The sequence below is a fragment of the Erythrobacter sp. S227 genome (genome assembly GCF_057364925.1).
The window spans coordinates 1,305,542-1,525,519 of the sequence record NZ_CP200280.1 but is presented as its reverse complement, the minus strand read 5'-3'; the positions used below and the strand labels follow the sequence as shown (position 1 = coordinate 1,525,519).

The following is a 219,978-nucleotide window of genomic DNA, read 5'->3' as shown; positions in this document are numbered from 1 at the left end:
GCCGCCGCTCTCCACCCATTCGGCTCCGATCAGCATTTTGACAGTGGGATAGGTGGTCATAGCGGTTCCTTGATGCTGATTGGTTTCAGAGGAAACTATCTAGCAGATGGGGCGGGCTTTTCAATCTTTGTGGAAGGGAAGGTTGGCGATTTTCCGGCGGCGGCATTCCTTGCGATTTTTGCAGAGTATTTGGATGCGACCTCCCGATAGTTGCGTGAAACAGAACAGATAGTGAGCAGGATTCGCGGGAAATCCGCCGCCTCGAACGCTATATCCCGTGGCAGAAAAGAGGTGCCCCCGATGCAGTATATCGATACCCGCCCGCTGGTCCGTCAGATCAATCATAACGCTGTGATTGATAGCCATGTCGCGCCCCTGAATTTGAGCGACAAGGTGGCCTTTGCCTTTGTGAAGCTCTTGCGCTTTTTCGCTGATACCTTCTTTGCCAAACGTTATGGTCACCGTGCCGTGGTGCTTGAAACCGTCGCTGCGGTGCCCGGAATGGTTGGCGGGCTTTGGCTGCACCTTAAAGCGCTGCGATATATGCGCGATGACGAAGGTTGGATCCGCACTCTACTCGACGAGGCGGAGAACGAGCGGATGCACCTTATGACCTTTATCGAGATCGCTCAGCCTAACCGCTTTGAGCGCGCCTTGATCGTGGCGGTGCAGCTTGTCTTCTACAATTTCTATTTTTTCCTCTATCTGTTTGCGCCGCGCACCGCCCACCGCGTGGTCGCTTATTTCGAAGAGGAGGCGGTGATCAGCTACACCGGCTACCTTGCTGAGGTGGATGCTGGACGCCATGAAAATGTGCCGGCCCCTCAGATCGCCATCGACTATTGGCAGCTTCCCCATGATGCGCGCCTTCGCGATGTCATCATTGCCGTTCGCGCCGATGAGGCAGAGCACCGCGATGTGAACCACAGCTTTGTCGAAGCGATTGATGCCAAGCGCGCCTAAGATCGCTCCTTGACCAAATTTCTCTCCTGCTGTCAGGGTGCTGAGACAGCAGGAGAACATTGCAATGAAAACCAGAGCCGCCGTCGCCTTTGAAGCCAAGAAACCGCTTGAGATCGTCGAGCTTGATTTGGAAGGCCCCAAGGCTGGCGAAGTTTTGGTTGAACTGATGGCAACCGGCATTTGCCACACGGATGCTTACACGTTGGATGGCCTCGACAGCGAAGGCATATTCCCAAGTGTCTTGGGCCATGAAGGCTGCGGCGTGGTTCGCGAAGTGGGCCCCGGCGTCACTTCGGTTGCGCCCGATGACCACGTCATCCCGCTTTACACCCCTGAATGCGGGGAGTGTAAGTTCTGCCTCTCTGGCAAGACCAATTTGTGCCAGGCAATCCGCGTGACGCAAGGTCAGGGCCTGATGCCCGATGGCACTTCGCGGATGAGCTATAAGGGTCAGACCATCTACCATTATATGGGGTGTTCGACCTTCTCCAACTTCATTGTTCTTCCAGAGATTGCGGTTGCCAAAATCCGCGATGACGCGCCGTTTGATACCACTTGTTACGTCGGCTGCGGTGTCACCACAGGGGTTGGGGCAGTGACCAACACCGCAAAGGTCCAACTGGGCGACAACGTCGTTGTGTTCGGTCTTGGCGGGATTGGCCTTAATGTCATTCAGGGCGCGAAGATGGCGGGCGCAAACCGCATTGTGGGCGTCGATATCAATCCCGCAAAGCAGCCGTGGGGGGAGAAGTTTGGCATGACCGACTTCGTAAACCCCAAAGAGACGTCTGATGTGGTCGCGCATCTGGTCGAGATGCTTGATGGCGGCGCGGATTATTCTTTCGATTGCACCGGAAACACCGACGTCATGCGCGATGCTCTGGAGTGTTGCCACAAGGGCTGGGGCACCTCGATCATCATTGGAGTTGCCGAAGCGGGTAAGGAAATATCCACGCGTCCCTTCCAACTGGTCACCGGACGCAATTGGCGCGGGACTGCCTTTGGCGGGGCAAAGGGGCGCACCGATGTGCCCAAGATCGTCGACTGGTATATGAACGGCAAGATCGAGATCGACCCGATGATTACTCACCGCCTGACCCTCGACGAAATCAACAAAGGCTTCGACCTGATGCACGCAGGCGAGAGCATTCGTAGCGTGGTGGTATTCTAGTGGCTGGTAAGGTCACGCTCGCTGACAAATTCGCCCTTTTCGACGAGCAGTGGGCTCCGCGTCTGGCGGCGCATTACAACGGCAACGAGGTTCGCCTTGCCAAGGTGGAGGGTGAGTTCCACTGGCATTCTCACCCGGACACAGACGAGCTGTTCCTTGTGATAGATGGCGAGCTTCAAATGGAGTTTCGGGACCGCACCGAAGTCATGAGCGCGGGCGATTTGATCGTGGTGCCCAAGGGCACCGAGCACCGCCCTTGTGCACGCAAAGGCGAAGTGAAGCTCCTGATTATGGACGCAGAAGGCACGCCCAATACAGGCGATGAGGCAACTGCTTACAAGCCGGTCGAGGTCTAGCGTGAAACTGAAAACTGTATCTGAAACTCGGAGCCATGGCGGCGTGCAAGGAGTTTACTCCCACTTTTCGAGCGCGACCGGCACCGAGATGACCTTCGCAGTCTTTGTCCCTGAGCATGCACCGGACGCGAAGCTGCCGGTTCTGACCTATCTTTCGGGGCTCACCTGCACCCATGCCAACGTGATGGAGAAGGGCGAATACCGCGCGGCTTGCGCCGAGCATGGCATCATCTTTGTTGCGCCCGATACCTCCCCGCGGGGAGATGACGTGCCCGACGCCGCCGATGAATACGATTTTGGCAAGGGGGCCGGGTTCTATGTCGATGCGACCTGCGAGCCGTGGGGCAAGCACTACCGTATGCGTTCTTACATCGAGCGTGAGCTGCCCGCGCTGATCGCTGAACATTTCCCGGTCGATCCTTCGCGGCAATCGATCACCGGGCATTCGATGGGCGGCCACGGCGCGCTCACCATCGGCTTGCGCAATCCTGACGCATTCCGGTCGGTTAGCGCATTTTCTCCCATCGTTGCGCCGTCACATGTGCCGTGGGGCGAAAAGGCGCTTGGACGCTATCTGGGCGAGGATCGTGCCGGGTGGCGGGAATATGATGCTGTGGCGCTTATCGAAGATGGCGCGCGCCTTCCCGAATTGCTTGTCGATCAAGGCACCGCCGACAATTTCCTTGAGGATCAGCTGCAAACGCACCGCCTGATCGAAGCCTGCACGAATGCCGGGATAACCGCCGACATCCGGATGCAGGAAGGATATGACCACTCATATTTCTTCATTTCGACCTATATGGCCGATCATATCGCGTGGCATGCAAAGCGGTTGAAGACTTAAGCCTGCACAACCGTCTGCTCGATCGCGCCGAAGATCGAGTGGTTGTCCTTGTCGCGCATTTCGACCTTTACCGTGTCACCGGGAGCCATGAACGGCGTTGAAGGCTCTCCATCGCGGATCGTCTCTATCATGCGGATTTCGGCGATGCAGGAATAGCCAAGGCCGCCTTCGGAAACGGGCTTGCCCGGACCGCCATCGCTGCCCTTGTTCGAAATCGTGCCCGAGCCGATGATCGAGCCTGCACAAAGCGGCCGCGTCTTGGCGGCGTGCGCGACAAGCTGCGCCATATTGAAGGTGGCGTCCACACCCACCTCAGCGCGCCCGAACGGCTCGCCGTTGTAATCGACCATGAGTGGCAGATGGATGAGGTTGTCCTTCCACGCCTCGCTAAGCTCATCGGGAGTGACCGCAACGGGGCTGAACGCGCTTGAAGGTTTGGACTGGAAGAAGCCAAAGCCCTTCGCCAGTTCGCCAGGTATAAGGCCGCGCAAGGAAACATCGTTGACCAGCATGATGAGCTTGATGTGTTTCGCGGCATCCTCGACCGAGACGCCCATCGGCACATCGTCGACGATCACAGCGACTTCGCCTTCCATATCGCAGCCCCATGCGGTGTCACCCAAAGGGATGTCGGCGCGCGGGGGAAGGAAGCTGTCAGAGCCGCCCTGATACATTAGCGGATCGTGGTAGAAGCTATCGGGCACCTCGGCATTGCGCGCTTTACGGACCAGTTCGACGTGGTTGATATAGGCGCTGCCATCGGCCCATTGATAGGCGCGCGGCAATGGCGAGTGCGCCTGGCGTTCGTGGAACCGCTCACACGGCACCGCTTCGTGTTCAACATCGGTTGCCAGCAACTCAAGCTCGGGCGCTACACGCTCCCAATTGTCGAGCGCCGCCTGCATCGTTGGCGCGATATATCCGGCCGCACAGCACCGCGTCAGGTCCTTTGAAACCACCACCAGTTTGCCGTCGCGGGTGCCATCGTTGAGGGTTGCAAGCTTCATGGTTTCAGTCCTTTTTGCGGATTATCGTTCTGGTTGTCTGGATGCGCGCGCTGAAACTCTGGAAGAGCAAGGCACGCAGCCTCGATCCGCATCATATGCGGCGCATCGGCAAAGTCATAGGCAAAGCGGCGCGCATTGTAGATTTGCGGCAAAAGCACGACTTCGAAAATGCCGGGTGTGTCAAACAGGAAGTCGCCTGTGCCAAGCTGCGCCAATCGCTGCTCCACCGGCACCAGCGTGCGGGCAAGCCAGTGGCGATACCAAATGTCGATTTCGTCCTGCGACTTGCCATATTCGGTTTTCAGATATTTGAGCACTGGCAGATTGAGCGGCGCGTGCAGCTCTGTTGCGATCGCATAGGTCAATTCGCGCGCTGTAAATCGGTCCTCGATATCAGATGGCAGCAAAGGCTTTTGCGGATAGGCTTCGTCCAGCCACTCGATCATCGCCATCGATTGCGCCCGGTCGCGGCCATCGGCCTCGAGCAGGGGAACGCTTCCAAACGGATTGCGGCTGGTAAAGCCTTCATCTTTTTGTTCAGATTGGAGCAGATTGACTCCAATATTCTCGTAATCCAGCCCCTTAAGCTCAAGCGCAATGCGCAAGCGATAGGAGGTGGAGCTGCGGAAATAGCCGTGGAGTTTCACATCTTCTCCTCAGAAAAACGAGACTAGTTTCGGATGAAACTTGTTCGCTTGCCGCTTTGGCAGGAGCGCGGCTGGGGAGCAAGAGGGGAGGCGCGAAAAGACGCGCCGTCAGCAGCTGGAGGGATCAGCAAGCGCTGTTCCAACGGCGTCAAGCATGCTGCTTGGCGGGCATGGCTTGATGCGCACAATCGCCTCTGGAAACCGCTCAGTAATTTCTGATCTGGATAAGCTTCCGGAATGGAATATCACAGGAATATTCTCTGCTTTCAGCGTTCTGGCGAAGGCAAAGACATTCCCGTCCTTAAGTTCCACATCAAGGATTGCCGCGTCGGGCTTGTCCTTTTGGAAGGCCAGCATGGCTGACGATATTCCTGAATGCGGCCCTTCGACCTGGAACCCTACTTCCTCGACTGTTTCGCAAAGATCATGGGCGACGATCATTTCGTCTTCGGCGATCAAAATTTTGCGGCTCATGGCGCGCTTCTCCTCTCATTTTGATCCCTCGAGAGAAGCGTAACACAGTTTTCCCAGGAAACCGATTCCGATTCGGATATTATTTCAAAGCCTAACCGTTGTTCCCGAATGTTGCGCTGAAGCCGCTTTCGTCACCGGCTGCCAGAAGCTTGGCTTGCTCGACCCATTTGTCGCGCGTGATACGCCCCTGGAACCGGCCAAGCGATGCATCCACACGCTCGACATCGGCATCGGTCCAAGCGGCGATTTGCGCAAAGGTGGTGATGCCTTGTTCGTTGAGAAGACCCACAAGCTTGGGCCCAAGGCCCTTAATGCGCTTCAGATCGTCTGGTGTGCTTGCTGCAGGGGTAGGCGCAGGTGTCGGCGCGGCTGTCGGCTCAGGCGTAGGTGCAGGCTCGACCACAGGTTTGCTTGGTGGGACCGAAGCACCGGCCTCTGCATCGGCGATAGCGGGCGCTGCTGCAAGCTTGTCCGAATTGGCAAGGGCAGAGGTTTCCCCTGTGTTGATTTCAACCGATCGCGGCGCATCAATAAGGGCCTGATTGCGGGCAGCAGGGCCCGCACCTTCGTCCAGAACATCGCCTTCTTTTTCGCCAATAACCTTGGTCTTGCGCGATGATCTGAAGATGATCCAGAGCGCGACGAGAAGCGCGATGGCAAGCAGGATAAACGGGAGGGCTTCTTGCAGGTTGGCGGGCATGTTCATGGCGCATCCTTCGAACAATTGTACGTTTGCGGAGCGCCTTTAGCAGCAAGGATTGGCCGCGCGTAGTCCTTTTTCAATTGGGAGACACCCGCCCAATAGGAAACGGCCAGGTCTTCAAATGGGCAAGCACTCGAAGACCTGGCCGCATATGGCCTTGCGCCAATTTAAAGAGGGAGCTTATCCACCGCCGCGCCGGACCGGATTTGCAGCCCCTGCAAGCGCGTTCAGTTCAAGGAATTCCTGCCGCCAGAAATTGCTCTGGCGTCCGGCAAGCGTTCCGACATCCTCGTGGGTGAAGTCCATCATCATGTCGTCGCCGCGAAGCAGCTGACCGTAAGCAGCAACAGCGGCGGCAAAGGCAAAGTCACCGCGCGGGGTCTGTGCCCGGCTAAAGGCATCGCTCATCACCACCTGTTCAAGCAGCTTTGAACGGCTGCCATTTGGCAATTTGTAGCGCAGTTTCACATGGGCCGCTTCCGCGATCCGGTTTGTGGCCGCGCGCTGGGGTTGATCTTCGTAACGGCCCCCATACCTTCTGGGCGAGATCCAGCCCTTGGTGCCGGTGGGTACGACTTCGTAAATCGCGGTTACCTGGTGGCCTGCACCAATGTCGCCTGCATCCACCGCATCATTGTCGAAGTCCTCTTCGCGAAGTGCGCGGTTTTCGTATCCGACAAGGCGGTACTGGCTGATGACAGCGGGGTTGAACTCGACCTGGATTTTCACATCTTTGGCGATTGTGAAAAGAGTGGAGCTCATCTCGTCGCCAAGCACCTTTTTCGCTTCCAAAGCGCTGTCGATATAGGCGTAATTGCCGTTACCGTGATTGGCGATCTGCTCCATCAACGCTTCGTTGTAATTGCCCGTGCCAAAACCAAGCGTGGTAAGCGTAATGCCCCTGTCGCGGTTTTTCTCGATCATTTCGACCAGAGCATCGCGGTTCGAGACGCCGACGTTAAAGTCACCGTCCGTCGCGAGGATCACGCGGTTCACACCGCCTTTGATGAAATTGTCTTCGGCAATATTGTAGGCAAGCTCGATGCCTGCCCCGCCAGCGGTCGACCCGCCCGCGTTGAGTTTGCCAAGGGCCCTGCGGATTTGCGCCGTGCTGTTCGTCGGTTCCAGCACAAGGCCGGCGGCCCCTGCATAAACCACGATGGACACACGGTCATTCTCGCCAAGCTCGCTCGCCAGCCCAGCGAGCGCCGTTTTCACGAGGGGGAGCTTGTCGGGGCTTCCCATGGAACCTGATACATCCATCAGGAACACAAGGTTCGACGCTGGCCGTTCATCGCGGGCTATGTCATATCCGCGAAGGCCAACGCGCATGAGGTAGGTGTCCTCATTCCAAGGCGTCTTGGCGACATCGATATTTGTGGTGAAAGGCGTTTCTGTGCCCGCCGGCTTATCATAATCGTAGCGGAAATAATTGATCATTTCCTCGGTCCGCACCGCGTCGCGCGGCGGCAAGGCCCCTTGGCGCAGGAAGCGGCGGGTATTGGCATAGGCGCCCGTGTCGACATCCACACTAAAGGTGCTGACAGGTTCTGCGCTGGTGAGTTTGACAGGCGACACTTCCTCGCCGTCATATTGCTCGCGGCTCGGATCGGTTGGGACCACTACAGGCGGCGCGTAATACATGTCTGCCGCTACATTGCCGCGTACTGCTCCGGTGCGTGATCGGCTCTGGCCGGTCACAATCACAGCCTCGGCTTCCGCGACTGGGGGTGGCGCCGGAGGCGGCGGCGGGGCGACAGCTACGTCACCGGGTGCACCCGTCGAGCTTGCGACATCACCTGGTGCGGTGCTGCATGCGGCCAAAAATGCAATGTGAGCGATCACCACACCGCCCAGAATTGCAGCTTTGCGGCCGTTTGATCTACCTTGCGTAAATCGTGTTCCGACACCTTCGAATGGCATTTTTCAGTCCTCCGTTCCCACCTTGGCATCTTGAACCCGAATGCAGGCAACACAGCCAAGCCATTGCCAAACCGCAATATTCCACCAGCATTCGGGACCCATATGCCTGAGGTCACAACCCCGTTAGCCCCGCGCACGAAATTCCCACGCTCAAGATGAACGGTGCATGAGTTGCGCCCAGCAACGCCAAAAGCTAGCAGATTTCTGCGGGTCAGAAGGTGCCGACGACCAGCCCGTCGCACGTGATTTCGTGGGTATAGGCGTTGAGCCTGTAGCCGCTCCCGCAATCGCCTCCGCCCCACTCAGCCTCTCCGGTCAGGACCCGAAGCATGGCGACGGAGTAGATGACGAAGATGCTTCCAAACAAAAGCTGGTCACGCTCTTGCCCTGTCATCGGCCGAGGAGGGCCTTGGCGGCCCCGCATTGCGTCCATTTTTTCGATCATCTCATCGAGGCTCATCCGCTGTTCGGGCGGAAGTTTGGCAAGATAGGCACCTGCGATCTCCGAACCGTCCCGATATGCCAGCGCATACCAATAGCGCGGATGGCTGGAACTGCGCGGATTGTGCATCTGATTGGCGCGCGCCCATTGAAATCTGATGCGCGGGTTCTTGTTGTCGGCTTGAAAGGCCTTGAAGCAGTAAAGATAGGCGCTCATCACATCCATATCCGCATCATTCATAACGCCTTTGACAGTGTCAGGCTTCATGGGATCGAGCGGGTGCGATGCATATTGATCGCAGGCTGCGATGGCCTGTTCGCTAGTGAGCGCTTGAAAAGCGGGATCGGCGAACTCGCTTACCGGCGGAAACTTTGCCGAAAGCGGGGCCGAAAGCGGGCTTGCCGCGAGAGCGACAAGAAGCGGGGCGGCCCAGCGCATGGTCTTTGAAATCCGCATATCGACCCTCCAGATAATCTGTCACCGAGGCTAGACGCGGTCGGTTTTGCGGTCAAACGGGCGGATCGCCAGCGGGGACGGCGGGGGCCACGTTTTTGCGGAAGAGGACCTTGTCGGATTCGTCAAAGCCCCGCTTCCAGATGACCCAGAAGTATGCAGCGAAGATCGCTGGCCCACCGATAATGATCTCCACCCACTCGGGCGTAAATTCGGTGAAGAGAAAGCCTATAATAACCGCAGGCCCCGCTGCCCATACCAGCGCCCAGCGCCAGTTTGATACCGGCGCATTGAGCAGTGTTTTGAGCACCATTGATTTAACGAGGCTCGCAACCCCAAGCGCAACGAACAGAGCGGCGGCAGCGCCCGCTGCCTGGAAGCCCTCAGAATAACCCCAATGCTGAATAAGGAGGATAAAGCCCACGGTCAGTGCGCCTTGCAGCGTGATCACACCCACTGAAATCGCAAGGTTTCGCTTGCCGGCAATGTAGACCAGCACGCTTTCCGAAACGACAGCCATAGAGGCGATCACTTCGGCGGCCAGCAGGATCGCCAGCGCGCCCGTGCCCCCGACAATTTCCGGCCCGCCAAGTCCCATGACCGCCTCGCCCGGAATAGCGAGCGTCAATGCAATGCCAAATTGCAGCGCGATGATCCAGAAACCGACCTGGCGTACCTGATCGGCGATTGCCGCCATATTGCCGGTCTTGAGGTTCTTTGTGATGACAGGGGCAAGGATCGGCTCAAAACTGGTTTTAAGCTTTTGCGGCAGACTCACGACTTCTTTGGCAAACCAGTAAATGCCGACCGTGCCCGCCGAGGTGAACTGGCCAAGCAGGAACACGTCGAGGAGCCGCGTACCGCGTTCGATCACATCTGCGCCAATCAGGGGCACTGCGCGCGACGTCATCTTGCCCAGATAACGCGGGCGAGGACGCCAGGATTTGGGAAGGCCATAGGTTTTTAAGAAAGAATAAAGTGCGGTGAAAAGAGCGGCATAGATCGCAGCAAGGAAAGCCAGCGCGATGCCGCCGCCCGCAAGCGCCGGAATGAAAAAGAACGCAGTGACGCCGATGGACTTGACCCAGGGCTCCACCACCGCCCGCGCTCGCACTGTGGTTGCGATGTCGTATTTATAAGCCTGGGCCGCGAGCAGGATTTCGGTGAGGGCGAATGCCGGGATCGCCGCAATCATCCACATATCATATTCGCTGCCCGTACCGCTCGGAAAGATGATTACCGGGAAAGCGATCAACAGCAGGCATGCAAGCCCCGAGAAGATGAGCGACACCAGCATCGCGTCAAAAACGAGATTGGCAGGCGTGTCCTCATGGTCTTGGATGCCTTCGGTCAGGCGTTGTGCAAGGCCGCGCTTTTCACCAAGCGCGCAGATGAGGGCAAAGATTTCGATGACAACGAAGGCGGCTGCAAAACGACCCATTTCATCGACACCGTAGAGGCGAAAACCGACGAACAGAAACGGCAATCCGCCCAGCAGACGCAGGACAAAGCCAAGCGTATTGGTGCGCCCGCCTTTGGCAAGCGTTGCCATATCATCGCCGCCCTTATCGGGCGGGGGAGGGGCAACAGGCGTGATCGGAGGCTGGCTCACGCAATATCCGATTGGTCGCCGGGAGTTTCGGCGGTGAGAGGGCGGGCAAGGAGGCGTGCCACAACATCGCGCGGCGGTGCGCCCTCAAGGATTTCATTGACCGCGATCACAATCGGCATCGGCAAATCGCGGTTTCTTACGATATCGGCAAGAACGGGCGCAGTGTGTGCACCTTCTGCGACGGTCGTGCGATCAGCCATCAAGTCGCGCGCTGATTGGCCTTCGCCCAAGGCCTTGCCAAGCGAGAAGTTGCGGCTTGAAGTAGAAGAGCAGGTAAGCACCAGATCGCCAAGCCCGCACAGTCCTGCGAGTGTTTCTGCTTGCGCGCCCAAGGCCTCTCCGAACCTCAGCATTTCAGCATATCCGCGCGCAATTAGAGACGCCCGCGCATTTTGACCAAGGCCAAGCCCGTCGACAACGCCGCAAGCGATTGCGAGCACGTTTTTAATGGAACCGCCGATTTCTGCGCCGGTCACGTCGTCTGAGTAATAGGGACGGAATGCAGGCCGCGCGATTGCGGGGGAGAGCCGTTCCCACTGATCGCGGCCGCCTTCGCAGGCCAGTGTGACTGCGGTGGGCAGGCCGCCTGCAACCTCATGCGCGAATGTGGGGCCTGAAAGAACCGCAATCGCGCTGCCCGGCGAAGCGGCGCGGGCGACATCGTTCATAAGGCGACCCGTCCCTGCCTCAATCCCCTTGGAGCAAAGCACAAGGTCACGCGGGGGACGGGTGAGGCCTTCAAGAACGCGGCCCAAAACCTGCGCAGGCGTCACGGCAAGCAAGATGTCGAGATCGGCCATATCCTCAAGACTGCCAGTTGCGCGGATGCCGGGTGAAAGCTTTGCGCCGGGTAGATACTGCGGGTTGCGATGGTCGTTGTTGATCGCCTCGAACACTTCGGGTTCAAACGCCCAAAGCAATACATCACGCCCGTCGGTGCTAAGCATCTGAGCCAGAGCCGTGCCCCATGCGCCAGCGCCAATTACGCCGATGGTCTGTTTTGCGCTCATGCCTTTACTCCCGCGCCGCGAACGGCGTCTGCATCAGGGTCAAGTGGCCAGCGCGGACGCGCTTTCAAGTCCAAAGGGTCGCCTGCAAAGTTAGGTGTCGACAAAAGCCGCTCACAACCCGCCCAAGCGATCATTGCAGCGTTATCGGTGCACAATTTAAGCGGCGGGGCCACGAATTGCATCTGTTGACGGCTGGCAAGAGCTTCCAATGCGCCGCGCACCGTCTGGTTTGCGGCAACACCGCCTGCAACAACCAGAGCGGGGTGAGGGCCAGCGAGCCCGAGCGCTTTTTCAAGCCGGTCAATCAGGCAATCGACCGCCGCCTGCTGAAAGCTTGCGGCAATGTCTGCATCTGTGTGTTCGCCGCTGTCATAGGCCCGCAAAACCGCGCTTTTGAGCCCTGCGAAAGAGAAATGCGGTTCTTTGGACCCTTTCAATGGACGGGGGAGGGGCACACCCTTTGGATCGCCCTCGCGAGCGAGTTTTTCCACCTTTGGCCCACCCGGATAGCCAAGCCCCAAAATCTTGGCGGTCTTGTCGAAGGCTTCGCCCAAAGCATCGTCGATTGTTGTGGCCAGTCGACGGTACTTGCCCACGCCCTCAACGCTCAAAATCTGGCAATGCCCGCCAGAGACGAGGAGAAGGAGATAGGGGAAGGCCAAATTCTCGTCCGCCAAACGCGGGGAAAGGGCGTGACCTTCCAGATGGTTGACTGCGATCAAGGGCTTGCCTGACGCCATCGCGAGCGCCTTCCCGCTTACAAGGCCGACCATCACGCCGCCGATAAGGCCCGGGCCAGCAGTGGCCGCGATTGCATCGACATCGCCCAAAGAAAGTCCCGCATCATCCATCACCGCCTCGAGCATTGGCGCCAAGCGTTCGGCGTGCGCGCGCGCGGCGATTTCGGGGACCACGCCGCCATAGGGCGCGTGCTCTTTTTCCTGACTTGCAATGCGCTCTGCCAGAATGCGGCGATCCGAAGTCACCAACGCGACGGCGGTTTCATCGCAGCTCAATTCTATTCCCAAAACAATATGCGGTACAATGTGAGGATCGTGTCCCATGGTGCTTCCATCTAGTCCTTGTGCCCGCTAGAGCAAGCGTGACGGGAGACATGATTGGTGAGTAATCAGACTGAAGGCGCGGTGAAGCTGCGGCTGGGGACGCGCAATTCCCCCCTTGCAATGGCGCAGGCTTTCGAGACGCGGACGCGGCTTTGTACGGCGCACGGGTGGAGCGAAGATCAGGTTGAATTGGTGCCGGTGCTTGCCAGCGGGGACAAGGTTCTCGACCGGCCGCTGGCTGAAATTGGCGGCAAGGCGTTGTGGACCAAGGAACTCGACGTTTGGCTGGGCGAGGGGCGCATCGATGTCTCTGTCCACTCTGCCAAGGATGTGGAGACGATCCGGCCTCCTGAATTCGGATTTGGTGCGGTTTTGCCACGGGCTGACCGGCGCGATTGCCTTGTTGGTGCGGCCAGCATCGCCGATATCCCTCAAGGCGCGACCGTCGGCACATCGGCCCCGCGCCGTGCGTCGCAGCTCTTGAACCTCAGACCCGATTGCAAGGTTGTGACCTTCAGAGGAAATGTCGCCACCCGGCTTGGCAAGTTGCAGGCGGGCGAGGCGGATGTGACGTTTTTGGCTGCGGCCGGGCTTGAGCGCCTTGGTGAAAGCGCCGTTGGTGCGCCGCTCGAAGTCAATGACTGGATTCCTGCCGCCGCGCAGGGGGCAATCGTTCTCGAATGCCGCGCCGATGATGATGCGACCAAATCTGTGCTCGCTGCGATTGACGATCACGGGACGCGGGTTGAGCTTGAGGCTGAGCGTGCGCTTCTGGCTGAGCTAGGGGGCACGTGCCACTCGCCAATTGCGGTCCTGTGTCAGCCAGGAGGCGAGGGTTTGACCATGCGGGCAGCCCTTTTCAGCCCTGATGGAGCAGAGCGGGTCGAGGGCGAGACCGTGTTTGACGCGCTCGACCTTGCGCCTATTAAGGCCCTTGCAAAAGACCTCTTGGGCAGAGCAACGCCGGGTATTGCGCCGCATTTCGGCGGGGCGGCTTAAGGCGCTTTATGGTCGGTATGATCCTTGCGGTAAGGCCGGAGCCGGGGCTGGGCTCCACACTGGCTGCTGCAAAGGAAATGGGGCTCAATGTGGTTGGTTATCCGCTGTTCGAGATACGGCCTTGCGCTTGGCAATGTCCTGATCCCGAGAGCGTAGATGCGCTTTTGATCGGGAGCGCCAATGCGTTTCGCCACGGCGGTGATGCACTTGAAAAGCTCACCCAAAAGCCGGTCTATGCCGTTGGCAATGCCACCGCAGATGCAGCGCGCGATGCGGGCTTTAGAATCGCCGAGGTAGGCTCTGGCGGGTTGCAAAACGTCTTGAACACTATCCCACCCGGCACCCGGTTGCTGCGGTTGGCGGGGGCCGAACACGTTCCGCTTGAAGCCCCCCAAGGCGTCGAAGTGGTCACCCGCATCGTTTACGAAGCGGTCCCGCTGGAACTGCCTGAACCTTTGCGCGCAATCCAAGAATTGGATCTTACCGTCCTGCTCCACTCCGCTGCCGCTGCACGTCAATTCGATGCCGAAGCGCGCCGCATGGCGCTTCATCGCGGGCGCATCACCCTTGTCGCAATCGGTCCCCGTGTCGCTTCAGCCGCGGGCAAGGGTTGGGCCGATATCCACGTTTGTGACACCCCAAATGACGCCGCAATGTTGGAATTGGCGCGTTCAAGGTGCATATAGAAGGCACAAACCCGCAATTTCTTCGGGCAAAACACGATAAAACACACCGAAGAGATCAAAAGAACGGGCACGCAAGGTAAACGTACGATGGACTCAAAATTTGGCAGCCGGAAAAAGCCATCCTCTATGAAGGGTGTCTTGTTTGCCGCCCTGGCCTCGTTCGGCTTTGGCAGCGCATTGGCAGGCTACATTGTCTGGTACAATCTCCAACCTGATGAGCCGGCAATTGCTGCTGCTGCGGGTACGCCGGAATTGCCTGACTCAGCGCTGGTGGAAGGCGAGAGTTCGCCAAGCCCAACTGCAACCGTTTCCGCATCCCCCACGCCATTGGCAGAGGCTGTCGCCGCGCTTGAAGAGGGCGATGCCGAAGGAGCAGCCGAAGTGGTCACGCGCGTTGTTGACCAGCAAGGCGGCATTGATCAACGCCTCGCTGCTGCAGAACAGCGTCTTGCACGCCTCGATCTTCAGGCGCAGGCCGCCGCTGGCAATGCGGCGCGGGCCGAGGGTTTGCTGATCGCATTTGCCACGCGGCGTGCGGTCGAGCGTGGTGCGGAACTGGGCTATCTAGCAGACCAATTGCGCCTGCGTTTTTCCGACCAATGGCCAAACGCCGTTGCAACGATCATCAGCTTTTCACGCAATCCATTGCGGGTCGATAATCTGACCGCTCGGCTTGAAGGGCTTGGCCCGCAATTGATCGAGCAGGAAGAGGCCCTGAGTTGGGCGCGTATCCAGCGCGAGCTGGGGGAATTGTTCGTGGTGCGCCGCGAAAGCACACCGTCGCCTCAACCGCAGCTGCGACTTCAACGGGCGCGAATTGCGCTTGAGCAGGGGCGGTATCAGAACGCGATCGACGAGATCAAAGGCATGCCGGGCGCCGCACAAGCCGAGGCATGGATTGCCGATGCAGAACGCTACAAAGCGGCAATGGAAGCGCTTGAAGTGATTGAAACAGCAGCGGTTCTTGATCAAAGCGGGCTTCGCGACGGGGCAGGCAATGTGGTCAACCAGCCGAGCCCGATTGACGCCGAAAACTAGGCTTTCAACAGCTCAGGCAAATCGCCCGAGACGCCGCGCGCTTCGTCCATGAAGAAGGTTTTGAGCATTGGGGTTCGCTGAACCGCTGCCATGCCAAGGCGGCGAACCGCGCTGGCTGCGCCCGTAGGTACGCCGAAAATGCGGGTCAGACCATCGGTTGCAAGCGCCACCATAAAGCTGTCGAGCCCGCGCCACGTTTCATAGCGTTTCAAATTCTCAGGATCACCCGGATCAAGCCCAAGGCGCGCACCTTCGACCAGAACCTGCACCAAAGCGCCCACATCGCGAAGGCCAAGGTTGAGGCCTTGTCCGGCAATCGGGTGGATACCATGTCCTGCATCGCCGATCAGAGCGAGGCGTTCATCGGTGATTTTCGCGGTGTGGTGAAAACCCAACGGATAACTTGATCGCGCACCCACGCTGGTCACATCGCCAAGCACGCCTTTCATGCGCTTTTCAATTTCGGCGATAAAGGCCCGGTCGCCAAGCTTTGTAACGCCCTTGCCGTCCTCTTCCGATACCGTCCAGACAAGCGACGAACGGTGCGTGCCGTCCGCGTCATCCTTCATCGGCAGAAGCGCGAAGGGGCCAGCGGGATAGAAGATTTCCCAGGCGACATTGCCATGTGGTTTGGAATGGGTGAGCCCGGCGATAATCGCGCGGTGCTTGTAATCCCATTTCGCAATTGTGATGCCGGCCTCATCACGAGTGGGCGACTGACGCCCTTCGGCGGCGATCATCAAGCGGCCTTTCAGTTTGCGATCGTCGTCGAGGACAGCTGCAACGCCAAATTCGCTGCGCTCGCGCTCGACAATTTCCGCTTTGGGCACCCAATTGATCAGAGGTTCTTTGGCGGCGGCTTCAAAAAGGGCCAAGCGCAGGCGGCGATTGGGGAACATGCGTCCCAGTGTGCCCTCGTGCGGTTCAGGGGTGAAATCGAGGCGGCCCGGCTTGTTCTGATCGGTCACTGCAATGCTCGCGATGTCGCAGGCGAACGGTTCCAGATAGTCGGCAATCCCGATATTGGTGAACATGTTCCAGCTCGCGGTGGAGATCGCGGTGGCGCGGTCGTCAAAGCCTTCCTTGGTCAGCTCTGCCGGGTCAGCGCGGTCGATCACATGGCTGGAAATACCCTGACGCGCAGCCGACAGGGCCAAGGCCATACCGACAAGGCCGCCGCCAAGGATCAAAAGGTCACGGGTTTCAGAATCTGCGTTATTGCTCATTTATGCCTCGTAACCCTTCAAGTGTTCTTTGCGAAGACCAACTATATCGCTAGGGCCTAAATAGGTTCACCCACCAACCAGAGGCAAGCCGTGTTCGCTGCATCTCCTTTTGCAAACCATGCATGGTTTAAGGCGCTTTTGCTGGCGATTGCCGCGCTGTTGGTGTTTCCGACAGCGTCATGGGCGCAAGAGGTGGACGCAGATCGCGAGCGGGCTCTCACGCGTATTGAGCGCGCGGGCGATGACCGGATTTCGGTCGATCTGTTCGCTGATGGTGCACCGCGTGCGGGCGAGACTTGGATGCTGGCCCTGCGATTTACGCCCAGCGCGCCGGAATGGCATGGCTATTGGGCAAATCCGGGTGATGCAGGGCTGGGGATGCAGCTGGAGCTTGACCTGCCAGAAGGCTGGCAAGCGGGCGAGGCATTGTATCCCGTGCCCAAAAGGCTCCTGATCGCAGAGCTTATGAACCACATTTACGAGGGCGAATATGCGGTTCTGGTGCCTGTTAAGGTGCCAGCGGACGCGGTGATCGAGAGTATCCCCGAGGTCACCGGCATTGTCGAATATCTTGCCTGCACTGACGAGATCTGCGTGCCGCAGGGCGCGGCGTTTAGCGCGGGGCAGGCCGGTGTTCTGGGCGGCGATTTTGCGCGTTGGCGTGCTGAGGTTGCGCCCATGCTGGATGCGAGCGCGGCCTTTACTTTGACAGATGAGGTTTTGCGCCTCGGCATCCCTTTACCGCAGAGCGTGGAACTTCCCGACCCCCACGTCTTTATCGCCAACACCCAATTGGTGGACTACGCCCCGTTCCAAAGCTTCTGGCGCGATGGCGATCGCTTGGTGGTGGAAATTCCCTTGAGCGAATTTGGCACCGGTGAAGCGGATCGGATCGAGGGCATTCTTGCCTTTGACGAACAGACAGGCGTTCGCTTTGTCGCGGCGCGCGGTGAGGTCGCGGTCGGTGGTGAGCGGCTGGTTGTAATGAACAGCGCTGAAGGCGCGACCCCGCCCTTGTGGACGCTGATATTGGGCGCTCTTGTGGGCGGGCTCATCCTCAATATCATGCCTTGCGTTTTCCCGATCCTCAGCCTCAAGGCGCTAAGCCTTGCGCGCGCCGGTGGAAGCGAGGCTGAGGCGCGTTCCGAAGGGCTCGCTTACACTGCCGGCGTGGTTCTCGCCTGTGTGGCGCTGGGCGGCATTATGCTGGCTTTGCGCGCGGCGGGAGAGCAGGTCGGTTGGGCCTTCCAATTGCAGAGCCCCAGCGTTGTGATCGCGCTGCTGGTGCTCGCCACGATCATCACATTGAACTTTGCCGGCATTTTCGAGCTGCCCAGCGTGGACACCGGCAACAGTCAGGGGCGCAGCGCATTTGGTACAGGGCTCCTCGCAGCGGTCGCCGCGACGCCGTGCACGGGGCCTTTTATGGCGGCGGCCTTGGGTGCGGCTTTGTTGTTGCCCACGCCTTTGGCGCTGCTGCTGTTTGCGATGCTAGGTTTAGGGCTGGCGCTGCCGTTCCTTCTGATCGGCTTTGTCCCTGCGCTACGCGAAATGCTGCCAAAGCCCGGAAGCTGGATGGAGACGTTCCGCCGCGTGATGGCGATTCCCATGGGGCTGACCGCGCTGGCGCTTATCTGGCTCACCGCGCAATTGGGTGGGCGCGGCTTTGCCCTGTTTGCGCTGGTAATGCTGTTTGGAATTGTCCTCGCGCTCTTCATTGTCGGACGATTGCAGCAGGCTGGAAAAATGGCGTGGCCCGCCTTTGGCCTCGTGGCTGCTCCCTTCCTTGTTTTCGGAGCCTTTGCGCTGCCCTATGCCTATGCACCCCCGTCGCGCGACCTCTCGGCCTCCTTGCTCGGACCGCAAGCCTTCAGCCGCGAGGCATTGGCCGAGGCGCGCAATTCAGGTCAGCCGGTGTTCGTCTGGTTCACCGCCGATTGGTGCGTCACCTGCAAGGTCAACGAAAGCGTCGCAATCGAGCGCGAGGCAACGGCGCAAGCTTTTGCCGAAGCAGGCGTTGTCGCGATTGTGGGTGATTGGACCGTGCGCGATGAGGAAATCACGCAATTCCTGACAGAACAGGGCGCAGCGGGCGTGCCGCTCTACCTTTGGTATGAACCGGGCGAGGATGCAGAGCAATTGCCGCAGGTTCTCACCCCCGAAATGTTGAGCGAGCGGGCCCAAAAAGATCGTTAGCGCGGGAGCGGTGATGCTTCATCTTGCGCTTCCTCGTCCGCTACCTCTTCGGGGGGAGCGTCTTCGGCAATGGCTGCTTCGTCGATTGAGGTGCCATCCACGCAAGCCTTGATCAAAAAGCCGGGCAAAGCGCTCGGGTTCAAGGTCACCATTCCAGCGCCCGGCACGGTTGACGTGAGTTCGCGTGGCCCCAGAAGCGGAGCCCACGCATCATCGCTCGCATCAAGGCTCCCTTGCCAGAACATGTCCTCGCCCATTTCGCTCGCATCCACCGCAATGCGCCCGATATGGCCGTTGCCCACAAGCGCCAGAAGCGCACCAGCGCCTTCGTCAGCGGAGGCAAAGCGCGAGATTTCCACCTGCGGACCATTTGCCTCGGGGCTCTCGATACACGCCAATGCGAGGAGAGCCGGGTCGCCCGGGACGCCATAAATGATCCGTTTGTCAGACCGTGTCGAAAGCGCCCAAACAGCGCCTTCGGTCTCGGGCGAGGGCAGCGGATCAGAGGCAAATGTGGGCGCTGCCACAGGCATTTCGCGCAGCATATCCGCATCCGTCGGAGGCGGTTTGCAGGCGGCGAGAGCGAGGAAGGGTATGAGAGCGAGGTGCCTCACGGTTTACCGCCCATCCGTTTTGCCCGCACCTTGCCATACCGCGTTTTGCGCGTTCCCGGCTTGCCTTCGTTGCTGCGCCCCACGCGCGGTGCTTTTTTCTCTGTGTCTGGCAGGCCAAGCTCATCATTTTCAAGCCGCCGGATTTCGTCACGCAAACGGCCCGCTTCCTCGAACTCGAGGTTGGCGGCGGCATCGCGCATGCGTTTTTCGAGGTCTTCGATATAGGCGCGAAGATTGTGGCCGACGAGATTGTTGGTCGCATCGTCTTCGAGGTCGACCGTGACGCCGTCCTGCGAAGCGGTGTGGGCGACGATATCGGCGATGTCGCGCTTGATTGTGGTCGGTGTGATCCCGTGCTCTTCGTTATAGGCGCGCTGTTTTTCGCGGCGACGGTCGGTTTCGGCCATCGCGCGCTCCATGCTGCCGGTTATACGGTCAGCGTAGAGGATCACGCGGCCGTCGACATTGCGCGCCGCGCGGCCGATGGTTTGGACGAGGCTTGTCTCTGAACGCAAAAAACCTTCCTTGTCCGCGTCCAAAATGGCGACCAATCCGCATTCGGGGATGTCCAGCCCCTCGCGCAGCAGGTTGATGCCGATCAGCACATCATAGACCCCCATGCGAAGGTCGCGGATAAGCTCGATCCGCTCCAGAGTCTCGACGTCGGAGTGCATGTAGCGAACGCGAACGCCCGCCTCGTGCATGAATTCGGTTAGGTCTTCGGCCATACGCTTGGTGAGGGTGGTGACCAGCGTTCGGTAGCCCTTCTTGGCGGTGGCAAGGCATTCCTGAATGCAGTCCTGCACCTGATCTTCGACCGGGCGGATCTCGACCGGCGGATCGATCAGGCCGGTGGGGCGGATGACTTGTTCTGCAAAGACACCGCCCGTCTGTTCGAGCTCCCACGGACCCGGAGTGGCCGAGACGCAGAAGGTCTGCGGGCGCATCGCGTCCCATTCGTTGAAACGAAGCGGGCGGTTATCGATGCACGACGGCAGGCGGAAACCGTATTCTGCCAGAGTGATTTTGCGGCGGTGGTCGCCCTTTGCCATGGCGCCGATTTGCGGCACGGTCTGGTGGCTTTCATCCACGAACAGCAGTGCGTTTTCAGGCAAGTATTCAAACAGCGTGGGCGGCGGCTCCCCCGGAAGGCGTCCGGTGAGAAACCTCGAATAGTTCTCAATCCCGTTGCAAGAGCCCGTCGCGGCAATCATTTCGAGATCGAAATGCGTCCGCTGTTCAAGCCGTTGATGCTCCAACAATTGCCCTTCAGCCTCCAGCTCCTTCAAACGTTCTGCCAGTTCAAACTTAATAGCTTCGGCGGCCTGTTTCATGGTCGGCCCCGGCGTCACATAGTGCGAGTTTGCATAGACCCGCACGCGGTCCAATTTTGCGCCGGTTTTGCCCGTCAGAGGGTCAAATTCCGCAATCTCTTCGATCTCGTCGCCGAAAAAGCTGATGCGCCATGCCATGTCTTCATAGTGGCTTGGAAAAAGCTCCAGATTATCGCCGCGCACCCGAAAGCATCCTCGGGTAAAGGCTGCATCATTGCGTTTATACTGAAGCGCGACGAGCTTTCGGATAAGCTCGCGCTGATCGACGCTCTCATCTTTCTTGATGTCGAAGATCATCGCTGAGTAAGTCTCGACCGATCCGATACCGTAAAGGCACGAGACAGACGCCACGATCACCACATCATCGCGCTCCAGCAGCGCGCGCGTGGCGGAGTGGCGCATCCGGTCGATGGCCTCGTTCACGCTCGACTCTTTCTCGATATAAGTGTCGGAGCGCGGGACGTAGGCTTCGGGCTGATAATAGTCGTAGTAGGAGACGAAATACTCGACCGCGTTTTCGGGGAAGAAGCTTTTCATCTCCCCATACAATTGCGCGGCGAGGATTTTGTTCGGCGCAAGGATGAGCGCAGGGCGCTGCAATTCATTGATGACGCTCGCCATCGTAAAGGTCTTGCCCGAGCCCGTCACGCCCAGCAGGGTTTGCGTCTGCTCACCCTCGCGCGCACCAGCGACCAGTTCCGCGATAGCCGTGGGTTGGTCGCCAGCAGGCTCGTAATCCGAGACCAGCTTGAACGGCTTCCCCGGCATCGATTTCTCGGGCCGTGCGGGACGGTGGGGAGTGAAATCTTCGCCTGTTTCGGGCTCTTGAAGGCCTCTTCGGATTACCAATTCTGACATGCGAACAGATATGGTACACGTTAAGCCGCTTGTGAAGCGCGGATGAGCGCTCTATCCCTCACGCCAACGCAATGAGGGAGGAATTTCTAAAATGATGACACGCAAATCAATGGGCACGCTCGCCCTCGCATCGGCTTTCGCACTGACCGCATGCGGCGGAGCGCCCGAAGCGGATGCGGATGGCGATGGCACAATTACACAGGCCGAGGCAGAGAAAGCTCTGGCCGCGTCTGATGTCGTGATTTCGGCTGGCGAATGGGAAAACACGGTCGAATTTGTCGATATCGAATTTGACGAAAGCCAATTGCCAGCCGAAGCGCGCGGCATGATCGGCCCGATGCTCGAATCGATGCGTGGCCAAAAAAACACGACCAAGTCTTGTGTCACAGAAGAGCAAGCCAAAGAGCCCGCTGCCGAGATGTTCTCGGGCAGTGACGCGGCTGACTGCGAATATTCAAAGTTCGAATTTGCGGGCGGCTCTATCGACATGGCTATGACCTGCACCGATCCCAATTCGGGCACGGCCAACATAACGAACACCGGTTCTTATGATGAGGACAGCTATTCGATGGAGATGGATATCTCCATGGAAGGCTCTGAAATGGGACAAATGAAGATCAAGGCGAAAAGCGAAGGCAAGCGCGTCGGCGAATGCGCTGAGTAAGCTTTTGCATGAATTGCTTGATGAGGCGGCCGGAGCGATTTGGCCGCCTTTTTCGTTTGATCCCGCTTCAATTCGCTCCGGGTTCACTGCGACGTCTGTTTCATTGGGCGTTCACTCGACGATCGTATATAAGGGTGGGTAATGTCCAGGATTGAACACTTCCTCGCCTCTTCCAAAGCGGCCTTGAATGAAACCGAGCTTGCGCGCCGGATCCAGCTCGCCTCGGGCGATTATGCTGATGAGGAAAAGGGCAAGCCCAGCCTCCTCAAATTCATGGGCGAGGCAGACTTGCTGATCGAACCTGCGCGCCGATTGGTCCGCCAATTCGCCGTGCCCAAGGCAAAGCATCCGCAAACGGTGATCCTGTTCCCCGGCTTTGGCCATGGACCATCGCGTATGAAATATATGGCGGATCGTCTGGAAGAGGCAGGCCATACCGTCAAAGACTGGGGCCAGGGGCGCAATTGGGGCGTGGCCGAAGCGACACTCGAGGCGCTTGAAACACGGCTTGCCATGGTGAGCGCCGATGCAGTCGGGCCGGTCGCCCTTGTCGGGTGGAGCCTTGGCGGGCTTTACGCGCGCGAACTTGCAAAGCTGCATCCCGGCCTCATCACCAAAGTCATCACCATGGGCTCGCCCTTTTCAGGTTCTAGGCGCAGCAACAATATCTGGCGTCTCTACTCGGTCGTCACCGGAGAGAGCGTGGATGAGCCCGGGATCGACGCAGACCCCTCGGTTAAACCCGACGTCGAGACAATCGCTTTGTGGAGCCCGCTTGATGGCGCAATCGGTCCGCGCAGCGCAGCCGGCAAGCCGGGCGAACGCGACCGCGCGGTTGCCCTTCGCTGTACGCATTCAGGCTTTACCTATGATCCCAAAGCCATTGCTGCTGTGATCAAAGAGCTGGATCGGGAGCCTGCTTGAGCCTTCGCGCGCAAAATTTTGTGCCCAAACAAGCGCTTTCTTTTTGAAGATCGCCCGTTAGACTACCCTCTTCGCACTTGCGGCAAAGTTGCGAGGGAAAGTGAGCGGGTAGGAGTGTCGGGGCAACCGGACAATTTTGACGAGATGCGGGATGCGGCTGGCAATGTCCGGCCTGCCTATGCCGACTATGGCGCATGGTACGATCAGCAAGAGCTCTCCTTTCTAAAGCGCAAAAAGGCCGAGGCGGATGAAAGCTTTCGCCGCACAGGGATTACTTTCAACGTTTATGGCGAGGATGAGGCCGAAGAGCGTCTGATCCCGTTTGACATGGTCCCACGCATTATTGCCGCAGGCGAATGGCGTAGATTGACCCGTGGTATCGAACAGCGCGTGCGCGCTCTGAACGCATTCCTCGCCGATCTTTATCACAAGCAAGAGATTATAAAGTCGGGAATTTTGCCTGAGCGTTTGCTGCGAAACAATGACGCGTGGTTGCCCCAGATGGTCGGACAAATGCCGCCCGGCGGTGTTTACACCCATATCGTTGGCATTGATCTGGTTCGTACAGGGCCCGATCAATGGTTCGTGCTTGAGGATAATGCGAGGACGCCTTCAGGTGTTTCCTACATGCTCGAAAACCGCGAGACTATGATGGAAATCTTCCCCGACCTGTTCAGTCAGGTGGCGGTGGAGCCTGTCTCCAATTATCCGCGCAGGCTGGCCCGCAGCCTTGCGGCCTGCGCTCCGCCAAAGTTTGACGCAAGCGGCGGGCGCAAACCCAATGTCGCGGTGCTGACGCCGGGGATCTACAATTCTGCCTATTTCGAGCACGCCTTTCTGGCCGATCAGATGGGCGCCGAATTGGTCGAGGGCAGCGATTTGCGGGTCATTGATGGCCGCGTTCAGATGCGCACCACGCGCGGGTTTGAGCCGGTTGATGTGATTTATCGCCGTGTCGATGACGACTATCTTGACCCGCTGACATTCAATCCTGACAGCGTACTTGGCATTCCTGGCATTATGGATGTCTATCGTTCGGGCGGCGTGACAATCGCCAATGCGCCGGGGACCGGGGTTTCCGACGATAAGGCGATCTATTCCTTCATGCCTGAGATCGTGAAGTTTTATACCGGCGAAAAGCCGCTGCTTCCCAATGTCGAGACATGGCGCTGCGCCGACAGCGACAGCCTTGCCTATGTGCTCGATAATCTGGAAGAGCTTGTGGTGAAGGAAGTCCACGGCTCTGGCGGATATGGCATGCTCATCGGCCCCACCGCGACGAAGAAGGAAATCAAACAGTTCCGCGCCAAGCTTGAGGCCAAGCCTGAAAACTATATCGCGCAGCCCACGCTCTCGCTCTCGACATGCCCCGTTTACAAGCACAAGGGGCTTGTACCGCGTCACGTCGATTTGCGGCCCTATGTATTGGTGTCGCCTGACGGGATCGACATCACTCCGGGCGGTCTTACCCGTGTTGCATTGAAAGAGGGCTCGCTCGTGGTGAATTCCTCGCAAGGGGGCGGCACCAAAGACACATGGGTGCTGAAAGACTGATGGCACAAGGGAAACTCATCAGCCAAGAGATCGGGAGCCCCCTCCCATGCTAGGCCGGACCGCAAACGGCCTCTTCTGGATGTTCCGCTATCTGGAGCGGGCGGAGAATACCGCGCGCCTTCTTGAAGCGGGCCTTCGCATGGCACTGACCCGTGATGTGGAAAGTGCGCAGGACGAATGGCGTTCTGTTATCTCCACCCTCGGGCTAAAATCCGCATTTGAAGCGGCGAATGATACCTATGAAGGCACAGCCGTCTGGAACTTCATCCTGCGCGATAGGGCCAATCCCAGCAATGTCAGAGAGATGATGGGCGCGCTTCGCAACAATGCGAGAACCGCGCGCACATGTTTGTCGAGCGAGGTTTGGGAAGCGGTCAATGAAAACTGGATGAAGCTCGACAAGCAGCTTTCCCGCCCGGTCAGCCAGTCCGCTCTTGGTGATGTGCTAGAGCGATTGCGGCGTACTGGGATGCATGTTCATGGAGCGATGGACGGCACAATCCTTCGTAACGAAGGGCGTCATTTTGCGCGGGTCGGCACCTATATCGAGCGGGCCGAGAGCACGGCGCGCATTCTCGATATGAAATATTATTTGCTGCTTCCCTCGCTTTCCTATGTGGGGTCAAGCATTGATACCGGGCAATGGGAACAGGTCCTGCGCTCGGTCGCAGGGGTCAACAGCTTTGGCTGGATCAATCGCGGCAATATTGATGCGCAATCTATCGTCGAATTCCTTGTCCTCGATCAGCGTTTTCCCAGAAGCCTTGCGTTTTGCCGCAATGCCCAGCGCAGCCATTTGGAAAAGCTTGCCAGTCTGCATGACCGCGATAACGATTGCGCAGCACTTCTGGCAGCGCAGCAAAGCGAAATTTCCAGTCTGAGTGTCGAGGCCGTCTTTGATCAGGGGCTGCATGAATTTCTGATCGAATATATGGCCAACAATGCGGTGATCGCAAAAGCCATCGCCGATGAATACAGGTTTCTGGCGTGAGATATTTGGTATGAAACTCTCGATCCGCCATTCCACCCGCTATGCCTTTCAAGAGCCGGTGATCCATGCGTTGCAACGCCTGCGTCTGACGCCAAAGGAGACGCAAGGGCAGTCCATCCTTGAATGGAACATGGTCTATGACAATGCGCATCCCGAACTCGAATATGAAGACCAGAACTGCAACACGGTCGCGCTGATCGCGGTTGAACCGGGGGCAAGCGAAGTCACAGTGACCTGCGAGGGCAAGGTCGAGACGAGCGATCATGCAGGCGTGATCGGGCGTCATTCGGGCCATTTGCCCTTGTGGAGCTTCCTTGGCCAGACCGATCTGACAAGGCCAGGATTGCAAATGCACAATCTGGCGCGTGAAATCGGCAAGCCAGATGAGGCAAGCGTCGATTTCCTCCACGAACTTTCCGCCCAGATCGCCTCGCGCGTCACATATGGAATTGGCACGACAGGCGTTTCGACCAAGGCCGAAGAGGCGGTCGCAGCAGGCGAGGGGGTGTGCCAGGACCACGCCCATATCTTTATCGGCCTTGCCCGCCTGTTCGATATCCCGGCGCGCTATGTCTCGGGCTATCTGATGATGAATGACCGGATCTCGCAAGAGGCGAGCCACGCATGGGCGGAGGCTCATATCGACGGGCTTGGCTGGGTCGGGTTCGATGTTTCTAACGGGATAAGCCCCGATCCGCGATACGTCCGGGTTGCAACGGGGCGCGATTATCGCGATGCGGCGCCCGTGACAGGAATCAGTTTCGGGACAAGCGCCCAATCGCTCACTGTTGATCTCGAAGTTGAGCAGCAATCCCAATAAACAAGACAATGTAAACGGGACCACTAAGGAAAAAATGACATGACCTATTGCGTTGGCATGGTGCTCGATAAGGGCCTTGTCCTGATGAGCGATACCCGCACCAATTCGGGCGTCGACAATATCTCTGTGTTTCGCAAAATGTTCTCGTGGAGCGTGCCGGGCGAGCGGATGATTACGGTCATGACGGCGGGCAATCTTGCGACAACACAGGCAGTGGTCAGCAAGCTTGAAGAACGCACCAAAGAACCGGACGAGCGTGAAACGACTTTGCTGAATGGACCCACCATGTTCACCGTCGCAACCGAGATCGGCAAGCTTCTGCGCCAGACGATCAGCGAGGTGCAGGACGCCAACAACACCAGCAACCGTTTTGCAGCGTCCATCATTCTGGCAGGCCAAATTGCCGGAATGGAACCGCGCTTGTTCATGATCTATCCCGAAGGCAATTTTATCGAGGCAAGTTCGGACACGCCGTTCTTCCAGATTGGCGAAACCAAATACGGCCGCCCGATCCTCATTCGCGGCTATGAGCCCGATATGAAGATCGAGGATGCGGTGAAGCTGCTTATGGTATCGTTTGATTCCACCTTGAAGGCGAACCTGTCTGTGGGCCTTCCGCTTGACCTGATGGTGATTGGCAAAGACGAATTTGCCGCCTCTCATGAGCGGCGGATCGAAGCGGATGACGAATACTTCAGCAAAATTTCGTCCAATTGGGGCGATGCGCTGAGGTCTGCGTTCGAGTCTCTGCCCGACTACTCTCTCGATTCGCAGTAGAGCCAAGCGCCTAATCCGCATATAACCCCAGAATTGTTACGAACAATTGGTTCAATCTGGAGGAATTTATTAGGTAGGATTCAGCGTTTTGGGAGAAATCCTGACCGTATGACTCCATATCGGGGTTAGTGTGGCGTGAATTAACTGCGTGGTCGGCGCACCAGACTAAGCATGTCACGCAAAGCCACCCTCCATTTCATCGATTCCAATAGTCGGCACCGCGCTGAATTGGCACGCATAGGGTTTTCCCTAGGCCACCATTCAGAAGTGTATGGCGACATTTCGGAATTATCCATTCACCCACCGCGCGAAGGGATCATTGTCGCCCGCGATCTGCCTGATCAGGGCGGCGTCTCGATGATCCTTGAACGGCTCAGTCGCCTTGGCATCTGGTTGCCGTTGATCGCGATTGAAACCGACCCACGTCCGGGCCGCATTGTAGAGGCGATCAAAGCCGGAGCGCTTGATTATCTCTCCTTGCCACTTGATCCGGATCGGTTCGAACGCTGTCTCGCCCGGATCGAGAAAGAGGCTGAAATCTTCGGCGCTGCACGTCGCCGCATGATCGAAGCGCGCGATCGCATCGCCAGCCTTTCGGTTCGCGAACGCGAAGTGCTTGAATGGCTCGCTCAAGGGTCCAGCAACAAGGTAATCGCGCGTGAGCTGGAAATCAGCCCGCGCACCGTTGAAATCCACCGTGCCAACATGATGCACAAACTGGGCGCACGTCACGCCGCCGAAGCCGTCCGTCTCAAACTTGAGGCGAAATTGGAACCTCAGATTGAACCCCAAGTGAGCTATTAAGTCTGCTTAAGAATTGCTGGGCTACTCCCGGCATGCATCCTGTGATGGGCGCTCTAGCGAGCAGCGAAAGCCATCCCGCCGTTGGTACCCGCACGGCCTCGACATTCCCTAAGTGTCGGGGCCGTGTACCCGTTTCGGGAATATGATTATCGGCACACTCCGCCGCTTGATGAACCACTCAAACCCTCAAGGTGAAAGTGGTCCGTATGGGCGCGATTGTAGTCCGGGCTCAGCACCGTACCAAAGCGCTTGCAGGCCGAAGATCTGACAACTCTCAGGAATTCGCGCTCTGCTGCTGTGCCCCCGTCCCAATCTGCGATGAGGCTGATCCGGCGTCCGTCTGCTAGTACAAAGCCGGACACGTCAATCGCCTCTGCACGCGAATGGGCAGAACGCCTGTCAGTGCCCGCGACATTGCGACAGGCATAGCTTCCCATTGTCTCTATTTTGGCAAGGCGGCTGCCCAGTATCTGGCGGGCTGCGCGATCAACGCCAAAGCGTGCCCAGCTGCTGAAAGCATTGGCGACATCGCATTTTACAGGGCCCAGATTGCTGATCCCGAATGTGCCGCGGTCGCCGCTGATCGACATCAGCTGGACAGTACCAAGCCGGTGGCAACCGGGCGCTGCATATGCGTCGGGAAGGGCGGTAAAGCGCGAGCCGGTGGCCCCCAGATCGCTGATGCAACTGGCCTCGCCGCTGCGCTGTCCGAAGTTTCGCGGGATGGCCGCAACCACTGGCCGCGACGGCTCGCGCGTATAAGATCGGGAGGTGTTCGTATTGCTCGCCCCATCGCCGCCAGGGATAATCCCGCCGCATCCGGCAAGGGATAGCGCTGCAATAACAGGTGCCAAAAGGCGTAAAGGTGCCCACAGGTTCATAACTTATGAACCGTAACAAAGGATGGTTAACGCAAGACTAAGGAGTTTCGTCCGCGACCTGTTCCCAAAGCTCAATCTTGATGCCGTTGGGGTCAAGAATCCAGGCAAACTTGCCGTATCCTTCGTCAGCGGTATCAAGCACTTCGACGTCGCGCGATTTCAGGATTTCGACAAAACCGTCGAGGTCGGCCACGCGCAGATTGATCATGAAACCGCCGGTGCCAGGTTTGATATATTCATCGTCTTTGAAGTGACTGATGAGCGAGTAGGGGTTTTCCTTGGGCTCGTCTTTCCACGCGAATTGCGGTCCATATTCGCCGTCCACACCCAGCTTCTCGCGATACCAGGCCCGCGTCGCTTCGGGATCGGGTGCGACATAGAAGATGCCTCCCAATCCGGTCACGCGTGGTCCCGTTGTTGCCGCTTCACCCATTGTACTGCTCCTCCCGATCCGATCCCGCCTCATCTTATGCCGCAAAGCGAGGGGGCTGGCAAAGAGCCCGCGCCTCAGAACGACGTGGTGAACTCGATCACCGATTGTGGAAGAGCATCGAGAAGCGCGATTTCAATCACCTTGTCGAACCCTGTCACCACCATCAGGCCGACCACCAGAAGCGCGGCTCCGAACAATGGTTTTCCGTACCGGGCTAAGACGGTGAGCGTTTTGCGCCGCTCTCCCATTGCTTTGCGTGAGCCATAGGCAAAGGCGAGCACACTTGTCGCAACGCCAAGACCAAAGATCAGGAAGATCAGAAAGCTGGAAAGAAGGTCTTGACCCTGACTGGCCGCCGCAATCGCAACGCCCAAGGTCGGGCCCACACACGGTGCCCAGACAACGCCCAGCAAAAGCCCGATCGCAAACTGGCCATGCCAGCCATCACCGCTCAGCATCGACAACCGTTGATTGCCGAAATTGGCAATGGGCGCAGCCGCGGCGCTGAGCGCAGTCTGCGCTTGGGGCACAAGCAGCACCACTCCTGCCACGGCCAGCAATCCGCCCGCAAACAGGCGCACAAACTGTTCATTGATGCCAAGCGAATAGCCAAAGGCGATCACGGTAAAGCCGAAGAGGGTAAAGCTTGTGACGAGACCGCCCGCCAAAGCGAGGGGCCCAAACCGGCTTTTACCCAGCGCCGACGCCACAAGGATCGGCACCAGCGGCAAAACGCATGGGTTCAGGATCGTCACCAGCCCTGCAACAAAGGACAGAAATGCGCTGCCAAACATGGGAATGTCCTGAACCGTGAGCTCTTAAAGCGCGCCCAGAACCACACCGCGAAGGCGTGTGCGGTTCGTTTCAGCGATTGAGCGAGCCACTTCGTCCATGCCTTTGAACACCAGAACGGTGGATTGGCGCGGAATGCGATTGGCGCGAAGGAAGGCCTTCTCGTCGTCAAAATTGACTTTGACGAACAAGACATCGCCGCTTTGTTTTTCGGTGCGCAGTTCTTCGAGGATGGGGGCCTGCGCACGGCATGTCGGGCACCAGTCGGCATAGACATCGACGACAATGGTCTTGCCTTTCTTTTGCGCCATCATGAACTCGGCCTCGTCATAGGTGGTCCAACCGGCTGCGCTGGCCTGGGCGGTAAGCTGCGTGGCACCAACGACGAGCGCACCGATGGCGGCGATGATGAGGAAAAGGCGGGTCATTTTTTTCAAAACTCCATAGGATTGGGGCGGCGCAGTGACTGATGTCAGTGGCCGGGTTTCCTATGTCGTTCGCGGGCGCCGTTATGGAGGTTACACTGGCGCGTAAAAAATGTGGGGCGCCGGAAAAAAGTGCACCGCGTGCTTCGCCACCACATCGCCAATGAGGACAGCAAAGCTTGCGCTATCCACATGTTGCGATAAGCCAGAGAAAATCTTCGCTCAATCAAAGGACACGCACATGGCCGACCAGCAACGCTTCACAGGCAAGACCGTCATTATCACCGGCTCATCAACCGGCATCGGCGAAGGGATCGCGCGGCGATTTCATGACGAGGGCGCGAACGTTGTCATCAATGCCCGCAATGCCGAGAAATGCGCGAAGGTCGCCGATAGCCTTGATCCAGCCCGCACTCTGGTGGTCGCAGGCGATGTGTCGAAATCGGATTTTGCAAACGAGATCGTGGCCAAGACGGTAGAGCGCTTTGGCGGGCTCGATTGCCTGGTCAACAATGCCGGCGTTGGCGGAGGGGGCATCCTTCACAAAACCGACGACGCCGAAATCGACCGCATCATCGATATCAACGTCAAAGGCGTGATCTATTTGAGCCGCGCGGCGATCCCGCATTTGATCGAGACCAAGGGTTCGATTGTGAACATCTCCAGCGTGTCTGGCACAGGCGGCGATAGCATGCTGCCGGTCTATAACGCCTCCAAGGGCGCAGTGACGAACTTGACGCGCGGGCTCGCCTTGCAGCTTGGTGCCAAGGGCGTTCGGGTCAATGCGATCAATCCATCAATCACGCGCTCGGACATGGTGGAAGAGATAACCAGCAACGAGATGGCGATGAAGGCGGTCCTCAACCGTATGGCGATCAAGCGCATGGGCGAGCCCGAAGACATCGCCGCGGCCACAGCCTTCCTCGCCAGCGACGATGCAAGCTTTATCACCGGTGTAAACCTTCCCGTCGACGGCGGGATCAGCGCGAGCAACGGCCAGCCCAATTTCATGGGGTGAGCAGTCATTGACGGGGTAGGGGTTCCCCACTTTCACATTCCAGCAAAGGCTTTTCGGGATTGGGCCGCAATTTCGGGGCGTCGTTGCTCGCCCGCTGTACGCCTCTGCTAGTAATAATTATTCGCAATAGTCTTGCAAAGTCCTTGGGCTTGTTGCAACTGGTTTGCATTAGCGAATCACAAACTGCATTTCCGAGGGTCTTTCATTGAAACCATCATTCCATTTCTCATCTCTCCTCGTGATTGCCGCCGTCGCTTTGGTTGGCGGTGCAGATCGGGCGCAGGCTGAAAACACGCAGGTTGATCCCGAAACGGGCGAGCCCGTCATAACAGTGACCGCGACGAAAAACCCGATCCGCGCCTTTGATTTCCCGGGCCAGGTCAGCGTCGTCGAACGCGCAATTATCGAGGACTTCAACCCCTCAACCTTGCAAGATGTTTTTGACGCCATTCCCGGTGCCCAGTTCGATTCAGGGCCCCGGCGAACAGGCGACGCCCCGTCAATCCGCGGTATTGGCGGAAATGGCGTTTTGATCTTTCAGGACGGTGCGCGGCAAAGCTTTATCTCCGGCCATGACGGACGATTTTTCATCGACCCTGAACTTGTGCAAACGGTTGAAGTGGTGAGGGGGCCAAGCTCTGCGCTTTATGGTTCGGGCGCGCTTGGCGGTGTGATTGCCACCCGTACCGTGACCCCGCGCGACCTGCTGGATGAAGGGGAGCGTTTCGCTGTGCGCCTTGCCACTGGCTATCAATCGGTGAACGATGAATTTCGCATCGGTGTGACAGGCGCGGGCCAATCGAGCGACGGGGTCTGGGATGTGCTTGGTCATTACACCTATCGCGACAGCGGCAGCATCGAGCTTGGCAGTGGCGATCTTCTGCCATCCGATGACGAGATCAATTCGGCCCTCTTCAAAGTCACTACGCGGCCCAGCGACGCGGTCGAGCTTTACGCTTCCTATGCCCGGTATCAGGCAGATTCGAGCGATCCCCAAAACCCCCAGGGCGGCAATGTCGCAGGGCCGGGCAACGCTCTGGTGTTTCGCGATGCGAAGAATGACACGGCGCAATTCGGGCTCAAATTCGACCCGGCCAGCGATGCGGTCAACCTGAACCTCGTGGGGTATTACAGCCGCAATTCGGTGGAAGAGGACGAGGTGGAAAGCCCCCGCACCACCGACCGTGCAGTCGAAACCCTTGGCTTCATGATCGACAACCGTTCGCGCATAGCCTTTGGCGATGCGTCCTCTGTCACATTCACCTATGGCGGCGAATATTACCGCGACGAACAAACGGGCCTCGACAATGCGACCGCCGATGGAACACGCGGCGGCGTTCCCGATGCGGACACCGAGTTTGTCGGTATCTTTGCTCAGGCGGAAATTACCGTTGCAGACGGCATTCCCGGTGAATTGAGCATTATTCCGGGCATCCGCTGGGATTCGTTCCGATCATCCGCCGATGACGAAACGTTCGAGATCGACGATGACGAATTCTCTCCCAAGCTTGGGGTGTCGTACAAGCCCATTCCCGAACTGCTTGTCTTTGGGAATTACTCGCTCGGCTTTCGTGCGCCTTCCTTTAACGAGGCATTTGCGGACGGTGTCCACTTTACCATCCCCAATCTCTCCGCGCCTCCCGGACCGTTTGGTCCAAGCTTTGTGCAGAACCTGTTTATCGGAAATGCCGATCTGCAATCTGAGGAATCCGAAACGTGGGAGATCGGCGCCGGCCTCGATTTCGTTGATCTGGTTCAAGATGGCGACCGATTTACAGTCAAAGCGTCCTATTACGATAGCCAGGTCGACAATCTTATCGGCCTTGATGTCAACATTCCAGCGGGCTGCTTTGTCGCAAGTCCGTTTGTGCCGCCCTGCGGACCGGGGGCGGCCTTTGGCAACACCAGTCAGAACGTCAACATCACCAATGCCGGGATCACGGGGTTCGAGGCAGAGTTCAGCTACAGCTCGGACATATTCTATGCCCGCGGTCACTTCTCCAGCATTGATGGCATTGACGAGGAGAACGGCGAGTTTCTCGAAGGGGTTCTGACCCCTGACATTTTCTTCGTCGATATTGGCGTCCGGGTCGGGGAAACCGGCCTGCGGGTTGGTACCCGCATGACCTATGCGACCGATTTTGACGAGGTGAATGACCCCAATCAGGCGCGCGACGGTTTTTTGGTTGGCGACATTTACGCCGTGTTCCAGCCCGAAAGCGGGCCTTTTGCTGATTTCCGGCTCGACCTTGGCATCGATAATGTCGGCGATGCAGATTTCGAGGTGGTGAGCGCGGGGGTCAGCCAGCCGGGTCAAAACTTCAAAGCCGCTCTTTCATGGTCAAAGGGCTTTTAGACTTAACTGCAAATGTGTATAAGTCGCAATAACAACTGTGGGAAAAGTGATATGATGATCAGGATTTCAAAATCTCTTGCGGGCGTCAGCCTTGCCGCTCTGATGATGATTGCCAGCCCAAGCCCCGCTCTTGCCGATGATCCGGTCGGTGATCGTTCGGCGCAAGCGGAAGCGGCGGCGTTTGAGGCAGACCGCGCTGACATCCTTGCGATGGCAGGCGATTTTCGCGTCTCCTTCGATATGAAAGAAACAACCCCGTGGCGCGCGGATTACGAACCGATTGATGCCAAGGTTTCTGGCGGCTTTGAAAGCGTGCGCGTGATCGAAGACACCGGCCGCAAGATCGTTCTGCAACATCTGCTTGTGGTGGGATCAGAGGATAATCCCTTCATCGTGAAGCATTGGCGTCAGGACTGGGAATACGAACCTCAGCAAATCCTTGTCTATAATGCGCCGGGCCGATGGGTTCTCGACGATGTGCCCGAAGCAATGCGTAAAGGCCGGTGGTCGCAGACGGTTTATCAGGTCGATGACAGCCCGCGTTATGCCGGATGGGGCCAATGGGAGACGACCAATGGCGTGCGTCGCTGGCGTTCCAACTGGACTATCCGCCCGCTCGCCCGGCGCGATGCGACCCGCGACCCCGTCTATGACCACTATGTCTCGATCAATCGGCACCAGCCATTCCCCGGTGGATGGATCCATTGGCAAGACAACACCAAATCGAAATGGGTTGATGGCGAAGCGGTGCCCTACGTGCAGGAAAGCGTGCTTAACACTTACACCCGGTATGACGATTACCCTGTGAGCGCCGCCGACGAATATTGGCAAGCGACGTCACAATATTGGGCCGCAGTGCGCGCCGAGTGGGAGGCATCGCTTGCCAAAACCGGCGGTATTGTGATCGAGGAAGAAGCCAATACCGGCACGGTGATCAGCGGCGACTTGCTGCAAATGGGGACCGACATTGCCAAAGGCGAAATGGATGCAAATGCGGCGATTGCCAAGGCGCAGACGCTGATCCGTGAAGGGACGGGTGCAACCCGCACCGCCGCTTCGACAGAACAGGGTTCTGACGCGGGCTATTAGTGCCTTCACTGCTCTGAACACAAAAGGCGGGCCGGAATATCTATCCCGGCCAGCCTTTTCTTTTGTGGGATATCCGAATGCTTAGCTAGCCTTGGAGCGTTTCGCCTTTTTGCGCTCGTGCGGGCACAGGAGGGTTTTGCGCAGGCGGATCGACTTGGGCGTCACTTCGACCATCTCATCGTCGTCGATATAAGCAATCGATTGCTCCAGCGTCATGCGGCGCGGCGGGGTGAGGCGGATGCTATCATCCTTGCCTGATGAGCGGATGTTGGTGAGCTGCTTCGCTTTCATCGGGTTGACTTCAAGGTCATCGTTCTTGGCGTTTTCGCCGATGATCATGCCTTCATACAGCTTCATCGAAGCGCCCACGAACAATTCGCCGCGCTCTTCCAGCATGTTGAGCGCATAGGCATTGGATTCGCCGTCGCCGTTGGAGATGAGAACGCCGTTATTGCGCCCTTCGATGGGGCCTTTGTAGGGGCCGTATTTCTCGAATAGGCGGTTCATAATGCCGGTGCCGCGCGTGTCGGAAAGGAATTCGCCGTGATAACCGATGAGGCCGCGTGACGGTGCAGAGAAGGTGATGCGGGTTTTGCCGACGCCCGATGGCTTCATCTCGGTGAGATCAGCTTTGCGGCGCTGCATCTTCTCGACAACGGTGCCTGAGTGTTCATCATCTACGTCGATGACGACGGTCTCATATGGCTCCATCTTCTGGCCATCTTCTTCGCGAAGGAGAACCTTCGGACGGCTGATGCCGAGCTCGAAACCTTCGCGGCGCATGGTTTCGATGAGCACGCCGAGTTGCAATTCGCCGCGGCCTGCCACTTCAAAGCTGTCCTTGTCGGCGCTTTCGGTGACGCGGATGGCGACATTGGTTTCGGCCTCGCGAAGGAGCCGGTCGCGGATCATGCGGCTGGTGACTTTATCGCCTTCGCGGCCTGCAAGCGGGCTGTCATTGACGGCAAAGCGCATGGCGAGGGTTGGCGGATCAATCGGCTGAGCTGCGATGGGCTCTTTCACGCTGGGATCGCAAATGGTGTTGGCAACGGTAGCTTTCTCAAGCCCTGCAAGCGCGATAATGTCGCCTGCCTGCGCGCTTTCAACCGGTACGCGGTCGAGCCCGTCAAAGGAGAGAACTTTGGTCGCGCGGCCCGCTTCGACGACATTGCCTTCGCTGTCGATGGCGTGGATCGGATCGTTGACCTTGAGGGTGCCCGATTGGACGCGGCCGGTCAGGATACGGCCCATGAAGTTGTCGCGGTCCAGAAGCGTCGCGAGGAAGCTGAACTTGCCGGTCGTATCGAGGCCGGGCGCGGGCACGTGCTTGGTGATAAGCTCGAACAGCGGATCGAGTGTGCCTTCGCGTGCGCTTTCGTCGGCGCTTGCATAGCCATCGCGGCCAGAGGCAAAGAGCGAGGGGAAATCGAGCTGCTCGTCGGTCGCATCAAGCGATGCAAACAGGTCGAACACTTCGTCGAGCACTTCTTGTGGACGGCCATCGGGACGGTCGATCTTGTTGACGACCACGATGGGGCGCAGGCCCAGGGCAAGCGCTTTACCGGTCACGAATTTCGTCTGAGGCATCGCGCCCTCGGCGCTGTCTACCAGAAGGATAACGCCATCGACCATCGAAAGAATACGCTCAACCTCGGCGCCAAAGTCGGCGTGGCCTGGCGTGTCGACGATGTTGATGCGCGTGGTTTCACCGTCGTGCTCCCACTCGACGCTGGTGCATTTCGCAAGGATGGTGATCCCGCGCTCTTTTTCCAGATCGCCGGAATCCATTGCGCGTTCTTCAACCCGCTGGTTGTCGCGGAAAGTGCCGGATTGGCGGAACAGCTGGTCAACCAGAGTGGTTTTACCATGGTCAACGTGAGCGATAATCGCGATGTTACGCAGGTCGCGAGACATAAGGTTTCTCATTTTGGAAAAAGGACGGGAAATTTCTGCGCCCCCCTAGACTGTGTGTTGCGCCGCAACAAGGGCGTAATTCACACCGGGTTTTTGCGGGCTAATTTGGCAACACATGCTCGCAAGCTGTGCTTGACGCGACGTCAGTTCTTAATCGGTACCTAAATTTGTGCCGGATTCCGCACATTTCTGCGGTTTCCATAGGTGTGTCTGCGCGGCAACAGCGTGGCGCTTACCCAACGCCCAAGAGCGCTAGAACGCTTGTAGGCCTTGTGCCTCTGGCGTAACGATTGGGAGTTCGCGCGGGATAAGGCCCACGAAGATAAAAGGGCATCTGGGGATGCGCCTTAAAATAAGGGCCAACCGCTCGCGACGGGATACGAGGAGAAGGATATCCATGCGTTCTAACACTTCCGGCACTGCCGGCTCATTGCGACTTGCACTGCTTGCTGGTGCGGCCGGTTTTGCCATCACCGCGCCTTCTGTGGCGCTTGCACAAGATACGGATGCTGATGCTGCGGCAGAGGCTCTGGGCGATGATACAGGCAGCAATGTCATCATCGTGACCGCGTCCAAGCGTGAGCAAACGCTTCAGGAAACGCCGATTTCGGTCTCTGTGACCACCGGTGAAGTTCTCGAGAATGCGCAAATCCGCGACGTTCTCGACCTGCAAACCGTGACGCCTTCGCTGCGGGTTAGCCAGCTGCAAACATCGTCAGCTTCAACTTTCATTATTCGCGGTTTTGGTAACGGCGATAACAACTTCGGGATCGAACCTTCGGTTGGCGTCTTCATCGACGGCGTTTTCCGTTCGCGTTCTGCGGCGGCACTGGGCGATCTTCCCAATGTTCAGCGCATCGAAGTGCTGAACGGTCCGCAGTCAACGCTTTTCGGTAAGAACGCGTCGGCCGGTGTTATCTCGGTTGTGACCAGAGAGCCTCAGTTTGAATTCGGCGGCAGTGTCGAGGCGGTCTACGGCAACTTCAACACTGTAGTCCTCAAGGGCGATATCACTGGTCCTATCACTGATAATGTCGCTTTTTCGATCGACGGTAACTATCAAAGCCGCGACGGTTATGCCGATATCGTCAACCTTGATGAAGAGCAAAACGATCGTGATCGCTGGGCCGTTCGTGGTCAGCTTTTGATTGAGCCATCATCTGACTTCCGCATCCGCGCCATCGCAGACTATTCCGAAATCGACGAAGTCTGCTGTCAGGTTGGCGCTCTCGTCAACGGCCCAACGGCCCCTGGTATCGCTGCTGTTGGTGGACAAATCGGCGACCCTGCAAACTTCTTTGAATATGACGCTTTCTTGAACTTTGTTCCAACGAACCAGGTCGAGAACTACGGCGGCTCGGTTCAGATGGATTGGAGCACTGGTCCGATTTCGGTGACGTCGATCACCGCCTATCGTGAACTGCGCAACTTCTTCCTTTCTGACATCGACTACACCAGCGCCGACATCGCGACGGAAACCCGCGATCAGGCAGTGGATACGTTCACACAGGAACTTCGTATTGCGTCGGACTTTGATGGCCCGATCAACTTCCTTCTGGGTGCGTACTATTTCGACGAAACGATCTCGCAGGACAGCGCGATCCAGAACGGTAGCCAAATCCGTAACTTCTTCGAAATCCTTGCCGGCGCAAACCCGGTGGATGTGTTGACCGGTCAACCGACCCTGTTCAACGGGCTTGAGCAAAGCTTTGGCCTGCCACAGGAATCGATCTTCACCAGCCCGCTTTTGACGGCTGAAACATTCGAGATGGACAACCAGTCGATCTCGATCTTTGGTACGGTCGATTTTGAGCCTATGGATGGTCTCGTCTTTACAGCCGGGTTTAACTACACCGACGATAAGAAAGACTTCGCGCTTTCTCAACAAAGCTTCGATCCGCTTGCGCAGATCAACTTTGTCGATGCGTTCATCACCGGTGCAACCATGGGTGCGGTTACAACACGTGACCAGTTCCAGGCGCTTCCGGCGGCTCAACAAGCGGGTCTTCTTGCCGCTGCGACCGATCCAACCGTGAACGCGCTTCTGCCGCTTGCCGGCTTCCAGTTCCAACCGCCATTCCTGACCATCCCCAACGCTGTTGAAGATGGCCGGACCCGCGATGACGAACTGACCTATCTCTTCCGTGCTTCTTACGAAGTCATTCCGGAGGTGAACGTCTACGCAAGCTATGCAACCGGCTTTAAGGCAAGCTCGGTCAACCTGTCGCGTGACAGCCGTCCGTCGAATGCTGACTTTGTCGCAGGCCCGGGTGGTTCGACCTTCGCAGCGCCATCGTCGCCAATTCTGGACGCAGGTCTGGCCTTGCCAAACCTGTCGGCTGGCTCGCGTTTTGCCGGTCCGGAAGAAGCCGAAGTTTATGAAGTGGGTGTAAAGGCTCAGTTTGACGGCTTTGGCTTTAATCTTGCTGTCTTCGACCAAACCATCGACGGCTTCCAAAGTCTGGCCTTCACCGGCACCGGCTTTGCTCTGCAAAACGCAGGTAGCCAATCGGTTAAAGGTTTCGAGTTTGATGCAACCGCGACGCCAACAGATGGCCTGGTTCTGACCTTTGCGGTCACGCACCTTGACCCGCTGTTCGATGACTTCCCCGGTTCGGTCCTTGGTGACCTGTCCGGTGTTCGCCCTGCTGGTATTCCATCATGGTCAATCGCAACCAGCGCGACATACACGCATGAATGGGATAGCGGCACGCGTCTGATCACGCGCGTTGATTACAACCATGAGAGCAACACCGCGATCAACAACGGTCTGCCGACCTTCAACGCCGCTCTGGGCAACACCCAAATCTTCGACCGTGAAGTGAACTTGGTGAACACCTCGATGACGCTTGCACTGAACAACGGTCTGGAAGTGGGCGCGTTTGCCCGTAACCTTCTCAACGATCAGTACATTCTGACCGTGTTCGACAGTGTTGCGCAAGCCGGTTCGGTATCAGGCTATCCAAGCCAGCCGCGCACTTACGGCGGCGTTGTACGCTTCAAGTTCTAAGCCAAACGCGCATTTGCGCTTAACAAAAGGCCCCGTGCGAACCTTCGCACGGGGCCTTTTTGTTGGAATGCCTCGCTTTGGCCGGATGGGGACACAGCAATGTTGTCCCCGGCTATGAGGATGAAATGCTTGTATCCTCAATCCAAATATGGTCGCTTGGTTGCCTGTAAAAGATAGAGGGGATCAAACTCATGCATTGGATGATTTTGCCGCTGAAACGATATTTCGACTTTTCAGGCCGTTCGCGCCGGATGGAATATTGGATGTTCGTCGTTTTCACGATGATCGTGGGTTTGGTGTGCATCGGGCCGGTTTTCCTGGACATCATGGCTGCTTCAATGGCGGACCCTCTTGCTGCGGAAGCCGATCCTTTTGAAGGAATGGGTGTTTTTGGCACCATTGGACTGTCGATCTTTGGGATATTCTATCTTGCAATCTTGATCCCAAGTCTCGCGGTGACGGTGCGCCGACTGCACGACCGAGATTTGTCGGGTTGGTGGTACCTTGGCTTTATTGTTGCCAGTATCATCCCGCTTGTGGGCCTGATTGCGAGCATTGCCTTCCTCGTCGTCATGTTTTTGCCGGGGACCGATGGTCCGAACCGTTTTGGTCCAGACCCCAAAGACCCGCATGGCGCAGAGGTTTTTGACTGATCTGACAGTTGGACTTTTTATCAAACGAAGGGGGATGAAGAATGAATTACGGCGGTTTTTGGATGCGGGTCGTGGCCTATATCATTGATATTGTGATACTTATGGTTCTGTTTTTCCCGTTGATTTTCATCTTCGGCACATCAAGCGTAGAGACAGCGGACATGAGTTTCAGCGCCAGTGCGCAATCGGACTCGCCGTTGTTGAACCTTGTTTTCACCATAATTGGCCTTGCATATTTTGTCGGCTTTGAAAGTTCGTCCATGCAAGGGACCCCCGGCAAACGGGCTTTGGGCCTTGTTGTGACAGATCTGGACGGGCGGAGAATTTCGGTGCCCCGCGCACTGGGTCGCTATTTTGCGAAGATCTTGTCAAGCCTCATTCTGCTGATCGGCTACATCATGGTCGCCTTTACCGAGCGCAAGCAAGGGCTGCACGACATGATCTGCAGCACGCTGGTTGTGCAGGGGAAACCCGGCGAAACGGGCGCTGATCCAGAGGTTTTCGAGTAGAGCTTTACAGCTCTCGCAGCGCTTGGGCGGGCTTTGCTTTCAGCAATGGAAGCGAGCCGCCCAGTGCAAAGGCGAGAACCATCGCGAGCCCCATGCCAAGCACGGCAAGGACCACGCCCCAATTGGGGAGCCAGTCAAACTCGAACAGCTGGGTGATGATCACCCACGCCAAGCCTGATCCAAGCGCCAGCGCAACAAGCGCAAGCGCGCCTGCGATCAGGCCATATTCGGCCAGCTGCAGGCCCAGAATCTGACGCCTTGATGCGCCCATCACGCGCAGGACTACTGTATCGTATGTGCGCGCGGCGCGGGCGGCGGCGATCGCTCCCATAAGGACGGCGAGCCCAGCCAGAACCGCGACGGCAGCAGCGGCAAGCGTTGCGAGGCCCACTTGTTCAAGGATGGTCCGCGCCTGCACCAGAACCTCTCCCACTTCGACGACGGAGCTTGACGGGAATTCGCGCACCATAGCGCGCAGCAATTGTGCCCGCGCTTCGGTGTCAGCATTGTCGGGCAGATCGATGGTCGCAGAAAGCTTGTGCGGCGCGTCAGCGATGGCGCCAGACGAAAAGACCATGGTGAAGTTGAACCCCATGCTTTCCCAGTCGATCTCGCGCACATTGTATATGCGCACATCGCGTTCCTGTCCCAGGATACCGATGGTCAGCATGTCGCCAATCCCGAGGTCAGCAGCGTCTGCCAATTGCTTGTCGATTGAGACGAGGGGCTGGCTTGCCTCTTCAGCAGTCCACCATTCGCCTTCGACGACGGTGTTGCCAATCGGCGGTTCGTCGGCATAAGTAATGCCCCGCTCGCCTCGCAGGGCCCATGCCCCTTCCGGGATTTCCTCAAGATCTGCGGTGCGCTGCATTTCGCCTTCCGGTCCAAATGCGAGAACGGAGCCGCGCATGGTGGGCACAGCGCGCACTGCCGCATCGGGGAAAGGCGTTGTGATGAGCGAGGTAAAGCGCTCTTCACTCTCTGGCGGCACGTCGATCACAAAATAGTCGGGCGCTTCCTGCGGCACGCGGCTTTGGATATTGCCGTCAATCGCGCTTTGGATAGCGGCGAGAAGGACAAACGCTGCAAGGCCAAAGCCAAGCGCAGTGACCAGAGCGCTGGTCGGTGCGCCGGGGCGGTGGATGTTGGACAGGGCCGAGCGCAAAAGCGGGTTTGAGGGGCGGGGAAATTTGCGCGCTGCATATTGGAGGCCGAGGCCGAGGCCTGCGAGGATTATCAGAGCAACGCCTGCGCCCACAAGGAAGCCAGCGGTGAGCCAGAGCTGGCTTGAGGTGAACAGCGCAAGCGCACAGATCGCCACAAGGCCAGCCGCCGTTGCCATCAGAGCGCGGCGATCGCGCGAAAGCGGCACAATCCGGCTACGCATCAATGCCATGGCCGGGAACGCCCGCGCACGAAGCAGCGGCGCAGAGGCAAATGCAAAGGCCACAAGCACACCGTAAGCGCCCGCCAAAAGCAGCGGAGCAGGTTCAATCACAAAGCCGCCTTCAACCGGCAAAAGCCCTTGCAAAGCCATGCCCAGAAGCGGGGTCACAAGAACACCGGTCGCAATGCCAAGCGCGCTCCCGATAAGTGCGGCGACCGCGATCTGCAGCGCGTAAATACGCACGATGTCGCGCGACGATGCGCCAAGAACCTTGAAAGTCGCAATGCTTGCGCGGCGTTGGTCGAGGTAGGACGATACGCCCCCGGCAATCCCGATCCCTGCGATCACAAGAGCGGCAAGGCCTACCAGAGTCAGAAAGTCGCTCATCCGCGTGACAAAACGGTCTGCGCCCGGTGATGCGCGGTCGCGGCTTCTGAAGTCAAAGCCTGCGTTTGGGAAAGCAGCGGTGAGCTCTTCCTCGACACCCTCCGGATCGCGTGCCTCATCGCTGAAGGCGATACGGTACTTGCTCTGGAAAAGGGAGCCGGGTTGCAGCAGTCCGCCATCCATCGGGACCTGCTTTGCGACCAGAACCGTCGGGCCCAATTGAAACCCTTCGGACAGGCGGTCGGGTTCATTGCCGATCACACCAGCAGCGCGCAGCTCCAAAGTGCCAAGGCGGAAAGTGTCACCAACCTGGATGTCGAGCCGGTCCAGCGCGCCTTGCGCAAGGTATGCGTCATTACCGGTGGGTGCGCCCGGCTGACTGCCGTCGGTAAGGGTGAAAGTGCCGAACAGCGGCCAATTGGTCTCGACCGCTTTAAGTTCAACGGGAGCAGCCGCATCATCGGTGCTGGCCATCGCCTGCAAGCGGTATCCGCCTGAAAGCTCGCCATATTCACCAAGGCTTGCCTGTTCTTCATTGTTTAGGTCGCGTTGCCAAACTTCCACCTCGAGATCGCCACCAAGAAGCTCACGCCCTGACCCTTCCAGCTCGCGCTCAATCGAAGCGGTGAGGGTGCCAATTGCGGCCAGCGCAGCCGTGCCAAGGAAGATGCAAACCAGAAGAAGCCTTAGCCCCTTGAACCGCGCATTGAGGTCGCGCCGGGCAATGCGCCATGCGTCACCCCAGGAAAGGCCACCTGCGGGCCCCGAAGCGGCTGTAGCGCTCATTCTGCGGCCTGTGCCTGCGCGTTGACGCCGGTCTTTCGGTCAGAGGCAATGACGCCATCCGCCATGGTCAGCACCCGTTCGCATTTCTCGGCGAGATCAGCATCGTGGGTGATGATAAGCAAGGTTGCGCCCGTTTCTGCGCGGCGGGCAAAGAGAAGCTCGACGATTTCCTCTCCGGTTGAGGCATCGAGGTTGCCGGTGGGTTCGTCGGCGAAGATGAGGATAGGGCGCGGCGCGGTGGCGCGGGCAATGGCAACGCGTTGTTGTTCACCGCCCGAAAGCTGTGTGGGATAGTGGCCGATCCGGTGGCCAAGGCCAACGGCGGTCAATTCCGCTTCTGCGCGCGGACTGGCGTCCTTGCTTCCCGCGAGTTCCATCGGTGTTGCCACATTCTCTGCCGCGGTCATGGTGGGGAGGAGGTGGAAGGCCTGAAGCACAATCCCGATACGGCCACGGCGCGCGGCTGCGAGCCCGTCTTCGTCCAGAGCGGAAAAATCCTGCCCCGCAACGCTGAGCGATCCGCCGGTTGCGCGCTCTAGTCCGGAAAGCACCGCCATAAGCGAGCTTTTGCCTGAACCCGAAGGCCCAAGCAGCGCGACAACTTCGCCTTTCGCAATATCGAGGTCGATGCCTTTCAGGATATCGACCGGCGCATCAGCGCTGCCAAGGGTAAGTGTGAGGCCTCGCGCGCTGATAGCGAGTTCGCCAGAAGTGGCGGGCGTAAGGGCGGAAGTGCCGGAGGCAGAAGAGGGCTTTGTCACAGGACTCCAAATGGGATACAGGCCGGTTTCAAACAAGTACCAATGATGAGGTTTGCAGAAACGTATGCGCCCCTTGCAGATGAACCCAATACGAATGAACGCCCTGTCAAGTTCCGTCCTCGCGCTTTTACTCTCGCTCGCCCTTGCAGCTTGCGGGGCAGAGGCACCTGTTGACGAGGCCACGAGTGCGCCTGTTGAAGAGGCATTTGCGGACGGCGAACAGGCTATTCCGATCATGGGCGAAGAGGTGCGCATCCTCGCATTCGGGGACAGCCTTTTTGCAGGCTATAACCTGCCGGAGGCGGACGGATATCCTGAAAAGCTTGAAGCAGCTTTGCGCGCGCGCGGCACCAATGCGCGTGTGATCGACGCTGGCGTTTCTGGCGACACCAGTCAGGCGGGGCGTGACCGGTTGGAGTTCGTGCTTGAGGGGCAGCCGGAGAAGCCGGACCTGTTTATCCTCGAACTTGGCGGCAATGATCTTTTGCGCGGCATTTCGCCCGAGCAAACTCGCGCCAATTTTGATGCGATGCTGACGACTTTAAAAGAGGCTGAGGTGCCGGTCCTGATTATGGGAATGCGCTCACCGCCGAATTACGGACCGGAATACACCGCAGAATTTGACGCAATTTACGGAGATATGGCCAAGAAGTACGGCGCTGACCTGATCGGCTTTTGGCTTGAAGATATCTACGAGCAGCCGCAATTGTTCCAGTCCGACCGTATCCACCCCACCGCTGAAGGGATCGAGGCGCTGGTCTCTTCCACCATTGACGAGGTTGTGGCGGCTCTGCCCGATGGGGACGAAGGCTAAAGTCGCTCCAGAGCGCCCCCGCTGACACGCCAGATCGCCGCTTCGCTTTCGATATCGGCGAAAGGCGCAAGCTCGGTACCCGTCATCCATATCTGCGCCTGTCCTGCACGTAAGCGCTCGAACAAGGCTGCTCGGCGCACAGGGTCGAGGTGAGCGGCCACTTCATCCAGTAAAAGCACGCTGGGCCGCCCAGATGCCGCAAGAACGCCGTGCGCGAGGGTGATTGCGATCAGCATCGCCTTTTGCTCGCCTGTAGAACAAGACGCCGCGGGTGGCCCCCAAACCAAACCACGCGAACGGTCATTCATAGCCATCACCACTTCCAATTCATCCCGGTGCGGTCCGGTGAGGGCGCGTCCAGCCGCTCTATCGCGGGGCCGCGCACGGGCGAATTCTGCGAGCAATTCTTCCGGAGTGGTCGGACCGCCGGGGCGATAGGTCAGGATGGGGCGGGCAAAGGGCTCTGCGGGAAGGGCAGATAGCTCGTCCGAGAGGCGCGCCACCAATTGCGCGCGGGTCTGCGCAACAACGCTCCCGTGCTGGGCGGCTTGCGCCTCGATCGCATCAAGCCAGCGTGCATCGCCGCGCTCTTCAAGCAGGCGGTTGCGTTCGCGAAGGGCGGTTTCGAGCTGGTTCACGCTGCGCGCATGGCCCGGCTCAATCGCAAGCGCCATGCGATCGACAAAGCGCCGCCTTGCGCCCGCGCTGTCGGTAAAAAGGCCATCCATTGACGGGGTGAGCCAGCCAACCGCGTGCCACTCGCTCAATGCCGACGCATTCGCATCCGCGCCATTGATCCGTACGAGCCGCCTCGTAGGGCGCTCTTTTTCTGTATAAGTGCCAATGCGCGCGCTTGTCTGGCCTTGCTCGATCAGGCTTGCACCTATGGCAAAGGCTCCGTGCATTGCCTCGCCGCCCTCTTTGCGCGCCAGGTCGGCAAGATTGGCGCGTCTTAAGCCACGGCCGGGGGAAAGCAGCGAAATCGCCTCAAGCACATTGGTCTTGCCCGCGCCGTTCTCACCCACAAGCAGATTGAAATGCGCCGTATCGCCAAGCTCGCTCGCCGCATGATTGCGGAAATTCTGAAGGGTGATCTTTGCAAGCGCCATGGTGAGTTTGCGGGTTAGCAGGAGCGCGCTGAAAGCACATCACTTTGCGCGTCGGAATCCACGATACTAACAGTTGGTGAAAAACCCCAACCTTTCGGAAATATGAACAAAGTGCAAGTATTGTAACATCGTGTAAACCGCAGAATTCTGCCGTTTTTCAAGTTTGGCACGCCTCCTGCAGTGTCATTGGTGTCCCCGGAAGAGACCGGGAAATACCAACCGAGACCAAACTTAGGAGACCAACCATGTACGCCACTAACAACGCAAACCGCCTTTCAGCAGCAGTATTCAGCCTCGTCGTATCAGCTGCAATGTTCGCTTACGCAATCGTTCCTGCAAGCCCAACCCTCGCCTAATTCCAGGCGCTTGATCGACCCCATTTTCAAAAGGACCAATACCATGTTTGCCAATGAAACCGCCAACCGCCTCTTCGCAGCTGCTTTCTCAGTTGTCGTGACCGCCGGTGTATTCGCCTACGCAATCATTCCCGGCTCGCCAGTCATCGCCTGAGCCGACCGATTAACCCTTCGCAATTCCCATTAACAGGACAGGATATGTACTCGTTTTTTGATCTTTCCAGCACGAAAGCGGCCCGCTTCATGGCAGCCACTGGAGCGCTGATTATTACCGTCATCTTGATGGCCGGAAGCCTTAATGCCGTCATCACTCCCGCCTCATCCGATACCTTAATTTTGACCACTGGAGTTCTCGCATGAGCAATTTGACTAACAACAACAGCCGTCCGCCAAGCACAGGCTTTCGCCTTGATAAGACTAGCGGCAAGCTGTTCGGCGTCTGCTCAGGCCTTGCCAATTGGTCCGGTGTTGACGCCTTGATCTGGCGCATCGGATTTGTCGCCGCAGTATTGTTGGGCGTCGGTTTCCCGATCCTGATCTACCTCGCGATTGCGCTGATTGCAGACTGAGGCACGCTGAGCCGGTTCTTATCGCCAGCGGTCTCCGGCAAAATTTGAGAGAACCGGTAAAGGGGCCTTTTGCAGGCCCCTTTTGTTTTGCCTACATCGCGCTGATACCACCATCCAGCTTGATTTCGGCGCCCGTCATAAAGCGGCTTTCATCACTGGCGAGATAGACCACCGCATTGGCGATATCGTTAGGCTCGCCTACGAACTTCAGCGGGATTTGCCGGGCAAGCTTCTCCAGCAGCACATCCTTTTCAAGCCGCGCCGCCTTGGCTGTGCCATCAAGGATGGGCGTATCGACAAAGGTCGGGTGGATCGAGTTGCAGCGGATAGCCATGTTCTTTTTGGCACAATGCAGCGCAATGGATTTGGACAGCATCCACACCGCCGCTTTGGAGGCGTTATAGGCGGGCATGGTGTCGCTTGCGATCAGGCCTGCGATGCTGGAGATGTTGATGATCGACCCCGGCGCGTGTTCGCGCATCAGAGGCAGTGCCTTTTGACAGCCGTGGAAAATGCTGTCGACATTGATCGAGAAACACCGCTGCCAGTCTTCGAAAGAGCAATCCTCGATATTGCCCGGAACGCCGATGCCAGCGTTGTTGACCAGCACATTAAGCCCGCCAATTTCTTCGCGCGCGGCGTCGACTGCCATTTCCCATTGATCGGGATCGGTGACGTCATGGGCGATGCCGTGGGCGTGACCCACTCCGCATTCCGAATTGATCCGCGCGGCTGTGTCCTCGGCCCCCTGGCCGTTGATATCGGTGCACAGCACCCGCGCGCCTTCACGCGCGAGCAGGGTAGCATGCGCCGCGCCAAGTCCTTGTGCAGCGCCTGTGACGAGTGCGAGTTTCCCCTCGCAGCGTTTGCCAGTGCTCATTTCAATTTCTCTCCCAAATACTCTGCCGTAAGCAGCATAGCTATGCGCACGTCCACGCCGTGGCCTGCCTCGCGCCATTTGGCGACGAAATCGGACAGTCCGCTCAAGGCGACGCGGTGTACGGTTATGTTTTCTCCCGGCAACCCGCCGCCTTCGCCGACCTTTTCAAGGCCCGTCGCGCGCAGCAAAGTAAAGCATTCGGAGACCATGCCCGGCGAAGAATAAAACTCGCCCAGCATTTCCATCTTGCCAGCCTTGTAGCCGGTTTCCTCTTCGAGTTCGCGCGAGGCGGCATCGGAGGCGTGCTCACCCTCTGCCCCGTCATCATCGCCTACCAATCCAGCGGGTATCTCAAGGCAGAAACGGCCCAAGGGCACGCGGTACTGGCTCACCAAAATCACATGGCGGGTGCCGTCGGCGTCTTCATCAATGGCGATGATAGCAGCGGCTCTGATGCCGCGCGAGCGCCCGACATATTCCCATCGCCCGCGCGTTTTGGCGACGATAAACTTGCCTTCCCACCGGGTTTCTTCGGGAAGGTCTGCGTCTGCATCGCGGATAAATTCTGATTGGCTCATGTGAGCGCTGACTTAGACCTCGATCAGGCGGTCGGGCAACTCGTTTTCGTCATTATCTCCGCGCGGGAAGTGCTGCGATAGAATAAAGCCCACATCGCGAACGCCCACGGCCATGCCTTCGGCAATCTGGCCTTTGCGGATGCGCACGATCATGTCACCCATCGCCTCGCCCCAAACTTCTGCGTCAACCTTTTCGGCGATGCTGTCATCGGCAACGATTTCGGCGCGGTGTTCGCGCATGGACAGGTAGATCAGCACACCGGTCGCGCCCGTTGTGCGGCGTTCTGCACCGACCTTGAAGTGCTTGATCGCCTGTTCGTGCGCGCGCGAGGTTTTCACAGGGTTGGGGATGAGCAGGAATTTGAGCGGCTGCCATTGCTGCACACCCAATGCGATCACAAAGGTGAGCAACCCCAGACCGATGGTCATGCTGGCAAGCTCGCCCGTGGTCCATTCATGGCTCCACCCGCCGATTAGCGCGTCCCAGAAATTCAGGAACGGTTCGGGCAGGGCTGCAAACAGGCTCATCATAGTGAAGCTAAGGCCTGCGGCCCACCACAAGGCGACATCGGTGTAGCCGTCCGAGCGGTCCGCCAGAACGGTAACGATTTCGCCCGATGTGGTGAGTTCTGCCTCTTTCACGGCGGTTGAAACGATTCTGTGCTGCTCTTCGTTCAGATAGCTCATGGATCACCACCCTCCTGAGGCGCCGCCGCCCCCGAACGAGCCGCCGCCACCAGAAAAGCCGCCGCCTCCGCCGCCCCAGCTGGAACCACCGCTGCTGCCGCCGCCCGACATTGCGCCGCGAGCGATGGCCGAACCGATTTCCCAGAGGATGATATTGCCCACAGCGCTGCCGAAGCCGTCGTCATCGTCATCATCGTCATCATATTTGTCGCGCTTGCCCCACGGCCCTTTGCCTTTGGAGCGGTATTTGCGTCTCCTGCGGCTCCCGCGAATAATCGGGAGCACGAAGAAGAAAAACATGAAGCCGATCCAGATAAGGAACCCGAACGGGAAGCCGCCATCGCTGGACCGGGTTTCGGCCGCCTCGCGGTTGATGCGTTCAGCCTCTTCCGGCGGGAGTTCCAAAAGGCTGATGATCGCATCTGTCCCGTTGACCACGCCGCCGGGGAAATCGCCGTCGCGAAAGCGCGGAATGATAATGTCCTGAATGATGAAGGAGGAATAGGCGTCGGTCAGATACCCTTCGAGGCCATAGCCGACCTCGATACGCACCTTGCGGTCATTGGGCGCCACGATCAGCAGTGCGCCATCATTCCTTTCCGCATCGCCAAGCCCCCAATTGCGACCCAATTGATAACCATAATCGGAGATATCGTAGCCCTGAAGATCAGGCACCGTGGTCACAACCAACTGCCGCTGCGTCCGCGTCTCGAGCGCTTCGAGCTTGGCGGTTAGCTCGGCCTCGACATTGGCCGGAAGAATATCGGCAGTGTCGACTACGCGCCCGGTAAGCGCGGGGAATTCAGGCTGGGCCATGGCGGGAGACGCAATGAGCGCCCCCACACCAGCGATAATCAGAAATAATTGGCGCAAGAGGCGCATGTGCGGCCCCTTGATCAGTTCGACGTCATGTCGAGCGTCGGAGCTTCTTCTGCGCCTTCGGTGACTGCGCTGTAGGGAGCCAGCGGCTCTGCGCCGTGGATGATGTTTGCACCGATTGTATCGGGGAAGGTGCGGATCGTTGTGTTATACTTGCGCACCGCCTCATTATAGTCGCGAAGCGCCACTGCGATACGGTTTTCCGTGCCTTCCAATTGGCTTTGCAGCGTGAGGAAGTTCTGGTTGGACTGGATCTGCGGGTACGCTTCAAAGCTTGCCAGCAGACGGCCGATCCCTTGGCCCAATTGACCTTGTGCTGCGGCAAATTCTTCCATCTTGGCCTCATCACCCAGATCATCGGCGGAGATCTGAACGCTGGTTGCCTTCGCGCGCGCTTCGGTTACGCCGACGAGGATGGCCTGCTCGTTTTCAGCGGCTCCTTTGGCGATTTCGGCAAGGTTTGGGATCAAATTGGCGCGGCGTTGGAATTGTGCCTCTACATCGGCCCATTTGGCCTTCGCTTCTTCCTCGGCAGCCGGGACAGAGTTGATGCCGCAAGCGGCCAGCGTCAATGAAACGGCAGCGACTACGATGCCGCGGCCAAGATTGCGTAGGTTCATGAATATCCCTCCTTTGGGCTGCGCGCACGAGATCGGCGGTCACAGCGAAACTCACGTGTGTTGCCAATATAGGGCACCAGCCGAATGATACAAGACGCCCATGGGTCCACAGGCGACGCTTGGCAAAGGCGCGCGAAAATGCAAAGGTTCGTAATCCAACCGGCAAAAGTGGGGATCACAATGCTTAACGAATTCAAGGAATTCATTGCCAAGGGCAATGTCATGGAACTGGCCGTTGCGGTCATCATCGCAGGCGCTTTTGGCACAATTGTCGCCTCGCTCACCGAAGATGTGATCATGCCAATCGTCGGATACGTATTTGGCGGCGCGGACTTCTCTTCGCAGTTCATCCTGCTTTCCGCACCTGAAGGTTATGAAGGGTCCATGTCGGACTATGCCGCCTTGAAAGAAGCAGGCGCAGCGATGATCGGTTATGGCGCGCTCATTACGACGATCATCAACTTCATCATCCTGGCTTTCATCATCTTCCTGCTGGTGCGCTATGCCAACAAGATCAAAGAGGCGACCGAGAAGAAGGAAGCCGAAGTGGCCGCAGAAGAGCCAGCAGGTCCAAGCGAGATCGACCTGCTGATCGAAATTCGCGACGCGCTTAAGAAATAGGTTTGAAGACACGATAGGACGCCCGCCTCGGAGTTTTCCTCGGGGCGGGCGTTTTTGTTTTGCGCGCCCCCATCCGGAGACGCGTCCTCGCTAGACGGGCAGGCAAGCTGCCCCCGCTGTGGGCGCGTAGTCACGCTTGCGGCGCTCTAGGCGCCGATTATCCATTTCCTATTCATACTTTGCGCCCTATATAGGGGCTGCTGGCTTGCCAGATATGGCGATAAATTGCTGCGTGCAATAGGTACAACGGACCCGGGGGCAGTACCCGGCGGCTCCACCATAAACCGCTGATTTCAGCGATTTTTGACGGGGCCGAACTAGGATCGACGTGGACTGAAAAGCGTAGTTTTTGCCCGGGCTGAAAACCCCGTAAAACTGTTCACAACTCATAAGTGCAAACGATAACGAAGCACTCGCAATCGCTGCGTAACCTGACGGCCTAACGGCCTGATCTTACAAAGCCTATGCGCGGTTGGACCCACCGGGCAACAGAAGCGGATTCCGGGGGCCCGGGGGGGCCTAGCAACAGAACCCCCCACTTTATTTTTGGCGGGAAAGCGCCAGCGTGCCGCAATCGGGACGGTCCTCCCCCCGAAATCAAAGCACGCGGAGGCCTAGCAACAGAAACCCCCACCCATATTGCCCGAGGGATCCATGCTAAAATCCTTTTCGTTTCTGGTCGCCGCATCGGCTCTCACAATCATCACCCCGTCATCTGCGTCTGCTGAAAGCTATCAGCAATACCTGGAGCGTCTGCGCGACATTTGTTCGGTCGAATGTCTTGAGCCGCGCCCGTTCCAAATCGCTGCGCGCAAACGCAGCTCGGACGCTGACGACGACATGGCGGTTATCATGGATGTGGTCGAAGTGCGTGCAGTGGGCGACAAGTTCGAGCTCCACAATATCGCAGCTGATTCATCGGCCCTCGTCGAGCTGGAATTGCTTGGTTCTGCTGGGATCGACACAAGCTTTGGCAGCGGTGTCGGCGGACGCACCCGTAACCGCGTGGCTGGTCGCAGCCCCGAAGTGGTTGTGATCGAGATCGACAAGCAGACCTTTGCCGATATCTTGAACACGGACGCCTTGCTTGCACCGTCCATTGAACGCTCTGAAGATGGCAAGTCAGATGCAAGCATCGTGGTTGAAGGCGATACCGAGAAAGAGCGCCTCGAGGCCACCTTGCCGCGCCTTCGCTCCTATTTCCGCAATCGCCGTGTGGTGGTAAGGGGGCAACCGCGCCTGACCCCAGTGTGGGTGGGCGGACGCCTTGACAGAAGGCGCAAGCAAGTGACCCTGACCATCGACAATGCGGAAGATATCGCGCTCTTGCCCGAGTATGATGATGACGGGAATGCGGTGTTTGTCGATCCGCTTAAAGACTAAGCTTTAAGGCGTTTTGTCGCCCTGGGCAGAGGCCAATTGCGCCTTCAACTCTTCAACTTCGTTCTTGGTCTTGAGCGAGTCCAGAATGGCCGCGCCTCCCATCAACACGGCGCAGCATGCCGCCAGGAACAAGGCCTCGCCCCAATAGGGTGGAAATGTGTCGAGATAGACCAGACCGCGGTTGGTCGCACCAAGCGCAAGGGCGTAGATAATCGCGAACGCTTCAAAGCGGTTCTTGATTACGAAAAGACGCCCGATTTTGCGCAGCATAGTTACTCCTGGTTCGTTTCTGTCAGAGCAAGCGCCGTGCCAAACACGGGTTCCTGCGGCTCTGGAGAGTTAACGTTGGAGCGATTGTAAACGCGCCCGACACGTGGTTGCAAACGCGTTAACCTTCATTCGTGAATGTTCTAGGCAAGCTCTTGAAGTTCCAGAGCTTCGAGTAAGGCATGGCGCGCGGAGAGCACGGATTTGGCAAGCGCATCGCTCCCGATATCGGCAGGATCGATCTGCTCGGGCCATGTCCTGGCAATAACCTGTTCCATGAGGTCAGCCTTGGCCTCGTTAAGCAGGAAGCGCGGATCGACGGTTGCAGGATCGCATACCACGCGAAGGCGCAGGCATGCAGGGCCCCCGCCGTTGGCCATCGACTGGCGCACATCAACCGGCACGACCTCGCGAATGGGTCCGTTGGACGCCATCATTTCCTCGCAATAGGCCCAGACGCTGGCGCTCTCGCGGCATTCTTCGGGTACGATCAGGTTCATGGAACCGTCGGGCAAGGTGATCAATTGTGCGTTGAAAAGATAGGTGCGGATTGCCTCGGCCATGGTGACAGCGCTCGAAGGCACTTCGACCACTTCCAAGGCAGGGAATCTTGCGCGGATCGCTTCGTATGCGCCTTGCTGGTCGGCAAAGGCTTCCTGATGGGTGAAGAGCACGCGTTCATTGACGACGCTCACCACGTCATTGTGGAATGCGCCTGCTTCGATGGCAGCGGGGTTTTGTTCGATAAAGACGCACCGCTGCGGGTCGAGGCCGTGGGCGCGCGCGACCAATCGGCTGGCCTGTTCGTGCTGGCGTGCGGGGAATTTCCCGCCCGGTCTGCCGTAGACAAACAGTTCTACGCCCGCCTCGCCGTGACCTTCGCAAAAGCGCCCGTGATTGGCCGCGCCTTCGTCACCAAAAGTGGGCGGGACAGCGTCGTGAACGGTAAAGTGCTCCCTATCGCCAAAAGCAATGTCGAGCTGCGCCTTGGTGTCTTCCCATTCCTGAGCACGGTGGAGCATGGTGATGAGGTTTGCCGGTGTCAGATGGCATTTGCCATCGGCTGTGTCGGGGGCAGGCGATACTGTGGCCGCATTAGCGGTCCACATGCTTGATGCCGACCAGGGGGCCGCGCGCAAGGCTGCCGCTTCGGTCCCATCAAGGCAAAGTGCATCCTGCAAGGCGCCATTGGGGCGGGGAAGGGGCAACAGGAACCCTTGCACGCCAAGCGCCCCCAGATTGCGGCGCATCTTTGCCATCCCCTGAAGAGCGGCTGCGCGCGGGTAGGATGGATCCCCCTTGTGGCTTGCGCTTGCAATATTGCCTAGACTGAGCCCAGCGTAATTGTGGCTTGGGCCGACCAGCCCGTCGAAATTGATCTCTTTCAGCATTAGCGTGCAACGCTCCACACGGTATCGCCCTCGGAAACGTCAAGCGTATCGGCAGCTGCTGAGTTCGATGGCAATACCGCCGTCTTCATCGAGCACCCGTGCGCCATAACAGGAACGGAAATCGGCGAGCTTTCCGGTCGCCAGAATAGCGCGCTCGCCTTCGACGATGTTCATCGCTGTCACGCGCGCTTCCACGCTGTCCTTCACGCTGACCACATTGTCAGTGCGCGCCGTCATCGAGGGGCCGCCGTCGAAAATGTCGACATATCCTTCATAGGCAAATCCCTCATTCTCCAGCATCCGCATCGCGGCGCGGCCTGAAAGGTGGGGGACGCCTATGACCTTGCGCGCTTCTTGATCCAGCATTGCGATATAGACCGGATGTTTGGGCATAAGATCGGCGATAAATTGATTGCCGTTGATCGCGTTGAAATAGTCCGCCTCGTTAAAGCTCATCCCGAAGAAGCGCCCAGCGACATTGTCCCAGAACGGGCTGTCGCCGCGCTCGTCGATGATCCCGCGAAGCTCGGCCAGAATACGGTCGGCGAAGCGTTTGCGGTGCATGGCGATAAACAGATACCGGCTGCGCGCGAGCAAAAGCCCGTGGCCACCAGCACGCTCATTGGGGTGGAGGAACAATCCTCCCACTTCGCTTGACCCTTCGAGATCGGTGACCAGATTGAGCATCTCGGTGCGCACGGTGCGGTCGAGTTCCTGGCTGTACTGCGTCAGAGTGTTGAGACGGTATGAATAGAACGGCCATTGCTGGCCCACCTTGGTCATCAACTGGCAAGTGCCGCGTACAGCGCCCGATTTGGTGTCCTCTAGCACGAGCACGAATTGCTCATCGACAAGCTCGTCTGTGGTGTTCTCGAACGCGGCGGTCGCCCGTTCAAGCTTACCCGTAAGCGCCTTGCGATCGGCAGGCAGATTGGTGAAACCGCCCCCTGTCAGCTTTGCCATCTCATAGAGGTGTTCAAGATCGGATAGGCGCGCGGCCCGCAGTCGAAAACTCAAGAAATGGCCCCCTCATCAAGTCGCTGGATCACGCGAGCCGAAAGCGCGGCGCGTTCTGCCAGACTTTCGGTGATCAAAAATTCCTGCGGGGAATGGATCGATCCCCCGCGCACGCCCATGGTGTCCACCACCGGAATACCGCAAGCAGCGATATTGTTGCCATCGCACACGCCGCCTGTCGACTTCCATTTGATATCCTGACCCAGTTCCGCCCCGCATTCGCGCACAAGGTCGAACAGCTTTTGCGCCTTTTTATCGACCGGCTTTGGCGGGCGGGTGACGCCGCCATGGGTGTGGGTGGCAACTTCATGAGCGGCCTCGATTGCAGCGGTAAGTGCCTTGAGATCACGCTCGAATTTTTCGGCCGCTTCGGTGGCCTGAGGGCGAATGTTGAAGCGCAAGACCGCATGGTCGGGCACCACATTATTGGCAGAACCGCCCTCGATCTTGGCCGGATTGACCGAGATATCGGGGCAATGCAGAGCTTTTAATCGCACTGCCAGATCGGCCGCTGCAACGATGGCATTGCGCCCATCATCTGGATTGCGGCCTGCGTGGGCGGATTGGCCCGTGATGATGACCGAGTAATTCCCGCTCCCTCCGCGCGCATGGGCAAGGGTGCCATCGGACAGGGCGGCTGGTTCATAGGTAAGAGCGGCGAGCTTACCCAGCGCCATCTCCGCGATCAGATCGGCACTCGCCAGCGACCCTGTTTCCTCATCAGAATTGAGCAGCACGTCATAGCCAAGCGAGCCTGCGCCTGCACCGCGTTCAAACGCCATCAGAGCGTGGAGCATCACTGCAATCCCGCCCTTCATATCGGCAACGCCAGGCCCCCCGAGCACTCCTTCTTCGAGCCACGTGAGTTCCTGAAAGAAATAGTCCTTGGGAAAGACAGTATCCATATGACCGGTCAGCAAGATGCGGCGGTTGGCCTGTGGCCGCACGCGCAGGACGAAATGCTGGCCATGGGCCTTTTCAAACTCTTTGCCGTCGGCATCCACGGCTGTGACAGGAGCAGGGTCAACCCGCTCGATCTCTCCGGGCAAAACGGAAAAAGCCTGTTCCAGCGCGTCCAGTTGACGGGCGAGCCCATCGAGATTGGCAGTGCCCGTGTTGATGCTGCACCAGTCTTGCACTTGGGCAAGCATGGTGTCGGCATCAATGTCTGCGATTGCGGTTGGTTTCATAGGAAACGATCTCTAGCGCCGCGTCATGAACTATCAAGGCTAGCTTGACGCAACGTCAGGATTGCATTGTCCTTGCCGCTTAGCCATAGGGGGCAGGTCCTCCTCCCCGGGATCCATTTTTGAGCATGGTATCTGAGGACTTTTATGCACGATTACACCACCCGCGCCGGCCTATCTGTTGACACGCGGCTCGCGGAGCTTTTGGAAGCACAGGTCCTGAGCCCGCTTGGTCGGAGTGCCGACGCGTTTTGGCAGGGTTTTGCCGAGCTCTTGACGAACTATGCACCTCGCAACAAAGAGCTTCTGGCAAAGCGTGAGGACCTCCAGTCCAAGATCGATGCCTATCACACCGAACGTAGCGGCAAGCCGCACGACGCAGCCGATTACGAGGCGTTCCTGCGCGAGATCGGCTATCTCGTGCCAGAGCCCGCTGATTTCCAGATCGGCACGCAGAATGTCGATCCCGAAATCGCGACCATGGCTGGGCCGCAGCTGGTGGTGCCCATCCTCAACGCGCGCTTCCTGCTCAATGCAGCCAATGCGCGCTGGGGGAGCCTTTATGATGCGTTCTACGGGACCGATGCTTTGGACGCGCCGCCTGCCCGCCCCGGCGGCTATGACGAAGAACGCGGCGCAGCGGTGATTGCTCGCGGGCGGCAATTCTTGGACGAAGCACTGCCACTGGTGGACCAGAGTTGGGCGGACCTCAAGGACGAGCACGACGGCAAGCTTCAGGATGAAAGCCAGTGGGTGGGCCACACCGAAAAAGGCCTCTTGTTCCAGAACAACGGCCTCCACATCGAAGTGGTGTTTGATCGGGAAAGCCCCATCGGCAAGACTGACACAGCTGGCATTGCTGATATCAACCTCGAAGCTGCGCTCACCACGATTGCCGATTGCGAAGATTCGGTCGCGGCGGTTGACGGTGAGGACAAGCTGCTCGCCTACACAAACTGGCTCGGCATTATCCGCGGGGACTTAGAGGAAAGTTTCGAGAAAGGCGGGCGCACGCTCACCCGTCAGCTCAATGGCGATAAAGCCTACAAGGACGGCTCGGGCGCTGAGCACGCGCTCTCGGGCCGCAGTCTAATGTTTGTGCGCAACGTCGGCCATTTGATGACCAACCCTGCGATCCTGCTCCCCGATGGAAGCGAGATCCCCGAAGGCATTATGGACGCGGTGTTCACATCCGCAATCAGCACTTTGGATGTCGAAGGCCACGCCAAATACGGCAACTCCAAGCACGGCAGCATTTACATCGTGAAGCCCAAGATGCACGGGCCAGAGGAATGCGCCTTTACCAATGATCTGTTCAATGCGGTCGAGGACCTACTGGGCCTCAAACGCCACACTATCAAGGTCGGCGTGATGGACGAAGAGCGCCGCACATCGGCCAATCTTGGCGCGTGTATCGAGGCGGTGAAGGACCGGATTGTCTTTATCAACACAGGTTTCCTTGATCGCACAGGCGATGAAATCCACACCTCGATGCGCGCTGGCCCGATGATGCGCAAAGGCGAGATGAAGGGTTCGGATTGGCTTCGCGCTTATGAAGCGCGCAATGTTGCGATTGGCCTCAAGCATGGGCTTTCAGGCAAGGCGCAAATCGGCAAGGGCATGTGGGCCGCGCCCGATCTTATGGGCCAGATGATGGTCGAGAAAATCGGCCACCTTCGCGCAGGGGCCAACACCGCATGGGTGCCTTCGCCCACCGCGGCCACGCTTCACGCGATCCACTATCACCGCGAGAATGTTTTCGACATTCAAAAGGATATACCCGAGCCCGCTGGCCTTGATGCGCTGCTTTCCATTCCGCTTGCAGAGGGCACGAACTGGTCGGACGAGGAGCTTCGCGAAGAACTCGACAACAACTGCCAAGGCCTGCTCGGCTACGTCGTTCGCTGGATTGATGCTGGCGTTGGCTGTTCCAAGGTGCCCGACATCAATGATGTGGGCCTGATGGAAGACCGCGCAACGCTTCGCATATCCTCACAGCACCTTGCCAACTGGCTGCTCCACGGCGTTGTCACCGAGGATCAGATCATGGACAGCCTCACCCGCATGGCCGCCAAAGTGGACGCGCAAAACGCGGGCGATCCGACCTATATGCCGCTTATCGGCAATGAGGATGCGCCCGCCTTCCAAGCGGCCAAGGACCTGATTTTCAAGGGCGTCGAGCAGCCGAGCGGTTACACCGAACCGCTCCTGCACGAGTGGCGGCAAGTGAAAAAGGCGCTGAAGAAGGCTGGGTAAACGCTTTCTCCACCATAAGCGACTATTGTGTTCAATGTCGCGAGATGCGATCATTGGACACAAAGAGGCGCGCAAATGGGCGAGATTGTCGAGCAAATCTACCTGGCATTTGTCGGTGCGCTCAGCCTTGCCGTGTTTGGCGGCATCGCCTTCTATATCATGAGCGCGAGCTATTCGCGCTGGCGCGAGTTTGAGCGCCGCTACGCTGCGACGCCGCTGCCAGAGACTTTGGCGAAACGTATGGCAGGTGCGGTCAGGATCTCGAAGCCCGGCGCTCGCTGGGGGCATTTGTCGGGCGACCTTAAATCCTATCGCCACCCCCCGGTGCACGTTCGGGTGCACAAAGAGGGGCTGAGCCTCGCAATGGTCCAGCCTTTCAAGTTTGGCCATCGTGATCTGTTTTTGCCCTTCTCCAAAATGACGGTGGAGCCCGCCGCTTGGGATATGCTGAGCAATGAATATGGCATTCAGATGGAAGGCGTCGACGGCATCGAAATCGTCATGTTTTCCAATATTATGGAATGGGCAGTGCAGCACTCAGAGATACTTTCCCTGATGCTCCAACGCGCTGAAATCATCCGCGGTTTGGAAAGCGCGTGAGGCATGGCCAAAGGCACGTTCAAATTCTGGATCGCAGCCCATCTGGCCTTAGTACTGTTCGCAATCAGCCCGCTCGCAGGCATTGGCGGCCTTGTCGTCGCCGCCGCATTGGTCGCCCCCATCGGCATCTTTCTTGGCCTTACAGGAACGCTTGAGGCGGGACGCGGATTTGACGGCCAGCTAGAGACAATATTCTGGGTCTGGCTCGCCATCATGGTGATGGCTGCGTTTTGGCAATCTTATTTGTCTGCGGGGCATTTCGACAAAGATGAACCAGAGCGCGGCAGGGCGCGCTTGGCGGTCGCGATGACGCTGGTGGTGCTGCCTGCCGTGGTTGGACTGTGCTATCAATCCCTCGGGTTCTGAACGCAAAATCAGGCTCAGCAGCATGTGACGTAGGGTGCCGCCCTATTGCTCAGGTTCGATGTCGTCCCAGTCGATGTCGAAACCTTCCAGATCAAGCTCTATACCAAAGGCAGCTTCCTGCTCTTCGTTGTAGGCTTTGACGGCTTCGACGCCCTCTTCGGCGTGCATTTTCAGCTTGGTCAGGTCCTCTTCGACCGCCATGCTCATCATTGCCACTTCTTGCGCAATCTCTTCTACGCTGAGATCGTCAGAGAAAGTCGCTTTGGTGACGAGCGTTAGCGCGCAGCGATCATGGCCAAGCGGGGTAAGCTGATAATCCTCAACCGCTTCGACAAGATTGCCGATAGCCGGTTCGATGGTGACTTTCGATGCGTGCCGCGCATCCTTGGCGTATTCGACAACGAGGAAGCGAAAGGCGTGGCCTTCCATCTCTGCGATTTCGATCTCGAAGGATTTTTCGTCCAGCTTTTTAACCGTATTGCCAAGGGCAACCTGCGAAAAGCGCGGGTCGGACACGTCGACGAGGGGGAATACTTCAGAGGCAGAACGCTCGATCTCTACCGTGAAATCAAACTCGATAGGGCCATTAAGCATGGGTGAATTCTTGTTGGACTCAAGCATTGGTGCCTCCTTGGATTTCGCGCAGGATTAGGCACCGAAAATTGATAAGGACTTAAGGAAAGGCGGTTTTTCTAATCCTTTAACGCCCGCGCCAGTGCGATAAACTCGTCTACGCCTACTGTCTCTGCACGGCGGGTGGGCTCAATGCCGACAGCTTCCAATGCGTCCAAGGCACCGGGCACACTCTTCAGGCTCTGCCGGAGCATCTTGCGACGTTGGCCAAAGGCAGCCTCGGTCAGGCGCTCAAGAGATTTGGCATTCACCCCTTCAGGAGCCTCGCCAGCGGTTACGTGCACAATTGCGCTCATCACTTTGGGGGGAGGGGTAAAGGCGCTGCGATGCACTTTCATGGCGAGCTTCGCGCTGCTGCGCCACTGCGCCAGCACTGCGAGGCGGCCATAGGCACCCGTGCCAGATTTCGCGACGATCCGTTCGGCCACTTCGCGCTGAAACATCAAGGTCAGCGATTGCCACAAGGGAGGCCAAGCATCCCCGTCTTTTTGGCCCGACAGCCAGCGCACAAACAACGCTGTTCCCACATTATAGGGTAGGTTGGAGAGCACGTGGAACGGCCGGTTTCCCATGATGTCATTGTGATCAAGCTTCATCGCATCGCCCTGGATGACGGTAAGCTGGCCGGGGAAGGCTTCGCTCAATTCCTCGAGCGCTGGCAAACATCGGCTGTCCATCTCGATGGCCGTGACCCTTGCGCCCGCCCTCAAAAGCGCACGGGTGAGGCCGCCGGGCCCGGGGCCCACTTCTAGCACATTGGCACCTGTCAGATCTCCGGGAAGGGCGGCGATCCGGTCCAGCAATTGCTCATCCAGAAGGAAGTTTTGTCCCAACGCCTTCGATGCGGAGAGGCCGTGCTTCGCTATGGTTTCTCTGATGGGGGGAAGGTCGGCCACTTACGCGCTCTTGGGCGGGTTTGCCCGCGCGCTCGCCATCTCGCCCGCCATCCGAACCGCCGCCACCATCGCACCCGCATCGGCTTTGCCGCTGCCTGCAATGTCGAACGCCGTCCCGTGATCGGGCGAGGTGCGGATGATAGGCAGGCCGAGCGTCACATTGACACCTTGGTCAAACTCCAGCGCCTTGATCGGGATAAGCGCCTGATCATGATACATGCACAGCGCCGCGTCGTATTCCGGACGCAACAATCGTGTGAAAAGCGCGTCTCCGGGCACGGGGCCAAACGCGCCTATGCCCTTCGCCTTTAGCGCTTGAATTGCGGGCTCGATAAGGCGAGCCTCTTCATCGCCAAACTGGCCGTTCTCGCCTGAATGCGGGTTCAGACCCGAAATGGCGAGGCGTGGGCTTGCGAGACCAAAATCGCGTTTGAGCGCCGTGTCCACAATGGTTGCCTTATGCTCGATCAGCTCTTGGGAGATGAGGCTTGGTACCTGCGCCAAGGCGACATGGACGGTGAGCGGCACGGTGCGCAAAGTGGGCCCTGCGAGCATCATCACAGCGTCTTCGGGGGCAAGCCCGCAAACACTGGCCAGAAATTCGGTTTGCCCGGGGAAATCGAAGCCCACCTTGGCGAGTTGCGATTTGCTGACGGGTGCAGTGACCACGCCGTTTGCCTTGCCCAAAAGAACAGCGCGAACGCTTTCTGCAAGCGAATGGAGCGCGAGCGCTGCGCCCTCGTCATTTGGCTTGCCTGGGGTGTAGGTCGCGTCTGCCCCGACCAGAACCGGAAGTCCCTCTCCAAACGCCTCTGTGGCTTCGCCCGTATCGCCAATCGCGATGACTTTGTGGCCAGCGCCTGATGCCTCGGCGCAGGCACGAAGGACATCGAAACCGCCGACGACGAAGAAAGGCTGCCCTGCTGATTTCATCTGTTGATAGGCGCCGAGAGTTATCTCGGGCCCAATCCCTGCCGGATCACCTATCGAGACAGCAAGCGGTAAGCCGGTCACCCCCGCACGCGCCTTAGTTATATTCGATATAGGCGTCGTTGCGCAGATCACGCAGGTAACGCTGGGCGCGTTTGTTGATGCGTTCTTCCTCGATCGAGGCCATCACCGAATCAAATGTTGGCGCGCCTGCATCCTCGGGATCATCGCGGCCACAAAGCATAAGGACGCGCACACCATCTTCGGCCGTTCCGAAAGGCGGAGTGGTTTGACCCACTTGCATGCCAAGCAAGATGGACTGAAGCTGTTCTGGCAGTTGGCGGACCTGAATCTGCGGGTTGGCAACAACCGTTGCGCCGATGGCAGTAGTCGCGTTTTCGGCGGCTGCGCATCCGTTCAAAGTTTGCACGTATTCGCCAAACCGTTCGATGGCGGCATTCGCATCGGCATCGCTGATCCCGGGGGCCAGATCGATGGAGATTTGTTTGAGGCTGAGCACTGAATCGCGCGGATCTGCCATCAGAACCTGACGTTTGTCGATCAGATAGACGATGGTGAAGCCGCCGGGAATGGCTAGCGGGCCGACCAATTGTCCCGGCTGCATCTGGCGGACGGCTTCGGCCATCGGGCCGGGCAAAGTGCCAAGGCGCAAGAACCCGGTGTCACCGCCCTGAATACCGGTGGTGGCTTCGGAGAATTGACGCGCATAGGCAACAAAGCTGCCGCCCTGTTGAAGCTGTTCAACAATGCGGTTCATGTTCTGGAGCACTGCTTCACGGTTTTCGGCCGTTGCGCTCATGTAAATCTCGCCAAGACGGTACTCTTCCGTACCCTGATCGGCTTTCTGCCGTTCGAGAACGCCGTTCACCTCTTCAGCAGAGACATTTACAAACGGGCTGATGTTGCGGCGAATGATGTTTTCCCACGCAAGTTCGCCTTCGATCTGGCGCTTCAACGCATTGGCGGACGATCCGATCGATTCCAGATAAGTGTCCATCGCTTCTGTGTTCTGGCCGAAATTTTGTGCAGCCAGCTGATTATAGGTCTGATCAATCTGGGCTTTTTGAACACCGATTTCCTGCGCTTCGGCGGCCTGGATTTTCAGCGTTTCGTCAATAAGATTGCGCAGCACCTGGGCGCGCAACCGCTGCAATTCTTCTTCGGGAACGTCGGTTTGCGACGCGTTTGTGATCAGCTTCACGCGCTGTTCAATGTCGGTTCCGGTGATGACATAGCCATTGACGACAGCGGTGGCGCTGCGTTGATTGGGGTTGCCATCATCAAACACTTTCACATCAGTCGGTAGCCCGAATGGTGTGATCGGAGCAGGAGCCGCTGTGCTTTGGGCAAGTGCTGGCACCGTGGCCGTGCTCGATACCGCCAAAGCGATAGCGCCCAGCGCCAAAAGAGGTGTGCGGATGGTTGAGATTGCCTTCAAGGTCACGTTTTTGATCCCGGTTCTCGCAATATTTGTGTGTCTAGAATTGGTGGTGAGTGTGGCTTGAGCTTTCGTTGCTCACGCTGATTGGCGATCCCGTTATGCCAATCATGTCCCCTCAACTACCAACCGCCGGCTTAACGCAGGCTGAGTGTATTTTGAGAACGCCCTTAACCCCTTTTTCCATTCGTGCCAACGCGAATGCGCGCTTTGTTCAGAGCTCTTTTGGATAGGGCGTGAAGACGCAGACCAGGGACGGGGGTTAACGGAAACCCAGATTGCGAAGCGCGAAGAAGACCTGGAAGCTGTTGCCCTCTTCTGCGTCACCGAAACTGATGAAATCACGGCGCCAGGTTGCGCCAAATTCTATGCAGTCGTCGCGATATGCAATCCCGAGCCGTGTGCGTATGGGTTCAAAGCCATCGGGAGAGAAGACCGGGTCTTCATCCTCGTTCGTGAGGTTAAAGACACCCGATCCGAACACCGACCAATTGCGGCCGACGGTAAAGCGAGCCGCTGCGCGCAATTCTTCGCGGTCGGCCAGATCTTCGACCGTTTGAATGTCGCGGTCGAGCCTGAGATAGCCGAGCTCTACATAGTTGCGCTGTGAGCCGACGGTTGCGTCAATCTCGTTGCGGCGCACGGCGAAATTGTCTTTGTCCAACCGGAAGCGGTGGGTGAAAGAGACAAAGTTGCGAAAGCGCACCTCGGTTCTTCCCACAAAGTCGGAAAATTTGCCGGAAAGACCTGTGCCGTCGGGGAAAATCTCTTCCTCGTTAGTGAGGCGATAGGATTGGCCGATGTTGCTTTTGACCCGCCATCCCGGGCGGTTCAGCTCCCAATCCATGCCATAGGTAACGCGTGCGCCGTCTTCGACGCGGTCATAGCCGGAGAAGCGGTTGAGCGCGAAAAGGTTTGAATCTTCAAGGTCAATCGCGCGCGCATCCTCGTTGGGGACGGCAAGGTTTCGTATGGGAGGGCTGGCCACAAATTGCACACGCGGGGTGAGGACCTGCGTGCCGCCAAATGCTTCGCCGACCAGCGGCCATTCGATATCAAGCGCCGCGGTTGCAACGCCGCGCCCGGTCCATCCTTCGTTCCCTCGGTACACCGCCGTCAGGGTCGATAGCGTATCATTGGTATTATAAACATCGCCGCGCACGAGCCCCGTGAAGGTCACCAACTGGCCCATTCCGGTTAGCGTGCGCAAATCCCATTGTGCTCCCGCAAATGCGCGCTGTGTATCCTGCCCCTCGTCACGGATCAGGCTCAGCGTGTTTGCCTGAAATTGCAAATTTCCGCCCAGCACCTTATTTCTCAGGATGTGGCGATAATCGATCGCTGGCAAAGCCAAAGGCACCTGGCCCTGGTCCGCTGCTATCCGCAAGGTCTGCGTCGCCCAACCCGCGAGGCTGAAATAGGAATTGTCGTCAATCCGCTCCAGATTGATGGTCGAGCGCAGGCGATCATCGCGGCTTATGTCATAGCGGCGGAGGAAAGTGCGGTCAGAGGAGACGCGAACCGATCCGGTCAGGGTCCATTCGGGGGAAAAGATAAAGCGGCCATTGGCAAAGAGATGCCCGCGCGGTTCGTTCGTGGTTGTTGGCGCGACACCAAAATTGGCGACCCGGCGGCTATTGGTCGCGTATCCTGTGATCTGATACGCGCCTTTCTCGGTGAAATGCCGGAACTGCGCTTCGGCAAGGGGCGCTGCATTGGTGAAGACGCGCGTGCCCAAGGTGAGGTCTTTGTTGTCGGCAAGGCGGGCGTAGTATTCACCCGAAAGCTCCAGCCCGTTCACCTGATCGATGCGGAAGCGCGGGACAAGAAACCCGCTTTCCGCGCGGCCATCGGTGCGAAGGGCAAGACCGGGAAGCGGCAAAAGCCGTGCTCCGAATATTTCGAGCATCGCGCCGTCGAAACGAATGCGGCTTTCTTCAGGGTCAAATTGCACGCGATCGGCGGTAATGCGCCAGCTCGGATCGCGTGCGCAGCCGTCTTCATCGGTGACGGGGCATGCGGAATAAGCGGCGCTATTCAGCGTAACGATACCGTCTTCGCCGCGCTCAGCCGAACGAGCGGCCAATCGACCACCTGTGCGCAGCGCAAGCAAAAGATCGTCCATCGCGCCCGCTTCAAAAGCGTCATTGAGTTCGACCGTTTCAGTGAAGACCTGATTGCCGGCCTTATCGACAAAGCGCACGTTGCCAATTGCGGTGATTATGCCGGATTTGCGGTCCCAGACGACCTCGTCCGCACGAACCGATGCCTGATCATTGCGCAAAATGACATTGCCGTTGGCGGTGACGGTGTTTGCCTCGGCATTATAGGCCACTGCATCGGCTTCAAATTCAATCGGAGTGTTTGCCTGCTGCTGATCTGGCAGCGGGTCGATTTCTTCTTGCTGGGGAGCAGTAGGCACAGCATTTTCCTGCGCGGCGAGAGCAGATGGCACGAAACAGGCTGCAAAGACCGCAGCGCCCGAAACGCGTCCCATTCGCTCCAACATGACCCCGAAAGCTCCCGACATGGCTTGCCTATTGCACCGCTCACGCCTAATCGCAATCGGGTTTACGGGGCTTGAACCTCTTGCCCACACCCATGCGATCATAATCGCCAGTTAAAGCGTTCATTTTACAGGCTCAGTTGGTGAGCCAAGCCGGTGGAGCAACCATGCAAATCGTCCTTACCCAGTCCGTTCCTTCAAATGCGTCCACAATTGCAACCATCGTCAATCAGGGGGCAATGCCTGACGGCTTTGACCCTGTTTTGGCACAAGGCGCAAAGGCCTCCCGCTTCAAGGGTACAGCGGGCCAGATGTTCGAAGGTTTTTCGAGCGTCGAGGGCAAGACAATGCGGGTCGCGATTGCCGGGGCAGGCGAGACGGGGGCTGACAATCGTCGTCACAATTTGGAGCGGGCGGGCGGCGCGGTGGTCGCCAAGTACCTTCGCTCGGGCGAAAAATCTCTCGTGTTGGACCTGGGCCAAGCGGGCCTTTCTGCCGAGGATGCAGGCGCTGTTCTTTTGGGTGCAAAGCTGCGCAGCTGGGCGCATGATGAATATCGCACCAAGCTCGCAAGCGACAAGAAAATCTCGCTCGAAACCGTCCATGTTGTGGGCGCGCCAGAGGGCACCGACGCCGATTGGGAGCGTAGCGCTGCCATCGCTCGCGGGGTGGAATTCACCAAGAAGCTCGTCACGGAGCCTGCCAATATCGTTTACCCGCAAAGCTTTGTTGAGCTTTGCAAGGAAGCGTTTGCGGGCACTGGCGCCGAGCTGATCGTCCTTGGCGAAGCGGAAATGACCGAGCTTGGCATGGGTGCACTTCTTGGCGTGGGTCAGGGTTCGCGCCGCGAATCGCAGATGCTCGCGATCAAATGGAATGGCGGCAAGGAAGGCGACAAGCCTAGCGTGTTCGTCGGCAAGGGCGTGACCTTTGATACAGGTGGCATTTCGATCAAACCGGCTCCGGGCATGGAAGACATGAAGTGGGACATGGGCGGCGCTGGCGCGGTTGCGGGCGGTATGCTCGCGCTTGTATCGCGCAAGGCGAAGGCAAACGTTGTGGGCGTTATGGGCCTTGTCGAGAACATGCCTGACGGCAACGCAATCCGCCCCGGCGATGTGCTTACCACGATGAGTGGGCAGACCGTCGAAGTGCTCAACACCGATGCGGAAGGCCGCCTTGTTCTATGCGATGCGCTGCACTGGGCGCAGGAAACATTTGATCCTGCCCACATCGTCGATTTTGCAACGCTGACCGGAGCGATGATCGTCGCGCTTGGTAATGAGCACGGCGGTTTGTTTGCGAATGACGACACATTGGCTGACAATCTTCTCGCAGCGGGCAAGACCACCGATGACAAGCTGTGGCGCATGCCGATTGGCCCTGCGTACGACAAGCTGATCAATTCACCCATTGCGGACATGAAGAACATCGGCGGGCGCTGGGCCGGGTCGATTACGGCTGCGCAATTCCTGCAACGTTTCATCAAAAAAGGCACCCCTTGGGCGCACTGCGACATTGCGGGCATGGTGTGGTCGGACAAGCCGGGCGCAACCCACGAAAAGGGCGCAACCGGATACGGCGCGCGCCTGATCGACCAGTTTGTAGCGGATAACGCGGAGTAGGCTTTATCCATGCCGAAGATGCGCAAGAAAGGCGATCTTCCGTCGAAAGTCTGTCTCGCTTGCGGGCTCCCGTTCACTTGGCGCAAGAAATGGGAGCGCGACTGGGACAATGTGAAGTATTGTTCTGAGCGGTGTAAGCGTTCTAAGAACAGCGCCTGATGAAAGTGGATTTCTGGCAACTCTCGCGCGATCCGGTGGAAAAGGTCGTCGCTCTTATCGCTGGCCGCGTCATGGATGCAGGTGAGCGTTTGCTGGTTGTGAGCAAATCGCCCGAGCAACGCCAGGCGATCTCTCGCGAACTTTGGAAAGCGGGGCCGGAAAGTTTCCTTGCCAATGGGGAGGCCAGCGCGGCGGGGTCGGAGAACCAGCCGATCCTGCTATCGGACGCCGCCGAAGCGACCAATTCGGCCAGCCATGTGATCTATGCCGATGGCGAGTATCGCGAGGCGACGGGTTTCGCGCGCACCTTTTTGCTGTTCGATGACAACACCGTCGAGGCAGCGCGCAGCACATGGCGCGGACTTGATGGCACTGACGGCCTTGAGCGCGCATTTTTTCGACAGGATGGCGGCAAATGGGTTAAGGTCGCCTAGGAGCTAATGGGGGCCACAATATGAGACTTTCACTCACCTTGGCGGCAGCAAGCGCGCTTACGCTCACCGCCTGCGGGTCGGAGACTTCGGCTGACTTTACCACCAAGGACGGCGAAACGGGCGAATACACGATCGATCAGGAAGATGGCACGGCCACAATGACGGTTGAAACGCCTGACGGTGCGGTGAGTATGCGCACGGGCGCCGATGTAGCCGAAGACCTGCCCGCCGGTTTCACGCTGGTGAGCGGGGCAAAAGTCGTCAGCAATACAATCGTTGACCAAGGGGGCACCAAGGGTAGCCTCACCACATTCCAGTCGGACATGAGCCCGGACGAAATCGTCGCCCATTACCGCGCCGAGGCGCAGAGCGCCGGTATCACAATCCAGATCGAAACCTCCATGAACGGCGGCAAGATGATCGGCGGCGAGAACGAGGAGAACGGCACAACGTTTTCAGTAAGTGCATCTCCTATCGAAGACGGGAAAGTAAGAACTCAACTGACAATCAGCGAACAGGCTGGCTGAGCTGCCGCGCGCGGATAAACACAAAACTTGAACTTGTGAGCGGCGGGGGCTAGGGGCGCGCCAGCAAATCTGGCGTGCAGGTAACCCCCCGTGCGCCCCTCTCGCAAAACAAGGAATACATATCATGGCGGTTACCCGCACCTTTTCGATCATCAAGCCTGATGCCACCCGTCGCAACCTCACCGGCGCTGTGACTGCCAAGCTCGAAGAAGCTGGCCTGCGCGTTGTTGCATCAAAGCGCATCCACATGAGCCAGGAACAAGCCGAAGGCTTTTACGCGGTCCATAAAGAGCGTCCTTTCTTTGGCGAACTCGTCGAATTCATGATGAGCGAGCCAGTGGTCGTGCAAGTCCTCGAAGGCGAAGACGCTGTGAAGCGCAACCGCGACGTTATGGGCGCAACCAACCCGGCAGAAGCCGACGAAGGCACGATCCGCAAGGAATTCGCGCTCTCTATCGGTGAGAACACCGTCCACGGTTCGGACAGCGAAGAAAACGCAGCGATCGAAATCGCTTTCTTCTTCAGTGACGACGAAATCGTGGGTTGATCGGGCACTTAAATGGACTCCCCGACCGCTTTTCAAATAGCGACACTTGCCATTGCGGCGGTCGGTGCAGTTCTTGGTATTATCAACACTTGGAATTCCGTTTCGGACCGAAAACCAAGCGTTAGGGTCCGCTTCTTGTTGATGTACGGTGGGCTTGAAATGAAGCAGGTGGGCTACTCAGTCGAGGTCACTAACCTCAGCTCATTTCCCATCACCATCAATGAGATCGGCTTTTCTTTGTCGCCTTGGTGGGCGCGAGATATCGAGCGGATAGTGGCAATGCCAAACGAGGCATTTGGCGCCGTGGCCCCTCGCAAAATAGAGCCAAGAGAACAAGCAGACTTTCGCTTTATCGGCCAAATTCGGGGTCAAAGCCCGAAGGCAATCAAATCGGTTTATGCAAAATCTGCTTGTGGCGTGATTTTTCGAACTAACAGCGAATTGGTTAAACAGATATCCTCCGAAGCTGCGAGCCAAGACGAGTCAGCTGGAAGTTTTCGTATCGAATGAAGCAAAGCGCTTTAGCTGCGCGGAGTGCCGATGGTGCGCGCTCTTGGAGCTGTCCGCCATTGCCTTGCGCATTGCGGCCTGGGCTTCGGCGCTCAGCGGCAGGTCCAGCTCGGCATAGCAGCGCTTGATCGCTGCCTCCCAGTCCGTGTTGAGCTCATCGAAATGCAGCCGCGCGATGGGACCATGCCAGCCGTCCAATGCCTTGGCCATCCGAGCATCGCGCAAGATTATCTTGTGCTCCCAAAGCGCCTCGATCCGCGCCAATTCGCACGCATCCGACTGCACCGCCATCTGGTTTGCACATAGGGAAACAGCGCTGCGCAGCACCGCGTCATGGTCCCGGTGAGCCAGAACAAGGCGGGCATCGGGAAACTGCTCAAGCAGTGCAGGCAAATCCTCTGCAAAGGCGGGGACTTTCATAACGCGCGGTTTGTCCGCGATACCCCGCGTTGCTGCATCGGTTCGGAACATCCTCGCAAACTCGCGGTAAACCGGGTCGGACCTGCGTGCCTCGCTCCATTCAGAATAGCTCGGGATATGCCACTGCAATTCGTAGATCGAATGATGCAACGCCGCCGATAGCCACGCCAGTTCCTCTTCAACCTCGCCCGATGCCATCGGGTGGATTGATTGCATCCATGGGTTCAGGACGCCGAGCATCGCAAGTTCAACCGCGCCTTTGACCCGGTTGATGCCCATCCGCGAGGGCACCGGATGATAGGCATCCTGATACCGCGTATGCGAGTGGGCAGGATCTGCGGCAAGCAGCTTGTGGATACGCGTCGTTCCCGATCTCATATGGCCGATCACGATAATCGGCGGGGCAATCGGTGTTTCGAGCAGGTCAGGGCGAGAATGCCACAATGCGCCCAGCGCCAGCCGGTTTTTGACCGCGCGTGACAATTGCCCCCATGCCATCGCCCGGCCCAGCGCATTAAGCTGCGCTTCGGCGCTGACGGCCTGGCACAAACGCTCGAACCGGGCGCGAAAATCGGCGACGTCTTCTTCGCTTCGCCCGCCATTCTCGGCCTCGCTCGCCTGCGAAAACCCCTTTGCAGCGATGGACCACAAGGCGTCAGGCGTCAGATCGGGCGGGGGCAACCACCCGCGATCCCATGCTTTTGCGAGGAAATCATTCGCACGGTCCGCCCATTTGCCGCGCGACAATAAGTGTTCGCGCTCTTGGACCGCCATCAGAACATGTCCGCTGCGTCATGCAGCTTTGTGAGACGGGCAGGGGCAACACTGCGCCAACTGCGCTCCAGCCATTCGCCGACATGATCCCAATCGACGTTTGGCCGGTTGAGGATCAACCCGACCCATCCGCTCGCGCCGTAATAGTCGGGCTTGTAGTAAACATCGGGCTGCGTCTCGACGAGGGATAGGAGCTCATCCATGCCGCTGGTCTTGACCAAGGCCGCGATATGCTGCGACCCGTGGTGCTGCTGGCTGAAATGGGCGAAGAATTTGCCTGATTTTTCTGTGCCGACCCGGAAACCGGGCGACCCGTGGCTGGCGCGTTCGTGAGTCTCGGGCAGGGCAAGGGCAAGATCGCGCAGCTTTGCAAAAAGGAAGTCGGGATCAGTCCCTCTGGCCACATAGTCCGCAACCGCGCGCGGGTAGAGCTGGTGCTCTGCAATCTTGACCCTTGCAGCGAGGGTTTCGGGAGTATCGTCCGGCGCAATCGCCACGCGGACCTGTGCCAAGACTTCGCCTGCGTCCAGTTCATGCGTCACCAGATGGACGCTTGAACCTGCATGGCTGTCGCCCGCCTCGATTGCGCGCGCGAAAGTGTCTAGGCCTTTGTATTTGGGCAGTAGGGAGGGGTGGATATTGAGCATCCGGCCTTCCCACCGTTCGACGAAGCCTTGCGACAGGATGCGCATATATCCCGCCAGCACGATGTAATCGGCACCCGCATCCACCGCGGCGCGTTCCATCGCGGCGTCTTGTTCCTCGCGGCTCACCCCTTTGTGCGAATGGGCAAAGGTGGCCACGCCTTCAAGCCGCGCGAGCTTCAAGCCCTCGGCATCTTCGACATTGCTGGCAACAATGACAATTTCAAACGGGGCGCTGTCGAGGCGGCTGGCATACAGCAACCCCGCCATATTGGTGCCGGTGCCCGAGATAAAAACCGCAAGTCTGGCTTTGTGTGTGGGCCCGTCAGGCAAGATGCGTGGCCTCCCACTCCCCGCGTCCACCCCAGGTGCCCTGACTGCCGCGCACTGTGCAGCCCCGGTCGCCCGCTTCGATCTGGCCGACTGTTACGACGGTTTCACCCGCCTCCTCCAGGCGCTGAGTGACGCTTGCAACCTGATCCTGCGCCACGGCCAGCACCATGCCGACCCCGCAGTTGAAGGTGCGCGCCATTTCTTGAGGTTCAATTGCGCCTTGTGCTTGCAAGAACGCCATCAAACGTGGTTGCTCCCACAGGTCAGCGTTTACCTGTGCATGAGCGCCCTTGGGCAGGATGCGAGGGATGTTTTCAAGCAGACCGCCGCCGGTGATATGCGCAAGGCCATGCACCAATCCTTCGCGGATCAGCGGAAGAAGGCTCGCAACGTAAATTTTTGTAGGTTCGATCAGAGCATCGATCAGCAAACGCTCGGGATCAAACAGGGCGGGGCGGTCAAGTTTCCACCCCTTGTCCTCTGCGAGTCGCCGAACCAATGAATAGCCGTTGGAATGCACGCCAGAGCTGGCCAAACCGATCAGGACATCGCCGTTTGCGACCTTGTCTCCGGTTAATTGCTCGCCGCGTTCAACCGCGCCCACGCAAAAGCCTGCAAGGTCATAATCACCGTCGGCATACATGCCCGGCATCTCTGCCGTTTCGCCGCCGACAAGCGCGCATCCTGCCTGTTTGCACCCATCCGCAATGCCGGCAACAACGCGCTCCGCAATGCCGTTTTCCAGTTTGCCGGTTGCAAAATAATCGAGGAAAAACAGAGGTTCAGCACCCTGAACGATCAGATCGTTGACGCACATTGCGACCAGATCGATTCCGACTGAATCGTGCTTGTCGAATTCAATCGCCAGCTTGAGCTTGGTGCCAACACCATCATTGGCCGCGACCAGAAGAGGGTCTTTATACCCCGCCGCTTTGGGGTCAAAAAAGCCGCCAAACCCGCCCAGCTCACTGGTCGCGCCGGGACGCGCTGTGGCTTTGGCGAGGGGTGCGATGGCTTTGACCAGCGCATTGCCCGCTTCGATCGATACGCCTGCATCGGCGTAGGTATAAGATGAGTTTTTGCCTTCCATTTTTTGGGCTTTACCCCTTTAGGCTTGGAATTCCACGCCGGTTTGGGCAAAGACGGACAAGATTTCCCCGATGACGGCAATTACGCACCCTTCCGGCCCAATTTCGAGAGCCTCTTTCCGCGCCCGCTGGGTCATTGCGTGTGCTTTGGCGCTCGCCTTCCTTGCAGGCGGGTATGCGCTTGTTTTGGCGCAGGTTTCTGGCGACAGGGGAATCGCGCCCACCGCGTCCAGTGCCGATATCGAAGTTCGCGGAATCGAAGTCGACGTGACCGGAAGCAGCGCGGCAGACGCGCGCAGCAAAGGCTGGCGCGAGGCGGCTCGCAAGGCTTGGGCGAAGGCAGGCGGTCCGGCGGTTTCTGACGACCAGCTTGCCGGCTGATGTCGCTGCCATCGTGATCCAACGCGAGCGGGTCGGCCCGAAACGCTATGTCGCAACGCTCGGCGTCAGCTTTGACCGGCAAAGGGCAGGACGCATCTTGGGCGGCGAGCGTTCCGGGCGATCGTCTGCGCCAATGCTGCTTGTGCCGGTTGTGGTGAGCGGGGGCAGTTACACCGCGTTTGAAGTGCGCAATCCATGGCAGCGCGCCTGGGCTGAATTCAATCCGGGCACCAGCCGCATCGATTATGTCCGGCCCACTGGCGCTGGCGGCGATTCGCTGCATCTCAACTTTGGACAGGCTGGCCGTCGCAGCCGCGCCTGGTGGAGATTGACGCTCGACCAATATGGCGCAGCCGACGCCCTTGTCCCGATTGCCAAGCTGGACCATCAATTCCCCGGTGGCCCGATCACCGGCACATTCACGGCGCGTTACGGGCCGGATAGCCTCTTTCTCGAAAGCTTTACTCTCACTGCAAGCGGACCTGGCGAACTGCCTGAAATGCTGGGGGAAGCGGTCGACCGGATCGACCGCATTTACGAACAAGCCCTGGTCGATGGGAAGCTCCAGCCTGACCCCACATTGCGCGTCGGCGGCTCGGGCCAGGTGGACCCTGCGATTGCGCGTCTGATTGAAATCGGGCGGGCCATTCGGGCACGTGACCGGGCTGAGCAGCAGGCCGCTACTGCTGCCTCGTCGCCCACCACGGCAGCGCCAACGACGCAAACGCCCGGTCCGGCGGCAGCGGCGCTGAACAGCTATACCATTCAATTTGCAACGCCGGATCCGATGGCATTCGATGCAAACCTTTCGACCGTGCGCCAGGTGCCCGGCGTTCGCGGCGTCGCAGTCACCAGCACGGCCATGGGTGGCACTTCGGTTATGCGGGTGAGTTATGCTGGCGAGCTTTCGGCTCTTGCGGCAGAGCTTCGTTCACGTGGGTTCGCTGTGAACGAGGGCGCAAACGCGCTTGCCATTAGCCGTTAAGAGCGCCTGTTTTGCATGACCGCCGCGACAGACCCTCCGTCCCAAATCGCTCTCCCGCTCACGATCGCAAGCGGGGCCGATGCGAAGCGTATTGTCGTTGGTAATGCCAATGCGGGCGTGGTTGATGCGTTGCAAAACACGGACAGCTGGCCATTTCGCGCAGCAATTTTGACAGGGCCGCCGAGGTCGGGAAAGTCGCTGCTGGGACGTTGGGCGAGCGCGCAAGGTATAGAAGTCGTCGATGGGGCAGATAGGCTGGAGGAGGCGGACGTATTCCATCGCTGGAATTCTGTGCAGGACGGCGGTTCCAACGCGGGGCAGCCTCTTTTGCTGATCGCGGATAAAACGCCTTGGAATGTGACCTTGCCCGACCTCAAATCACGCCTTGGAGGATCGCTTCAACTGGCCATTAGCGAACCTGATGATGCCATGACGGCAGAATTGATCGAGGCGCATGCCGAGGCACGCAGCCTTTCTTTGGCAGAGGGCGCGGCCGAATATCTGGTGCCGCGCACAAGGCGCAGCTTTGCCGATATCGAGACGCTTGTTGCGACCATTGATCGCATCAGCCTTGAACGCGCTGTACCTGCCACCATGTCGGTCTGGCGCGCAGCATTAGAAGCATTGCATGGGCCGCCCCAAGCAAAACTGCTCTAGGAAAATTTGCAATTGCGCCCTTTTGGTGGGAGAATCCGCTCATGTTCATAAAGCTGAAAGCCTATCTGGACTCGGTGAAAGAGCGTGACCCTGCGCCGCGTTCGCGTTGGGAAGTCCTGCTTTATCCAGGCGTTTGGGCTCTGGGATTTCACCGCATCGCCCACTGGCTCTTTGACGCAAAACTGTTCTTCCTTGCGCGTTTCGTAAACCATTTCAGTCGTTTGCTCACCGCGATCGATATTCATCCGGGCGCAAAAATCGGGAAGAATTTCTTCATCGACCACGGCTTTACCGTGATCGGCGAAACCGCTGAGATCGGCGACAACGTAACGATCTATCAATGCGTGACCCTTGGCGGGACCAACCCCACCAATGGCAAAGGGGGCAAACGCCACCCGACGCTTTGCGACAATGTCATCATCGGATCGGGTGCACAGGTGATCGGACCCATCACGGTTGGTGAGAGAGGCCGCATCGGCGCGAATGCCGTTGTCACTGATGATGTGCCCGAAGGCGCAACCATGGTTGGGCTAAAGGCTCGCTCAACCCTTTTACCAGCCGAAGAATGGATCAAGGAGTTCATCCCCTATGGCACGCCGCTGGGCATGCAGTGCGAGGATGAGGAGGGCAACACCGTCGATTGCATCGAGAAGCTTGAGGCAGAGCTCAGCGCTATGAAGGCCGAGATTGCCGCGCTGAAAGCGGCGAGTAACGCTGATATGGATACCCCTGTGCAAGGCACGTTTGACCTTGGCAAGAAGAGCGGGACCGCTGACTGATGAGTTCTGGACTGGGCGGCGGGGCGACGGGCCAGATTGTCGCATTTCCCGGCAAGAAAACAGCAGGTCAAATCGGCTTTGACCGCGACGAGCTTTCACGCATTCTCGACCTGTATGGCCGCATGGTGGCGGCGGGTGAATGGCGCGATTATGCAATGGATTTCGACCGCAATGCCGCGACCTTCTCTGCCTTTCGCCGCGCAGCAGAGCGGCCCAATGCCCGTGTGGAGAAGCGACCAAGCCTTCGGGGCAAGCAAGGCATGTACACGCTCTTTGGCGAGCATGGTCAGGTGCTCAAACGCGGATCAGACCTCACCAACGTCCTTGCCCCAATGGAGCGCCGTCTTGTGAAGGCGGTGGACGATTAGGCCCCAACGCAAACGGCCTCCGCACATTGCTGTGCGAAGGCCGTATTTTTAGCAAGTTTTGGGCGTTTTATCCGCGAGCACTTGAAGGACCGGTGCCGGTTACTTTCTGCATCGCTTTCAGGATTGCGCCTGATTGCTCGGAACCGGACTGCGGTGCGATCAGGTTCGAGAAGTCGCTGATGTCGTCCCAACGTGCAGCAAAGCCTTCGACTGTGCGCTCACCATCGGGAAGCCATACGGCGTCGTTCATCACAACCCATGATGAGTGGAAACCGCCAGCGCCGGCGCCAACGATCGCGTTGGTTGGGGCGTCTTCGCTCACGAGGTAGAGCGCCGCTGGAACCACGTTTACTGGATCGAACAATTTGAAGGCTTCTTCCGGGAAGAGGTCTTCGGTCATACGCGTGCCGGCAACCGGTGACAGCGAGTTCACGCGAATGTTGTATTTCGCGCCTTCGAGTTGCAGCGTCTTGGTAAGACCAGCAAGGCCGAGTTTCGCTGCGCCGTAGTTGGCTTGACCAAAGTTACCGAACAGACCGGTTGACGACGCGGTCATCAGGATGCGGCCATAACCTTGCTCGCGGAAGGTTTCCCAGCATGCCTTGGTGACGAAAGCGGAACCGGTGAGGTGGACTTTGAGAACAAACTCAAAGTCATCCGGGGTCATTTTGGCGAAAGTCTTGTCGCGAAGAACGCCAGCGTTGTTGATAAGGATGTCGACGCGGCCCCATTTTGCTTTAGTGTCCGCGACCATCTTTTCCATCTGGTCATATTCGGTGACAGAGCCGCCATTCGACATGGCTTCGCCGCCCATGGCTTCGATTTCTTTGACGACTTCAAGAGCCATGTCAGAGTGGCCGGTGCCATCGCGCGAACCGCCAAGGTCGTTGACGACGACTTTTGCGCCGCGGCGGGCAAGCTCAAGCGCGTATTCGCGGCCCAGACCGCCACCTGCGCCGGTGACGATGGCTACTTTGTCTTTGAAGTCGATGCTCATGGGATCGTTCCTTTCCGTGCAAATTTGTTCTTATTGCTGTTGAGGGGGGGGCGGGCTTTACGCCCACGTAAACTCAAGTGTGAGCGCTGCGTGGCAGGAATTTCGCTGCGTTGCAACAGGGGTATTTGCCCGAGCGCGCTGCCGTAGCGTCAGTTGGCAGAATTACAGCGTTTTGAGGGCGGGAATAAGGCCATCGAGCGAATCGATCACTGCATCTGCGCGGAGTTCATGCGGGGGCTTGTCGCAATATCCGTAGGCCGCGCCCACAACCGGGACGCCTGCTGCCTTTGCGGCCTTCACATCGTAAGTGCTGTCGCCGACAAAGGCGAAATCGCCGCCGCCGCAAATCTCGCGCGCCTTTAGAATGGGCTCTGGATGCGGCTTTGCGAGGAATTGTCCATCGGGCCCTTTGCCAAGCGAATTACCGCCGATGACGCCCTCGAACGGTTCGATAAAATCAATCTGGGTGAGGATTGAGCGGGCGAATTCCTCAAACTTGTTGGTGACCACGATCACCTTGACCCCGTGCTCCTTGAGCTCTGCCACCACTTCGCGCGCATGGGGGTAGGGGCGGGTGTACACCGCGTTATTCTCTGAATAGAAGCCAAGCATCTTTTTGTAGAGAACCTTGAACTCGTCGGCGGGCAGGCCTCCTTGGGCATCGACAGCCTTGCTCAGCATGATTTTGGCCCCGCCGCCGATCAGGTCTTTCGAGCTGTCCACTGGCACGCGGTCAAATCCGCCAAGCTCCAGCGCGTGATTTACCGCCTCGCCCAGATCGCGAAAGCTGTCGACAAGGGTCCCATCAAGGTCAAAACCGATGGTCTGAAAAGGAAAATTGCTCATATAGGGCCCCCGCGTGGCTGAACAGACTTCAATCTGCAAGCAATTGCTGGCAAGCGGTCCCCCGAATACCGCACAACGTGCTATAAGGTTTACGCAATGACAGATTTGGCCGCCATTATCCTTGCCGCTGGCAAAGGCACTCGCATGAAGAGCGATTTGCACAAGGTGCTCCACCCGATTGCGGGTAAGCCGATGTTGATGCATTTGCTCGACACGGTCGCATTGATGGGCATGAACCGGATTGTTGTGGTGGCCGGTGACCGGCGCGAACAATTGGATACAGCGCTCGAAGGACGCGAAGTCAGCACTGCCTTGCAAGACCCGCAGCTTGGCACGGCCCACGCCGCGCTTCAGGCGAAATCGGCGCTTGAGGGTTTTTCCGGCAATATTCTCGTTTGCTTTGGTGATGTACCCATGGTGCGCGCTGAAACGATCGAGCGGTTGAATACGGCGCTTGAGGGCGGAGCGAAAGTCGCTGTTCTGGGGTTCAAGCCCGAAGATGGCCTCGCCTATGGCCGCATCATTGCCGATGATGATGGTACCGTGCGCAAGATGGTCGAGTTCAAGGACGCGACGGAGCGCGAGAAGAAGGCGCGCCTGTGCAATTCGGGCCTTCTTATCGCGCATTCGGACGATCTGTGGCCGCTTTTGGAGGCAGTCGATAACGAAAATGCGCAAGGCGAATACTATCTCCCCGATGTCGCAACCGGAGCGATTGCGCGCGGTGACAAGGTGGTAGTTATCGAATGCGAGCCTGACGAGGTTGCTGGCATCAACTCCCGCGCAGAGCTGGCCGAGGCAGAACAGCGCTGGCAGGAGGCGCGCCGGTTTGAGGCTATGGCAGATGGCGCGACGCTCAAAGCTCCTGACACCGTGTTCTTCAGCCATGACACAAAGCTTGGCCGCGATGTGACTGTCGACCCGCATGTGGTCTTTGGCCCCGGTGTTTCGGTCGCGGACGGCGTCCACATCAAAGCCTACACTCACCTCGAAGGCGCGACCCTTGCGACCGGCGTGCAAGTCGGACCTTTCGCCCGCCTTCGCCCTGGTGCGGTGATGGAAGAGAACAGCTTTGTCGGCAATTTCGTCGAGATGAAGAAGGCAACGCTTGGCCCCGGCGCAAAAGCCAGCCACCTGTCCTACATCGGCGATGCCACTGTCGGAAAAGATGCGAATATCGGCGCAGGCACAATCACCTGCAATTACGATGGGTATTTCAAATATCAGACGGTAATCGGCGAGCGCGCCTTTATCGGGTCAAACTCGGCCCTGATCGCGCCTGTCACCATTGGCGATGATGCAATCGTCGCAGCTGGTAGCGCGGTCAGCCGTGATGTTGGCGCAGGCGACCTTCGCATGGTGCGCGCCGAACAATTGGTCAAACAAGGCTGGGCCGACCGTTTCCACGACACGATGAAAAAGAAGAAGGCGGCGGCGAAGAAGGAGAAGTGAGTGTGACCCCAATCCTGTTCACCGCCACCAAAATGCCTGATAAGGCTCGAAAATTCTATACTGAGGTGATGGGTTTCGCGCTTACCGACGACAGCCCATTCTCGCTCGAGTTTGACGCAGCAGGCACCATGTTGCGGGTGCAAAAGGTTCAGGAGCTCCACCCACACCCATTTACGGCTATCGGGTGGAAGGTCGATGATATTGCCGCTGAACGGGATCGCTTGGCCGAGCGTGGTGCCCAGTTCCTGAAATTTGACTTCATGGAGCAGGATGAGCGCGACATCTGGGCCGCTCCCGATGGCGCAAGAGTGTGCTGGTTCCAAGATCCGGACGGCAACACACTTTCGCTGACCGAGTGGGGCGGTTGAGCACAAATCCCGAGACATGCTGGCTGTGTGGCCGCCGTTTTGAGACGTTGATCCAGTGGCATCACACTGTGCCCAAATCGAAAAAGGGACGGGAGACTGTTCCGGTGCACCCGATCTGTCACAAGACAATTCACGCCAACTTCACCAACGCCGAACTTGCGCGCATTGGCGATGATCCGGACACTATCCGCGCCAAACCTGCGATTGAGAAATTTGTGAAGTGGGTGAGCCGCAAAGAGCCCGATTTCCACGCGCCTACACGCCGATAACGGTGACGTCCGGGAACCAATCACCCCCGTAACTGCTGATAGGACACACGCTATCAAAGGAACGCATAATGGGCATCGGCAAATGGGTCGCAGCAGGAGCAGGTTTGACCGCAGTCGGCGGCGCGGTCGCCTATGCACAATATCGCGACATTGAAAAACCCGCTTACGAGGTCGTCATTGCGGACGATGAGTTCGAGCTTCGCCAGTACGAACCAATGATTGTCGCCGAGGTCACCCACACGGGCACGCGCCGCGAGACAAGTGGGAAGAGCTTTCGCCGATTGGCCGCCTACATCTTTGGAAATGACCGCCCTGGTGCCGGGCCAAAACAGAGTGAGGAAATCGCGATGACTGCGCCCGTTATGTCAGAGCGGGTCGATCAGAACGAGCCTATCGCCATGACTTCGCCGGTTGTGTCAGAAAGGACGGGCGAGGGCGAATGGCGGACCCGGTTTGTTATGCCTTCGAAGTTCACGATGGAGACACTGCCAACACCGCCGTCGGACATTACGCTGACCGAAGTTCCCGGACGCCGGATGGCAGCAGTTCGTTTTAGCGGGAATGCTCCGACAAGCGATCTAACCAAGATGGAGGCGGCTCTTGGCCAATGGATTGAGGCACAGGGCCTAACGCCGGTGGGTTCGGTCGAATATGCCTTTTACGACGCGCCGATGATCCCTGGCCCAATGCGCCGCAATGAAGTGATGGTCGAGGTCGCCGCCCGGTAGCGCTGTCGCTGGCATTAGGGGGATGTGCCAGCGGTAACCAAAAGCGCAAGCAGGAGACTTGAGGCGACGACCTTATCGGACCAGACTTCAGACGCTTTCCAACTGCGAGCGGTCAATTACGGCGCTTCTGCCAGAGTAATTGCGCTCCCACTCTTCAAACTCGCTACGGCTCAAGAGATACCGGTCGCGTGCTTCGTGGAAGCTGATTGCACGTTCATGCACAGCGCGAACAACGCCTGCTTTGCGTGCCGGTGACCAGTGCGCGCGGTGGTTCTTGGGAAGACCATACTGTTTGATCGCCTGAGCGATGGATATGTCGCGGGGATATGCCATTTTTCCAACTCCTTACTTTCATCAACTTTGCGCCCCGTTGAAACCAGAATTGGCTCAAACAGTTAATGCGAACCTGCCAAGGATGGTTAATTTTGCATTGACCCAGCCTTCTGTGTTTCCCTTGGGACGAACGGAGGCGAAAGTGTCGGTTCTGTTTACACCGGCCACAAAAAAGGGCGGCTTCCGCTCTGGAAAACCGCCCTTTTGTGCACTTTGATCGGCGAGATTATTCGTCCATCAATTGCTGCATCAGATAGATATATTGCAGCGCCTGAAGCTTGGCGCGCTGTTCATTGTCGACGCCGCCCGAGTGGCCGCCGGTCATATCCTCAAAGTAGTAATAGGGGTGCCCCTGTTCCTTGAGGCGTGCGGCGCCTTTGCGCGCGTGCGCAGGGTGGGTCCGGTCGTCAGCTGTCGATGCCCAAAGGAAGGGGGTGGGGTAATCCACGCCCTCTTTGATCATCTGATAGGGCGAATACCCTTCGATCCATGCGCGTTGTTCAGGGATACGCGGGTCGCCATATTCGCCAATCCACGATGCGCCTCTGCCGATCAAGTGATAGCGCAGCATGTCGAACAGCGGGATTTGCACAATCGCTGCACCAAACAGGTCAGGGCGCTGTGTAAAGGCGGTACCGACCAGAAGGCCGCCTTGTGAGCCACCCTGAATGCCAAGGTGCTCTGGCGAGGTGAAGCCTTTGGCCACCAAATCATCGCCGATGGCAATGAAATCGTCCCAGGTGCGCTGTTTATTTTCGCGGATCGCGGTCTGGTGCCAGCCGGGACCAAATTCGCCGCCGCCGCGCATATTGCCAAGCACATAGGCTCCGCCACGCTCAAGCCACATTTTGCCGGTGGAACCGAGGTAACCGGGCAGGCGAGGGACCTGGAAGCCACCGTAACCTGTCATGAGCACCGCCGTTTCGCCATTCATCTCCATGCCTTCAGGCTTGACGATGAAATACGGGATTTTGGTGCCATCGGCGCTGGTTGCCTCATGCTGTTCCACTTCCATGCCGGCGGCATTGAAATAGGATGGCGAGGTTTTAAGCGGCTCGGGATCGCCAGAGCCATCGGTGTAGTAAAGCGTTGTCGGATTAAGAAAGTCGGTGACAGTGAACATGATCTGTTCGCTCTCATTCGAGCTGGCCGCAATGCCGACGGTTGCGTTGTCGGGCAGGGCTACCTCTTCGCTTTCCCAAGCGCCCCCTGTCTCATTGGCTTCAAAGTTGAACTTCAAAACTTTACCAACGACATTGTCGAGAAGGCCCACATAAAGCGCGCCCGCCGTAATTGCGCCGCCGCGCTTGGTCTGGCGGTCCTGCGGGGCCCAAACGAGCGTCTTTGCCGCGCCATTGGGGTCAGCTTTGAACGCCTCAAGCTCTACTGCGATAAGGCTATCAGCGGGGAAAGTCTGCCCGTCCACTTCCCAATCGACATCCGTTGAAAACAGCATGTGGCCATCCACGATGCCATATGGCGATGCTTTCTTGGGAATGTCGAGCGGGATCCAGTCGCTGTCGATCGAGACGAAATACTCGCTCTCGTGGAAACTGACGGCGCGGAATGCGGTCATCAACTGCACTTCGCCGGTCGCATCGCGCATCAGGCTCGCGCCTGCCCAAACGTCGTCCGATTGGCCGCGGAACACCTCTGGCGCATCGGCGATATCGGTCCCTCTCACCCAGACGCGGCTGGTGAAGGGATATTCGCTGTCGGTCAGCGTGCCTTCGCCAAAGTCGCGGCCGACAAGAAGCGTGTTTTCATCAATCCATTGAATGCCGCCCTGGCTTTTTTCGGGAAGCTCAAAGCCGCCTTCGACAAAGCTTTTGGTAGAGGTATCAAATTCGCGCATGATGGTCGCGTCTTCGCCGCCATCGCTAAGCGCGATCATGCATTTGTTGAGCGCAGGTGGCAGGCAGGTGGAGCCTTTATAGACCCATTCCTTGCCCTCCGCCGCTGCGAGAGCGTCCACATCAAGAATGGTTTCCCAGACAGGCTCGTCCGTCTGATAGCTTTCGATGGTTGTCCGGCGAAGCAGCCCCTTGGGGTTCTCTTTATCCTGCCAGAAATTGTAGAGGCCATCGGGGCGAAAGCTTACAAACGGAATGCGGTCTTCGCTGTCGAAAATGGCCAGAGCTTCGGCTTTGAGAGTTTCGAACCGCGGGTCTGCCTCAAGCACGCCAAGGGTGCGCTCGTTTTCGGCAGTAACCCATGCCAGCGCTTCATCGCTGCGCGCTTCTTCGAGCCAGATATAGGGATCCTGTTCAGGACCGGGCACGCCGTTGCCTGTGTGGTCATCGGCATTGGCCGAGGTTGCAGCGCCAATCGTCATGACTGCGGCCAGAGCAAGAGTGGATACAAGTTTCAAACCTTCTCTCCTTGGGGGGATTGCTAAGAAGATATGTGGCGGTTCGAGGGGGGCTTGTGAAGGGGGAAACGCTAGCTCTTTACGCCCGGTAAGAACGAGTAATAGTTGCGATACTCCTGTGGTAATTCGAATGTGTGGAGAGCGCCTCCGTAGCCAAGCATGAAAGCGAGACCGATAATCGGGCCAAGCGCCAGGGCAGGGGCATGCCAGCCCCGTGCGCCTCTGAAATGTAGAGCGGCGATCAAATGGCTTAAAACCGCAATCACCGCGATCATGTAATAAGGTGCGAAATAGTATCTGATCGGCTCGATTATGAGCGTTCCCGCAGCCCAATAGAAATTCGTCTCAAGACCCGCGTAGAGCCGGGTAATGAGCGCGGCAGCAGTGTGCTGTACAATGAAGTAGGCAAGGTAACACGCGCTTATGAACTGCACCCAGTGCCAGAGATCCTTGGTTTTGCGTTTCCGGATCGCGCCGAGCAATGTGAGGCCCAGCGCGACTTGAACAGCCAGAGCAGCGACAAGCGCAATCTCGACTAGCGGCCACTGGTAGATCAAGCGAGCCAACCCCAGGGTTCGCGTATGCACCGCCACCCCGCCAAGCGCGGAGAAATGTGTGACGAAGTGCACAGCTATAAAGATCAGCAGAAAGACTGCGACGCGGCCATGGGCCTGGCGGGCTTGCCTTGAGGTGAGCGTCATGGCACTTCTCCTTAACCGGACAATCATTAACTGGATAAAATATATCCTATTAAGGAGTCAAGGATGCAATTAGGTAAAGGGGTGGAATGGTGCACGCATATCTGCGGGATGCTGGCGCTTGTCCCTGAAGGAAAAGGGCTTAGCGTGGATGCTTTGGCCGACTTTTTCGAGGTTCCATCGACCTATCTTGCCAAGCAAATGCAACTGCTGCGCCGGGCCGGGATAGTGGAGAGCGTGCGGGGTAAGGGCGGAGGATACCGCCTCGCACGCGGAGTGGATGCGATCACGCTGCTCGATATTGTCCAGGCGATCGAGGGGCCGATGCCGGCATTTCGCTGCACCGAGATCCGCCAGAACGGACCGTGCGGATTAAAACGCAAGGATTGCAAGACCCCGTGCGACATTGCCTCCGCATTTGCGCAAGCTGAAGCGGTTTATCGCGAGGCTTTGCGAGCAAAGACGCTGGCGGCGATCAATGCAGAGGCTGCCGCGAATGGTGTGCCCGAACACTTTATGGAAATCGCGCAGTGGGTTCACGGGCAGGTGGGCTGAAACGCAAAAGGGCGACCAAGAAGGCCGCCCTCTATGATCCCCGAATTGTCGTAGCCGATCAGGCCTCGACGTGCTCCGCCAGAACCGTGATGCCGTTCTCGCCAACTTCGGCAAAGCCGCCCTTCACCTGGATCAGCTCAGGCTCGCCGCCGGCTGTCTTGAACACTTGAACCGCGCCGTCACGGATCGTGCTCATGAAAGGCGCGTGGCCTTCGAGAACGCCGAATTCGCCCTCTGAGCCAGGAACCACAACCATGTGGACTTCCTCGGAGCGGACCTGCTTGGCAGGGGTTACGAGTTCAAAATGGAGTGCCATTTTCTGTTATCCGTCAACGCTGGCGTCAAAAGCCGACGCAGCTTTCTCAAATTTGTCGCGGCAGCCGGTGTTGCAGAACCCCACAACCTTGCCGCGGTACATCGTCAGGCTATCAGCCGAAACCGGGTCACCCGACCAAGGACAGGTCGCGTTGACGCAGTCCTTGATGTCGAGCGTGCCGGTCATGAGGCTTAGTCTTCCTCAGCGAGCTTGGCGGCTTTCTCAACCACCATGTCGATGCCGCCAACCATGTAGAAGGCTTGTTCTGGCAGGTGATCGTATTCACCGTCCACAACCGCCTTGAACGACTTCACCGTGTCTTCGACTTGCACGAACAGGCCTTTGATGCCGGTGAAAACTTCCGCCACGTGGAAGGGCTGGCTGAGGAACTTCTGGATTTTCCGCGCACGCGCAACGGTGAGCTTATCTTCTTCGGAAAGCTCGTCCATGCCCAGAATTGCGATGATGTCTTGCAGCGACTTGTACTTTTGCAGCGTTTCCTGAACGCGGCGGGCGGTGTCGTAGTGCTCTTGGCCAACAACCGATGGTTCAAGAACGCGTGACGTTGAATCGAGCGGGTCAACAGCTGGGTAAATACCAAGCTCTGAAATCGCGCGGTTCAAGGTGGTGGTCGCATCCAAGTGAGCAAACGATGTTGCAGGCGCAGGGTCGGTCAAGTCATCGGCAGGAACGTAGATAGCCTGAACCGAAGTAATCGAACCCTTGTTGGTCGAGGTAATGCGCTCTTGCAGGTTACCCATGTCGGTCGACAGAGTTGGCTGATAGCCCACAGCTGACGGAATACGGCCAAGAAGCGCGGACACTTCGGAACCAGCTTGCGTAAAGCGGAAGATGTTATCGACGAAGAAGAGCACGTCTTGGCCTTCTTGGTCGCGGAAATATTCCGCCATGGTAAGGCCCGAAAGCGCCACACGCGCACGCGCGCCGGGAGGCTCGTTCATCTGACCGAACACGAGGGCCACTTTGGAGCCTTCGCTGATCGCTTCGCCAGCGTCGTTCTTGGCGATAACGCCAGCGTCGAGGAATTCGTGGTAGAGATCGTTACCTTCACGGGTCCGTTCACCAACGCCCGCAAACACGGACACGCCGCCGTGGCCTTTTGCGATGTTGTTGATGAGTTCCTGAATAAGAACGGTCTTGCCCACGCCAGCACCGCCGAACAGGCCAATCTTACCGCCCTTTGCGTATGGGGCGAGAAGGTCGATCACTTTAATGCCGGTCACGAGAATGGCTGCTTCGGTTGACTGGTCAACGAATGCAGGCGCGTCGGCGTGAATAGGGGCTGTGCCCTCTGCGCCGATAGGGCCGCGCTCGTCGATGGCTTCGCCAACAACGTTCATGATGCGGCCGAGTGTCTTTGGGCCAACAGGCACAGAAATCTGTGCGCCGGTGTTCACAACTTCAGCGCCGCGAACGAGGCCTTCGGTTGCGTCCATAGCGATGGTGCGAACGGTGTTCTCGCCAAGGTGCTGAGCAACTTCGAGGACGAGGGTCTTGCCGTCGTTCTTGGTTTCGAGCGCGGTCAGAATTGCGGGCAGTTCACCAGGGAACTGCACGTCGACGACAGCGCCGATGACCTGGCTGATAGTGCCGTTGGTCGTTTGGTTAAGTGCGGGTGCGGTAGCCATTTCGGTTCCTTAGCCTTCGTTTACAGCGCTTCTGCGCCAGCAATAATTTCAATAAGTTCAGTGGTAATCGCGGCCTGACGGCTGCGGTTGTACTGGATGGTCAGCTTGTTGATGAGGTCGCCTGCGTTGCGGGTCGCATTGTCCATCGCGGTCATCGAAGCGCCTTGCTCTGACGCCTCACGCTCAAGCAGCGCGCCGAAAACTTGTGTCTTCACATAGCGCGGCAGAAGAGCTTCGAGGATTTCCTCTTCGCCCGGCTCATATTCAACCACAGCGCCGCCTTCATCCGAGACTTCGGGTGAGGGGACCGGGATCAGCTGATTGACGGTCGGGTTTTGCACCAGAGCCGACTGGAATGTCGGGTAGATCAGGTGCGCGACGTCAAACTTGCCTTCATCGAACATCGTGATGAGTTCAGCAGCAATATTGTCGGCTTCTTCAAAACCCGGCGTTTTCACCGTGCTGGTGTCAAAGCCGCTTGTGATCGCGCTTGCATATTCACGCTTCAACGGGGCGCGGCCTTTTTTACCGACGAGGTAAAACTCGACCTGCTTGCCTTGGGCCAGAAGCTCCTGCGCCTTGGCTTTGGCAGCCTTGACGATGTTCGAGTTCAAACCGCCGCACAGGCCTTTGTCGGTGTTGACCACAACCAGAAGGTTGCGCTGGTCAGAGCCGGTGCCTGCGAGAAGCTTAGGCGCGCTGTCGCCGGATACCTTGCCAGCGAGCGAGGCCATAACGGCGCTCAAACGCTCGGCATAAGGCCGGCCAGCCTCAGCAGCGGCCTGCGCACGGCGAAGTTTCGCCGCTGCGACCATCTGCTTGGCCTTGGTGATCTTCTGGGTCGATTTAACCGACCCGATCCGATCTTTTAGTTCCTTAAGTGAGGGCACTGACGGCCTCCCTTATGCGAATTGCTTGGCGAATGCTTCGAGAGCAGCGACGGTTGCGTCCTTGGCGTCGTCGAACTTGCCGCTGTCGCGGATCGTTTTCAGAACGTCAGCGTGCTCGCTGCGGAAGAAGGCAAGCATTTGCTCTTCATATTCGCCAACGCGCTCAACCGGCACTGCATCGATGTAGCCATTGGTGCCAGCGAAGATCGAAATCGTCTGCTCTTCAAACGGCATTGGCGAGAACTGCTTTTGCTTCAACAGCTCGGTCAAACGCGCACCGCGATTGAGGAGCCTTTGCGTTGAAGCGTCAAGGTCCGAACCGAACTGAGCGAATGCCGCCATCTCGCGATATTGCGCAAGGTCGAGCTTCATCGAGCCCGAAACCTTCTTCATCGCCTTGGTTTGAGCAGCGCCGCCCACACGCGACACCGAAAGACCCACGTTAATCGCAGGACGGATGCCTTGGTAGAAGAGGTCGGTTTCAAGGAAGATCTGACCGTCGGTGATCGAAATCACGTTGGTTGGAATATAGGCCGACACGTCGCCTGCCTGCGTCTCGATGATCGGCAGAGCGGTCAGCGAACCGCCGCCATTGTCAGGGTTCATCTTCGCCGCACGCTCAAGCAGACGTGAGTGGAGATAGAACACGTCGCCCGGATACGCTTCACGGCCCGGAGGACGACGAAGCAGTAGCGACATCTGACGGTAAGCAACAGCTTGCTTGGAAAGATCGTCATACACGATCACGGCGTGCATGCCGTTGTCGCGGAAGAACTCACCCATCGCGCAGCCTGTGTACGGTGCGAGATATTGCAGCGGTGCAGGCTCGGAGGCGGTTGCGGCCACAACGATGGAATATTCCATCGCGCCGTTCTCTTCGAGCTGCTTCACGATCTGCGCAACGGTCGAACGCTTTTGACCGACGGCTACGTAAACACAGTAGAGCTTCTTGCTCTCGTCATCGCCTGCGTTCACGCCCTTCTGGTTGATGAAGGTGTCGATGGCGACAGCGGTTTTACCGGTTTGACGGTCACCAATGATAAGCTCGCGCTGACCACGGCCAACAGGGACCAGAGCGTCAACGGCTTTGAGGCCGGTTTGAACAGGCTCAGAAACTGATTCGCGCGGAATAATGCCCGGCGCTTTGACTTCAACACGCTGGCGCGTGACGTCGGTGATCGGGCCTTTGCCGTCAATCGGGTTGCCAAGCGCGTCAACAACGCGGCCAAGAAGACCCTTGCCAACCGGAACGTCCACAATGGTCTCGGTCCGCTTAACCGTGTCGCCTTCTTTAATCTCGGCGTCAGAGCCGAAGATCACGACGCCGACATTGTCGCTTTCAAGGTTCAGAGCCATGCCCTGAACGCCGTTGGCAAACTCGACCATCTCACCTGCCTGAACCTTGTCGAGGCCGTGGATACGGGCGATACCGTCACCAACGCTCAATACGGTGCCGACTTCGCTGACTTCAGCTTCGGTACCGAAATTGGCGATCTGGTCCTTGATGACCTTTGAAATTTCTGCTGCGCGGATTTCCATGTGCGTAGTCCTTTAAGCCTTCATAGCTTGGGAAAGTGAATTCAAACGGGTGCGGATCGAGGCGTCGATGCGCTCTGATCCAATGGTAACGACCAGACCGCCGAGAAGATCGGGGTCCGTGTCGGCTGTAAGCATAACGGTGCGGCCCACACGTGCGGTGAGCTTGTCTTTAAGCGTCTTAATCTGGGTCTCGTCCAAAGGATGCGCGCTGGTGACAGTCGCGGAGACCTCGCCTCGCTGTGCGGCGGCAATGGCCTTGAACGCTGCGATCATAGCGGGAAGCTTGGCGAGGCGGCGGTTGCCGGCAAGCACACCCAAAAAGCTGCCGGTGAGATCCGAAAGCTTCAAATGTTTTGAAATCGCAGCAACGGCTGCCCCTTGTTCGGCCCGGGTGAGCTGCGGGTTGGTCGTAGCGGCTGTGAATTCGTCCGATTCGCCAAGCGCTGCTTTGAGCGTTTCGAGGTCGGTTTCGACAGCAGTCACGGTCCCGTTCTCGCTAGCGAGATCGAAGAGAGCCGAGGCGTAACGCCCTGCAAGGCTAGACTGAATACCGGCGGAAGTTTCCACGCGTCGTTTGTCCTCTTTGAGGCATGAGAAAAAGTGTGTCGGCTAGCGGGCTTACAAAAGGGTTCGGGAAACCCTCCTGCCGAAGTTGGCGCGCGCCTAGCAAAGGGGGTCTCGACTTGCAAGCGGCGTTGACGGGATTCTCTGGACAGGCACAGTGCTTTGAGTCAGATTGCCGTGCAAATAACGGTGAAAACACCTTAAGGGAGAGAGAAAATGAGACTCACGCCAATGGCGCCGCAATGCGGTGTCGAGGTTTCGGGCGTCGCGCTTGCCAGTTGCAGCGATGCAGAAATGGATGCGATCAAGCAGGCCATTTACGAGCATGGTGTTGCCGTGTTCCGCGATCAGGAATTTTCGCCTGAAGATCACATCAAATTTGGTCGCCGGTGGGGCGGGATCGACGTGAACAACTACTTCCCGCTGCAGGAAGAGTTCAATGAAATCGCCATCGTCAAAAAAGAGCCCGATCAGCAGACCAATATCGGCGGGGCATGGCACACCGATCACTCCTATGACCAGATTCCGGCGATGGGCTCGGTTTTGGTGGCGCGTCACCTTCCTCCATCAGGCGGCGATACAATGTGGGCGCATATGGGTGCGGCCTACGATTCGCTGTCGGATGATCTGAAAGAGCAGATCGAAGGACTTGAGGCCTATCACACCGCCGACCATGTCTATGAAGAAGGCGGCCTTTATGCCCAGACCGATATGGGTGAGCATCTGCGCGGGCAAAACCTCAAAACGGGCGCTATTCACCCTGTGGTGATCCGTCACCCCCACACCGGGCGCAAGATGCTGTATGTAAATAGCGGCTTCACGATCCATTTCGTTGGTCAGACCCGTGAGGAAAGCCTGCCGCTTTTGAACAAGCTTCTGGATGCAGCACTAACCGAGACAAACCAGTGCCGTTTGCAGTGGAAGCCGGGAACAATCGCGATCTGGGACAACCGCACGACGTGGCACAATGCGATGAACGACTACCAAGGTCACTACCGCGAGATGCACCGGATTACGTTGTCGGGTGAGGCGTTGGCGGCGTAGTCGGCAAGCAATCTGACGAGACTGACGGACCGCCTCGGCGGTCCGTTTTCGTTTTTGCCCCGCTATTCTCCGGTCCCAAACTCTTCATCGAAGGCAGCACCCAGCGCGCCGCCGATGCCGCCTGCTTTCTTGCTCTCGCACGAATAGACCAGCCGTTCATTGGGGCGGTCCGGCAGCATCGCAATGAGGGCGGCTTGCTGTTCACCCAGAACGCGCGCTGCATCGGTCACACCGCAGGCGGGCGGGGTGTACTCACCGCGCACGGCACGGGCGGCTTCCATATCCTTTTGGCTCAAAAGATAGCGGTCTGTGCGATAGGTGCGCGTTTCGGGATCGTAGCGGCTGACCGAAACGGCCGCCTCGCTCGACGGCACAAGAACGCGGGTCCATTCCCCATTGATCATGCCATATTGGGTGCGCTCGTTGACACAGCCGTTTGCAGCCCAGTCAAACTCGACATCATCCGTTCGCGAACCGGTTACCCGGCTGCGTTCCGGGACCAGAGTGCAGATAAGAGTGCCATCGCCCGCAAGATCGCCGTCAGAATTTTCTGTACCCGTATCAGGGTCCTCGACCTCGCCCATAAGGACCGCCACGCGCTCTTCGATATCGCCATAGCTTGGCCGCGTAATCCACACGAGAGCCGCGCCGATAATTGCCGCGCCAGCGACGCCTGCCGCGATCATGGCGCGCTGTTGGTTCTCCGGCTTCTCAGCCATTGAGGCACGCAATTGGCCCGCTGTGTAGCCTGCACCAATCGCGACAAGCAGAAGCACCATAGCCAAGGCCATTGCGTTGTCGCGTGCATCGAGGATTTCGATCTGCGCCTGCAATTGTGCGGCTGCGCGTTTTTCCCGAAGCTCTTCGGCACGCGCCTCGACCCGTGCTGCGGCTTCTGCGCGTTGTTGATCAAACCGGGCACGCTCTGCTGCGTTGAGGTCGTCAATCGACGTACAGGGAAGCGCATTGACCGAAGGCTCCACCCCGTTTTCGCGCAGGAAGGGGAGCAATTCGCGCAAGGATACAGCGAAATAGAACTCTGCATCCGATCCGTTAGAATCCGCACCAAAACTGTTTACGCCCAAAACGCGGCCACACCCGTCCAGCAGCGGTCCGCCCGAATTGCCGCGCGCAATCGGCGCTGTGTGCAGGATCGTGTCGAACTGCCGGCTGGGCCGTTCGCCGGACAGGAACCCGCGCGATTTCACCGGAGGCTGCGCACGGAAGATATCGCGGATCTCGAGTCCTTGCGCGAGGTCCACATTCATCGGGTAACCGACAGCGGAAACCTCGCCCATGCTCATGCTTTCATCCACGCCCCCCGCAAGCGTCAGCGGCGGCAAGCGCAGATTGCCATCGGTAATCCGAAGCAGCGCCAAATCGTTGCGCGGTGACACCGCCACAGGGGTTGCAAAGGTTCCTGCCCCATCTGTTCCTGGCCCTTCGCTGGGCACAATGCCGATCTTCAGAGTGTCATCGACCAGCGCCTCGCGGATGACGTGGGCGTTGGTGACGATCATGCGCGGACCCACCGCAAAACCGCTGCCATGGGTGACAGGCGCCGCATCCTCGCCGCTGTTATCGATGAGAACAACGCGCACCACACCGCGCGCGGCGGCATCGATGTCACCGGGATCAGCGTTTACCGATTGAAGCGGGACAAGAAGCGCAAGAAATGCGGCGCAAAGATATCGGAACACTGTATTCATGGACTTTCGGGGTTGGTGGCAAGACGCGCTTGGCGGCGAGCAGGTGATCGAATAGGCTACTGCCCTAGCGGACAATGAAATGATGGGCCAGAGGCGAGAAATATGGCAAGAATTATCGAAACGGTGGAGATCAATCGCAACCGTAATGACACGTGGGCGGCGGTCGGGGATATCGGCGGACTTGAGACCAGCGTTCCACAATTGGTCGCCCGCTGCGAGTATGATCCCGTAAAGAATGTCCGCACCGTTACGTTTACAAATGACGTCACTCTGGTCGAGCCCATCATTGCACATGACGACGCAGCGATGCTGATCGCATGGACCGCGCAAGGGGGAAGCTGGGACCATCATAACGCCTCCATGCAAGTTCTGGGCGGTGATGGCGCAAGCTGCCAGGTGCAATGGATCGCCGATGTCCTGCCAGATAGCGAAGAGGACACTATTCGCGGGATTGTTCAGGCGGGCTTGGGCGCACTCAAGGAAACGCTCGAACAAGGTGTCTGATCGAACCCGGCAACATTGGGCGCAAGCTTCGGGAAGCCGCCGCCAGGCGGCAGGTGCATGACAGGCAGCATGACAAAGACGAACGACCTTACCGATGATGAACGCTGGCAAATCGCGCTTGCCAAGGACCGCCGCTATGACGGCGCGTTTGTGACAGGTGTGCATTCCACCGGCATTTATTGCCGCCCATCATGTCCGGCGCGTGCGCCGCTGCGCAAGAACGTAAAGTTCTATGCGAACGCGGCGGATGCAGAAGCTGCCGGTCTTCGCGCCTGCAAACGGTGTTCGCCCAACACTCAAAGCGCCGAAGAGGCCTGTGTTCTGGCAGCCATTGCCGCGATCAGCAGTGCCGTGACCGATGGCAAGGGCGCGATGACGCTCGACCAGCTTTCTGACCTCACCGGATATTCGCCAACCCATTTTCAACGCCTCTTCAAACGCACCGTCGGCTTGTCGCCTTCGGCATTCGCGCGCGCCCTTCGCGAAGAACGCGTTCGCGGGGCGTTGGAAAGCGGGGCAAGCGTCACTCAGGCGCTTTATGATGCAGGGTACAGCGCGCCATCGCGCTTTTACGCCGGGACAAAAGGACGATTGGGAATGCAGGCCAGCGACTGGACCAATGGAGGCGAGGGACGCCGTGTGCATTGGAGCGTGATCGACACATCCCTTGGAGCCATGTTGGTGGCGGCGACCGAAAAAGGCGTGTGCTGCCTATCATTCAACGAAGGCGAAGCGCAATTGCGCGAGCGTTTTCCCAAAGCGGAGATCATCGAAGCAGGCGACGAATTCAAAGCCTTGTTTGATTCCGTCGTTGCGGCGGTTGAGGAGCCTGGATCGGATCACTCGCACATCCCTCTCGACGTCAAAGGCACCGCCTTTCAACAACGCTGCTGGGATGCCTTGCGCAAAATCCCTGCGGGCGAGACGAGGAGTTACGGAGAACAAGCGGCCATGCTGGGCAATCCGAAGGCCAGCCGCGCTGTCGGAAGCGCCAATGGCGCGAACAACATCGCTGTCCTGATCCCGTGCCACAGGGTGGTCCCCGCAAGCGGCGGCGTGGGCGGGTATGCCTACGGGCCGCAGATAAAGGCCGAGTTGCTCAAGCGAGAGATGCAGGCTGACACAGAGGCGCAAGAGGAGCTTTTCCAATGACACTTGAACACTTCAGTAAGCTTCATCACGCCGATGCGCCGCTTGTCCTGTACAATGTATGGGATGCCGGAAGTGCTGTGGCCGTGGCGAAAGCAGGCGCAAAGGCCATCTCTACAGGCAGCGCCTCTCTTGCAGGAGCGCAAGGGTATGACGACGGCGAGGATATTCCTCTAGAGGCGCTGCTCACCACCACGCAGCAGATTGCGGGCGCGATCGAACTGCCCTTGTCCGTCGATTTCGAGGCTGGCTTTGCCAACACTGCGCAAGGCGTCAAAGACAATGCCGTTGCTCTCAAAAGCGCGGGCGCTGTGGGTTGCAACTTCGAGGATCGCGTTATCGGGGGCGAGGGGCTGGTCGAGATAACCGAGCAGTCCGCCCGAATTGCCGCGATTGCGCAAGCAGGTCTGTTCGTTAACGCGCGCACTGACACTTTCCTCGGCCCATTAATGGCAGGCAAGGACCCGAACCAAACCGACCTTGTCGAAGCAGCGATCGAACGGGGCAGGGCTTATCACGCGGCAGGGGCAGGATGCTTTTTCATTCCTGGCCTCAGCAATGCCGAGATGATCGGCAAGGTTGTCGAAGCGCTTGATCTACCAGTCAATGTGATGCGCTTGCCGGGCATGGTCAGCAACGCTGAGCTCGCGAAACTCGGCGTCGCCCGCATCAGCTATGGCCCTGGCAGTTGGCGCGAAGCCATGGCAGGCGTTGAAGCAGCGGCAAGAGAGGCTTTTGCCTTGTAACACTGCAACTTTCTGCGCGCTTTCAGGAACAAAAATGAACTCATGCGTTCACTATTCTAAATACAGCCAGAGCGCCTGGAAAGTGAGCCTTATCAATGACCCAATTCGCGTTAGATCAAGCGACGCAGATCAGCAACGTAAGCGACACTCGGGTGCGTTCGGCTGGCGGCGAAATGTACTGGAATTTTCAATCAGCCTTTGGGGGCTGGGCGCTTGCCTTGGGGTATTCAGCCATTCAGCAAGCGGCACCGCAAACCGGCATGCTGGCAAGCACCACGGCCTCGTTTCTAAAGCCGCTTCCCGAGGCAGCAATTGACATTGATGTCCGCACTTTACGGGCGGGCAAGCGCACCTCTTTCCTTCGGACAGAGTTCACGAGCGGGGACGCTCCAGGAGAGCCGCTCTTCACCGCGAACTATGTATTCTCTGACATGAAGGAAAAGGCGCTCGATTATGCCTGCGATTTTCCCGAGGCAAAACTCCCCGAAAACTCGGAAGCGCTCCCCAATTCTCCCGGCCCAAGGTTCCTGAGCCGTTATGAGCAGAGGGTTGCTTTAGGTAAGCCTTTTTCCAAGCAGGAGCGCCCGCATTCGGCCCTGTGGGTGAGAGATGTGGAGGATCGGCCTTGGGACGCAAAGGCGCTTCTCGCTGTGTCGGATACACCAATGCCGCGTACCTTTTTCCTCGACAGCACCCCGCGCTTTGGCGCGACGGTGCAATACGATCTGCATATCTTCTGCACCCAGGAAGATATGGACAAGGTCGGCAGCGACTTTCTGTTGATCGAAGCCACTGCCGACCGGGTGTTCAACAGCCGCTTCTCCCAGACAACCCGCATTTGGTCGCCTGCCCGCAAGCTGCTGGCGATATCCAACCAGATCGCGTTTTATTGATTTCCCGCTTTATCAGGCGTTCTTGATCGTCAGGCCGCCATGAGCGGGAATTGCCGCGGCGGTAAGAAGGCTTGCGGCTGGAAGCACGGGCGATGGCTTTATCGTAGCAACATATTGGAAAATCCTGGCGCTGATCCCTTTGCGGATGGGGCCAGGTGAGATGTCTCGAATGCTAGTGCCTTGAATTTTCGATAAATTACCAATCCACACTATAATTTTATTGTCGGACAATAATAATTCATTGTAAATTAATGTCGGCGATCCTAGTTCTGCCCCTGCAATCACGCTTGGAGGCATAAGAAGCGATAACTCAATAGCTCTGGACTGAACGGTGCCCTCGTCGAGGGTTCGGTTCGGCTCAAACCCCGACTTTTCTCCAAAACTTGTGAGTTCAACGCGCATCGATTTGCGCGGCGGATTTTTGCGCTCAATTCAGATTTAAGGAATAACAAATGACACTTTTCAATCGCCCCCTTCTTCTGGCCTTCGCATCGTGCGTTGCCATCGCATCGCCGGGGGTCGCCGCAGCACAAAGCTCAGATGACCTTTTCACGGGTGTGAGCGTCGGTATCCAGGGCGGGTACGAACGCCAAAGTATCGATGAACCCGTTCTGGAGGGCGCCAACGCTGTTACCCTCGATGCAAAAGAGGATGGCTTCATCTATGGCGGATACGCGGGCTACGACCTTCAGATGAGCAATTTCGTCGTCGGGGTCGAGGCAGGTTTCAGCCCGAACGGCAATACCATCCGCGATGATATTCCAACCGGCGGAACAGCAGAACTGAACCCCAAATGGTCTGCAAACGCATCTGCCCGTGCAGGTATGGTTCTTGCGGACCGTGTGCTTGTCTATGGCCGCGTGGGATACAACCGCACACGCTACTCGGTCAGCTCTTTCGCCAATGGCAGTGACACCCCGATAGCCACAGCAACGCAGAACGCGGACGGATTGATGTTTGGCGGCGGCGCGGAATTCGCGTTCAACGAAAACGCCGCATTGCGCGTCGAGTATCGCCGCAACAACCTCGACGGCACCTTGCAATCCAATCAAGTCATGGCTGGCGCGACCTTGCGTTTCTAGCCGAACAGTTGCTGCTGAGCGGGTCATCCCCATGCCCATATCGACCCGTTCAGCAGCAAACCCGACTGCAACAAATGAGGCGCTGAATGAGAGAACTCGTCGTCGCGGGACTGATTGTCCTGATGCTAAATTTCATCGCCTTCACCGCAACATTCATCTGGACAGCTTCGGGCGGTTTTGCCGGCTGATCCGGACTATGGAGAAGAACAATGAAGAGAATTCTTAGCGCGCTGCCGATTGCGGTGCTCCTTACTGGCTGTGTCAGCCTCAGTGACCGGCAAATGGCCCGGTTTGATGCCATGTCATGCGCCCAGCTTGCCGTTGCCTTCGAATATGAAGAAGAGGGTGCGCAAGAGGCCGGGACCAGCGCATTGTTGAACAATCTGGAAAGCCTTTCAAGCAAGGGCGGGTCATCGACCAGATCCGATCTGGATGCGCTTACCGATAACCTTGATGAGGACGAACACCGCGCGGCCAAGGATTACATTCGCGACCGCCAAGACTATCTGGGTTGTTAGAGCATGTGACACGGCCGGTGGGCGTAATGCTCACCCGGCACACTGCAGATAACGGGACGATATGTCCGGAGCGGTCCAGAGCAGGACCTGCATCCGGCATGTTGGTAGTGGATTTCAAAAATGGAAAACGAACTGTATGGATGAAGCCGAACTTCGTGAGATCAAGTGATATGGAAAACGAACGGGGCCTGCAAAGCCGCCTGTTGTACCGGGTGTTGAGGGTGCTTGCCTGCACGATGACGTTGGTTGCTGGCCTGCTGATAACCGTTGCTTGTATCGCGGCATTGACGGGCGATGCGGGAATGTTGATTGAGTTTATCGACGACGAGGCTTCATCGCTTGAGTTGAACATACCCACAATTGTCGCGATCATTGTGACCAATATGCTTGCGGTCACCTCGCTTGGAATGCTGTTCTTTTCACTCAACCGGTTCCTCGGATATGCAGAGCAAGGTGAGTTGCTGATAGACCCGGCTCGCAACGCGTTAAAACGGCTCGGGGTGGCTATGATCCTGCTCTATTCGACGACCCGCTTTGTTGCCTTTGTTATTCCGCTGCTCGGAATTCCTGGCTTCTGGGCCGAGAACAAGTTCATTATCCCCTTTACCTTCTTTGACCTCGATTTCCTGTTTCTACTGGTCGGAGTGGTCCTTCTCGCATTGGGGCAGGCATTGCGGGAAGGGCAAGTCGCCAAGGAAGAGACAAAGCAATATATTTGATGGCTATCGAAGTTACCCTCGACATCATGCTAGCCACGCGCAAGGTGAAATCGAAAGACCTTGCCGCTTACGTTGGCATCACCGATGCGAACCTGTCGCTCTTGAAATCGGGCAAGGTCAAAGGGGTCAAGTTCGAAACCCTTTCCAAAATTTGCGACTATCTCGAGTGCGAGGCGGGCGACATTCTGCGCTATGTTCCGGACGAGCCGGAAAGCTAATCAGGCGTTCTTGATCGTCAGCCCGCCATCGACCGGAATTGCAACGCCGGTCAGGAAGCTCGCCGCCGGAAGCACCAGCGATAGCGTCATATTCGCGACCTCTTCAGGAATGCCATATCGGCGAAGCGGCACGCGGCGTTTCGCATAGATTTCCTTGTGCTCGTCGGGAATGCCTTCGGTAATGCCGGTGCGGATGGGGCCAGGACAGATGCAATTGACGGTAATCCCGTCTCTTCCAAGATCCACCGCGAGCCCTCTTGTAAGCCCGATCACCCCGTGCTTCGCCGCGACATAGGGCGAATTGCCGGGTGTTGCGCCTAGTCCCTCGGTCGAGGCAATGTTGACGATGCGCGGGCAATCACTTTTGCGAAGATGCGGCATGGCGGCGCGGATCGTCTTCTGATGCGCGGTCAGCATAGCGGCTATGCTTGCATCCCAGATACCGGGGTAACTCTCATCCTCAATCGGCGCGTGGCGCGCAAAGCCGGCATTGTTGACGATAATATCCAGCCCGCCGAACTCATTAGCGATTGCGGAAACGCCAGAATTGATCGCCGCCTCATCGCTGACATCAATGGCAAGGGGAAACGCGCGGCCCGCATAGCCGGCGTCGTTAATCTCATTCGCCACCGCGTCGCATTTGGCCTGATCAAGGTCAGTGACCGCAACGTGTGCCCCTTCAGAAGCAAACAGATGCGCCGTCGCCCGGCCCATGCCGCTCGCAGCGCCTGTGATGATGGCCTTATGCCCTGCGATAGAGCGGCTGAGGGGTTTGTAGGGTTCCATTTGTGCGCGCTCCTTAATCCAGCTTCGGCGGAAAGCCGGGTTCTGCTTTGGCCATCGCTGCCTGATAGGCTGGGCGTGCGCCGATGCGTTGCAAATAGGCTTGCAAATTCGGCATGCGCTCAATGCTCATATCGTTGAACGCGCGCGCTGTGGTTAGGGAGAAGCCGAGCATGATGTCGGCGGTGGAAAAATTCGCGCCGCCGAAGTAGTCCGCTTCGCCCAAAGCCTTCTCGATATGCGCCCATGCATTGGTGATGCGTTTCGCAAGGGGAGGGGGCATTTCGGCTCCCACAGCGTTCACCGCAATGCTCATCATCCCATTGGTCATGAGCGTCGCATTGGCGAAGTGATACCAATAAAGATGCTGCGCAAAATTGGGGCTGTCGGGACCGGGGACCAGATCGGTATCGGGTGCATATTTGCCAACGATGTAGTCCATAATCGCGCCGCTTTCGCCAAGAACAAGGTCGCCATCGGTGATGACCGGCGCAATTTCCATCGGGTGGAGTGCTTTTAATTCCGGCGGTGCCAGACGCGTTTCCGAATCGCGGTTGTACAGTTTCAAATCATACTCGACGCCCAACTCCTCACACAGCCAGACAATGCGTTCGGATTGCGAAATGCGAAGGTGGTGGATGGTGAGCATGGGTGAGTTTCCTTTTGACGATTTGGCCGTCTGCTTGCGCGATGGGGCTATTGATGTCGAGACTAATTGTCGCCCTTTTTGTTTGTGCGCATTGATTTGCGAATTATTCGCATTAAGTGTGGCGCATGGCTCAAGCTTTCTACGATCTCACCGTCGCCGCCTCAAAGCGCGTTTCGCCGTCGATGCATCAAATCACCCTCGCTGGCGAAGCCTTGCGCGATTTTCCGCCAGCGCAGGACGGAGGCTATTTCAAGCTGATCTTGGAACCCGGCAGTGAGGGCAGAAAAGCGCTCATGCGAACCTGCACCATTCGGCGTCAGCGCGAGACAGAGATCGACGTGCTGTTTGCGCTGCACGGGGGTCACGCGGCGGGACCTGCGACCAGCTGGGCCTTGGATGCCAAGGTGGGCGATCCAATGACCATTCGCGGCCCCGGTTCTGCCAAGCCATCGCCAGAGGCTTGCGACTTTCACCTTATCGCAGGAGACATGTCGGCTCTGCCCGCGATCAGCGCCAATCTTGAGGCCATGCCGCGCGATGCGGTGGGTGTGGCTGTGCTCGAAGTGCAGCATGAGGAAGATGCGGTGGCGATTGATGCGCCCGATGGTGTGGAGCTGCGCTGGGTGGTGAACTCGGAGCCGGGCCTTCGCCCTTCGCTGCTGGTCGATACCTTGCGCCAGATTGATCTGCCGGATGTCGAGATTGCGGGCTGGGCGGCGTGCGAGTTTGAGGGGATGAAGCTTGTGCGCGATTACTTCCGCAAAGAGATCGCTCTCGAGAAATGCAATATTTACACCTCGAGCTATTGGAAACTTGGCCTCACCGAAACGCAGCATAAAGTCGTCAAGCGCGAGGATGCCGAGCGCCAGGACGTGCCTATCCAATAGGCAGGCTTTTCAAGCGGAGCGTGGCGCGTTAGCGTTGAGGCCATGGACAACATCACCCTTTGCCGCCGGTTTTTCACCGCTCTTGAAACAAACGATTTGGCCACGGCCAAGGACCTTTGCGCCGACACATTTTCGGGCAGCCAGAACGGCGGGCCTGCGATGAACCGCGACACCTTGATGCAGTTTACCGGCGCGGTTCACACGGTGGTGCCCGATTTCCGCTATGAAAACACGGTGTGTACGGCCACCGAAAATGGCTTTGTCGAAGAGCACGATGTGTGCGGCACGCTGCCTGATGGAAGCACGTTCAAGCTGGTGCTGTGTGTTGTCGCAGATGTCGCGGATGGCAAGATCACGGCTTTGCGCGAATATGTCGATACCGCCGCTGCGGCTGGCCTGCTGAAGGCGCTGCGCCCCGGTTGAGCCTATTGCGCGTTTTCTTCATTTCTGGCCCAGCCGGGTTTGGCAGGCTCAAGACTTTCCAGAAATGCCTCGGCACTGTCGAGATAATCCTGTTTCTTGTCGTCGCCCATCCGGTCCCAGTTTGAATAAATTCGCCCGATCCGGTGATTGTTGGAAAGGCGGTCGCGGTGGCGGTCCATGAAGTGCCAGTAAAGCGGGTTGAACGGGCACGCGCCTTCGCCCGTCTTTTTGCTCACGCTGTATGAGCATCCTTTGCAGTAATCGGACATCTTGTTGATGTAATTGCCCGACGCCGCATAGGGTTTGGTCGCAAGGTTTCCGCCATCGGCGTAAAGGATCATGCCAGAAACATTGGGAAGCTCCACCCATTCATAGGCATCGGCATAAACGGCCAGATACCAGTCCTGCACATCCTTGGGATTGATGCCAGCAAGCAGGCAGAAGTTACCGAGCACCATCAGCCGCTGGATATGATGGGCGTGCGCGTTATTGTGGGTTGAACGGATGCAGTCGGACAGGCATCGCATATCGGTCTCGCCGGTCCAGAAAAACTTGGGCAAAGGCCGATTGGCATCCATTTCATTATCATCGGCAAGCCCCGGCATATGCAGCCAGTAAAACCCGCGGATATATTCGCGCCAGCCGATAATCTGCCGGATGAAACCTTCAACCGAATTGATCGGTGCGCGGCCCTCTTCATAAGCCTTCTCGGCGCGCTCGCACAGTTTGAGCGGGTCGAGCAGACCGCAATTGATACTGGTCGAAAGCATCGAGTGATAGAGGTCGTCGGACCCGTGAACCATGGCGTCCTGATAGGGGCCAAATTTCTCGATCCGTTCAGCGAAAAAGGCATCTGCGGCCTTTTCGGCTTCATCGGCGGTAACGGGCCATTCAAAACTGTCCAGATTGCCGAAATGGCTGCCAAAGCGGTCCTCGACCAATTCCATCACTTCGCGGGTGATGTCGTCGGGCTCAAACTTTGGAACAGGAGGCGGGTTTAGCTGTTTGTCCGGCGCCTCGCGGTTGTCCTTGTCGTAATTCCAATCACCGCCCTCGGGCTTGCCGTCGTCGCGCATCAATATGCCGGTTTTCTTGCGCATTTCGCGATAAAAATGCTCCATCGTCAGGTGCTTTCGCCCCTCGGCCCAATCGCGAAACTCCTGATGCGAGCAGAGGAAGCGGCTGTCGGGCAGGATTTCGACATCACAGGCGAATTTGTCGTGCCATTCTTCGATCTGCTGCTGAACCCGCCACTCGCTGGCTTCGACTATGCGGATTGCTTGCGGGTCATGGCGCTCGATCGCGCGGGCGACTTCGCCGGTGAAGCTGCCTGCATTGTCTGCATCGTCAAGTTTGACGTAATCGACCTGCCATCCGGCATCGCGCAATTCGTTGGCGAAGTGGCGCATCGCGGAGAAGATCAGCGTGATCTTCTGCTTGTGGTGACGCACGTAAGTCGCCTCGTCCCAGACCTCCATCATCAAGACGACGCTATCGTCCTTTGTGGCCCCCATTAACGAGGGAAGGGTGCGGGTGAGCTGGTCACCAAGAACGGGAATAAGAGTGCGGCATGAAGTCATGTGCACGCTAACGCGCAAGAGACCAAAAAGTGCCGCGGAATTAGCGCGCGCCGGGTGTTGTTCCGGGTGCGGGTCGAAGATCGCGCGCGACCGTCACGCCTTGGGGCGCAGGTTCATTGCCGAATTCTGTCCTCACAAAACCGGGAGGAGGCGTGAATTTGAAGTTTCTGGTGCGAAGTCCGACAAGCTTTGAGCCTGAACAGCTTCGGCTTTGGCGCAGATGCCCGTCTTTGCGGAAGGCTTCCATGGCTTCCTCGGCTGTCTCGCGAAAATACACCTGGGGCGGTTCGTGGCCCACGGAAGTGGTGAGCCAGCGATAGGGTGTGGGCGCGCGGTCACGCACATACATCATCCACCATGATGCAAGCTCATCGCCATGCGCTGCGCGCACCACTGGCGGACCTTTGATCACGATGGGTTCAATTGTGCTGACCTTATAACGATAGGTGTCGCAGCCTGCCGGACCCACGGCCTGATGGACCGCGATCATCACATACCACGTCTTGGGCTTGTCGCTTTCCAGCTCTTCCCATGTCCATCCGCCACCCTCTTCAGACGGCGTCGCTTGCGCAAAAGCAGGCGCACCTGTTGCGGCAAGGGAAAGGGCAATTGCGGGTGCAGCGAACTTGATCATCCTATCTCTCTGGCAAGCTGTTATGAACATTCATCCACGCGGGATGCCAGAAGAGGGTGAGGATTGACTTAATTCGGGAGCGGATTTTTTGGGGTGCGGTATTTGAGAGTAAGGCCCATCATACAAAGCTGTACGGATCGATATCGACGCCAACCCGCACGCCGGGGGGAAATTCCTGTGCGTCAAGCCAATCGCGAAGGGTGCCTTGCAAATTGGCCGTCCGCCGCGCGTTGATGAGGAAGCGGTAGCGATAGCGGTTGCGCAGCAGCGCCATCGGCGCGGGCGCTGGCCCTAATATCATGACATCGTCCAGTTGCGGTCGCGCATGGCCCAGCCGCGTGGCAACATCGCGCACTTCGCGTTCGTCCTCGCTCGACAGGATGATCGCAGCCCACCTGCCAAATGGCGGGGCACCGGCCTCGCGTCGGGCCTCGGTTTCCGCTTCGTAAAACCCGTCGCGGTCGCCATCTGCCAACGCGGCGATAACGGTGGCTTCTGGGTGGCGGGTCTGGATCAAGACTTCGCCCGGTTTCGAGCCCCGGCCTGCGCGCCCTGCGACCTGCGCGACCTGCTGATACGTGCGTTCGGCCGCACGCAAATCCCCGCCTTCAAGGCCAAGGTCTGCGTCAACCACCCCGACGAGGGTAAGCTCGGGGAAGTGGAAACCCTTGGTCACAAGCTGCGTGCCCACGATCACGTCAATCGCGCGTGCCTCGGCCTTGGCGATGAATTCGGCGGCGCGTTCGGGCGATCCCAGGGTGTCGGATGTGGCCACTTCGACGCGGGCATCGGGGAAAAGCTCTGCGACCTCATCCGCGATGCGTTCAACGCCGGGACCGCAGGCGACAAGGCAATCAGCTTCTCCGCATTCAGGGCAGCTCTCGGGCACTGGTCCCTCCAGCCCGCAGTGGTGGCAGGAGAGGCGGCGGGACAAGCGGTGTTCGACCAGCCACGCGCTGCAATTGGGGCATTGAAACCGGTGCCCGCAATTGCGGCACAGCGTCAGCGGAGCATATCCGCGCCGATTCAGAAACAGCAGCGATTGTTCGCCAGCACCAAGCCGCGCCTCCAACCCTTCGACCAAGGGCTGAGCCAGCCAGCGGCCTGCACCCGGTTTGTGAAGCGTCAAGTCTATCAGCTTGATTTCTGGGAGTTCAGCGCCGCCAAACCGGCTGGGAAGTTGCAGCTTTGTGTAAGTCCCGCTGTTCGCCATATGCAGGCTTTCCAATGCAGGGGTGGCGCTGGCGAGGACCACGGGGATTTCCTCAAACCGCGCTCGCATGACGGACACATCGCGCGCATTATACCGCACGCCGTCATCCTGTTTGAAACTGATCTCGTGCGCTTCATCGACCACGATCAGGCCAAGGTTGGCATAGGGCAGGAACAATGCCGAGCGCGCGCCGACGATCACCTGAGCGCTGCCCTCGCTGATCGCCCGCCATGCTCGCCTGCGCTCGGTCGATTTGAGGGAGGAGTGCCATTGCACAGGCGCTGCACCAAAGCGTTGTTCGAACCGGGTGAGGAAGTTTTCGGTGAGCGCAATTTCAGGAAGCAGGACAAGCACTTGGCGGCCCATCCTCAGAGCCTGCGCCACGGGTTCGAAATATGTCTCCGTCTTGCCTGACCCTGTGACCCCGTCGAGAAGGAATGGCTCAAACGCCCGTTTTTCAACCGCTTGCACCAAAGTCTTGGCAACCCGCATTTGATCGTCCGACAAGGTGGGCTGATGAAAATCCGGAGCCGCCGGGGGATATGGCCGGTCAATCGCGACGGTGACAGGTTCAATCACCCCCTGGTTGACAAGGCCGCGCAGAACCCCGGTGGAAACCCCTGAAATATCGGCCAATTCGCGCAATATACCCTGCTCGCCCTGAAGCAGGTCAATCGCTGCCTCGCGCTGAGGGGTCATGCGTTCGGGGACGGCCCCTTCGACCAGCCGGTATTCGGTTGTTGTGGACGGCCCGCCCAGCGCGCCTCCGCTTGACAGAACCATGCGCGCAACGCTGGCCAAGGGCGCGCAGTAATAGTCCGCTGTCCATTCGATCAGGCGGCGCAAGGGGGCGGAAATCGGCGGCACAGGGACCACTTCGCGTAATGCCCGCAGCTTTGATGCATCCACCTCTGCGCCCGGCAATCGCCCTTCGTCCCAGACGACGCCCGTAACCGTACGCGGGCCCAAAGGCGCAACCACCACGCTTCCTGCTTCCACAGACATTGCGTCCGCCAGCTTGTAATCAAGCGGCCCGAGTGCTGCATTAAGGACGAGAAGGCGAACGCGGTTCATTTGTGTTAGAAATACGCACGCGCTCAAAGATATACCAGCCGCAGGAGAGGCAGATATGCACAAGTCACCCGCTAACCCATCGTCCGTTGTTTCATCACAAGGTCATTCGCTCCCACGACGACAAGTGCTTGGGGGAGGGCTCGCGCTTTCCGCCACCCTCGCTTTGCCCGCGTGTGCGAGTGTTCCCGGCCTGAACCTTACCGAAGCGGTGCGCCGATTGCTTTTGGTCGCGAGCGACAACGCCTTTGCCCGCCTGACCGCACAGGGCGGCTTTTGGGACAATGAGGTCGCCAAGCTTGGTCTTGGCGATATGCTGGGCTCGCGCGGCAATGTGCTGACGCGGCTTTTGACCTCGACGATTGTGAAAGACCAGTTGGAGGACGCTTTTGCAGACTTTGCCGTCGATGCATCGTTCAAGGCCGCTCCTATCGTTACAGAAGCAGTGCGCACAATCGGTTTTGCCAATGCGGTGGAGTTGGTGCGCGGCGGGCCCAAAGCGGCGACGTCAGCTTTACGCGGAGAGCTAGGCGGGCGATTGATCGATCAAATGGTGCCCGAGTTGGGCGATGCCTTACGGATAGCTTCCAACCCGGCCGTGGCCCAGTTGCTCCAGGAAGTAAGCGGCGCTGACATTAGCGGGATTGCGCAAGGGTTTGCGGGCAATATCGATGACGCGATCTGGACCGAGATCGGCAATGAAGAAGCGATTATCCGCTCCAACCCGCGCGCGACCAATGACCCGCTTCTTATCGGCGTGTTTGGCCTTGGCTCAGCGCTTTAGCATTTGCGAATTCCACCGGTTCTCACCAGCGCACAAACCCCGCCTGGTTGCGAATCCTGCCCGAGATTGGCAGTCACTTTGACGAACACGCATTGAAAGGCCGCGCCCCATGAAATTCTTCGCCGACACAGCAGAAATCGAACCGATCAAAGAGCTTGCCGCAACGGGCCTTTTGGATGGTGTCACAACCAATCCGTCGCTGATCCACAAGTCGGGCCGCGACTTTATGGAAGTAACCAAGGAAATCTGCGCAATCGTGGATGGTCCCGTCAGCGCCGAGGTTGTCGCGCTCGACCACGCGACCATGATGAAAGAGGCCGAAGTCCTGCGCAAAATCGCGGACAATGTGTGCATCAAAGTGCCGCTGACGGTCGATGGTCTCAAAACCTGCAAAGCGCTTTCCGATGATGGCACTATGGTCAATGTGACGCTGTGCTTTTCGGCCAATCAGGCGCTTCTCGCAGCGAAGGCGGGCGCAACATTCATCTCGCCATTTGTGGGCCGCCACGATGACAATGGCTTTGACGGGATGGACCTTATCGAAGACATCCGCCTTATTTACGACAATTACGGTTTCGACACCGAAATCCTTGTCGCATCCGTGCGCCACGTCACCCACGTGCTGGAAAGCGCAAAGATTGGCGCAGACGTCATGACCGCGCCGCCCAAGGTTATCCTGGCGCTGTTCAACCATGTGCTGACCGACAAAGGCATCGAAGGCTTCCTCAAAGACTGGGAAGCAACAGGGCAGTCTATTGTATGATGCGCAGCGTTTGACGTTATTCGCCTTGCCGCAAGGCGTATCGAGTTGCTAACGGCAACCGGTAATGGCTGAAGAAACCCCTCTCGATCAATTTAAGCAGGCTTTGACCGGAGCATCGCGTGCGATTGCGCGCGACCCCGAGGTTGAGGTTGCGTGGAGCGCTGATGTGCCCGGTGCGTCCGGCAACCGTTTCCGTGTGCCTTTGCCGGGCCGCGATCTACCCGCAGAGCAAGTGAGCGAAGCGCGCGGCTTTGCCGACAGCTTTGCGCTGAAACTGCGCCACCACGATGCGGGGCTTCATGCGGTGAACGCGCCGCCAGAGCCTGTGGCGCGCGCGTGTTATGACGCGATCGAACAGGTGCGCTGGGAAGCGCTTGGCGCGAACCGGTTTGAGGGGATCAAGTCGAACCTCGACGATGCGACCGAAATGCGGCTCAACTCTGACGGGATTACCCGCGCGCAAAACGCCTCCGAAGTGCCTTTGCAGACCGCGCTTGCGCTTATGGTGCGTGAGGAACTGACCGGAGAGGCCATTCCCGACCGTGCGCAAACGGGGCTTAGCCTTGTGCGTGAAGCTATCGAGAAAGCGGTTGGAGGGGATATGTCCTCTCTCGCCGACAGCCTTGGCGATCAGGAAACGTTCCAAAAACTCGCGCTCGACATGCTGCGCGACCTCGACCTTACCCGCCCGACCGAGGATCAGGACCAGACCGACGAAGACGATTCTGATGAAGACGACGGTCAGGACGACGAAGATCAAGGCGACGAGCAGCAGGAAGGCGATGCCGAGCCCGATGCCGCCGATGTTGCTGGCGAAATGCAAGAGGGTGAGGCGGACGGCGACACCGAAGCCGAAATGCAGGGCGATGAGGATTTCGAAGAGGGCGAGCCGGGCGAAGACGGCGATGCCTCCAACGCGCCCACACGTCCTAACCGCCCGCAGGCAGACATTCCCGAAGGGCTCGACTACAAGGCTTTCACCGAGCGGTTCGACGAAGAAATCGCGGCGCCTGAACTGTGCGATGCGGAAGAACTCGACCGCCTGCGCGCTTATCTCGACAGCCAGCTGACGGGGCTTCAGGGCGTGGTGACACGGCTCGCCAACCGCTTGCAACGCCGCCTTATGGCACAGCAGAACCGCAGCTGGGACTTCGATCAGGAAGAGGGCGTTCTGGACGCAGCGCGCCTTTCCCGCGTGATCGTGTCGCCCGGAACGGCGCTGTCCTACAAGGTCGAGCGCGACATTGATTTCAAGGACACGATTGTGACCTTGCTGATCGACAATTCAGGCTCCATGCGCGGGAGGCCGATCAGCATTGCTGCGATCAGCGCCGATATCCTTGCGCGGACGCTGGAACGGTGCGGGGTGAAAACCGAAATCCTCGGCTTCACGACCAAGGCATGGAAAGGCGGGCAGAGCCGCGAGGCGTGGCTTGCTGATGGCAAGCCGCAAGGGCCGGGGCGTCTCAATGACCTGCGCCACATCATCTACAAGCAAGCCGACGAACCATGGCGCAGAGCGCGCCGCAATTTGGGGCTCATGATGCGCGAGGGGCTGCTGAAAGAGAACATAGATGGCGAGGCGCTTTTGTGGGCGCATTCTCGCCTAGTCTATCGCCCGGAAGAACGCCGCATTCTGATGGTGATCTCTGACGGTGCACCGGTGGACGATTCGACGCTAAGCGTGAACTCAGCTGGCTACCTCGAAGCCCACCTTCGCGGCGTGATCGACTGGATCGAGAATGTCTCACCAGTGCAATTGGTCGCGATCGGCATCGGCCATGATGTCACCCGCTACTACCGCCGCGCGGTGACGATCATGGATGTCGAGCAATTGGGCGGCACGATCATGGAGCAGCTTGCGGAACTGTTCGAGGATGAGAAGGGCGGACGAAGGCGGTGAATGTTGTGAACTATTACATGCTCATCGCAAGCGTTCTAATGGGCGCCGCCTGTTTGAAGGCAGTTGCATTTCCGCAATCGATGATTCGAGATGATGCCGAAAGCTCCACGACGCACAGCTCCTCCTGGCATACAGATCCAATAGTTCTGAGAGCAATCGGGATGATCGGATTGCCTCTATCTCTGTATGGGATTTATGCCGGCCTTGGATTTTGATCGAAGCCTAGGCCGACTGCAGCTCATCCAACTCAACGTCATCGCGCACAGAAGATTACATCCTCACCTTGCCAGCAGGCTCGATCTTGGGCGCTGCGCGTGACGGGAAAGCTCTCCATTCCAAATTCTTCGCTGTAGATTTGTAGCATGCCAACACCGTCGCCGACCACATCAAGGCCGATCTGATTGATGTCTAGCAGATAGGGGCCTTCCAGGCTCGTGGTGATGAAGTCCCCGCCTGAGCGCGCGCGGAATGCGCAGGCCCCGTCATACTCCCCCATGGGATTACCGAAATAGCAAGCGACCCTGCGTCCGCCCGATGCGCCTGTGCGCGGGGCCGCAGACAGGTTTTGGGTGGGGGCTGGCTCCGGTTCGGGCACGGCGTCGGTCGGTTCCGGCTCGGGCGCTGGAACGAAATCGGTTTCAGGCACATCAAGCTCAGCGAAATCCTGCTCAAGATCATCCTCATACTCGCCGCCAAGGGAGCCCAGCATAAAGGCACCAACTCCGACAATCGCCAGAGCCGCTATGCCAATCCCGGTAAAGAGCGGCCATTTCGACGGCGCAGTTGGTTGTGCAGCCGGCTCCGGCGGTGGAGGAGGTGGCGGTGGCGCCGGTTTTGAGGTGGCAGTGACAGCAGCGGGCGCAGCTGCACCGCCTGCATCGCGTTCTCCGCACAATTCAGTAAGGCTCGCCAGGACCTTACGCCAGCCCGTGTGGTCGTCTTCACCCTGCCAATCTCCAATGTCGGCAAACTGAATCTGGTTGAATGGCAGCGGCGGGATGATATCGCCTAGCGCTGTCTGGATAAGCTTCTTCTGGTTGCGGGCAACATCTGCCTCGGCGCGGACCCATTCGCTGGCGGCTGCCGTTTCTGACCACACAACGATCGCTGCCTTGGCGGAGCCGATCTTCTCGGTGATCACATCGCCATAGCTTTTGTGGGGCGGCAATTCTGCGTCCCACCACACGTCATACCCTGCCGCCTCGACCTTCCGGGCAAGGCGGGCCACGGCCTCCTGATCATGGCGCGAATAGGAAATGAAAACGTCTGGCACCGGTCCCCCCATGTGCGTGTTGGTGGCGATGATAGGCTTGGAAGCTTAGCCTATGCAAGCGTCTTGCTCTTGGTTGCGCGTGGCGCTAGCACCCGCTTCATGAAAGTATCAGAAGCCGTCAAATCGCGTCGCTCCATCCGCCAATTCACCAATCAGCCCGTCGAGCTTGAGAAGCTTCGCCGCGTGCTCGACACCGCACGTTGGGCGGCATCGGGCTGCAACTTTCAGCCTTGGGAAGCCGCTGTCGTCACCGGGGACTCGCTCAAAGAGCTACAGGCCAAGATCGCCAAGAACGGCCCCGAAAAGCCCGAATACGATTGGACCGCGCCCGAACAGGAAGAGGCCTACCTCTCGCGCCTTCACGCCGTGGGCGCGGGTATGTTTGGCGCGATGGGGATTGCGCGCGAGGACAAGGCTGGACGCGCTGCTGCTATGGCGCGCAATGCGACGAGCTTTGATGCGCCGGTCGTCATGTTCACATACTTCCCGCGCTTTATGAAAGAGCCGCAGTGGTCTGATACCGGCATGTGGCTGCAAACCGTCGCCCTGCTCCTTCGCGAAGAGGGCCTGGACAGCTGCTATCAGGAATTCATGGCGCTCTACGCCAACACGATCCGCGATCACCTTGGCCTCGATCACGAGCGCTATATGCTCTTTTGCGGAATGGCGATTGGCTACCGCGACCCCGACGCGCCGCTCAATAATTTTGAGCGTGAGCGCGTGCCGTTAGACGAGCATGTCACCTTCCACGGGTTTGAGTAAGCGCATCGGCCATTGACCCCGCGCGCTTTGCCCATAAAAGCGCCTCCCATATGACCGAGCTTAAACTCTTCAACTCGCTGACCCGCGAGATCGAGCCCTTTGTCCCCGTCCACGAAGGCGAGGCGCGGGTCTATTCGTGTGGGCCGACGGTCTACAATTATCAGCACATCGGCAATATGCGCGCTTATGTCTTTGCCGATACGCTTGGCCGCACGCTTCAGTATAAGGGGCTGAAACTCACTCATGTGATCAACATCACCGATGTGGGACACCTGACGTCCGATGCCGATGAGGGTGAGGACAAGATGGAGAAAATGGCGGCCACCCAAGGCAAGAGCGCTTGGGACATTGCCGCTTTTTACCAAGCCGATTTCGAGGCGGACCTTGCGCGCCTCAACATCCAGAAAAAGCACCACCCACGCGCCACCGAATATGTCGAAGAGATGATCGAGTGGGGCAAGGGCATGGCGGACAAGCACTGCTATGAGCTTGAAAGCGGCCTATATTTCGACATTTCCACCGTCGCTGACTATGGCAAACTCGCGCGCGCTGTCACCGAAGAGGGCGAGGGCCGGATCGACAAGCTAGAGGGCAAGCGCAATGCGGGCGACTTTGCGATTTGGCGCAAGACCCCCGAAGGCGAAACGCGCCAGATGGAGTGGGACAGCCCATGGGGCAAAGGCGCTCCGGGCTGGCACCTCGAATGCTCTGTCATGGGCGAAAAGCTTTTGGGTTTCCCCTTCGACATTCACACAGGCGGGATCGACCACCGCGAAATCCACCACCCCAATGAAATCGCCCAGAACCAGGCGTTCTCCTGCTGCGGGAGCGAGGGTCTAAGCGAGGCGGTGAATTCGGGCGCGAAGATCTGGATGCACAACAATTTCCTTGTTGAGCGTTCTGGCAAGATGTCGAAGTCGAGCGGAGAGTTCCTGCGGCTGCAATTGCTCGTTGACAAGGGCTTCCACCCGCTCGCCTATCGCTTGATGTGTTTGCAGGCGCATTATCGCTCCGAGTTTGAGTTCTCTTGGGAGGGGCTGGAGGCGGCGCTCACGCGATTGAAGCGCATGGTGATTGCTGCAGAGCGCCTCAAAGATACAGAAAGCCAGCCGATGGCAGAGCATCAGAAGTTTGCAGCCTCCCTTGCCAAATTCGACGAGGCGATCTCAGACGATTTGGGCACACCAGTCGCGCTAACCGCTTTGGAAGACGCGCTGGCAGTCAAAAAGGTCGCGCCTGAAATCAAGCGCGCGGTTATTGAGCATATGGATGCAGTCCTTGGGCTCAACTTGTTTGGCCTTACCCGTGAAGAGCTTCGTATTCGTCCGATTGCTGCCGAGATCACTGAGGCGGAGATCGAAGACGCGCTCGCTCGGCGCAAGGCTGCTCGCGCTGAGAAGGACTTTGTTGCCTCTGACGCGATCCGCGACGAATTGGCAGCAAAAGGCGTGGACGTGATGGACGGCGACCCGCTGGGTTGGGAGTGGAAGCTGGCTTGACACTTATCGTCGCCCCGGACTTGATCCGGGGTCCAGCTTACTTTTTAACCTGAGCCTCAAAAAGCTGGATGCCGGATCAAGTCCGGCATGGCGACAAGAGAGAAAAAATGACCAAACTCGCAATATCCGGCCTCATTCGCCCGCTTCTCGAACCCCAACTTCAAGCCAAGTATTCTGGCGACCTCGATGTCCGCTGGTTCATGACGCATGAGGAAGCCCTTGAAGCGGTAAAGGGTGCGGAAATCGGCTGGTTCGACATGAACGAGAAAGAGGCCATGGCGGCAGCGCTTCACGCGGCGACCGACCTCAAATGGCTCAATTCGATCTATGCGGGTCTCGATTTCCTTCCAATGGACGTTCTTATCGAGCGAGGGATCACGGTCACCAATGGTGTTGGCATTAACGCCATCACCATCGCCGAGTACACCGTCATGGGGATGCTCAACATTGCCAAGGGGTATCGCGAAGTCATGCGCGCACAGGAGCGCCGCGAGTGGCTCATGGATAGCCCCGGCAAGCGCGAGCTCGCTGGCTCCAAGGCGCTGCTGCTCGGCTACGGCGCGATTGGTAAACTGATCAAACCGCGGCTCGAAGCCTTCGATGTCGATGTGACCGTCGTGCGCCGTTCGGGCGGAGAAGGCGTGCTCACACCAGACCAATGGCGCGGGCAATTGGGCGAATTTGATTGGGTGATCCTCGCCGTCCCCTCAACTCCTGAAACCGAGAATATGATCGGGGCCGAAGAGCTCGCTGCAATGAAACGTGAATGCGTCCTTGTGAATATCGCGCGCGGCGAAGTGGTGGATCAGCCTGCTTTGATCGAGGCGCTCAAGTCCCGCTCTATCGAAGGCGCGTTTCTTGATGTGACGACCCCTGAACCGCTTCCATCGGACCACGAGCTGTGGACCCTCGAAAACGCCCATATCTCTATGCATCTGTCGGGCCGAGCGCAGAATATGATGTTCATCCGCAGCGCACAGCGCTTCCTTGAAAACCTCGCCAAATATCAGCGCGGAGAGCCTTTGGCTCCGATCTTTGATCCAGAACTTGGCTACTAATTGAGCCGCCCGGCTTGCAAAATGTGCATTGTGCACTTGGATTCTGACGGATTCCTGCAATACATGGTCCTGCAAGCGGTTCATTTGAGCCGGTAAAGGCGAACCATGGGGGGCATGGTTCTGGGTGTAATCTGCAGGAGCAGGTGACCTTTCTCTCCAGGTGCGCGAGGATTTGTGCACGCGTGCGATCTGCGAATTGCGCGCGCCAACTGGGGGGAAATTGCTAGCATGACTGATACCAAAAAAGCGTCCGACGTATTCATCGAATGCCTCGAGGCGGAAGGCTGCGAGTACATCTTTGGTGTGCCGGGCGAGGAAAATTTGGACTTCCTCGATTCGCTTGGACGCTCTGACAAGATCAAGCTGATCCTGACGCGCCACGAACAAGGCGCAGGCTTTATGGCTGCAACCTATGGCCGCCACACCGGCAAGACCGGCGTATGCGTGGCGACGCTTGGCCCGGGGGCAACGAACTTTGTGACCAGCGCTGCCTATGCGCAGCTTGGCGGTATGCCGGTTCTGATGATCACCGGTCAAAAGCCGATCAAGAAATCAAAGCAAGGCCGCTTCCAGATCGTCGATATCGTCAGCCTGATGGAGCCGGTGACGAAGTATTCGATCCAGATTGCAGCGGGCGACAACATCCCCAGCCGCGTTCGCGAAGCCTATCGCCTCGCCGAGGAGGAAAAGCCCGGCGCAACCCTGATCGAATTGCCCGAGGATATCGCTGAAGAACCCACCGAGGACTGGCATCCGCTTCCCAAGAGCGTTGCGCGCCGTCCATCGGCCGAACCCAAAGCGGTTCGTGCAGCAGTCAAGGCAATCGAGGGAGCCAAGAACCCGGTTCTGGTCATTGGTGCTGGTGCCAACCGAAAACTGTGCGGGCGGATGCTTGAACAATTTGTCGAGAAGACCGGCATTCCCTTCCTGACCACCCAGATGGGCAAAGGCGTGATTGATGAACGCCATCCAAAATTCCTGGGCTGCGCTGCTTTGTCAGCAGGTGACTTCGTCCACCGCGCGGTCGAAGCGTCCGATTGCATTATCAATGTCGGTCACGACGTGATCGAAAAGCCGCCCTTCTTTATGAAGGACAACGGCGTTACCGTGATCCACGTCTCTACCCGTACAGCGGAAGTAGACCCGGTCTATTTCCCGCAGGTCGAGGTTATCGGCGACATCGCCAACGCCATCTGGCAGATCAAGGAAGACATCTCTCCCAATCGCGATTGGGATTTTGAGCACATGCTTGCCTATCACAAGGCGGAGCTTGAGCACACGAACGCTCTTGCAGCAGATGCGCGCTTCCCGATCTTCCCGCCGCATCTGGTTCAGCAGGTGCGCGATTGCGTGCCGCGCGATGGCATTATCTGCCTTGATAACGGCGTTTACAAAATCTGGTTTGCGCGCGGGTACACCGCCTACCTGCCTAACACCGTTCTGCTCGACAATGCGCTTGCGACGATGGGCGCTGGCCTGCCTTCTGCAATGATGAGCGCGATGCTTTATCCCGACCGCCACGTCATGGCGATTTGCGGCGATGGCGGGTTTATGATGAACAGCCAGGAGATGGAGACCGCGGTTCGCCTTGGCCTCAATCTCACCGTTCTGATCCTTCGCGATGATGCGTACGGCATGATCCGCTGGAAGCAAGCGAATATGGGCTTCAATGACTTTGGTCTGACCTATGGCAACCCGGATTTCGTCCAATATGCAGAGAGTTATGGCGCGAAAGGGTACCGGGTGGAAAGCAGCGAGCACCTCACCGAACTGCTTGCCCATTGCCGTGATACGCCGGGTGTTCACCTGATCGATTGTCCGGTGGACTACACCGAGAACGATCAGATCCTGAACATCGATATCAAGGAATTGAGCGCGAAGCTCTAAGCTTTTCGGCGAGTGCGTCAGGAGACAATGATGAAGACAGTGGTCAACCCCTTCGACCTTTCCGAAATCGGGCAGGTTCCGACCGCCGAATGGGACGAGATCGACGCGTTTCTGGCGCGGGCGCATGAGCTTTCGGAAGATCGCTCGACGTGGATGAAAACGCACGAACGCGCCGCGATCCTCGAGAAGGTCGTGGGGATCATGAAAGAGCGGCGTGACCACCTTGCATTTCAGATCGCCAACGAAGGGGGCAAGCCGCTGATCGATGCGCGGGTGGAGGCGGACCGGGCGATCAAAGGCGTCGAGCTTTGCATCGAAGACCTTGGCAATATCCGTGGCACCGAAATTCCGATGGGGCTCAGCGCATCGGGTGATGGTCGGTTTGCGTGGACCTCGCGTGAGCCGATCGGGCCGGTGGTCGCCGTTTCAGCATTTAACCACCCGCTCAATCTGATCGTCCATCAGGTTGCGCCAGCCGTGGCGACCGGGTGCCCGGTGATCGTCAAGCCTGCCAGCGACACGCCGCTGTCCTGCTTTGAGTTTATCGACATTCTGCACGAGGCGGGACTTCCCAAAGAATGGGCCAAAGCAGTCGCGCCTTCGCGTGAGGCTTCGGAAAAGATGGTGACCGACCCCCGCGTTGCCTTCTTTACCTTCATCGGTTCCGCTGGCGTTGGCTGGGGGCTTCGCTCCAAGCTTTCTCCTGGCACGCGGTGCGCGCTTGAGCACGGCGGCGTTGCTCCCGTGATCGTCGATGCGACCGCTGACCTTGATACAGCGGTGCCATCCCTGATGAAGGGCGGATTCTACCACTCGGGCCAGGTGTGCGTTTCGGTCCAGCGGATTTTCGCACACTCCTCAATTGTCGATGAATTGTCCTCGCGCATGGCAGAGGCTGCAAAAGAGCTTAAAGTTGGCAATGCGATCAACGAAGACACCGAATGCGGTCCGCTTATCCGTCCGGCGGAAACCGACCGTGTGGCCGATTGGGTAGACGAAGCGCGCGAGGGCGGGGCACAGGTGCTTTGCGGGGGCGAAAAACTGTCCGATACGACCTATGCGCCCACCGTCCTGATAAACCCGCCAAAGGATGCGAAGGTTTCAACCAATGAGGTCTTTGGCCCCGTGGTTTGCATCTACTCCTATGATGACGTGGACGATGCGATTGCGCAGGCCAACTCGCTCGATGTGTCCTTCCAGGCGGCGGTATTCACCAATGATCTGAAAGGCGCGATGCACACCTATCGCAACATCAACGCATCGGCTGTCATGGTGAACGACCACTCCGCCTTCCGCGTGGACTGGATGCCCTTTGCCGGCTTAAAAACATCAGGCCACGGCACCGGCGGCATCCCCTACACGATGCACGAGATGACGATCGAGAAGATGATCGTGATCAAGGCGTAGTTCCACAGTTCAATCTGCCAAGTCCTTCACGCTCGTGCGATGTGAATATAGGGTCGACATATGATCGTATCTGCTCATTGCCCGCATTGTGAACTTACGTTCGCTTCGAGAACATTCCAGATCTCTCGCAAGGCCGACGTCAGTGGGGTTATTATGATGGGCAATCAGGAATCATGCCCTCGCTGTGGGAAGCTTGCCAATACGATGTCAGCCAGCTTCAGCGTGAAGAATGGTATCTTAGGAAACTTCAATTCTCTAGAAAAAGCTGCTGATGATCTGCGGAAGTTGCAGAGCATCGCCAACCAGGTTCAATCTGGGAATCTCGTAAAAGAAGATGCCGATAAGCAAGTATCTGAACTCAGTATTGAAGTAGCGGAGGCTTGGCGATTGCTGGGCAACAACAGCGGTCAAATTACTGTGCTTCTCACGATGCTTGGTCTGATAATAAGTGTCTATATTGGCATTCAATCATACCGGGCGGTGCTATCGACGGGGGAACTTGAGAAGCGGCAGCTAGAAGCGATTCAGAAGCTTCAAGAAGACGTTCGGAAGATTCCTGAAGCGTCAGCAATTGAAGGAGAAGAGGAACTCCCACCACAATCAGACATAGTGTAAAGCCAAAAAGAAAAGACCTATTGTCAATTCTTGGGTCCACGAAGCAATTGTTGGTCAAATCAACTCTCCTCCAGCAACAACAAGACCGCCGTCACAATCATCCGTTCGTGCATGCCGAAACGGTGGTCGACCTCGGTGATTGTTGCATCGGCGACCAATTGACCGGGGATGGTGAACTCGTGCTCTGGCAGGCATTCGATCAATTCCTCGCCAATCGCGACAGCCTCCGCGCCTTCAAAGCGCAAGGTGACCTCGTGCCGAGTGCCGGCAAAGGTGATTGAACTCCACGCTTTCTCCTCATGTTTGACACAGGTAGCGCGACTTCCAGACAGGTTCAGCAGCGCCTCGCGCACGCGGTCCGCAGTGGTGCGGCGCGCGCGCATCGGGTGGCCCCTGTTTGTGACCTTTGGTTCGCTTTGGGGTGTAGCGGATTTCGTCTCAAGCGCAGGGCGGCGAAGCAGAGCGCCAAGCGCGGTCCCAATGGTTGAACGACCGAGGGTTTGCGGATCAAGCAGCACGGCGAAATCCTTTCACTTCAAGAGCGGACGGGGCCATCATCGGCGGGGTGGCAGCAATACGGCGGAAAGAGTGCGGGCGCGCGCCCTCGGGATGCTGCGCATCATATTGCGCCATCCATTTGAGCGTGCGTTCTTCGGTTGCGGGGCGCGGGATGCGGCCCATGCGCAGGTCCAGGACAAACCGCGGATCGTGCGCGGCAAGGCGGCCAAATTTGGTCGCGGCCATTTTGTGAGCTTGCAGGAAGCATTCGACTTTTCTGATCAACATTTGAGATCCCTTTCGGTGTTCGATCCATCGTTACCGAGCTCACTACCTGCACCGTGATTCGCCCAATGTTCCTATAATGTTCCAGTTCAATTCCTACTTGTCTAGGAAAAATCTTTCATGTAGGAAGGATTTGGTAAGGATGTTAGCCGAAACACCGCCGAAAGGGGTTTGAATATGAGCCAGCCAGATGCACGTAACCGCTTGGCAGAGTTGTCAAAAGAGCGCGGGGCCAGCCTTGCGAGCCTGTCGGAATTGCTTGGGCGAAACGCCTCTTACCTTCAGCAATTCATCAAAAAAGGCAGCCCACGAAAGCTCGAAGAAGGGGACCGCAGGACCCTGGCTGAGTTTTTTGGTGTGGACGAATCCGAGCTTGGCGCGCCGGAAAGTCCACCCAAAGAAAAATCCTACACACCGCGCCGCTTGGCTCCTGAAACGGGCTATATCGATGTGCCCCGGCTCAATATCGGCGCATCGGCAGGGCCGGGCGCTCTGCCGGAGTTTGAGGAAGCGTTCGACGCCTTCCGTTTCTCGCGCCGCTGGTTGGCGGAACAGGGGTTGGAGGGCGCGAAGCTACAAGCGATCACGGTTGAGGGCGATTCGATGGAGCCGCTTTTGAATGATGGCGATGAAATCCTGATCGACACCAGCGAGCGCCCGTTCCGCGATGGTGTCCATGTGGTGCGCCTTGGTGATACGCTCATGGTGAAGCGCGTTGCGCAAGCAGGCGCAGGGCGGTTTTCGCTGCTCAGCCAGAACTTGGCCTATCCGCCAGTGGACGTGGCGGCGGAAGAGATGGAAGTGATTGGCCGGGTGGTTTGGAAAGGGGGGCGGATATGATTTCTCAGAAGCGCTTTCTCGCAGCAATTCTTTTGGCTTCGATTGTGAACACCATCCTGATGGTGACTGTGTTCAGAGACGGGAATGCGATCTGGGATGGCAGGGCATTTGAGGCTGGCTATTGGCTCGCCTACCGACCGCGCGTTGGATTGGCTATCTTCGTCCAGTTCTTCTCATTGGGATTTACGGGAGCGGGCTTGTTTCTGCTTATCGGAGTCGGTCACCATGTCGTACCACGAATGGTATCTCGCTCGACAGCCAAGGGAGCATTCGTGGCTGGAGGTGCGGGGCTTGGGTTTGTGATTACAAAGCTACTCGCCCACACCGAAATCGGCGTATTTTTCGGAGCCATCACAGCGTTGTTGTTTGCCTTGTTTTGTCCCGAATGGTTTCACCGGTCGCAGAGTTAGGTTGCTCAACCCCGCCGCCGTTTGAGCCAATCCTTATGCGTCGCCTCGGTCTGCCGCCATGCGGCGAAGACGGAAAGGTCCTTATCCGGCTTACCCGTGCGGCCCAGCGCGTAAATCTGGCCGTAGAACCAGAACTGCACCGCGAAACTTGCTGCGGCGCGTAGGGCCTTGATCCCGGTTAGGAAACGCAAGGCGGGCGGGAAGAGCGACAATTCGTCTTCGTAGCGGTGGAGGGCGGCCTCGCCTTCGAGCAGGCGCTTTGGCCCGTCTGGGTCTGCACACAAGGGCCGCCCGAGGCCAATCAGATCCGCCGCGCCGCTCTCCAATGCCTGTTCCATTGCTGCTTTGGTGCGAAAGCCGCCTGTGACCATCAGCGGCACTTTGCACGCTTCTTTCATGGCCTTGGCAAAGTCGACGAAATAGGCCTCGCGCTTGGCGGTTGAGGCTTTGACATTGGGGTTCTCGGCTGGCTCCATCCCCTCGATGCCGAGCAGCTTGGGTTGTTCATAGGTGCCGCCCGAAATCTCGATGAGGTCGACGCCAAGCTCCTCAAGCCAGCCCACCACCTGCACGCTGTCCTCAAACGCAAAGCCGCCTTTTTGAAAGTCGGCGCTGTTGAGTTTGACGCTGATGGGAAACGCGGGGCCGACCGCCGCGCGCGATTGGCGGATGACTTCGGTAAGGAGCCGTGCGCGGTTCTCTAGGCTTCCGCCGTATTCATCGGTCCGCTGATTGGTGCGCGGGGATAAGAATTGCGAGATGAGATAGCCATGCGCGCCGTGGATTTGCACGCCGGTAAAGCCGACCTCTTTGCAGGTCCGCACCGCGCGAACGAACCCTGCGATGATCGCCTCGATCTCGTGGCTCTCCAATGCAACCGGCTCACCAAATTGCCCCCCGGGAATGCCGAGTTTGACGGCAGAGGGCGCCTTGGGATGCGGGTTCACGATCTTGAAGCATTGACGCCCGGCATGGCTGATCTGCGCCCAGAAGTGGTTGCCATTAGAGGTGCCCGCCTTCGTCCATTCGCGGAACCGTGCAAGCTCTGGCTCGGTCAATTCGCGGTCGATAATGACATTGCCGGGGCGCTCAAGGTGGTCGGCATCGATCTGGATATTGCCGGAGAGCAGCATCCCCGAACCACCCTCGGCCCAGATACGATAAAGCCGTGTGAGTTCAGGGGTGGGGAGGCCTTGCGGGTCAGCAAGCCCCTCGGTCATCGCCGCTTTCGCCAACCGATTGGGCATCACCGCGCCGCAGGGCAGTGTGAGTTCGCTTGCGAGTGTCATTGTTTTGTTTCTCCCCGTTTTCGATAATCATAGCGAAAGGGTCTTTGGTTGAAACTCGTTTTTCTCACTCAGTTGGGGAGTGCTTGCATTTGCTCCCCGCCCGCGCCATTTCGAGACCTATGACTGACACGCCAAAACAGCCCCCCATGAAAGCCGCCATTATCCCAGTGACGCCATTGCAGCAGAACTGCTCACTGATCTGGTGCACGAAGACGATGAAGGCCGCGCTCACCGATCCGGGCGGCGATCTGCACAAGCTCAAAGATGGCATTGCAAAAGCAGGCGTGACGCTTGAGAAAATCCTCATCACCCATGGCCATCTCGACCACTGCGGTCAGGCAGGGATGTTGGCCGAGGAACTGGGCGTGCCGATTGAAGGGCCGCACAAGGACGACCTGTTCTGGATCGAGCAACTCGACAGCGACGGCGCGCGATATGGGATGGAAGCCAAGAGTTTCACGCCTGACCGGTGGTTAGAGCAGGGCGATACGGTGACGGTGGGTGAGCTCACCCTCGACGTGATCCATTGCCCCGGTCACACGCCTGGTCATGTCGTTTTCGTTCACGGGCCCAGCAAGTTTGCGATTGTGGGCGATGTCCTGTTCCAAGGCTCCATCGGCCGCACCGATTTTCCGCGCGGTAATCACCAAGATTTGATCGATTCGATAACACAGCGCCTCTGGCCACTGGGCGAAGATATAACCTTCATCCCCGGCCACGGCCCGACGAGCACCTTCGGGCGCGAGCGCCAAACCAATGCGTTCGTGAGTGACTACGCGTTGAGCTAGCTGTCTTCGACTACCAGCGTCGCGAGGATTTCTTCGGCAATCGGCTGAGAAGGTTCCTGAAAGACGATGTCGGTGATGGGCTCGAGGAGTTCGACATCATAGTCGCCGTCTTGCCCATCCACAGCGTCTACGCCGCGGCCCATATTGTGATTGTACCAGGCCGGTGTTCCATATTCGGGCTTGCCAGGCTTGAGGTTGAGATATCGTCTTGGCTCTCCGCAATTGCCATCGCGGCTGCCGACAGGCCCCGTCTTACCTGGTCGTCCCGCTTGCCCCGGACGACCGCCTACGCCCTGTTCTGGATTGGTCTCGCCTCCCTTTAAACGAAAGCGTGACCGTTCGATCGCGTCCCAGATTTCGTTCTCACCAACGTAAAAGAACAGCGAGGCACCATCTCCGCTGCATCCGGCATTGCCTCCCTTACCGCCGCGTCCGGCGTTGCCGCCTTTGCCGCCTCTGCCATTGTTGCGCCGACAAAAGGGTCCGTCAGAGCGTGCGTTTTTGCCGCGCTTGCCGGTATTGCCATCACTGCCATCGCCGCCCTGGCCGCCCTGGCCGCCATTGCCTCCTGGAAGGCCGGGCAGGTTGAATTCAAAATTGACCTCGTTTGGATCGCCGTTTTCTACTGTCATTTTCTTTATGAAAACAAAGAAGGTGGGCGAATGGCGGGTGCTGCCGGTTCCGCCGGTGCCTCCCGTGCGGCCATGGGCACCTTTGCCATTAGGAGCGGGCGCATTCCCGCCTCTAGCTCCTTTGAGCGAGCGCATATAGGCGTCGTAGTCGCGGAAAAACCATCGAAAATCCAGAGTGGGAACGGTACGGTCAGCCCGCTTTACGATAAGCTCATCTACGATCAGACAATATGTTTCATTGTCTTTTGTCAGATCCCATTGGATGAAAGCGTCGTCGAAGAGTGTCAGGCTCTTCCATTTCATGATCGGTTCATCGAAAAGGATGTCGGTCGGTCCTGGCGCCGCTGGATTTATGTTGAGATTTTTACCGGTATAAGGTGCGCGGGCGCACTCGACCAAGATATCAAAAACTTCGGGCAATTCGCGATTGTCGCAAATGGCATCATCGCATGTGCTATCGTAGGCCAGCACATTCTCTTGCTGTTCTGTCTGCAAATTTCCCCCCTGCATTTTGCTACGACATACTGTTGTCTAGAAACCAAAGCGGGTAAAGGCCGAAAGTCACATCTTTAATGGCCACATCTTATGTGGCTGCAAAATCCTTACATTACCCCGCCAGCGATTAACGCCGCCACCACGGCCAGCCCCAACAGCGTCAGCATCGAGACAAGCGTGCCGATCATGCGGCCAATCTGCATTGAACCGCCGTCCATGCCAAAGGCGTGCGCAACACGGCCGATGATGAAGAGGCCGGCCACCCATGCAAGCCATGGCTCGCCGCGACCGGAAAGCTCAATTGCAGCCAGCAGGATCAGCACAAACGGCGCATTCTCGACGAAGTTGGCCTGTGCGCGCATGCGGCGGATCAGGTTCTCATTGTCTTCATCGCCAACGGAAATCTTCTCCGCCTGACGCACCGCTCCAATGCGCAGCATCAACCAGATATTCAAAATCGCCGCCGCAGCAGCACATGACAGTGTAACAGGAAGCAGTTCCATCGAGCGATCCCCTCGCAAAATATATTGGTTTTTATCTGAAACCTAATTAGAAGCTGAGTGCGGATATAGCAATGTCGAAAGTGAAACACTATCGCGAGGCTATTGCTTGCAAGCTTTGGAAATTTCGCTATAGCGCGCGGCTTCCCGCCAATTCAGGCAAGGAGCCGCATGCGCGTTGGTTATTGACCTTGTGCGCACCGCGACCTTGCCGTAAGGGCGTCACCGAAACATAGGAAAAGCGCAGGAAACCGGCGCTTTGCCACGCAATATTTAAGGAAATGGCTGAGCCATGGCAGTCCCTAAGAGAAAAGTATCCCCGCATCGCCGTGGAAACCGCCGTGCGCATGATTCGCTCAAAGTGGAAGCGTTCACCGAATGCTCCAACTGCGGTGAATTGAAGCGCCCGCACATGATGTGCAACGCATGCGGTTACTACAACGGCCGTCTGGTTCTTGCCCCCAAGGGCATTTAAACCGTCATTAAAGAAGGACTTAGCGCATGACCCTCCCGCGTATCGCCATTGACGCGATGGGCGGTGATGAGGGCGTGCGCGTAATGGTCGAGGGCGCGGCGCTTGCTCGCCGCGACCACCCTGGCTTCCAATTCTTGTTGGTTGGCGATTCGGCGCGAATTGAACGCGCTCTGGAAAGCCACCCGGGAATCGCAGGCGCGTCTGAAATCCTTCATTGCGACGATGTGATCAGCGGCGATGAATTGCCGTCGAAGGCCATTCGCCGTGCCAAAACCACCAGCATGGGCCTTGCGGTCAACGCGGTGAAAGAGGGCGCGGCTGGCGCAGCGGTGAGCGCAGGCAACACCGGCGCTCTTATGGCGATGAGCAAGATTGCGCTTCGCACGCTTCCCGGAATCGACCGGCCAGCGCTTGCCGCATTGATGCCTACGCTTGAGCCCCATGATGTGGTCATGCTTGACCTTGGCGCAAACACAGAAGCGGATGCCCGCAATCTGGTGCAATTTGCCGTCATGGGCGCGGCCTATTCTCGCATCGTAAACGGGTTCGAGAGCCCCACGGTGCGCCTTCTCAATATCGGAACCGAGGACATCAAGGGCACAGGCGCGCTGCGCGATGCCGCCGCTTTGCTGACCGAGGCAAAAGGGCTTGCGATGAAGTTTGACGGTTTCGTAGAAAGCGACAAGATCAATCGCGGTGAAACGCATGTTGTCGTGACCGACGGCTTTTCCGGAAACATCGCGCTGAAGGCTATCGAGGGATCTGCCCGCTTTGTGACCGACCTTTTGCGACAAGCCTTCACCAGTTCGCTGCGTTCCAAGATCGGCTTTCTCGTCTCGCGCCCAGCGACCGAGCTTTTGAAGCATCACCTTGACCCCAACAACCACAACGGCGCGGTTTTCCTCGGCCTCAACGGGGTTGTGGTGAAAAGCCACGGCAGCGCAACAGCCAAGGGCGTTGCCCAGGCGGTGACCGTTGCCGCCCGTCTTCTGGAGAACCGTTTGATTGACCGGATTGCGGAAGACCTGGGCGAATTGGGCCCGAATTTTTAAGGGCTGGGCCTTGAAACGTAACGGAAACGGGCCGAAAGCAGGCTTTAGCGACACGTAACGTCAACCATCGGAGCTTTGCTCCTGACAGGATCAAAAGTGCCTAGTTCACGGATCACGGGGTCGGGCTCGGCTCTGCCCAAGCGCATTGTCACCAATGCCGAAATGGCCACTATGGTGGACACGTCCGATGAGTGGATCGTCGAGCGCACCGGAATTCGGCAGCGCTATATTGCCGGCGAGGGGGAGACAACATCGACCCTCGCGATCGAGGCGGCCAAGGCGGCGCTGGATGATGCGGGGCTGACGGCTCAGGATATCGACCTTATCGTTTTGGCGACTGCCACGCCGGATAATACCTTCCCCGCGACCGCGACCAAGGTTCAGCATGCGCTGGGCTGTAATGGCGGCATCGCTTTTGATGTGGCGGCGGTTTGCTCCGGCTTTCTCTATGCGCTGACCACTGCCGACTCGCTGCTTTCGACCGGCAAGGCAAAGCGTGCGCTTGTCATCGGGGCAGAGACTTTTAGCCGGATCCTCGATTGGGAGGACCGCACCACCTGCGTCCTGTTTGGCGATGGGGCGGGCGCTATTGTATTGGAATCGGCCCTTTCATCCGATTTGGCTGAGAAAAGCGGGACCAAAGGCGAGCCCGGTATCATATCGAGCAGCCTTCACGCAGACGGCGCACAGCACGATTTGCTCTATGTCGATGGAGGCCCCTCGAGCACGCAAACGGTTGGCCAATTGCGCATGCGCGGGCCCGAAGTGTTCAAGCACGCGGTCGTGAACCTTTCCAATGTCCTCAAAGAAGTCATTGAAGATGCAGGTGTTTCTGCCGATGAGATCGACTGGATCGTGCCGCATCAGGCGAACAAACGCATCCTCGATGCGACCGCGCGAAAGCTCAAAATTGCGCCGGAACGTGTGGTGGTGACAGTGGATCGCCATGCCAACACGTCGGCTGCGTCCGTCCCCCTTGCTTTCGATACAGCGCGCAAGGACGGGCGGATAAAGGAAGGCGATCTTGTCTTGATGGAGGCGATGGGCGGCGGCTTCACATGGGGCGCAAGTCTCATCCGAATTTGAGGCGCATTTGTAAGGAAGCGCCAAGTTCGTATGGTACCAATACATTGATTTGCGCGTAGCCTGAAAAAAGCTTATGCTACCATCACTTAAATGGGTCGCGCCGATCAGGGAGTTTTGCATATGATGCGTTCAGTTGGTACTCTTACCCGGGCTGATCTGGCCGAGACGATCAATCGCAAGATGGGCTTTAGCCGCGCTGAATCGCTCGATCTGGTCGAGGCGATCCTGGACAAGATGTCCGATGCCCTCGAAAAAGGCGAGAACGTCAAAATCTCGGGGTTTGGCAGCTTTGTCCTGCGCGACAAGAACGAACGGATTGGCCGCAATCCCAAGACCGGCGTCGAGGTTCCGATTACACCGCGCCGCGTTCTGACCTTCCGCGCAAGCCAGCTTTTGAAAGAGAAAATCGCCGGCGCGTCATAACGCCCTCGCGATTTTTCCATATAAGAAAGTGCTGCAATGGTAGACTTCGCCGACGGTAAAGCGAAAAGCGCCTTTCGCACGATTGGCGAGGTCAGCGAGGCGCTGAACATCAAACCTCACGTCCTGCGCTATTGGGAGCAGCAGTTTTCGCTGCTCAAACCGATGAAGCGCAGCGGCGGGCGCAGGCTTTACCGTCCCAGCGATATCGAAATGGTCGAAGAGATCGACCGGCTGGTCAATCAGGAGGGCTATACGCTGAAAGGAGCCGAGGCTGTCCTTCGTTCAAGCGGTGTCTCGGGTGCAGAACGTCGCAAGGGCGAACGCCGCGACTTCGACCGCCGCGATGGCGAGGAATTCACCGCCGGCCCGGCAAGACCGCAAGCAAGGTCACAAACGGGAGCCGCCTCCGACGATGGCCCACCGATTGCCGAAAGCATTGCCAAGCTGAAAGAAATCCGCGCCCGGCTTGCCCGCGCGATCGAGGCTTAGGCTGGTCCATGGGGTTGTTTGGTTTCGGCAAAGGAAAATCTGCGGCCAAACCCGCATTTGAGCCCAAACCAAAGCTGATGACGCCTTTCGATCAAAGCGGGAAAATGCGCCTGCACGATCTGCTGTGCGATGGCGTCATTGCACAAAACCTCGGAAGCTTTGAGGCGCTATGTGAAACTTATGCGGCCTTGCAGGCCGAGCATGCTGACAAGTACATCCTCGCAACGCTCGATAATCCGGGCCAAGCGGCCTACACTTCGGGTCATGCCATTGATAAGCATGAGCTCGACGATATCGAAGGACATGATTTGTCCTCGCTACCTCCTGAATGCTTCGAGGACGGGGAGCATATCGGTTATCTGACCACGGAAGCCGAACTTCCAATCAGGCTGGCGAACCTTAAGGCGCGTTCTGCACAGACGTCCTTCGATGATGCTTGCGGTCTGCTCGATTGGCAGGCGGGGGATGATGAAGGGCCTGCCTATCCCGATGCGTTGATCCTTGATCCGGAAGCTGCACTTGCGCCCGATCTGAAGCGTAAAATCCACCTCCAATTTGTCCCTGTCGACACGGCCTCTGACGCTTTGGCGGCGCTGCCGAATGGGTATTTCACTTCTGATCTGACCCCGATGCAATGTTACGCGGTCGCGCTGCATTTTCAGACGCATCACGGGTTGAAATTGTCTGGTGTGGGTGCAAGCAATCTCGGATTTTCCCGTGATCTTGTGCTGGAAGGTGAGGAGGCCAAGGCGCTCGCCTGCGATATCGCGAAACTCTATTCCGGTGCGCCTGGCGATGCTGTTCAGAGGCTTTCCGATGCCTTGGTGGGCAAGAAATGGCTGCTTCTGCGCTATTCCGAGTGGTGAGCCGAGGGCTACTCCGCCGCCATTAGGGCCGCTTCGCCCAGATCCACGCTAACCAAGCGCGAGACGCCTTGTTCGGCCATTGTGACACCGAACAACCGGTGCATCCGGCTCATCGTGACCGCATTGTGGGTGACGATGAGATAGCGCGTCTTGGTGGTCTCCACCATGGAATCGAGCAGATCGCAGAAGCGCTCGACATTGGCGTCATCCAGCGGCGCATCGACCTCGTCGAGTACGCAGATGGGCGCGGGGTTTGTGAGGAACAGGCCGAAGATCAAAGCGGTCGCGGTCAATGCCTGTTCCCCGCCTGACAGAAGCGAAAGGCTCTGCAACTTCTTGCCCGGCGGCTGCGCATAAATCTCAAGGCCGGCTTCCAAAGGATCATCGCTATCGACCAGCGCCAGGTGCGCTTTGCCACCCTGGAAAAGGCGCGTAAACAGGACGCGGAAATGGCCGTCCACCTCTTCGAATGCCGCGCGAAGGCGTTCGCGGCCTTCACGGTTGAGATTTCCGATGGAAGCGCGCAGGCGTCCCACCGCTTCGACCAGTTCGGCTTGCTCAGATGCGCTTGTGCCGTGCTCTTCCTCGATCCGGGCGAGTTCGTCCGCGGCTACAAGATTCACCGGACCAATCCGCTCGCGGCTGGCGGTGAGGCGCTCCATCTCGGCGCTTTCGGTGGAGGCTGGTTCAACGCTCTCTTCGTCGAATTCAAAGCGTTCGGCGAGAAGCGGGGGCGGGCACTGGAATTTCTCGCCCGATATCCGCGCCATTTCGGCCTGCCGTGCCTCTTCGTTTTCCGCGCGCGCAGCCAGAGTGGCGCGGCCTTCTCGGGCCACGGCGAGCGCTTCTTGCGCAGCTGCAAGCTGGCGATCCGCATCTGCAATCGCGTCCTGGCAGCGGTCCATTTCGCTTTGCGCCTTTTGCAGGTCCTCGGTCAGGCGCTTGGCGATTACATCGCCTTGCTCGATCTCGGCCATCAAGGACGCAGGCTTGGCGGCATAGACCGCGTGCTCCTGACTGATTTCTTCAAGGCGGTAATTGGCATCGGCCACGCGCTTGGTCGCCTCGCCGGAGCGCGCTTGCCAATTGTTCTTGTCAGCCTGTTGCGCTGCCAGCCTTTCGCGAGCAACCGCGAGCCCTTGATCGTGCGCCGCAAGCTCAGCCATCGCCGCCTGCACGCCGGATTTCGCCGCTTCATGCTTGGCACGGGCGGCTTCGAGTGCGGCGCGTCCGGTGTCGGGCGAGGGCAGGGCAGAGCGCGCTTGCTCGGCGGCGGTCACCTCGGCCTTGGCGGATGAAAGTTGCTCTTCAAGCTCCTCGCTGGATGCAGCCAGTTCCTCAAGCCGCGCGGCATTGCGTTCGCGGGCGGCCTCTGCCTGGTCGAGACGCCGCAGGGCGCTGCGTTCGGCCTCAATCGCACCGGCCAGTTCGCGTTCCTGTGCGACCAGACCCGTCTGCAATGCGGTCAGTTCTTCGCGCGCGGATGTTTCCTCAAGCGCCGCTTTATCGACCGCCTCGCGCAATGGGGGAAGCTGGACCTCCAACTCGCTTAGCCGGTTTGCGGCTTCCAATCGCGCTGCCTCAGCCGACCCTTCGCCGCGTGCGATAAAGCCGTCCCAGCGGCGCAAATGACCGGCCTTGGTGACAAGCCATTCGCCCGGATTCAGCGCGCGCCCGTCATCGCTTTCGGCGACATGGACCAGAGCCAGACGTGCGCGCAATTCGTCTGGGCAATCGGTGATGTGGTCGAGCAGGCTGTCCGCCACGGGCGAGGGGCCACCGGTGCCGCCGGTCCAAAACCGCCCATCGGGATTGTCCGGGGGTAGGCCCAGAGGCGACTTCGCATCGCGGCCAAGCACAGCGGCAATTGCACGCTCATACCCTTTGGCAATGCGCACTTTGTCCAATGCTGCGGGAAGGCCAACGCGGCCTTTTTCGCGTTTGCTGCGTGCGTCGCGGTCGCGCACCAAAGCGGTGTATTCGCGCTCGATCCCGGCAAGTTCCGCCTTGGCGCTGGCAAGCGCGGTTGCCGCATCATCGCGCGCGCTTTGCAATTCGCCTTTGCGTGATTGCTCATATTCAAGGCGGGTGCGCAGGCGGGCCACTTCGTTCGCGGCTTCATCTGCGGCCTCACGCGCGGCGATAACATCGGCCTCAACGTCGGCGCCATCGGCAAGCTCGGCGCGCGTTGCCGCGATCCGCTCACCTTCGCGCTCCAACCGGCTGAGCCGTGTTTGCGCCTGTTCAATCGCCGCCTCTGCCACCCGCCATTCGGCCTCGACCCCGGCATGGTCAGCGGTCGCTTTCGCCAGAGCAAGCTCTGCTGTGCGGCTGGCGCGTTCGGCGTCTTCGCTGCGATTGGCAAGGGCGGGGCGCTCGCCCTCGGCTTTGGTGACGCTCGCCTGCGAGGCCTCAACCTCGCGTTCAAGCCGGGTCAGGGCCTCCGCCGCATCCTTGGTCAGGCGGTCGGCATCCTTGCGGTCTTCTTCCAGCCTTGTGCGCTGACGCTCCAAATCCTTGAGGCGCTGTTCTGCCGCATCCAGTTTCTCCGACAAAGCCGCCATGCGGTGGCCATGCGCGCTTGCATCATCGCGCCGGTCGGCCAGCTCTTCGCGTGCTTCTGCCAATGTCGCGGCCGCCTCTGCCTGCTGTTTTTGCGCCTCGGTGGCTGCGGCTTGGGCCTGAGTAACCCGGTCCTCTGCCCCCTGCGCCGCAGCGCGCGCCTCTTTCGCCGCATAGGCCGCATCGCGCCAGCGGGCAAAGACAACGCGGGCCTCTGCGTGCTGGATCTGGTCGGTCAGCTTGGTGTAGCGCTCGGCCTGCTTGGCCTGACGCCTCAATGACGCCATTTGCGAATCCAGCCCCGCCATGAGGTCTTCGAGCCGCTCCAAATTCTTCTCGGTCGAACGAAGCTTGCTCTCTGCATCCTTGCGCCGGACGTGCAAGCCCGCAATCCCGGCGGCTTCTTCGAGCATCATGCGCCGTTCGGCAGGCTTTGCCGCGATCACCTGAGCGATTTTGCCCTGGCTCACCAATGCAGGCGAATGCGCACCCGTTGCCGCATCGGCAAAGGTCAGCGCCACGTCTTTTGCGCGCACATCGCGGCCATTGACGCGGTAGGCTGAACCCGCACCCCGCTCAATCCGGCGCGTGACGACAAGCTCTTCGCCCTGATCGTCGGTCGCGTGCAGGATGACTTCGGCAAAGGCGCGCTGGGGCCGGGTATCGGTCCCTGCGAAGATCACATCTTCCATCCCGCCAGAGCGCATCGACTTGGCCGAGGTTTCCCCCATGACCCAGCGGATGGCCTCAAGCACATTGGATTTGCCGCAGCCATTGGGGCCAACGACCCCGGTAAGGCCCGGTTCAATGCGCAATTCAGCCGGTTCTACAAAGCTTTTGAAGCCTGAGAGTTTGAGCCGGCTGATCTGCATGGCGGTGTCGGTATTGCCCTCTTACTCTTGGCGCGCCCCGGCGCGTTGCAGGGTCGCCTCAAGGTCTTCCCAACCAAGCGTATCAAGCTTGCGGTCGTTGAGGATAAAGGTCGGTGTCGCTGTGATGTTCAGCTCTTTGCCTTGCTCTGCCGAATTGTCGGCAATGCTTTGGATGGTGTCCGTATCGGTCAAGCAGGTGCGCTGTTGATCCGCCGAAAGCCCGCGCGCTGCGAAGAAGTCGATTAGGCCGGCAGCCTCTGCAATCATCACAAGGCGCGTATCAATCGGTGCGTTACCGGCGGCTTCGTATTGAGCCTGATTGCGGTTCACGTTGTCAAAGATTTGCGGCAGAAAACCCCATGCCTCGTCAGAGAGAACCTGCATGTTCTCTTTCGCGCCGCAGCGAACGAGGGTCGCGACGGTCAAGTCGATCGGGTCGCGGACAAGATTGCGCTGTTCAAAGCTGACAACGCCGGTTGCGACATATTCCTTGATGCCCGGTTTCGCCTGAGCCGAGAAGGCTGCGCAGCCGCCGCATGTGTGCGAAGCATATTCTACCAGCTTGAGCGGTGCATCAGGATTGCCAAGGACATAGCCGTCGAACTCGCTGACCGTGACCGTATCGCCCCAATTGGTGCCATCAGGCGCTTCGATGGGAGCGATGACATCTCCTTCAAGGTCGCCATCGGCAGCATCCCCGCCGCACGCGGCAAGGACAAGCGCAAGAGGCGCGGCAAAGGCGAATTTCAATGAGCGTTTGAAGGCGGTCATGACAGTCAAGAATCCTCTGATTTAAGCAAAAAGACTATACGCAAGGCCGTCCGCTCGAAAAGAGCATCTTATCGGCAGCCTGTGCAAAAGGGAGTGGATAGGTGAAATCACATGAGAATTCACGCGGATTTACCTGAATAATCGCGTGAAAATGGCTCCTATTGAGACGATTTCTCAGGTTTAAACCGCTCGGCGATCACCGGGTAAAGCGCGGGCCAACTGTGAACGTCGGCAAGGAATTCTCCGTCGAGCGCGAAGCTGGGGGTTCGTGGAACAGTGAACTCGGACCGGTCTGCTGCACCGTTCTGTATTAGCTTTTGCGCGGCTGCATCGTCACTAAGGCAGGTGGTGATATCCATCCGGCTGGCGCCCCGCTCTGCCAGCATATCGTCAAGATCGAGTGCTGCTGCCATGCTCAGGCGAGCCGACTTGTTGCCTGTGCCCCACGATGCGGTCTGAGCCTGCGGGGCTGTGCGCGCTTTTTCCAGCCAGGTGCCCTGTTGCATCAGATACATCCGGTGGCGGTCCTTGAAACCTTCTGCCCCGCCGCACTGCACAAGCATGGACACCGTCAGATCAAGCGCATTGCGAATAACGGGCCGCACTTCGACATTCATGTGGCCAGGGGCAAGAAGAGCCAGATCAAGCGCTGCCTCGCCTTGACGTGCAAATTGCGCACAGCCTCCACACGTATAGCTGATCCATTCGATAAGGGAGGCTTTGGCGTCGGGATTGCCGATCATATAGCCGCGTTCGGTCGCGACCACTTCGGCGTGCCATGCAGCGCGGCGATCACCCGTTCTAAACGCGCTTGGCACGTCTTTGAGCTGGTTCTCGCTTCTGGCGCTGCTGTTGGTGGCGCTGCTGCCATTGTCTGCATCTTGCGCGATTGCCGAACCGCCTGCCGCCAATCCCAATCCAAGCATACTTACCGCGGTAAGGGCAGCTCGTCTGAAAAGTCTCATCTCTCAATCGTCTTTCTTGTCTTTGTCATCGAAACTGCGCGCCAGCGATTCCAATACGGTGCGAAGTTCCGGGTCGCCGATATCGCGCAAGCTGTCACCCAGTTCCATCGGGATGGGTTTGAGCGAGGGCGGTGGTTTGGGGCGGGCCGTGGCAGAGGGAGGCTTAACCTCGCCTTGCCGGATTTTGGCGCGTGCCACCGCCTTGTAACCAAAAAAGCGGTTCACCCGCTCGATAATCTCGGGCAGCACTTGCTGAATCAGCGGCGCGTGAGCGGGCTTTACCACCAGTTGCAATATGCCTTCGGACTTTTCACCGGGGGGAAAGCGGATCGCTTCGGGAGAGCACACCATTGCATGGGTCGGACCAACGATTTCCGGCCAGCGGGTGACAACGCTGCTTTGTACAAAGCCGAAGCGGCGAAAGGCGGTGCGACCGATTTCGGGCATCAGATCGCCAATAGCTTTGGCACCCCGGCCACGCGGTCGGGTGTAGGGCTTGCCCGCTTTTTTGGGCCGTCCTTTTGAGCCCGGCCCCTTTTTTGGGGGCATTTTGTCGGTGTCGCTTCCCATGGTGCAATTGCCCATGCCATAGCCGCGCCGTGACCGCCACCATATCTGACACTCTTTTGGACTGGTATGACGCCCATGCCCGCGCGCTTCCTTGGCGCAATCCGCCGGGCGCGCCGCCGCCCAATGACGATGCGTGGCCTTACCGCGTGTGGCTCTCGGAGGTCATGCTGCAACAAACGACAGTTGCGGCGGTAAAGCCCTATTTTGAAAAGTTTACGCGCATTTGGCCGACCGTCTTCGATCTGGCCAAGGCGAGCGATGAGGACGTGATGGCCGCGTGGGCAGGGCTTGGATATTATAGCCGCGCGCGCAATCTGGTGAAGTGTGCGCGGGTAGTGGCGCAGATGGGCGGCTTTCCTGAAACCGAGGCGGAATTGCTCAAACTGCCGGGGCTGGGCGCTTACACCGCCGCTGCTATTGCCAGTATTGCTTTTGGCAAGCGTGCCGTCGTGGTGGACGCCAATGTTGAGAGGGTGGTCTCGCGCCTGTTCGATATCGAAGAGCCTTTGCCGGGCTCTCGCAAAGCCATTCGCGAGAAGGCGGACACGATTACGCCTGAGGTGCGCGCCGGTGACTTTGCGCAAAGCATGATGGATCTGGGCTCGCAAATCTGCACCAGCAAAGCGCCGCGATGCTTGCTGTGTCCATTATCGGATGTGTGTGAGGGAAGGGCCGCAGGCGAGCCTGAGCGCTTGCCCGTCAAACCTGCGAAGAAGGCAAAGCCTGAGAGGCGCGGCCGCGCGTTCTGGATTGAGCGTGAGGAACGCGTGTGGCTGGTCAAACGCCCGGGCACCGGAATGCTGGGCGGGATGCGGAGCCTTCCCGACGACGGCTGGAGCGCGCAGAGCAATGGGTCGGGCGTGGGGCCGCTTGAGGGTGAGCTGACAAGCCTTGGCGCGGTCAGGCACACCTTCACCCATGCGCATTTGACACTCGAACTGGTGCGGATTGACGGCGCTGCTGTGCCTTCTGGTGAGGGCGAATGGTGGCCTTTAAGCGAGATAGAAGCAGCGGGGCTTCCCACACTATTTGCCAAGGCCGCGCGGCTGGCGATGGCCTAAAAGCAGGGCTTAGATAAAGCCGCCGCCAAGCGCCAAACGCACCGATGCGATCAGGAACACCACAAGACAAAAGTTGCGGCCCCCGTCGCTGGACGACAGCGCGCCAAAGATAATCCCGATCACAATCAACGGCATGGCCAGCCAGTTGCCCCAGCCAAGAAGGGGGATGGTCGAGGGGATGACGATAACAAGGCTGATGAGCCCGAAAAGATAAGCGAGTAGATTTCCCATGTGTGTTATATGGGTAGCACACCCTTGCGGTTCAAGGGCGCGCCTTCAGGTCCTGTTTGACAACGCAATTGACGGTTAAGCTACGCTCCCCCAAAAGATCACCAATACGCGCATCGACGCATTTCGGAGAGATACCTTTGGCCTACCGTAATTTCGCAAATCCTGATCTTTCACGCCGTTCGCTGTTGCGCGGCTCTGCCTATGCCGCTGCGGGTGCAACATTGGCGACGCTGCCGTTCGGGCGCGAATTGCTGGCGCACAGCGTTGATGACAGCTGGCCCAATGTCGCCGCCATGGCGCGAAAGTACCTTGAGAGCCGCAAAGTTGCGCAGATGTACCTCACCTTCGGATGGGGTCAGGAAGACCATGCGCACCATGTCGGCGGGGGCACATTGGCTCTGAATTCCGACGTAGCTGTCGATGAAAATACGCTTTATCGCATCTATTCCATGACCAAGCCTGTGACCGGCATGGCGGCGATGATCCTCATTTCCGAAGGCGTGATGGGCCTTGATCAGCCGATCCATGAATTCCTGCCTGCATACAAAGATATGATGGTACAGGTCGAATATGACGGCGCCATCACCGAGGACAATCTCGAGCCTGCGAAGTCGCCGATTACGGTTCGCCATCTGCTCACCCACACGGCGGGCATCGGCTATGGCATCATCCAGAAGGGTCCGATTGTTCAAGCCTACAACGAGGCGGGCGTTGTCGCAGGGCGTGTGACGCGCTTGCCCATCCCGGGTATCTTCCGCGGTGATCCTGCGCCTAGCCTTGAGGCCTTTGCCGATGAGCTTGCGAAGTTCCCGCTTGTCCTGCAACCGGGCACCAAATTCAGCTATTCGATGGGCCTTGATCTGCTTGGCCGTGTCATCGAAGTCGCCGCAGATCAGCCATTTGACGAATTCCTGCAAGAGCGGATCTTCGGTCCTTGCGGCATGGACAGTACGGCGTTCTTCGTCGCTTCCGAAAATGTGGATCGCTTCACAGACAATTACGGCCTTTTGAACGGAACCGCCTTCCCGATCGATCCGGCGGCAAGCTCGGTCTATCTTGAAAAAGGCGCATTCCCGACGGGGGGTGCGGGCCTTGTCTCCTCACCCAAGGATTACGACCGCTTCCTGCGCATGTTGCTGGGTTACGGAAAGCTCGGCAACACCCGCGTGATGAGCGAGCCTGCGGTGCGGCTGGGCGTTTCCAACCTCTTCCCCAAAGGGACAGACCTTTCCGGCACGTGGATGGAAGGTCAGGGGCACGGCGCAGGCGGGCGCAGCGTCAATGGCACATTTGGCTGGGGCGGGGCGGCAGGGACCCTTGCGGCGGTCGATTACAATCTGGGCCTGCGCGCGTGTCTGTTCACGCAATATATGCCGTCCGATGCTCTGCCCGTCCGCGACGAATATATGGCCGCGATTGAGGCTGACACGGCAGCGATGCGCGCCAAGAAAGCGGCTTAATGGCCAGAGGAGCAGAAGGCTATCGGGGGCACATCGCCTTTGCCGGATCGCCGATTGACCGGGCGGACAATATCCGCGCGGACAAGGAGGCGCTTGGCGGATTGATGAACTGGAAGGCGAAGTTTCTTTTGCTCGACCAGTTGATGCCGTTGCTTGACGATGCCGGACGCCTTTCATGGGGAACTCTGGCCGATGCGCCCGAAGATGCGGACCTTGTGTTCCTTGGTATTGACCGAGAGGGTGGCGGGGAAAAGGCGTGCTTTGCCGCTGTTCCGGCACAGGGCGATGCTGCCCCGCGTATGGCGAACCCGCGCTTGTGGGCGCTTATGGCGAACCTCGATGCAGGCGATTTGGCGCTTTATGGAGGCGCGCGCAGCCTCATCGACTGGCATGCGCGGCACCGTTTTTGTGCCCAGTGCGGCGCGCCGACCGAGATCGCCAAAGGCGGCTGGCAGAGGAATTGCCCGTCGTGCAGCGCGCAGCATTTCCCGCGCACCGATCCTGTGACCATTATGCTCGCCGAATATGAGGGCAAACTGATGCTTGGCCGTGGGCTTGGCTGGCCCGAGGGGCGCTTTTCTGCCCTTGCAGGCTTTGTTGAGCCCGGCGAAACCATCGAAGAGGCCGTGGCGCGCGAAGTGTTCGAAGAATCCGGCGTGCGCGTGCGTGATGTCGAATATGTGGCAAGCCAGCCCTGGCCTTTCCCGAGCCAGTTGATGATCGCATGCCATTCCCATGCGGATGACGATGCGCTTGTCATCGATGAAACCGAGATGGCCGAAATCAATTGGTACACCCGCGAGGAAGTGGCGAGCGCGCTTAAAGGCGAGGGGCCCTTTGTCGCACCTCCGCCCCATGCGATTGCGCATAATCTGATGCAGTGGTGGCTGGAAAAAGAGGCATGAGCGAGCCCCAAAAGCTGACCATCGACATCTACTCCGATGTCATGTGCCCGTGGTGCGCGATTGGTTATGGCCAATTGCAGCAAGCCTTGGGGCAGCTTGAGGACGAGATCGAAGCGGAGATCCGCTGGCGACCGTTCGAGCTTAATCCCGACATGCCACATGAGGGTGAGGAGCAAGAGGCGCATCTCACTCGCAAATATGGCCGCTCTGCCGAGGAAGGCGCGAAGGTGCGCGGGCAGATGCGCTCAATCGCTGAAAATGCGGGTGTGTCGCTCACCTATGAAGGGGGCGAAGACCCGGCACCGCCTGCGATGATGTGGAACACGCGCGATTGTCACAAATTGCTCGGCCTGACGCTTGAGGCGATGGGGCCAGAGGCGCAGACGAAGCTGAAGCTTGCCCTGTTCGAGGCGCATTTCAATCATCGCCGCGACCTGTCGGATCACGAAGTCCTGCTCGATATCGCAGCGGGCGTGGGCGTGCACCGCGGAGCTGCGAAAGCGGCGCTTGAGGACGAAGCCCTCGAGGCGCGCGTGATTGCCGAAGAACGGCAGGCATGGGACCTCAATATCTCCGGCGTCCCTGCCATGATTATCAACGAGAAGTTCATGCTCCCTGGCGCGCAAGGGCCGGAGACTTACGTCAATGTTTTGCGTAAAGTGGCTGAAAAGTCGCGGGGGTAAAACGCTGGGGCGTTCTTCGCATTACGGAACGGATGGACGAGTTAAACGCTGGTTACAAAAACGGCGCGAGCCCAATTGAGGATCACGAGCAATATGACGTTCGTTTGACCTTGGAGAGGGCTCGGCGCAGGGCGGCAGAAAAGAACAGGACTTAGGGAAAAACACGATGGGGAAATCGGTGAAAAGCTTGGCTGTTGTGGCATTCGTCACAGTGATCGCGATAGCGTTCTCGGGCTTTGCGGGAAGCGGCAGTGTCGATGTTTTCGGCTATCCTGCGATGTATCTGGTTGGATGGCTTGCCCTCGCCATTAACTGGCTCGTCTACATCCCGTCTGCCGCCGCGCAGAGCGACAAGTTTTATGACACGGTCGGCGCGATCACATATCTTTCGGTCACAGCCTTTGCCGTTTATGCAGCGATTGCGCACCATGGCGGCCTTGATGTGCGCAGCATGGTCGTGGCCGGAATGGTCGCGGTCTGGTGCATTCGCCTCGGCACATTCCTCTATATCCGCATTCACGCAGGCGGAGGGACGGACAGCCGCTTTGAAAAGATCCGCGTGAACCCTGCGCGCTTCCTCGTGGCCTGGACCTTGCAAGGGCTCTGGGTGATCCTGACAGCTTCGGCAGCGGTTGCGATCATCACCTCGCAAACGCGCGAGGCAATTGGCGTCTTCTTCTTTGCAGGCGCTGCGATCTGGCTTCTTGGATTTGTGTTTGAAACGGTCGCTGATGCGCAAAAGAGCGCGTTCAAGAAAGACCCCGCAAACGACGGCAAATTCATCAATGTCGGCCTTTGGCGATGGTCGCGTCACCCCAATTATTTTGGCGAGATTACCTTGTGGTTCGGCATGTTTGTGATTGCGATCCCGATCCTTTCGGGCCTTTCATGGCTGGTCGTGATCTCCCCGATCTTCGTTTATCTGCTGCTGACCCGGATCAGCGGGATCAACTTGCAGGACGAGCAGGCGAAAGAGCGTTGGGGCGATGATCCGGCCTATCAGGCCTATCGCAAGAACACGCCGGCGCTGTTCCCCAAACCGCCTGCTTAGGCAAATCGCCCTTTGAGTTTGTGAAGCCTTGCGATACACCTTCTGCGGGGATCGTCATTGACTAAGGAGAGCCATATGGCCCGCACACCTTCCCTTTCCGTTTTTGCCGCTGTTTCCGCGTTCGCACTGCTTGCCGCGTGTAGTGGTGAGGCCGGTGACGGTGCAGAAGAAACTGCTGCACCTGCCGGTGATGAAACCAGTGGTATCAAGATGGTCATGATTGCTGAGCGTCAGAACAATTTCGAAGCCATCGGCGACAGCTTCAAAGCGATACGCGAACAGCTTGAAACAGATAGCCCCGACTTTGCCGTGATTACACCCGCTGCGGCCGACATCAATGAGCGTTTGCAGCGCTTGCCGGACCTTTTCCCGGAAGGCACCAGCATGGAAGCAGGGTACGACACCGAGGCATTGGCCACGATCTGGGAAGACCCCGATGGCTTTGCTCAGGCGATTGAGAACGGCGTAGCGGCAAGCGCCGACATGATGGCAGCGGCCGCCACTGGCGATCCGGAAGCGGTCGGCGGGCAGGTCGGCAATCTTGGACGCAACGGGTGCAAGGCCTGCCACGACAAATACCGCGTCGATGATGATTGATCGCACATACGGTTAGCTCTCGATGACTACACATGCGGTAAGGATTTGGGATTGGCCGGTGCGCTTGACGCACTGGTCATTCGCCCTGCTTTTGCCCGCTATGTATGTGACCGCTGATAACTCGCAATGGGGCTGGCATATGCGGCTGGGCCATGTGCTGCTGGCGCTGATCATATTCCGCGTCATTTGGGGGATCATCGGCACCGACACGGCCCGCTTTTCGACTTTCGTGAAAGGGCCGGCTTCCCTCATCAAATATCTGCGCGGCGGCTATCCTCATAAAGAGCACAAGGGGCACAATCCCCTTGGCGCGCTGGCGGTTCTGGCGCTGCTCGGCTTTACGCTGGCTCAGGTAAGCATGGGCCTTTTCGCAGGCGATCCATTTGACGGTGCGACAGGACCGCTCAATCCGCTTGTCGGGGTGGGAACAGCCGACCTTCTGACCGATACGCACGAATGGTTCTATTGGGTCGTTTTCGGCATGATCGGCCTGCACATCACCGCCGTTGGCCTTTACGGCGCACTTCAGGCGCAGAACCTGATCGGCCCAATGGTCGGTGGCAAGGGTGAAAAGGCGCTCAACGTTGAGGACAATCCGCCTGCACAATGGGGCAGGGCGCTGGCCGCTTTGGCCGTATCGGCGGGCATTGCCTTTTGGATCTACACAGGCGCGCCGCCGCTCACCTGAGGTCGTCTTTCAGTTTGCAAAAATCGCATAGGGGTTTGCCCGTAGGTTTGAATTCTTTGCCCTTCACTAATCAGGGCAGGCATTCGTCAGGGGATGAGGAGCTAACAGCCTCCCCATGAAACATCACATCCTTACAAAGCTCGGGAAAACAACCAGAGCCCTCGCAACGGTGCTTCGCCATGAGCGCGGCACCGCTTCCATTGAATATGGCCTGATGGCGGCGATGATCGCTATCGCAGGCGTGCAGGCCATGTCTTCGCTCGGTATCAGTCTGGCCGATACATTCGGTACTGCGGACAGCGCTATGGTCGCGGAAACTCCGATCATGGGGCCGGGCGGGGGTTCACCGCCGTCGCCTGACTCTCCCTGATAGTCCTAAAACGCATCCCTTCGGTCCAAACCATGTGCCGCGGCGCGGTAATTTTTTACCGGCTGCGGCACATAATTTTTTCAGTGCTCAAGCGAAGCGGTCAGCCACTGATCCTGCACAATCTTCCGCCGAAAGATTGATCGCCTCAGACCAGACCCAGCCGCTCCAGCTTGGCGGCGAGCTTGCCCGGCAGTGCATCGCCAATATCCTCGCCCGCGTCCAGATCGCGCGGGGGATCGCCTTTGAGATAGCGCCAGCCTTGGTGCGCGCGCTTGGGTCGGGGCTCTACCCGCACGAGTTCGGGCTTCATTTCGATCAGCCAGCGCCCGCTGTCGGTCTGCGAAAAGCCGATGATCTCGGAGCGCGCAACGATGGAGTGCTGGTGAATCCAATAGAGCGACCCGCCAATGCACTCCTCCCATTTAATGGGGCGGTTCTTGGTGGTGAGATAGGGCGCGCGCCCACCGGCATACCAGCTTTCCAGCTCGGCATAGCTTTTCGCGCCATAGGCAATTTTCGTCAGGTGTAGGGGCATAGGTGCAACTTAAGAGGTTTCCGCTCGATTGCGAGACAACACCCTTAGCAATCCCCGAGACATTCGAGAGTTCCGCGCCTACTCGCTTATATTGACGCTCGCTTATATTGGCGCTCGTTTATAGCGGGGCCAGCCCCGCCGCGACCGCCAGGCCAAGGAAGGCGAAAAAGCCCATGCTATCGGTGATCATGGTGACAAACACCGATGATGCGACCGCGGGGTCTTGTCCCATGCGTTCAAAAGCCACCGGCACCAGCACGCCGGCAAGGCCCGAGATCGCGATATTGACCACCATGGCAATCGCGATGACGACGCCCATCTCGGGGCTGAAAAGCAGCCCTGCTGCAACACCGATCAGCACCGCGACCGTCGCCCCGTTGAGCAATGCAACGCGCAGTTCGCGCCAGACGATGCGCCATGTGTTGGCCCGCGTCAGCTGATTGGTTGCAATCGCGCGCACGGCCACGGCCATGGTCTGCGTGCCTGCATTCCCGCCGATGCTGGCGACAATCGGCATGAGCACGGCGAGGGCGACCAATTCCTCAATCGCGGCGCCAAAGAATGCGATAATGGCCGACGCCACCACGGCTGTTCCAAGGTTCGCGACTAGCCAGCGCACGCGGCTGGAGTAAGCCTCCTTGATCGGCTCGTTAATATCGCCATCGCCCGCACCAGACAGAAGCAGCGCGTCCTCGCCCGCTTCTTCGGAGATGATGTGCACGACATCGTCCACCGTCATCTGACCCACCAGACGCCCGCTTTCATCCACGACTGCGGCCGAGATCAGAGCGTATTTCTGGAACATCAGCGCGACCTCTTCCTGATCGGTCGTCACCGGGATCAGGGTCTGATCACGCTTCATCACATCGGTCAATTTGATGCTGCGCGGCGTCGTCAAAATCCAGTTCAGCGCGCAAGTGCCCACCGGATGGTGCGAGGCATCGACCACGAAGACCTCGTAAAAGTCATGCTCCAGATCGCCTTCGTCGCGCAGGTAGTCGATCAGATCGCCGACCGTCAGATGCTCCGGCACCGCCATTACGTGGCGGTTCATCAGGCGTCCGGCGGTTTCCTCAGGGTATGACAGCGCGCTTTCCACCGCGGCCTGCGTCTCAGGCTCCAGTTCGGCAATGATTGCCTTCTGGTCGTCTTCATCAAGGTCTTCGAGCAACTGGACCGCATCATCGGTCTCCATTTGCTCTGTGATGGTCGCAACGTCAGCAGGGGCGAGCTGCTCCATCATCAGTTCGCGAACGTGATCGTTAAGCTCTGCGACCACTTCTGGCGTCATCAGATCGGTGATCGCCGCCGCCAGATCGGTGCGATCATCCTCTTCGATCAGCTCAAGAAGGTCTGCGGTGTCCGCCGGGTGGAGCGGTTCGACAAGGTCGTAAACGCCTTGCGTATCCCCGGCCCTCAGCGCGTCTCGCACCTTGGCAATATATGAGCGTTTTAGGCGGTTTTCCTCATCGTGGCGCTCGTCATCGATCCGGTCATCGGGACGAACCGCGTCCTTGGCCATTTCCTCAATGTCTGTCGCCATGCGGATTTCATCAAGGGAGGTTGGATCGACCATATTTGCGGGTTTAGAAGGGGCTTCACGAAAAGCAAGCGGGTGACATACGGCTCTCAACTGCTAGAGAGCCCTTCAAACATTCAGGAGATTATTGAAAATGGCCGATACACTCACTTTCACGCTCGATACTGGCGATGGGGCAGGCAAAGACGTTGTGATCAAACTGCGCCCCGATCTGGCCCCCGGCCACGTTGCGCGCATTACCGAGCTTGCAGGCGAGGGCTTTTACGATGGCGTGGTGTTCCACCGCGTAATCCCTGGCTTTATGGCGCAAGGCGGCGACCCGACCGGCACCGGCATGGGCGGCAGCGAGAAGCCTGACCTCAAGGCTGAATTCAATTCAGAGCCACACGTCGAGGGCACATGCTCGATGGCGCGTGCGCAAAACCCCGACAGCGCCAACTCGCAGTTTTTCATCTGCTTTGAAGACGCAGGCTTTCTTGACGGTCAGTACACCGTTTGGGGCCAGGTCGAGAGCGGCATGGAACATGTCCACGCTCTGCCCAAGGGTGAACCACCCCAGGCACCTGGCAAGATTGTCAAAGCGACCGTGGCATAAGCCTGCATTCAGCTAGTCGATTTCAAACAAGCGCCCGTCCTGATATTGGTCAGGGCGGGCGCTTTTCTTTGAGTCTGGGTAAGTTTTGATGATCCCGTTTCGCACTGCAATCGCATTGCTCTTTCTGACGCTCTCCGCCTGCGCCACTATCCCTGATATTTCCCAATCGCGATCCCCGTGCCGGATGGAGCCGGGCGGATGGTGTTCTTTTGTGCGTGAGGGGGCGGTGGAGGCTTATCCTTATGCCATCGCTTCGCTGCAAGCTTATGAGGGGGATGACGACCTCTACACCGCGCCCATCCCGATGCTGGCCCAGTTGGAAGCTCTGCCGATTGATCCTGCGGCTAAGGACAAGGGTTTTGGCTACAAGATTTTCGAGCAATATTCGGCGAACAGCGCGCCCGACACCGAAGACCCGCAGGTTATCGCGCGCATACTTGCCTTTCGCGGGACAGATTTCGACGGGTTCACCGACATATTCTACGGCACACTTCGCAATGACCAGATTGATCTGGCGGTTGAGGCATTCGCGGCAGAATCCGCGCGTTTTGATGACAGCGTGCCGTGGGTGGTGACGGGCCATTCATTGGGCGGGGCGCTCGCCACGGAAGTCTCGGTCGCCAACCCTGAAGTGCGTGCCTTCATGTTCAACACCTCGCCGTTCTACGGGGGGGATGCCATGTCAAACGATGTGCGGCGCACCTTTTTTAACGAGCGCGGGGAGATCCTGCGCCGTTTTGCCAAGTTCAAATCCGCGCCTGCTGCCGAGGTTTACACGATCAATTGCCGGCCGGGCGCAAGTGCGATCAAGAAGCATTCGATGCGGCGGCTGGTCGATTGCCTGACGTGGATTGCGGCCTATTCAGACAGGCACGCGTTCCAAATGGTTGAAACGCAAGGCATTGAACGCCCCATGGTGGAGTGCAAGCGCGAGGAGCCGGGTCACCCGGGGGTTGGCCACCGCGAAATCACGCCATGCGTACACCGGTCGCGGCCTGGCAAGGATAACGAACCCGACGAAGCTGACGATTGATGCAGCGATTGAAGCCGTGATTGAACTGCTGCGCTTCTGCGGCTAGACGCGCCGTCACCATGAAACCGACCACAGATCCCCGCGTTGCTCCGAATGAGAGCCCCAAGACCTACCGCGTCAAAAGCTTCGGCTGTCAGATGAACGTCTATGATGGCGAACGTATGGGCGAGCTTCTCGACGAAAAGGGCCTGACGCCCGCGCCAGAGGGCGAGGATGCCGATCTGGTCGTGCTAAACACTTGTCACATTCGCGAGAAGGCGGCGGAGAAGATTTATTCCGACATTGGCCGCCTGACCAAAGGCAAGACGCAGAAGAAAGCGCCGATGATCGCGGTTGCCGGATGCGTGGCGCAGGCAGAGGGCGAAGAGATCATGTCGCGCGCGCCTGCCGTTTCCATGGTGGTTGGCCCGCAGGCCTATCACCGGCTCCCCGATATGCTGGATAAAGCGGTTGCGGGCGGACGTGCGACCGATACCGATATGCCCGCGATTGCGAAATTTGGCGCGCTGCCAGCGCGCAAACGGCGTTCTCCGACCGCGTTTTTGACGGTGCAGGAAGGCTGCGACAAATTCTGCACCTATTGCGTGGTGCCATACACACGCGGTGCCGAAATTTCGCGACCGTTCAATGATTTGATCGGTGAGGCTCGCAAGCTCATTGAAGCGGGTGCACGCGAGATCACCCTGCTGGGCCAGAACGTCAACGCATGGGCGGGCGAGGATGATGCAGGACGGCCTGTGGGTCTCGCTGGCCTGATCCGCGCGATTGCAAAGCTCAATGGGTTGGAGCGTATCCGTTACACCACCAGCCACCCCAACGATATGGAAGACGACCTGATCGCTGCCCATGGCGAGGTGGATCAACTGATGCCGTATCTGCATCTGCCCGTCCAATCGGGCAATGACCGGGTTCTGAAAGCGATGAACCGCGCGCATACGGCGGAAAGCTATCTGCGCCTTCTCGAACGTTTCCGCGAAGCGCGGCCCGATATTGCGCTGTCAGGTGATTTTATCGTGGGCTTTCCGGGCGAGACCGAGGCCGAATTTGAAGACACTTTGAACCTTGTGGACGAGGTGCGGTATTCCCAAGCGTTCAGCTTCAAATACTCACCGCGCCCCGGAACTCCGGCGGCCACGATGGACAATCAGATCGCCAAGGACGTGATGGATGATCGTCTTCAGCGTCTGCAGGAACGCCTCAACCGCGATCAAAGCGCCTTTAATGCGGCTCTTGTTGGCAAGACCTGCGACATCCTCGTCGAGCGTAAGGGCAAGCTCCCCGGCCAATGGCTGGGCAAAGCGCCCTGGCTGACCAGTGTGTGGTTCGAGGGAGCCGTGGATATTGGCGATATCGTTCAGGTCGAGCTTGTCGATGCAGGGCCCAACTCGGTTGAAGGGCGCCTGATCTAACGAGCCAGGGGCTCTGCTTAACCGCCTGCTTCCCGCGCTTCCTGCTCTTTCAGGATCGACAAATACCGGTCCACCGCGGTCGCAATGATCTGCGGGTCGCGGCTGGTGCTGGGCAATTCGTAAAGCGAGGTCAGATAGGCCATGTCGAAATCGGTGATCGACGGCGGGGCGAATTCTTCGTTAAACAATGTCAGGATCGTTGGCGGGGTGTTCGCGTCGCTCTTCACATCATCGCTGACCGAGGCGAGAATGCGCACACTGGCGTAGTCGGCGATCTGGCGAAGGGTTTTCTCCTCCAACGCCGCCGTTTCGACAAGCACGACCGCGCCTACCATGGCCGATTGCTGACGATTGATCCGCGAGGCACGTTCGGTTTGGTTTACAAGGCTGCCAATTCCGCGGGCGCGGTCACCTGATCCCTCGACAACAGCTTCGGTGCCGTCTTCGTTGAGCGTGCTGAATGCGTGCCACGAACGGACCGCATCCGACCCGCGATAAATCCGGTCGCGCTGATAACTCTTAAGTCCGTCGAACAGCCATTTCTGTTCTTCTTCAAGGGTTTTGACCGCGTCGTTCACATTGTTGAGGAAGCCGAGAAAGGCATTGGCCTTGCAACCCTCATCTGCAATACGAACCCCGCGCAAGGATCGCGCGTTCTCTTCGATCCGTTCTTTTACGACCGCTGCAATGTTGTCGGGAAGGCCGGAGACCATAACGCACAGCGGCGCGCGGAAACGGGCCGCGGGAAGGCCTGAGCGGGCGGGCAGATTGATCTGGCGACCGATGCGCAAAACACGCTCGCGCGTGCTTTCGCCGCTGTCATCCTCAAGATCGCCTTCAACGATGATCTGGTCGTCATCCTGTGCGGTTTCCTGCGCAGCGGCGGGGGCGGCTGCTGCGGTCAGCATAGCTGCACATAGTGCGGGGAGGGGCCATTTTCTCATCGGTCTTGGGTTTCCCATTGCTTTGACGCCGCTTTTTGTGCCCCCTCCGTTTGAAGAGGCGCGGGTGAACGACGTCTTATGCGCACATTACAAACGGGCGGGCCAAAGTATCCCCACTATCGACCACCCCCTTGCGGCTATCGACGATCGGGGAGCGCATTCGACCAGCGGCAAATGGAGCCCGACAGGTTACTTAAGGGCAGGATCGTTGCGCCTATTCTTCCAGCTTCGCCTCGCGCTGAAGCTGTCTGCGATATTCTCTCGAAGTGGCATCAATCAATGCGTCTTCGAGCGCGGTCGACGGCAATTGGTACAAGGCTTTGAGAAGCGCCCTGTCGAAATCGCTAAGCCCGCCGGGTGCTGTTTCTGGAAATGCGAAAAGAGACAGGATGGTATTAGACCCCGCGCCCGGCTCCGCTTCGGGTTCCCTCAAAGTGGCCAGAAGGCGCATGGTGGCAAAGTCGGCCAATTGCCGGATGGAAAGGCCGCCGATTTCTTTTTCATCAAAGATCGTGGCCGAAAAGATCATGTCTTGCCGGATTTGTGCCCGTCCAAGGCTGGCGGAGCGCTGGGTGTTCGAGGCCACTCGCTGACCTGGCGGGCGCTCGCGGTTAAAATCCCTTAAATCCACCGTTGCAAAGGGCGTCCCGTCCTTGCCGCGCTTTTCGGTGACATTCCACGCGACGACCGCGCCGGAGCCTTCTTTTGCGCGGTCGATCTGAAAGTCTTTGAGTTCGCCAAAAATCCAGGATTGCTCTTTGCGAAGCGTTTCAAAGTCTGCCTCCACATCGGAGACGATCGAGACAAGTGCATTGGGCCGGCAGTCGGGGTTGTCGTTAACCCGCACCCCTGCATTGCGCGCATTGGCGTTGATGCGTTCTTTAAGTACCGCCGCGAACGCCTCGTCCAGCCCCCATGTCGTGAGGCAAAATTCATCGTGATAGCGCGGCACAGGTTCACGCGTGCGTCCGGGAAGAATTACAGCCTCGCTCTGCCGCTCGATTTCCTCGCGCCGCTCCGGCCAAGGGATACCTTCAACAATGATCGTGCTGTCGGTTTCGGAAGTCTCCACTTCCTGTGATGCGGTATCTGATGACTGGGCGGACAGAGGTGCGACAGCAGTGCTTATGAGCGCTGCGGCGATGAGGGGATTTCCGAAGCATTTCATGAATATCTTCTCCGTGCTCATTGCCTTGTCCTATCTATTCGCCTTCGTCTTCAAGCCGCGCGGCGCGCCGGGCGATATTGCCATAGAACAGCGACCGGCTTGCGGTTGGCGAAGTTTCATAGAGCATCGACACAAGCGAGCGATCGAAGTCGGTCAGCTCCTCTGGCGCATCTTCATCCTGAAACAGCGTCAGGATCGTGTCGGCGGCGGGCACTTCCTCGGGCGAGAGGGCGCGCGCGTTACCAAAGGTGCGCATCGAGGCATAATCGGCCAGCTGCGTCAGCGATTTGCCATCCGCTCTGGCCAGCTCGATCAGGACGGTTGCACCTGCAAGCGGATTGGGCTTTCTCCTGAGGCGAGAGGCGTAGTAGGACTGGTTCGGCCCGTCGGCAAAGGCGAGGCGATCTCCTGCGCTGCCTTGAGAAGTGGGAACGGCGACCGGACCGGGCAGGCGCGCGGGACGATAGGTCCATGCGCGCACCGGGTCCTCTTCCTCAAGCACCCTTATGCGTTCATAGCTTTTCAAATGGCGCAGCACATCGGATCTGCTGTTGAACCATGTCTCGGCTGTGCCTTGCTCTTGAGGCACGAAAATGACCGATGTGTTGTGTCTGCAATCGTCGGGTACGTCCTGCCGGTTCAGCCCCAGGCTTAGCGCATTTTCGCGCATTCTTGCCTCGATCACCTTCGCCGCTTCTGCGGGAAGGCCGAAAACTCTGGGGCACATCGGTTCGGCAAATTTGGCGATGGTTTGAGAGATGCGCGGCTTGTTCAAGACGTCTTGAGCCAATTGGCGCAGTTCATTGCGGCGTTCGCGCTTGCTCGCGGGTTCTTCGACGATGATCTCGCTTTGCGACTCTACGCCGTTTTCTTGGGCCACAGCCGCAGACGTGCCCAACAAGGCCAAAGGCAGAAATGGAAGAAGGGCTTTCATTCGCTTTCCTTTGTCTCTTTCGAAGAACTAGAACAAAGTATTCGAGTTCCGTATTTCAAGAATAATATGAACACTCACTGATCTTCTGGTCTTTCTGCCTCTACTGTCCGGGACGCTGTGGTTGCAATGATCCTTCGCGGTGATGAATTGCGAGAAGCGCTGTAAAGGCTGTTGAGCAATGCCTTATCGTAAGGGGTGAGGCCGTCTGGCGCCGTATTTGTGTGAAACAATTCAAGGATGGTGGAAGCGGCGTAGTCCGCCTCGGTTTCAAGCGCTGCCGTAGCCAGGAAGGTACGCATGGTCGCATAGTCCCCAAGCTGTGCGTGGGTGAAATCTTCAGCAGCACCGCGTTCAATAAGAAGCGCAGCGCCTGTGATTTCGTTGGTGTAGATCGGATCGGACGAGGCTTGGGGCGCTACTGTCTTGGGATTGCGCCAGTCGATGACGCGCGCATTGCTTCTCTCCAAGGGAAGCGGTTGCCCGTCAAAATCACGCAATTTGACTTTTTGCCATGCACGGGCGGGTCCGACCTCGGCGAGGATCTTGCGCCTCTGATAGATCGGCAAGTGCGACAATTCGGGTGAGCTTTCAGACAGCCACTTATCGGCAGGACCGGCGGTAGGCGACATAAAGGCGATGCGGATCGTTGGCGTGCAGTCTGCATCTTCATTTGCGCCGCTTGCGAGCCGAACTGCATTTGCCCGAATACGCGCCTCGATCGCCAATGCGTCTGCTTCTGGCAGGCCGATGACTTTTGGACAGACCGGATAGAAGAATCTGGCGATAGGCCGTCCGCGGCGTGGGGGACGCACAATCTGCCGGGTAAAGTCACGCAATTCCTCGCGCCGCTTTCCCGCACTGGTTGGGGGCGTCACGATTATGGGTGCAGATTGCTCCGTCTGCGATCGGGCAGCGTTTTCTTGGGTAGTGTTTTGAGGCGCAGCGGTCGTGGGCGCAGCGACACCTGCGACCACCGCAAGCAAGAGTTCAAACACAGGCCCCAAGGTCATGTCCTTTTCTACCCGGGTACGAGCCGCATACAATCGACGCACAAATATGAACTCTGCGTTACTTTCCCCAAGAACGCAGAGGCCGCAAGCTTGCCAAGCTCACAAAGCAGCCTACCCTTCCGACTCGACCCGAGCTTTTCTTCGGCGAAGAGCGAACACGCAAAGGACCTTATGGGACGCAAACCCACGAAACAGATCGCAGGCTCGATTGATCCGTCAGTCGTGCCCGACGCCATCAACCTCAATGACGCAGCGGAGGAAGGCGGGAATCGCGAGCGGGCCAAGGCCGAGCTTTCGTTTGAAAATCAATCGTTATTGGGCGCCTTGTTCGGGCAGTTCGATGCCAATCTGGTGCAGGTGGAAAACCGGCTCAACGTCTATATCCACGCGCGCGGCGACAAGGTCCTGATCGAGGGGACGCAAGATGCCGTGGCACGGGCGCGCGAAACGCTTACCACGATGTACGACCGGCTGGCCAAGGGGCAGGATCTGGATGCAGGCGCGATCGAAAGCCTGATCGCCATGTCAAACGAGCCCACGCTGGAGGGTATCATAAGCGGCGACAGCCGGGAGCCGCCGATCATGATCCGCACGCGGCGCAAGACGATTGTGCCGCGTTCGGCGACGCAGATCACCTATATGCGCAGCCTGACGCGCGACGACATCATCTTTGCTCTGGGCCCCGCAGGAACCGGCAAAACCTATATCGCGGTAGCCCAGGCCGTCAGCCAGCTTATCAGCGGTAGTGTGCAGCGCCTTATCCTGTCGCGTCCTGCGGTTGAGGCGGGCGAGAAGCTGGGCTTTCTTCCCGGCGATATGAAGGACAAGGTCGATCCCTATCTGCGGCCCCTGTATGACGCGCTCAACGACTGTATGCCGCCAGAGCAGGTCGAGCGCCGCATCGCATCGGGCGAGATCGAGATTGCACCGATTGCGTTTATGCGCGGGCGCACATTGGCCGATGCCTTTGTGATCCTTGACGAGGCGCAGAACACCACGCGCGAGCAGATGAAAATGTTCCTCACCCGCTTTGGTCAGAACAGCCGGATGGTGATCTGCGGCGACCCGCGCCAAGTGGACATCCCCGGCGGTGACCGCATGAGCGGCCTTGCCGATGCAGTCGAGAAGCTGGAGCACACCGAAGGCTTCGGCACCATCCGCTTCACCGCCGCCGACGTGGTCCGTCACCCGATCGTGGGCCGGATCGTCGAGGCGTATGAGGGCGAGTGATTTGTCGAGGGTAGGGGTGAAAACGGATAGTCTGGTTCTGGGCCCGAAGGCCGAGAAAGGTGACGCCCATAAATATGTAGCGCGATGGCCATTTACGACCCTGGTTTCAGTCGTTACCGGCACCAAAAGGCCCAATTTCGATGTTCGCCGGGCTTGCCGTTGAACTGGTATTGCATGCCATCAATTCCGCAGTCTGGCATGACCGTCTATTCACATGTGTTCATTCTACCGCTCAGGTCCCCGCACCGCTCTCACACTAAACCTTCCGAGGGATGATAATGTCAAAATTTTTGATCGCCAAAAGGGTCACGATATCTGTTGAAAAATATGGCATCACGAACGTTTCTGTTCAGATGATACTTCCGATGGCATATTCCCTGGCCGATCTCATTCGGATTGTGCAATTGTATGCTGGCTACGACGATCGATATGACTGGAAGTTTTCAAACCCTCGTGATGAAGAAAAAGCGCTCTCGTACAGAATGGATGGCGACAAATTAGATAAGATAAGATTTGATGATTACAGAGACATCGCCCCGACTATAAATTGTGCTTACGGGCCGTTAGTAATGGAAATCGGGGCTCGAGGGATGCTTAAGCATCGAAACGTATCCCCGAAAGTGGAGCAAGCAGTAGGTACGTTCCCAACTCACAACAATATCAATGACGGATCAACGCCACCAAACCTGGGGGAGAAGGTCAGCACGGATGATTTGCAGGAATTTGATATGAAATTGAGAGAGTTGTTTAAGGGAAGATATCGGATATCAGATGAAATTGTTGAGTCGTTTTTTGGCGAAGAAAACAGACTTACCCTGTGTCAGTAGTCGCTTCCAATAATGCCAATACCGATGCTATCCGCCACCCGATCGTGGGCCGGATCCTCGAGGCGTATGAGGGCGAGTGATTTGTTGAGAGTTGGGGTAAGAGCGTGAGGTCCGGTTTCAAACCAACAAGAAGCCAATGCGGACGAGGGCAGTTACCAAACGCAGTCAGTTCAATTCTGAAAAGTATCGGATGGCAGCTTCGAGAGCCAGATCGCGCCGCTCGATGAAAGCTTTTACGGTCGGCGGCGCTAGAGTATCGGGTTGCACCCCATCGCCGACAAAGTCCGATCCATCCGGGTAGGTGTCGCGTTTCGTTGTGATGCGGGCAGTGCCACCGCCGGGTAAGTAGAACCCAAGGGGTTGCCCTGTGCTACCGCCGCTCGCCTGTCCGATGATAGGGCCGCGATCCATGACATCAAAGGCTACCAGAAAATCCTCTGCAGCCGAAAATGTACCTGTCCCGGATAGCACCGCAACAGGCCCGGCATAGTATTGATCGGGATTTGGGAGTTCCATATTACCCGTGGATTCATAGCTTTCCGTTTGATAGCCCCATGCACGAAAGGCGGGGCGATAGTTCATCGTTTTCCATGAACTGACCGCGAATGGCTTTTGGGTAAGTCTGGACAGAATATCATAGCCATAGGAGCTGCTGCCTCCGCCATTCTTGCGCACGTCGAGAATGATGCCATCAGCTTTCGATATGGCCTCAAAATTGTCGGCAAAGCCTTGCGAGGCGTCTGAACTGCCGAAAGAATTGAGTTCCACATGAGCAATATTCCCCGGCAGCATTTTCCAACTGAAATTGGATGGCTGAGCCTCTCTGCCTTCGGTCAAGGCCTCCCATGTGTCCCAATCGGGTCGGCTGGATTGGACGGTGACAATATCACCTGCCTGCTTTTTGATCTTGAGTTCGAGCGGGCCTTCTGGCCCTTTAAGAAGGCGCCATGAATAGACGACACTGTCGATATAGGCTTTGTTCGAGCCGCTGACGAAGGGGCGGTGCAGTTTATCTGCGAACTCTTGGATTGGCATCCCGTCAACCGCAATGATTTCATCGCCGCGTGTGACGCCTGCAGCTTCGAATTCCTCGCCCGCGGCGTAGTCAAGGATAAGTCGCCCTTCGATCCATTGGTAATTAATGGCGGGGACATTGGAACGTCCGTCGTTGAATTCCCAGACATTCGGGAAATAGACATTCGCGTGACCATCTTCGAGCTTCGCGACGAATGCCTGGAGCAGCCGGTAATATTCGTAGGTGTTTTCGCTGGCCATGACGCGCGGGATCATTGCGCGATACTCCGCGTCCCAATCAAGCTCGGGAACGAGATCAAAGTTTGCAAAATTATATTTCGCCTCCGACCAGACAAGAGACAGACCCGCCAGCTTTTCCTCAACGGGCAAGTTCTCTTTATACTCTGGTCGAGCAGAAACCGTGCCCCAGCGTTTTGCCTCGGTCGCACTTGCCTGCTTAACGGTCTCCTCAATGGCAGCCCAACGAGACGTATCTCTCAGACTTTCAAGATCTGTATCCTGTTCCAGCGAGTAAGTATTGATGAAGCCAAGCGAGGCCGCCAGTTCCAGCAAATCCAGTGCTTTACCGCTCTGCCCCCCTGCAAGGGCATAAGCGCAAGCGGCATCATATGCGGCTAAGCGACGCTTCCATTTCGGGACATCTTCCCGGTTTGCCATTTTCTCGTAAAGGGCCCCAGCGGCTGCATGTGCTCCGGCTTTATACTGCGCTTCCGCCTGTCTTTCGATCGCCTCGAGAGTGAGTTCGGCCGCTTGCTCTTTGGCGGCTAGCTCTTCGTGGGAGTAGGCCGAAACACATAACGCGAGGCTCACTGCAAGAGTGGACGCAAGTCTAGTTCGTTTTGATGCCATGAATACTCTCCCCTGCACATGCATGGCACAGGACTTGGGCTGCACCCAGAGAGATTTTCGCAACTTCAACTGTTAAATTTGCAAGTGCAATCGAGCGTGTTTGTCGTTGGAATGCATCACGATCAGGAGACGCAGGCGAAACGCGCGCTTTCCTACTGGCCCTGTGTTGGACTATGCAGCGCTTTATGAACCCTGCCTTTGCACCTCATTTGACGCTGCGAACTCGCCCGCAAATTGCGGCAAAAGTTTTTTGGTCTCTGGACAGTGTGTCAAGTGTGTCAAAACTTGTGTTTAATGGCTTTAAATCAGTGGGATGCCGTTGCAGCTAGATATCGATCTTGAAGACTGGCCAGAAGGGGGCTGGCCCCCTGAAAAATGGGAGGCTTTGGCGGAGCGTTGCGCGGGCGCTCTTGCGACGGTCACGCCCGAGCTTGCGAACGAGCGCCTCCACACCAGCGTGCTGTTCACCTCTGACGCAGAAGTCCACACGCTCAACCGCGAATGGCGAGAACGCGACAAGCCGACCAATGTGCTGAGCTTTCCGATGCTGACGCGCGAAGAGCTGTTGGAGATCGCAGCAGACGGACCGCCGGTGATGCTGGGCGATATTGCGCTTGCCCATGAAACGTGTGCGCGCGAGGCGGCGGAGAAAGGCATTGCTCTGGACCATCACGCCGCGCACCTCATCATCCACGGTTTGCTGCATCTTGCCGGCTTTGATCACGTTCACAGCGACGAAGAGGCCGAGGCGATGGAGCAATTGGAGATAACGGCTCTTGCCAAAATGGGGATCGCGGACCCATATGGGGATAGACCTCAAAACGAGGGCACATCGGAAGGGCCCAAGGAGCAAAATGCCCGATAACAGCAGTAGCACCCCCGCAGGAGACGCGGAGAGTAGCAGCGGAATATGGACTGCCCTTAAAAAGGTGGTTGGCGCCGGTGAGGCAAACCGTTCTCTGCGCAAAACGCTCGAAGAGAAAATCGACGAGCACGAAGGCGAGAACGCCGACAACTCCGACGAGACCGGCAACAGCAATGGTGACAATGGCGACCTCTCGCCGGTTGAACGGCAAATGCTGCGCAACCTTTTGCACTTTTCAGAACACGACGCCGATGATGTCGCGGTCCCTCGCGGAGAGATCGTTGCGGTCGATGCGGCGCTGAGCTGGGACGAGCTGGTCGCTGCCTTTGGCGAGCATGGCCACTCGCGCATGCCGGTGTACCGCCACACTCTGGATGAGGTGATCGGGATGATCCACATCAAGGACGTGTTCGCCTATCTTGCAAAAGGTAAAGCGCCGCCCAGTGACTGGACCGTTCTGATGCGGCAACCGCTCTACGTGCCGCAAACGCGCGGCGCGCTCGATGTGCTTGCCGATATGCGCCTTCGCCGTGTGCATCTGGCGGTTGTGGTGGACGAGTTTTCCGGGACCGATGGGCTGATCACTATTGAAGACCTTGTCGAAGAGATCGTCGGCGAGATCGAGGATGAGCACGATGAATTGCCCGAGGAGCTGATTGTGCCCATTGGTGAGGGCATGTGGGATTGCGACGCGCGCGCCGAGCTTGAGGACGTGGCGAGGACCGTTGATCCGCGCCTCGCCGAGGTCGAGGAAGCGGTGGATACGCTGGGCGGTCTTGCGTTCGTTATCGCCGAAGCGGTGCCATCGGTTGGATCTGTTCTGGAACACTCAAGCGGTTGGCGCATTGAGGTTACTGCAGGGGACGAAACCCACGTCAAGCGCCTGCGATTGCATGCACCCGAAGACAGGCCAGTCGAGAATGACTTGCAATAATGTCACCGGCCTTGATGTTTTTCACGCTTCTCTTCGCATTTTTGCATCCTTTCCGTAAGCTCAAGCGTAGCTCCCCTTAAAGGAGCTGAGTTTCATGCCGTCACGTCGTCTTCCCCCTCTAAGAGCGCTCGAAGCCTTTATGCGCACGGTTCGTTTGGGTTCTGCTCGTGCAGCCGCAGAGGAGATAGGTTTGAGCCCGTCCGCCCTGTCACGCCGGATCACAAATCTGGAAGAGTTTGTTGGCAAAAAGCTCTTCACAAGAGCGCGCCAATCGATGCAGCTCACCGACGAGGGTCAGGCGTTCTATGAGGCGGTGAACCCGCATATGGAAGCGCTCGCCCGCGCTGTTGAAAGCCAGTCGGACAATATCGCGCTGCTGCGGCTGCGTCTGGGAGTGCTCCCGATGTTTGGCAGTCAGCGCCTTTTCCCTCGTCTTGGCGAACTGCGCAAACGTCATCCGCTCCTGCACATCGACATCGATACCGCGCCCCATCTTGAGGACCGTGTGGGCGATACGCTGGATGCAGCGATCATCTTGTCGCGGGGGCCTGCTAGCGGGCTGCATGCGGTGCGATTGGATCACAACCTTGTCCATGCGATTTGTTCGCGTGCGACAGCTGGGATGATCGGTGACAACATGAACCAGGAGGTTCTGGCCAAGCAGACCTTCCTCATTCACAACGAATTGCCTGAAAGTTTTGTGGCCTGGAAAAAAGCCAACGATCTTGAGGACTTTGAGCCGGGCGCGATTGACCACTACGATTTAGGTGCACTGATGCTCGAAGCTGCTGCACAAGGGCTTGGGATTGCGATTATGCATGATGACCACCTGCGCCGTGCAGCCGACAATCGCCTGACGAATTTGCCAGGTCCCGAGGTTCACAGCCCTTACAGCTATTGGTTTGTATGCAAGCCAACGGCACTGGAATCGCGCCCCGTGCGCCTGTTCCATGACTGGTTGGTGCGAGCCGGCCTTTAACTTGGATGCGCCTTTAAGGCGTCTCTACCTCATGCACGGTTTTGCCTTCGCGCGCTGAATAGCGGATTGGAGGCACATCATGCGCAAAGTCACGCAGCGGCTTTCCCAGCGCTTCGCACAGCGCCTCTTCGATCCGGCGGCGGCCCTCAACGCTGATCGCCTTGCGGCCCTGATATTCGGCGGGGCTAAAGGGTTCGAGGAAGTGGATGTGGACGGGGAAGGTGCCACGGCGCGACAGGATACGCTTCGCATTGTTGAGGCCGTCCTCCTCGCCAATCCAACCGATCCATTCGGCAGCCGTTCCATAATCGATCAGAACAGGCTGAACCATGACGCCTGGGGGAGGCGGCTCCAGCACAGACAGCATGCTGGTTTTAAACGGCAGCAATGACTGACCATCGGTCGTCGTGCCTTCGGGAAAAACGGTCACGGCCCAATTGTCGGCGAGCGCTTCCTTCAAGGCGTTGATCTGATTGGCAACGCTCATGCGTGCTTCGCGCTTTACGAAAACGGTGCGGTTCATCTTGGCGAGCCAACCGACCAGCGGCGCGTTTGCAAGCTCCGCCTTTGCGACAAACGCTGTCCCGCAAGCGCCCGCCAAGCTCAAAATGTCGAGCCACGAAACATGGTTTGCCATGTAGAACACATCGCGTTTGAGGTGCGTGCCGTGAACATGGACCTTCGCGCCGGAAATGCGCGCAGTGAAACGCAGGAACCACATGGGAAACGGCGAGCCATAGGCAAATATGCGGTAGAGATAGTGCAGCGGCACGAAAAGTAAGATCAGTGCTGCCATCAAAGAGGCTCTGGTGATGATCCTCAGCCAACCGCGGATCGAGATTGGCGTTGTCTCTCCGCGCGCAGCAGCCACTCGCAAATCCCACGCACGGTCAGTGTTGTTGGCTTGGGCGCGCGCATCCGGTGAAGGGGCAGCGGTCTTGTCCTGGCTCATTGCAAGTGGCTTCAATCGTCGCGCGACAGGCGCACGCCGTAGAGTTCCATCCGGTGATCAACGAGGCGATAGCCAAGCTTCTCCGCGATCTGTTTTTGCAAGGCCTCAATCTCGGGGTCGACAAATTCGACGACGTTGCCGGTTTCGACATCAATCAGGTGATCGTGATGCGCTTCGGGAACAGGCTCGTATCGCGAACGTCCGTCGCCAAAGTCATGGCGGTCAAGGATGCCTGCTTCTTCGAAAAGTCTGACAGTGCGGTACACGGTCGCAATCGAAATCTTGTTGTCGATCGCAGATGCTCGCTCGTGCAGCAGCTCAACGTCCGGGTGGTCTTCGCTTTCCGAAAGGACGCGCGCAATAACGCGCCGTTGTTCGGTGATGCGCAAACCTTTTTCTGCACACAATTGTTCAAGATCGATTTTCTGGCTCACGCCATTTCATCCTTGGTAACGAGGGGCCGGACGCTTCCAGCCTTGGTCATCGTCATCCTTACCGATGGTTGCCCGAATTCTCAAGTTGCGTGCGCTGGTGTTCCTGTCGATAGCTTGGCGGGGTAAGCTGCAAAAGAAAAAGGGCATCGCCTGCACCAAATCGGCAGGCAACGCCCCATATGCGACCCGGTTTTGTGTTTTAAGCAGCCTTGCGGCGGCCTCGCGATGCGCCTGGCTTGCGGCCAAGGCCAATTTTCTTGGCAAGATCGCGGCGTTTTTCAGCGTAGTTTGGTGCTACCATCGGATAGTCGGACGGCAGGTTCCAGCGCTGACGATATTCCTCTGGAGTCATATCGTAATTGGTGCGCAGATAACGCTTGAGCATCTTGAGTTTTTTACCGTCTTCCAAGCATACAATGTAGTCAGGCTTGATCGATGCTCTGATGGAAACAGCCGGTTCAGGGCGAACTTCAACCGCTTCAGGCTCTTCGCCCAAAACTGAAAGTGCACCATAAACATTGGTAATCAGCCCCGGTACAGCGTCGACATCCACGCTGTTGTTGCTGAGATGGGCTGCTACAATATCGCTCGTGAGCGTTATCAACGTCTCTTTCATCTCTATCTCTAAGTTCTGCATGAGTTCCTCGATTTTTTTGGTTCGGATTTTTCCGATTTTTTTCGCATGGCTGACAAGAGGGTTCTTGACAAGTATGCATGTCGTTAATCTGCCAAAAAACGAGGCACATGTCCAATAATTGGATACATTTAGTGTCTAGATCGCGCGCCCAAAAGTAATTGCATCGACCCGTTCGCCATTGGCTAGGCGATAGTAATTGGGGCGTTCCCCGATTGGTTTAAATCCAACTTTCTCATAGAGATGGATAGCTGGATTGCCGCGCCGCATTTCTAGGAAAATGCGGGTTGTACCTCGGGATCGGGCTTGCGCAAAAAGGGTCCGGATCAGACCTTCTCCTAGTCCGCGTTGGCGAAAATCGGGCGAAACTGCGATCAGCAACAGCTCTTCTTCATCGGCCGCCTGGCGTGTGAGGACGAAACCGGCAGCCGATGCGGAGCTTTCAATTGGCGAATCGTCGCCAATGATTTCACCGTGTCCATCAATGACAACACCCCGCGTGCTGGGCATGGCCAATGCATCGGTGATCTGACGAATGTTCCACGCTTCGCCGTAGGCGGGGTCAAAAGCCACCTCCATAACCGCCATAATCCGCGCGATATGATGTTTGGACGGGATCACGGCTTGGGCGCCTGGGTGTTTTGCGGCTTCGCATCCGGGGCGCGGCCATAAATCGGCGAGAGATTGTCGTTCAGGCGCGTTTCGTGGAGGAGATGGGCCGCACGTGCATCCGGCAAAAGCTCCAAAGCCATGTGATTGCCATTAAGGAGATCGGCAAATTGCTTTGCGCGGTTCCCAACGATCATGTCTTTCGCGCCGGCTTGGGCGGCAGCTTCTGGCGTGAGCGAGCGGACGGGGCCATCGGGGCGGTCATTGGTGAAGTCCTGCACGAACCATTCGCCATGTCCGCCATTCATGCAGACCGTGACAGGGCGCGGAGTGGGTTGCCATGACCGAACTGCCACAAGCGCCAAAGTCGGGTAGCCGAGCACCGGCACGCCCCATGCCACACCAAGTGCACGGGCAGCGGCAATGCCGATGCGCACGCCGGTAAAGCTGCCCGGGCCAAGCGATGTGAGAATGCGGTCCGCACGTCCCTTTTCAGGGAGTGACTCGATCATCGGGATAAGGCGTTCGGCGTGACCCCGGCCAAGTTCGCGGTGCTCACTGGCAATGCAGCGCCCTTCGTCGAACAAAGCGACAGAGCAGGCCTCGCTGGCCGTTTCAATGACAAGGGTGCGCCCCGCAAATTGCATGACAGCGCCCTGCCTCAGGCAAGCATTATTCGCAAGTCGTCCAGAGGTTTGGGGCGCAAATTACGCAGCGCGCACTTCGGTTACTTCGGGGACGTAGTGCTTGAGAAGGCTCTCGATGCCTTGTTTCAACGTCATCGTGCTGGACGGACAGCCCGCGCACGCGCCCTGCAATGTAAGATAGACGACGCCTTCTGAAAAACCCCGGTAGGCGATATCGCCGCCGTCGCTTGCAACCGCGGGACGGACGCGGGTTTCGAGAAGTTCATGGATCGAAGAGATGATTTCGGCATCTTCTTCGCGGTCTTCGACCATCAATCCCAATTCTTCGCCGGGGACGGAAATGCCATCGGCGCTTCCACCCACAAACAGCGGCGCTTCCGAAACGAAATGGTCGAGCAGGATCGTCACCACTTCTGGCTTCAACGCGCTCCATTCAGAGCCGGGCGCGGCCGTCACGGTCACAAAGTCATAGCCGAAAAAGACATTCACCACCTCACCAGTGTTGAAGATCGCCTCTGCAAGCGGGCTGGCTTCTGCTGCCTCGGGCGAGGCAAATTCGCGCGTCCCTGCGGGCATGACGGTGCGGCCGGGCAGGAATTTGAGGCTCGAAGGGTTCGGGGTGGTTTCTGTCTCGATAAACATAACCGTCTAAATAGGTGCGATGCGCTGCCGCGGCAAGATGGTGCGTGGGCTATATGAGATTTCGCGAGCGCATTTTAGGGCACCATTCACTGGTCCTTCATGGCTTGCGTCCCTATAGTTGCATCTATGAACGTTTTGATCCGGGCAAGCGCTGCCCTTTCCATCGCCGCAACCGCCTTTGCTGTGAGTGCACCTCTTGCCTCGCAGGAACTTATTTCACCGCTTGGGCCGGTCTATGATGTCCCCGCTCCCGAAGCGGTTCAGGGCGAGGACGAGACCCCGTGGCTTTACGAGGACAGCAATGTCCCCGTCGACCGCGAATGGGTCTTTGGCGAGATGGAGAACGGCCTTCGCTATGCGGTGCGTCGCAACGGTGTTCCGCCCAATCAGGTGTCGATCAGGGTGCGAATAGACGCAGGGTCTTTGCATGAAACCGACGATGAGCAGGGCTATGCTCACCTTCTGGAGCACCTCTTGTTTCGGGAGAGCAAGTATCTGGGTCAGGCAGAGGCGATTGCGGCATGGCAACGTCTTGGCGCGACCTTTGGCGCGGATGCCAATGCCGAGACCAGCCCGACGCATACGGCCTACAAGCTCGACATTCCCGATATCGGTCCGGAGAAATTGAACGAGAGCTTCAAGCTCCTTTCCGGCATGGTCCGCGAACCGGTCTTGAGCGACGAGAATGTCGCCGCCGAACTGCCTATCGTCCTTGCTGAAAAGCGCGAGCGGGGCGGGGCAGCTTTGCGCGTCAGCAATTTGACCAGGCGTACATTCTTTGCAGGACAGCGGCTTTCGGTTCGCAATCCGATCGGGATCGATGAAACGCTGATCGGGGCCAACGGCTCGAAGGTTAAGGCGTTCTATGACCGCTGGTATCGCCCTGAAAAGACGGTGATTGTGGTTTCTGGCGATGCTGATCCGATGGTGCTCGCAGGGCTGGTCGAGAAATGGTTCGGTGATTGGGAAGGCAATGGCGAGCCCGGTGTGGCTCCCGATTTTGGTGACCCCGTTGCCCCCGAAGGCGCGCCGGTCATCAGCGGCACCGATCTGCCAATCGGCGATCTTGGTGTGGCGGTTGAACCTGATCTTCCGCGCAATCTTACCTATGCAATTATGCGTCCATGGCGCAAAGTTCAGGACACCATCGTATACAATGAAGGCCTGCTGCTGGATGCGCTGGCCCAATCCATCATTAACCGCCGGTTGGAAGCGCGTGCGCGGGCCGGGGGGTCGTACCTATATGCGCAGGTCAATCAGGACGATGTTTCGCGTTCAACCGATGCGACCTTCGTGACATTCGCGCCGCTTAGTGACGATTGGGAAGCGGCATTGGCAGATGTGCGCGGTGTGATTGCCGATGCCATTGCTACCCCGCCAACCCAGGAAGAGATTGACCGCGAGGCCGCTGAGTTCGAAGTCGCTTTCGTCAATTCGGTCGAACAAGAAAGCGTGCAAGCAGGGCGCAATCTCGCCGACAACATCGTCAATGCCGTTGATATCCGCGAAACCGTCGCAAGCCCGAAAGTCGTCCTTGATGTCTTTCGCGGCATGAAGAACCGGCGCACCCCGGAAGAGGTTCACGCCCGCACCATTGCTCTGTTTGAAGGCGATGTGGTGCGCTCAGTCTATGTGACGCCATCCATCGGCGAAGCGGATCAGGCAAAGCTTCAATTGGCGCTCGCCCGCGAAGTTACTGTCGATACTTCCGCACGTCTTGCAGCGGAGAGCATCTCGTTTGATGAGCTCCCCGCGATTGGCAAACCGGGCACAATTGTCGAGGAAGGCCCGCTGGGAATTCTCGACGTGCAAAAGGTCAAATTTGCCAATGGCGTCAACGCGATCCTTTGGGCCAATGATGCAGAGCCCGGACGCGTAACCGTCAGGGTTCGCTTTGGCGCAGGCTACCGTGCCTTTGACGAGGAGAGCGCCGTTTATGCAGCGCTGGGTCAGTCCGCTCTGGTCGGTTCGGGTATTGGCGAGCTTGGTCAGAACGAACTGGACCGGATCGCCACGGGACGAAAGCTTGGCTTTGACTTTGGTGTCGATGATGCGGTCTTCACCTTCACCGCGCAAACCAGATCAAGCGATGTCGAGGATCAGCTTTATCTCTTCGCTGCCAAGCTGGGCATGCCGCGCTGGGATGCGGATCCTGTTATCCGCGCAAAAGCTGCATCAGAGCTTGCCTACAACACCTATTCCACAGGCCCTGCTTCCGTATTGAACCGTGATCTGGAATTCCTTTCCACCGGCAAAGACCCGCGCTTTTCAACGCCGACCCCGGAAATGCTTGAACGCGTAACGCCAGAGGGTTTTCGCGAAGTGTGGGAGCCGCTGCTTTCGCAAGGGCCGATTGAGGTGCTGGTCTTTGGCGAATTTGATCAGGCCGCAATCGTAGAGAAGCTTCGCACAACCTTTGGCGCATTGCCCGAGCGAGAGCCCATTTCGCCCGAGGTCGCGGCGCGGGTTCCCTCGTTTCCTGTGGCTGATACATCGCCTGCTGTTCTCAATCACCGCGGTGATCCGGATCAGGCGGCAGCTGCAATCGTGTGGCCAAGCGGCGCGGGCATGACCCGCATTCGCGAAAGTCGCCAGCTTGAAATTCTGGTACAGCTTTTCAGCAACCGCCTGCTTGAGGCGATGCGTGAACGGGTGGGGGCAAGCTATGCTCCGCAAGCCTTCTCCGATTGGCCGTCCGATATCGAAGCGGGCGGAAAGATCGTGGCGCTCGCTCAGTTGAAGCCCGAGTTTGTGCCGGTCTTCTTTGCCGAGGCACAGAAGATTGCAAACGACCTTGCGACAACGCCTGCGAGCCTTGATGAGATCAACCGGGTGACCGAACCATTGGGACAACGCGTCCGGCGCGCCTCAACCGGCAACCAGTTCTGGCTCTATAATCTGGAAGGGGCGAGCAACGATCCCCAGCGCATCGAGCTTTTGCGCTCGCTGCTCGTAGATTATTCGCAGACAACACCAGAGATCATGCAATTTCTGGCCAACCGCTATTTCAATGGCACTGAACCACTGAAATTGGCGGTGATCCCGGAAGGGCAGGAATTGGCAGAAGTGCCTGAAGGACAAGGCCTTCCTGTGGCGGCTGCGCCTGCTGCGAGGCCCGCGCCTGCGGTTAATGCCATTCAGGGACGCTGAGGCACAATCGAGTGCTTCGATCAGTGAATCCTTGAAATAAAGGTGTCGCGCAGCTCCAACTGGCTTTACATATAGAACGCACGCGCTTAGGCGCGCGCCCGCACTTGATTGTATAACGACCAAATAGTCTCAGAAGAAACGAGTTAAAACGTGGCCCAAAATTGGCAACCAGAAAGCTGGAAAGAGTTCGAAGCAAAGCACTTACCTCATTATGAGGACGCAGCCGAATTGGCTGATGCAGAGGCAACGCTCGCGGCCTATCCACCGCTGGTCTTTGCCGGCGAAGCGCGCGCTTTGAAGGCGGAATTGGCGCAGGTCGCCAATGGCAGTGCATTCCTGCTTCAAGGCGGCGATTGTGCAGAGAGTTTCGCCGAGTTCCACCCGAACAACATCCGCGATACCTTCCGCGTGCTGTTGCAGATGGCGGTTGTCATGACCTTTGGCAGCAAGCGCCCCGTGGTCAAAGTGGGCCGTATGGCGGGGCAATTTGCCAAGCCGCGCTCCTCTGCGACCGAAACAATCGGTGATATGACCCTGCCAAGTTACTTCGGTGACAACATCAACGGCATCGAATTTGATCCAGCTGAGCGTCGCAATGATCCGGGCCGCATGGTCCGCGCCTATTCGCAGGCCGCTTCAACGCTGAACCTGCTGCGCGCCTTTGCAGGTGGCGGCTATGCAAACCTTCGCCAGGTGCACCAATGGACGCTCGATTTCATGGGCCGCACGCCTTGGACAGAAAAGTTCGCCGAGACCGCTGATCGTATCGGCGAGGCGCTCGACTTTATGGAAGCGTGCGGGATTGACCCTGCGACCGTGCCGCAATTGCAGGGCACCAGCTTCTACACCAGCCACGAAGGGCTATTGCTCCCTTACGAGCAAGCAATGACACGTCAGGATTCGCTGACGGGTGAATGGTATGCGACGTCTGCACACATGCTTTGGATCGGCGACCGCACCCGCTTCCCGGGCAGCGCGCATGTCGAATTCGCGCGCGGCATTCAAAACCCGCTGGGCATGAAATGCGGTCCCTCGCTTGAACCGGATGCGCTTTTGCAATTGCTTGATGAGCTTAATCCCTCGCGCGAAGCGGGACGTATCACGCTGATCGCGCGCTATGGTCATGACAAAGTGCTCGAAGGCCTGCCCAAGCTGGTGCGCGCTGTGAAAGCGGAAGGGCACCCTGTTGTGTGGTCATGCGACCCGATGCACGGCAATGTGATCAAGTCGGAAAGCGGTTATAAGACGCGTCCGTTCGATCGCATTCTTTCTGAAGTGAAGGGCTTCTTCGACGTCCACCGCGCCGAAGGCACGCATCCGGGCGGCATCCATATCGAGATGACCGGTCAGGACGTGACCGAATGCGTTGGCGGCGCTGTTGCGATCACTGATGAACGCCTTGGCGACCGCTATCACACACACTGCGACCCGCGCCTCAATGCCGAACAATCGGTGGAACTGGCCTTTGCATTGGCAGAGATGCTGAACGCCGAAGTCAACGACCAACGCGCGGTGGATGCGGCTTAATCAAGCGGCTGGCTAAGTAGTCGCCCTAGGGCGGCGTATGGTGCAAGCTGGGCTATGACCCAGGGGTCATGTGTGCCTGCGCGATTATGTCCTTTTTGCCTCTTGCTGCCTTCGTCGGGACCGACGGCGAGGCGGGCTTCGCTGAGCCAGAGGCGGGGCAGACAAGCGCCGATATACTCCGGACGTTTCTTGGCAATGATACGCTTCTGTGGGGCTGTATGGCGATGGCGCTGATCGCTCTTTTCACTGTGGCCAAAGTCGCATCTCGTCGGCGCAAGGCAGGCAAAGCCAGTCGAATGGCCCGCGCACAGGCCGATGCGGTGCACGGCTTCCTGAACACGGTGAGGGAAGGGTACAGCACCGCCAGACAAGGTATGTGGCATTATGATTTTGCGACCGGCGCGCAGCAATATTCCGACAATATGCGGGCGCTGATCTGCGATGGTGGACAGGAGCTCCCAGCGGACAAGCAGATCGAGACGGTTTTGGCACAAGCAGGCATCAACCTTGCAAAGCTGGCCCGCAAACATTTCGATCAGACGCAACCTTATGAGGCGGCATTCACGCTTGAGGATGAGGGCGCTCCGCCACGCCAGATGATACTTCGGGCCTGCAATTTTCAGGGAGGCAGCGGCGCGGTGCAGCGCGCTATCGCGATCATCAGCGAAGTCCCTGATCCGCTCCAAGACCCCGTCGACCGCGAATGCCCCGAGGCCAGTAAATGATTGTCATGCGAGCGAGACATTTTGTTGCGTAATTGGGTATGACTTTGCCGGCAAGCTCGCATATGGTTGGGGCAGGACCACCCAATGGGAAATCGAAGCTTGCCCGATCTCATGCCGTCAACGGCCCAATCAACGGCGCAAAGCCAAGCCGGGCAATCGCTTGCCGAAAGCTTCGCTGCGACGCGGGCGCTGATGGAAAATCTGGTCGAGCCATTGTCGGATGCGGATGCGACGATCCAGTCGATGGAGGATGCAAGTCCGGCAAAATGGCACCTCGCGCACACAACGTGGTTCTGGGAAACATTCCTGCTGCGCGAATATGGGGGCGAACACGCGGGCGATTATCAACTCTACGATGAGGATTGGCCCTTCCTCTTCAACTCTTACTACGAGGCAGAAGGCGCGCGTATCTCCCGCTTTGCAAGAGGGATGTTGTCGCGGCCGACCTTGGATGAAGTGCTTGAATGGCGCGCCCACGTTAACGCGGCAATGGCGCCTCTCTTGGATGATCCAAGGCACGCTGACCTGATCGCGTTGGGCATTGCGCATGAGCAGCAGCATATCGAATTGCTTCTGACCGACATTAAGCACGCATTGTTCCAAAACCCGCTCGGCCCGGCGATGTGGGATGAGAACCCCGAATGCGGGTCGATTGCCGAGCCGATGAACTGGCATGAGCACCCCGGCGGGATTGCCTTGATTGGCGAAGATGGGAGCGGTTTTGCTTTCGACAACGAAAGCCCGCGTCACCGTGTCCTGCTCGAACCGTTTGCGCTTGCCGACAGACTTGTGACGAATGGCGAGTGGCAGGATTTTATTGCGGACGGCGGATATGAAACGCCTGCCTTGTGGCTCTCCGATGGCCTTGCCTGGGTGCGCGAGAATGCGATTTCAGCGCCGCTCTATTGGCGCGGGGAAGAACATTATACTCATGCCGGTTGGCAAACCCGTGACCCGGCCGCGCCCGTCACACATATCTCATATTTCGAGGCAGACGCCTTTGCCACATGGGCGGCCGCGCGGCTTCCGACAGAATTTGAATGGGAAGCGATTGCAAGGGGGCAGAATGGCGAAGATGCGCCCACAGCCCATGATGCATGCATCGGCAATCAATTGGACAGCGCCGCTCCGGTTCTGCCAGTGGGAGGGACAGATCTGTTCGGCGATTGCTGGCAATTCACCCGCTCTGCATATCTGCCATATCCCGGCTTCAAGCCTGCCGCGGGGGCAGTCGGTGAGTACAATGGCAAATTTATGAGCGGTCAGTGCGTCCTCAAAGGGGCAAGCTGCGCGACAGTTCGCGGCCATTCGCGCGCTTCTTACCGCAATTTCTTCTACCCGCATCAGCGCTGGCAATTCACCGGGCTGAGGCTTGCAAAGGACCTTTGAATTCCGATGACCACTCATAAGGGCCTTCAACTGGTTCAGCGCGACGAAGACGGCGTGGACACTGCCTTTCGCGAGGACGTTTTGCGCGGCCTTGCCCAAGAGCAAAAGGCAATCCCTGCGCGTTGGCTTTATGACGATGCAGGCTCGCAATTGTTCGAGGATATTACCCAGCTGCCGGAGTATTATCCCACGCGCGCCGAGACGCAAATTCTGAAAGACCAATCGGCAAGTTTTGCCGATATGATTGCGCCGGGTTGCGCGGTGGTGGAGTTTGGTTCGGGGTCTTCGGTCAAAACCCCGTTGTTGCTCTCTGCAATCGACCCTGCGGCTTACGTACCGCTCGATATATCGGGCGATTTTCTGCGGGCTTCAGCGGAGGAGTTGGCGGGCAAATTTCCCGGTCTACCGATCCATCCGGTCGAAGCGGACTTCATGCGGCAGGTCGAATTGCCGAGCGCGGTTGCAAGCCTTCCAAAGCTCGGCTTTTTCCCCGGCTCCACCATCGGCAATATGGTTGCGCGCACCGCTGTTGATCTCCTTCGCTCGATGCGGGAGACACTGGGCGAGGGGGCAAAGCTTCTTATCGGGATGGACCTCATCAAAGACGCCAAAATCCTCGAGGCTGCCTATGACGATGCAGCGGGTGTCACAGCGCAATTCAATTACAACCTTATCCGCCGGATCAATCGTGAGCTCGACGGAGATATCGATGTTGATGCGCTTGTCCATGAGGCGCGTTGGAATGACGAATACGCCCGGGTCGAGATGCATCTGGTGGCAAAGCGTGACCTGCAGTTCACTGTGGCCGGTAAGCCATTTGCGCTTGCCAAGGGTGAGAGCTTCCACACCGAAAACAGCCACAAGTTCAATCGCCGCACATCGTCCATGATGCTGCTTGCAGGGGGATGGGAGCCGCAGGCGCGTTGGCTTGACAGCAAGGAGCGTTTCTCCTTGATCCTTGCCGAAGCGCGCCCTAATCGCAGCGCTCCTTGAAGTCCTCTCGCCATGGTTGAAACCATTGCGTGATCTGCGCATTGAGCGGTCATGACTTCAAACAAAAGCGATATTCTTATCATCGGCGCCGGAATGGCGGGTCTCACTTGTGCAGGCGCGCTTGCAAAGGCGGGTCTTCGCGTATGCGTGCTGGATAAAGGACGCGGACCCGGTGGCCGGATGGCTGCGCGCCGTGCCGAGATTGCAGGCGAGACCGTCTCTTTTGACCATGGCGCACAATATTTCACTGCGCGCACTCCCGAATTTCAGGCGGTGGTCGCCGATTGGGAAGCACAAGGTGTCGTCGCCCGCTGGCCGGCCGCTGGCGACGAGGCCTTTGTCGGCACGCCCGGAATGAACGGCCCTATTCGCGCGATGGGTGTCGATGTGGATGTACGCTGGGGGACCCGCGCTTTGTCACTGAAACGTGGGCCGAGCGAATGGCATGTTGATGCAGGCGAGGAGAGTTTTAGAGCGAAAACAGTCCTGATCGCCGTGCCAGCAGAACAGGCGGCAGAATTGCTCCAAGAAGTCTCGCCCGAACTTGCGGGCATTCCGGCATCGGTTCGCTCCGAGCCATGCTGGGCAGTGATGGCGGCTTTTGGTGAGCGCCTTCCGATTGCACAAGACGGCCTGCGCGATCCCGATGCAGCGATCTCTTGGGCAGCGCGCAATTCTGCAAAGCCTGAGCGTGCCGGTGAAGAGTGCTGGGTCCTTCATGCGAGCCCAAAGCGCAGCCAGGAAATCATCGACCTTCCTAAAGAGGAGGCGGCGCAAGTCCTGCTCGCCGATTTCTTCGACCAGACCCGTGTATCCTCGATAAAGCCTCACCACTTGGTGGCTCACCGCTGGCTATACGCCATGCCCGCGGCGGTTGCAGGTGAACCAGCGAGATATGACGCAGGTTTGAGAATCGGCATAGCGGGCGATTACTTGCACAGCCCACGTGTTGAAGGCGCGTTTGTATCGGGCCTGACGCTTGCACAGCGCGTCATTCAAGAGAGCCCCTGAGCGGGGAGGTAACATTTTCGAATTGTAGGGTAAGTGGCTGGGGTGGCAGGGATCGAACCTGCGAATGCCGGTACCAAAAACCGGTGCCTTACCACTTGGCTACACCCCAGCAGGAAGGCGCGATATAGCGGGTCTTTCGCGGATTGGAAGAGGTGAATTCAAGAAATTACGCCGCCACCGCGCGCCGCCTCGAAAGTTCGGCCTCTGCCTCTGCAATGACGCGGCGGTTTATCCCGTAGAAGAACAAAGCTCCTGCCGCTGGAATAAGTATTCCTGCCGGAATGAATGCAAAGGCGATCTGAATGCCCATGAGCGCAGTCTCGCTCATTGGACCGTCAACGGTGAAGCCTGTCCACTCGAGGGTGACGCCGGGAATAAATGATCCAACCCCGATACCAGCCTTCACCCCGAACACCGAAGCTGCGATCACTAGAGCAGTCATCTGCCGCTTGGTTCTCCAGTCGATGAATTCGGCAATGTCGGTGAACATCGAATAGGAAAGGACCATCAAGAGACCAAAGCCAATTCCTATAGCGTATTGTATCGTTGTTTGAGGCCACACGGCATCCAGAGGCAGGGCGTAAAAGATCATGATAAATGCCGCCATCGAAAAGCCCGCCGCGATCAGCAGATGCGATTTTTCGATCCACCGCATGATGAAATTGCCAAGTACAACGCCTGACACCTGACCCAGAGCCAAAGCTGTCAGGAACAGGGCAGGTCGGTCAAAAAAGAGGAATACAGGGCTCCCGTCATCGCCTGCGACATATTTGAAGAAGAACGGCGCCGTGGCGGCGCGTGCGGCGATGGACGTAACGCCGAGGACGGCTGCGATCACGACGGCTATCCAGGGGCCAGTGCGCAAGAGTACGCCCAGGTCGCCTGCAACCGAGCCATTTTGCGGGGCCGGTGGAATGCGCTCTTTGGTGGTGGCAAAGGTGGTGAGTAGGCACCCGACCGATACTGCTGCGATGCAGGAGATAGTCAGGAGAAGTCCAAGCCTCTCATCCCCGCCGCCAAGCTCGCGCACCAGCGTCGTGCCCAGCGCGCCCACCAGAATGCCGCCTGATGCTGAAAAGAACATACGGAACGCGGTGACGCGGTTGCGCTGTTCCGATGAAGGTGAGATCACACCAAGCAATCCGCCATAGGGCACGTTCGCAACGGTGAAAGCGAGCATGCAGAGACTATAGGTCGCATAAGCCCAGATCAGCAGCGCAGTTCCGCCCATATCCTCGGGCGCGCTGAAGATGAGGACCATGCTGAGCCCGAGAGGGATCGATCCGAACAAGATATAAGGCCGGTACCGCCCCCAGCGCGTGCGGGTCCGGTCGGCGACCATGCCCATCATCGGATCGGTGAAGGCATCGATCAGCTTGGTGACAAGGAACATGACGCCAATGGCTGCTGGCGCGAGGCCGCCAAGATCAACGAAGAAATAAAGAAGATAAAAGCCGAAGAAATTGAGCATCAGGCCAGAGGCAAGGTCTCCCACGCCATATCCCAGCTTTTCGCCAAGGCCTACGCGCTCGTCTTTTTGGTGTTGCAGCGTGTCGGCCAAGTTACATGTCCCTCAATGCTCAAACGACAATGGGCCGGAAGCGGTTAAACTTCCAGCCCATTCGTCTGATCACAGGGTGCTTTGGTCTGCCACCTTCAATCAGAATGTGAAATCAAGGTTCTTGCCTTCGAAGTCAGCTGGTGAGTGGCGTTCGGCCAATTGCTGGTCCTCGTCGCCCCAAACCTTGTTCACAAGCCGCCCGCGCTGGACACCGGGCCGCTTGGCGATCTCGCGCGCCCAGCGCCCGACGTGCTCATAGTCTTCCTCGATCGAGAGGAAAGTCTTGGCATCGTTGTAGATCGTGCCGGCGAAGAATGGCGCGAGCCACGGGAAGTTTGCCATGTCGGCGATGGTGTATTCATCACCTGCGAGAAATTGCGTCTTGGCAAGCTGCTGGTTCGCCACGTCAAAGATACGCTTGGTTTCCATCGCATAACGGTTGATCGGATACTCGTATTTCTCCGGCGCATAAGCGTAAAAATGCCCAAAGCCGCCGCCGATGAAGGGGCCGGTGCCCACTTGCCAGAACAGCCAGCTAAGCGTCTCGGCGCGCGCCGCGGGGTCGCTGGGGAGGAACTCGCCGAACTTTTCCGCCAAATGCACAAGGATCGCGCCGCTTTCAAAAACGCGGATGTCTTTATCGCCGCTTGCATCGACGAGAGCCGGGATCTTCGAGTTGGGGTTCACATCGACAAAACCGCTGGTGAACTGGACGCCTTCGCCAATATTGATGGTGTAGGCGTCGTATTCTGCGCCCGCATGGCCCTTTTCGATCAGCTCCTCGAGCATGATCGTGACCTTCACCCCGTTGGGCGTGGCGAGCGAATAGAGCTGAAACGGATTGTCTCCGCGCGGCAGAGCTTTCTCTTCGCGCGCGCCAGCGGTGGAGCGATTGATGCTGGCAAAGCGGCCACCGCTCTCCGTGTCAGCGCTCCAGACGGCGGGAGGTGTGTAGGTTGGATCAGCCATATTCTCGTATCCTTATTCTCGGGGCAAGGCGCGTTCCTTGCCGCCGGTTATAGCGCAAGAGGTGGCGTGTTCTTGAGCTTGATGCAAGCGGGCCCCTACAAGCTTTCGCTGTCAGCGGGTAAAGCGCATCTTGTGCAGATGCTTGGAGCTTGGGCGGTTAGGCGCTAGGAGGCGCATATGGCTGAAAACGCGCACCCCTTTTACGATATGCACACCCACGGCATGGTTCGTGTGGCCACCGCAACCCCGCGTCATCGCACCGCAGATATTGCCTGCAACGTCGAAGGGATTTTGGCTGAGGCCAGGAAAGCTGCGGCGCAAAATGTCGACCTCGTCGTCTATCCTGAACTTTGCATCTCGTCTTATGCCATTGATGATCTGCTTTTGCAGAACGCGCTGCTTGATCAAAGCGAGGCAGCGATTGCGACTATCGCAGAGGCGAGTGCGGACTTGGCGCCTGTCCTCGTTGTGGGCGCGCCCTTGCGGCGTAACAACAAGCTCTACAATTGTGCCGTCGTTATCGCTGGCGGAGAGGTCCTGGGCGCGATCCCTAAGAGCTATCTCCCCAATTACCGCGAGTTTTACGAAAAGCGCCACTTTGCCCATGGCCGCAATTGCCAGGACTTGTGGATTGGCGTGAACGGCGAAGAAGTGCCCTTTGGCACTGACCTTGTCTTCTCGGCTTACAATCTGCCGGGTTTCACATTCGGGGTCGAGATTTGCGAAGACTTTTGGGCTCCCAATCCGCCCGGCACTCTGGCGGCGATGGCGGGCGCTTTGATCCTGTGCAATCTGTCCGCATCGCCGATCACCATCGGGCGTGCGGACGATCGCCATCTTCACTGCCGGTCAAGCTCTGCCCGCGCAATCTGCGCCTATGTCTATTCAGCCAGCGGTCACGGCGAGAGCACAACGGACCTTGCCTGGGACGGGCAGGGCGTTGTTTATGAAATGGGTGAGTTGCTTGCGCAAAGCACCCGCTTTGACCTCGATCCCGAACTTTGCGTGGTCGACGTGGACACTGACCGCATCGCGGGCGAACGGATGCGCAATCAGACGTTCTCGGATGCAGCAGAGGCGCATGGCCGCCCTGAAGATACCTTCCGCCGTGTGGTATTCGAACATGCCTATACTGCGGGTGATATCGGGCTGGAGCGGGCCTTGCGACGTTTCCCGTTCGTGCCGAACAACGCAAAGACTCTAGATGAAGATTGCTATGAGGCATTCAACATCCAGGTGGATGCTCTCATGCGCCGGATACAGGCGACGAGGGCAAAGAGCCTTGTGATCGGCATCTCAGGCGGGCTCGACAGCACCCATGCTTTGATCGTTGCGTGTAAGGCGTGCGATAGGCTGGGTCTGCCCCGCAGCACTGTGCGCGGCTACACCATGCCCGGTTTCGGCACCTCCGATGGCACCAAGTCGAACGCGTGGAAGCTGATGGAGGCCTTTGGCATCACCGCCGAAGAGATCGACATCAAACCGGCCGCGACCAAAATGCTCGAAGATATGGGCCACCCCTTTGCGAGCGGCGAGCCGCATTATGATGTGACCTTCGAGAATGTTCAGGCGGGCCTTCGCACCGATTACCTCTTCCGTCTTGCGGGCCAGCATTCGGGCTTTGTGGTCGGGACCGGAGACCTCAGCGAACTCGCGCTTGGCTGGTGCACCTATGGCGTGGGCGATCATATGAGCCATTACGGCGTCAATTCAGGGGTGCCAAAAACGCTGATCCGGTTCCTCATCCGTTGGACCGCCCAGACCAGGCAATTCAGCGATGAATGCGGCGAGATATTGCTGAGCGTCTACGATACCGTCATTTCGCCGGAGCTCATTCCTGCGGGCGAAGACGGCGCGTTGCAGGACACAGAGGCAAGCGTTGGCCCATATGAGCTCACCGACTTCTTCCTCCACCACTGCATCCGTTTCGGTCAACGGCCCGGCAAGATCGCTTTTCTTGCGTGGCACGCATGGCGCGATGCGTCGGCTGGTGCATGGCCAGAGGGTTTCCCGGAACATCGCAAGAATGACTATGACCTTGCCGAAATCGCCAAATGGCTTGAGCTGTTCCTGAAACGCTTCTTCGGCTTCTCGCAATTCAAACGCAGCGCCATTCCCAATGGTCCGAAAGTCTCTTCCGCAGGGGCGCTGAGCCCGCGAGGTGACTGGCGCGCTCCAAGCGATGCGGTGGCCGATGTGTGGTTGAAAGAGCTGAGCGACAGCCTCCCGAAGACTTAAGCAAAGCCAATAAAAAACCGGGAAGCTCGATAGCCTCCCGGTGTCCTTCGGTCCTTTCTGATGGTTGCGCCCTATCCGCGATCAAGCGAGAAACGTCCTGCACCAAAGGCAGCGACAGCGAACATTCCGCCCGCAATCGCGAGGTTCTTGAGGAACAGGGTCACCTCCATCTGCTGTGAAAAATCACTGTGGAAGATTACTGCGGTAAGCAGGGTAAAGACACCCATCGCAAGTCCAACCAGGCGCGCCTTAAAGCCGGCAGCGAGCATAAGGCCACCGATGATTTCCAAGGCTACCGTGCCAAAGTACACGACTTCGGGAAACGGCAATCCGACAGAGCTGATGTAACCGACTGTGCCCTCCATACCGCTGATCTTGTTGATCCCGGCAAGAATGAAAAGGGTGGCCAGCAGAAGCCTTGCGACAAGAGCCAGGGCATCTTGAGCGGTTGACGTGGCAGCGACGGTACTTGCGGACGTGTTCATGACTGATCTCCTTGAGCGCGTGATAGCTTATGCCACCAATTCAGCAATTTTTGCGTGAGCTGCAGCGATCTTGGCCTCGCCATCGCCGCCCATGATCCCGTCGGCAGCGATCACTTCGACTTGCGTGATGCCAATGAAGCCGAGGAAGAATTTGAGCCAGCTCGACATAAAGTCGATGTCCGAACCCACCGGCGTGCCGCCTGATGCAATGGTGATGTAGGCTTTCTTGCCTTCAAGCAGACCTTCGGGGCCATTCGGGGTGTATTGGAACGTTGTCCCGGCGCGCGCCACAAGGTCGGCCCATGCTTTTACGCTTGCGGGCGCACCAAAATTGTAGATCGGCGAGCTGATGACGATTGTGTCGGCTGCTTGCAGTTCGGCAATCAGAGTGTCCGCAATTGTGGCCAATTCGGTCTGTTCTGGGGTGCGTTCATCCGCCGGAGTAAGGCCTGCGTTAAAACGCTCCTCGCTTTGAAATGGCAGATCATTGGCGGCCAGATCGCGCCGGGTGACGGTTGCGCCTGACTTGGCCTTAAGCCCGGCGGTGAGCGCATTGCCCAGCTGGTTCGAGACACTTTCGTCGCCGCGGATGCTGGCGGTGATGTGAAGGATATTGGACATGGGAATTGTTCCTGATTGAGGATTTGAAAAAAGGGGTGGGGCCGATCTTGGAGAGAGAGGGGGAAAGGATCGGCCCCGAGGGATGCTTTAGGCTGCGTCTACAAGGACAACTTCGCTGTCTTCGAGCGCTGTGACGGTCACCGTTTCAAGGCCGGTGATCGCTACGCCGTCGCGTGCTTTTGCTTCGACAGTGTCGATGCGAACCTTGCCTTGTGCAGGGACGAGGTAGAGGTGGCGGGAGGCATCGGCGACGTCATAGGTGACGCTTGTCCCGGCCTTGATGGTTGCTCCCAAGACCTTTGCATCGGTGCGGATGGGGAGCGCGCCCCCATCATTTTCAGGGTTATCGTTTGCAGAACCACTTGCGAGGGTCACAAATGCTCCGGCACGCTCACCCTTCGGGAAGCCTCGCGCACCCCAGCTTGGTGTGCCGCCGCGGGTCTCTGGAATGATCCAGATTTGGAAGATCTGGGTGTCTTCGTCCTCGCGGTTGTATTCGGAGTGCTGAATGCCGGTGCCAGCGCTCATCACCTGAACATCGCCCGCTTCGGTGCGGCCTTCATTGCCCTGACTATCGCGGTGGGTGATTGCCCCTTTGCGAACATAGGTGATGATTTCCATGTCCGAATGGGGATGTGTTGGAAAGCCCGTACCTGGGGCAATGATGTCATCATTCCAGACCCGAAGAGAGCCCCAATTCACCCGTGCAGGGTCATGGTAGCCTGCGAATGCAAAGTGGTGATGCGCGTCAAGCCAGCCGTGGTTTGCACCGCCGAGGCTTTCAAAAGGGCGCAGTTCGATGATTGGTTTGGTTTCGTTCGTGCTCATGATCTTTCTCCTGCTCTTGGCAAAGCGTCTTGCGGTTCTCGCGAGGCGTCTTTGCTTTGTTGAAAAGAGAGATAGGCGGATTCTAACAATCGGATTAGTGCGATAAAACTTGCCATAATGTTCAGAATATCCGAACATATTCGCGATGAAGCTCGGCGATCCCAGTCTCGACCATTTGCGCATTTTCCTGGCCGTCGTGGAAGAAGGCAGCTTTGGCGGTGCAGGGCGGCGGATGAACCGTGCGGTATCGGCAATCAGCTATGGCATTGCGCAGTTGGAGATGCAGTTGGCGGTGACGCTTTTCGACCGCGAAGGCTCTCGAAAACCGGTTCTGACCAAGGCTGGCGAGGGATTGCTTGCCGAAGCGCGCCATGTGGCCGATGGGGTGGACAGGCTGCTTGCCAAAACGCGGTCGCTCCATGCCGGGCTTGAAAGCAATCTTGCGATTGTCATTGACGTCATGGTGCCGGGCGAGGTGACCGCCGATGTGCTTGCCCGTTTTCGCGAGCGATATCCGACCGTGGCGCTACGCCTGCGGGTCGAAGGGCTGGGCGCGGTTGCCGAATGCCTGTTCGACGAGGGCGCGCAGCTGGCAATTGGCGGGCCCGTTGTTGGCGAAGACCCCCAATTGGAACGCCAGGCCATTGGCGAGATTGAGCTAATCCCCGTTGCCGCGCCGGCCCATCCCCTTAGCAGCCACGCGATTGCTCCGGGCGAAAGCCGAAAACACTTACAATTGGTGCTCTCCGATCGCTCTACTCGCACGCAAGGGAGGGAGTTTTCGGTGTTGAGCCCGCTGACCTGGCGTCTGGGCGATTTGGCGGCTAAGCATTCGTTGCTGAGACAGGGCCTTGGCTGGGGCAATATGCCGCGCGAGATGGTAGCGCGTGATTTGGAAGAGGGGCGTTTGGTTGAGCTCGATCTGCCCGAAAAACCGGGCGATCAATACACTCTGTTTGCCTTGTGGCGACGCGACACCTTGCTTGGCCCGGCGACAAGCTGGCTGATCGATGCGTTCCGCGATGCATTCCAGGTTTAAGCGACCTGTGTCCTTGGCCGGCGCAGCCATTGCAGTGCGTCGGCTCGATTTTCAAAGAATTCGCAATTGATCCCTTGATTGAGACGTTTGTACTGCATCTTCATGAGAGCTGACCCACCCACAATTGCGGTGCGTTCTGTACCAAGTTTGGCGCTTTCGCTGACGACGAGATGGATCGCTTCGGAAATTTCGCGCGTCTGTGTCACGAATTTGCTCATGTCGCCTAGCGCATGAATGGTACGACCTGCCTCGAAGAGCGGCTTTGATTTCGCAAGCAATTCACTTTGGAATTTCAGCATAGTGGCCATATCCCAGAGGCCGCTAACGCAGAAATGAACTTCGCCCCGCTCGATATAGGCATCTATTGAAAAATGAGGGTCAAGGTCTTGCATCAGGTCTGCATAATGCAAACTGGTAAATTGCTTATGAATTATACGCCTTCGCGTCCGAACGTGGTCGGTTCATCTGCTGCTTTCCACGGAGAGAACTTGGGCATGATGCTTTTGAAGAGGTCAGAGGCCAGATGCGCCTCGAGCCAAGGGTGGAGATGCGGCAATTCCTGCGCATCGAACCAATCGCGCTTGTGGTTCGCAAATTGGCGGATGAAGGGGAAGAGCGCGATGTCGGCGAGGGTGCGCCTGGAACCGCACATTTGGCCATTCTGGGCGAGGCGTGCGTCCCAGTTTTTCAGAATTTTGAGACCCTCGGCTTGGTGATCGACGTCTCCGAAGCCCTCTTGGTGCTCATAGCGATTGGGGTATTTGTAGCGGTCGAGGTGATGCTTGAAGGGGCCATCGGCCTCAGCGATCAGGTCCGCGTCATCGCCTTCAAGCCAACCTTCGGGGTCATTCTGCGAGAGCGCCCAACGGGCCACCGCGATGCTTTCGTCGATGACGGTACCATCGTCTAGGACTAGCACCGGCACGGTCGCCTTGGGGCTCGCTTCGATTAACTCAGGCGGCTTGTTCGCAAGCTTCACCTCGCGAAGCTCCACCGTAATCCCCGCAATCCAAAGTCCCATGCGCGCGCGCATTGCATAGGGGCAGCGGCGGAAGGAGTAGAGGATGGGAGGCTGGCTCATTTCGCTTTGGCGGCGCGTTCTTTTTCAAGCTCGCGTTGGCGTTGGCGCTCGGCATAGCGGGCGCGCTGGGCCTCGCTCTTTTCATCGTAGCAATAGGGGCACGAGACCCCTTCGGCATAATGATCGTGCGCCATATCTTCATCGGTGATCGGGCGGCGGCAGGCACGGCACAGGTGATAGTCGCCTTCTTCAAGCCCGTGTTTGACCGTCACGCGCTCATCGAAAACGAAGCAGTCGCCGTGCCACTTGCTCTCCTCTTCCGGTACGGTTTCGAGATATTTGAGGATGCCCCCCTTGAGGTGATAAACCTCGTCCACGCCTTCACCGCGCAGGAAACTGGTCGATTTCTCACAGCGGATGCCGCCGGTGCAGAACATCGCGACTTTTTTCTTGCCTTCGAGCAATTCATCGCGGTTGTTGCGAAACCACTTGGGGAACTCGCGGAAAGAGGTGGTCTCAGGGTCCACCGCGCCCTCAAAAGTGCCTACGGCGACCTCATAGTCATTGCGTGTGTCGATCACGATGGTGTCGGGGTCGGAGATGAGGTCGTTCCAATCCTCCGGCGCAACATAGCGGCCAACACTCTCGCGCGGGTCGACGCTGGGCTCACCCATGGTGACGATCTCGCGCTTCAGCCGCACTTTCATACGGGCGAAGGGGGCTTCCGACGCGTAGGAGAATTTGACCTCAGTATCAGCGCATCCGGGAATAGAGCGGATATGGTCAAGCACCGCGCCAATTGCATTGTCGGTGCCTGCGATGGTGCCGTTGATCCCCTCATGCGCGAGCAGGAGCGTGCCCTTGGTCCCCGCCTCTTCGCAGATCGCAAGCAACGGCTCGCGGATCGCCGCCGGGTCTTCAAACGGCGTGAAGCAGTAAAGGGCTGCGACTTGGTAGGAGCTAGTTGGCATCTTGTTTCTCGGTTTCATTGCAGGGGTCCGGCAGTAATTTGATGCTCAAACCTTTTCGCTCGACCTTAATCTTGTCTCCCACTTTGCAACTCATTCCAATCTCGGCTGTAGTTCGTCCAGTAAACTCGTGTCCTTGCTGATCAACTGTTCTAACCAGTGGAGCCCCACTTCCATAATCTGCGGTCACAAAGAAACCCGTTACAGTATGAACCTCTCGCTGCCCCTCCTCGCGTGCGGAGGATTGATGCAAACTGAAGCCCCAAATTACCGTTGCAGCCAGTCCTAAAAGCAAAAGAACTAGGGGTAAGTTTTGCCTGAACCGCTCGACCTTTGAGGGTTTAAACGGATCAGCCATAGCTCAAACCCGCATCACCCAGCCGTGCTGGTCTTCGATCCGACCGTTCTGCACGCCTACCAGCTGCTCGCGCATTTTCTGGGCCATTTGGCCGATGCCGCCGGTGCCGATGGTGAACTCGCCCGAAGGGGAGGCCACCGTGCCAACCGGGGTAACCACCGCTGCTGTACCGCAAGCCAGCGTCTCCAAGAGCTCTCCGCTCTCCGCTTCCTCGCGCCATTGTGTGATCGAATAGGGTTCTTCGCACACCTCTAGGCCCTCTTCGCGCAGCATGGCGATGAGGCTGTCGCGGGTGATGCCGGGAAGGATCGTGCCGGTGAGCGGAGGCGTGATGACCGAGCCGTCGCGGCGGATGAAGAACAGGTTCATGCCGCCAAGCTCCTCGACCCATTTATGCTCCACCGCATCGAGGAACACCACTTGGTCGCAGCCGTTTGCAATCGCCTCTGCTTGGGGGACGAGGGAGGCGGCGTAATTGCCGCCGGTTTTGGCAGCGCCCGTGCCTCCCGGAGCCGCGCGCACGTAGTCCTGGCTCACCCAGATTTTGACCGGGTTCACGCCGCCTTTGAAATAGTTGCCGCTGGACACGAGGATTACGACAAATTTGTACTGGGTTGCAGGACGCACGCCGAGGAAGGCCTCGGAGGCGAACATAAAGGGCCGGATGTAGAGCGAGCCGCCATCCACCGGCGGCATCCATGCAGCGTCCTTCTGGACCAGCAATTTGACCGCATCGAGAAACAACTCTTCTGGTATCTCCGGCATCGCCATGCGGCGCGCGCTGGCGTTAAAACGCTGGGCATTCGCCTCTGGCCGGAACATCGAGAGGCCGCCGTCTGCGTGCGGGAAAGCCTTCATCCCTTCAAAAATTTCCTGCGCGTAGTGGAGCACGCTTGCTGCGGGATCGAGCGCGATGGGTTCACGCGGGCCGATGCTCGCCTGATACCAGCCGCCTTTAGCGGCATCATAGTCAATAACGACCATGTGGTCGGTGAAGACTGTCCCGAAGCCGGGATCTTGAATAGCGGCAATGCGGTCCGCGTCAGGCGAGGGCGAGGGGTGTGGGATTGTCGTGAATTGCATGGTGACGGCAGATAATGCGCACTTGCAATGCAATCAAACGAAAAGGGCAAATGAAAAGAGCCAGACTTCGCACGCCAAGAAAACGTGGGGAAGTCTGGCCCTTTCATGGTCAGCGGCGGTAAGCGCCGCTCACGATGCCTTACTCAGGTAATAAATTACCGAATATGCCTCGTGCGGAAACTTGCCGACCTCTCTACTGAACCATGAGACATCGGATCACCTCCTTTCGCGCTAGTAAGCCAAGACTCCAGCCGATCACCGGGGGGAGCCGAGAGCCGCGTGTGCCGCTGGCCTCGTCACTATATGTGAATCACGAGCGCGGTCTTCGCAAGACTTGAAAATATCTTTTCCCACGTCATACTCACGCGCCGTTGCTCATGTGGGAGAGTACAAAGCGCCCAAGGATTTCCGAGGGCGCTTTTTGATTCAGGCCTCAAGCGGCGCGCGCCTGTGGACGCTACGTGCACAAGCCTGTGGATATTAATGTATAGAATTGGGAAAACCGGTCAGCGGCAATCCTCGATCACCCGGCTGATTTCCGGCCATGCGGGCATGTGCAGTGGTTGGTGGCCTTCCATCTCTACGGCAAAGCGGCCCTTTGTGATCGCCATGGCGTCGAGCAGGGGCGCATCGACCGGTAGTTCGACAGCGGCATATCGCCCGCTGTGCGAGAGGGTTTCGAAGCTCTCGTCCCTCGTCTCGGTCACAATTCGCATCGTGGGCGAGCGTTCAAACCTGCCGGGTCTGATAAGACGCACTGCGCGATTGGTGAGATCACAGACGATCATGAACGACCGGCGGTCTGGATCATTGCCAAAGCTTGCCTGTGTCGCCTCGAAACGCGGGGCGACCGGATCATCCCCACCTGCAAAGAAATTGGACGAAGCAAATGGCCCGTCATAACGCCAGTCACCTACTGTCTGTGGGGCATCGAGATAGCTTTCATAATCCGGTCGGTTGCCGGTATCGCTGCTAACTGAGCTTGGCTGTGAGGGGGCCGCTTCGGCCTTCGATGGTTCTACCCTTGTCGCTGCAAAGACAGCGAGGCCGCAGGTGAGCACCAGTCCGCCAGCAAGGGTGAGGGACGTCGCTTTCATTCCGGTTTAACGGCAATCCTCAATAACGCGTGTGACTTCGGCCCATGCGGGCAGGTAGAGCGTGCGCTCACCCTCAACCCCGACAGCAAACCGCCCCTTTGTAATCGCCATCGCGTCAAGCAGCGGGTCGCTGGGTGACAGATATGCAGCAACCAGTCGCCCAGTGTCCGTAACCGGCTCAAGCGTCAGGGTGCGCTTTGTTGTTTCCGTGCTTATCTCCATCACGCGCGGCGGTGACGATGCCTCTTCGCCGACGCGGCCAAGTCCGATTTGACGGGATGATTTATCGCAGCGGATGATAAAACGGTACGCATCACCCACACCGTAAAGGGCAAGAGTTTCGCCTGCGTCATTGGCATAACTCCACGTGCCCGGCGTTTGCGGCGCGTCGAGATAGTTCTCGAAAACGGGTTCACGAACGATCGGAGGAGGCGTGGGAGCAGGCGGTGGAGCGGGCCGGGCTACAGGTGCAGGAGCGGATGTAGGCGCAATGATCGGCGGGGGCAGGTCGGGTCCTCCAACACAGGCGATAATACCAAATGTAAGCGCGAGCGCGCCAGCGGCTTTGAAGTAGACAGCTTTCATGCCGCTTAAATGCGCGCTAACGCCTTTCACGTCTATGACTAAAGCGACAAAATCACCCAAATCCCCTAAGAAGGCGCGCGTGGATCACCTGCTGGTTGAACGCGGCCTTGCCGAAAGCCGGACGCGTGCTCAAGCGCTGGTGATGGCGGGCCTTGTGTTTGCAGGCGAGACCAAGATTGCAAAGCCGGGGCAGCAGATTGCGAGCGATGCTGAGCTTGATGTCAGAGGGCGCGATCATCCTTGGGTGAGCCGCGGTGGGATCAAACTGGCGCACGCGATCGAGCACTTCGGACTTGATGTCTCAGGCGCGGTCGCGATGGATATTGGCAGCTCCACCGGTGGCTTTACCGATGTGATGTTGCAGGGCGGGGCGGCGCACGTCTTCGCTGTGGATTCGGGCACCAATCAGCTCGCCTGGAAATTGCGCCAGGATGAGCGTGTGACCGTTCTCGAACAAACCAGCGCGCGTATCCTTACCCGCGATCACATTACACAGGACTGTAATCTGGTGGTGTGTGATGCGAGCTTCATCGGACTTTCCAAAGTGCTGGAGCGACCGCTTGAACTGGCGGCGCGGCAGTGCCGACTTGTGGCGCTTATCAAACCTCAGTTTGAGGTGGAAAAGCACGAGGTCGGCAAAGGCGGAGTGGTACGAGACAGCACGCTACACGAACGCGTATGCGGAGAAGTTCGCGATTGGTTAGAGGGACTTGACTGGCACATTGAAGGTATTGTGCAAAGCCCGATTACCGGCCCTCAAGGCAATGTGGAATTCCTGATCTCCGCAACGCGCAGCTGACGCATCATTCAAGATCAAGCGAGCTCAGCTTTGCGTCGAGATCAATCGGGATCTGGCTCAAAACTTCAACGCCGCTTTCCTTGGTGTAGGCATCATCACCAAACTCGGCGACAAGCTCTTCGTGGCGTGCGTCACGTTCGCGCAGGAGATCTGCGATTTCCTCGCGGTAAAGCGCTACCATTGCCGTGACGAAGCGATTGACGAGATCGTCTTCCTTCGTGTGGTCGACGTCAAAATCAGGCAAATGTTCGATCATTACATCGGCGGGATAAAGAAATTCATTAGTCACAAACCGGTTCACGGTGAACCAGCTGCGCGGGATGCCGTTGGTGTCGATCGATAACCCGATCAAATGGGTGACGTGCGCGCGTGCATCCTCGCCCTGGGGTGGCCACACCTTTGGCTCCAGACCTTCGGGCAATTGCGTGCGGTGCAGGAACAGGTGAAAGTGTCCGTGCTCGTCCTTGTCGCGGTTTCCAGGGGCATGCACGTGATAATACCAACGCGCCTTGCAGAATTTATCGCGCGCATCGTTTTTTGGATAATGCGTCCAGAATGTCGCGCCATCCTCTGGCACAACGCGCAGCATCAGTGGCTTTTGTTCCTGAGCCATCTGCGTAATCGTTTCGATCACGATAAGAGCAGCGTCTTTGGCGCTTAGAGGCGGTTTGGTAACGGTCGCGGTGTTCATATTGGCAGGTACTAACAAGCCAGAGCTAAAGTTACAGTTACAATCTGCATTCGTGGCGGCACATGGGCCCAAAAATATGGCCCAGATGCAAAACGACCGGCGGCAACAAATGTTGCCACCGGTCGAATTGAAACGCGTTATGCCCAGTAACTTAGGGCGCGCGTTAGCTTATGCAGCTTCGCAGGCAGCGCCTTCACAAGCAGCTTCACATGCAGCGCCTTCACAAGCAGCTTCACATGCAGCGCCTTCGCACGCAGCTTCACAGCCAGCGCCTTCACATGCAGCACCGCAAGCAGCGCCTTCACATGCAACTTCTTCAACCGAAGTTTCGTCAGCAGCTGTATCAGCTTCTTCAGCAGGAGCCGAGCAAGCAGCAGTTGCAAGTGCCAGACCGCCAGAAACAGCGAGCAGCGAAGCAAAGTTGGTCTTTTTCATCAAATGTTCCCCTCAAGTGAGACATGAGGCCCGAAAGGCCAGTCCCAGTTGGTACCTGGAGCGCGAGGATAATTCCGTGCCGCAGCGCCCCGAATCACGGCAAGAATGTGGCGACGCTATCACAATATGACAAAAGCGCGAGGGGTCTTCTTACGAAATGTGGCAAAATCTTGACCTTATTCGTTCAAACGTGCCCCCGTGACGGCAGGGCCCAATTAAGGACGGCCGGGGTTTCGCTAGCGCGATTGGTTCATTTGCACGAAAAACTGGCTCGTGTATCGCATGACGCCAAGAGAAGGGCCGGGCGAATCGATTGGCCCAAAGCCCCATAAGGATTTGAAGTCCTTCAGGAGACGCGATGAACTTTCTGGCTTCCAAAGCGCAATTGCGCGCAAGTTTTGCCCGCTGGTCGCTTTTTACAGTTCCTTTGATCGTGCTGCTGGGGTTTCTTGGCGGGCAATTGGGCAGTCCTGATACGCTGTGGTTTCAGAGCCTGACAAAGCCCTCGATCTTCCCGCCTCCGGCCGCTTTCGGCATCGTGTGGACGATCCTTTATGTGATGGTCGGGTTGTCCGTCGCTCTGGTTGCCAGCGCATGGGGCGCGCACGGTCGCGGCATTGCAATCATAGCGTTTGCGATCCATTTTATCGGTAATCTTTCGTGGACCTTTGTCTTTTTCGGCATGCAGAACATGGCCGCAGGCCTTGGTGTTCTGGTGTATACGACGTTCTCGCTGTTAGTGGTCATCGTCCTGTTTGCGCGGGTTCGCAAATCTGCGGCCTTGCTGCTTCTACCCTATCTTGCATGGGTCGCCTTTGCGAGCGTGCTCAATTGGCAGTTTATGGTCGAAAATCCCGATGGCGGAACGAATGCGGGCGAAGCGGGCGCGGTTGAGCGGGTCGAGTTCTAGGGAACCCCCTTGCTCTTTTCGCCAGCGATCTCCAAATAGCGATCATGCAAAGTCAAAACCCGCTGCTCGCCGATTTCGTCAAACTTGCTAACAGCGCTGCTGGCACGGTTGCCGGCATGTCGCGTGAAGCGCGTGAAAATGCGCGTGAACGCATGCGTGAGACACTTGGCGGGATGGATTTTGTGAGCCGCGAGGAATTCGATACGGTCAAAGCCATGGCGCAAAAAGCGCGTGAGCAGGCCGATGCGCTCGAAGCCAAGGTGGCTGAGCTCGAAGCGAAGCTCGCCAAGAAATAACCGGTCACACCTTTTGTTGTTGAGAATCGGCATTGCGCCGGGGATTGGTTTGATTAGGTTGCGCATACAAGCAATCTAGGAAAACCCCGATATGACCCGTACATTCCTGCTGACCGGTGCTGCTGCTTTGGCGGCTGTGGCTGTCCCTGTTCATGCCCAAGGCAAGGAAGAGAGCTTTGGCGGGGCGAAGGGCGCTGACCTTTCCATCGAGGCGATGGAGCCTGATGGTTCTAGTGTGACGCTTGGCCGGGCGGGTGAATATCCAGCAGATATTGCACGCTATCTGCTTGCCAGCGGTCCGGGGGCTGCAAACCTTTCGCCGGATGGTGAGACGATTGCCTTTTCATGGGATGTGACCGGCCAATCCGAGCTTTGGGTTATGCCTGCAAACGGCGGAGTGCCGCAGCAGCTGACGTTCCAGACGGGTGTATCTACGCCTGTGTGGACACCTGATGGCAAGGGATTGTTTTATTCGGCCGACCGGGACGGGAATGAACAACCCGGCTATTTTCTATTGTCGCCTGACGGGAAGACCGAGACCGAAATTCTGCCCGCCAAGCGCGGCGATTTTCGCATCTTTGGCGGCTTTGCAGCTGACGGCAGCTTTATCTATGCCTCCACGGCCCGCGGGGCGGGTGTCTTCGACATTTACCGCGGCACCATGTCGGGCGAGAGTGAAATGATCGTCCAGTCCGAGCTTGGTCTTGCCGCACGCTCTATCTCGCCTGATGGTAAATATGCGATTGTGACCGAAACAGTGGGCGAGGATGGCGACAATCTATACCTGCTCGACCTCACCACCCGCGAAATGAACACCATTTCCAAGCCGCCGGTGGAGGACCGCGCAAGTCACACGCTTGCCGGTTTTGAGTGGCGGGCGGATTCCAAGAGCATTGGCTTTTCCACCAATGTCGGCCGCGAATTTGGCGCGCTGACTACCTACACGATCTATTCGGCAGACAACGGCGCTTTACAAACCATCGCTACGCCCGATGCCGACATCGAAAACCTCGAGGTGTGCGGCGAGGGTCAGAACGAACTCGTCATCTATACCGAGAACCGTGATGGCTTTGACACCTTGCGGATCAGAAATGGCCGCGATGGCAGTGACCGGATCGTACCCGAATTGCCGGAGGGTACTTATTCGCTCGATTGCGAGGGGACCAGTGATCCCAAACTCCTGGTGCGGGTCAATGGATGGCAGACACCGGGCGAGCTTTGGATGATTGATCCTCTGGCGGGTACGGGTGAGAAGATTTTCTCCGCCAATCTTGCCGGACTTGATGCAGACCGCCTGATCCGGCCGCAAGTTGTACGCTACACCGCGCGCGACGGTGTGGAGTTGCAGGGGCTTTTGTATCTGCCCGCAGGCGCGCAGAAGGGCGAAAACGCACCGCCGGTTGTGTTTTCGGTCCATGGCGGTCCGTCAGGCCAATCACAGCCGAATTTCGATCCGGTTGCGCAATATCATGTGGCGCGCGGGGTGGCCGTGTTTGAGCCCAATGTGCGCGGATCAACGGGTCTTGGACGGACCTATTCAACGCTCGATGACCGCGAAAAGCGGCTCGATTCCGTGCGCGATCTGGTCGATCTGAAACAGGCGCTCGCCACCGATGGCCTGATCGATGGCGACCGGGCGGCGGTTATGGGCGGTTCGTATGGAGGCTATGCTGTGAACGCGGTGCTGGCCGAATATCCGGGCGAGTTTATCGCAGGCGTTTCGCTGTTTGGCGTGGCCGATTGGGTCACCGCGCTCGAGATCGCATCGCCTGCTCTAAAAGCGTCGGACAGAATCGAATATGGCGATATTACCGAGGAACGCTGGCGCGAGTTTTACAAGGTCAATTCACCCATTCGCAAAGCAGACCAGATCACGGTTCCCGTGCTTTACTCCCACGGCGTGCAAGACCCGCGCATCGACATTTACGAAACAGAAGTGATGGTGAAGACCCTGCGCGCCAACGGTGTGGAAGCGCCCTTCATTCGTATTCCCGATGAGGGCCATGGCTGGCGCAAGCTTTCGAACCAACTGTTTTATTTCCGCAAGCAGGCCGAGTTTTTGGAAGAAAAGCTGGGGCTTACTTCGCCTGAATGACCGCGCCAGCATGAATCTGAGCGCACCCGCCATCCTCATCGCCAGCCGTCCTCATGGCGAGAATGCGAGCATTGCGCGGATGCTCACCCAAGAGCATGGGCTCGTCGCTGGCTATGTCGCGGGCGGTCGGGGAAAGCGGATGGGCCCGATTATGATCCCGGGCAACGGCGTCGAGTTTGAATTGCGCTCCAAATTCGAAGGGCAATTGCCATTTGCAAGGCTTGAGCTTGCGAAAAGCCGCGCTCCGTGGATGACGGAGCCATTGCCAGCCGCCGCGATCAATTGGGCCTGCGCGCTCACGGCTAGCACACTGCCAGAACGCAATCCCTACCCCTCGCTCTACACCGCGCTGGACGCATTGCTTGACGCGATTTGCGCAGCGCCCAGCGCGCGTGGCTGGCTTGCAGGGATGGTCGGCTTTGAAGCAATGCTGTTGCGTGAATTGGGTTATGGGGGGGCGAAACCTGACATGGTTGCAGATTTCGGTGAACAATTTGAAGCTTTTCGAGGGCTTCACCGGCCAATCCGGGACTACTTGCTTGCAGGCAGTCCCCGCGATGTTATGGCCGCTCGAACCGCTTTGGGAGAGCGGCTTAAACGGATGATCGAATGAGGGTGCCCCGATGAAAATTGCAGTTATGCCAGGTGACGGAATTGGTCCTGAGGTAACACGCGAGGCGGTTCAGGTGCTCGAAGCGCTGTCGCTGCCGGGCCTTACGCTGTTTGACGCCGATGTGGGCGGCATGGCTTACAAGCGTCACGGCCATCCATTACCGCAAGAAACGCTGACGATGGCGCGCGAAGCCGATGCGGTTTTGTTTGGGGCGGTGGGTGATCCCGACTGCGATGGACTTGCAAGGCATTTGCGCCCCGAGCAGGCGATCCTGGGCCTTCGCAAGGAGTTGGAGCTGTTCGCCAATTTGCGTCCGGCAAAAGTGTTTCCCGGCCTTGAGCATCTTTCCCCGCTGAGCCCGGAAAAAGCAGCGCAAATCGACATGATGTTCGTGCGCGAGCTTAATGGCGATGTCTATTTCGGCGACAAGGGCACGCGCATTGGCGCAGATGGCAGCCAGGAGGGGTGGGATATGATGTCCTACTCTGAAAAAGAGGTGACCCGCATCGCCCACGTCGCCTTTCGCACGGCGCGTGCAGGCGATGATAAACACCGCGTGACCAGCGTCGACAAGGCCAATGTTCTGGAAACCAGTCAGGTGTGGCGCGACACGGTTATCAAGGCGGCAGCCCCGCATCCTGATATCACGCTGGACCATATGTATGTCGATAATGCCGCAATGCAGATCATCACCAATCCGGGTGCGTTTGGCGTTATCCTGACGGGCAATTTGTTCGGCGATATCCTGTCCGATCTGGCGAGCGCGGCGGTGGGCTCTATCGGCCTACTGGCAAGTGCATCCATGGGTGAGCGCCAGACGGCAAACGGCTTGTTTGGCCTTTACGAACCCATCCACGGCAGCGCGCCTGATATCGCGGGGCAGGGCAAGGCCAACCCCATGGCAACGATCCTTTCAGCGGCAATGATGCTGCGCCATTCCTTTGGCCTTGAGGCGGAAGCGGCCCGTATCGAAGCGGCCGTGGCCAGCGCATTGGCGGATGGTATCCACGGCGGTGACCTTGGCGGCACCCACGGTACACAGGCCATTGGCGAGGCAGTGCGCGAGCGGCTTTGACGCGCATCTGAGCTATGTCCCTGGAGCTTGCGATCATCCTTCCGACGCTGAACGAGCGCGGCAATCTTGCCCCTTTGATGGAACGGATTGCAGCCGCTTTAGGTGGTACGGGCTGGGAAGTGCTGATTGTCGATGATGACAGCGAAGATGGCACGGCGGATGAAGCGCGCGCGCTTGCATTGGACAACCCGCGTATCCGGGTGATCCAACGTATTGGCAGGCGCGGCCTTGCAAGTGCAGCCATCGAGGGGTTTTGCGCCACCGCTGCGCCATATGTCGCTGTGATGGACGCCGATCACCAACATGACCCCGCGCTTCTGTCCGATATGCTCGCTGCGCTCAAAGCAGGTGACGCGCAGATTTGTGTCGCCAGCCGCTTTGTCGAAGGCGCCAGCACGTCTGACTGGGGGCAGCCCGAACGCGAACGCCTTTCCACGCTCGCCAATAAAGCGGCACGGTGGATCACCGGGGTTCAATTAAGCGACCCGATGAGCGGCTATTTCATGCTTGCGACGCCCACCGCGCGCGCGCTTGCTCCGCGCCTATCAGGGATCGGATTCAAGATACTCCTCGACCTGTTGGCGACTGCCGATGCGCCTATGAAAGTGAAGGAGTTCCCGCTTCAATTCGCTGCGCGCCGCGAAGGGGAGAGCAAGCTTGACCGGGCGGTGCTGTTCGATTTTCTCGCAGGGCTTTATGACAAGACACTTGGCCGCGTGATCCCCACCCGCTTTGCCCTGTTTGGAACCGTTGGCGCATTGGGCGTCGTGGTCCACTTGGCGGTGCTTTATGCGCTTCTGATCGTTGCTGGCGAAGGTTTTGCGTTCAGTCAGACAATCGCCGTGGTGGCCGCGATGAGCTTCAACTTCTGGCTCAACAATTGGCTAACCTACCGCGACCGGCGTCTAAAGCGATGGGGCGATTTTTTCCGAGGGTGGGTGAGCTTTTGCATCACCTGCTCGGTCGGCGCGCTTGCCAATGTGGCTGTCGCAAGCCTGCTGGAAGCACAAGGATTGTTCTGGCTCGCCTCGGCGCTTGCCGGGATACTTGTGGGGTCTGTCTGGAACTACGCGCTGTCCAGCCGCTTTGTCTGGGGGCGGTTCTAGCTCACACCCAGCTGTCGAGCCACATCCAGTCCCTGAACGTGTCCGGTGTTGCCAATGGGGCACCAGAGAGGATGGGGAAGAACCACGCGAAGAGGCCGATACTCGCGGCCAGAACACCAAGGCTTACCTTGGGCCATCCGGCGCTTCGCACATCGCTAAGCGTAAGAGCCAGGGCCCCGAGGAGGAACATGCTCGGGATGGTGTAGTGATAGTAGAACTGCACAGGTTTCGGCGCGATCAGCCAGAAGCCAAGGCTTACCGCATATCCGGCGACCGCGGCGAGCCTTGCGGGGTCTTTGCTTTGAAGCCCTCTACCAAGGCACCAAAGGACCGCTGGAAGCCCCAATAACATGGTCAACGGATTGCCGAGCAAGAGAACGCCGCGGCGTGCTCCATCGACGTCTTCGTACAGATACCAGATCGGACGGGTGTTGAGCGCCCATTGATCCCATGTGCTTTGATAGGGGTGAGGGTCCAGAACCTGACGCTGCAGCGAGAGGATTTCGCTGTGGAATGCGATGATGCCATTTTGCGCAAGCAAGGAAGGTTCGCTCTGGGTGCCAAGCCAATATCCCGGCGCAAACGTCAGCCCGTAAACCGCCAGTGGGAGAGCACCGAGCCACACAAAGGCTTCGACGAGGCTGATGCCCGGTACCGGTGCGCCTCTGCGGCTAAACAAAAGGCGACGGCGACCAGCGGAGAGGCGCAGGGCAAAAAAGGCAAGGCCAAACACCGGAGCAAGCGGCAACGCGTTCCATTTGGCACCCAAGGCAAGCCCGATCGCAATACCGGTAAGTGCCAGCCGCCATCGCCCTTGTTCGGGTTTTCGAATAGCGGCGGCAAACTGCCAGGAGGCGATTGCAAGGGCGCTCACCATAAAGATGTCGAGCATTGCGGTTCGAGCATGGATGAAAACGTGAAATCCCGTCACCAGCAGGATCCCGAAGACGAGTGTGGCAAAGCGGTCTTCGCTTGCGTGCCACATGGCCCGCATGGATGCGCCCACGGCCACTACCCCCGCGATAAGCGACATGATCCGCCACCCGAGCGGATTGTCACCGAACAGCGCCATGCCAAGCGCGATCAGCGTCTTGCCAAGGAGAGGATGTTCTTTGTTGCGATAAATCGCCTCGCCGCCATCCCAAACCGCCAGCATGTCGCGCGCAGCGGGCAGATAGTGGACCTCGTCAAACAGCGGGGTGGTCGGGATGGTCAGCCGGATGCTGGCGAGGCCTGCAAAAACAGCGCAAATCGCCAAACTCCATACCCAGGGATCATTGGGCTGAATAGGAGAGCCAATGACGGCGCCCTGAAACGGCTCGCCCTCAAGGTCCAGATTTTCAAAGGAGTTTTCGCGAACCATTGCGGCGGAGGCTTAAGGCAAGCTCCCGCCGATGGGCAAGTGGGTGTTTGGATTTATGTCGCAGAATGTGCAGCGCCTGTCTGATTTGTGAGCGCTTCATCCGCCGCATTCTCGAGCCAGAACAAGCGGGCACACATAGCCAGAAGTCCAATGCTGGCCGTCGTGCAGACGAAAAGGGCCCAGGGCACAATATTCATATTCTGTTTTTGCGCGCGCGGCAGGATGAAGAAAAACGCAATCACCACGCACATCACAAGGTCCCACCAGACCTGAATGCCGGTCAGGTTCTGGGAGTGGTTGGTGTAGAACGTGACCACGCCTTCTTGCGCGATCTGAATTGCGGTGTAGCCTCCGAATAATCCAGCCAGCAGAGCGGCGAGCAGCGGTATACCCTTTGTTGGACGGGCCGTGAGAATGTAAACCGCTCCAATGGCAGCGCCGCCAACAATCAGGAAGAATAGAATTTGCAGATAGTCCATCTCGGTCACTCCATGTTATGTAGCACTTGCTACATTCGCTGTGTTAGCGCAATGTAGCGTCTGCTACAAGAGCCAATTCATGCCTGCCCAAAACGCTTCGTCCAAAACCCAGATGACCAAGGAGACGCTGCTGCCAAAGCTTGCGGCCCATGTGCTCGAGCATGGGCTGGATGGCGCCTCCTTGCGCCCTTTGGCCAAAGCGGCAGGGACCAGCGACCGGATGCTGATCTATCACTTTGGCAATAAGGAAGCGCTTCTTTCGGACCTGTTGGATTACATCGCCGGGGTCTATTCCAACTCTCTTGATATGGCGCTCGGCGCGGAACGACCAGCCACGCGGCAAGAGGCGTTCGAGCGTATTCTGGCTCTTGGCAATCAGCCGATGATGCGGCCCTTTATGGTGCTTTGGTGGGAAATCGTTGCAGGCTCTGCGCGCGGGACACCGGGCTACAAAGAAGCAGCCGAAGCGATGATCACCAATCAACTTGCGTTTTTTGAGAAGCAAATGCCCGAAGGCGACCCCGATCCCGCAGGCGGTGCACGCTATCTGCTGACCTTGTTGGAGGGCACTTTGATGCTGCAAACAGTCGGGCACGGGGACACCGCAAGCAAGGGGCTTCGTGCAAGCAAGCTTGCGAGCGACCCTGCGACTGACTAAGCCCGCGCTCGATATGAAAAAGACCACTGGCATGGACCGCGCCGCGACGCGCAAATGGCGACCGCAAACGCAGGCGGTGCGCGGCGGCACCTGGCGCAGCGAGCATGGTGAGACGAGCGAGGCGCTCTTCCTCACCTCTGGCTATACCTACCCGGACGCGCAGACGGTTGCTGACCGGTTTGCAGGCGAGGCGCAAGGCATGACCTATTCGCGCCTGCAAAACCCGACCGTCGCGATGCTGGAAGAGCGGATTGCTCTGATGGAGGGCGCAGAGGCCTGCCGTGCTCAAGCCAGCGGAATGGCGGCGATGACTGCGGCGCTTTTGTGTCAGGTTTCGACCGGAGACCATGTGGTCGCCGCGCGCGCGGCCTTTGGTTCGTGCCGCTGGCTGGTTGACCATCTCCTGCCGCGCTTTGGTGTTGAAACTAGCGTCATCGACAGCGCCGACAATGCCGCGTGGGAAGCTGCGATCCGGCCCAATACCAAGGTCTTCTTCTTCGAAAGCCCTGCAAACCCCACGCTCGACATTGTTGACCTGCAATTCGTTTGCGATCTGGCGCGGGCGCACGGGATCACCACGGTGGTAGACAACGCCTTTGCCTCGCCAGTGCTGCAACGCCCGATGGAGTTTGGCGCAGACGTCGTTGCCTACAGCGCGACCAAACTTATGGACGGACAAGGCCGCGTGCTCGCTGGCGCGGTTTGTGGGAGCGAAGAGTGGATCAACGAGACGCTCCTGCCGTTCCAGCGCAACACCGGCCCCAACATCTCGCCGTTCAACGCATGGGTGGTGCACAAGGGGCTCGAGACGCTATCCTTGCGCGCCCATCAACAAAGCCGCAATGCGGTTCAATTGGGCGAATTCCTGGAGCCGCGCGTTGTGAAGGCAGGCGGGGTGATGCAGCATCCCGGGCTCCCCAGCCACCCGCGCCACGAGCTTGCGATTCAACAGATGGACGCAACCGGCCCGATCTTCGCCTTTGACGTGCGGACCCGTGAGCGCGCGTTTCAAATCCTCGATGCGCTTGAGCTAATCGACATCTCCAACAACATCGGCGATGCGCGCAGCCTGATGTGCCACCCGGCCAGCACCACCCACGCCAATATGGGCGAGGAAGGCCGCGCCGAAATGGGCGTCGCCGAAGGGCTTTTGCGGATCAATGTGGGTCTTGAAGATATCCAGGACCTGATCGAGGATATGGACGGGGCGCTCGCTGTGGCTGGTCTCTAATGCGCGCTTTGCGAAGTCGGGGAGCTGTTTTGAAGGCTCTCGACCACCTCTTGCGCAAGGTCGGGATCCACACCCTCGCGCCAGCAAACATAGGCGGGAAAATCAAAACCCGGTGCGTCTTCGATTGCGGCCAGATCACCGTTTTCCAAAAGCGGCGTCACCAGATACTTAGGCATGTAACCTGCTTTTCCATTGGCAATGAGCCATTTGGCGGACCTTTGCCCAAGGTCAAGGACCAGGCCGGACTGCGGCCTTATTCCAAGGCGGGCGGCAATCTCGAGGCCAATTGAGCGGCCCCAGTCGACCCGCACAAAATCCTCTTTCCAACTTGTCGGATCGCCCGCCGTCACAAGGATCAGCTGGTCCTCGAACAGACGCTCAGCGCTGATGTCTCGGCGGAAAACCGGGTCGTGAACAACGATCATATCCAAAACCCCTTCCGCCAAATCGCGGTTGAGCCTTGCCCATGCGCCCGCGGTTACGCGAAGCGCCAAATCCGGCACCGCCTCGCGCACCTCGTCAAGCCAACCCAAAAGCAGGCGATCCCATAAGAAATACTGCCCGCCGAATGAAAGCGAGCGTTCGAAGCTTTCAGGCAGGGAAACCTCGTGGCGCGCCACCTCCCATGCCCGCACTGCCTGGCGCGCAGGCCCCATGAATTTCTCGCCCGCAGGCGTTAGCTCGCACCCGCGCTTGTCGCGAATGAACAGCTTTGTGCCGAGGCGATATTCAAGCTGTTTGATCCGTTCCGTGACACTCGAAGGGCTCGCGTTCACGCGCTGTGCAGCGCCAGAAAAGCTGCCCGTGGCCGCTGCAGCGAGGAAGGTTCGAAAGGTTGTGATGTCCATTTCAATTCGGATATACCGAAAACAAAATTCAGACAATCGCGTTTTTCAAAACATAAATCTGGGTTTAGACGGTTCTCCAACAGATTGAAGGAGATTACCGATGAAAACTTTTGCAGTTGCAGCAGGACTTGTTCTCGCCTCGCTTACAGTGTCTCAGGTCGCTTTCGCTCAAGACGAGCAGGCTTCTGCCGGCATCATCGTATCGGGCGAATTCCAGAAAAACTGGGATCGCGGCAATCAGCTCGAAGCGGAGGGTCTGGGAGAACTTCAAAAAGCACAGCGCGACCTCGTGAAATACAGCGCCGATGTTGTGAACGCACAAGACCTGCGTGACACTTCGCTCAGTCGGGCTGAAAACGCCCAAGCGGCGTTTCAAAGCCTCACCTCGCGCCCGTTTGTTGGCAACGCCGACGAGGCACGTGACTGGGTAAAGCAAGCCGAGCGCCTTGCGTCTGATTGGGACAAGTTTTCCGAGCGCAGCCAGAAAGGTGCGCGCGATCTTGAAAAGGCACAAGACCGTCAAAACGACGCGCAGGATTCAGTCAAAGAGGCCGAGGCGAAAATCGAAGAGGGCCGGGCCCTGAAAGCCGAAGCCGAGCGCGCCAGCCGTCGCCGTTCTGGCCTTTAGGCCGTACGCTTTTTTAAGGGAGAGAAGAGATGTCTGTAAACAACACCCAAGCCACGCCGATCCCCCGCGGACCAGCGTCAAAGCCGGTGAAGCACGGTGGCGCGGTCGATCATATTGCCGCAGTTACTGCTATGTTTGTAGCAGGGCTGGGTTTGACGCAGCTCTTCGCTCCCATCCTTGTCAATCCGATGACCGGGTTTGAAAGTGGGGTCGCGACACAGATTATTGCCATCCAATGGGCCGTGTTTGGCGGACTGCTTTTCATTGGCGGGCTGTTCAGAATACGGGTCCTGACGATCTTTTCAGCAGAGTTTCTGATGCTCGTCGGCTTGTCCGGCCTTGCCGCAAATCTCATTCAGCAAGGCGCGATGATCCCGCTTATAGTGCACGGCGGGATTGCATTGGCAGGTCTAACCAACAGCGGGCTGGCGCGTCTGACCGACAAAGCAGAACTTAAACGCGAGCTGCAATTGCTGAAGGCCGATGCCGGGAGCGTGCAAGACGCCGAAAAGAAGAGGCAACCGGCGTGATGCGATACACCCAGCTGACAATTATTGGCCTAACCCTATCCCTGCTAACTGCCGCCACCGCTCATGCGCAAAGCGGTGCGAAGCAAGATAGCATCGGGGAAGACGCGGTTGATGCTGTGACGCAGCCGCTAAGCGATCTCAACCTGCGCTCTAAAGAGATCCCTTTGATTCTCGCGCTTGCGCAAGAGGAGCCGTATAATCTCACCGAAGTCGCCGGATGCGATGCCGTTTTCGGCGAAATAGCAAGGCTTGATGCGGTCCTTGGCCCGGATGCCAATGAAGCGGCAGAGGGCAAAGGGCTAATCAATCGCGGACTTCAGGTTGGCGGTGATGTTTTGGGAGGAATGATCCCCTTTCGCGGCATTGTGCGCCGGATTACTGGCGCAAGGGCAGAAAGGAAACGCTGGGAGGCGGCGATATATGCGGGCGTTGCAAGGCGCAGTTTTTTGAAAGGTTATGCCGCCGGAAAAGGATGCGAACCGCCGCAAGAAGCGGCGCCCGAGACTGCGCGCGATATTCTCGGGATGGAAGCTTCGGGCCCTTAGAGATCCCCGATACCCGATTTTGACGGGGCGAAATGAAAGCACGGTCTGCCGAGGCTCCATCAAATACAATGAGGCCGAGCGCTGATAGCCGTTCTTGTGCATTGCAGCGTAAACGCCTAGAGGCTCGCATCACCTAAAGTGGCATTTCTTTCGATGTCACAAAAGACATCAGGACACCGCTTCAATGACCCAAACCGCTACGTTCGCGGACACTTTTCGCCGCGATTGGCTGGCTCAGCCACGCGCTGATATCCTTGCGGGGATTGTTGTTGCGCTTGCGCTGATCCCCGAGGCAATCGGCTTTGCCCTGATTGCAGGCGTTGATCCGAGCGTTGGTCTTTATGCCAGTGTCGCAATTGCGATGGTGATTGCGTTTACAGGCGGGCGTCCGGGCATGATTTCGGCTGCGACGGCGGCTGTCGCTGTGGTGGTGATACCCTTGGTGCGTGATCACGGCGTGGAGTATCTCTTCGCCGCGACCATCCTGATGGGCATTTTCCAGGGGATGGCAGCGGTGCTACGCCTCAACCTGCTGATGCAATTTGTGTCTCGCAGCGTGATCACCGGCTTCGTCAACGCGCTCGCGATCCTGATTTTTATGGCTCAGATACCCCAGCTTATGCCGGGTAATGAGGGCGTGGGCCCGTGGACATGGGCCATGGTCGCGGTAGGTCTTGCCATCATCTATGGCTTCCCGCGCATCACCAAAGTTGTGCCAAGCCCGCTTGTAGCGATCGTTCTGCTGACCGCTGCGACTGTCTATTGGGGCCTTCCGGTCAACAATGTCGCGGGCGAGGGTGAGCTTCCAAGCGGCCTTCCAACCTTTGCGTTCCCGGACGTGCCGCTGACGTGGGAAACCCTGACGATCATTGCACCCTATTCGGCAACGATGGCGGCGGTTGGCCTGCTGGAAAGCTTCCTTACCGCGCAGATCGTGGACGACATGACCCACACGGACAGCAACAAACAGCGCGAGGGTGCAGGCCAAGGCATTGCCAATATCGTTGCGGCTTTCTTTGGCGGCATGGGCGGCTGCGCGATGATTGGCCAGTCGGTGATCAACGTTGCCTCCGGCGGACGAGGGCGCTTGTCGACCTTTACCGCCGGCGCGTTTCTCCTGTTCTTGCTCACAGTGCTTGGCCCTTATGTGGGACAAGTGCCGATGCCCGCATTGGTCGCGGTCATGATCATGGTGAGCATCGGGACGTTCAGCTGGAACTCGATCCCCAACCTTCGCCGTCACCCGGCCAGCAGCTCGGTTGTGATGCTGGCGACGGTTGTGGTTGTCGTCTGGACCCATGACCTTGCGATGGGCGTGCTGGTTGGTGTCCTTCTTTCAGGCATTTTCTTTGCGCAGAAGGTCAAAAACCTCTTCACCGTCGAACGTGTGCGCCGCCCCCATAGCGCGGTCTATGTGGTGACAGGCGAGATATTCTTCGCAAGCGTCGAGAAGTTTCAGGATATGCTTGGCCCCGAAAGCCAGTTTGAGGATGCCGCGCACAATGTCGTGATCGACGTCTCCAAAGCGCATTTCTGGGACATTTCGGCCATCGGCGCGCTTGAAAAAGTGGTCGAACGCATGCGCCGCAATGGCCGTCACACGCGCGTTGTCGGCCTTAACTCGGCGAGCGCTGACCTGTTCGACAAGTTTGCACTGGAAGATCGCACCGGTCTGGAGCTTGGTCTCGCCCCTCATTAAGGGCGCGTCACGGTGATCTTTGCGTAAGAAATGCAAAGAGCCGGGGCCGACGCATTGGCGTAGCACCCCGGCTCCCAAGCACATCTGCCCCTTGTCGAAGGTCTCTTAAGGGACAGTCGGAACGACTTTTGTGGCCTTCAGCCGGTGCCACCTCTTGGACAGCACCGAGACATTATTTTACATCTGTCCTAAGGAATGTGCGAGGAATGCGCTCAATGCGAATTTAACTAGAGTTACCCGGTGCACCATCACATTGCCTTCTTGCGCGGAAAGACTGCACCGGCTTGGCGCTGGATTTGGCTTCGATAAAGCTCTTCTTTCGCGACCTAGCGCTTTTTGCGACCCGGCCATTCATCGAGCGAGAACCACCGGCATTCGATATCGGGCCGCGCTTCGGCAAACGCCATAAAACCGTCGAAGGTCGAGACTGCCTTTGCGCAGCGTAGGCTTTTGAGGTTGCTGCAGTTTAACAGTGGCGAGAGGTCTTTGTCTTTGAGGCTGACCGTGGTCAGTGACAGTTCTTCAAAGGCAAAGCCCTCGAGCGGGGCGAGGCTTTCCAGCTTCTGATAGGTGTTGATCGAACCGTCGAGGCCAAGCCTTCTCAGACGATCCTTTAGCGGCACAAGCCAGTCCAGATTGTACAGACGCTTCGCGTTTTCGATCTCAAGCACTTCGAGGTTCATGAGCTTGGTGATAGGCGAGAAATCCTCGATCTTGTGCGGGGAATCGAGGCGCAGATTCTTGATATTCTGCAGCTTGACCAACCCATGAAGCGACGTCGCGGTCATGGGGTAGAGCAGGCTGAGTGTCTCTAGCCGGGTGAGCTCGCAAATCTCGTCGAGAAAGTCCTGATTGACCCCGCCAGCGGTGAAAGCGCGCAGGTTCGTGCGCGTTGCAATTCCGCGAAAGGAGTTCTTCTCGCGGTTGTGCCAGCCCGATTCAGCAGTCGGACTGATCTTGAGGCGGCGGGTGATGTCTTCTTCATTCATAAGAACGTCTTAGTCGACCAAGCCTTAAAAAGAGTTGCCAGCACGAAGGGCCGCGACCGCTTGCCAAACCGGTTGCTCTATGTAACGCGTCGGCGCTCAGAAGGAGAGACCATATGGCCAATCGCGTTGAGCTTGTTTTCGATTTCGTTAGCCCCAATGCCTATCTGATCTGGGGGCCTTTGCGCGAAGTGGTCCGGCGCACCGGGGCAGAGCTTGATGTAACGCCGGTTTTCCTTGGAGGAATGCACAAGCTGACCGGCAATGCGCCCCCGATGATCCGCAACAAGGATGTGAAGGGCAAGGTCGAATACGACATGCTTGAGATGAGCCGCTTCATCGCCCGCCACAACCTGACAAAGTTCAAAATGCACCCACAGTTTCCGTTCAATTCCATCACCTTGCAGCGCATGCTTTATGCAGCCGATCAAGACGGGCGCGGGGTGCAATTTGTCGACATGATGCTTCCTGCGATCTGGGAAGAGGGCGTCGACGTGCTTGACCCGCAAAGCCTTGGCGCAGCGGTCGCTGATGCGGGATTTGATGCAAAGGACCTGTTCGAGCGCAGCCAAAGCCAAGAGGTCAAAGACGGACTGGTTGCTAATACCTCCCACGCGGTGGAGCGCGGCGGCTTTGGCATCCCCACGATGTTCGTAGGACCGAAGGGCGGCGATACTGAAATGTTCTTTGGCAAGGAACGCTCGGGACAGATCGAAGAGGAATTGGCGAAGGGGTGAGGGGAGGCACGGCGCTGTACCCAATGTGTCGACATTGCCTCAAACACCTTCGTCATCCTGAATTCATTTCAGGATAACGATGCGTACCCGGATTTGCCGGTAGGTGATCCCGGTGCAAGCCTCTCACCTTCGCCGCCAGTGGCAATGACATCGCGACCAAGGGGGCGGTTTCGGTATAGCGCGCCTCGCAGCAAGTGCCGGGGGCACTTCGAGAAGCAAGCGCAGGCGTGGCTGCCAGAGCTGGGGCTCGGCTTGGGGCAGCGCCCCCGGCGCTGCCGTCGCCTGCGCTATTACTACAAAGCCCGCATCTACTCGCCAACGCTCGGACGCTTCCTCCAAACCGACCCCATCGGATATGAGGACCAGTACAACCTCTACGCCTATGTCGGGAATGACCCGATTAATGGGATTGATCCGAGCGGAAACCAAAGCGAAAGAGCTATGGATTTGAGAACTGGAAACATACGAGGTTTCGAGGCACTCACCTACGACTGTACAGGATCATGCGCGGATTTTGTTAGAGGACTTGTAGCTGTTCCTCAGGATATTGGTGCATTAATAGAACATGATGTGAACCGAATTGGCCTTCGAGGGGTTGCCGCACAGAATCGAGCAAAACTCGTCGATGCACTTTTTTCGAGAGGCCAGAGTTACGTAGCTAACAATGTATCTGAAGCTGCTAAGATTGCACGGGAGTTCGTTTTCGACAACAAAGCTTATGTGGCAGGTCGAAGTACATTCAGTTCAGGAGTTGGAGTGGTGACTGGGACAGGTTTCGCGGGATCCGCCGGAACGGCTTCGCTTGGTGCATTAGGGGGGGCTGTCAGGCAACTAAATGGGCTTGTTGGTCAACTTGAGAGCGGTGGTGTCAGTACAAGTACGTTATCGGACTCTACTCTTGGCCAGGCAATTACGTATGGCGGCGCGGGGGCGACTTTACGCTTTAACGCCGACACTGGAAGCATTACTGCTTCAACGTCAACGCAGAGGACCGGATCGCGTCTGAAGCAAAAAACGACAGTTGAAATTTGTAATGTAAATGACGGGAATTGTTGATGTGAATTTCTTTAGAACCGTTATTCTTGGGCAGCTGATAATTTTGCCGGTGGTCTTTCTTTTTCCGTATACCCTTGCAATTCTCTCGCTGAACTTTGCTCCTCTTATCTCGGACAGAGACTTCTATATTTGGTATTTGCTTCCAATAGTTATCGGATCCATTGGATTTTACTTCACGCGCCAGAAAAAGAAGGGTGAAGAGTCGACTGATAACGGTGCTCTATAAGCTCTACACTCTATATTATCCTTCGCTAGTGAAACACCGCAGTCGAACTCAAAGCAAGGAAGCGCTGGTCCGAGACTAAAAGATCCGATCACTGCACCCAAAGCTTGTAACTGGCCCGAGATAAAGAGCCTGCGTGTGGCTGAGCAGCCCAGAGGCAACCATGGGCGCGTCCAGCGTGGCAAACAGCCTTATCACCGCAAACTCGACCGGCGTCACCTCTATGGCGTTGAGGCGAGCCGGATTTCCTACGCCGCCGTGAATTACTAGCCTGCGTCAATGCCAAGCGAAAAAACTTCGATCGCCAACTCCGATCAAAGTGCCGCTAATAATTCGAGTGGATTTCTCTCCCTGAACGGTGTGCCATACTTGTCTCACAAACCGAAGCTAACCCTTCGCGAAGACACTCTCATCACCCTTTCAATCCCTTCTAAGTGAAGCCCCGGAGTAAGGATCATACTCCGCAGGCGGAAGCTCGGGCCTTGCGGGCTCGCTCGCCACACTCTCGGCTTGGTAAACCACTTGCGGCGAAGGCTCCTCCCCCTGCCACATTAGCAAAGACGCTATAACCGGCGCGCCCAGCACGACAAAGCACCCTAGCACCGCTCTTGCGCCCATGCGCACAGGCAACCGCCCACCCAGCGCCGCAAACCCCACCAGCGCCACAGCAATCACACACAGCGTCACCACCAGCGGCCCTTGCAAAAGTTCGGTCATCCACCCCGCAGCACCCTGCAATGGCGAAGCACCGCTCGGCTCAAACAAGCTCGCCTGCACGGCCAGCAGCTTCGACATTACGCTCTCCATCAACCCGCCGCCAACACTTGTGCCACCCGCCGCTTGCCGCCGCGCCGCTCCAATTGCACAAACACATCAACGCTCTGGCGTACATAGTGGCGCACGTCCTCGCGGCTGAGCTTGGAGCCCGCTTGCAGCACCAGCAGAGCAAGCTGCTCGATGGCCCAAATTATGGGGCTCTCGCAGGCGTGTCGGCATGGATGGTGGTCATGGAGCCGGGGTGCCCGGTGAAGCCCCGCGCGAAGGAAGGTGAAGGCCTCCACCCCGCGCAGTTCCCCCAGAATAATCCGGTCAGGCCGCATCCGCAGCGCCGCGATTAGCAAGTCCTCCGCCGTGATCTGCGCTTCGCTCAGCTCCCCGCGCGCGGCGATCAGGCCTACGGCATTTTCATGAGCGAGTTGAAGTTCGGCAGTGTGCTCCAGCATAACGAATTCTCGCATTCATGGGATACTAAGGGGATTATCTGCATTGATACCCTTGTGAGGCGAACAAGCGCTCGCTACTTTGGGGACCGATATGAAAGAGCTCTTCCAACACGCAGCCACTACCGAAGGCATCACCGTGCGCGTCGCGGTCAATTTTCTGCCCGAACAATCGCACCCAGAGGCGGGTAAGTGGTTCTGGGTCTATCATATCCGGATCGAAAATGGCTCTCACGAAGAGGTGAAGCTCCTCACCCGCCATTGGCGCATTACGGACGCGCGCGGCATGGTGAACCATGTCGATGGCGAAGGGGTTGTTGGCGAACAGCCGCTATTGTTGCCGGGTGAAAGCCACGATTATGTGTCGGGCTGTCCATTGACGACGACGCATGGCTCGATGGAAGGGTTCTACACCTTTGCAAAAGCCGACGGATCGCAGATGGAAGTGCGCATTCCGTTTTTCCCTCTCGCCGCGCCAGAGACAGCCGACCGGCACTAAACCATTGTTTGCATGCTTGCGGTGAGCGGCTCGGCAACCTAAGTCGGCGCTCGTGAAACGTACGCACCTCCCTTTGAACGCCCTGCGCGTCTATGACGCTGCAGCCCGGCATTTGTCCTTTACGCGGGCCGCTGATGAGCTTGCCGTGACCCCGGCGGCTGTGGGTCAGCAAATCCGCGCGCTTGAAGATCACCTGGGCGTGGTGCTCTTTCGCCGAACGTCCAAAGGGTTGGAGCTGACACCTGAGGGTGAGGCGGGGCTTGATCCATTGCGCGAAGGGTTTTTGCGGTTCGAGGAAAGCGTCGCGGCGATGCAGGCGGGGCAGGCGAGCGATCGTTACACCATTGCGGCCCCGCGCGAGTTTTATGCCTCATGGCTGGCACCGCGGATTGCTCCGTTCCAGGCGAGCACGCCGGGCGTGCAATACATTCTTGCCCCAGATGAAGCCTCCGACTTTACCGAGGCTAACCTTGATCTTGCCATTCGCTTTATCTCTGGGCCGGGAGAGCTTGAGGGTGTGCAATTGGCCCCCGCATTGCAAGTGAGCGTTGCCGCTCCCGATGCGCGTGATGCCTGGATTGATTGGCCTGAGGCGGGTTTGCCTGAGGGGACCAAGGCTTGCGTCAAGACAAGCAGCGCTGGCCAGGCGATGAGTTCCGCGCTTGCAGGGATGGGCCGCACGGTTCTCCCGCTGGCTCTGGTAGAGCGCGCTCTTGAAGACGGGCGCTTGATCGCCTTGGATGAGCCGGTGGAGGCCAAGCGCGCATACTGGCTGGTTGCGCCGGTGCCGCAGTGGCGCTCCAAGAAGGTGAAGGCGCTGGTCAAGTTCCTGACCGATGGCTGACGTCATGATTGAGGTTCCCACCCTTACCACGCCGCGTTTCACCATGCGTTCGCTGAGGCGCGGGGATGAGACCGCGATGTTCCCCACCATGGCCGATGAGCAGCAGTCGCTATACTTAACCCGCCCCAAGTTCGAGAGTGAAGAGGAGCTGTGGGACTGGTTCGCCGCGCCCGATTGGGATGGCCGCACCTGGATCGCCGAAGACGCCAATGGCGAGGTCGCCGGCCGCTTTGTAGCGACCCCCGGCCACGGCTCCGACGTCGCACACGGCCCCGTGTTCGAGATCGGTTACATCGTCGCAATGCATGCGCAAGGGAAGGGCGTCGCCCGCGAGTGCACCGGGGCCCTCATCGAACAGCTCTGGTCCGAGGGTGCCCGCAAGCTCACCGCCGAAGTCGACACCCGCAACACGCCGTCTGTCCGCCTCCTTGAAAGCCTCGGCTTCACCAGAGAGGCGCATTTCCGCGAGCATGACGCCACCCATATTGGCATGTGCGACGTCTATTGGTACGGCAAGCTGCGCTCTGACTGAGCGCTGCGTTAGGGGTCACCACACAACAATGCTCGCTCGTATCCGCACCCAGCTTTACGTCGCCCGTCAGGGGTTTACCCGCGCGTGGCTACGCCGTGTGTGGGGGATGACGATCGGCGAGGGCGTTCGCATCTCGCGCAAAGCCCATCTCGACTACACCCACCCCAAGGGCGTCCACATTGGCGATTACACCATCGTGACCCCCGGCGTTCACATCTTCACCCACGATTTTGTGAAGCGCCAACATGTCAGCACATATATCGGCTCCAACTGCTTTGTCGGGGCAGGCGCGATCATCCTTCCCGGAGTAACCGTCGGAGACCACTGCGTCATCGCGGCGGGAACCGTGGTCACACAGGACGTGCCAGCGCGCAGCGTTGTCGCAGGCAATCCGGGCAAGATCCTCAAAAGCAATATCAAGACCGCGCGATACGGCATCATGGGCAACCTCCAGCCGCATGAGCTTGCGGTGTTCGAGGATGATGGGGAAAGCTGAAGCCAGCCCTAATCCCCTGACACCGGATCAGGCTCTCGCCCCAACTCTTCCAAAACCTCACGCCGGATAGCTTCATAGACGGGATGCCCCGCCTCAAGGTTGCTTGCATCGACCCATTCGGCGCGGCGATAGCTTAGCACAAAGGCCAGCATCGAATTGGCGCGCGTGTTGTAAAGCCCTTGCGCCATTGCGCGTTCAATCGCGCAATCCTCCAACCGCAAGATACCCCACTGCGCCGCCTCATCCCAGGCCTCGGCAAACCCTTCAGCCCCCGGCATTTTGCGCAGCTTATACAGCGCCTCCATTGATTTCCCGATGGCGAGCGCGGCGGAAGTGACAATCCCGGTCGCGGCCAAATGCGCAACAAAAGCGCGCTGAAGATCAGGCGTGATCGAGTTCGCGCGCGGGCTCTTGTGGCGATAGGGCTCGAACTGAAGCAGCGGATCGTCAGGGTCTGGCGGCAAGCCAATATGCGCAACTGCCGAGGTCGCCTGCCGCTCTGTCGCCCTCGTGCAGATGGTGGGGTCGCCCGCTGAAGGACCGTGTGCAGGGCCGTGCGCGGGGTCGGAGCGCCTTCGGTGCTCTTCGAAGTACTCGGCAAAGGGCTCGGGCAGGTCGGCGGGGTCAAAGGGCTCGTCGAATGGGTCTTCGGGGCGCGGCATAAGGCGGTCCTTTGGCGAGAGCGGGCAAGGACCGGGGGATATTGCAGATTATGGGGGTGTAGGAAAACCTTTTGCTCTATAAATACTCATGCTCGTGAAACATGTACTGGAGGCAGGTAAGTGAAAGTAATATCCTGTCGAAACTAAAACAGCAGAACAAGCGAAGGATTAGCGATTTGGCTTCAAAAGCAAAACCCACAGCATCTAAAAGAGTTTCGCCTGCTGCACCTGCAAACGATGCGGATCAAAGTGGAGCGGTGCATACCGTCTCACCTAAATCACGGGAGCTGGTGATTGGATTGGTCGGATATGCGGGTGCAGGTACTTCGACTGCGGGTGAACGCATCAGAGTGTTGCTTCAGCATGCCGGATACAACGTTCAACCAATCAAAATTAGCCAGCTAATTGCGAAATTGGACGGAGAAGCTGTCGCCCAAACAAAGGAGGGGATTGAAAAGGGGCAATCTAAGTTCAACAAGGCAGTTGAATTTCAAGATCGTGGAGACAAGATCCGTCTGGAATCGGGGGCATACGCGCTCGCTTCGGCAGCAATTCACCAGATCAAAGGCTTTCGAGGCTCTTTAGATGCTCAAACGAATAAGACTGCGTATGTTCTGGATTCACTAAAGCACCCTGATGAAGTCGATTTGTTAAGACGAGTCTACAATTCGACCTTTCGGCTTGTCGCAGTTCATTGTGGGCTTGATCAGCGCAAGAAAAGGCTCATCGGCGCGGACACTTCGAACGCAAAATACGGCGGTGTTTTAGAGAGTGAAGTAATATCGTTCATGGAGCGTGACGGAAAGGACTCTGAGAATAAGCATGGCCAACGAGTGCGGGATGTATTTCATCTCGCAGATTTCTTTCTCGATAACTCGACGAGTTCGCCAGATGGATCGGGTATGAACGCAGATATAGATAGATTTGTAAATCTTCTGTTGGGCAATGGTCTGGTCCGACCGACGGCTGGAGAAAAGGCAATCTACGTTGCTCATTCATCTGCACTTCAGTCTGCTTGCCTGTCGCGACAGGTAGGCGCAGCTCTGATCTCCCAAGATGGGCGTTTGGTCGCGACAGGTAAAAACGATCCACCAAAGTTTGGAGGAGGCACCTATGATGAGGACTCTAAAGTAGACCACAGGTGCTTCAAATGGCAATTTGACGCCGAGACTGGGACTTTTCTAGGTTGCCACAATGATCGCAAAAAAGACGACCTTCGAAAGGCAATTGCTGGTTGGCTTGCAGACAATATTGCCCCGGAGATTGCGGCCCGGGTAGTTCCGGAGGATGAAATTCTGGGCGAAGATCAGAACGCTGGTAAAAGGTCGTCACTTTCTGATGCGATATCTTCTGCACTGCTTGAATTGCCACAAAAGCTAAATCAAATGCCCGGTGTCAAAGACGCTATCGAGTATTCGCGGTCAATTCATGCGGAGATGGCTGCGCTTATGGCTGCTTCACGCGGAGGAATATCCACAAAAGGTTCAACGCTCTATGTGACTGTTTTTCCGTGTCACAATTGTGCTCGTCATCTGGTTGCAGCGGGTGTCAATGCTGTCTATTTTATTGAACCATATGTAAAGAGCCTAGCATACGAGCTACATTCCGATGCAATCGCGGAAAGCAATTCGGCGGACATAGCTTCGACAAAAATGTCCATAACTCCTTTCACAGGGGTCGGTCCAAGGATGTACGACGACTTCTTCGTGAAAAGGAAGGAATTAAAAGGCATTCGAGGGCGGTTTGATCCGCAAGATGAAGGCGAACCATATTTTGCCGTTCGTCTTCGTGAGCTGGCAAATGTGGAGGACGCTGCAATCGATTTATTGCCGAAATCTGAATAGTGCTAAAGGGGCTGGCTGTGTCAAAAAACAACGTTTTACCGCTTCACAAAGCTCCAATAGAGTTCTCCGAATTGCAAATCGAGCAGCGGCAGTTAGAGCTGTTTCCACAAGCTAATGACAGTATATCAAGATTGGCAGTTGTTGATCCATCGGATCATAGGGAAGATGAATTTCTTTCGGCGATTACCCGCCATTCTGTGGATTTAATTATCGATCTTCGCCTCCGCCCTGTTTTCGAACGTCCTAATTACTCTCATAGATACGTCACTTCCTATTTTTTTGAGAGAGATATCAGTTATCTAGAGATGGTTAACGTGGTCAACCGAGGCAATTTTTGTCATTGGAAGATTGAAGAAGAAATCAGATCATTTTTTGGTACTCGTACTCATCCGCATAGCCTTTTCAGTATTTGTTTGGTCGATGATCAAGCTCGTAAAGAGGGAGTTGTAAGCGGTATGAGATCGGAATTGCGTCGTTTGGGGGCCCCTTTAGTTGAAATAAATCCACGCTCAATTGGACTTTGATTGGTCACCCCTTGACCCCATCACAAATTCCCCCTAAGCGCGCCGACATCTGAGGGCAGGGCTCGTTTCGCGACGCTCCCCGATCTCAAAAATGAGCTGAACATTGGCGGTTGTGCATTCTTCCAGTGTTATCCTGAAACAAGTTCAGGATGACGACGGAGCGAAGGCGACCGGCAAAGTAATCCGGGGCTTTTGGCTTTGGGTGGAGCGTTTCAGGCTTGCGAAGGTTGCCCGCCCGCTGATCCAGCGGGGCCTGGCATCACCTTTGCGACCCTTTTTCTCTTCATCGAAAATCATCGGCGCCAATTTAGATGAAGAGTACATATGCCAACTATCAACCAGCTGGTCCGCAAGGGCCGCACTCCGCAGAAGGCCAAATCCAAGGTCCCTGCTATGGAGCAGAACCCGCAAAAGCGCGGCGTTTGCACACGCGTCTATACGACGACCCCGAAGAAACCGAACTCCGCTTTGCGTAAAGTGGCCAAGGTTCGCCTCACTAACAGCCGTGAGGTCATCTCTTACATTCCGGGCGAAGGCCACAACCTGCAAGAGCACTCTGTTGTTCTGATCCGCGGCGGCCGTGTTCGCGACCTTCCCGGCGTTCGTTACCACGTCCTTCGCGGCGTTCTCGATACGCAAGGGGTCAAGGACCGCAAGCAATCCCGCTCGAAGTACGGCGCCAAGCGTCCGAAGTAAGGGCGTTGCATGTGGCGGGCACCGTCATCCTGAACTTGTTTCAGGACAACCGGTTCGGCCAAAGCAAAGCCAGAATTTAGGGCCTCTACCAAGACCGCGAGGGTTATCCTGAAATGAATTCAGGATGACGGTTTGGAAAAAGAGGCTTTTGAAATAAGGAAGAAGTGCAATGTCACGTCGTCGTAGGCCCGAAAAGCGGGTAATCTTGCCGGATCCCAAGTTTGGTGATCAGGTTCTGTCGAAATTCATGAACAACCTTATGCTCGACGGTAAGAAAGCCGTTGCAGAAGGTATCGTGTACACGGCTCTTGATGCGGTTGAGGCGAAGGCCAAGACCGATCCGGTGCAATTGTTCCATGATGCGCTGGGCAATGTGAAGCCTCAGGTCGAGGTTCGCTCGCGCCGTGTGGGTGGTGCAACCTATCAGGTGCCGGTTGAAGTGCGTGAAGAGCGTGCCCAGGCGCTGGCTATCCGCTGGTTGATCGGTGCAGCGCGTTCGCGTCCGGAGACAACCATGAGCGCGCGCCTGTCGGGCGAGCTGATGGATGCAGCGAACAACCGCGGCAATGCTGTGAAGAAGCGTGAAGACACGCACCGCATGGCAGACGCCAACCGCGCGTTCTCGCACTACCGTTGGTAATCGAATGATTGTGGACAGCCTCGGGCGGACGTCTTGGGGTTGTCACAATTGTAACTATATGGGGCGCGGACAAACCCGCCTCTCGTTAAACCCAAGGAATTAGATATGGCCCGCGAATATCCGCTGGAGCGTTATCGTAATATCGGCATCATGGCGCACATCGATGCCGGTAAAACCACCACGACCGAGCGTATCCTTTATTACACCGGTAAATCCTACAAGATCGGCGAAGTGCACGATGGTGCTGCGACTATGGACTGGATGGAGCAAGAGCAGGAGCGCGGGATCACGATCACGTCTGCTGCAACGACCTGTTTCTGGAACCCCGAAGATCCGACGATGGATCCAAAGGGCGATCCAAAAGAGCTGCGTCAAACGCCTCAGCACCGCATCAACATCATCGACACGCCAGGCCACGTTGACTTCACCATTGAAGTCGAGCGTTCGCTTCGTGTGCTTGACGGCGCGGTTGCATGTTTTGACGGTGTGGCAGGGGTTGAGCCCCAGTCCGAAACCGTATGGCGTCAGGCGGACAAGTATAAAGTCCCGCGGATGTGCTTCATCAACAAGCTCGACCGTACCGGCGCAGACTTCAAATACTGCGTCAACTCGATCATCGAGCGCCTTGGTGCAACGCCTGCTGTTCTGTATCTTCCGATCGGCATCGAAAGCAGCCTCACGGGTCTTGTTGACCTCGTGAACCAGCGTTCGATTACCTGGAAGAACGAAGATCTGGGTGCTGAGTACGTTTACGGCGATATCCCTGCGGATATGGCTGATGAAGCGGCGGAATATCGTGAGAAGCTGATCGAGCTTGCTGTTGAGCAAGACGACGATGTGATGGAAGCCTACCTTGAGGGTAACGAGCCTGATGCGGTAACACTCAAGAAGCTTATCCGTAAGGGTACGCTCAACCAGAGCTTCGTTCCTGTGCTTTGCGGTTCTGCGTTTAAGAACAAGGGCGTTCAGCCTTTGCTCGACGCGGTTGTCGACTACATGCCGAGCCCGCTTGATGTGCCTGCGATTAAGGGCGTCAAGCCTGACAGCGACGAAGAAAATTCGCGCGCATCCGATGATGCAGTGCCATTCGCGGCGCTTGCATTTAAGGTCATGAACGATCCGTTCGTGGGCTCGCTTACCTTTACCCGCATCTATTCCGGTGAACTGACCAAGGGCACCGTCTTGAACTCTGTGAAGGGCAAGAAGGAAAAGATCGGCCGTATCCTCGAAATGCACTCCAATGACCGTAAGGACATCGAAGAAGCATTCGCAGGCGACATCGTTGCTCTTGCAGGGATGAAGGCGACCACCACCGGTGACACGCTTTGTGATCCAGCCCACCCGATCGTTCTCGAGCGGATGGAATTCCCGGATCCCGTTATCGAACTGTCGGTTGAGCCTAAGACGAAAGCTGACCAAGAGAAGATGGGCGTTGCCCTCAACCGCTTGGCTGCTGAAGACCCCAGCTTCCGCGTGACGACTGACCACGAAAGCGGTCAGACGATCATTAAGGGCATGGGCGAGCTTCACCTCGACATTCTCGTCGACCGGATGAAGCGCGAGTTCAAGGTTGAAGCAAACGTTGGTGCGCCTCAGGTGGCATACCGCGAGAGCTTGGGCCGCGAAATCAACGTCGATTACACCCACAAGAAGCAATCGGGTGGTACGGGTCAGTTTGCCCGCGCCAAAGCGACCTTCACCCCGGGTGAGCGTGGTCAGGGCATCGTCTTTGAAGACAGCATCAAAGGCGGTAACATTCCGAAGGAATATATCCCGAGCCTCGAAAAAGGTATCCGTGAGCAAGCCGACAGCGGCTATCTCATCGGGTTCCCGATCATCGACTTCACGATCCACCTCACAGACGGCGCCTTCCACGACGTCAACTCGTCAACCGTGGCGTTCGAAATCTGTGGTAAAGGTGCGATGCGCGAGGCGGCTGAACGTGGCGGCATCAAACTGCTTGAGCCTGTCATGAAGGTTGAGGTTGTGACTCCAGAGGACTACCTCGGCGACGTTATCGGCGACCTCAACAGCCGCCGTGGTCAAATCCAGGGCACAGACAGCCGGGGCAACGCCCAGGCCGTTGAAGCCATGGTCCCACTGGCCAACATGTTTGGTTATGTGAACGAGCTTCGCTCATTCACCCAAGGCCGTGCACAATACTCCATGCAGTTCTCTCACTACGACGAAGTGCCTGCGAGTGTTGCCCAAGAGGTTAAGGAGAAGCTTGCGTAAGCGAGCAACACAATCTATGGGCGGCGCCACATTGATGCGGGCGCCCCCATTCTCCCCGCTAAATTCAATTTCAATAAGAAGGTTATTAGAGACATGGCGAAGGAAAAGTTTGAGCGTAATAAGCCGCACGTAAACGTCGGCACCATCGGTCACGTTGACCACGGCAAAACCACTCTGACCGCGGCAATCACCAAGGTTATGGGTTCGGCTGTCGATTTCGCAAACATCGACAAAGCTCCTGAAGAGCGTGAGCGCGGCATCACTATCTCAACGGCACACGTTGAGTATGAAACAGACGCACGTCACTACGCACACGTCGACTGCCCAGGTCACGCTGACTATGTTAAGAACATGATCACCGGCGCGGCTCAGATGGACGGCGCTATCCTCGTTGTGAACGCGGCTGACGGCCCGATGCCACAAACTCGTGAGCACATCCTGCTTGCGCGTCAGGTTGGTGTTCCTGCTCTGGTTGTTTACATGAACAAGGTTGACCAGGTCGACGACGAAGAAATCCTCGAGCTGGTTGAACTCGAAGTCCGTGAACTCCTCAGCGAGTACGGCTTTGACGGCGACGAGATTCCAATCGTTAAGGGTTCGGCTCTTGCTGCTCTTGAAGGTCGTGATCCTGAAATCGGCGAGAACTCGGTTCGCGCTCTGATGGAAGCTGTCGACACTTACATCCCGCAGCCCGATCGTCCGGTTGACAAAGACTTCCTCATGCCAATCGAGGACGTGTTCTCAATCTCTGGCCGTGGTACGGTTGTTACCGGCCGTGTTGAGACCGGTGTTGTTAACGTTGGTGACGAAGTTGAAATCGTCGGCATCAAGGACACAGCGAAAACGACCGTTACCGGTGTTGAAATGTTCCGTAAGCTGCTTGATCGCGGTGAAGCTGGCGACAACATCGGCGCGCTTGTTCGTGGCGTTGCCCGTGACGAAATCGAGCGTGGTCAGGTTCTTTGTAAGCCTGGTTCGGTTAGCCCGCACACAGAATTCTCGGCAGAAGTTTACGTCCTTTCAAAGGACGAGGGTGGCCGTCACACGCCATTCTTCGCAAACTACCGTCCGCAGTTCTACTTCCGTACGACTGACGTAACCGGCGAAGTGATCCTCCCAGAGGGCACGGAAATGGTTATGCCTGGCGACAACGTGACCATCAACGTCAAGCTGATCGCACCGATCGCTATGGACGAAGGTCTGCGTTTCGCTATCCGTGAAGGCGGCCGTACCGTTGGTTCAGGCGTTGTGGCCAAGATCACCGCCTAATCGGCTTCAGCCTTAACGGCTGATACGAAATAACGAGGCCCGGCCCACGAAAGTGCGCCGGGCCTCTTATTATGTAGGCTCCATTCTGCCGCTGATTTTGCAACGGGGAAGGGGGCTTTGTTGGCAAGTGCGGTGCTTCGGGTGATATCTTGGGAATTTCTGGCTTGCCAGAATCCTACTCCCCCGATATACGCGCGCCAACTCCAACGGTGACTCGTTACCGTTGAAACGAAATTCATGGGGCCTCCCATTCCGGCGCAGTCAAATTTCTGGGCTGGGGCAGGGCGGGCCTTTTACTTTTTGGGAGCAGGTCCATACCCGGACCGGTTCCTTGGCTCTTTCGCATTGGTAATAGGTAATGGAAGCACAGAATATCCGTATTCGCCTTAAGGCGTTCGACCACCGCGTACTCGACCAGGCAACTGGCGAAATCGCTGATACTGCACGTCGTACGGGTGCTCTTATTCGTGGCCCCATTCCTATGCCGACGCGTATCGAGAAGTTCACCGTGAACCGCGGCCCGCACATCGACAAGAAGTCGCGCGAGCAGTTCGAGGTGCGCACATACAAACGTTTGCTGGACATTGTTCAGCCGAACGCCCAGACGGTGGACGCGCTCATGAAGCTCGACCTTGCTGCTGGCGTAAATGTCGAGATCAAACTGGCTTAAGCCGATCTCTTCGTCCTTCAAGGGGACGCTAAACACTCTTGAGAATTTGGGCCGCCATTGGCCCCGCTGAAGGAAACTTCGGCAAGACATATGGATACCGCCGGTGCCCGTTGATCGGGAATTCTAGCCGGGCTGAGTCCTCCGTCTCGCTCAACAGGCCAATTGGTCTCGAGAGCATCAGCCCGGACGGGGCTCAGATAAAAATTTGGGTTGGCACGCACCTTGGGGATGGTCCTCTGGGTGCCTCTGTAAGGAGTACAAGACGATGCGCACTGGCGTGATCGCGAAAAAGGTTGGGATGACCCGCCTCTTCCAGGAGGATGGACAGCACGTGCCTGTGACTGTTCTTTCGCTGGAAGATTGCCAGGTCGTTTCACACCGCACACAAGATACGGACGGCTATTACGCTGTTCAGCTTGGTGCAGGCGAAGCAAAACAAAAGAATGTAAACAAGCCGCAGCGCGAGCATTTCGCGAAAGCCGGCGTTGGTCTCAAAGCACGCATGGCTGAGTTCCGTGTTGAAGGCGAAGACGGTCTTGTACCGGTCGGCGCTCTCATCAGTGCAGAGCACTTTGTGGATGGCCAGAAGGTCGACATTACCGGGCACACCCAGGGTAAGGGTTTTGCGGGTGCGATGAAGCGCTGGGGTTTCGGCGGTCTTCGCGCAACCCACGGTGTTTCGCTTTCTCACCGTTCGCACGGTTCGACGGGTAACCGTCAGGATCCAGGCCGCGTCTTCAAAGGCAAAAAGATGGCTGGTCACATGGGCGACCGTCAGCGCACACAGCAGAACCTCGAAGTGGTTCGCACCGACGCTGACCGTGGTCTTCTCTTCATCAAGGGTTCTGTCCCTGGTTCGAAGAATGGCTGGTTGCTCGTTCGTGACGCCGTGAAGCTCAAGCACTCTGACGATCTCCCGTTCCCGGGCGCAGTTGTCGAGACCAAAGCTCCGGTCACTGAAGCTGCCGCACCTGCTCCAGAAGCCGAAGCGCCCGCCGCTGACGCTGCTGCAGCTGACGAAAATAAGGAGGGCTAAACCATGAAGGTGAAGGTCCAAAAACTCGACGGTAAGGCGTCCGGCGATATCGAGCTTAACGATGATGTGTTCGGTGTCGAGCCACGCGCTGATATCCTGCACCGCGTTGTAACGTGGCAGCTTGAAAACCGCCGTGCGACGGCACGTCCGACGCGTGAGCGTTCCGATGTTGCCCGTACCGGTAAGAAGTTCGGCGCTCAGAAGGGTTCCGGCGGCGCTCGTCACGGTGCTCGCTCTGCTCCGATCTTTATCGGTGGTGGTAAAGCGCACGGTGCTCGCAAGCGTGACTTCAACCAGTCGCTCAACAAGAAAGTTCGTGCGCTTGGTTTGAAGATGGCTCTTTCTACCAAGGCGAAAGACGGCCTCGTTGTTGTCGACAGCCTTGCTCTTAAAGAAGCCAAGACACAGGCTCTCAAAGGTCACCTCGACAAGCACGGTTTTGCCGGCAAGGTCCTCGTGATCGACGGTGAAGCAGTGGATGCAGGCTTTGCTCAAGCGGCAAACAACCTGGTTGGCATCAATGTGATGCCGGCTGCTGGCGCGAACGTCTACGACATTCTCAACCACGACACGCTGGTCCTTACCAAGGACGCTGTTGCTCAGCTGGAGGCGCGCTTCAATGGCTAAAAAAGACAGCATCGACGCGCGGCACTATGACGTGATCGTTGCCCCTCACATCACCGAGAAGTCGACTATGGCTTCGGAAGCTAACGCTGTGGTGTTCAAGGTGGCAAACGACGCGACCAAGCCGCAAATCAAGGAAGCGGTGGAGGCGATCTATTCGACGAAAGTCGTTTCAGTGAACACCATCCTGACCAAAGGCAAAACCAAGCGCTGGAAGGGCAAGCCCTACAAGCGTTCCGATTTCAAGAAAGCAGTGGTCCGTCTCGCCGAAGGCGAAATGATCGATATCACTGAGCAGGTCGGCTAATGGCACTTAAGAATTACAACCCAACAAGCCCGGCGCGCCGTGGTCTTATTCTGGTCGACAAGACCGGCCTCCACAAAGGTGGTCCGGTCAAGTCGCTCAGCGAAGGCAAGCGCAAGACCGGTGGCCGTAACAACAAAGGCCATGTCACCTCGCGCGGTATCGCGGGTGGTCACAAGCAAAAGTATCGCATCATCGACTTTAAACGTCGCAAGTGGGATATGGCAGCAACGGTTGAGCGGATCGAATACGATCCAAACCGCACCGCTTTCATCGCTCTTCTGAAGTATGAAGACGAAACGCTTGCTTACATCATCGCCCCCCAACGCCTCGCCGTTGGTGACAGCGTGATTGCAGGCGAAAAGGTCGATACCAAGCCTGGTAACGCCATGCTTCTTGGTCAAATGCCGGTTGGCACGATCTGCCACAATGTGGAAATGAAGCCAGGCAAGGGCGGTCAGATTGCCCGTTCTGCCGGTACTTATGTCCAGATCGTTGGTCGTGACCGCGGTATGGTAATCGTTCGCCTGAACTCGGGCGAGCAACGTTACCTTCGCAGCGATTGCATGGGCACGGTTGGCGCGGTTTCGAACCCCGACAACCAGAACCAGAACTTTGGTAAAGCTGGCCGCACCCGTTGGAAGGGCCGTCGCCCTCTTACACGTGGTGTTGCGAAGAACCCGGTTGATCACCCCCACGGTGGTGGTGAAGGCCGGACCTCCGGTGGTCGTCACCCGGTGACACCATGGGGCAAGCCTACCAAGGGTGCTCGTACTCGTAAGAACAAGCAGACGGACAAGATGATTATCCGTTCGCGTCACGCCAAGAAGAAGAGGTAAGACACGATGGCACGTTCCGTCTGGAAAGGTCCGTTTGTCGAGCTCAGCCTGCTTAAGAAAGCAGAAGAAGCACAGGACGCTGGAAACTCGAAGCCGATCAAAACCTGGTCGCGTCGTTCGACAATTCTCCCGCAGTTCGTTGGGCTCACATTCAACGTCTATAACGGTCACAAGTTTATCCCTGTGGCTGTTTCGGAAGAAATGGTTGGTCACAAGCTCGGTGAATTTGCGCCTACGCGCAGCTTCCCCGGTCACGCGGCCGACAAGAAGGGCAAGCGATAATGGGTAAGGCAAAGTCTCCCCGGCGCGTAGCTGACAATGAGGCGCTCGCAGTAGGCACGCAAATTCGCGGTTCTGCTCAAAAGCTCAACCTCGTTGCAGAGCTCATCCGCGGCAAGAAAGTTGAGGAAGCTCTGAACATCCTCAGCTTTTCGAAGAAAGCTATGGCACGCGACGCTAGCAAGGTGCTCGCATCTGCGGTCGCTAACGCTGAAAACAACCACGATCTCGACGTCGACGCGCTCGTCGTTGCTGAGGCGAGTGTTGGTAAATCGATCACGATGAAGCGTTTCCATACGCGCGGTCGTGGTAAGTCTACCCGCATTCTCAAGCCGTTCAGCAAGCTGCGCATCGTTGTTCGCGAACAGGAAGAGGCATAAACCATGGGTCAGAAGAGTAATCCAATTGGTCTGCGTCTTCAGATCAACCGCACTTGGGATAGCCGCTGGTACGCCGAAGGGCGTGACTATGCGAGCCTTCTCAAGGAAGACATCACGATCCGCAAGTACATCCTGAAGAACCTGCCACAGGCAGCGATCTCCAAGGTTGTGATCGAGCGTCCGGCGAAGCTTTGCCGCGTTTCGATCTATGCGGCACGTCCTGGTGTTATCATCGGCAAGAAGGGCGCAGACATTGAAAAGCTGCGCACGAAGCTGTCCACAATGACTTCGAGCGAGGTCAAGCTGAACATCGTTGAAATCCGCAAGCCGGAAATCGACGCCAAGCTTGTTGCTCAGGGCATTGCAGACCAGCTTATCCGCCGTGTGGCTTTCCGCCGTGCGATGAAACGCGCTGTTCAGTCGGCTCTGCGTCTGGGTGCCGAAGGCATCAAGATCGTTTGTGGTGGCCGTCTGGGTGGTGCTGAAATCGCTCGCGTTGAATGGTATCGCGAAGGTCGCGTGCCGCTCCACACTCTGCGTGCAAACATTGATTACGCTGAAACCGAAGCGCTCACCGCTTACGGCATCATCGGCATCAAGGTTTGGATCTTCAAGGGCGAGATTTTGGCCCATGATCCAACTGCGCAGGATCGTCTCATGATGGAAGCTCAGACTTCCGGCGTGCGTCCTGCTCGTTGAGGTAATTGAAAAATGCTGCAACCAAAGAAAACCAAATACCGCAAGGCCTTCAAAGGCAAGATCAAGGGCGACGCCAAAGGCGGTACGACTTTGAACTTCGGTTCGTATGGTCTCAAGGCGCTTGAGCCTGAGCGTATCACTGCACGTCAGATCGAAGCGGCTCGCCGTGCGATCACCCGTGCGATGAAGCGTCAGGGTCGCCTGTGGATCCGCGTGTTCCCTGATGTGCCGGTTTCAAAGAAGCCTGCTGAAGTTCGTCAGGGTAAAGGTAAAGGCTCGGTCGAATACTGGGCTGCCCGCGTGAAACCAGGCCGCATCATGTTTGAACTTGACGGTGTGCCCGGCCCGGTGGCTGCGCTCGCTTTCGAACGTGCTGCGATGAAGCTGCCTATCAAAACCAAGGTCGTTGCCCGTCTTGGCGACACCTCGCACTTGGGAGGTGACAAGTAATGGCTTCTACAGAAGACCTGCGCGCTAAGACCGATGATCAGCTGTCCGCTGAACTGACCGAACTCAAGCGTGAACAGTACAACCTGCGTTTCCAGGCTGCGACTAACCAGCTTGAGAAACCATCGCGCATCAAAGAAGTGCGCCGCACGATTGCTCAGATCAAGACGCTCCAAAACGAGCGTGCATCCGAGAAATCAGCGGCTGCTGCGAAAGCGTAAGGAGTAGACAATGCCGAAGCGTATTCTCATCGGAACTGTCACCTCCGACAAGACCGACAAAACCGTGACCGTTCTGGTTGAGCGTAAGGTGAAGCACCCCCTTTACGGGAAGATCATCCGTCGTTCGAAGAAGTATCACGCGCATGACGAAACCAATCAGTACACGATTGGCGACATTGTGCGGATCGAAGAGACCAAACCGATCTCCAAGACCAAGACATGGGCTGTAAAAGACCGTGTTGTGGCTGGCGGAGTTCAAGCGGTTGAAGCTGACCTCGATGTCGAGGCAGCCGGTAACTAATTAGTTTGACGAGGAACTGCCAGGCCCCGGACGGTAATCGGGTGTCTTGGCAAGCCAAGAGAAGGAAACGGATCCATGATCCAGATGCAATCCAATCTCGAAGTCGCGGACAATAGCGGCGCTAAGCGCGTCCAGTGCATTAAAGTACTGGGCGGCTCCAAGCGTCGTTTTGCCTCCGTTGGCGACGTGATCGTGGTCTCGGTTAAAGAGGCCCAGCCGCGCGCAAAGGTGAAAAAGGGCGACGTACACCGCGCCGTCATCGTGCGCACCAAGAAGGACGTTCGTCGTAAAGACGGCAGCGTGATCCGCTTCGACAGCAATGCTGCTGTTCTGGTCAACAAGAGCGAAGAGCCAATCGGCACCCGTATCTTTGGCCCGGTGGTTCGCGAACTTCGTGGCCGCGGCTTCATGAAGATTATCTCACTTGCTCCGGAGGTGCTCTAAGATGGGTGCTGCTAAGATCAAGAAGGGCGACGAAGTCGTCGTATTGTCGGGCAAGGACAAGGGCCGCAAGGGCACTGTCCAGCAAGTCATGCCGAAAGATGGCAAAGTCATCGTTGACGGCGTGAACGTTGCAACCCGTCACCGCAAGCCAAGCCAGGTCAACCCGCAAGGTGGCATCGAGCGTTTTCCAGCGCCGATGGACATCTCCAAGGTTGCTATGGCTGATCCCAAGGATGGCAAGCCCACCCGCGTTCGTTTCGAAGAAAAGGACGGTAAGAAGGTGCGTGTCGCAGTTAAGAGTGGGGAAGTGATCGATGGCTGATTATACACCACGCCTCAAAACCAAGTTTGAGGACGAAATCGTCAAGGCGATGACCGAGAAGTTTGGTTACACCAACCGTCTTCAGGTTCCCCAGATTGAGAAAATCACTCTCAACATGGGTGTTGGCGAAGCAAGCCAGGATAAGAAAAAGATCCAGACGGCTGCTGAAGAAATGGCCCTGATTGCCGGTCAAAAGCCGGTTATCACCAAAGCCAAGAAATCGATCGCTCAGTTTAAACTGCGTGATGGCATGCCAATCGGTTGCAAGGTGAACCTTCGCCGTGCCCGTATGTACGAATTTCTTGATCGTCTTGTGACCATCGCAATGCCGCGTATTCGCGACTTTCGTGGTCTCAACCCTGACTCGTTCGACGGTCGTGGCAACTATGCCATGGGTATCAAAGAGCAGATCATCTTCCCAGAGATCTCCTACGATAAGATCG

General features: G+C 57.9%; 238 protein-coding genes, 1 tRNA gene, 1 other RNA gene and 1 pseudogene (2 of these 241 only partly in view). 140 read left to right on the top strand and 101 right to left on the bottom strand.

Annotated elements, in window-relative coordinates; translation table 11 throughout:
* On the bottom strand, positions 1-60 hold the beginning of the coding sequence (locus AC0V6Q_RS07450) for an NAD-dependent succinate-semialdehyde dehydrogenase (protein ID WP_486167759.1). The gene continues 1,392 nt to the left of window position 1, outside the view; only the first 60 of its 1,452 coding nucleotides appear in the window; it begins with the start codon at positions 58-60; its stop codon lies beyond the left edge, outside the window.
* Between the two features lie 240 nt (positions 61-300).
* On the opposite strand from AC0V6Q_RS07450, the gene AC0V6Q_RS07445 reads away from it, so the two are divergent.
* The 4 genes from AC0V6Q_RS07445 (at position 301) to fghA (ending at position 3,334) form a co-directional block, all read left to right on the top strand.
* The gene (locus AC0V6Q_RS07445; protein WP_486167758.1) at positions 301-963 is read left to right on the top strand and encodes an alternative oxidase; all 663 of its coding nucleotides are present in this window, start codon (positions 301-303) and stop codon (positions 961-963) included.
* 64 nt (positions 964-1,027) lie between these two features.
* Positions 1,028-2,134 carry an S-(hydroxymethyl)glutathione dehydrogenase/class III alcohol dehydrogenase gene (locus AC0V6Q_RS07440; protein ID WP_486167757.1) on the top strand — a complete coding sequence of 369 codons (1,107 nt, stop codon included), beginning with the start codon at positions 1,028-1,030 and terminating at the stop codon, positions 2,132-2,134.
* Positions 2,134-2,490, top strand: a complete 357-nt coding sequence (locus tag AC0V6Q_RS07435) for a cupin domain-containing protein (protein ID WP_486167756.1) — start codon at positions 2,134-2,136, stop codon at positions 2,488-2,490. Before AC0V6Q_RS07440 ends, AC0V6Q_RS07435 begins: the two co-directional genes overlap by 1 nt.
* Position 2,491: 1 nt before the next feature.
* The gene (fghA, locus tag AC0V6Q_RS07430; RefSeq protein WP_486167755.1) at positions 2,492-3,334 is read left to right on the top strand and encodes an S-formylglutathione hydrolase; all 843 of its coding nucleotides are present in this window, start codon (positions 2,492-2,494) and stop codon (positions 3,332-3,334) included.
* Here fghA and AC0V6Q_RS07425 read toward each other — a convergent pair.
* The 9 genes from AC0V6Q_RS07425 to tsaD form a co-directional block, all read right to left on the bottom strand.
* Positions 3,331-4,341: a fumarylacetoacetate hydrolase family protein gene (locus tag AC0V6Q_RS07425; protein WP_486167754.1), complete on the bottom strand. Its 1,011-nt coding sequence runs from the start codon at positions 4,339-4,341 to the stop codon at positions 3,331-3,333. The genes fghA and AC0V6Q_RS07425 overlap by 4 nt on opposite strands.
* Complete coding sequence (gene maiA / locus AC0V6Q_RS07420; protein ID WP_486167753.1) at positions 4,338-4,988, bottom strand: maleylacetoacetate isomerase; 651 nt, start codon at positions 4,986-4,988, stop codon at positions 4,338-4,340. Before maiA ends, AC0V6Q_RS07425 begins: the two co-directional genes overlap by 4 nt.
* 108 nt (positions 4,989-5,096) lie before the next feature.
* Positions 5,097-5,462: a response regulator gene (locus tag AC0V6Q_RS07415; protein WP_486167752.1), complete on the bottom strand. Its 366-nt coding sequence runs from the start codon at positions 5,460-5,462 to the stop codon at positions 5,097-5,099.
* A gap of 91 nt (positions 5,463-5,553) precedes the next feature.
* Positions 5,554-6,168 (bottom strand): hypothetical protein, encoded by a 615-nt coding sequence (locus AC0V6Q_RS07410; protein WP_486167751.1) that lies wholly within the window; start codon positions 6,166-6,168, stop codon positions 5,554-5,556.
* 177 nt (positions 6,169-6,345) lie between these two features.
* Positions 6,346-8,088 carry a vWA domain-containing protein gene (locus tag AC0V6Q_RS07405; RefSeq protein WP_486167750.1) on the bottom strand — a complete coding sequence of 581 codons (1,743 nt, stop codon included), beginning with the start codon at positions 8,086-8,088 and terminating at the stop codon, positions 6,346-6,348.
* A 211-nt stretch (positions 8,089-8,299) separates the two neighbouring features.
* A complete protein-coding gene (locus AC0V6Q_RS07400) occupies positions 8,300-8,986 on the bottom strand; it encodes a hypothetical protein (RefSeq protein ID WP_486167749.1) in 687 nt (228 codons plus the stop codon).
* Between the two features lie 52 nt (positions 8,987-9,038).
* On the bottom strand, positions 9,039-10,535 hold the full coding sequence (locus AC0V6Q_RS07395; protein ID WP_486169276.1) for a lipopolysaccharide biosynthesis protein: 1,497 nt from the start codon (positions 10,533-10,535) through the stop codon (positions 9,039-9,041).
* A gap of 56 nt (positions 10,536-10,591) precedes the next feature.
* Positions 10,592-11,605 (bottom strand): NAD(P)H-dependent glycerol-3-phosphate dehydrogenase, encoded by a 1,014-nt coding sequence (locus AC0V6Q_RS07390; protein WP_486167748.1) that lies wholly within the window; start codon positions 11,603-11,605, stop codon positions 10,592-10,594.
* Positions 11,602-12,669: a tRNA (adenosine(37)-N6)-threonylcarbamoyltransferase complex transferase subunit TsaD gene (gene tsaD, locus AC0V6Q_RS07385; RefSeq protein ID WP_486167747.1), complete on the bottom strand. Its 1,068-nt coding sequence runs from the start codon at positions 12,667-12,669 to the stop codon at positions 11,602-11,604. Before tsaD ends, AC0V6Q_RS07390 begins: the two co-directional genes overlap by 4 nt.
* 87 nt (positions 12,670-12,756) lie before the next feature.
* Between tsaD and hemC the strand changes: the two genes are divergently transcribed.
* The 3 genes from hemC (at position 12,757) to AC0V6Q_RS07370 (ending at position 15,392) form a co-directional block, all read left to right on the top strand.
* Complete coding sequence (gene hemC / locus AC0V6Q_RS07380; RefSeq protein WP_486169275.1) at positions 12,757-13,668, top strand: hydroxymethylbilane synthase; 912 nt, start codon at positions 12,757-12,759, stop codon at positions 13,666-13,668.
* 8 nt (positions 13,669-13,676) lie between these two features.
* A complete protein-coding gene (locus AC0V6Q_RS07375) occupies positions 13,677-14,354 on the top strand; it encodes a uroporphyrinogen-III synthase (protein WP_486167746.1) in 678 nt (225 codons plus the stop codon).
* A 126-nt stretch (positions 14,355-14,480) separates the two neighbouring features.
* Positions 14,481-15,392, top strand: coding sequence for a hypothetical protein (locus AC0V6Q_RS07370; RefSeq protein ID WP_486167745.1), 912 nt, complete (start codon positions 14,481-14,483; stop codon positions 15,390-15,392).
* Here the strand turns inward: AC0V6Q_RS07370 and AC0V6Q_RS07365 are convergent.
* Positions 15,389-16,618, bottom strand: coding sequence for an FAD-dependent monooxygenase (locus AC0V6Q_RS07365; protein WP_486167744.1), 1,230 nt, complete (start codon positions 16,616-16,618; stop codon positions 15,389-15,391). The genes AC0V6Q_RS07370 and AC0V6Q_RS07365 overlap by 4 nt on opposite strands.
* Before the next feature lie 90 nt (positions 16,619-16,708).
* Here AC0V6Q_RS07365 and AC0V6Q_RS07360 point away from each other — a divergent pair, with 90 nt between their 5' ends.
* On the top strand, positions 16,709-18,814 hold the full coding sequence (locus AC0V6Q_RS07360; RefSeq protein WP_486167743.1) for a protein-disulfide reductase DsbD family protein: 2,106 nt from the start codon (positions 16,709-16,711) through the stop codon (positions 18,812-18,814).
* Here the strand turns inward: AC0V6Q_RS07360 and AC0V6Q_RS07355 are convergent.
* Together AC0V6Q_RS07355 and uvrB are read right to left on the bottom strand one after the other, a co-directional pair.
* On the bottom strand, positions 18,811-19,428 hold the full coding sequence (locus AC0V6Q_RS07355; RefSeq protein ID WP_486167742.1) for a hypothetical protein: 618 nt from the start codon (positions 19,426-19,428) through the stop codon (positions 18,811-18,813). The genes AC0V6Q_RS07360 and AC0V6Q_RS07355 overlap by 4 nt on opposite strands.
* Entirely contained in the window at positions 19,425-21,620 is a 2,196-nt protein-coding gene (uvrB, locus tag AC0V6Q_RS07350; RefSeq protein ID WP_486167741.1) for an excinuclease ABC subunit UvrB, read from the bottom strand. Before uvrB ends, AC0V6Q_RS07355 begins: the two co-directional genes overlap by 4 nt.
* Before the next feature lie 91 nt (positions 21,621-21,711).
* Here uvrB and AC0V6Q_RS07345 point away from each other — a divergent pair, with 91 nt between their 5' ends.
* The 7 genes from AC0V6Q_RS07345 to AC0V6Q_RS07315 all read left to right on the top strand — a co-directional run bounded on the left by AC0V6Q_RS07345 (position 21,712) and on the right by AC0V6Q_RS07315 (position 28,154).
* Positions 21,712-22,284 (top strand): DUF3617 domain-containing protein, encoded by a 573-nt coding sequence (locus AC0V6Q_RS07345; protein ID WP_486167740.1) that lies wholly within the window; start codon positions 21,712-21,714, stop codon positions 22,282-22,284.
* Between the two features lie 141 nt (positions 22,285-22,425).
* Entirely contained in the window at positions 22,426-23,208 is a 783-nt protein-coding gene (locus tag AC0V6Q_RS07340) for an esterase/lipase family protein (RefSeq protein WP_486167739.1), read from the top strand.
* A gap of 144 nt (positions 23,209-23,352) precedes the next feature.
* Entirely contained in the window at positions 23,353-24,762 is a 1,410-nt protein-coding gene (locus tag AC0V6Q_RS07335) for a circularly permuted type 2 ATP-grasp protein (RefSeq protein ID WP_486169274.1), read from the top strand.
* A 46-nt stretch (positions 24,763-24,808) separates the two neighbouring features.
* Positions 24,809-25,753 (top strand): alpha-E domain-containing protein, encoded by a 945-nt coding sequence (locus AC0V6Q_RS07330; RefSeq protein ID WP_486167738.1) that lies wholly within the window; start codon positions 24,809-24,811, stop codon positions 25,751-25,753.
* A complete protein-coding gene (locus AC0V6Q_RS07325; RefSeq protein ID WP_486167737.1) occupies positions 25,731-26,573 on the top strand; it encodes a transglutaminase family protein in 843 nt (280 codons plus the stop codon). Before AC0V6Q_RS07330 ends, AC0V6Q_RS07325 begins: the two co-directional genes overlap by 23 nt.
* Positions 26,574-26,612: 39 nt before the next feature.
* Positions 26,613-27,350: a proteasome-type protease gene (locus AC0V6Q_RS07320; RefSeq protein ID WP_486167736.1), complete on the top strand. Its 738-nt coding sequence runs from the start codon at positions 26,613-26,615 to the stop codon at positions 27,348-27,350.
* Between the two features lie 171 nt (positions 27,351-27,521).
* Complete coding sequence (locus tag AC0V6Q_RS07315; RefSeq protein WP_486167735.1) at positions 27,522-28,154, top strand: response regulator transcription factor; 633 nt, start codon at positions 27,522-27,524, stop codon at positions 28,152-28,154.
* A gap of 146 nt (positions 28,155-28,300) precedes the next feature.
* On the opposite strand, the gene AC0V6Q_RS07310 is transcribed toward AC0V6Q_RS07315, so the two are convergent.
* The 4 genes from AC0V6Q_RS07310 to AC0V6Q_RS07295 form a co-directional block, all read right to left on the bottom strand.
* Positions 28,301-29,035, bottom strand: coding sequence for an extensin family protein (locus AC0V6Q_RS07310; protein ID WP_486167734.1), 735 nt, complete (start codon positions 29,033-29,035; stop codon positions 28,301-28,303).
* Between the two features lie 37 nt (positions 29,036-29,072).
* Positions 29,073-29,468, bottom strand: a complete 396-nt coding sequence (locus AC0V6Q_RS07305; RefSeq protein ID WP_486167733.1) for a VOC family protein — start codon at positions 29,466-29,468, stop codon at positions 29,073-29,075.
* A gap of 74 nt (positions 29,469-29,542) precedes the next feature.
* Positions 29,543-30,262 (bottom strand): cytochrome c biogenesis CcdA family protein, encoded by a 720-nt coding sequence (locus tag AC0V6Q_RS07300; RefSeq protein WP_486167732.1) that lies wholly within the window; start codon positions 30,260-30,262, stop codon positions 29,543-29,545.
* A gap of 24 nt (positions 30,263-30,286) precedes the next feature.
* The gene (locus AC0V6Q_RS07295) at positions 30,287-30,688 is read right to left on the bottom strand and encodes a thioredoxin family protein (protein WP_486167731.1); all 402 of its coding nucleotides are present in this window, start codon (positions 30,686-30,688) and stop codon (positions 30,287-30,289) included.
* 238 nt (positions 30,689-30,926) lie between these two features.
* Between AC0V6Q_RS07295 and budC the strand changes: the two genes are divergently transcribed.
* The 3 genes from budC to AC0V6Q_RS07280 all read left to right on the top strand — a co-directional run bounded on the left by budC (position 30,927) and on the right by AC0V6Q_RS07280 (position 35,148).
* Positions 30,927-31,703 (top strand): meso-2,3-butanediol dehydrogenase, encoded by a 777-nt coding sequence (gene budC / locus AC0V6Q_RS07290; protein WP_486167730.1) that lies wholly within the window; start codon positions 30,927-30,929, stop codon positions 31,701-31,703.
* A gap of 205 nt (positions 31,704-31,908) precedes the next feature.
* Positions 31,909-34,059 carry a TonB-dependent receptor domain-containing protein gene (locus AC0V6Q_RS07285; RefSeq protein ID WP_486167729.1) on the top strand — a complete coding sequence of 717 codons (2,151 nt, stop codon included), beginning with the start codon at positions 31,909-31,911 and terminating at the stop codon, positions 34,057-34,059.
* Positions 34,060-34,110: 51 nt separating this feature from the next.
* Positions 34,111-35,148, top strand: a complete 1,038-nt coding sequence (locus AC0V6Q_RS07280) for a DUF6607 family protein (RefSeq protein ID WP_486167728.1) — start codon at positions 34,111-34,113, stop codon at positions 35,146-35,148.
* Positions 35,149-35,229: 81 nt separating this feature from the next.
* On the opposite strand, the gene typA is transcribed toward AC0V6Q_RS07280, so the two are convergent.
* On the bottom strand, positions 35,230-37,062 hold the full coding sequence (gene typA / locus AC0V6Q_RS07275) for a translational GTPase TypA (protein WP_486167727.1): 1,833 nt from the start codon (positions 37,060-37,062) through the stop codon (positions 35,230-35,232).
* A gap of 397 nt (positions 37,063-37,459) precedes the next feature.
* On the opposite strand from typA, the gene AC0V6Q_RS07270 reads away from it, so the two are divergent.
* From AC0V6Q_RS07270 to AC0V6Q_RS07260, 3 genes are all read left to right on the top strand, one after another.
* On the top strand, positions 37,460-40,072 hold the full coding sequence (locus AC0V6Q_RS07270) for a TonB-dependent receptor (protein WP_486167726.1): 2,613 nt from the start codon (positions 37,460-37,462) through the stop codon (positions 40,070-40,072).
* A gap of 191 nt (positions 40,073-40,263) precedes the next feature.
* The gene (locus tag AC0V6Q_RS07265) at positions 40,264-40,725 is read left to right on the top strand and encodes a DUF805 domain-containing protein (RefSeq protein ID WP_486167725.1); all 462 of its coding nucleotides are present in this window, start codon (positions 40,264-40,266) and stop codon (positions 40,723-40,725) included.
* Positions 40,726-40,766: 41 nt separating this feature from the next.
* On the top strand, positions 40,767-41,234 hold the full coding sequence (locus AC0V6Q_RS07260; protein ID WP_486167724.1) for an RDD family protein: 468 nt from the start codon (positions 40,767-40,769) through the stop codon (positions 41,232-41,234).
* Positions 41,235-41,238: 4 nt separating this feature from the next.
* Here AC0V6Q_RS07260 and AC0V6Q_RS07255 read toward each other — a convergent pair whose 3' ends face one another.
* A complete protein-coding gene (locus AC0V6Q_RS07255) occupies positions 41,239-43,794 on the bottom strand; it encodes an ABC transporter permease (RefSeq protein ID WP_486167723.1) in 2,556 nt (851 codons plus the stop codon).
* Entirely contained in the window at positions 43,791-44,555 is a 765-nt protein-coding gene (locus tag AC0V6Q_RS07250; RefSeq protein WP_486167722.1) for an ABC transporter ATP-binding protein, read from the bottom strand. Before AC0V6Q_RS07250 ends, AC0V6Q_RS07255 begins: the two co-directional genes overlap by 4 nt.
* 94 nt (positions 44,556-44,649) lie before the next feature.
* Here AC0V6Q_RS07250 and AC0V6Q_RS07245 point away from each other — a divergent pair, with 94 nt between their 5' ends.
* Positions 44,650-45,369, top strand: a complete 720-nt coding sequence (locus AC0V6Q_RS07245; protein ID WP_486167721.1) for an arylesterase — start codon at positions 44,650-44,652, stop codon at positions 45,367-45,369.
* Here AC0V6Q_RS07245 and recF read toward each other — a convergent pair.
* Entirely contained in the window at positions 45,366-46,478 is a 1,113-nt protein-coding gene (gene recF / locus AC0V6Q_RS07240) for a DNA replication/repair protein RecF (RefSeq protein ID WP_486167720.1), read from the bottom strand. The two genes, AC0V6Q_RS07245 and recF, sit on opposite strands and share 4 nt — an antisense overlap.
* Positions 46,479-46,877: 399 nt before the next feature.
* Here recF and AC0V6Q_RS07235 point away from each other — a divergent pair, with 399 nt between their 5' ends.
* Entirely contained in the window at positions 46,878-46,988 is a 111-nt protein-coding gene (locus AC0V6Q_RS07235; protein ID WP_486167719.1) for an enoyl-CoA hydratase, read from the top strand.
* A 202-nt stretch (positions 46,989-47,190) separates the two neighbouring features.
* Complete coding sequence (locus tag AC0V6Q_RS07230; RefSeq protein ID WP_486167718.1) at positions 47,191-47,403, top strand: PspC domain-containing protein; 213 nt, start codon at positions 47,191-47,193, stop codon at positions 47,401-47,403.
* A 91-nt stretch (positions 47,404-47,494) separates the two neighbouring features.
* Here the strand turns inward: AC0V6Q_RS07230 and AC0V6Q_RS07225 are convergent, their stop codons facing one another.
* Genes AC0V6Q_RS07225 through AC0V6Q_RS07205 form a run of 5 tightly spaced genes read right to left on the bottom strand, consistent with a single transcriptional unit; the run spans position 47,495 to position 51,047 of the window.
* A complete protein-coding gene (locus AC0V6Q_RS07225; protein ID WP_486167717.1) occupies positions 47,495-48,283 on the bottom strand; it encodes an SDR family oxidoreductase in 789 nt (262 codons plus the stop codon).
* A complete protein-coding gene (locus AC0V6Q_RS07220; RefSeq protein ID WP_486167716.1) occupies positions 48,280-48,861 on the bottom strand; it encodes an NUDIX hydrolase in 582 nt (193 codons plus the stop codon). Before AC0V6Q_RS07220 ends, AC0V6Q_RS07225 begins: the two co-directional genes overlap by 4 nt.
* A 12-nt stretch (positions 48,862-48,873) precedes the next feature.
* Positions 48,874-49,548 carry a TPM domain-containing protein gene (locus AC0V6Q_RS07215; protein WP_486167715.1) on the bottom strand — a complete coding sequence of 225 codons (675 nt, stop codon included), beginning with the start codon at positions 49,546-49,548 and terminating at the stop codon, positions 48,874-48,876.
* A gap of 3 nt (positions 49,549-49,551) precedes the next feature.
* On the bottom strand, positions 49,552-50,430 hold the full coding sequence (locus AC0V6Q_RS07210; RefSeq protein ID WP_486167714.1) for a TPM domain-containing protein: 879 nt from the start codon (positions 50,428-50,430) through the stop codon (positions 49,552-49,554).
* 14 nt (positions 50,431-50,444) lie between these two features.
* Complete coding sequence (locus AC0V6Q_RS07205) at positions 50,445-51,047, bottom strand: LemA family protein (RefSeq protein ID WP_486167713.1); 603 nt, start codon at positions 51,045-51,047, stop codon at positions 50,445-50,447.
* Between the two features lie 180 nt (positions 51,048-51,227).
* Here AC0V6Q_RS07205 and mscL point away from each other — a divergent pair, with 180 nt between their 5' ends.
* From mscL to AC0V6Q_RS07190, 3 genes are all read left to right on the top strand, one after another.
* Positions 51,228-51,668, top strand: a complete 441-nt coding sequence (mscL, locus tag AC0V6Q_RS07200; protein WP_486169273.1) for a large conductance mechanosensitive channel protein MscL — start codon at positions 51,228-51,230, stop codon at positions 51,666-51,668.
* 160 nt (positions 51,669-51,828) lie between these two features.
* Positions 51,829-52,171: a transfer-messenger RNA gene (gene ssrA / locus AC0V6Q_RS07195) on the top strand.
* Positions 52,172-52,322: 151 nt separating this feature from the next.
* Positions 52,323-53,051 carry a hypothetical protein gene (locus tag AC0V6Q_RS07190; protein WP_486167712.1) on the top strand — a complete coding sequence of 243 codons (729 nt, stop codon included), beginning with the start codon at positions 52,323-52,325 and terminating at the stop codon, positions 53,049-53,051.
* A 3-nt stretch (positions 53,052-53,054) separates the two neighbouring features.
* Here AC0V6Q_RS07190 and AC0V6Q_RS07185 read toward each other — a convergent pair whose 3' ends face one another.
* From AC0V6Q_RS07185 to AC0V6Q_RS07170, 4 genes and pseudogenes are all read right to left on the bottom strand, one after another.
* The gene (locus AC0V6Q_RS07185) at positions 53,055-53,321 is read right to left on the bottom strand and encodes a hypothetical protein (RefSeq protein ID WP_486167711.1); all 267 of its coding nucleotides are present in this window, start codon (positions 53,319-53,321) and stop codon (positions 53,055-53,057) included.
* A 140-nt stretch (positions 53,322-53,461) separates the two neighbouring features.
* Positions 53,462-54,709 carry an N-succinylarginine dihydrolase gene (locus AC0V6Q_RS07180; protein ID WP_486169272.1) on the bottom strand — a complete coding sequence of 416 codons (1,248 nt, stop codon included), beginning with the start codon at positions 54,707-54,709 and terminating at the stop codon, positions 53,462-53,464.
* Positions 54,709-55,726: pseudogene (locus AC0V6Q_RS07175) on the bottom strand (arginine N-succinyltransferase). The gene AC0V6Q_RS07180 and the pseudogene AC0V6Q_RS07175 overlap by 1 nt, the downstream one beginning before the upstream one ends.
* Positions 55,723-56,916 (bottom strand): hydrolase, encoded by a 1,194-nt coding sequence (locus AC0V6Q_RS07170; protein ID WP_486167710.1) that lies wholly within the window; start codon positions 56,914-56,916, stop codon positions 55,723-55,725. Before AC0V6Q_RS07170 ends, AC0V6Q_RS07175 begins: the two are co-directional and overlap by 4 nt.
* 144 nt (positions 56,917-57,060) lie before the next feature.
* On the opposite strand from AC0V6Q_RS07170, the gene AC0V6Q_RS07165 reads away from it, so the two are divergent.
* The 3 genes from AC0V6Q_RS07165 to AC0V6Q_RS07155 all read left to right on the top strand — a co-directional run bounded on the left by AC0V6Q_RS07165 (position 57,061) and on the right by AC0V6Q_RS07155 (position 60,135).
* Positions 57,061-59,169, top strand: a complete 2,109-nt coding sequence (locus AC0V6Q_RS07165; RefSeq protein ID WP_486167709.1) for a malate synthase G — start codon at positions 57,061-57,063, stop codon at positions 59,167-59,169.
* Positions 59,170-59,244: 75 nt separating this feature from the next.
* The gene (locus tag AC0V6Q_RS07160; RefSeq protein ID WP_486167708.1) at positions 59,245-59,769 is read left to right on the top strand and encodes a hypothetical protein; all 525 of its coding nucleotides are present in this window, start codon (positions 59,245-59,247) and stop codon (positions 59,767-59,769) included.
* A gap of 3 nt (positions 59,770-59,772) precedes the next feature.
* Entirely contained in the window at positions 59,773-60,135 is a 363-nt protein-coding gene (locus tag AC0V6Q_RS07155) for a hypothetical protein (RefSeq protein ID WP_486167707.1), read from the top strand.
* Positions 60,136-60,177: 42 nt separating this feature from the next.
* Here the strand turns inward: AC0V6Q_RS07155 and AC0V6Q_RS07150 are convergent, their stop codons facing one another.
* The 5 genes from AC0V6Q_RS07150 to AC0V6Q_RS07130 all read right to left on the bottom strand — a co-directional run bounded on the left by AC0V6Q_RS07150 (position 60,178) and on the right by AC0V6Q_RS07130 (position 66,550).
* Positions 60,178-60,756: a hypothetical protein gene (locus AC0V6Q_RS07150; protein ID WP_486167706.1), complete on the bottom strand. Its 579-nt coding sequence runs from the start codon at positions 60,754-60,756 to the stop codon at positions 60,178-60,180.
* 71 nt (positions 60,757-60,827) lie between these two features.
* Positions 60,828-61,664, bottom strand: coding sequence for a 16S rRNA (adenine(1518)-N(6)/adenine(1519)-N(6))-dimethyltransferase RsmA (gene rsmA, locus AC0V6Q_RS07145; protein WP_486167705.1), 837 nt, complete (start codon positions 61,662-61,664; stop codon positions 60,828-60,830).
* Complete coding sequence (gene pdxA, locus AC0V6Q_RS07140) at positions 61,665-62,678, bottom strand: 4-hydroxythreonine-4-phosphate dehydrogenase PdxA (RefSeq protein ID WP_486167704.1); 1,014 nt, start codon at positions 62,676-62,678, stop codon at positions 61,665-61,667.
* Positions 62,679-62,691: 13 nt separating this feature from the next.
* A complete protein-coding gene (locus tag AC0V6Q_RS07135; RefSeq protein WP_486169271.1) occupies positions 62,692-64,053 on the bottom strand; it encodes a peptidylprolyl isomerase in 1,362 nt (453 codons plus the stop codon).
* Between the two features lie 262 nt (positions 64,054-64,315).
* Positions 64,316-66,550, bottom strand: a complete 2,235-nt coding sequence (locus tag AC0V6Q_RS07130; RefSeq protein ID WP_486167703.1) for an LPS-assembly protein LptD — start codon at positions 66,548-66,550, stop codon at positions 64,316-64,318.
* A gap of 176 nt (positions 66,551-66,726) precedes the next feature.
* On the opposite strand from AC0V6Q_RS07130, the gene AC0V6Q_RS07125 reads away from it, so the two are divergent.
* The 6 genes from AC0V6Q_RS07125 (at position 66,727) to AC0V6Q_RS07100 (ending at position 70,361) form a co-directional block, all read left to right on the top strand.
* Positions 66,727-68,184: a leucyl aminopeptidase gene (locus AC0V6Q_RS07125; protein ID WP_486169270.1), complete on the top strand. Its 1,458-nt coding sequence runs from the start codon at positions 66,727-66,729 to the stop codon at positions 68,182-68,184.
* A gap of 9 nt (positions 68,185-68,193) precedes the next feature.
* Positions 68,194-68,343, top strand: coding sequence for a DUF2256 domain-containing protein (locus AC0V6Q_RS07120; protein WP_081853211.1), 150 nt, complete (start codon positions 68,194-68,196; stop codon positions 68,341-68,343).
* Positions 68,343-68,777 carry a DNA polymerase III subunit chi gene (locus AC0V6Q_RS07115; protein WP_486167702.1) on the top strand — a complete coding sequence of 145 codons (435 nt, stop codon included), beginning with the start codon at positions 68,343-68,345 and terminating at the stop codon, positions 68,775-68,777. Before AC0V6Q_RS07120 ends, AC0V6Q_RS07115 begins: the two co-directional genes overlap by 1 nt.
* A gap of 20 nt (positions 68,778-68,797) precedes the next feature.
* Positions 68,798-69,304, top strand: a complete 507-nt coding sequence (locus tag AC0V6Q_RS07110; RefSeq protein WP_486167701.1) for a hypothetical protein — start codon at positions 68,798-68,800, stop codon at positions 69,302-69,304.
* A 124-nt stretch (positions 69,305-69,428) separates the two neighbouring features.
* The gene (gene ndk / locus AC0V6Q_RS07105; RefSeq protein WP_486167700.1) at positions 69,429-69,851 is read left to right on the top strand and encodes a nucleoside-diphosphate kinase; all 423 of its coding nucleotides are present in this window, start codon (positions 69,429-69,431) and stop codon (positions 69,849-69,851) included.
* 12 nt (positions 69,852-69,863) lie between these two features.
* Positions 69,864-70,361: a hypothetical protein gene (locus AC0V6Q_RS07100; protein WP_486167699.1), complete on the top strand. Its 498-nt coding sequence runs from the start codon at positions 69,864-69,866 to the stop codon at positions 70,359-70,361.
* Here AC0V6Q_RS07100 and AC0V6Q_RS07095 read toward each other — a convergent pair.
* From AC0V6Q_RS07095 to purM, 3 genes are read right to left on the bottom strand one after another with little or no spacing between them, the layout of a single operon-like run.
* Positions 70,335-71,555, bottom strand: a complete 1,221-nt coding sequence (locus AC0V6Q_RS07095; RefSeq protein ID WP_486167698.1) for a sulfotransferase family protein — start codon at positions 71,553-71,555, stop codon at positions 70,335-70,337. The genes AC0V6Q_RS07100 and AC0V6Q_RS07095 overlap by 27 nt on opposite strands.
* Positions 71,555-72,535, bottom strand: coding sequence for a phosphoribosylglycinamide formyltransferase (gene purN / locus AC0V6Q_RS07090; RefSeq protein WP_486169269.1), 981 nt, complete (start codon positions 72,533-72,535; stop codon positions 71,555-71,557). The genes AC0V6Q_RS07095 and purN overlap by 1 nt, the downstream gene beginning before the upstream one ends.
* Entirely contained in the window at positions 72,525-73,622 is a 1,098-nt protein-coding gene (gene purM, locus AC0V6Q_RS07085; protein ID WP_486167697.1) for a phosphoribosylformylglycinamidine cyclo-ligase, read from the bottom strand. Before purM ends, purN begins: the two co-directional genes overlap by 11 nt.
* A gap of 70 nt (positions 73,623-73,692) precedes the next feature.
* Here purM and AC0V6Q_RS07080 point away from each other — a divergent pair, with 70 nt between their 5' ends.
* The 5 genes from AC0V6Q_RS07080 to AC0V6Q_RS07060 are packed head-to-tail and all read left to right on the top strand — an operon-like array spanning position 73,693 to position 76,790.
* Complete coding sequence (locus AC0V6Q_RS07080) at positions 73,693-74,001, top strand: hypothetical protein (RefSeq protein ID WP_486167696.1); 309 nt, start codon at positions 73,693-73,695, stop codon at positions 73,999-74,001.
* On the top strand, positions 73,991-74,986 hold the full coding sequence (locus AC0V6Q_RS07075) for a heavy-metal-associated domain-containing protein (RefSeq protein WP_486167695.1): 996 nt from the start codon (positions 73,991-73,993) through the stop codon (positions 74,984-74,986). The genes AC0V6Q_RS07080 and AC0V6Q_RS07075 overlap by 11 nt, the downstream gene beginning before the upstream one ends.
* A gap of 15 nt (positions 74,987-75,001) precedes the next feature.
* A complete protein-coding gene (locus tag AC0V6Q_RS07070; protein ID WP_486167694.1) occupies positions 75,002-75,643 on the top strand; it encodes a P-loop NTPase family protein in 642 nt (213 codons plus the stop codon).
* A 41-nt stretch (positions 75,644-75,684) separates the two neighbouring features.
* Positions 75,685-76,422, top strand: a complete 738-nt coding sequence (gene epsC / locus AC0V6Q_RS07065; protein WP_486167693.1) for a serine O-acetyltransferase EpsC — start codon at positions 75,685-75,687, stop codon at positions 76,420-76,422.
* The gene (locus tag AC0V6Q_RS07060; RefSeq protein WP_486167692.1) at positions 76,422-76,790 is read left to right on the top strand and encodes a DUF2794 domain-containing protein; all 369 of its coding nucleotides are present in this window, start codon (positions 76,422-76,424) and stop codon (positions 76,788-76,790) included. Before epsC ends, AC0V6Q_RS07060 begins: the two co-directional genes overlap by 1 nt.
* 67 nt (positions 76,791-76,857) lie before the next feature.
* On the opposite strand, the gene AC0V6Q_RS07055 is transcribed toward AC0V6Q_RS07060, so the two are convergent.
* Both AC0V6Q_RS07055 and AC0V6Q_RS07050 read right to left on the bottom strand, forming a co-directional pair.
* The gene (locus AC0V6Q_RS07055; protein WP_486167691.1) at positions 76,858-77,787 is read right to left on the bottom strand and encodes an SDR family NAD(P)-dependent oxidoreductase; all 930 of its coding nucleotides are present in this window, start codon (positions 77,785-77,787) and stop codon (positions 76,858-76,860) included.
* 162 nt (positions 77,788-77,949) lie between these two features.
* A complete protein-coding gene (locus AC0V6Q_RS07050; protein ID WP_486167690.1) occupies positions 77,950-78,633 on the bottom strand; it encodes an HAD-IA family hydrolase in 684 nt (227 codons plus the stop codon).
* A gap of 96 nt (positions 78,634-78,729) precedes the next feature.
* Here AC0V6Q_RS07050 and glmU point away from each other — a divergent pair, with 96 nt between their 5' ends.
* The 4 genes from glmU (at position 78,730) to AC0V6Q_RS07030 (ending at position 81,450) form a co-directional block, all read left to right on the top strand.
* A complete protein-coding gene (gene glmU, locus AC0V6Q_RS07045) occupies positions 78,730-80,085 on the top strand; it encodes a bifunctional UDP-N-acetylglucosamine diphosphorylase/glucosamine-1-phosphate N-acetyltransferase GlmU (protein ID WP_486167689.1) in 1,356 nt (451 codons plus the stop codon).
* 2 nt (positions 80,086-80,087) lie between these two features.
* Complete coding sequence (locus AC0V6Q_RS07040) at positions 80,088-80,453, top strand: VOC family protein (RefSeq protein WP_486167688.1); 366 nt, start codon at positions 80,088-80,090, stop codon at positions 80,451-80,453.
* Positions 80,450-80,722: an HNH endonuclease gene (locus tag AC0V6Q_RS07035; protein ID WP_486167687.1), complete on the top strand. Its 273-nt coding sequence runs from the start codon at positions 80,450-80,452 to the stop codon at positions 80,720-80,722. Before AC0V6Q_RS07040 ends, AC0V6Q_RS07035 begins: the two co-directional genes overlap by 4 nt.
* Positions 80,723-80,790: 68 nt before the next feature.
* Positions 80,791-81,450 carry an SOUL family heme-binding protein gene (locus tag AC0V6Q_RS07030; RefSeq protein ID WP_486167686.1) on the top strand — a complete coding sequence of 220 codons (660 nt, stop codon included), beginning with the start codon at positions 80,791-80,793 and terminating at the stop codon, positions 81,448-81,450.
* An 87-nt stretch (positions 81,451-81,537) separates the two neighbouring features.
* Here AC0V6Q_RS07030 and AC0V6Q_RS07025 read toward each other — a convergent pair whose 3' ends face one another.
* From AC0V6Q_RS07025 to AC0V6Q_RS07015, 3 genes are all read right to left on the bottom strand, one after another.
* Positions 81,538-81,783 carry a DUF1153 domain-containing protein gene (locus AC0V6Q_RS07025; RefSeq protein ID WP_486167685.1) on the bottom strand — a complete coding sequence of 82 codons (246 nt, stop codon included), beginning with the start codon at positions 81,781-81,783 and terminating at the stop codon, positions 81,538-81,540.
* Between the two features lie 226 nt (positions 81,784-82,009).
* Positions 82,010-84,154: a prolyl oligopeptidase family serine peptidase gene (locus AC0V6Q_RS07020; RefSeq protein WP_486167684.1), complete on the bottom strand. Its 2,145-nt coding sequence runs from the start codon at positions 84,152-84,154 to the stop codon at positions 82,010-82,012.
* Positions 84,155-84,225: 71 nt separating this feature from the next.
* Positions 84,226-84,855, bottom strand: a complete 630-nt coding sequence (locus AC0V6Q_RS07015) for a hypothetical protein (RefSeq protein ID WP_486167683.1) — start codon at positions 84,853-84,855, stop codon at positions 84,226-84,228.
* 63 nt (positions 84,856-84,918) lie between these two features.
* On the opposite strand from AC0V6Q_RS07015, the gene AC0V6Q_RS07010 reads away from it, so the two are divergent.
* A complete protein-coding gene (locus AC0V6Q_RS07010; RefSeq protein ID WP_486167682.1) occupies positions 84,919-85,407 on the top strand; it encodes an RrF2 family transcriptional regulator in 489 nt (162 codons plus the stop codon).
* A 58-nt stretch (positions 85,408-85,465) separates the two neighbouring features.
* Here AC0V6Q_RS07010 and AC0V6Q_RS07005 read toward each other — a convergent pair whose 3' ends face one another.
* Positions 85,466-85,723: an ATP synthase F1 subunit epsilon gene (locus tag AC0V6Q_RS07005; RefSeq protein ID WP_486167681.1), complete on the bottom strand. Its 258-nt coding sequence runs from the start codon at positions 85,721-85,723 to the stop codon at positions 85,466-85,468.
* Between AC0V6Q_RS07005 and AC0V6Q_RS07000 the strand changes: the two genes are divergently transcribed.
* A complete protein-coding gene (locus AC0V6Q_RS07000) occupies positions 85,712-85,918 on the top strand; it encodes a twin-arginine translocation signal domain-containing protein (RefSeq protein WP_486167680.1) in 207 nt (68 codons plus the stop codon). The two genes, AC0V6Q_RS07005 and AC0V6Q_RS07000, sit on opposite strands and share 12 nt — an antisense overlap.
* Here the strand turns inward: AC0V6Q_RS07000 and atpD are convergent.
* From atpD to AC0V6Q_RS06980, 4 genes are read right to left on the bottom strand one after another with little or no spacing between them, the layout of a single operon-like run.
* Positions 85,915-87,372, bottom strand: a complete 1,458-nt coding sequence (atpD, locus tag AC0V6Q_RS06995) for a F0F1 ATP synthase subunit beta (protein WP_486167679.1) — start codon at positions 87,370-87,372, stop codon at positions 85,915-85,917. The genes AC0V6Q_RS07000 and atpD overlap by 4 nt on opposite strands.
* A 20-nt stretch (positions 87,373-87,392) precedes the next feature.
* The gene (locus AC0V6Q_RS06990) at positions 87,393-88,262 is read right to left on the bottom strand and encodes a F0F1 ATP synthase subunit gamma (RefSeq protein ID WP_486167678.1); all 870 of its coding nucleotides are present in this window, start codon (positions 88,260-88,262) and stop codon (positions 87,393-87,395) included.
* A gap of 12 nt (positions 88,263-88,274) precedes the next feature.
* Positions 88,275-89,801 (bottom strand): F0F1 ATP synthase subunit alpha, encoded by a 1,527-nt coding sequence (atpA, locus tag AC0V6Q_RS06985; RefSeq protein WP_486167677.1) that lies wholly within the window; start codon positions 89,799-89,801, stop codon positions 88,275-88,277.
* A gap of 12 nt (positions 89,802-89,813) precedes the next feature.
* Positions 89,814-90,368, bottom strand: coding sequence for a F0F1 ATP synthase subunit delta (locus AC0V6Q_RS06980; RefSeq protein ID WP_486167676.1), 555 nt, complete (start codon positions 90,366-90,368; stop codon positions 89,814-89,816).
* Between the two features lie 213 nt (positions 90,369-90,581).
* Here AC0V6Q_RS06980 and AC0V6Q_RS06975 point away from each other — a divergent pair, with 213 nt between their 5' ends.
* Entirely contained in the window at positions 90,582-91,409 is an 828-nt protein-coding gene (locus tag AC0V6Q_RS06975; protein WP_486167675.1) for a TauD/TfdA dioxygenase family protein, read from the top strand.
* 62 nt (positions 91,410-91,471) lie between these two features.
* On the opposite strand, the gene AC0V6Q_RS06970 is transcribed toward AC0V6Q_RS06975, so the two are convergent.
* Positions 91,472-93,118 (bottom strand): S1 family peptidase, encoded by a 1,647-nt coding sequence (locus AC0V6Q_RS06970; RefSeq protein WP_486167674.1) that lies wholly within the window; start codon positions 93,116-93,118, stop codon positions 91,472-91,474.
* A gap of 102 nt (positions 93,119-93,220) precedes the next feature.
* On the opposite strand from AC0V6Q_RS06970, the gene AC0V6Q_RS06965 reads away from it, so the two are divergent.
* The 4 genes from AC0V6Q_RS06965 (at position 93,221) to AC0V6Q_RS06950 (ending at position 96,410) form a co-directional block, all read left to right on the top strand.
* Positions 93,221-93,622 (top strand): SRPBCC family protein, encoded by a 402-nt coding sequence (locus AC0V6Q_RS06965; protein WP_486167673.1) that lies wholly within the window; start codon positions 93,221-93,223, stop codon positions 93,620-93,622.
* A gap of 69 nt (positions 93,623-93,691) precedes the next feature.
* Positions 93,692-94,774: a bifunctional DNA-binding transcriptional regulator/O6-methylguanine-DNA methyltransferase Ada gene (gene ada / locus AC0V6Q_RS06960; protein WP_486167672.1), complete on the top strand. Its 1,083-nt coding sequence runs from the start codon at positions 93,692-93,694 to the stop codon at positions 94,772-94,774.
* Positions 94,771-95,517: an isocitrate lyase/PEP mutase family protein gene (locus AC0V6Q_RS06955; RefSeq protein WP_486167671.1), complete on the top strand. Its 747-nt coding sequence runs from the start codon at positions 94,771-94,773 to the stop codon at positions 95,515-95,517. Before ada ends, AC0V6Q_RS06955 begins: the two co-directional genes overlap by 4 nt.
* Positions 95,518-95,612: 95 nt before the next feature.
* Positions 95,613-96,410 carry a thioesterase family protein gene (locus AC0V6Q_RS06950; protein WP_486167670.1) on the top strand — a complete coding sequence of 266 codons (798 nt, stop codon included), beginning with the start codon at positions 95,613-95,615 and terminating at the stop codon, positions 96,408-96,410.
* A gap of 12 nt (positions 96,411-96,422) precedes the next feature.
* Here the strand turns inward: AC0V6Q_RS06950 and AC0V6Q_RS06945 are convergent, their stop codons facing one another.
* Positions 96,423-96,812, bottom strand: a complete 390-nt coding sequence (locus AC0V6Q_RS06945) for a hypothetical protein (RefSeq protein WP_486167669.1) — start codon at positions 96,810-96,812, stop codon at positions 96,423-96,425.
* A 50-nt stretch (positions 96,813-96,862) separates the two neighbouring features.
* Between AC0V6Q_RS06945 and AC0V6Q_RS06940 the strand changes: the two genes are divergently transcribed.
* The 4 genes from AC0V6Q_RS06940 to AC0V6Q_RS06925 all read left to right on the top strand — a co-directional run bounded on the left by AC0V6Q_RS06940 (position 96,863) and on the right by AC0V6Q_RS06925 (position 98,947).
* Positions 96,863-97,492, top strand: a complete 630-nt coding sequence (locus tag AC0V6Q_RS06940; RefSeq protein ID WP_486167668.1) for an outer membrane protein — start codon at positions 96,863-96,865, stop codon at positions 97,490-97,492.
* A 209-nt stretch (positions 97,493-97,701) separates the two neighbouring features.
* Positions 97,702-98,010, top strand: coding sequence for a lipoprotein (locus AC0V6Q_RS06935; protein ID WP_486167667.1), 309 nt, complete (start codon positions 97,702-97,704; stop codon positions 98,008-98,010).
* Positions 98,011-98,180: 170 nt separating this feature from the next.
* Positions 98,181-98,729 (top strand): hypothetical protein, encoded by a 549-nt coding sequence (locus tag AC0V6Q_RS06930; RefSeq protein WP_486167666.1) that lies wholly within the window; start codon positions 98,181-98,183, stop codon positions 98,727-98,729.
* A complete protein-coding gene (locus tag AC0V6Q_RS06925; RefSeq protein ID WP_486167665.1) occupies positions 98,729-98,947 on the top strand; it encodes a helix-turn-helix domain-containing protein in 219 nt (72 codons plus the stop codon). The genes AC0V6Q_RS06930 and AC0V6Q_RS06925 overlap by 1 nt, the downstream gene beginning before the upstream one ends.
* On the opposite strand, the gene AC0V6Q_RS06920 is transcribed toward AC0V6Q_RS06925, so the two are convergent.
* Together AC0V6Q_RS06920 and AC0V6Q_RS06915 are read right to left on the bottom strand one after the other, a co-directional pair.
* Positions 98,948-99,733, bottom strand: coding sequence for an SDR family NAD(P)-dependent oxidoreductase (locus AC0V6Q_RS06920; protein WP_486167664.1), 786 nt, complete (start codon positions 99,731-99,733; stop codon positions 98,948-98,950). It abuts the gene before it with no gap.
* 13 nt (positions 99,734-99,746) lie between these two features.
* Positions 99,747-100,379, bottom strand: coding sequence for a glutathione S-transferase family protein (locus tag AC0V6Q_RS06915; RefSeq protein ID WP_486167663.1), 633 nt, complete (start codon positions 100,377-100,379; stop codon positions 99,747-99,749).
* Between the two features lie 125 nt (positions 100,380-100,504).
* Between AC0V6Q_RS06915 and AC0V6Q_RS06910 the strand changes: the two genes are divergently transcribed.
* Both AC0V6Q_RS06910 and AC0V6Q_RS06905 read left to right on the top strand, forming a co-directional pair.
* Positions 100,505-101,266, top strand: a complete 762-nt coding sequence (locus AC0V6Q_RS06910; RefSeq protein WP_486167662.1) for a siderophore-interacting protein — start codon at positions 100,505-100,507, stop codon at positions 101,264-101,266.
* A 42-nt stretch (positions 101,267-101,308) separates the two neighbouring features.
* Positions 101,309-101,689 carry a nuclear transport factor 2 family protein gene (locus tag AC0V6Q_RS06905; protein WP_486167661.1) on the top strand — a complete coding sequence of 127 codons (381 nt, stop codon included), beginning with the start codon at positions 101,309-101,311 and terminating at the stop codon, positions 101,687-101,689.
* Positions 101,690-101,691: 2 nt separating this feature from the next.
* On the opposite strand, the gene AC0V6Q_RS06900 is transcribed toward AC0V6Q_RS06905, so the two are convergent.
* From AC0V6Q_RS06900 to AC0V6Q_RS06890, 3 genes are all read right to left on the bottom strand, one after another.
* The gene (locus AC0V6Q_RS06900) at positions 101,692-103,269 is read right to left on the bottom strand and encodes a cryptochrome/photolyase family protein (RefSeq protein ID WP_486167660.1); all 1,578 of its coding nucleotides are present in this window, start codon (positions 103,267-103,269) and stop codon (positions 101,692-101,694) included.
* A 40-nt stretch (positions 103,270-103,309) separates the two neighbouring features.
* Complete coding sequence (locus AC0V6Q_RS06895; RefSeq protein ID WP_486167659.1) at positions 103,310-103,903, bottom strand: hypothetical protein; 594 nt, start codon at positions 103,901-103,903, stop codon at positions 103,310-103,312.
* A 118-nt stretch (positions 103,904-104,021) separates the two neighbouring features.
* On the bottom strand, positions 104,022-106,190 hold the full coding sequence (locus tag AC0V6Q_RS06890; protein ID WP_486167658.1) for a primosomal protein N': 2,169 nt from the start codon (positions 106,188-106,190) through the stop codon (positions 104,022-104,024).
* 55 nt (positions 106,191-106,245) lie between these two features.
* Between AC0V6Q_RS06890 and AC0V6Q_RS06885 the strand changes: the two genes are divergently transcribed.
* The 3 genes from AC0V6Q_RS06885 to cobT all read left to right on the top strand — a co-directional run bounded on the left by AC0V6Q_RS06885 (position 106,246) and on the right by cobT (position 109,637).
* Entirely contained in the window at positions 106,246-106,971 is a 726-nt protein-coding gene (locus AC0V6Q_RS06885; protein ID WP_486167657.1) for a DUF4197 domain-containing protein, read from the top strand.
* A gap of 109 nt (positions 106,972-107,080) precedes the next feature.
* Positions 107,081-107,734 (top strand): fructose-6-phosphate aldolase, encoded by a 654-nt coding sequence (fsa, locus tag AC0V6Q_RS06880; protein WP_486167656.1) that lies wholly within the window; start codon positions 107,081-107,083, stop codon positions 107,732-107,734.
* 64 nt (positions 107,735-107,798) lie between these two features.
* Positions 107,799-109,637 (top strand): cobaltochelatase subunit CobT, encoded by a 1,839-nt coding sequence (gene cobT, locus AC0V6Q_RS06875; RefSeq protein WP_486167655.1) that lies wholly within the window; start codon positions 107,799-107,801, stop codon positions 109,635-109,637.
* Between the two features lie 253 nt (positions 109,638-109,890).
* Here cobT and AC0V6Q_RS06870 read toward each other — a convergent pair whose 3' ends face one another.
* Positions 109,891-110,910 carry a toll/interleukin-1 receptor domain-containing protein gene (locus tag AC0V6Q_RS06870; protein ID WP_486167654.1) on the bottom strand — a complete coding sequence of 340 codons (1,020 nt, stop codon included), beginning with the start codon at positions 110,908-110,910 and terminating at the stop codon, positions 109,891-109,893.
* A gap of 99 nt (positions 110,911-111,009) precedes the next feature.
* Between AC0V6Q_RS06870 and AC0V6Q_RS06865 the strand changes: the two genes are divergently transcribed.
* The 6 genes from AC0V6Q_RS06865 (at position 111,010) to AC0V6Q_RS06840 (ending at position 118,138) form a co-directional block, all read left to right on the top strand.
* Positions 111,010-111,672 (top strand): nitroreductase, encoded by a 663-nt coding sequence (locus AC0V6Q_RS06865; RefSeq protein WP_486167653.1) that lies wholly within the window; start codon positions 111,010-111,012, stop codon positions 111,670-111,672.
* A gap of 50 nt (positions 111,673-111,722) precedes the next feature.
* On the top strand, positions 111,723-113,171 hold the full coding sequence (gene cysS / locus AC0V6Q_RS06860; RefSeq protein ID WP_486167652.1) for a cysteine--tRNA ligase: 1,449 nt from the start codon (positions 111,723-111,725) through the stop codon (positions 113,169-113,171).
* Positions 113,172-113,278: 107 nt separating this feature from the next.
* Positions 113,279-114,229: a D-2-hydroxyacid dehydrogenase gene (locus tag AC0V6Q_RS06855; RefSeq protein ID WP_486167651.1), complete on the top strand. Its 951-nt coding sequence runs from the start codon at positions 113,279-113,281 to the stop codon at positions 114,227-114,229.
* Positions 114,230-114,457: 228 nt separating this feature from the next.
* Entirely contained in the window at positions 114,458-116,116 is a 1,659-nt protein-coding gene (locus tag AC0V6Q_RS06850) for an acetolactate synthase large subunit (protein ID WP_486167650.1), read from the top strand.
* Positions 116,117-116,143: 27 nt separating this feature from the next.
* The gene (locus AC0V6Q_RS06845) at positions 116,144-117,523 is read left to right on the top strand and encodes an aldehyde dehydrogenase family protein (RefSeq protein ID WP_486167649.1); all 1,380 of its coding nucleotides are present in this window, start codon (positions 116,144-116,146) and stop codon (positions 117,521-117,523) included.
* A 60-nt stretch (positions 117,524-117,583) separates the two neighbouring features.
* Complete coding sequence (locus tag AC0V6Q_RS06840) at positions 117,584-118,138, top strand: hypothetical protein (protein WP_486167648.1); 555 nt, start codon at positions 117,584-117,586, stop codon at positions 118,136-118,138.
* 59 nt (positions 118,139-118,197) lie between these two features.
* On the opposite strand, the gene AC0V6Q_RS06835 is transcribed toward AC0V6Q_RS06840, so the two are convergent.
* Positions 118,198-118,656, bottom strand: coding sequence for a hypothetical protein (locus tag AC0V6Q_RS06835; protein WP_486167647.1), 459 nt, complete (start codon positions 118,654-118,656; stop codon positions 118,198-118,200).
* On the bottom strand, positions 118,646-118,924 hold the full coding sequence (locus tag AC0V6Q_RS06830; RefSeq protein WP_486167646.1) for a hypothetical protein: 279 nt from the start codon (positions 118,922-118,924) through the stop codon (positions 118,646-118,648). Before AC0V6Q_RS06830 ends, AC0V6Q_RS06835 begins: the two co-directional genes overlap by 11 nt.
* Before the next feature lie 174 nt (positions 118,925-119,098).
* Between AC0V6Q_RS06830 and AC0V6Q_RS06825 the strand changes: the two genes are divergently transcribed.
* Complete coding sequence (locus AC0V6Q_RS06825) at positions 119,099-119,761, top strand: LexA family transcriptional regulator (protein ID WP_486167645.1); 663 nt, start codon at positions 119,099-119,101, stop codon at positions 119,759-119,761.
* Positions 119,758-120,171 (top strand): hypothetical protein, encoded by a 414-nt coding sequence (locus AC0V6Q_RS06820; protein WP_486167644.1) that lies wholly within the window; start codon positions 119,758-119,760, stop codon positions 120,169-120,171. The genes AC0V6Q_RS06825 and AC0V6Q_RS06820 overlap by 4 nt, the downstream gene beginning before the upstream one ends.
* 5 nt (positions 120,172-120,176) lie before the next feature.
* Here AC0V6Q_RS06820 and AC0V6Q_RS06815 read toward each other — a convergent pair whose 3' ends face one another.
* Positions 120,177-121,460 (bottom strand): NADH:flavin oxidoreductase/NADH oxidase family protein, encoded by a 1,284-nt coding sequence (locus AC0V6Q_RS06815; RefSeq protein ID WP_486167643.1) that lies wholly within the window; start codon positions 121,458-121,460, stop codon positions 120,177-120,179.
* Positions 121,461-121,606: 146 nt separating this feature from the next.
* Here AC0V6Q_RS06815 and AC0V6Q_RS06810 point away from each other — a divergent pair, with 146 nt between their 5' ends.
* Positions 121,607-122,248, top strand: coding sequence for an MBL fold metallo-hydrolase (locus AC0V6Q_RS06810; RefSeq protein WP_486167642.1), 642 nt, complete (start codon positions 121,607-121,609; stop codon positions 122,246-122,248).
* Here the strand turns inward: AC0V6Q_RS06810 and AC0V6Q_RS06805 are convergent.
* The gene (locus AC0V6Q_RS06805; RefSeq protein WP_486167641.1) at positions 122,245-123,375 is read right to left on the bottom strand and encodes a hypothetical protein; all 1,131 of its coding nucleotides are present in this window, start codon (positions 123,373-123,375) and stop codon (positions 122,245-122,247) included. The two genes, AC0V6Q_RS06810 and AC0V6Q_RS06805, sit on opposite strands and share 4 nt — an antisense overlap.
* Before the next feature lie 107 nt (positions 123,376-123,482).
* Positions 123,483-123,878, bottom strand: coding sequence for an MAPEG family protein (locus tag AC0V6Q_RS06800; protein WP_486167640.1), 396 nt, complete (start codon positions 123,876-123,878; stop codon positions 123,483-123,485).
* A gap of 289 nt (positions 123,879-124,167) precedes the next feature.
* Between AC0V6Q_RS06800 and rpmF the strand changes: the two genes are divergently transcribed.
* The 6 genes from rpmF (at position 124,168) to AC0V6Q_RS06770 (ending at position 128,266) form a co-directional block, all read left to right on the top strand.
* Positions 124,168-124,350: a 50S ribosomal protein L32 gene (rpmF, locus tag AC0V6Q_RS06795; RefSeq protein ID WP_486167639.1), complete on the top strand. Its 183-nt coding sequence runs from the start codon at positions 124,168-124,170 to the stop codon at positions 124,348-124,350.
* Between the two features lie 26 nt (positions 124,351-124,376).
* On the top strand, positions 124,377-125,402 hold the full coding sequence (gene plsX / locus AC0V6Q_RS06790) for a phosphate acyltransferase PlsX (protein ID WP_486167638.1): 1,026 nt from the start codon (positions 124,377-124,379) through the stop codon (positions 125,400-125,402).
* A 96-nt stretch (positions 125,403-125,498) separates the two neighbouring features.
* Positions 125,499-126,488: a beta-ketoacyl-ACP synthase III gene (locus AC0V6Q_RS06785; protein ID WP_486167637.1), complete on the top strand. Its 990-nt coding sequence runs from the start codon at positions 125,499-125,501 to the stop codon at positions 126,486-126,488.
* A 120-nt stretch (positions 126,489-126,608) separates the two neighbouring features.
* Positions 126,609-126,911: an integration host factor subunit alpha gene (locus AC0V6Q_RS06780; protein ID WP_486167636.1), complete on the top strand. Its 303-nt coding sequence runs from the start codon at positions 126,609-126,611 to the stop codon at positions 126,909-126,911.
* Positions 126,912-126,947: 36 nt separating this feature from the next.
* Complete coding sequence (locus AC0V6Q_RS06775) at positions 126,948-127,400, top strand: MerR family transcriptional regulator (RefSeq protein ID WP_486167635.1); 453 nt, start codon at positions 126,948-126,950, stop codon at positions 127,398-127,400.
* An 8-nt stretch (positions 127,401-127,408) separates the two neighbouring features.
* On the top strand, positions 127,409-128,266 hold the full coding sequence (locus AC0V6Q_RS06770; RefSeq protein ID WP_486167634.1) for a hypothetical protein: 858 nt from the start codon (positions 127,409-127,411) through the stop codon (positions 128,264-128,266).
* 8 nt (positions 128,267-128,274) lie between these two features.
* Here AC0V6Q_RS06770 and AC0V6Q_RS06765 read toward each other — a convergent pair whose 3' ends face one another.
* The 4 genes from AC0V6Q_RS06765 to AC0V6Q_RS06750 form a co-directional block, all read right to left on the bottom strand.
* Positions 128,275-131,700 carry an AAA family ATPase gene (locus AC0V6Q_RS06765; protein ID WP_486167633.1) on the bottom strand — a complete coding sequence of 1,142 codons (3,426 nt, stop codon included), beginning with the start codon at positions 131,698-131,700 and terminating at the stop codon, positions 128,275-128,277.
* 21 nt (positions 131,701-131,721) lie between these two features.
* On the bottom strand, positions 131,722-132,471 hold the full coding sequence (locus tag AC0V6Q_RS06760) for a thioredoxin domain-containing protein (protein WP_486167632.1): 750 nt from the start codon (positions 132,469-132,471) through the stop codon (positions 131,722-131,724).
* Between the two features lie 158 nt (positions 132,472-132,629).
* Positions 132,630-133,436, bottom strand: coding sequence for a DsbA family protein (locus AC0V6Q_RS06755; RefSeq protein ID WP_486167631.1), 807 nt, complete (start codon positions 133,434-133,436; stop codon positions 132,630-132,632).
* A 3-nt stretch (positions 133,437-133,439) separates the two neighbouring features.
* Positions 133,440-134,021: a DUF721 domain-containing protein gene (locus AC0V6Q_RS06750; RefSeq protein ID WP_486167630.1), complete on the bottom strand. Its 582-nt coding sequence runs from the start codon at positions 134,019-134,021 to the stop codon at positions 133,440-133,442.
* A gap of 14 nt (positions 134,022-134,035) precedes the next feature.
* Between AC0V6Q_RS06750 and AC0V6Q_RS06745 the strand changes: the two genes are divergently transcribed.
* Positions 134,036-135,067 (top strand): A/G-specific adenine glycosylase, encoded by a 1,032-nt coding sequence (locus AC0V6Q_RS06745; RefSeq protein ID WP_486167629.1) that lies wholly within the window; start codon positions 134,036-134,038, stop codon positions 135,065-135,067.
* A gap of 9 nt (positions 135,068-135,076) precedes the next feature.
* Here the strand turns inward: AC0V6Q_RS06745 and AC0V6Q_RS06740 are convergent, their stop codons facing one another.
* Positions 135,077-135,298, bottom strand: coding sequence for a hypothetical protein (locus tag AC0V6Q_RS06740; protein ID WP_486167628.1), 222 nt, complete (start codon positions 135,296-135,298; stop codon positions 135,077-135,079).
* 137 nt (positions 135,299-135,435) lie between these two features.
* Here AC0V6Q_RS06740 and AC0V6Q_RS06735 point away from each other — a divergent pair, with 137 nt between their 5' ends.
* The 7 genes from AC0V6Q_RS06735 (at position 135,436) to AC0V6Q_RS06705 (ending at position 141,052) form a co-directional block, all read left to right on the top strand.
* The gene (locus AC0V6Q_RS06735) at positions 135,436-136,758 is read left to right on the top strand and encodes a serine hydrolase domain-containing protein (RefSeq protein WP_486167627.1); all 1,323 of its coding nucleotides are present in this window, start codon (positions 135,436-135,438) and stop codon (positions 136,756-136,758) included.
* Positions 136,758-137,663: an NAD(+) diphosphatase gene (gene nudC / locus AC0V6Q_RS06730; protein ID WP_486167626.1), complete on the top strand. Its 906-nt coding sequence runs from the start codon at positions 136,758-136,760 to the stop codon at positions 137,661-137,663. The genes AC0V6Q_RS06735 and nudC overlap by 1 nt, the downstream gene beginning before the upstream one ends.
* Positions 137,660-138,346: a DsbA family oxidoreductase gene (locus tag AC0V6Q_RS06725; protein ID WP_486167625.1), complete on the top strand. Its 687-nt coding sequence runs from the start codon at positions 137,660-137,662 to the stop codon at positions 138,344-138,346. The genes nudC and AC0V6Q_RS06725 overlap by 4 nt, the downstream gene beginning before the upstream one ends.
* Positions 138,347-138,512: 166 nt before the next feature.
* Positions 138,513-139,397, top strand: coding sequence for a DUF1295 domain-containing protein (locus AC0V6Q_RS06720; protein WP_486167624.1), 885 nt, complete (start codon positions 138,513-138,515; stop codon positions 139,395-139,397).
* A 75-nt stretch (positions 139,398-139,472) separates the two neighbouring features.
* A complete protein-coding gene (locus tag AC0V6Q_RS06715; protein WP_486167623.1) occupies positions 139,473-139,994 on the top strand; it encodes a c-type cytochrome in 522 nt (173 codons plus the stop codon).
* A gap of 22 nt (positions 139,995-140,016) precedes the next feature.
* Positions 140,017-140,682, top strand: a complete 666-nt coding sequence (locus AC0V6Q_RS06710; RefSeq protein WP_486167622.1) for a cytochrome b/b6 domain-containing protein — start codon at positions 140,017-140,019, stop codon at positions 140,680-140,682.
* Between the two features lie 115 nt (positions 140,683-140,797).
* Entirely contained in the window at positions 140,798-141,052 is a 255-nt protein-coding gene (locus AC0V6Q_RS06705; protein ID WP_486167621.1) for a Flp family type IVb pilin, read from the top strand.
* A 145-nt stretch (positions 141,053-141,197) separates the two neighbouring features.
* Here the strand turns inward: AC0V6Q_RS06705 and AC0V6Q_RS06700 are convergent, their stop codons facing one another.
* Positions 141,198-141,587 (bottom strand): DUF1489 family protein, encoded by a 390-nt coding sequence (locus AC0V6Q_RS06700; protein WP_486167620.1) that lies wholly within the window; start codon positions 141,585-141,587, stop codon positions 141,198-141,200.
* Between the two features lie 118 nt (positions 141,588-141,705).
* Positions 141,706-143,163, bottom strand: coding sequence for a magnesium transporter (gene mgtE / locus AC0V6Q_RS06695; RefSeq protein ID WP_486167619.1), 1,458 nt, complete (start codon positions 143,161-143,163; stop codon positions 141,706-141,708).
* Between the two features lie 97 nt (positions 143,164-143,260).
* Here mgtE and AC0V6Q_RS06690 point away from each other — a divergent pair, with 97 nt between their 5' ends.
* The 3 genes from AC0V6Q_RS06690 to miaB all read left to right on the top strand — a co-directional run bounded on the left by AC0V6Q_RS06690 (position 143,261) and on the right by miaB (position 146,164).
* Positions 143,261-143,722: a peptidylprolyl isomerase gene (locus AC0V6Q_RS06690; RefSeq protein WP_486167618.1), complete on the top strand. Its 462-nt coding sequence runs from the start codon at positions 143,261-143,263 to the stop codon at positions 143,720-143,722.
* An 88-nt stretch (positions 143,723-143,810) separates the two neighbouring features.
* Entirely contained in the window at positions 143,811-144,755 is a 945-nt protein-coding gene (locus tag AC0V6Q_RS06685) for an alpha/beta hydrolase family protein (protein WP_486167617.1), read from the top strand.
* 59 nt (positions 144,756-144,814) lie between these two features.
* The gene (gene miaB, locus AC0V6Q_RS06680) at positions 144,815-146,164 is read left to right on the top strand and encodes a tRNA (N6-isopentenyl adenosine(37)-C2)-methylthiotransferase MiaB (protein ID WP_486167616.1); all 1,350 of its coding nucleotides are present in this window, start codon (positions 144,815-144,817) and stop codon (positions 146,162-146,164) included.
* 17 nt (positions 146,165-146,181) lie between these two features.
* Here miaB and AC0V6Q_RS06675 read toward each other — a convergent pair whose 3' ends face one another.
* The 4 genes from AC0V6Q_RS06675 to AC0V6Q_RS06660 all read right to left on the bottom strand — a co-directional run bounded on the left by AC0V6Q_RS06675 (position 146,182) and on the right by AC0V6Q_RS06660 (position 150,220).
* Positions 146,182-147,108 carry a hypothetical protein gene (locus AC0V6Q_RS06675; protein WP_486167615.1) on the bottom strand — a complete coding sequence of 309 codons (927 nt, stop codon included), beginning with the start codon at positions 147,106-147,108 and terminating at the stop codon, positions 146,182-146,184.
* 214 nt (positions 147,109-147,322) lie between these two features.
* Positions 147,323-148,297: a hypothetical protein gene (locus tag AC0V6Q_RS06670; RefSeq protein WP_486167614.1), complete on the bottom strand. Its 975-nt coding sequence runs from the start codon at positions 148,295-148,297 to the stop codon at positions 147,323-147,325.
* Positions 148,298-148,310: 13 nt separating this feature from the next.
* Positions 148,311-149,210, bottom strand: coding sequence for a hypothetical protein (locus AC0V6Q_RS06665; RefSeq protein WP_486167613.1), 900 nt, complete (start codon positions 149,208-149,210; stop codon positions 148,311-148,313).
* Between the two features lie 74 nt (positions 149,211-149,284).
* Positions 149,285-150,220 carry a hypothetical protein gene (locus AC0V6Q_RS06660; protein WP_486167612.1) on the bottom strand — a complete coding sequence of 312 codons (936 nt, stop codon included), beginning with the start codon at positions 150,218-150,220 and terminating at the stop codon, positions 149,285-149,287.
* Positions 150,221-150,391: 171 nt separating this feature from the next.
* Here AC0V6Q_RS06660 and AC0V6Q_RS06655 point away from each other — a divergent pair, with 171 nt between their 5' ends.
* Entirely contained in the window at positions 150,392-151,450 is a 1,059-nt protein-coding gene (locus AC0V6Q_RS06655; RefSeq protein ID WP_486167611.1) for a PhoH family protein, read from the top strand.
* A gap of 278 nt (positions 151,451-151,728) precedes the next feature.
* Positions 151,729-152,277: a hypothetical protein gene (locus AC0V6Q_RS06650; protein ID WP_486167610.1), complete on the top strand. Its 549-nt coding sequence runs from the start codon at positions 151,729-151,731 to the stop codon at positions 152,275-152,277.
* A gap of 165 nt (positions 152,278-152,442) precedes the next feature.
* Here AC0V6Q_RS06650 and AC0V6Q_RS06645 read toward each other — a convergent pair whose 3' ends face one another.
* Positions 152,443-154,161, bottom strand: a complete 1,719-nt coding sequence (locus tag AC0V6Q_RS06645) for a S41 family peptidase (protein WP_486167609.1) — start codon at positions 154,159-154,161, stop codon at positions 152,443-152,445.
* Positions 154,162-154,480: 319 nt separating this feature from the next.
* Between AC0V6Q_RS06645 and ybeY the strand changes: the two genes are divergently transcribed.
* The 3 genes from ybeY (at position 154,481) to AC0V6Q_RS06630 (ending at position 156,939) form a co-directional block, all read left to right on the top strand.
* On the top strand, positions 154,481-155,026 hold the full coding sequence (gene ybeY, locus AC0V6Q_RS06640) for an rRNA maturation RNase YbeY (RefSeq protein ID WP_486169268.1): 546 nt from the start codon (positions 154,481-154,483) through the stop codon (positions 155,024-155,026).
* Positions 155,016-155,960: a hemolysin family protein gene (locus AC0V6Q_RS06635; RefSeq protein ID WP_486167608.1), complete on the top strand. Its 945-nt coding sequence runs from the start codon at positions 155,016-155,018 to the stop codon at positions 155,958-155,960. Before ybeY ends, AC0V6Q_RS06635 begins: the two co-directional genes overlap by 11 nt.
* Before the next feature lie 94 nt (positions 155,961-156,054).
* Positions 156,055-156,939 (top strand): LysR family transcriptional regulator, encoded by an 885-nt coding sequence (locus AC0V6Q_RS06630; protein WP_486167607.1) that lies wholly within the window; start codon positions 156,055-156,057, stop codon positions 156,937-156,939.
* Positions 156,940-156,952: 13 nt separating this feature from the next.
* On the opposite strand, the gene AC0V6Q_RS06625 is transcribed toward AC0V6Q_RS06630, so the two are convergent.
* The 6 genes from AC0V6Q_RS06625 to AC0V6Q_RS06600 form a co-directional block, all read right to left on the bottom strand.
* Positions 156,953-157,891, bottom strand: coding sequence for a lysophospholipid acyltransferase family protein (locus AC0V6Q_RS06625; RefSeq protein WP_486167606.1), 939 nt, complete (start codon positions 157,889-157,891; stop codon positions 156,953-156,955).
* Between the two features lie 11 nt (positions 157,892-157,902).
* Complete coding sequence (locus AC0V6Q_RS06620; RefSeq protein WP_486167605.1) at positions 157,903-158,325, bottom strand: Fur family transcriptional regulator; 423 nt, start codon at positions 158,323-158,325, stop codon at positions 157,903-157,905.
* A 199-nt stretch (positions 158,326-158,524) separates the two neighbouring features.
* Positions 158,525-158,941: a Ros/MucR family transcriptional regulator gene (locus AC0V6Q_RS06615; RefSeq protein ID WP_486167604.1), complete on the bottom strand. Its 417-nt coding sequence runs from the start codon at positions 158,939-158,941 to the stop codon at positions 158,525-158,527.
* A 156-nt stretch (positions 158,942-159,097) separates the two neighbouring features.
* Positions 159,098-159,580, bottom strand: coding sequence for a GNAT family N-acetyltransferase (locus AC0V6Q_RS06610; protein ID WP_486167603.1), 483 nt, complete (start codon positions 159,578-159,580; stop codon positions 159,098-159,100).
* Positions 159,577-160,215: a tRNA (adenosine(37)-N6)-threonylcarbamoyltransferase complex dimerization subunit type 1 TsaB gene (tsaB, locus tag AC0V6Q_RS06605; RefSeq protein WP_486167602.1), complete on the bottom strand. Its 639-nt coding sequence runs from the start codon at positions 160,213-160,215 to the stop codon at positions 159,577-159,579. The genes AC0V6Q_RS06610 and tsaB overlap by 4 nt, the downstream gene beginning before the upstream one ends.
* 60 nt (positions 160,216-160,275) lie before the next feature.
* Complete coding sequence (locus tag AC0V6Q_RS06600; protein ID WP_486167601.1) at positions 160,276-160,857, bottom strand: NifU family protein; 582 nt, start codon at positions 160,855-160,857, stop codon at positions 160,276-160,278.
* 126 nt (positions 160,858-160,983) lie between these two features.
* Between AC0V6Q_RS06600 and AC0V6Q_RS06595 the strand changes: the two genes are divergently transcribed.
* The 6 genes from AC0V6Q_RS06595 to AC0V6Q_RS06570 all read left to right on the top strand — a co-directional run bounded on the left by AC0V6Q_RS06595 (position 160,984) and on the right by AC0V6Q_RS06570 (position 169,652).
* Positions 160,984-164,007: a M16 family metallopeptidase gene (locus AC0V6Q_RS06595; RefSeq protein WP_486167600.1), complete on the top strand. Its 3,024-nt coding sequence runs from the start codon at positions 160,984-160,986 to the stop codon at positions 164,005-164,007.
* 150 nt (positions 164,008-164,157) lie between these two features.
* A complete protein-coding gene (locus tag AC0V6Q_RS06590) occupies positions 164,158-165,534 on the top strand; it encodes a class II 3-deoxy-7-phosphoheptulonate synthase (protein WP_486167599.1) in 1,377 nt (458 codons plus the stop codon).
* An 86-nt stretch (positions 165,535-165,620) separates the two neighbouring features.
* Positions 165,621-166,259: a hypothetical protein gene (locus tag AC0V6Q_RS06585; protein WP_486167598.1), complete on the top strand. Its 639-nt coding sequence runs from the start codon at positions 165,621-165,623 to the stop codon at positions 166,257-166,259.
* A gap of 111 nt (positions 166,260-166,370) precedes the next feature.
* Positions 166,371-167,648 (top strand): ergothioneine biosynthesis protein EgtB, encoded by a 1,278-nt coding sequence (gene egtB / locus AC0V6Q_RS06580; protein WP_486169267.1) that lies wholly within the window; start codon positions 166,371-166,373, stop codon positions 167,646-167,648.
* A 6-nt stretch (positions 167,649-167,654) separates the two neighbouring features.
* A complete protein-coding gene (egtD, locus tag AC0V6Q_RS06575; protein WP_486167597.1) occupies positions 167,655-168,641 on the top strand; it encodes an L-histidine N(alpha)-methyltransferase in 987 nt (328 codons plus the stop codon).
* Positions 168,642-168,692: 51 nt separating this feature from the next.
* Positions 168,693-169,652 (top strand): NAD(P)/FAD-dependent oxidoreductase, encoded by a 960-nt coding sequence (locus AC0V6Q_RS06570; protein WP_486167596.1) that lies wholly within the window; start codon positions 168,693-168,695, stop codon positions 169,650-169,652.
* A 34-nt stretch (positions 169,653-169,686) separates the two neighbouring features.
* On the opposite strand, the gene AC0V6Q_RS06565 is transcribed toward AC0V6Q_RS06570, so the two are convergent.
* The 3 genes from AC0V6Q_RS06565 to yghU form a co-directional block, all read right to left on the bottom strand.
* Positions 169,687-169,761, bottom strand: a tRNA-Gln gene (locus AC0V6Q_RS06565).
* A 57-nt stretch (positions 169,762-169,818) separates the two neighbouring features.
* Positions 169,819-171,213 (bottom strand): MFS transporter, encoded by a 1,395-nt coding sequence (locus tag AC0V6Q_RS06560; RefSeq protein ID WP_486167595.1) that lies wholly within the window; start codon positions 171,211-171,213, stop codon positions 169,819-169,821.
* 99 nt (positions 171,214-171,312) lie between these two features.
* Positions 171,313-172,182 (bottom strand): glutathione-dependent disulfide-bond oxidoreductase, encoded by an 870-nt coding sequence (yghU, locus tag AC0V6Q_RS06555; protein WP_486167594.1) that lies wholly within the window; start codon positions 172,180-172,182, stop codon positions 171,313-171,315.
* Between the two features lie 177 nt (positions 172,183-172,359).
* On the opposite strand from yghU, the gene AC0V6Q_RS06550 reads away from it, so the two are divergent.
* Complete coding sequence (locus tag AC0V6Q_RS06550) at positions 172,360-174,420, top strand: NAD(+) synthase (protein WP_486167593.1); 2,061 nt, start codon at positions 172,360-172,362, stop codon at positions 174,418-174,420.
* A gap of 71 nt (positions 174,421-174,491) precedes the next feature.
* On the opposite strand, the gene AC0V6Q_RS06545 is transcribed toward AC0V6Q_RS06550, so the two are convergent.
* The 3 genes from AC0V6Q_RS06545 to AC0V6Q_RS06535 all read right to left on the bottom strand — a co-directional run bounded on the left by AC0V6Q_RS06545 (position 174,492) and on the right by AC0V6Q_RS06535 (position 176,330).
* On the bottom strand, positions 174,492-174,905 hold the full coding sequence (locus AC0V6Q_RS06545; RefSeq protein ID WP_486167592.1) for a DoxX family protein: 414 nt from the start codon (positions 174,903-174,905) through the stop codon (positions 174,492-174,494).
* Between the two features lie 27 nt (positions 174,906-174,932).
* Entirely contained in the window at positions 174,933-175,526 is a 594-nt protein-coding gene (locus AC0V6Q_RS06540; RefSeq protein WP_486167591.1) for an FMN-dependent NADH-azoreductase, read from the bottom strand.
* Positions 175,527-175,613: 87 nt separating this feature from the next.
* Entirely contained in the window at positions 175,614-176,330 is a 717-nt protein-coding gene (locus AC0V6Q_RS06535) for a pirin family protein (RefSeq protein WP_486169266.1), read from the bottom strand.
* 169 nt (positions 176,331-176,499) lie between these two features.
* Between AC0V6Q_RS06535 and AC0V6Q_RS06530 the strand changes: the two genes are divergently transcribed.
* Complete coding sequence (locus AC0V6Q_RS06530) at positions 176,500-177,393, top strand: LysR family transcriptional regulator (RefSeq protein WP_486167590.1); 894 nt, start codon at positions 176,500-176,502, stop codon at positions 177,391-177,393.
* Here AC0V6Q_RS06530 and AC0V6Q_RS06525 read toward each other — a convergent pair.
* From AC0V6Q_RS06525 to AC0V6Q_RS06495, 7 genes are all read right to left on the bottom strand, one after another.
* The gene (locus AC0V6Q_RS06525) at positions 177,390-177,692 is read right to left on the bottom strand and encodes a hypothetical protein (RefSeq protein WP_486167589.1); all 303 of its coding nucleotides are present in this window, start codon (positions 177,690-177,692) and stop codon (positions 177,390-177,392) included. The two genes, AC0V6Q_RS06530 and AC0V6Q_RS06525, sit on opposite strands and share 4 nt — an antisense overlap.
* Before the next feature lie 131 nt (positions 177,693-177,823).
* Entirely contained in the window at positions 177,824-178,474 is a 651-nt protein-coding gene (locus AC0V6Q_RS06520) for a glutathione S-transferase (RefSeq protein WP_486167588.1), read from the bottom strand.
* A complete protein-coding gene (gene trhO / locus AC0V6Q_RS06515; protein ID WP_486167587.1) occupies positions 178,471-179,385 on the bottom strand; it encodes an oxygen-dependent tRNA uridine(34) hydroxylase TrhO in 915 nt (304 codons plus the stop codon). The genes AC0V6Q_RS06520 and trhO overlap by 4 nt, the downstream gene beginning before the upstream one ends.
* Positions 179,375-179,740, bottom strand: coding sequence for a hypothetical protein (locus AC0V6Q_RS06510; protein ID WP_486167586.1), 366 nt, complete (start codon positions 179,738-179,740; stop codon positions 179,375-179,377). The genes trhO and AC0V6Q_RS06510 overlap by 11 nt, the downstream gene beginning before the upstream one ends.
* A 3-nt stretch (positions 179,741-179,743) precedes the next feature.
* On the bottom strand, positions 179,744-180,823 hold the full coding sequence (locus AC0V6Q_RS06505; protein WP_486167585.1) for a branched-chain amino acid aminotransferase: 1,080 nt from the start codon (positions 180,821-180,823) through the stop codon (positions 179,744-179,746).
* Between the two features lie 506 nt (positions 180,824-181,329).
* Positions 181,330-181,920 carry a hypothetical protein gene (locus AC0V6Q_RS06500; RefSeq protein WP_486167584.1) on the bottom strand — a complete coding sequence of 197 codons (591 nt, stop codon included), beginning with the start codon at positions 181,918-181,920 and terminating at the stop codon, positions 181,330-181,332.
* Positions 181,921-181,926: 6 nt separating this feature from the next.
* On the bottom strand, positions 181,927-182,505 hold the full coding sequence (locus AC0V6Q_RS06495; protein WP_486167583.1) for a hypothetical protein: 579 nt from the start codon (positions 182,503-182,505) through the stop codon (positions 181,927-181,929).
* 34 nt (positions 182,506-182,539) lie between these two features.
* Here AC0V6Q_RS06495 and AC0V6Q_RS06490 point away from each other — a divergent pair, with 34 nt between their 5' ends.
* A complete protein-coding gene (locus tag AC0V6Q_RS06490; protein WP_486167582.1) occupies positions 182,540-183,304 on the top strand; it encodes a TlyA family RNA methyltransferase in 765 nt (254 codons plus the stop codon).
* 4 nt (positions 183,305-183,308) lie between these two features.
* Here the strand turns inward: AC0V6Q_RS06490 and AC0V6Q_RS06485 are convergent, their stop codons facing one another.
* Together AC0V6Q_RS06485 and AC0V6Q_RS06480 are read right to left on the bottom strand one after the other, a co-directional pair.
* Positions 183,309-183,995 (bottom strand): DUF6969 family protein, encoded by a 687-nt coding sequence (locus AC0V6Q_RS06485; protein WP_486167581.1) that lies wholly within the window; start codon positions 183,993-183,995, stop codon positions 183,309-183,311.
* A 137-nt stretch (positions 183,996-184,132) separates the two neighbouring features.
* Positions 184,133-184,414 (bottom strand): hypothetical protein, encoded by a 282-nt coding sequence (locus tag AC0V6Q_RS06480; RefSeq protein WP_486167580.1) that lies wholly within the window; start codon positions 184,412-184,414, stop codon positions 184,133-184,135.
* Between the two features lie 374 nt (positions 184,415-184,788).
* On the opposite strand from AC0V6Q_RS06480, the gene AC0V6Q_RS06475 reads away from it, so the two are divergent.
* The 6 genes from AC0V6Q_RS06475 (at position 184,789) to AC0V6Q_RS06450 (ending at position 190,525) form a co-directional block, all read left to right on the top strand.
* Positions 184,789-185,340, top strand: coding sequence for a TspO/MBR family protein (locus tag AC0V6Q_RS06475; protein WP_486167579.1), 552 nt, complete (start codon positions 184,789-184,791; stop codon positions 185,338-185,340).
* A gap of 44 nt (positions 185,341-185,384) precedes the next feature.
* A complete protein-coding gene (locus AC0V6Q_RS06470; protein WP_486167578.1) occupies positions 185,385-185,636 on the top strand; it encodes an accessory factor UbiK family protein in 252 nt (83 codons plus the stop codon).
* 91 nt (positions 185,637-185,727) lie between these two features.
* On the top strand, positions 185,728-187,731 hold the full coding sequence (locus AC0V6Q_RS06465; RefSeq protein WP_486167577.1) for a S9 family peptidase: 2,004 nt from the start codon (positions 185,728-185,730) through the stop codon (positions 187,729-187,731).
* A 10-nt stretch (positions 187,732-187,741) separates the two neighbouring features.
* Positions 187,742-188,344 carry a DNA repair protein RecO gene (recO, locus tag AC0V6Q_RS06460; protein ID WP_486167576.1) on the top strand — a complete coding sequence of 201 codons (603 nt, stop codon included), beginning with the start codon at positions 187,742-187,744 and terminating at the stop codon, positions 188,342-188,344.
* 10 nt (positions 188,345-188,354) lie between these two features.
* On the top strand, positions 188,355-189,419 hold the full coding sequence (gene leuB / locus AC0V6Q_RS06455; RefSeq protein ID WP_486167575.1) for a 3-isopropylmalate dehydrogenase: 1,065 nt from the start codon (positions 188,355-188,357) through the stop codon (positions 189,417-189,419).
* A gap of 14 nt (positions 189,420-189,433) precedes the next feature.
* Positions 189,434-190,525 carry a glycosyltransferase gene (locus tag AC0V6Q_RS06450; protein WP_486167574.1) on the top strand — a complete coding sequence of 364 codons (1,092 nt, stop codon included), beginning with the start codon at positions 189,434-189,436 and terminating at the stop codon, positions 190,523-190,525.
* Position 190,526: 1 nt separating this feature from the next.
* Here the strand turns inward: AC0V6Q_RS06450 and AC0V6Q_RS06445 are convergent, their stop codons facing one another.
* Entirely contained in the window at positions 190,527-191,888 is a 1,362-nt protein-coding gene (locus AC0V6Q_RS06445; RefSeq protein WP_486167573.1) for a phospholipid carrier-dependent glycosyltransferase, read from the bottom strand.
* Between the two features lie 53 nt (positions 191,889-191,941).
* Complete coding sequence (locus AC0V6Q_RS06440; protein ID WP_486167572.1) at positions 191,942-192,367, bottom strand: hypothetical protein; 426 nt, start codon at positions 192,365-192,367, stop codon at positions 191,942-191,944.
* 79 nt (positions 192,368-192,446) lie between these two features.
* Here AC0V6Q_RS06440 and AC0V6Q_RS06435 point away from each other — a divergent pair, with 79 nt between their 5' ends.
* Positions 192,447-193,025 (top strand): TetR/AcrR family transcriptional regulator, encoded by a 579-nt coding sequence (locus AC0V6Q_RS06435; RefSeq protein ID WP_486167571.1) that lies wholly within the window; start codon positions 192,447-192,449, stop codon positions 193,023-193,025.
* Positions 193,026-193,038: 13 nt separating this feature from the next.
* The gene (locus AC0V6Q_RS06430; RefSeq protein ID WP_486167570.1) at positions 193,039-194,256 is read left to right on the top strand and encodes a trans-sulfuration enzyme family protein; all 1,218 of its coding nucleotides are present in this window, start codon (positions 193,039-193,041) and stop codon (positions 194,254-194,256) included.
* Here the strand turns inward: AC0V6Q_RS06430 and AC0V6Q_RS06425 are convergent.
* Positions 194,253-195,104, bottom strand: coding sequence for a LysR family transcriptional regulator (locus AC0V6Q_RS06425; RefSeq protein ID WP_486167569.1), 852 nt, complete (start codon positions 195,102-195,104; stop codon positions 194,253-194,255). The two genes, AC0V6Q_RS06430 and AC0V6Q_RS06425, sit on opposite strands and share 4 nt — an antisense overlap.
* Before the next feature lie 100 nt (positions 195,105-195,204).
* Here AC0V6Q_RS06425 and AC0V6Q_RS06420 point away from each other — a divergent pair, with 100 nt between their 5' ends.
* The 4 genes from AC0V6Q_RS06420 to AC0V6Q_RS06405 all read left to right on the top strand — a co-directional run bounded on the left by AC0V6Q_RS06420 (position 195,205) and on the right by AC0V6Q_RS06405 (position 198,506).
* Positions 195,205-195,732, top strand: a complete 528-nt coding sequence (locus AC0V6Q_RS06420) for a hypothetical protein (RefSeq protein WP_486167568.1) — start codon at positions 195,205-195,207, stop codon at positions 195,730-195,732.
* Positions 195,733-195,761: 29 nt separating this feature from the next.
* The gene (locus tag AC0V6Q_RS06415; protein ID WP_486167567.1) at positions 195,762-196,262 is read left to right on the top strand and encodes a hypothetical protein; all 501 of its coding nucleotides are present in this window, start codon (positions 195,762-195,764) and stop codon (positions 196,260-196,262) included.
* Positions 196,262-196,807 (top strand): hypothetical protein, encoded by a 546-nt coding sequence (locus tag AC0V6Q_RS06410; RefSeq protein ID WP_486167566.1) that lies wholly within the window; start codon positions 196,262-196,264, stop codon positions 196,805-196,807. Before AC0V6Q_RS06415 ends, AC0V6Q_RS06410 begins: the two co-directional genes overlap by 1 nt.
* A 184-nt stretch (positions 196,808-196,991) precedes the next feature.
* Positions 196,992-198,506: a SulP family inorganic anion transporter gene (locus AC0V6Q_RS06405; protein ID WP_486167565.1), complete on the top strand. Its 1,515-nt coding sequence runs from the start codon at positions 196,992-196,994 to the stop codon at positions 198,504-198,506.
* Positions 198,507-198,832: 326 nt separating this feature from the next.
* Here AC0V6Q_RS06405 and AC0V6Q_RS06400 read toward each other — a convergent pair whose 3' ends face one another.
* On the bottom strand, positions 198,833-199,495 hold the full coding sequence (locus tag AC0V6Q_RS06400; protein WP_486167564.1) for a hypothetical protein: 663 nt from the start codon (positions 199,493-199,495) through the stop codon (positions 198,833-198,835).
* 113 nt (positions 199,496-199,608) lie between these two features.
* Between AC0V6Q_RS06400 and AC0V6Q_RS06395 the strand changes: the two genes are divergently transcribed.
* The 3 genes from AC0V6Q_RS06395 to AC0V6Q_RS06385 all read left to right on the top strand — a co-directional run bounded on the left by AC0V6Q_RS06395 (position 199,609) and on the right by AC0V6Q_RS06385 (position 201,778).
* Entirely contained in the window at positions 199,609-200,229 is a 621-nt protein-coding gene (locus AC0V6Q_RS06395; protein ID WP_486167563.1) for a DsbA family protein, read from the top strand.
* Between the two features lie 252 nt (positions 200,230-200,481).
* The gene (locus AC0V6Q_RS06390; protein ID WP_486167562.1) at positions 200,482-201,285 is read left to right on the top strand and encodes an RHS repeat-associated core domain-containing protein; all 804 of its coding nucleotides are present in this window, start codon (positions 200,482-200,484) and stop codon (positions 201,283-201,285) included.
* Positions 201,286-201,646: 361 nt separating this feature from the next.
* The gene (locus AC0V6Q_RS06385; protein WP_486167561.1) at positions 201,647-201,778 is read left to right on the top strand and encodes a hypothetical protein; all 132 of its coding nucleotides are present in this window, start codon (positions 201,647-201,649) and stop codon (positions 201,776-201,778) included.
* A 150-nt stretch (positions 201,779-201,928) separates the two neighbouring features.
* On the opposite strand, the gene AC0V6Q_RS06380 is transcribed toward AC0V6Q_RS06385, so the two are convergent.
* Complete coding sequence (locus AC0V6Q_RS06380) at positions 201,929-202,303, bottom strand: TrbC/VirB2 family protein (protein WP_486167560.1); 375 nt, start codon at positions 202,301-202,303, stop codon at positions 201,929-201,931.
* Between the two features lie 11 nt (positions 202,304-202,314).
* Complete coding sequence (locus tag AC0V6Q_RS06375; protein ID WP_486167559.1) at positions 202,315-202,746, bottom strand: ATPase, T2SS/T4P/T4SS family; 432 nt, start codon at positions 202,744-202,746, stop codon at positions 202,315-202,317.
* 76 nt (positions 202,747-202,822) lie between these two features.
* On the opposite strand from AC0V6Q_RS06375, the gene apaG reads away from it, so the two are divergent.
* Genes apaG through AC0V6Q_RS06355 form a run of 4 tightly spaced genes read left to right on the top strand, consistent with a single transcriptional unit; the run spans position 202,823 to position 205,099 of the window.
* Complete coding sequence (gene apaG, locus AC0V6Q_RS06370; protein WP_486167558.1) at positions 202,823-203,227, top strand: Co2+/Mg2+ efflux protein ApaG; 405 nt, start codon at positions 202,823-202,825, stop codon at positions 203,225-203,227.
* Between the two features lie 52 nt (positions 203,228-203,279).
* Positions 203,280-204,071: a LysR family transcriptional regulator gene (locus tag AC0V6Q_RS06365; RefSeq protein WP_486167557.1), complete on the top strand. Its 792-nt coding sequence runs from the start codon at positions 203,280-203,282 to the stop codon at positions 204,069-204,071.
* Between the two features lie 4 nt (positions 204,072-204,075).
* Complete coding sequence (locus AC0V6Q_RS06360; protein WP_486167556.1) at positions 204,076-204,603, top strand: GNAT family N-acetyltransferase; 528 nt, start codon at positions 204,076-204,078, stop codon at positions 204,601-204,603.
* A gap of 28 nt (positions 204,604-204,631) precedes the next feature.
* Positions 204,632-205,099 (top strand): acyltransferase, encoded by a 468-nt coding sequence (locus tag AC0V6Q_RS06355; protein WP_486167555.1) that lies wholly within the window; start codon positions 204,632-204,634, stop codon positions 205,097-205,099.
* An 8-nt stretch (positions 205,100-205,107) separates the two neighbouring features.
* Here the strand turns inward: AC0V6Q_RS06355 and AC0V6Q_RS06350 are convergent, their stop codons facing one another.
* Complete coding sequence (locus AC0V6Q_RS06350; RefSeq protein WP_486167554.1) at positions 205,108-205,761, bottom strand: hypothetical protein; 654 nt, start codon at positions 205,759-205,761, stop codon at positions 205,108-205,110.
* A 176-nt stretch (positions 205,762-205,937) separates the two neighbouring features.
* On the opposite strand from AC0V6Q_RS06350, the gene AC0V6Q_RS06345 reads away from it, so the two are divergent.
* From AC0V6Q_RS06345 to rplE, 20 genes are all read left to right on the top strand, one after another.
* Positions 205,938-207,605, top strand: a complete 1,668-nt coding sequence (locus AC0V6Q_RS06345) for an anti-phage dCTP deaminase (protein ID WP_486167553.1) — start codon at positions 205,938-205,940, stop codon at positions 207,603-207,605.
* A 17-nt stretch (positions 207,606-207,622) separates the two neighbouring features.
* A complete protein-coding gene (locus AC0V6Q_RS06340; protein ID WP_486167552.1) occupies positions 207,623-208,129 on the top strand; it encodes a hypothetical protein in 507 nt (168 codons plus the stop codon).
* A 324-nt stretch (positions 208,130-208,453) separates the two neighbouring features.
* Positions 208,454-208,825 carry a 30S ribosomal protein S12 gene (gene rpsL, locus AC0V6Q_RS06335; RefSeq protein ID WP_034954477.1) on the top strand — a complete coding sequence of 124 codons (372 nt, stop codon included), beginning with the start codon at positions 208,454-208,456 and terminating at the stop codon, positions 208,823-208,825.
* A gap of 169 nt (positions 208,826-208,994) precedes the next feature.
* Entirely contained in the window at positions 208,995-209,465 is a 471-nt protein-coding gene (gene rpsG, locus AC0V6Q_RS06330; protein WP_486167551.1) for a 30S ribosomal protein S7, read from the top strand.
* Between the two features lie 105 nt (positions 209,466-209,570).
* Positions 209,571-211,700, top strand: a complete 2,130-nt coding sequence (gene fusA / locus AC0V6Q_RS06325; protein WP_486167550.1) for an elongation factor G — start codon at positions 209,571-209,573, stop codon at positions 211,698-211,700.
* A 93-nt stretch (positions 211,701-211,793) separates the two neighbouring features.
* Complete coding sequence (gene tuf, locus AC0V6Q_RS06320; RefSeq protein WP_486167549.1) at positions 211,794-212,969, top strand: elongation factor Tu; 1,176 nt, start codon at positions 211,794-211,796, stop codon at positions 212,967-212,969.
* Positions 212,970-213,327: 358 nt separating this feature from the next.
* On the top strand, positions 213,328-213,639 hold the full coding sequence (gene rpsJ, locus AC0V6Q_RS06315; RefSeq protein ID WP_006831877.1) for a 30S ribosomal protein S10: 312 nt from the start codon (positions 213,328-213,330) through the stop codon (positions 213,637-213,639).
* A 265-nt stretch (positions 213,640-213,904) separates the two neighbouring features.
* Positions 213,905-214,675, top strand: a complete 771-nt coding sequence (gene rplC, locus AC0V6Q_RS06310; protein WP_486167548.1) for a 50S ribosomal protein L3 — start codon at positions 213,905-213,907, stop codon at positions 214,673-214,675.
* A 3-nt stretch (positions 214,676-214,678) separates the two neighbouring features.
* Positions 214,679-215,302, top strand: coding sequence for a 50S ribosomal protein L4 (gene rplD, locus AC0V6Q_RS06305; protein ID WP_486167547.1), 624 nt, complete (start codon positions 214,679-214,681; stop codon positions 215,300-215,302).
* Entirely contained in the window at positions 215,295-215,606 is a 312-nt protein-coding gene (locus AC0V6Q_RS06300) for a 50S ribosomal protein L23 (RefSeq protein ID WP_034958167.1), read from the top strand. The genes rplD and AC0V6Q_RS06300 overlap by 8 nt, the downstream gene beginning before the upstream one ends.
* Positions 215,606-216,442 carry a 50S ribosomal protein L2 gene (gene rplB, locus AC0V6Q_RS06295; RefSeq protein ID WP_486167546.1) on the top strand — a complete coding sequence of 279 codons (837 nt, stop codon included), beginning with the start codon at positions 215,606-215,608 and terminating at the stop codon, positions 216,440-216,442. Before AC0V6Q_RS06300 ends, rplB begins: the two co-directional genes overlap by 1 nt.
* Positions 216,443-216,448: 6 nt before the next feature.
* On the top strand, positions 216,449-216,724 hold the full coding sequence (rpsS, locus tag AC0V6Q_RS06290) for a 30S ribosomal protein S19 (protein WP_486155315.1): 276 nt from the start codon (positions 216,449-216,451) through the stop codon (positions 216,722-216,724).
* A complete protein-coding gene (rplV, locus tag AC0V6Q_RS06285) occupies positions 216,724-217,101 on the top strand; it encodes a 50S ribosomal protein L22 (RefSeq protein WP_034958163.1) in 378 nt (125 codons plus the stop codon). The genes rpsS and rplV overlap by 1 nt, the downstream gene beginning before the upstream one ends.
* A 3-nt stretch (positions 217,102-217,104) precedes the next feature.
* Entirely contained in the window at positions 217,105-217,800 is a 696-nt protein-coding gene (gene rpsC, locus AC0V6Q_RS06280; protein WP_486167545.1) for a 30S ribosomal protein S3, read from the top strand.
* Between the two features lie 12 nt (positions 217,801-217,812).
* Complete coding sequence (gene rplP, locus AC0V6Q_RS06275) at positions 217,813-218,250, top strand: 50S ribosomal protein L16 (protein WP_298304219.1); 438 nt, start codon at positions 217,813-217,815, stop codon at positions 218,248-218,250.
* Positions 218,250-218,468, top strand: coding sequence for a 50S ribosomal protein L29 (gene rpmC, locus AC0V6Q_RS06270; RefSeq protein ID WP_486167544.1), 219 nt, complete (start codon positions 218,250-218,252; stop codon positions 218,466-218,468). The genes rplP and rpmC overlap by 1 nt, the downstream gene beginning before the upstream one ends.
* Before the next feature lie 10 nt (positions 218,469-218,478).
* On the top strand, positions 218,479-218,769 hold the full coding sequence (gene rpsQ, locus AC0V6Q_RS06265) for a 30S ribosomal protein S17 (protein WP_486167543.1): 291 nt from the start codon (positions 218,479-218,481) through the stop codon (positions 218,767-218,769).
* A 75-nt stretch (positions 218,770-218,844) separates the two neighbouring features.
* Positions 218,845-219,213: a 50S ribosomal protein L14 gene (gene rplN, locus AC0V6Q_RS06260; protein ID WP_486167542.1), complete on the top strand. Its 369-nt coding sequence runs from the start codon at positions 218,845-218,847 to the stop codon at positions 219,211-219,213.
* 1 nt (position 219,214) lies between these two features.
* Positions 219,215-219,535: a 50S ribosomal protein L24 gene (gene rplX / locus AC0V6Q_RS06255; protein ID WP_486167541.1), complete on the top strand. Its 321-nt coding sequence runs from the start codon at positions 219,215-219,217 to the stop codon at positions 219,533-219,535.
* Positions 219,528-219,978, top strand: the 5' portion of a protein-coding gene (gene rplE / locus AC0V6Q_RS06250; protein WP_486167540.1) for a 50S ribosomal protein L5. Its footprint extends 128 nt past the window's final position; only the first 451 of its 579 coding nucleotides appear in the window; its start codon is at positions 219,528-219,530; the stop codon falls past the right edge of the window. The genes rplX and rplE overlap by 8 nt, the downstream gene beginning before the upstream one ends.

What these genes read in the sequence shown, in the direction of transcription:
- AC0V6Q_RS06660 (WP_486167612.1), bottom strand. Translation starts at nt 150,220, where the DNA reads ATGACCTTGGGGCCTGTGTTTGAACTCTTGCTTGCGGTGGTCGCAGGT.
- AC0V6Q_RS07245 (WP_486167721.1), top strand. Translation starts at nt 44,650, where the DNA reads ATGAACGCCCTGTCAAGTTCCGTCCTCGCGCTTTTACTCTCGCTCGCC.
- AC0V6Q_RS07410 (WP_486167751.1), bottom strand. Translation starts at nt 6,168, where the DNA reads ATGAACATGCCCGCCAACCTGCAAGAAGCCCTCCCGTTTATCCTGCTT.
- AC0V6Q_RS06690 (WP_486167618.1), top strand. Translation starts at nt 143,261, where the DNA reads ATGGCCGATACACTCACTTTCACGCTCGATACTGGCGATGGGGCAGGC.
- AC0V6Q_RS06765 (WP_486167633.1), bottom strand. Translation starts at nt 131,700, where the DNA reads ATGCAGATCAGCCGGCTCAAACTCTCAGGCTTCAAAAGCTTTGTAGAA.
- AC0V6Q_RS07375 (WP_486167746.1), top strand. Translation starts at nt 13,677, where the DNA reads ATGGTCGGTATGATCCTTGCGGTAAGGCCGGAGCCGGGGCTGGGCTCC.
- AC0V6Q_RS07415 (WP_486167752.1), bottom strand. Translation starts at nt 5,462, where the DNA reads ATGAGCCGCAAAATTTTGATCGCCGAAGACGAAATGATCGTCGCCCAT.
- AC0V6Q_RS06855 (WP_486167651.1), top strand. Translation starts at nt 113,279, where the DNA reads ATGACCAAACTCGCAATATCCGGCCTCATTCGCCCGCTTCTCGAACCC.
- AC0V6Q_RS07025 (WP_486167685.1), bottom strand. Translation starts at nt 81,783, where the DNA reads ATGGCATATCCCCGCGACATATCCATCGCTCAGGCGATCAAACAGTAT.
- AC0V6Q_RS06495 (WP_486167583.1), bottom strand. Translation starts at nt 182,505, where the DNA reads ATGAAAGCTGTCTACTTCAAAGCCGCTGGCGCGCTCGCGCTTACATTT.
- AC0V6Q_RS07205 (WP_486167713.1), bottom strand. Translation starts at nt 51,047, where the DNA reads ATGAACCTACGCAATCTTGGCCGCGGCATCGTAGTCGCTGCCGTTTCA.
- AC0V6Q_RS06655 (WP_486167611.1), top strand. Translation starts at nt 150,392, where the DNA reads ATGGGACGCAAACCCACGAAACAGATCGCAGGCTCGATTGATCCGTCA.
- AC0V6Q_RS06450 (WP_486167574.1), top strand. Translation starts at nt 189,434, where the DNA reads ATGTCCCTGGAGCTTGCGATCATCCTTCCGACGCTGAACGAGCGCGGC.
- AC0V6Q_RS06650 (WP_486167610.1), top strand. Translation starts at nt 151,729, where the DNA reads ATGTCAAAATTTTTGATCGCCAAAAGGGTCACGATATCTGTTGAAAAA.
- AC0V6Q_RS06645 (WP_486167609.1), bottom strand. Translation starts at nt 154,161, where the DNA reads ATGGCATCAAAACGAACTAGACTTGCGTCCACTCTTGCAGTGAGCCTC.
- rplX (WP_486167541.1), top strand. Translation starts at nt 219,215, where the DNA reads ATGGGTGCTGCTAAGATCAAGAAGGGCGACGAAGTCGTCGTATTGTCG.
- AC0V6Q_RS07150 (WP_486167706.1), bottom strand. Translation starts at nt 60,756, where the DNA reads ATGCTTGAGTCCAACAAGAATTCACCCATGCTTAATGGCCCTATCGAG.
- AC0V6Q_RS07130 (WP_486167703.1), bottom strand. Translation starts at nt 66,550, where the DNA reads ATGGGACGCGTTTCGGGCGCTGCGGTCTTTGCAGCCTGTTTCGTGCCA.
- AC0V6Q_RS06420 (WP_486167568.1), top strand. Translation starts at nt 195,205, where the DNA reads ATGAAAACTTTTGCAGTTGCAGCAGGACTTGTTCTCGCCTCGCTTACA.
- typA (WP_486167727.1), bottom strand. Translation starts at nt 37,062, where the DNA reads ATGTCTCGCGACCTGCGTAACATCGCGATTATCGCTCACGTTGACCAT.
- AC0V6Q_RS07190 (WP_486167712.1), top strand. Translation starts at nt 52,323, where the DNA reads ATGCTAAAATCCTTTTCGTTTCTGGTCGCCGCATCGGCTCTCACAATC.
- AC0V6Q_RS07365 (WP_486167744.1), bottom strand. Translation starts at nt 16,618, where the DNA reads ATGAGCAATAACGCAGATTCTGAAACCCGTGACCTTTTGATCCTTGGC.
- tsaD (WP_486167747.1), bottom strand. Translation starts at nt 12,669, where the DNA reads ATGGGACACGATCCTCACATTGTACCGCATATTGTTTTGGGAATAGAA.
- AC0V6Q_RS07060 (WP_486167692.1), top strand. Translation starts at nt 76,422, where the DNA reads ATGAGTTCTGGACTGGGCGGCGGGGCGACGGGCCAGATTGTCGCATTT.
- AC0V6Q_RS06815 (WP_486167643.1), bottom strand. Translation starts at nt 121,460, where the DNA reads ATGACACTCGCAAGCGAACTCACACTGCCCTGCGGCGCGGTGATGCCC.
- rpsQ (WP_486167543.1), top strand. Translation starts at nt 218,479, where the DNA reads ATGCCGAAGCGTATTCTCATCGGAACTGTCACCTCCGACAAGACCGAC.
- AC0V6Q_RS06375 (WP_486167559.1), bottom strand. Translation starts at nt 202,746, where the DNA reads ATGCGAGAATTCGTTATGCTGGAGCACACTGCCGAACTTCAACTCGCT.
- AC0V6Q_RS06350 (WP_486167554.1), bottom strand. Translation starts at nt 205,761, where the DNA reads ATGCCGCGCCCCGAAGACCCATTCGACGAGCCCTTTGACCCCGCCGAC.
- AC0V6Q_RS06900 (WP_486167660.1), bottom strand. Translation starts at nt 103,269, where the DNA reads ATGACTTCATGCCGCACTCTTATTCCCGTTCTTGGTGACCAGCTCACC.
- AC0V6Q_RS06930 (WP_486167666.1), top strand. Translation starts at nt 98,181, where the DNA reads ATGGAAAACGAACGGGGCCTGCAAAGCCGCCTGTTGTACCGGGTGTTG.
- AC0V6Q_RS06825 (WP_486167645.1), top strand. Translation starts at nt 119,099, where the DNA reads ATGAGCCAGCCAGATGCACGTAACCGCTTGGCAGAGTTGTCAAAAGAG.
- AC0V6Q_RS07155 (WP_486167707.1), top strand. Translation starts at nt 59,773, where the DNA reads ATGGCCAAAGGCACGTTCAAATTCTGGATCGCAGCCCATCTGGCCTTA.
- AC0V6Q_RS06705 (WP_486167621.1), top strand. Translation starts at nt 140,798, where the DNA reads ATGAAACATCACATCCTTACAAAGCTCGGGAAAACAACCAGAGCCCTC.
- AC0V6Q_RS07010 (WP_486167682.1), top strand. Translation starts at nt 84,919, where the DNA reads ATGCAATTAGGTAAAGGGGTGGAATGGTGCACGCATATCTGCGGGATG.
- AC0V6Q_RS06615 (WP_486167604.1), bottom strand. Translation starts at nt 158,941, where the DNA reads ATGAAAGAGACGTTGATAACGCTCACGAGCGATATTGTAGCAGCCCAT.
- AC0V6Q_RS07340 (WP_486167739.1), top strand. Translation starts at nt 22,426, where the DNA reads ATGTCCAGGATTGAACACTTCCTCGCCTCTTCCAAAGCGGCCTTGAAT.
- AC0V6Q_RS07395 (WP_486169276.1), bottom strand. Translation starts at nt 10,535, where the DNA reads ATGGCAACGCTTGCCAAAGGCGGGCGCACCAATACGCTTGGCTTTGTC.
- AC0V6Q_RS06970 (WP_486167674.1), bottom strand. Translation starts at nt 93,118, where the DNA reads ATGAATACAGTGTTCCGATATCTTTGCGCCGCATTTCTTGCGCTTCTT.
- AC0V6Q_RS06520 (WP_486167588.1), bottom strand. Translation starts at nt 178,474, where the DNA reads ATGAGCCAGCCTCCCATCCTCTACTCCTTCCGCCGCTGCCCCTATGCA.
- AC0V6Q_RS07325 (WP_486167737.1), top strand. Translation starts at nt 25,731, where the DNA reads ATGAATACAGGTTTCTGGCGTGAGATATTTGGTATGAAACTCTCGATC.
- rplD (WP_486167547.1), top strand. Translation starts at nt 214,679, where the DNA reads ATGAAGGTGAAGGTCCAAAAACTCGACGGTAAGGCGTCCGGCGATATC.
- AC0V6Q_RS07170 (WP_486167710.1), bottom strand. Translation starts at nt 56,916, where the DNA reads ATGAAACCAACCGCAATCGCAGACATTGATGCCGACACCATGCTTGCC.
- AC0V6Q_RS06890 (WP_486167658.1), bottom strand. Translation starts at nt 106,190, where the DNA reads ATGAACCGCGTTCGCCTTCTCGTCCTTAATGCAGCACTCGGGCCGCTT.
- AC0V6Q_RS06470 (WP_486167578.1), top strand. Translation starts at nt 185,385, where the DNA reads ATGCAAAGTCAAAACCCGCTGCTCGCCGATTTCGTCAAACTTGCTAAC.
- AC0V6Q_RS06400 (WP_486167564.1), bottom strand. Translation starts at nt 199,495, where the DNA reads ATGAATGAAGAAGACATCACCCGCCGCCTCAAGATCAGTCCGACTGCT.
- AC0V6Q_RS06525 (WP_486167589.1), bottom strand. Translation starts at nt 177,692, where the DNA reads ATGCTGAAATTCCAAAGTGAATTGCTTGCGAAATCAAAGCCGCTCTTC.
- AC0V6Q_RS06700 (WP_486167620.1), bottom strand. Translation starts at nt 141,587, where the DNA reads ATGCCCCTACACCTGACGAAAATTGCCTATGGCGCGAAAAGCTATGCC.
- AC0V6Q_RS06895 (WP_486167659.1), bottom strand. Translation starts at nt 103,903, where the DNA reads ATGATCAAGTTCGCTGCACCCGCAATTGCCCTTTCCCTTGCCGCAACA.
- rplV (WP_034958163.1), top strand. Translation starts at nt 216,724, where the DNA reads ATGGGTAAGGCAAAGTCTCCCCGGCGCGTAGCTGACAATGAGGCGCTC.
- glmU (WP_486167689.1), top strand. Translation starts at nt 78,730, where the DNA reads ATGACAGATTTGGCCGCCATTATCCTTGCCGCTGGCAAAGGCACTCGC.
- AC0V6Q_RS06595 (WP_486167600.1), top strand. Translation starts at nt 160,984, where the DNA reads ATGAACGTTTTGATCCGGGCAAGCGCTGCCCTTTCCATCGCCGCAACC.
- miaB (WP_486167616.1), top strand. Translation starts at nt 144,815, where the DNA reads ATGAAACCGACCACAGATCCCCGCGTTGCTCCGAATGAGAGCCCCAAG.
- AC0V6Q_RS06800 (WP_486167640.1), bottom strand. Translation starts at nt 123,878, where the DNA reads ATGGAACTGCTTCCTGTTACACTGTCATGTGCTGCTGCGGCGGCGATT.
- AC0V6Q_RS06475 (WP_486167579.1), top strand. Translation starts at nt 184,789, where the DNA reads ATGAACTTTCTGGCTTCCAAAGCGCAATTGCGCGCAAGTTTTGCCCGC.
- purM (WP_486167697.1), bottom strand. Translation starts at nt 73,622, where the DNA reads ATGGAAGGCAAAAACTCATCTTATACCTACGCCGATGCAGGCGTATCG.
- AC0V6Q_RS06950 (WP_486167670.1), top strand. Translation starts at nt 95,613, where the DNA reads ATGACCCAATTCGCGTTAGATCAAGCGACGCAGATCAGCAACGTAAGC.
- AC0V6Q_RS06550 (WP_486167593.1), top strand. Translation starts at nt 172,360, where the DNA reads ATGGCTGAAAACGCGCACCCCTTTTACGATATGCACACCCACGGCATG.
- AC0V6Q_RS06430 (WP_486167570.1), top strand. Translation starts at nt 193,039, where the DNA reads ATGAAAAAGACCACTGGCATGGACCGCGCCGCGACGCGCAAATGGCGA.
- AC0V6Q_RS06830 (WP_486167646.1), bottom strand. Translation starts at nt 118,924, where the DNA reads ATGTTGATCAGAAAAGTCGAATGCTTCCTGCAAGCTCACAAAATGGCC.
- AC0V6Q_RS06510 (WP_486167586.1), bottom strand. Translation starts at nt 179,740, where the DNA reads ATGGCTGATCCGTTTAAACCCTCAAAGGTCGAGCGGTTCAGGCAAAAC.
- AC0V6Q_RS06915 (WP_486167663.1), bottom strand. Translation starts at nt 100,379, where the DNA reads ATGCTCACCATCCACCACCTTCGCATTTCGCAATCCGAACGCATTGTC.
- AC0V6Q_RS06780 (WP_486167636.1), top strand. Translation starts at nt 126,609, where the DNA reads ATGATGCGTTCAGTTGGTACTCTTACCCGGGCTGATCTGGCCGAGACG.
- AC0V6Q_RS07015 (WP_486167683.1), bottom strand. Translation starts at nt 84,855, where the DNA reads ATGACGCTCACCTCAAGGCAAGCCCGCCAGGCCCATGGCCGCGTCGCA.
- AC0V6Q_RS06445 (WP_486167573.1), bottom strand. Translation starts at nt 191,888, where the DNA reads ATGGTTCGCGAAAACTCCTTTGAAAATCTGGACCTTGAGGGCGAGCCG.
- AC0V6Q_RS06755 (WP_486167631.1), bottom strand. Translation starts at nt 133,436, where the DNA reads ATGAGACTTTTCAGACGAGCTGCCCTTACCGCGGTAAGTATGCTTGGA.
- AC0V6Q_RS07270 (WP_486167726.1), top strand. Translation starts at nt 37,460, where the DNA reads ATGCGTTCTAACACTTCCGGCACTGCCGGCTCATTGCGACTTGCACTG.
- rpsL (WP_034954477.1), top strand. Translation starts at nt 208,454, where the DNA reads ATGCCAACTATCAACCAGCTGGTCCGCAAGGGCCGCACTCCGCAGAAG.
- recF (WP_486167720.1), bottom strand. Translation starts at nt 46,478, where the DNA reads ATGGCGCTTGCAAAGATCACCCTTCAGAATTTCCGCAATCATGCGGCG.
- atpA (WP_486167677.1), bottom strand. Translation starts at nt 89,801, where the DNA reads ATGGAAATCCGCGCAGCAGAAATTTCAAAGGTCATCAAGGACCAGATC.
- cobT (WP_486167655.1), top strand. Translation starts at nt 107,799, where the DNA reads ATGGCTGAAGAAACCCCTCTCGATCAATTTAAGCAGGCTTTGACCGGA.
- epsC (WP_486167693.1), top strand. Translation starts at nt 75,685, where the DNA reads ATGTTCATAAAGCTGAAAGCCTATCTGGACTCGGTGAAAGAGCGTGAC.
- plsX (WP_486167638.1), top strand. Translation starts at nt 124,377, where the DNA reads ATGACCCTCCCGCGTATCGCCATTGACGCGATGGGCGGTGATGAGGGC.
- AC0V6Q_RS07055 (WP_486167691.1), bottom strand. Translation starts at nt 77,787, where the DNA reads ATGAGCATCGACTTCAAAGACAAAGTAGCCATCGTCACCGGCGCAGGT.
- AC0V6Q_RS06415 (WP_486167567.1), top strand. Translation starts at nt 195,762, where the DNA reads ATGTCTGTAAACAACACCCAAGCCACGCCGATCCCCCGCGGACCAGCG.
- AC0V6Q_RS06750 (WP_486167630.1), bottom strand. Translation starts at nt 134,021, where the DNA reads ATGGGCAATTGCACCATGGGAAGCGACACCGACAAAATGCCCCCAAAA.
- AC0V6Q_RS07165 (WP_486167709.1), top strand. Translation starts at nt 57,061, where the DNA reads ATGCACGATTACACCACCCGCGCCGGCCTATCTGTTGACACGCGGCTC.
- AC0V6Q_RS06925 (WP_486167665.1), top strand. Translation starts at nt 98,729, where the DNA reads ATGGCTATCGAAGTTACCCTCGACATCATGCTAGCCACGCGCAAGGTG.
- AC0V6Q_RS07210 (WP_486167714.1), bottom strand. Translation starts at nt 50,430, where the DNA reads ATGCGCCTCTTGCGCCAATTATTTCTGATTATCGCTGGTGTGGGGGCG.
- AC0V6Q_RS06585 (WP_486167598.1), top strand. Translation starts at nt 165,621, where the DNA reads ATGTCCTTTTTGCCTCTTGCTGCCTTCGTCGGGACCGACGGCGAGGCG.
- AC0V6Q_RS06865 (WP_486167653.1), top strand. Translation starts at nt 111,010, where the DNA reads ATGAAAGTATCAGAAGCCGTCAAATCGCGTCGCTCCATCCGCCAATTC.
- AC0V6Q_RS06710 (WP_486167622.1), top strand. Translation starts at nt 140,017, where the DNA reads ATGACTACACATGCGGTAAGGATTTGGGATTGGCCGGTGCGCTTGACG.
- AC0V6Q_RS07225 (WP_486167717.1), bottom strand. Translation starts at nt 48,283, where the DNA reads ATGAGCACTGGCAAACGCTGCGAGGGGAAACTCGCACTCGTCACAGGC.
- AC0V6Q_RS06500 (WP_486167584.1), bottom strand. Translation starts at nt 181,920, where the DNA reads ATGAAAGCGACGTCCCTCACCCTTGCTGGCGGACTGGTGCTCACCTGC.
- AC0V6Q_RS07335 (WP_486169274.1), top strand. Translation starts at nt 23,353, where the DNA reads ATGCGGGATGCGGCTGGCAATGTCCGGCCTGCCTATGCCGACTATGGC.
- AC0V6Q_RS07185 (WP_486167711.1), bottom strand. Translation starts at nt 53,321, where the DNA reads ATGCTGCGCAAAATCGGGCGTCTTTTCGTAATCAAGAACCGCTTTGAA.
- tsaB (WP_486167602.1), bottom strand. Translation starts at nt 160,215, where the DNA reads ATGCAATTTGCGGGGCGCACCCTTGTCATTGAAACGGCCAGCGAGGCC.
- AC0V6Q_RS06625 (WP_486167606.1), bottom strand. Translation starts at nt 157,891, where the DNA reads ATGAGCCAGGACAAGACCGCTGCCCCTTCACCGGATGCGCGCGCCCAA.
- AC0V6Q_RS07095 (WP_486167698.1), bottom strand. Translation starts at nt 71,555, where the DNA reads ATGGCGGTCCAAGAGCGCGAACACTTATTGTCGCGCGGCAAATGGGCG.
- rpmF (WP_486167639.1), top strand. Translation starts at nt 124,168, where the DNA reads ATGGCAGTCCCTAAGAGAAAAGTATCCCCGCATCGCCGTGGAAACCGC.
- AC0V6Q_RS06955 (WP_486167671.1), top strand. Translation starts at nt 94,771, where the DNA reads ATGACACTTGAACACTTCAGTAAGCTTCATCACGCCGATGCGCCGCTT.
- AC0V6Q_RS06920 (WP_486167664.1), bottom strand. Translation starts at nt 99,733, where the DNA reads ATGGAACCCTACAAACCCCTCAGCCGCTCTATCGCAGGGCATAAGGCC.
- AC0V6Q_RS06485 (WP_486167581.1), bottom strand. Translation starts at nt 183,995, where the DNA reads ATGAACACCGCGACCGTTACCAAACCGCCTCTAAGCGCCAAAGACGCT.
- AC0V6Q_RS06845 (WP_486167649.1), top strand. Translation starts at nt 116,144, where the DNA reads ATGATGAAGACAGTGGTCAACCCCTTCGACCTTTCCGAAATCGGGCAG.
- AC0V6Q_RS06760 (WP_486167632.1), bottom strand. Translation starts at nt 132,471, where the DNA reads ATGACCGCCTTCAAACGCTCATTGAAATTCGCCTTTGCCGCGCCTCTT.
- mscL (WP_486169273.1), top strand. Translation starts at nt 51,228, where the DNA reads ATGCTTAACGAATTCAAGGAATTCATTGCCAAGGGCAATGTCATGGAA.
- AC0V6Q_RS06530 (WP_486167590.1), top strand. Translation starts at nt 176,500, where the DNA reads ATGAAGCTCGGCGATCCCAGTCTCGACCATTTGCGCATTTTCCTGGCC.
- AC0V6Q_RS07315 (WP_486167735.1), top strand. Translation starts at nt 27,522, where the DNA reads ATGTCACGCAAAGCCACCCTCCATTTCATCGATTCCAATAGTCGGCAC.
- rpmC (WP_486167544.1), top strand. Translation starts at nt 218,250, where the DNA reads ATGGCTTCTACAGAAGACCTGCGCGCTAAGACCGATGATCAGCTGTCC.
- recO (WP_486167576.1), top strand. Translation starts at nt 187,742, where the DNA reads ATGAATCTGAGCGCACCCGCCATCCTCATCGCCAGCCGTCCTCATGGC.
- AC0V6Q_RS07305 (WP_486167733.1), bottom strand. Translation starts at nt 29,468, where the DNA reads ATGGGTGAAGCGGCAACAACGGGACCACGCGTGACCGGATTGGGAGGC.
- AC0V6Q_RS07030 (WP_486167686.1), top strand. Translation starts at nt 80,791, where the DNA reads ATGGGCATCGGCAAATGGGTCGCAGCAGGAGCAGGTTTGACCGCAGTC.
- AC0V6Q_RS06465 (WP_486167577.1), top strand. Translation starts at nt 185,728, where the DNA reads ATGACCCGTACATTCCTGCTGACCGGTGCTGCTGCTTTGGCGGCTGTG.
- rplB (WP_486167546.1), top strand. Translation starts at nt 215,606, where the DNA reads ATGGCACTTAAGAATTACAACCCAACAAGCCCGGCGCGCCGTGGTCTT.
- AC0V6Q_RS06775 (WP_486167635.1), top strand. Translation starts at nt 126,948, where the DNA reads ATGGTAGACTTCGCCGACGGTAAAGCGAAAAGCGCCTTTCGCACGATT.
- AC0V6Q_RS06490 (WP_486167582.1), top strand. Translation starts at nt 182,540, where the DNA reads ATGACTAAAGCGACAAAATCACCCAAATCCCCTAAGAAGGCGCGCGTG.
- AC0V6Q_RS07260 (WP_486167724.1), top strand. Translation starts at nt 40,767, where the DNA reads ATGAATTACGGCGGTTTTTGGATGCGGGTCGTGGCCTATATCATTGAT.
- egtB (WP_486169267.1), top strand. Translation starts at nt 166,371, where the DNA reads ATGCCGTCAACGGCCCAATCAACGGCGCAAAGCCAAGCCGGGCAATCG.
- AC0V6Q_RS06355 (WP_486167555.1), top strand. Translation starts at nt 204,632, where the DNA reads ATGCTCGCTCGTATCCGCACCCAGCTTTACGTCGCCCGTCAGGGGTTT.
- AC0V6Q_RS06635 (WP_486167608.1), top strand. Translation starts at nt 155,016, where the DNA reads ATGCCCGATAACAGCAGTAGCACCCCCGCAGGAGACGCGGAGAGTAGC.
- AC0V6Q_RS07405 (WP_486167750.1), bottom strand. Translation starts at nt 8,088, where the DNA reads ATGCCATTCGAAGGTGTCGGAACACGATTTACGCAAGGTAGATCAAAC.
- AC0V6Q_RS06505 (WP_486167585.1), bottom strand. Translation starts at nt 180,823, where the DNA reads ATGCAATTCACGACAATCCCACACCCCTCGCCCTCGCCTGACGCGGAC.
- AC0V6Q_RS06910 (WP_486167662.1), top strand. Translation starts at nt 100,505, where the DNA reads ATGGCTCAAGCTTTCTACGATCTCACCGTCGCCGCCTCAAAGCGCGTT.
- AC0V6Q_RS06685 (WP_486167617.1), top strand. Translation starts at nt 143,811, where the DNA reads ATGATCCCGTTTCGCACTGCAATCGCATTGCTCTTTCTGACGCTCTCC.
- uvrB (WP_486167741.1), bottom strand. Translation starts at nt 21,620, where the DNA reads ATGTCAGAATTGGTAATCCGAAGAGGCCTTCAAGAGCCCGAAACAGGC.
- budC (WP_486167730.1), top strand. Translation starts at nt 30,927, where the DNA reads ATGGCCGACCAGCAACGCTTCACAGGCAAGACCGTCATTATCACCGGC.
- rpsS (WP_486155315.1), top strand. Translation starts at nt 216,449, where the DNA reads ATGGCACGTTCCGTCTGGAAAGGTCCGTTTGTCGAGCTCAGCCTGCTT.
- cysS (WP_486167652.1), top strand. Translation starts at nt 111,723, where the DNA reads ATGACCGAGCTTAAACTCTTCAACTCGCTGACCCGCGAGATCGAGCCC.
- AC0V6Q_RS07070 (WP_486167694.1), top strand. Translation starts at nt 75,002, where the DNA reads ATGACCGCCGCGACAGACCCTCCGTCCCAAATCGCTCTCCCGCTCACG.
- AC0V6Q_RS07310 (WP_486167734.1), bottom strand. Translation starts at nt 29,035, where the DNA reads ATGAACCTGTGGGCACCTTTACGCCTTTTGGCACCTGTTATTGCAGCG.
- AC0V6Q_RS06945 (WP_486167669.1), bottom strand. Translation starts at nt 96,812, where the DNA reads ATGCGCGTTGAACTCACAAGTTTTGGAGAAAAGTCGGGGTTTGAGCCG.
- AC0V6Q_RS06975 (WP_486167675.1), top strand. Translation starts at nt 90,582, where the DNA reads ATGAGACTCACGCCAATGGCGCCGCAATGCGGTGTCGAGGTTTCGGGC.
- rplP (WP_298304219.1), top strand. Translation starts at nt 217,813, where the DNA reads ATGCTGCAACCAAAGAAAACCAAATACCGCAAGGCCTTCAAAGGCAAG.
- AC0V6Q_RS07120 (WP_081853211.1), top strand. Translation starts at nt 68,194, where the DNA reads ATGCCGAAGATGCGCAAGAAAGGCGATCTTCCGTCGAAAGTCTGTCTC.
- nudC (WP_486167626.1), top strand. Translation starts at nt 136,758, where the DNA reads ATGGCCAGAGGAGCAGAAGGCTATCGGGGGCACATCGCCTTTGCCGGA.
- AC0V6Q_RS06665 (WP_486167613.1), bottom strand. Translation starts at nt 149,210, where the DNA reads ATGAAAGCCCTTCTTCCATTTCTGCCTTTGGCCTTGTTGGGCACGTCT.
- AC0V6Q_RS06425 (WP_486167569.1), bottom strand. Translation starts at nt 195,104, where the DNA reads ATGGACATCACAACCTTTCGAACCTTCCTCGCTGCAGCGGCCACGGGC.
- AC0V6Q_RS07330 (WP_486167738.1), top strand. Translation starts at nt 24,809, where the DNA reads ATGCTAGGCCGGACCGCAAACGGCCTCTTCTGGATGTTCCGCTATCTG.
- AC0V6Q_RS06675 (WP_486167615.1), bottom strand. Translation starts at nt 147,108, where the DNA reads ATGAGAAAATGGCCCCTCCCCGCACTATGTGCAGCTATGCTGACCGCA.
- rplC (WP_486167548.1), top strand. Translation starts at nt 213,905, where the DNA reads ATGCGCACTGGCGTGATCGCGAAAAAGGTTGGGATGACCCGCCTCTTC.
- AC0V6Q_RS06670 (WP_486167614.1), bottom strand. Translation starts at nt 148,297, where the DNA reads ATGAGCACGGAGAAGATATTCATGAAATGCTTCGGAAATCCCCTCATC.
- AC0V6Q_RS07160 (WP_486167708.1), top strand. Translation starts at nt 59,245, where the DNA reads ATGGGCGAGATTGTCGAGCAAATCTACCTGGCATTTGTCGGTGCGCTC.
- rplN (WP_486167542.1), top strand. Translation starts at nt 218,845, where the DNA reads ATGATCCAGATGCAATCCAATCTCGAAGTCGCGGACAATAGCGGCGCT.
- yghU (WP_486167594.1), bottom strand. Translation starts at nt 172,182, where the DNA reads ATGGCTGATCCAACCTACACACCTCCCGCCGTCTGGAGCGCTGACACG.
- AC0V6Q_RS07320 (WP_486167736.1), top strand. Translation starts at nt 26,613, where the DNA reads ATGACCTATTGCGTTGGCATGGTGCTCGATAAGGGCCTTGTCCTGATG.
- AC0V6Q_RS07125 (WP_486169270.1), top strand. Translation starts at nt 66,727, where the DNA reads ATGCAAATCGTCCTTACCCAGTCCGTTCCTTCAAATGCGTCCACAATT.
- atpD (WP_486167679.1), bottom strand. Translation starts at nt 87,372, where the DNA reads ATGGCTACCGCACCCGCACTTAACCAAACGACCAACGGCACTATCAGC.
- AC0V6Q_RS06905 (WP_486167661.1), top strand. Translation starts at nt 101,309, where the DNA reads ATGGACAACATCACCCTTTGCCGCCGGTTTTTCACCGCTCTTGAAACA.
- AC0V6Q_RS07280 (WP_486167728.1), top strand. Translation starts at nt 34,111, where the DNA reads ATGATGATCAGGATTTCAAAATCTCTTGCGGGCGTCAGCCTTGCCGCT.
- AC0V6Q_RS07235 (WP_486167719.1), top strand. Translation starts at nt 46,878, where the DNA reads ATGTTTGCCAATGAAACCGCCAACCGCCTCTTCGCAGCTGCTTTCTCA.
- AC0V6Q_RS07425 (WP_486167754.1), bottom strand. Translation starts at nt 4,341, where the DNA reads ATGAAGCTTGCAACCCTCAACGATGGCACCCGCGACGGCAAACTGGTG.
- AC0V6Q_RS06965 (WP_486167673.1), top strand. Translation starts at nt 93,221, where the DNA reads ATGGCAAGAATTATCGAAACGGTGGAGATCAATCGCAACCGTAATGAC.
- egtD (WP_486167597.1), top strand. Translation starts at nt 167,655, where the DNA reads ATGACCACTCATAAGGGCCTTCAACTGGTTCAGCGCGACGAAGACGGC.
- fusA (WP_486167550.1), top strand. Translation starts at nt 209,571, where the DNA reads ATGGCCCGCGAATATCCGCTGGAGCGTTATCGTAATATCGGCATCATG.
- AC0V6Q_RS07390 (WP_486167748.1), bottom strand. Translation starts at nt 11,605, where the DNA reads ATGAGCGCAAAACAGACCATCGGCGTAATTGGCGCTGGCGCATGGGGC.
- AC0V6Q_RS06395 (WP_486167563.1), top strand. Translation starts at nt 199,609, where the DNA reads ATGGCCAATCGCGTTGAGCTTGTTTTCGATTTCGTTAGCCCCAATGCC.
- ada (WP_486167672.1), top strand. Translation starts at nt 93,692, where the DNA reads ATGACAAAGACGAACGACCTTACCGATGATGAACGCTGGCAAATCGCG.
- AC0V6Q_RS07220 (WP_486167716.1), bottom strand. Translation starts at nt 48,861, where the DNA reads ATGAGCCAATCAGAATTTATCCGCGATGCAGACGCAGACCTTCCCGAA.
- AC0V6Q_RS06940 (WP_486167668.1), top strand. Translation starts at nt 96,863, where the DNA reads ATGACACTTTTCAATCGCCCCCTTCTTCTGGCCTTCGCATCGTGCGTT.
- AC0V6Q_RS07115 (WP_486167702.1), top strand. Translation starts at nt 68,343, where the DNA reads ATGAAAGTGGATTTCTGGCAACTCTCGCGCGATCCGGTGGAAAAGGTC.
- AC0V6Q_RS06740 (WP_486167628.1), bottom strand. Translation starts at nt 135,298, where the DNA reads ATGGGAAATCTACTCGCTTATCTTTTCGGGCTCATCAGCCTTGTTATC.
- AC0V6Q_RS07265 (WP_486167725.1), top strand. Translation starts at nt 40,264, where the DNA reads ATGCATTGGATGATTTTGCCGCTGAAACGATATTTCGACTTTTCAGGC.
- mgtE (WP_486167619.1), bottom strand. Translation starts at nt 143,163, where the DNA reads ATGGTCGATCCAACCTCCCTTGATGAAATCCGCATGGCGACAGACATT.
- AC0V6Q_RS07345 (WP_486167740.1), top strand. Translation starts at nt 21,712, where the DNA reads ATGATGACACGCAAATCAATGGGCACGCTCGCCCTCGCATCGGCTTTC.
- AC0V6Q_RS06885 (WP_486167657.1), top strand. Translation starts at nt 106,246, where the DNA reads ATGCACAAGTCACCCGCTAACCCATCGTCCGTTGTTTCATCACAAGGT.
- tuf (WP_486167549.1), top strand. Translation starts at nt 211,794, where the DNA reads ATGGCGAAGGAAAAGTTTGAGCGTAATAAGCCGCACGTAAACGTCGGC.
- AC0V6Q_RS07255 (WP_486167723.1), bottom strand. Translation starts at nt 43,794, where the DNA reads ATGAGCGCTACAGCCGCTTCGGGGCCCGCAGGTGGCCTTTCCTGGGGT.
- AC0V6Q_RS06545 (WP_486167592.1), bottom strand. Translation starts at nt 174,905, where the DNA reads ATGAACACGTCCGCAAGTACCGTCGCTGCCACGTCAACCGCTCAAGAT.
- AC0V6Q_RS07440 (WP_486167757.1), top strand. Translation starts at nt 1,028, where the DNA reads ATGAAAACCAGAGCCGCCGTCGCCTTTGAAGCCAAGAAACCGCTTGAG.
- AC0V6Q_RS07100 (WP_486167699.1), top strand. Translation starts at nt 69,864, where the DNA reads ATGGACTCCCCGACCGCTTTTCAAATAGCGACACTTGCCATTGCGGCG.
- AC0V6Q_RS06540 (WP_486167591.1), bottom strand. Translation starts at nt 175,526, where the DNA reads ATGTCCAATATCCTTCACATCACCGCCAGCATCCGCGGCGACGAAAGT.
- AC0V6Q_RS07000 (WP_486167680.1), top strand. Translation starts at nt 85,712, where the DNA reads ATGGAGTGCCATTTTCTGTTATCCGTCAACGCTGGCGTCAAAAGCCGA.
- AC0V6Q_RS06405 (WP_486167565.1), top strand. Translation starts at nt 196,992, where the DNA reads ATGACCCAAACCGCTACGTTCGCGGACACTTTTCGCCGCGATTGGCTG.
- AC0V6Q_RS06715 (WP_486167623.1), top strand. Translation starts at nt 139,473, where the DNA reads ATGGCCCGCACACCTTCCCTTTCCGTTTTTGCCGCTGTTTCCGCGTTC.
- leuB (WP_486167575.1), top strand. Translation starts at nt 188,355, where the DNA reads ATGAAAATTGCAGTTATGCCAGGTGACGGAATTGGTCCTGAGGTAACA.
- AC0V6Q_RS06360 (WP_486167556.1), top strand. Translation starts at nt 204,076, where the DNA reads ATGATTGAGGTTCCCACCCTTACCACGCCGCGTTTCACCATGCGTTCG.
- AC0V6Q_RS07230 (WP_486167718.1), top strand. Translation starts at nt 47,191, where the DNA reads ATGAGCAATTTGACTAACAACAACAGCCGTCCGCCAAGCACAGGCTTT.
- AC0V6Q_RS07295 (WP_486167731.1), bottom strand. Translation starts at nt 30,688, where the DNA reads ATGACCCGCCTTTTCCTCATCATCGCCGCCATCGGTGCGCTCGTCGTT.
- AC0V6Q_RS06850 (WP_486167650.1), top strand. Translation starts at nt 114,458, where the DNA reads ATGACTGATACCAAAAAAGCGTCCGACGTATTCATCGAATGCCTCGAG.
- AC0V6Q_RS07110 (WP_486167701.1), top strand. Translation starts at nt 68,798, where the DNA reads ATGAGACTTTCACTCACCTTGGCGGCAGCAAGCGCGCTTACGCTCACC.
- AC0V6Q_RS07080 (WP_486167696.1), top strand. Translation starts at nt 73,693, where the DNA reads ATGACGGCAATTACGCACCCTTCCGGCCCAATTTCGAGAGCCTCTTTC.
- AC0V6Q_RS06720 (WP_486167624.1), top strand. Translation starts at nt 138,513, where the DNA reads ATGGGGAAATCGGTGAAAAGCTTGGCTGTTGTGGCATTCGTCACAGTG.
- AC0V6Q_RS07005 (WP_486167681.1), bottom strand. Translation starts at nt 85,723, where the DNA reads ATGGCACTCCATTTTGAACTCGTAACCCCTGCCAAGCAGGTCCGCTCC.
- trhO (WP_486167587.1), bottom strand. Translation starts at nt 179,385, where the DNA reads ATGCCAACTAGCTCCTACCAAGTCGCAGCCCTTTACTGCTTCACGCCG.
- AC0V6Q_RS07050 (WP_486167690.1), bottom strand. Translation starts at nt 78,633, where the DNA reads ATGAGCAATTTTCCTTTTCAGACCATCGGTTTTGACCTTGATGGGACC.
- AC0V6Q_RS06935 (WP_486167667.1), top strand. Translation starts at nt 97,702, where the DNA reads ATGAAGAGAATTCTTAGCGCGCTGCCGATTGCGGTGCTCCTTACTGGC.
- AC0V6Q_RS07300 (WP_486167732.1), bottom strand. Translation starts at nt 30,262, where the DNA reads ATGTTTGGCAGCGCATTTCTGTCCTTTGTTGCAGGGCTGGTGACGATC.
- AC0V6Q_RS06570 (WP_486167596.1), top strand. Translation starts at nt 168,693, where the DNA reads ATGACTTCAAACAAAAGCGATATTCTTATCATCGGCGCCGGAATGGCG.
- apaG (WP_486167558.1), top strand. Translation starts at nt 202,823, where the DNA reads ATGAAAGAGCTCTTCCAACACGCAGCCACTACCGAAGGCATCACCGTG.
- AC0V6Q_RS06300 (WP_034958167.1), top strand. Translation starts at nt 215,295, where the DNA reads ATGGCTAAAAAAGACAGCATCGACGCGCGGCACTATGACGTGATCGTT.
- AC0V6Q_RS06630 (WP_486167607.1), top strand. Translation starts at nt 156,055, where the DNA reads ATGCCGTCACGTCGTCTTCCCCCTCTAAGAGCGCTCGAAGCCTTTATG.
- AC0V6Q_RS06770 (WP_486167634.1), top strand. Translation starts at nt 127,409, where the DNA reads ATGGGGTTGTTTGGTTTCGGCAAAGGAAAATCTGCGGCCAAACCCGCA.
- AC0V6Q_RS06435 (WP_486167571.1), top strand. Translation starts at nt 192,447, where the DNA reads ATGCCTGCCCAAAACGCTTCGTCCAAAACCCAGATGACCAAGGAGACG.
- AC0V6Q_RS07215 (WP_486167715.1), bottom strand. Translation starts at nt 49,548, where the DNA reads ATGAGCTATCTGAACGAAGAGCAGCACAGAATCGTTTCAACCGCCGTG.
- AC0V6Q_RS07180 (WP_486169272.1), bottom strand. Translation starts at nt 54,709, where the DNA reads ATGCTGAAAGAGATCAATTTCGACGGGCTGGTCGGCCCAAGCCACAAT.
- AC0V6Q_RS07370 (WP_486167745.1), top strand. Translation starts at nt 14,481, where the DNA reads ATGAAGGGTGTCTTGTTTGCCGCCCTGGCCTCGTTCGGCTTTGGCAGC.
- AC0V6Q_RS06725 (WP_486167625.1), top strand. Translation starts at nt 137,660, where the DNA reads ATGAGCGAGCCCCAAAAGCTGACCATCGACATCTACTCCGATGTCATG.
- AC0V6Q_RS06820 (WP_486167644.1), top strand. Translation starts at nt 119,758, where the DNA reads ATGATTTCTCAGAAGCGCTTTCTCGCAGCAATTCTTTTGGCTTCGATT.
- rpsG (WP_486167551.1), top strand. Translation starts at nt 208,995, where the DNA reads ATGTCACGTCGTCGTAGGCCCGAAAAGCGGGTAATCTTGCCGGATCCC.
- AC0V6Q_RS06410 (WP_486167566.1), top strand. Translation starts at nt 196,262, where the DNA reads ATGCGATACACCCAGCTGACAATTATTGGCCTAACCCTATCCCTGCTA.
- AC0V6Q_RS06840 (WP_486167648.1), top strand. Translation starts at nt 117,584, where the DNA reads ATGATCGTATCTGCTCATTGCCCGCATTGTGAACTTACGTTCGCTTCG.
- AC0V6Q_RS06600 (WP_486167601.1), bottom strand. Translation starts at nt 160,857, where the DNA reads ATGTTTATCGAGACAGAAACCACCCCGAACCCTTCGAGCCTCAAATTC.
- AC0V6Q_RS07400 (WP_486167749.1), bottom strand. Translation starts at nt 8,986, where the DNA reads ATGCGGATTTCAAAGACCATGCGCTGGGCCGCCCCGCTTCTTGTCGCT.
- rpsC (WP_486167545.1), top strand. Translation starts at nt 217,105, where the DNA reads ATGGGTCAGAAGAGTAATCCAATTGGTCTGCGTCTTCAGATCAACCGC.
- AC0V6Q_RS06380 (WP_486167560.1), bottom strand. Translation starts at nt 202,303, where the DNA reads ATGTCGAAGCTGCTGGCCGTGCAGGCGAGCTTGTTTGAGCCGAGCGGT.
- AC0V6Q_RS06810 (WP_486167642.1), top strand. Translation starts at nt 121,607, where the DNA reads ATGAAAGCCGCCATTATCCCAGTGACGCCATTGCAGCAGAACTGCTCA.
- AC0V6Q_RS06440 (WP_486167572.1), bottom strand. Translation starts at nt 192,367, where the DNA reads ATGGACTATCTGCAAATTCTATTCTTCCTGATTGTTGGCGGCGCTGCC.
- fsa (WP_486167656.1), top strand. Translation starts at nt 107,081, where the DNA reads ATGAAATTCTTCGCCGACACAGCAGAAATCGAACCGATCAAAGAGCTT.
- ndk (WP_486167700.1), top strand. Translation starts at nt 69,429, where the DNA reads ATGGCGGTTACCCGCACCTTTTCGATCATCAAGCCTGATGCCACCCGT.
- rpsJ (WP_006831877.1), top strand. Translation starts at nt 213,328, where the DNA reads ATGGAAGCACAGAATATCCGTATTCGCCTTAAGGCGTTCGACCACCGC.
- AC0V6Q_RS07445 (WP_486167758.1), top strand. Translation starts at nt 301, where the DNA reads ATGCAGTATATCGATACCCGCCCGCTGGTCCGTCAGATCAATCATAAC.